This window comes from Moorena sp. SIO3I8, from assembly GCF_010692325.1.
In the GTDB taxonomy this organism is placed as follows: domain Bacteria; phylum Cyanobacteriota; class Cyanobacteriia; order Cyanobacteriales; family Coleofasciculaceae; genus Moorena.
Map to the genome: position 1 here is coordinate 1 of NZ_JAAHHW010000006.1, position 162,659 is coordinate 162,659.

General features: G+C 43.8%; 141 protein-coding genes, 5 tRNA genes and 5 pseudogenes. 70 read left to right on the forward strand and 81 right to left on the reverse strand.

Annotation, left to right across the window (positions count from 1 at the left end; translation table 11 throughout):
• Positions 1-147 precede the first annotated feature (147 nt).
• Entirely contained in the window at positions 148-1,659 is a 1,512-nt protein-coding gene (locus F6K51_RS04170) for a reverse transcriptase domain-containing protein (RefSeq protein WP_293018266.1), read from the reverse strand.
• 145 nt (positions 1,660-1,804) lie between these two features.
• The gene (locus tag F6K51_RS04175) at positions 1,805-2,095 is read right to left on the reverse strand and encodes a hypothetical protein (protein ID WP_293018267.1); all 291 of its coding nucleotides are present in this window, start codon (positions 2,093-2,095) and stop codon (positions 1,805-1,807) included.
• A gap of 536 nt (positions 2,096-2,631) precedes the next feature.
• Here F6K51_RS04175 and trmL point away from each other — a divergent pair.
• The 3 genes from trmL to F6K51_RS04190 all read left to right on the forward strand — a co-directional run bounded on the left by trmL (position 2,632) and on the right by F6K51_RS04190 (position 7,270).
• The gene (gene trmL / locus F6K51_RS04180) at positions 2,632-3,093 is read left to right on the forward strand and encodes a tRNA (uridine(34)/cytosine(34)/5-carboxymethylaminomethyluridine(34)-2'-O)-methyltransferase TrmL (RefSeq protein ID WP_293018498.1); all 462 of its coding nucleotides are present in this window, start codon (positions 2,632-2,634) and stop codon (positions 3,091-3,093) included.
• Positions 3,094-4,482: 1,389 nt separating this feature from the next.
• Positions 4,483-6,858, forward strand: coding sequence for a peptidoglycan DD-metalloendopeptidase family protein (locus F6K51_RS04185; RefSeq protein ID WP_293018268.1), 2,376 nt, complete (start codon positions 4,483-4,485; stop codon positions 6,856-6,858).
• 339 nt (positions 6,859-7,197) lie between these two features.
• Positions 7,198-7,270 (forward strand) — tRNA-Met (locus F6K51_RS04190).
• Positions 7,271-7,310: 40 nt separating this feature from the next.
• Here the strand turns inward: F6K51_RS04190 and pyrE are convergent.
• Positions 7,311-7,922, reverse strand: a complete 612-nt coding sequence (gene pyrE / locus F6K51_RS04195) for an orotate phosphoribosyltransferase (RefSeq protein WP_293018270.1) — start codon at positions 7,920-7,922, stop codon at positions 7,311-7,313.
• A 146-nt stretch (positions 7,923-8,068) separates the two neighbouring features.
• On the opposite strand from pyrE, the gene F6K51_RS04200 reads away from it, so the two are divergent.
• Positions 8,069-8,536 (forward strand): hypothetical protein, encoded by a 468-nt coding sequence (locus F6K51_RS04200; protein ID WP_293018272.1) that lies wholly within the window; start codon positions 8,069-8,071, stop codon positions 8,534-8,536.
• A 56-nt stretch (positions 8,537-8,592) separates the two neighbouring features.
• On the opposite strand, the gene F6K51_RS04205 is transcribed toward F6K51_RS04200, so the two are convergent.
• Positions 8,593-8,665, reverse strand: a tRNA-Ile gene (locus F6K51_RS04205).
• A gap of 169 nt (positions 8,666-8,834) precedes the next feature.
• Here F6K51_RS04205 and F6K51_RS04210 point away from each other — a divergent pair.
• From F6K51_RS04210 to F6K51_RS04225, 4 genes are all read left to right on the forward strand, one after another.
• Complete coding sequence (locus F6K51_RS04210) at positions 8,835-9,557, forward strand: hypothetical protein (RefSeq protein WP_293018275.1); 723 nt, start codon at positions 8,835-8,837, stop codon at positions 9,555-9,557.
• A 354-nt stretch (positions 9,558-9,911) separates the two neighbouring features.
• On the forward strand, positions 9,912-11,363 hold the full coding sequence (locus F6K51_RS04215) for a hemolysin family protein (protein WP_293018277.1): 1,452 nt from the start codon (positions 9,912-9,914) through the stop codon (positions 11,361-11,363).
• A gap of 49 nt (positions 11,364-11,412) precedes the next feature.
• Positions 11,413-12,099 carry a lecithin retinol acyltransferase family protein gene (locus tag F6K51_RS04220; RefSeq protein WP_293018500.1) on the forward strand — a complete coding sequence of 229 codons (687 nt, stop codon included), beginning with the start codon at positions 11,413-11,415 and terminating at the stop codon, positions 12,097-12,099.
• 200 nt (positions 12,100-12,299) lie between these two features.
• Positions 12,300-12,734 carry a hypothetical protein gene (locus F6K51_RS04225; RefSeq protein ID WP_293018279.1) on the forward strand — a complete coding sequence of 145 codons (435 nt, stop codon included), beginning with the start codon at positions 12,300-12,302 and terminating at the stop codon, positions 12,732-12,734.
• 86 nt (positions 12,735-12,820) lie between these two features.
• On the opposite strand, the gene trpD is transcribed toward F6K51_RS04225, so the two are convergent.
• Together trpD and ispF are read right to left on the reverse strand one after the other, a co-directional pair.
• Entirely contained in the window at positions 12,821-13,861 is a 1,041-nt protein-coding gene (gene trpD / locus F6K51_RS04230) for an anthranilate phosphoribosyltransferase (RefSeq protein ID WP_293018281.1), read from the reverse strand.
• Between the two features lie 75 nt (positions 13,862-13,936).
• Complete coding sequence (ispF, locus tag F6K51_RS04235; protein ID WP_293018283.1) at positions 13,937-14,416, reverse strand: 2-C-methyl-D-erythritol 2,4-cyclodiphosphate synthase; 480 nt, start codon at positions 14,414-14,416, stop codon at positions 13,937-13,939.
• Between the two features lie 237 nt (positions 14,417-14,653).
• Here ispF and F6K51_RS04240 point away from each other — a divergent pair, with 237 nt between their 5' ends.
• Complete coding sequence (locus F6K51_RS04240; protein WP_293018285.1) at positions 14,654-15,163, forward strand: hypothetical protein; 510 nt, start codon at positions 14,654-14,656, stop codon at positions 15,161-15,163.
• Positions 15,164-15,400: 237 nt separating this feature from the next.
• Here F6K51_RS04240 and F6K51_RS04245 read toward each other — a convergent pair whose 3' ends face one another.
• The 19 genes from F6K51_RS04245 to F6K51_RS04335 form a co-directional block, all read right to left on the reverse strand.
• Positions 15,401-16,915, reverse strand: coding sequence for a glycosyltransferase family 39 protein (locus tag F6K51_RS04245; RefSeq protein WP_293018287.1), 1,515 nt, complete (start codon positions 16,913-16,915; stop codon positions 15,401-15,403).
• 12 nt (positions 16,916-16,927) lie between these two features.
• Positions 16,928-18,514, reverse strand: coding sequence for a glycosyltransferase family 39 protein (locus F6K51_RS04250; RefSeq protein ID WP_293018289.1), 1,587 nt, complete (start codon positions 18,512-18,514; stop codon positions 16,928-16,930).
• Between the two features lie 235 nt (positions 18,515-18,749).
• Positions 18,750-19,319, reverse strand: a complete 570-nt coding sequence (locus tag F6K51_RS04255; RefSeq protein ID WP_293018291.1) for a metal-dependent hydrolase — start codon at positions 19,317-19,319, stop codon at positions 18,750-18,752.
• A 277-nt stretch (positions 19,320-19,596) separates the two neighbouring features.
• Positions 19,597-20,562, reverse strand: coding sequence for a lysylphosphatidylglycerol synthase transmembrane domain-containing protein (locus F6K51_RS04260; RefSeq protein WP_293018293.1), 966 nt, complete (start codon positions 20,560-20,562; stop codon positions 19,597-19,599).
• A gap of 11 nt (positions 20,563-20,573) precedes the next feature.
• Positions 20,574-21,926: a hypothetical protein gene (locus tag F6K51_RS04265; RefSeq protein ID WP_293018295.1), complete on the reverse strand. Its 1,353-nt coding sequence runs from the start codon at positions 21,924-21,926 to the stop codon at positions 20,574-20,576.
• Between the two features lie 85 nt (positions 21,927-22,011).
• Complete coding sequence (locus F6K51_RS04270; protein ID WP_293018297.1) at positions 22,012-22,806, reverse strand: acyltransferase; 795 nt, start codon at positions 22,804-22,806, stop codon at positions 22,012-22,014.
• Positions 22,799-23,827 (reverse strand): lysylphosphatidylglycerol synthase transmembrane domain-containing protein, encoded by a 1,029-nt coding sequence (locus F6K51_RS04275; RefSeq protein WP_293018299.1) that lies wholly within the window; start codon positions 23,825-23,827, stop codon positions 22,799-22,801. The genes F6K51_RS04270 and F6K51_RS04275 overlap by 8 nt, the downstream gene beginning before the upstream one ends.
• A 177-nt stretch (positions 23,828-24,004) precedes the next feature.
• Positions 24,005-25,435: a Coenzyme F420 hydrogenase/dehydrogenase, beta subunit C-terminal domain gene (locus F6K51_RS04280; RefSeq protein ID WP_293018303.1), complete on the reverse strand. Its 1,431-nt coding sequence runs from the start codon at positions 25,433-25,435 to the stop codon at positions 24,005-24,007.
• Positions 25,436-25,452: 17 nt separating this feature from the next.
• Positions 25,453-26,658 carry a polysaccharide pyruvyl transferase family protein gene (locus F6K51_RS04285; RefSeq protein ID WP_293018305.1) on the reverse strand — a complete coding sequence of 402 codons (1,206 nt, stop codon included), beginning with the start codon at positions 26,656-26,658 and terminating at the stop codon, positions 25,453-25,455.
• Positions 26,659-26,823: 165 nt separating this feature from the next.
• The gene (locus tag F6K51_RS04290) at positions 26,824-27,846 is read right to left on the reverse strand and encodes an NAD(P)-dependent oxidoreductase (protein WP_293018307.1); all 1,023 of its coding nucleotides are present in this window, start codon (positions 27,844-27,846) and stop codon (positions 26,824-26,826) included.
• 81 nt (positions 27,847-27,927) lie between these two features.
• Positions 27,928-28,656, reverse strand: a complete 729-nt coding sequence (locus tag F6K51_RS04295; RefSeq protein ID WP_293018309.1) for a class I SAM-dependent methyltransferase — start codon at positions 28,654-28,656, stop codon at positions 27,928-27,930.
• Positions 28,657-28,686: 30 nt separating this feature from the next.
• Entirely contained in the window at positions 28,687-29,532 is an 846-nt protein-coding gene (locus F6K51_RS04300; RefSeq protein WP_293018311.1) for a hypothetical protein, read from the reverse strand.
• 80 nt (positions 29,533-29,612) lie between these two features.
• A complete protein-coding gene (locus tag F6K51_RS04305) occupies positions 29,613-31,382 on the reverse strand; it encodes a glycerol-3-phosphate dehydrogenase/oxidase (protein WP_293018312.1) in 1,770 nt (589 codons plus the stop codon).
• A gap of 21 nt (positions 31,383-31,403) precedes the next feature.
• Positions 31,404-32,015, reverse strand: coding sequence for a glycosyltransferase family 4 protein (locus F6K51_RS04310; protein ID WP_293018314.1), 612 nt, complete (start codon positions 32,013-32,015; stop codon positions 31,404-31,406).
• Between the two features lie 265 nt (positions 32,016-32,280).
• Complete coding sequence (locus tag F6K51_RS04315) at positions 32,281-32,850, reverse strand: glycosyltransferase family 4 protein (protein WP_293018316.1); 570 nt, start codon at positions 32,848-32,850, stop codon at positions 32,281-32,283.
• A gap of 769 nt (positions 32,851-33,619) precedes the next feature.
• Positions 33,620-33,772 carry a hypothetical protein gene (locus F6K51_RS04320; protein WP_293018318.1) on the reverse strand — a complete coding sequence of 51 codons (153 nt, stop codon included), beginning with the start codon at positions 33,770-33,772 and terminating at the stop codon, positions 33,620-33,622.
• Between the two features lie 103 nt (positions 33,773-33,875).
• Positions 33,876-34,898 (reverse strand): glycosyltransferase family 2 protein, encoded by a 1,023-nt coding sequence (locus F6K51_RS04325; RefSeq protein WP_293018320.1) that lies wholly within the window; start codon positions 34,896-34,898, stop codon positions 33,876-33,878.
• Positions 34,899-35,291: 393 nt separating this feature from the next.
• Complete coding sequence (locus tag F6K51_RS04330) at positions 35,292-36,371, reverse strand: hypothetical protein (protein ID WP_293018321.1); 1,080 nt, start codon at positions 36,369-36,371, stop codon at positions 35,292-35,294.
• A gap of 488 nt (positions 36,372-36,859) precedes the next feature.
• A complete protein-coding gene (locus F6K51_RS04335) occupies positions 36,860-37,102 on the reverse strand; it encodes a hypothetical protein (RefSeq protein ID WP_075898082.1) in 243 nt (80 codons plus the stop codon).
• Between F6K51_RS04335 and F6K51_RS04340 the strand changes: the two genes are divergently transcribed.
• Both F6K51_RS04340 and F6K51_RS04345 read left to right on the forward strand, forming a co-directional pair.
• The gene (locus tag F6K51_RS04340; protein WP_293018323.1) at positions 37,102-37,290 is read left to right on the forward strand and encodes a hypothetical protein; all 189 of its coding nucleotides are present in this window, start codon (positions 37,102-37,104) and stop codon (positions 37,288-37,290) included. The two genes, F6K51_RS04335 and F6K51_RS04340, sit on opposite strands and share 1 nt — an antisense overlap.
• A 63-nt stretch (positions 37,291-37,353) precedes the next feature.
• Positions 37,354-37,929: pseudogene (locus F6K51_RS04345) on the forward strand (Uma2 family endonuclease).
• On the opposite strand, the gene F6K51_RS04350 reads toward F6K51_RS04345, so the two are convergent.
• Positions 37,833-38,213 carry a hypothetical protein gene (locus F6K51_RS04350; protein ID WP_293018325.1) on the reverse strand — a complete coding sequence of 127 codons (381 nt, stop codon included), beginning with the start codon at positions 38,211-38,213 and terminating at the stop codon, positions 37,833-37,835. The pseudogene F6K51_RS04345 and the gene F6K51_RS04350 overlap by 97 nt on opposite strands.
• 1,421 nt (positions 38,214-39,634) lie before the next feature.
• On the opposite strand from F6K51_RS04350, the gene F6K51_RS04355 reads away from it, so the two are divergent.
• From F6K51_RS04355 to F6K51_RS04375, 5 genes are all read left to right on the forward strand, one after another.
• Entirely contained in the window at positions 39,635-40,201 is a 567-nt protein-coding gene (locus tag F6K51_RS04355; RefSeq protein WP_293018327.1) for a tetratricopeptide repeat protein, read from the forward strand.
• Positions 40,202-40,231: 30 nt separating this feature from the next.
• Positions 40,232-40,639 carry a tetratricopeptide repeat protein gene (locus F6K51_RS04360; RefSeq protein WP_293018329.1) on the forward strand — a complete coding sequence of 136 codons (408 nt, stop codon included), beginning with the start codon at positions 40,232-40,234 and terminating at the stop codon, positions 40,637-40,639.
• A gap of 78 nt (positions 40,640-40,717) precedes the next feature.
• On the forward strand, positions 40,718-42,595 hold the full coding sequence (locus F6K51_RS04365; RefSeq protein WP_293018331.1) for a CHAT domain-containing tetratricopeptide repeat protein: 1,878 nt from the start codon (positions 40,718-40,720) through the stop codon (positions 42,593-42,595).
• Between the two features lie 24 nt (positions 42,596-42,619).
• The gene (locus F6K51_RS04370) at positions 42,620-42,979 is read left to right on the forward strand and encodes a hypothetical protein (protein ID WP_293018333.1); all 360 of its coding nucleotides are present in this window, start codon (positions 42,620-42,622) and stop codon (positions 42,977-42,979) included.
• 158 nt (positions 42,980-43,137) lie between these two features.
• Positions 43,138-44,898, forward strand: a complete 1,761-nt coding sequence (locus F6K51_RS04375) for a hypothetical protein (protein ID WP_293018336.1) — start codon at positions 43,138-43,140, stop codon at positions 44,896-44,898.
• 290 nt (positions 44,899-45,188) lie between these two features.
• Here the strand turns inward: F6K51_RS04375 and F6K51_RS04380 are convergent, their stop codons facing one another.
• Positions 45,189-46,466 (reverse strand): CCA tRNA nucleotidyltransferase, encoded by a 1,278-nt coding sequence (locus F6K51_RS04380; protein ID WP_293018338.1) that lies wholly within the window; start codon positions 46,464-46,466, stop codon positions 45,189-45,191.
• A 176-nt stretch (positions 46,467-46,642) separates the two neighbouring features.
• On the opposite strand from F6K51_RS04380, the gene F6K51_RS04385 reads away from it, so the two are divergent.
• Together F6K51_RS04385 and F6K51_RS04390 are read left to right on the forward strand one after the other, a co-directional pair.
• Positions 46,643-46,891: a Ycf34 family protein gene (locus F6K51_RS04385; protein ID WP_044492409.1), complete on the forward strand. Its 249-nt coding sequence runs from the start codon at positions 46,643-46,645 to the stop codon at positions 46,889-46,891.
• A 226-nt stretch (positions 46,892-47,117) separates the two neighbouring features.
• On the forward strand, positions 47,118-47,747 hold the full coding sequence (locus F6K51_RS04390; RefSeq protein ID WP_293018343.1) for a DedA family protein: 630 nt from the start codon (positions 47,118-47,120) through the stop codon (positions 47,745-47,747).
• Positions 47,748-47,821: 74 nt separating this feature from the next.
• Here F6K51_RS04390 and F6K51_RS04395 read toward each other — a convergent pair whose 3' ends face one another.
• Together F6K51_RS04395 and F6K51_RS04400 are read right to left on the reverse strand one after the other, a co-directional pair.
• The gene (locus F6K51_RS04395; protein ID WP_293018345.1) at positions 47,822-49,024 is read right to left on the reverse strand and encodes an argininosuccinate synthase; all 1,203 of its coding nucleotides are present in this window, start codon (positions 49,022-49,024) and stop codon (positions 47,822-47,824) included.
• A gap of 84 nt (positions 49,025-49,108) precedes the next feature.
• Positions 49,109-50,335: a SpoIID/LytB domain-containing protein gene (locus F6K51_RS04400; RefSeq protein ID WP_293018347.1), complete on the reverse strand. Its 1,227-nt coding sequence runs from the start codon at positions 50,333-50,335 to the stop codon at positions 49,109-49,111.
• Positions 50,336-50,717: 382 nt separating this feature from the next.
• Here F6K51_RS04400 and F6K51_RS04405 point away from each other — a divergent pair, with 382 nt between their 5' ends.
• Entirely contained in the window at positions 50,718-50,876 is a 159-nt protein-coding gene (locus F6K51_RS04405; protein ID WP_293018348.1) for a hypothetical protein, read from the forward strand.
• On the opposite strand, the gene urtA is transcribed toward F6K51_RS04405, so the two are convergent.
• Positions 50,852-55,093 carry an urea ABC transporter substrate-binding protein gene (gene urtA / locus F6K51_RS04410; protein WP_293018349.1) on the reverse strand — a complete coding sequence of 1,414 codons (4,242 nt, stop codon included), beginning with the start codon at positions 55,091-55,093 and terminating at the stop codon, positions 50,852-50,854. The two genes, F6K51_RS04405 and urtA, sit on opposite strands and share 25 nt — an antisense overlap.
• Positions 55,094-56,161: 1,068 nt before the next feature.
• Here urtA and hemC point away from each other — a divergent pair.
• The 9 genes from hemC to F6K51_RS04455 all read left to right on the forward strand — a co-directional run bounded on the left by hemC (position 56,162) and on the right by F6K51_RS04455 (position 69,965).
• Complete coding sequence (gene hemC / locus F6K51_RS04415) at positions 56,162-57,130, forward strand: hydroxymethylbilane synthase (protein WP_293018351.1); 969 nt, start codon at positions 56,162-56,164, stop codon at positions 57,128-57,130.
• 325 nt (positions 57,131-57,455) lie between these two features.
• Entirely contained in the window at positions 57,456-58,883 is a 1,428-nt protein-coding gene (gene glgA / locus F6K51_RS04420; protein ID WP_293018352.1) for a glycogen synthase GlgA, read from the forward strand.
• A 258-nt stretch (positions 58,884-59,141) separates the two neighbouring features.
• The gene (locus tag F6K51_RS04425) at positions 59,142-63,272 is read left to right on the forward strand and encodes a CHAT domain-containing protein (protein ID WP_293018353.1); all 4,131 of its coding nucleotides are present in this window, start codon (positions 59,142-59,144) and stop codon (positions 63,270-63,272) included.
• Between the two features lie 178 nt (positions 63,273-63,450).
• A complete protein-coding gene (locus F6K51_RS04430; protein WP_293018354.1) occupies positions 63,451-64,740 on the forward strand; it encodes a serine/threonine-protein kinase in 1,290 nt (429 codons plus the stop codon).
• A gap of 292 nt (positions 64,741-65,032) precedes the next feature.
• Positions 65,033-65,380, forward strand: coding sequence for a DUF6825 family protein (locus F6K51_RS04435; RefSeq protein WP_293018355.1), 348 nt, complete (start codon positions 65,033-65,035; stop codon positions 65,378-65,380).
• A 160-nt stretch (positions 65,381-65,540) separates the two neighbouring features.
• Complete coding sequence (locus tag F6K51_RS04440; RefSeq protein WP_365939908.1) at positions 65,541-67,244, forward strand: AarF/ABC1/UbiB kinase family protein; 1,704 nt, start codon at positions 65,541-65,543, stop codon at positions 67,242-67,244.
• Positions 67,245-67,466: 222 nt separating this feature from the next.
• Positions 67,467-68,210, forward strand: coding sequence for a Stp1/IreP family PP2C-type Ser/Thr phosphatase (locus tag F6K51_RS04445; protein ID WP_293018357.1), 744 nt, complete (start codon positions 67,467-67,469; stop codon positions 68,208-68,210).
• 64 nt (positions 68,211-68,274) lie between these two features.
• Positions 68,275-69,228: a tRNA epoxyqueuosine(34) reductase QueG gene (queG, locus tag F6K51_RS04450; RefSeq protein ID WP_293018358.1), complete on the forward strand. Its 954-nt coding sequence runs from the start codon at positions 68,275-68,277 to the stop codon at positions 69,226-69,228.
• 65 nt (positions 69,229-69,293) lie between these two features.
• Positions 69,294-69,965, forward strand: a complete 672-nt coding sequence (locus F6K51_RS04455) for an HAD-IA family hydrolase (protein WP_293018359.1) — start codon at positions 69,294-69,296, stop codon at positions 69,963-69,965.
• 211 nt (positions 69,966-70,176) lie between these two features.
• Here F6K51_RS04455 and F6K51_RS04460 read toward each other — a convergent pair whose 3' ends face one another.
• Positions 70,177-71,145: an arginase gene (locus F6K51_RS04460; protein WP_293018360.1), complete on the reverse strand. Its 969-nt coding sequence runs from the start codon at positions 71,143-71,145 to the stop codon at positions 70,177-70,179.
• Positions 71,123-71,560, reverse strand: coding sequence for a type II 3-dehydroquinate dehydratase (locus F6K51_RS04465; protein ID WP_365939909.1), 438 nt, complete (start codon positions 71,558-71,560; stop codon positions 71,123-71,125). Before F6K51_RS04465 ends, F6K51_RS04460 begins: the two co-directional genes overlap by 23 nt.
• Positions 71,561-71,699: 139 nt before the next feature.
• On the opposite strand from F6K51_RS04465, the pseudogene F6K51_RS04470 reads away from it, so the two are divergent.
• Positions 71,700-72,374: pseudogene (locus tag F6K51_RS04470) on the forward strand (penicillin-binding transpeptidase domain-containing protein); the annotation flags it as partial.
• A 180-nt stretch (positions 72,375-72,554) separates the two neighbouring features.
• Positions 72,555-73,883, forward strand: coding sequence for a transposase (locus tag F6K51_RS04475; protein ID WP_293018361.1), 1,329 nt, complete (start codon positions 72,555-72,557; stop codon positions 73,881-73,883).
• Positions 73,884-73,895: 12 nt separating this feature from the next.
• Here the strand turns inward: F6K51_RS04475 and ispE are convergent, their stop codons facing one another.
• From ispE to F6K51_RS04545, 14 genes and pseudogenes are all read right to left on the reverse strand, one after another.
• Entirely contained in the window at positions 73,896-74,837 is a 942-nt protein-coding gene (gene ispE, locus F6K51_RS04480; protein WP_293018362.1) for a 4-(cytidine 5'-diphospho)-2-C-methyl-D-erythritol kinase, read from the reverse strand.
• Positions 74,806-75,654: a 16S rRNA (adenine(1518)-N(6)/adenine(1519)-N(6))-dimethyltransferase RsmA gene (gene rsmA, locus F6K51_RS04485; protein WP_293018363.1), complete on the reverse strand. Its 849-nt coding sequence runs from the start codon at positions 75,652-75,654 to the stop codon at positions 74,806-74,808. The genes ispE and rsmA overlap by 32 nt, the downstream gene beginning before the upstream one ends.
• 212 nt (positions 75,655-75,866) lie before the next feature.
• Entirely contained in the window at positions 75,867-76,832 is a 966-nt protein-coding gene (locus F6K51_RS04490) for a CBASS cGAMP-activated phospholipase (RefSeq protein WP_293018364.1), read from the reverse strand.
• A gap of 37 nt (positions 76,833-76,869) precedes the next feature.
• Positions 76,870-77,235 (reverse strand): dihydroneopterin aldolase, encoded by a 366-nt coding sequence (gene folB, locus F6K51_RS04495; RefSeq protein WP_293018504.1) that lies wholly within the window; start codon positions 77,233-77,235, stop codon positions 76,870-76,872.
• 237 nt (positions 77,236-77,472) lie between these two features.
• Positions 77,473-78,144: a glycerol-3-phosphate 1-O-acyltransferase PlsY gene (gene plsY, locus F6K51_RS04500; protein ID WP_293018505.1), complete on the reverse strand. Its 672-nt coding sequence runs from the start codon at positions 78,142-78,144 to the stop codon at positions 77,473-77,475.
• A gap of 95 nt (positions 78,145-78,239) precedes the next feature.
• The gene (locus F6K51_RS04505; protein ID WP_293018365.1) at positions 78,240-79,430 is read right to left on the reverse strand and encodes an RNA-guided endonuclease TnpB family protein; all 1,191 of its coding nucleotides are present in this window, start codon (positions 79,428-79,430) and stop codon (positions 78,240-78,242) included.
• Between the two features lie 178 nt (positions 79,431-79,608).
• Positions 79,609-80,853, reverse strand: a complete 1,245-nt coding sequence (locus tag F6K51_RS04510; protein ID WP_293018366.1) for a DUF3086 domain-containing protein — start codon at positions 80,851-80,853, stop codon at positions 79,609-79,611.
• Between the two features lie 98 nt (positions 80,854-80,951).
• Positions 80,952-82,136 (reverse strand): transposase, encoded by a 1,185-nt coding sequence (locus tag F6K51_RS04515; protein WP_293018367.1) that lies wholly within the window; start codon positions 82,134-82,136, stop codon positions 80,952-80,954.
• A gap of 156 nt (positions 82,137-82,292) precedes the next feature.
• Positions 82,293-82,682 carry a DUF3119 family protein gene (locus F6K51_RS04520; RefSeq protein WP_293018368.1) on the reverse strand — a complete coding sequence of 130 codons (390 nt, stop codon included), beginning with the start codon at positions 82,680-82,682 and terminating at the stop codon, positions 82,293-82,295.
• A 198-nt stretch (positions 82,683-82,880) separates the two neighbouring features.
• Positions 82,881-82,967 (reverse strand) — tRNA-Ser (locus F6K51_RS04525).
• Positions 82,968-83,086: 119 nt separating this feature from the next.
• Complete coding sequence (locus F6K51_RS04530) at positions 83,087-85,447, reverse strand: ComEC/Rec2 family competence protein (RefSeq protein WP_293018369.1); 2,361 nt, start codon at positions 85,445-85,447, stop codon at positions 83,087-83,089.
• Positions 85,447-85,926: a DUF4079 domain-containing protein gene (locus tag F6K51_RS04535; RefSeq protein ID WP_293018370.1), complete on the reverse strand. Its 480-nt coding sequence runs from the start codon at positions 85,924-85,926 to the stop codon at positions 85,447-85,449. The genes F6K51_RS04530 and F6K51_RS04535 overlap by 1 nt, the downstream gene beginning before the upstream one ends.
• Before the next feature lie 451 nt (positions 85,927-86,377).
• Positions 86,378-87,283, reverse strand: coding sequence for a hypothetical protein (locus tag F6K51_RS04540; RefSeq protein ID WP_293018371.1), 906 nt, complete (start codon positions 87,281-87,283; stop codon positions 86,378-86,380).
• 327 nt (positions 87,284-87,610) lie between these two features.
• Positions 87,611-87,688 (reverse strand): annotated as a pseudogene (locus F6K51_RS04545) (IS200/IS605 family transposase); the annotation flags it as partial.
• 72 nt (positions 87,689-87,760) lie between these two features.
• On the opposite strand from F6K51_RS04545, the gene F6K51_RS04550 reads away from it, so the two are divergent.
• The gene (locus F6K51_RS04550) at positions 87,761-88,600 is read left to right on the forward strand and encodes an SGNH/GDSL hydrolase family protein (RefSeq protein WP_293018372.1); all 840 of its coding nucleotides are present in this window, start codon (positions 87,761-87,763) and stop codon (positions 88,598-88,600) included.
• Between the two features lie 129 nt (positions 88,601-88,729).
• On the opposite strand, the gene F6K51_RS04555 is transcribed toward F6K51_RS04550, so the two are convergent.
• The 5 genes from F6K51_RS04555 to F6K51_RS04575 all read right to left on the reverse strand — a co-directional run bounded on the left by F6K51_RS04555 (position 88,730) and on the right by F6K51_RS04575 (position 93,347).
• Positions 88,730-90,058, reverse strand: a complete 1,329-nt coding sequence (locus F6K51_RS04555) for a DUF2330 domain-containing protein (protein WP_293018373.1) — start codon at positions 90,056-90,058, stop codon at positions 88,730-88,732.
• Between the two features lie 40 nt (positions 90,059-90,098).
• Entirely contained in the window at positions 90,099-90,710 is a 612-nt protein-coding gene (locus tag F6K51_RS38305; RefSeq protein ID WP_365939907.1) for an RnfABCDGE type electron transport complex subunit D, read from the reverse strand.
• 508 nt (positions 90,711-91,218) lie between these two features.
• Entirely contained in the window at positions 91,219-91,356 is a 138-nt protein-coding gene (locus tag F6K51_RS04565; RefSeq protein WP_293018377.1) for a hypothetical protein, read from the reverse strand.
• Between the two features lie 134 nt (positions 91,357-91,490).
• The gene (locus tag F6K51_RS04570; RefSeq protein WP_293018379.1) at positions 91,491-92,402 is read right to left on the reverse strand and encodes an alpha/beta hydrolase; all 912 of its coding nucleotides are present in this window, start codon (positions 92,400-92,402) and stop codon (positions 91,491-91,493) included.
• Between the two features lie 219 nt (positions 92,403-92,621).
• Complete coding sequence (locus tag F6K51_RS04575; RefSeq protein WP_293018507.1) at positions 92,622-93,347, reverse strand: hypothetical protein; 726 nt, start codon at positions 93,345-93,347, stop codon at positions 92,622-92,624.
• 925 nt (positions 93,348-94,272) lie between these two features.
• On the opposite strand from F6K51_RS04575, the gene F6K51_RS04580 reads away from it, so the two are divergent.
• From F6K51_RS04580 to F6K51_RS04605, 6 genes are all read left to right on the forward strand, one after another.
• Positions 94,273-94,794, forward strand: coding sequence for a GNAT family N-acetyltransferase (locus tag F6K51_RS04580; protein ID WP_293018381.1), 522 nt, complete (start codon positions 94,273-94,275; stop codon positions 94,792-94,794).
• A 63-nt stretch (positions 94,795-94,857) separates the two neighbouring features.
• Positions 94,858-94,931, forward strand: a tRNA-Pro gene (locus F6K51_RS04585).
• Positions 94,932-95,186: 255 nt separating this feature from the next.
• Positions 95,187-95,954, forward strand: a complete 768-nt coding sequence (locus F6K51_RS04590; protein WP_293018383.1) for a Tic22 family protein — start codon at positions 95,187-95,189, stop codon at positions 95,952-95,954.
• Complete coding sequence (gene prmC / locus F6K51_RS04595) at positions 95,951-96,898, forward strand: peptide chain release factor N(5)-glutamine methyltransferase (RefSeq protein WP_293018385.1); 948 nt, start codon at positions 95,951-95,953, stop codon at positions 96,896-96,898. The genes F6K51_RS04590 and prmC overlap by 4 nt, the downstream gene beginning before the upstream one ends.
• Positions 96,899-97,000: 102 nt before the next feature.
• Entirely contained in the window at positions 97,001-97,603 is a 603-nt protein-coding gene (locus tag F6K51_RS04600) for an L-threonylcarbamoyladenylate synthase (RefSeq protein ID WP_293018386.1), read from the forward strand.
• A gap of 353 nt (positions 97,604-97,956) precedes the next feature.
• Positions 97,957-98,928, forward strand: a complete 972-nt coding sequence (locus F6K51_RS04605) for a HAMP domain-containing sensor histidine kinase (protein ID WP_293018387.1) — start codon at positions 97,957-97,959, stop codon at positions 98,926-98,928.
• Here the strand turns inward: F6K51_RS04605 and F6K51_RS04610 are convergent.
• The gene (locus tag F6K51_RS04610) at positions 98,888-99,358 is read right to left on the reverse strand and encodes a GNAT family N-acetyltransferase (RefSeq protein ID WP_293018389.1); all 471 of its coding nucleotides are present in this window, start codon (positions 99,356-99,358) and stop codon (positions 98,888-98,890) included. The two genes, F6K51_RS04605 and F6K51_RS04610, sit on opposite strands and share 41 nt — an antisense overlap.
• A 344-nt stretch (positions 99,359-99,702) precedes the next feature.
• Between F6K51_RS04610 and recJ the strand changes: the two genes are divergently transcribed.
• Positions 99,703-101,754, forward strand: a complete 2,052-nt coding sequence (gene recJ, locus F6K51_RS04615; protein ID WP_293018391.1) for a single-stranded-DNA-specific exonuclease RecJ — start codon at positions 99,703-99,705, stop codon at positions 101,752-101,754.
• Positions 101,755-101,940: 186 nt separating this feature from the next.
• On the opposite strand, the gene F6K51_RS38310 is transcribed toward recJ, so the two are convergent.
• Positions 101,941-102,075, reverse strand: a complete 135-nt coding sequence (locus F6K51_RS38310) for a photosystem II reaction center protein Ycf12 (RefSeq protein WP_008178400.1) — start codon at positions 102,073-102,075, stop codon at positions 101,941-101,943.
• A 201-nt stretch (positions 102,076-102,276) separates the two neighbouring features.
• On the opposite strand from F6K51_RS38310, the gene F6K51_RS04620 reads away from it, so the two are divergent.
• Together F6K51_RS04620 and F6K51_RS04625 are read left to right on the forward strand one after the other, a co-directional pair.
• Positions 102,277-102,630, forward strand: a complete 354-nt coding sequence (locus F6K51_RS04620; RefSeq protein WP_293018393.1) for a YkgJ family cysteine cluster protein — start codon at positions 102,277-102,279, stop codon at positions 102,628-102,630.
• Positions 102,631-102,697: 67 nt separating this feature from the next.
• Positions 102,698-103,330, forward strand: coding sequence for a phosphoribosylanthranilate isomerase (locus F6K51_RS04625; RefSeq protein ID WP_293018395.1), 633 nt, complete (start codon positions 102,698-102,700; stop codon positions 103,328-103,330).
• A 111-nt stretch (positions 103,331-103,441) separates the two neighbouring features.
• Here F6K51_RS04625 and F6K51_RS04630 read toward each other — a convergent pair.
• Both F6K51_RS04630 and F6K51_RS04635 read right to left on the reverse strand, forming a co-directional pair.
• Positions 103,442-103,852 (reverse strand): annotated as a pseudogene (locus F6K51_RS04630) (ATP-binding protein); the annotation flags it as partial.
• A 75-nt stretch (positions 103,853-103,927) separates the two neighbouring features.
• Positions 103,928-105,397, reverse strand: a complete 1,470-nt coding sequence (locus F6K51_RS04635) for a hypothetical protein (RefSeq protein ID WP_293018397.1) — start codon at positions 105,395-105,397, stop codon at positions 103,928-103,930.
• A gap of 40 nt (positions 105,398-105,437) precedes the next feature.
• Here F6K51_RS04635 and F6K51_RS04640 point away from each other — a divergent pair, with 40 nt between their 5' ends.
• Positions 105,438-105,611, forward strand: coding sequence for a hypothetical protein (locus F6K51_RS04640; protein WP_293018399.1), 174 nt, complete (start codon positions 105,438-105,440; stop codon positions 105,609-105,611).
• Between the two features lie 64 nt (positions 105,612-105,675).
• Here the strand turns inward: F6K51_RS04640 and F6K51_RS04645 are convergent, their stop codons facing one another.
• Entirely contained in the window at positions 105,676-106,347 is a 672-nt protein-coding gene (locus F6K51_RS04645; protein WP_293018401.1) for a pentapeptide repeat-containing protein, read from the reverse strand.
• A 436-nt stretch (positions 106,348-106,783) separates the two neighbouring features.
• On the opposite strand from F6K51_RS04645, the gene F6K51_RS04650 reads away from it, so the two are divergent.
• The gene (locus F6K51_RS04650) at positions 106,784-107,809 is read left to right on the forward strand and encodes an Hpt domain-containing protein (RefSeq protein ID WP_293018403.1); all 1,026 of its coding nucleotides are present in this window, start codon (positions 106,784-106,786) and stop codon (positions 107,807-107,809) included.
• Between the two features lie 22 nt (positions 107,810-107,831).
• Here the strand turns inward: F6K51_RS04650 and F6K51_RS04655 are convergent, their stop codons facing one another.
• The gene (locus F6K51_RS04655; protein WP_075898652.1) at positions 107,832-108,353 is read right to left on the reverse strand and encodes a DUF937 domain-containing protein; all 522 of its coding nucleotides are present in this window, start codon (positions 108,351-108,353) and stop codon (positions 107,832-107,834) included.
• A 149-nt stretch (positions 108,354-108,502) separates the two neighbouring features.
• On the opposite strand from F6K51_RS04655, the gene F6K51_RS04660 reads away from it, so the two are divergent.
• Both F6K51_RS04660 and F6K51_RS04665 read left to right on the forward strand, forming a co-directional pair.
• Positions 108,503-108,784, forward strand: coding sequence for a hypothetical protein (locus tag F6K51_RS04660; RefSeq protein WP_293018408.1), 282 nt, complete (start codon positions 108,503-108,505; stop codon positions 108,782-108,784).
• A 60-nt stretch (positions 108,785-108,844) separates the two neighbouring features.
• Entirely contained in the window at positions 108,845-110,389 is a 1,545-nt protein-coding gene (locus F6K51_RS04665; RefSeq protein WP_293018410.1) for a GTP-binding protein, read from the forward strand.
• Positions 110,390-110,589: 200 nt separating this feature from the next.
• Here the strand turns inward: F6K51_RS04665 and F6K51_RS04670 are convergent, their stop codons facing one another.
• Positions 110,590-110,790: a hypothetical protein gene (locus tag F6K51_RS04670; protein ID WP_075898656.1), complete on the reverse strand. Its 201-nt coding sequence runs from the start codon at positions 110,788-110,790 to the stop codon at positions 110,590-110,592.
• A gap of 21 nt (positions 110,791-110,811) precedes the next feature.
• Here F6K51_RS04670 and F6K51_RS04675 point away from each other — a divergent pair, with 21 nt between their 5' ends.
• Complete coding sequence (locus F6K51_RS04675; protein ID WP_293018414.1) at positions 110,812-110,961, forward strand: hypothetical protein; 150 nt, start codon at positions 110,812-110,814, stop codon at positions 110,959-110,961.
• Between the two features lie 159 nt (positions 110,962-111,120).
• Here F6K51_RS04675 and mazG read toward each other — a convergent pair whose 3' ends face one another.
• A complete protein-coding gene (gene mazG / locus F6K51_RS04680) occupies positions 111,121-111,960 on the reverse strand; it encodes a nucleoside triphosphate pyrophosphohydrolase (protein ID WP_293018416.1) in 840 nt (279 codons plus the stop codon).
• Positions 111,961-112,058: 98 nt separating this feature from the next.
• On the reverse strand, positions 112,059-112,667 hold the full coding sequence (locus F6K51_RS04685; protein WP_293018418.1) for a metal-binding protein: 609 nt from the start codon (positions 112,665-112,667) through the stop codon (positions 112,059-112,061).
• A gap of 60 nt (positions 112,668-112,727) precedes the next feature.
• On the opposite strand from F6K51_RS04685, the gene F6K51_RS04690 reads away from it, so the two are divergent.
• Together F6K51_RS04690 and F6K51_RS04695 are read left to right on the forward strand one after the other, a co-directional pair.
• Positions 112,728-112,799 (forward strand) — tRNA-Val (locus F6K51_RS04690).
• 384 nt (positions 112,800-113,183) lie between these two features.
• Complete coding sequence (locus F6K51_RS04695) at positions 113,184-114,428, forward strand: transposase (RefSeq protein ID WP_293018509.1); 1,245 nt, start codon at positions 113,184-113,186, stop codon at positions 114,426-114,428.
• 110 nt (positions 114,429-114,538) lie between these two features.
• On the opposite strand, the gene F6K51_RS04700 is transcribed toward F6K51_RS04695, so the two are convergent.
• Positions 114,539-115,681 (reverse strand): mechanosensitive ion channel domain-containing protein, encoded by a 1,143-nt coding sequence (locus F6K51_RS04700; protein ID WP_293018420.1) that lies wholly within the window; start codon positions 115,679-115,681, stop codon positions 114,539-114,541.
• An 834-nt stretch (positions 115,682-116,515) separates the two neighbouring features.
• Between F6K51_RS04700 and F6K51_RS04705 the strand changes: the two genes are divergently transcribed.
• Entirely contained in the window at positions 116,516-116,692 is a 177-nt protein-coding gene (locus F6K51_RS04705) for a hypothetical protein (RefSeq protein WP_293018422.1), read from the forward strand.
• Between the two features lie 310 nt (positions 116,693-117,002).
• Here the strand turns inward: F6K51_RS04705 and F6K51_RS04710 are convergent, their stop codons facing one another.
• From F6K51_RS04710 to F6K51_RS04760, 11 genes are all read right to left on the reverse strand, one after another.
• A complete protein-coding gene (locus F6K51_RS04710; RefSeq protein ID WP_293018424.1) occupies positions 117,003-117,869 on the reverse strand; it encodes a hypothetical protein in 867 nt (288 codons plus the stop codon).
• 18 nt (positions 117,870-117,887) lie between these two features.
• Positions 117,888-118,670, reverse strand: coding sequence for a hypothetical protein (locus tag F6K51_RS04715; RefSeq protein ID WP_293018426.1), 783 nt, complete (start codon positions 118,668-118,670; stop codon positions 117,888-117,890).
• 17 nt (positions 118,671-118,687) lie between these two features.
• Positions 118,688-120,073, reverse strand: a complete 1,386-nt coding sequence (locus tag F6K51_RS04720; RefSeq protein WP_293018428.1) for an ammonium transporter — start codon at positions 120,071-120,073, stop codon at positions 118,688-118,690.
• Positions 120,074-120,382: 309 nt separating this feature from the next.
• Positions 120,383-120,568: a hypothetical protein gene (locus tag F6K51_RS04725; RefSeq protein ID WP_293018430.1), complete on the reverse strand. Its 186-nt coding sequence runs from the start codon at positions 120,566-120,568 to the stop codon at positions 120,383-120,385.
• 81 nt (positions 120,569-120,649) lie between these two features.
• Positions 120,650-121,747, reverse strand: a complete 1,098-nt coding sequence (gene rfbB, locus F6K51_RS04730) for a dTDP-glucose 4,6-dehydratase (protein WP_293018432.1) — start codon at positions 121,745-121,747, stop codon at positions 120,650-120,652.
• Positions 121,748-122,151: 404 nt separating this feature from the next.
• Positions 122,152-123,225: a glucose-1-phosphate thymidylyltransferase gene (locus F6K51_RS04735; protein ID WP_293018434.1), complete on the reverse strand. Its 1,074-nt coding sequence runs from the start codon at positions 123,223-123,225 to the stop codon at positions 122,152-122,154.
• A 50-nt stretch (positions 123,226-123,275) separates the two neighbouring features.
• The gene (locus tag F6K51_RS04740; RefSeq protein WP_293018436.1) at positions 123,276-123,437 is read right to left on the reverse strand and encodes a hypothetical protein; all 162 of its coding nucleotides are present in this window, start codon (positions 123,435-123,437) and stop codon (positions 123,276-123,278) included.
• A 289-nt stretch (positions 123,438-123,726) separates the two neighbouring features.
• The gene (gene rfbD / locus F6K51_RS04745) at positions 123,727-124,617 is read right to left on the reverse strand and encodes a dTDP-4-dehydrorhamnose reductase (RefSeq protein WP_293018438.1); all 891 of its coding nucleotides are present in this window, start codon (positions 124,615-124,617) and stop codon (positions 123,727-123,729) included.
• On the reverse strand, positions 124,617-125,159 hold the full coding sequence (rfbC, locus tag F6K51_RS04750) for a dTDP-4-dehydrorhamnose 3,5-epimerase (protein ID WP_293018440.1): 543 nt from the start codon (positions 125,157-125,159) through the stop codon (positions 124,617-124,619). The genes rfbD and rfbC overlap by 1 nt, the downstream gene beginning before the upstream one ends.
• Positions 125,160-125,557: 398 nt before the next feature.
• On the reverse strand, positions 125,558-126,205 hold the full coding sequence (locus F6K51_RS04755; protein WP_293018510.1) for an alpha/beta hydrolase: 648 nt from the start codon (positions 126,203-126,205) through the stop codon (positions 125,558-125,560).
• A 209-nt stretch (positions 126,206-126,414) separates the two neighbouring features.
• Positions 126,415-126,798 (reverse strand): hypothetical protein, encoded by a 384-nt coding sequence (locus F6K51_RS04760; protein ID WP_293018442.1) that lies wholly within the window; start codon positions 126,796-126,798, stop codon positions 126,415-126,417.
• A 38-nt stretch (positions 126,799-126,836) separates the two neighbouring features.
• Here F6K51_RS04760 and F6K51_RS04765 point away from each other — a divergent pair, with 38 nt between their 5' ends.
• The 5 genes from F6K51_RS04765 to F6K51_RS04785 all read left to right on the forward strand — a co-directional run bounded on the left by F6K51_RS04765 (position 126,837) and on the right by F6K51_RS04785 (position 133,549).
• A complete protein-coding gene (locus F6K51_RS04765) occupies positions 126,837-128,357 on the forward strand; it encodes a hypothetical protein (protein ID WP_293018444.1) in 1,521 nt (506 codons plus the stop codon).
• Positions 128,350-129,522: a DUF1822 family protein gene (locus tag F6K51_RS04770; RefSeq protein ID WP_293018446.1), complete on the forward strand. Its 1,173-nt coding sequence runs from the start codon at positions 128,350-128,352 to the stop codon at positions 129,520-129,522. Before F6K51_RS04765 ends, F6K51_RS04770 begins: the two co-directional genes overlap by 8 nt.
• Positions 129,523-129,609: 87 nt before the next feature.
• On the forward strand, positions 129,610-132,042 hold the full coding sequence (locus F6K51_RS04775; RefSeq protein ID WP_293018448.1) for a CHASE2 domain-containing protein: 2,433 nt from the start codon (positions 129,610-129,612) through the stop codon (positions 132,040-132,042).
• Between the two features lie 60 nt (positions 132,043-132,102).
• Positions 132,103-132,792 carry a hypothetical protein gene (locus F6K51_RS04780; protein ID WP_293018450.1) on the forward strand — a complete coding sequence of 230 codons (690 nt, stop codon included), beginning with the start codon at positions 132,103-132,105 and terminating at the stop codon, positions 132,790-132,792.
• A 568-nt stretch (positions 132,793-133,360) separates the two neighbouring features.
• Entirely contained in the window at positions 133,361-133,549 is a 189-nt protein-coding gene (locus F6K51_RS04785) for a hypothetical protein (protein WP_293018452.1), read from the forward strand.
• A gap of 11 nt (positions 133,550-133,560) precedes the next feature.
• Here the strand turns inward: F6K51_RS04785 and F6K51_RS04790 are convergent, their stop codons facing one another.
• Complete coding sequence (locus F6K51_RS04790) at positions 133,561-133,710, reverse strand: hypothetical protein (RefSeq protein ID WP_293018454.1); 150 nt, start codon at positions 133,708-133,710, stop codon at positions 133,561-133,563.
• Positions 133,711-133,727: 17 nt separating this feature from the next.
• Here F6K51_RS04790 and F6K51_RS04795 point away from each other — a divergent pair, with 17 nt between their 5' ends.
• The 3 genes from F6K51_RS04795 to F6K51_RS04805 all read left to right on the forward strand — a co-directional run bounded on the left by F6K51_RS04795 (position 133,728) and on the right by F6K51_RS04805 (position 135,571).
• A complete protein-coding gene (locus tag F6K51_RS04795; protein WP_293018456.1) occupies positions 133,728-133,910 on the forward strand; it encodes a hypothetical protein in 183 nt (60 codons plus the stop codon).
• A 165-nt stretch (positions 133,911-134,075) separates the two neighbouring features.
• Complete coding sequence (locus F6K51_RS04800) at positions 134,076-135,386, forward strand: putative sulfate exporter family transporter (RefSeq protein WP_293018458.1); 1,311 nt, start codon at positions 134,076-134,078, stop codon at positions 135,384-135,386.
• A 32-nt stretch (positions 135,387-135,418) separates the two neighbouring features.
• Entirely contained in the window at positions 135,419-135,571 is a 153-nt protein-coding gene (locus F6K51_RS04805) for a hypothetical protein (RefSeq protein WP_293018460.1), read from the forward strand.
• Positions 135,572-135,620: 49 nt separating this feature from the next.
• Here the strand turns inward: F6K51_RS04805 and F6K51_RS04810 are convergent, their stop codons facing one another.
• The 3 genes and pseudogenes from F6K51_RS04810 to F6K51_RS04820 form a co-directional block, all read right to left on the reverse strand.
• Entirely contained in the window at positions 135,621-136,196 is a 576-nt protein-coding gene (locus F6K51_RS04810; protein ID WP_293018462.1) for a Uma2 family endonuclease, read from the reverse strand.
• Positions 136,197-136,258: 62 nt separating this feature from the next.
• Positions 136,259-137,044, reverse strand: a pseudogene (locus tag F6K51_RS04815) (endo-1,4-beta-xylanase); the annotation flags it as partial.
• A gap of 29 nt (positions 137,045-137,073) precedes the next feature.
• Positions 137,074-138,456: a transposase gene (locus F6K51_RS04820; protein WP_293018464.1), complete on the reverse strand. Its 1,383-nt coding sequence runs from the start codon at positions 138,454-138,456 to the stop codon at positions 137,074-137,076.
• A gap of 31 nt (positions 138,457-138,487) precedes the next feature.
• Here F6K51_RS04820 and tnpA point away from each other — a divergent pair, with 31 nt between their 5' ends.
• Positions 138,488-138,907 (forward strand): IS200/IS605 family transposase, encoded by a 420-nt coding sequence (gene tnpA / locus F6K51_RS04825; RefSeq protein ID WP_293018467.1) that lies wholly within the window; start codon positions 138,488-138,490, stop codon positions 138,905-138,907.
• Positions 138,908-138,959: 52 nt separating this feature from the next.
• Here tnpA and F6K51_RS04830 read toward each other — a convergent pair whose 3' ends face one another.
• The 3 genes from F6K51_RS04830 to tsaB all read right to left on the reverse strand — a co-directional run bounded on the left by F6K51_RS04830 (position 138,960) and on the right by tsaB (position 141,319).
• Positions 138,960-139,160 (reverse strand): endo-1,4-beta-xylanase, encoded by a 201-nt coding sequence (locus tag F6K51_RS04830; RefSeq protein WP_293018469.1) that lies wholly within the window; start codon positions 139,158-139,160, stop codon positions 138,960-138,962.
• A gap of 184 nt (positions 139,161-139,344) precedes the next feature.
• Positions 139,345-140,481, reverse strand: a complete 1,137-nt coding sequence (gene dprA, locus F6K51_RS04835; protein ID WP_293018471.1) for a DNA-processing protein DprA — start codon at positions 140,479-140,481, stop codon at positions 139,345-139,347.
• A gap of 124 nt (positions 140,482-140,605) precedes the next feature.
• Positions 140,606-141,319: a tRNA (adenosine(37)-N6)-threonylcarbamoyltransferase complex dimerization subunit type 1 TsaB gene (tsaB, locus tag F6K51_RS04840; RefSeq protein WP_293018512.1), complete on the reverse strand. Its 714-nt coding sequence runs from the start codon at positions 141,317-141,319 to the stop codon at positions 140,606-140,608.
• A 71-nt stretch (positions 141,320-141,390) separates the two neighbouring features.
• On the opposite strand from tsaB, the gene F6K51_RS04845 reads away from it, so the two are divergent.
• The 10 genes from F6K51_RS04845 (at position 141,391) to F6K51_RS04890 (ending at position 155,374) form a co-directional block, all read left to right on the forward strand.
• Positions 141,391-142,668: a valine--pyruvate transaminase gene (locus tag F6K51_RS04845; RefSeq protein ID WP_293018474.1), complete on the forward strand. Its 1,278-nt coding sequence runs from the start codon at positions 141,391-141,393 to the stop codon at positions 142,666-142,668.
• A gap of 89 nt (positions 142,669-142,757) precedes the next feature.
• Positions 142,758-144,503: a histidine kinase dimerization/phosphoacceptor domain -containing protein gene (locus F6K51_RS04850; RefSeq protein ID WP_293018476.1), complete on the forward strand. Its 1,746-nt coding sequence runs from the start codon at positions 142,758-142,760 to the stop codon at positions 144,501-144,503.
• Positions 144,504-144,515: 12 nt separating this feature from the next.
• Positions 144,516-145,625 (forward strand): ATP-binding protein, encoded by a 1,110-nt coding sequence (locus F6K51_RS04855; protein WP_293018478.1) that lies wholly within the window; start codon positions 144,516-144,518, stop codon positions 145,623-145,625.
• A 243-nt stretch (positions 145,626-145,868) separates the two neighbouring features.
• A complete protein-coding gene (locus tag F6K51_RS04860) occupies positions 145,869-147,404 on the forward strand; it encodes a ferredoxin--nitrite reductase (protein WP_293018480.1) in 1,536 nt (511 codons plus the stop codon).
• A 127-nt stretch (positions 147,405-147,531) separates the two neighbouring features.
• Positions 147,532-148,905, forward strand: coding sequence for an ABC transporter substrate-binding protein (locus F6K51_RS04865; protein WP_293018482.1), 1,374 nt, complete (start codon positions 147,532-147,534; stop codon positions 148,903-148,905).
• Between the two features lie 452 nt (positions 148,906-149,357).
• Positions 149,358-150,878, forward strand: coding sequence for an MFS transporter (locus tag F6K51_RS04870; RefSeq protein WP_293018484.1), 1,521 nt, complete (start codon positions 149,358-149,360; stop codon positions 150,876-150,878).
• A 279-nt stretch (positions 150,879-151,157) separates the two neighbouring features.
• Positions 151,158-151,457: a MerR family transcriptional regulator gene (locus tag F6K51_RS04875; RefSeq protein WP_293018514.1), complete on the forward strand. Its 300-nt coding sequence runs from the start codon at positions 151,158-151,160 to the stop codon at positions 151,455-151,457.
• A gap of 40 nt (positions 151,458-151,497) precedes the next feature.
• Entirely contained in the window at positions 151,498-152,109 is a 612-nt protein-coding gene (locus tag F6K51_RS04880) for a helix-turn-helix domain-containing protein (RefSeq protein WP_293018516.1), read from the forward strand.
• Complete coding sequence (locus tag F6K51_RS04885) at positions 152,090-152,872, forward strand: transposase (protein WP_293018486.1); 783 nt, start codon at positions 152,090-152,092, stop codon at positions 152,870-152,872. The genes F6K51_RS04880 and F6K51_RS04885 overlap by 20 nt, the downstream gene beginning before the upstream one ends.
• Positions 152,873-153,112: 240 nt before the next feature.
• Positions 153,113-155,374: a nitrate reductase gene (locus F6K51_RS04890; RefSeq protein ID WP_293018488.1), complete on the forward strand. Its 2,262-nt coding sequence runs from the start codon at positions 153,113-153,115 to the stop codon at positions 155,372-155,374.
• Positions 155,375-155,400: 26 nt separating this feature from the next.
• On the opposite strand, the gene F6K51_RS04895 is transcribed toward F6K51_RS04890, so the two are convergent.
• The gene (locus tag F6K51_RS04895) at positions 155,401-155,616 is read right to left on the reverse strand and encodes a hypothetical protein (RefSeq protein ID WP_293018490.1); all 216 of its coding nucleotides are present in this window, start codon (positions 155,614-155,616) and stop codon (positions 155,401-155,403) included.
• 254 nt (positions 155,617-155,870) lie between these two features.
• Between F6K51_RS04895 and F6K51_RS04900 the strand changes: the two genes are divergently transcribed.
• The 3 genes from F6K51_RS04900 to F6K51_RS04910 all read left to right on the forward strand — a co-directional run bounded on the left by F6K51_RS04900 (position 155,871) and on the right by F6K51_RS04910 (position 159,639).
• On the forward strand, positions 155,871-156,635 hold the full coding sequence (locus tag F6K51_RS04900) for a DUF429 domain-containing protein (RefSeq protein WP_293018518.1): 765 nt from the start codon (positions 155,871-155,873) through the stop codon (positions 156,633-156,635).
• A gap of 75 nt (positions 156,636-156,710) precedes the next feature.
• Positions 156,711-157,778 (forward strand): magnesium chelatase ATPase subunit I, encoded by a 1,068-nt coding sequence (gene bchI / locus F6K51_RS04905; protein WP_293018492.1) that lies wholly within the window; start codon positions 156,711-156,713, stop codon positions 157,776-157,778.
• Positions 157,779-158,238: 460 nt separating this feature from the next.
• The gene (locus F6K51_RS04910; RefSeq protein WP_293018494.1) at positions 158,239-159,639 is read left to right on the forward strand and encodes a CHAT domain-containing protein; all 1,401 of its coding nucleotides are present in this window, start codon (positions 158,239-158,241) and stop codon (positions 159,637-159,639) included.
• Between the two features lie 77 nt (positions 159,640-159,716).
• Here F6K51_RS04910 and F6K51_RS04915 read toward each other — a convergent pair whose 3' ends face one another.
• On the reverse strand, positions 159,717-162,530 hold the full coding sequence (locus F6K51_RS04915) for a CHAT domain-containing protein (RefSeq protein WP_293018496.1): 2,814 nt from the start codon (positions 162,528-162,530) through the stop codon (positions 159,717-159,719).
• Positions 162,531-162,659 lie beyond the last annotated feature (129 nt).

A 162,659-nucleotide genomic window follows, 5' to 3' on the forward strand; every position in this document is an offset into this window, starting at 1 on the left:
GCATATTTCCCTTTTGTTACCAAAAGGTATTGAGTCCAACCTAAAAGGTTGTTTTACGTGAGGGTAGGTGGTGTAAATTACCCTGGGGAGTCGGCTCCCCGCTTTACTTGACCAGTTCAGGTCGCGCAGTTTCCCCTCACACGGCTCCTAGGTATCTTTTTGGCTCCAGTGTATTTGTTGGTGACAACTTTGGTGAACTGCCATAAGGTTATTCCCCTTTTGGTTGTTATGGTTTCCGTCTGTATGGTGGAGATGAATCCGTTCATTGTCTATGAAACCCAACCCACAATGTCCACAGGAATGGTTTTGCCTTTTTAAAGCTCTGGATGTCGCACTATCGTATAGTTTGGAGTTTCTTTTACTCCAGTAATTAAGGTCTCCATCATATGGAGACTTTGTGCCCCTGACATTTACGTGTTGATTTTGTTCATACCCTACAGTTGGGAAGCCTTTCTTACATAGTTCATTGGCTTTGTACCGGTTCACTTTCTTTTCCTTTCGGAATTTACGGTTTGCGGTTTTATTTAAAAACCATAACTTGTCTCTAGGGCTTTCCATGTAACAGCTTTTGTGGTAATTCCTCCATCCACGTACGATTGGTGCTAGTCTTGTTGCTTTCTTTTCGGCTCCATAGTTCGAGCTGTTGACCACTGATTTAATCTTCTTTCGTATGTTCCGGTGATTTTCCACTGAGGGAATACATCGGAATTTTCCGTTTTTCTGGACGCGGAAGTTCCACCCCAGGAAGTCAAATCCGTCTGTCGTTTTGGTTATCTTGGTCTTTTCTTCGCTGATTTCCATTCCTCGGTTTCTGAGAAAGTTTTTAATTTTCTCTAGGATTTTTTCTGCGTTGTCTTTTGGTTTGAGGATTATTACCATATCGTCGGCGTATCTTATACACCTATTTTTTGGGTTTATTTCCTCTATTCCATTTAGTGCGATATTGGCTAGAAGTGGACTAACTACACCTCCTTGGGGTGTTCCTTGCTCTAGGAATTCCGGATTGACGCCCGCTTTTAGACATCTGAAAATCCCCTGTTTCAGACCCGCTGGTGCTAGCAATCTATCCATGATTGAGCTGTGGGATATGCGGTCAAAACACTTCTTTATGTCTAGTTCTATTACTCTTTTGTGGATGCCGTTTTGTTTTGAATTCAGATTTAAAAATAGTAGTTTTTGTGCGTCTTGGGCACATCTACCTGTTCTGAATCCATAGCTGTAGGCACTGAACGTTGCCTCGTGGGCAGGTTCTAAAGCAAATTTAGCGAGACATTGCCATGCTCTATCCCGGATTGTCGGTACTTTCAGCATTCTTGTACCTCCATTTTTCTTGGTTATTGGGAATTCCTTCAAACCAAGGTGCGTCCAGTTTTCCCCACTAGATACTAGCATTTTAAGTACCTCGAACCTTTCTTTGTAGGTTAGGTGTGATTTCCCATCTACTCCTGCGGTTCTTTTTCCGGTGTTGAGCTGTGTCACTTGACGGATGGCCAAAAGTTGGGCAGAACGGGATTTCATTATCAGTTTCTGTAATGACCGAGCTTTCCTCAGGTCTCCGGCTTGAACTGCTTTATAAACTCTTCTTTGTAGGCGGAAAAGGTTCCGGCGGAGTTCTTTCCACTTTTGGCTTTTCCATAGGTCACTATATCTTTTTGACATGTGTCTACCCATGCTCTCCTAGGATTTGTTTATCTTGATACCCGTAGCCAGTTTCCGGCTACATCTTACCCGACATTAGGGATTAGGTTTGGCATAACTTACTGAAGGTTCGACTATTTCTTCAGACCTGTTTGTGCTGTCGTTTTTACTCGTTCCGTTCTAAGGATTGTTTTGACGATTTAGGGCAATCCATTTTGCCTATCCCTTCCTCGAAAGTTACAGATACCGTGGGAACAGTTCTGTGAGGATAAAAGGATGCATTCCACATTGTTTGTTCAGATTGTGGTAGGGCGATTAGACACTTTTTTAGGATTTTTGCTACTGTTACCCATGTCGCCTCCCTCTTAGCGGTAGTGTGGATAATCTGTTTTTCCTCTAATTCCGCCCTGTTGCCAGCTTCACTCTGCAAGGTTGCCGCCTTGCTCGGTGTGGCCAAGATAAGGAGTCACTTGCTTTCTCAAGGGATGGGTTTTCACCATCATCCGAAGAACAGTTAGGATTTTGAAGTTTTTCAACTTCGCGAATCCCCCTAGTCATACCTCTCCTGTTTCAGGAGGCTCCTCCTAGGAACGAGCCGCACTCCCACATCGCCTTTCGGCAAAGCCGACGCTACGCGAACAGGAAAATCCCGACGGCTCCATTGAAATCTCCCATGGCTAAATCAAGATTATATCCAGGGATTCGCAAGAGTACAAAACTCTTACTGGCTGAGCCAAACAGCCTCTAAACCCTCCCTTCGCCTAGCGGCGACCTAGGAGCATCAAACATCGGGCTTACTTGTTAGTTTTTGGTTCATGTCTTTAGCAGAGGCTTTTCAGCTTGCACATAAACCGCTGCTCTTTTGAGCGCATTAATCGGTGTTCCGATTTATCCATTCTAGCGGATATCATCGGAAAGAACAACAAATCTGGTCTCCAATTCCCCTCCCGTTATAGTCAAAGACTTAGCGGGAGGGGAATTGGAGTTGAAATGATGGTAAAAGTTGTCTTAATCAACCCGCAAATTCCACCGAATACCGGCAATATTGCCCGAACTTGCGCCGCCACCACTACTCAATTGCACTTAGTGGGTCCGTTGGGTTTTGAAATTAGCGATCGCTACTTGAAACGAGCAGGACTAGATTATTGGCCCTATGTAGATCTTAAATATCATGATTCCCTTGATGCATTTGTCAGCTATCACCAGAAGCAAGAGGGGCGTTGGATTGGCTTTACCAAGAGAGGAACATACAACTATATCAAGTTTCAGTTTCAGCCCAAGGACTGGTTATTGTTTGGCTGCGAAACCACAGGTTTGCCTCCCCATGTCTTAGATGCTTGTCAGGCTAAAGTCTTTATCCCCATGACCCAGCCGGGAGTTCGCAGCTTAAATCTCTCCGTCAGTGCTGCCCTTGGCTTATTTGAGGCCAGGCGTCAGTTGGGTTACTTGGAATAGGTGTTTTCTGTGTTAATAATTAGGACTTACTAAGTTTACTTGGTTTCCCCAGTCCTATTTGTATAAATTTTTGATATAGATTTCTTTTGTATAGATTTACTTGTATAGATTTTTCTTATAGATTTAGTTGTATCGATTTACTTGTATCGATTTACGTTTAAGCCTTAACCGTTTAATCCTTAATTAAAGCTTAGCACTTTAATATATCACTCCTGAAATCGGGTGTCAATAGAAATATCGACGGCGACTAAAGTCGCTGTTTCCCTCGTGCCACTGTTGCCGGACTACGATAGAAAAATTACATGGGGAGCAGCTGATTGCCCCACTCAAAACATACTTATCCCCCTTCAGGGGTTTAAACACTATAGCTAGAGTTCAAATGCCTAATTTATCCTCTACTGATGGTGTAAATAGGAAATGTCTGTATAAATGTGTAATTTTTGTGAAAAACAATCCCTCTCAGCGAATTCCCTAGGTGATCAATCAATAACTAGATTTTTAGATTTGGTTAAACTGTGTAAAAACGTTTTGTTGCACAAGTCTGTTTTAATCAGGGAAAGACGTCAAAACAAGCATCTTTGGGTAGAATCAAGGACTGTCAGCCTACAGCTGGCCGGACGCACCTTGGTTGAATGAGTTAGTGTGTGTAGAATTACTCACCAGAAATTAAGCTATCTAGAAGACTGAAATTACTTAACACATATAAGAAATTTCTATCATAAAGAGTAGGATTACCGAGAAATTACCCATAGATTTTGCTGATATCAAATGGGGAGTGATCAGTATACCAAACCAGCTATCAGTAGATAAAAGGAGGATTTGAAGGATTTTGTGAGCACACCATCAACTAGCAACCCACGATTAAGATCCGGGTTGATACAGGATTATACGGTTGTTGTCTTACCCAAAATTCCCGTAGAGTTCAGCTGTAATCAGTCAGTTGCTTCGAGAGTCCCATCGCTGTTTTTATGGCGCTCAAACAGAATAATCAGCAAATATGCTCGATTTTCTTGGGTTACTGAGGGTGGTTTCCCGGAGAACGCCTGATTAGCCAGTTACTTTATATGCATATATATGCAGCATATGCAGCAATCCGGAACGGCAGCCGTGGTCAATCCCGACAATATCTCTGCTATGGGATGTTGTCCACCTAGTTGTCTAAGGATAATTACCTATCAATGGCTTCAAGGTGTATCTAGCTATTGCCGTCAAGGAATAAATTTTTTAGTAGTCATGTGAGCTTGTCTAAATCAAAGAAGCACGGTAATCTTTGCTAAGTCTCCCAAATAGATGTGATTTGGATCACACTTTAGAAGTGAGTCACATCATTGACTGGTAAAAAATAAATCAGGAACTGTTAAGCGCTCGTCAAACACCAGGAGGACGTTTTTGAAAGGAACACTTACTGATAAGGTCAATCATGTTCCGACCTGTGCAGCAGAGTCATCAGATTCGCCATCGAAACTACCTGCAAGTAATCATCCGGTCGGTGCAGCAATTCCCCTTGAGGTGAACCGTAAGGCTCGTACCTCAGCAGCCATGATTGGATTGGCGATTTCCATGGGGGCATCTGGGTTACTATTACCTCAACAGGGTGATGAAGCAATGGCATTCGAGCCAGTTGCTCCTGAGCCAAGTGGGACGAATCTACCAGCAGCCGAATTTAAGGTTACCGCTGTTTCAATCCCCTCATTGCTAAACCCGGCTAAGGAGGGACAAGGGGGTGTCGAATCAAAGCCAGCCTCACCCTCAGAACTTGCGATTCGGCAAAGCCGACGCTACGCGAACGCGAATTTTAACAAGCTCAAAACCGATGAAACTCTCCCAATAGCCAGGAAGTCTACCATTGGTGAGGTTAAGGGTACTGATGTCAAAGCCTCATCTAAGTCTGAGGGTGTAGAGCCAAAACAGTTGCTAGCATCTGCACCAGTCTCAAAATCGGGTAACCTGTCAACGGATGCATCACAAGCTGTTTCCGACAAGACCAATAATCTTTTAAAAGCTAGACAAGACCTAGCCCTCAAGCGCCTTCAAAAACATCGAAACCGTCTGAGCAAAAGTCTGGTTCAGTTGAGGTCCGAGGAGTTTAACAAGTCTTATGAACTGGCATCAGCGACCCTTGGTTCTAGCCCACACACTTTACCCCCTGCAGTGCTAAAACCTGAGGGTTCAGTAACACAAACATCGCAGCCCATTGTTACGGTACCTACAGCTCCGGCGCTGCTCCCACAGCCAAGGCCGAAAGTTGCTGTATCACCAGCCTTAACCCAATCAACTAGATCTGAGCCACTACCAGTGGTCATTCCAGTACCGACTCCAGAAACAACTGTCATATCGGCAGTCAAACCATCAGTTTTCAAGGTCAGTACTCCAAGAATTGCATCGGCTACAACCAAGGTAACTACAGAGCAACTAAATGTACCACAGCCAGTGGTGGTGGGAACTAGGCTGTCATCTACTGGCAACTCTTTTCACCAGGTCAAAGGTGGTGAAACCCTCGATTCTATTGCCCGTAGTTATGGTTTATCCCGCTCAGAGCTAGTCTTAGCCAATCAGCTAGATAATCCTCACCTAATTGAAATTAATCAACAGCTGAAAATTCCTCAATTTAGGAGATTCGATCACCAAAAGTCCTCTTTTACCTTGCTATCTAGCAATAGCCGGAAATCTAAATCTTGGAAGCCAGGAATAGCGCGACCATTGGATTTAGGAACTATCTCTGTTAAGACTTCTACTAGTAGAGATCAAATCACACCCGTATCTATACAGGAAAAACCTAAGGTAAAACCGTTAACTGAGACGATTCTGACTCAATCGACTTCAGACAGTGGTCTGTTAGCTCAGGCTAATTCCTCTATTGAAAATCAGCCCTTAGAGTCTATTAACTCTCAGCGCAACTCCTATGTTGAAAAATTAAGGGCTGATATTCTCAAGATGCGAGAAGAAATCCGGCACAATAAAACCAGCCCAGAGGAAAACAAACCAATCAACCTAGGAGTTCCTACTAACGAGCCAGTTAACGAGCCAGTTGCTGAACCCTCAGATAAGGAGTCTAAATCTGTTGAGATCACTCCCCAGTTCAATCCTGAGAATAATCAAGCAAGCGGTACAAAAGAGTGGCAATTATTACCGCAGCCACCGACAGCTCCACAGGCTCCTATTGCTATTCCAAGACCTCAGCCACCCCGGAAAACTCGACGCAGTTCTATTGCCATTCCTGTACCTCCACCTGAGGTATCACAACCCCGAAGGATAGCTGTAGCTCCTGCCCCACCGGAACGATTTAACCCAATAATCCGTATACCGGTAGGAAAACCTGTTTCACCAGGAGTGCCACCTCTGTCTCAACCAGATATGTACTTGCCAGATAGCCCTAACCGCTTTAACGGATATATCTGGCCAAGTAATGGTGTGCTTACCTCAGGTTATGGTCGGCGTTGGGGACGGATGCACAAGGGCATTGATATTGCAGCTCCCATTGGGACACCGATTATGGCAGCAGCCCCTGGTGTTGTGGTCAGTGCTGGTTGGAATTCAGGTGGTTACGGTAAATTGGTGGAAATCAAGCATCCTGATGGAAGTCTGACCCTTTATGCCCACAACAGCAGAATTTTTGTGCGTCGTGGACAACAGGTTGGCCAAGGTCAACGAATTGCCGCTATGGGTAGCACAGGTTATAGCACTGGTCCTCACTTACACTTTGAGCTTCATCCCAGAGGTCGGGGAGCTGCCAATCCAATGGCCTATTTGCCTAGAAGACGGTAATAAAGTGATTTCAAGGGAAGTATCCCCATCAGGCCAAATTACCAGGTCGAAGGAGGAGACAGAGGTGAAGGGTAAGGTGAGTAAACGGAACTTTCCTACTCTTCCTCACCTTCTGGTGACAATATTTAGTATGACCCTTAGCAGCTTGAGCTAAAGGCAAAGTCTAAGCCTGAAGCCGAAATTACCTTTCCTATTTTTATTCTACCTTTTCCCTATACCCTTTTACCTGTGCCGTTCCATGGGTGCCCATGCAGTATGCCAACTAAACTTCTGTTCAAGAAAATTATTTAGATAAATTATTGGCATTGATATGTTATAGTACATAAGGGTTGAAAAAAAGGCTCAGTAGCTCAGTGGTTAGAGCAAGGGACTCATAAGCCCGAGGTCGCAGGTTCAAATCCCGCCTGAGCCATATAAATTAGCTAGTTAACTGGGCTAGCCAACTGGGCTAGTCAACTGGATTGATCAAGAGAACCCTGGTAGTGTTCTCGGATTTCGTTAATCGAAAACAGAGCTTGAAACATTAGCCCAGCCGACTGATAAAGCTCGGCTCCACCTTGCAGCCGGTCAACCAGGGCTATTACCAGCTCTACCTGGTAACCGGCTTCCTTAAGGCGGTCCACGGCTTTCATGGCTGATTGCCCAGTAGTCACAACATCTTCCAATACCACTACTTTGGCTCCTGTGGGCAAAGTAGGACCTTCAATGTATGCCTTGGTTCCATGACCTTTTGGCTGTTTGCGGATAATTAGACCTGGGATAGGGCAGTTTTCTAAGGCAGAAACAATGCTAACCGCACTCACGATCGGATCTGCACCTAGAGTTAAGCCAGCAACTGCTTGAGTATCAGCAGGTAGCATTGAGAATAGCAAACGTCCTATTGCCAATGCTCCTTGAGGATGAAGGGTGACCTGTTTACCATTGATGTAATAAGAGCTACGCTGCCCTGACGAAAGCACAAAATCACCCTCTTGGTAAGCGAGTTGGCAAAACAAATCCAGCAGAAAAGGTCGCAGGGTAGGTAAATCCTTTGGCATGGACAGGGCTTGAGATTGGATGTTCATGAAACTTACTGAAAAAAACCTAGAGTCAAGGGAAAATGGGAGCCTACAAGCTACCATCAAACCGGTTGATTTGGATTTGGTGGGTATTCTTTCACCCGCTGGGGTAGTTTCCCCCTAATATCGGATACTATTGAGGAAAACTACGGGTGATTACGATGCAAATGCGTTGGGCAAAGCTGTTTAGTGTTGTAGTTATAGCAGCCACTGCTAGTCTAGGAGCAGGTGGTGCCATAGCAGAAACTAATTCGGAGGAGTTGGAGCTAATTCCTCTAATAACCTTACCTGAGGCTTTTGAAAACGCTTTTTTTGATAACTCTGGGGACTTTTTCGAAAACAGGAGCATCAAGAGTCAAATCGATACAATTTTCGGTTCCGGATGGCCACCTGCGTTTCCAGAACTAGCACTTGAGCGGGATGCTGAGCGTGTCAGTAATCTTTATCGGGATCTACTAGAGCAGCAGGTTTCGAGCGGTCCTGTCATTCGTACTCTGGATTTACCAAACCCCTACAATACTTCCCTACGGTTGCTAGAGCAATCGAGTGATATACCAATCCAAGTGGAAAACCAAGAATTTTTCTTGGCACCGCAGCCCATACCACAGCTGCGTAGATGATGAGTATGGGCGAGATCAGTATGGGGTGATAGTAGTAGCTGACCGCAAGTGTCCAATCCAGGGTGCAGGAGTTGAACCTGCCTAGGGCAAATTATGAGTTTGCTGCCTCAACCGCTCGGCCAACCCTGGGTGATTCCTTTATATTATTATGGTAGCCTGAATCAAGTTATTGCAACACCACTAACTATAAATTCCCGATTTATCCAATAATTCTGAGAACATAAGATAATCTAGCTGTATAGCAGCACTATAATACAGCACGGAACCAGCGGTAATTCGGAATAACGTTAATCACCCTATGAAATTCAACACAACTGTAGCGCTAACCATAGTTCTACTGACAATGATGTTAGGTGCAGGTGTCGTGAGTGCCTTTTGGGGATTCTCTCTCGGTCACGAAGCCCTCAAAGGAGTTACTCAACCGGATACTAACCCTAAGAAAAAGTTGACAGGAAAGAAGGGGTCTTCTTCTGGGAAAGAAGGGGTCTTGATTGTGAGCGAGAAGGATATCCTGGTTAACGTTCACGCCCACATACACAATAAGGGTAAAAATCCTTCGGCTAAGAAAAACAGCCAGAAAACTAAGCAAATTAGTTGGTCTAAGCCCGCTCAGAAGGAGTCGTCGTCTGATGTATTGACTCAAGAGGCATCCTTCACTCGGAAAAACCCTAAGCTAAATTTACCGGTTAAAAGTCAGGATAAGGGAGTCACCCTAGCGGTAAATTCTGCCAGTGTCCAGGAGGGTTCTTTAATGTTGGATGTCAGCTTGAAGAATCAGAGTTCTAATCCAGTCAGGTTTCTGTACAGCTTTTTGAATGTTACCGATGATCGCGGTCGTGCCCTAAGTGCAATTACGGAAGGCTTACCAGGAGAATTACCGGCTAATGGCAAGGAATTTTCTGGAACAGTGAGCATACCGACAGCTTTACTAGAGAACTCCGAGAAGCTTTCCCTGACACTGACCGATTATCCGGATCAAAAACTACAGTTGAAAATGTCTCAGATTCCTGTAGTTAGATAAGGAAGCAAGTCGAGGGAATGGTTGTTAAGGAGAAAACGTTGAAGCTATGCTAAAAGCCTATGTTGATAGCAAGCAACTAAGGCAGTTTCAGAGTCAGTCTCACGGCCAGTCTCACAGCCAGTTTCACAGCCAGTTTCAGAAATTTCCTTGACTGGCATTCGTGAACTAGCTCAAGCAAATGCTAGTAATACAACTGAAAACCCCATAATACAACTGATAAGTTTTTGATGGTAACCGATAACTCCATACCAAGCTGCCCTAGCTCTAAGAAGATACATCAGAAGGCAACCGTAACCAGCAAAAAATGAAAATTATTTGCTTTTACCTTTCACCTTTTCTATGGTTGCCAACCTGATGGTTCTTCTAACAGTGGATGCTTCTATTAGCCTCTCTGAGGGAGAGGTTTTTCTGGGATTGTTATCAGTGCTACTACTGATAGCCATCAATGCTTTTTTTGTCACGGCTGAGTTTTCGATGGTGGCGGTGCGGCGATCGCGGATTAGCCAATTAGTAGATGCGGGTGACGTGCAAGCAAAGACGGTTCAGGCTTTGCAACAGAGCATTGACCGATTACTATCTACAACTCAGTTAGGGATTACCCTCTCGAGCCTTGCTCTGGGATGGATTGGGGAGACTACCATGGCAACTTTGGTAGCAGCTGGGATAGCAAAGCTACCACTACCGCCAGCTCTAACTCCAGTTATTACCCATTCCCTAGCAATCCTGGTGGCATTTTTCATGATTGCTTATCTACAAATTGTTTTGGGGGAACTTTGCCCCAAATCCCTGGCTTTACTTTACTCAGAACAACTAGCACGGTTTCTGGGGCCACCCAGTCTGGTAATTGCCAGGTTTTTCAATCCTTTTATCCAGATTTTGAATCAATCTACCCGCTGGCTCCTGAGGTTGGTGGGTGTTCAATATTCTGGTCAAGGTTGGTATAGCCGTGTAACGCCGGAAGAGTTGCAACTCATAATTACCACTGAACGGGAGTCTATTGGACTGGAAGCAGAAGAGAGAAAACTACTGAAAAATGTGTTTGAGTTTGGGGAGGTAACAGCCGCAGAGGTAATGGTTCCCCGCACCAGTCTTATTGCTATTTCCCATGCAGCAACCTTCGAAATCTTGTTAGAGGAAGTTGCCAAGACTAGTCACTCTCGCTATCCTGTGATTGGGGCATCCCTAGATGATATTCGTGGCATTATCGACTTCAAAAAATTGGCTAAACCTTTATCTAAAGGGAAGCTAGGACTTCAGACACCGATTAAATTGTTGGTTTGCCCAGCTAAGTTTGTCCCAGAAACTACCCCATTGAGTGAATTACTGCCGATGATGCAGCGATCGCATTTGGCAATGGTGATGGTGGTGGATGAGTTTGGAGGTACTGCTGGATTAGTCACCCTCAAGGATTTAATTGCTGAAATTATTGGTGATGGACCTGAATCTGACATAAGCGAGGACTTGACGGTACAAATTATAGACGAGTATACCTTCCTGGTGCAAGCTCAGATGAATATGGAAGAAGTCAACGAACTTTTGGATTTAAACCTACCTGTAATTGATGACTATCACACTTTGGGCGGTTTTCTGCTCGACAAGTTTCAGAAAATTCCTGTACCCGGTGAAACCTTAAATTATGAAAATCTAGAATTGACCGTTGTGTCTGCTTCTGGAGCGCGCCTAAACCAAATTCGGATACGCCGCCAGCAGCCACAAGGTAATAATTCAGTAGATGTTTCTGATTCTGATCAAATGCCGATAATTCCCAGTAAGGAGGATGTCTCCTTTGATAATGGAGGGCTATAGTTTTGATCAACTTGAGTTGATTAGTGCCGGAGAAAACCAAGAGAAAATAATGGCGCGAGGAGATCAAATTTACGTATTCCAAAAGTTTCTTAACTTTGAAGGGGTTTACCAACATCATGGTATTGACTGTGGAGACGGTAGTGTGATCCACTACCGCAAAAAAACTGAGACAATTGAACGTAATTCTATGGCTACCTTTGCTCTAGGTGAAACAAAAATTTATGTCAAACAGTACTCAGTTTGTTTAATTCCAGATGTTGTGATTCGTCGGGCAGAAAGTCGATTAGGGGAAAGGCAATATAACCTAATTTTTAATAACTGTGAACACTTTGCTAATTGGTGCAAGACTGGGAAAAATGAAAGCCAGCAAGTCAAGGATTTTATCCCGGTAATTAGTAATACGAATATCGAGGGTTTGTACGAAGCTATAAAACAAGCACTTCAGGGAGCAAAGCAAGACGATACAACTCAGTTACTTAATCAAGCCTTATCTGATCTGAGGGTGGTTTGGGATGAGATTCAACCTAAGTATAAACAGGAACTTAAAGAAATCAATGCCTGGCAGCAAGTGGCAATTCAAGCTATTAAAAACAATAGAGAAGACTTAGCCCGTGCGGCTTTGATGCGGAAGCGCAACTATGAGAAAAGTGCGACGGAAAAGAAAGCTAAACTAGACCAGTTAGCGAAGATGACAGAAACCTTGATTCGTAACCGTGTGAACTGGCAACAAACCTAGTGGGTTAATCAAGTAATCAGAAAGCTACTTTGAGCGGTCAGCTATCAGCAATCATAACTTATGGGGTCGATTTAATTTTATGACCCCTACTCCCTACTCCCTACTCCCTACTCCCTAAAATCTAGGACGAGATACTTCAAGCAATTCAGAACTGCTATATATTCTTACTATAGTTTAGTTGTAAAGATCCAAAAAACTGAATGGAACGTGGTTTACTATGGTTACCTCTGCTAGCAGCATTTTGCTGGCTGGCTTGGTCAGGTTGGAACGAATACCAAAAGATTGAAGCTTATCGCCGCTGGGCTGAACAGTTTGAACGGGCAAAGTATGATATCTATGCCGTGCTTGGTCAGAACGGCAGTGACCTGACTTGGGGCAAACCCACTAGAAATGAACCAGTAAATCTAGAAACCTTTTCCCTCAAAGAGGTTAAATCAATCAACTTGGTGGTTGATAATCAAGTGGTTGACTTAGAGCAACCACCGGATAAAGGTCGTGCGATCGCATTAGAATTTCAGTTCCTCAAACCCATAGATCCAGTCAAAATTCCCTTTACAGAAATTCCGTTGGCAGTGGAGTGGGGAAAATATCTCCAGTCATTAACTATAGCGCTGGGTGAAGGGAATAGGGAATAGCTAACTTCGGATCTCGACATTGGGTAGCACCCTCAGCCATTAATCCCAGGTTACCCTGACAAGTCAGACCTGGGGCTGCTGGTGAGTTAAGCTAAAAACTTCACCAATTGCTCTAACTTTAACCAAGGGGCACCGCTCGCCATAACATCCTTTGCCATAGCAATCCCTGCTATATGGTCTTCGAGAGGTATAACACCGGCGACTTGAAGGGCTAATGAGGCATTTAATGCCACCACATCCTGCTGGGCTGGTGTTCCTTTACCTTGCAAAACATTCCGTAAAATTGCTCCATTTTCCGCTACATCACCGCCTCGTAGGGACTCAGTAGGAGCAGGAGTTAGACCGAGATGTTCCGGATTCAGACTCAAAAGTCGCACCTCACCCCCCGATAGCAGTGCCAAGTCAGTTTCATCTGCCAATCCCGCCTCATCTAATTTTTCCCTGCCATGGAGAACTATTGCGTTGGGAGTACCCATTAAACACAACGATTGCGCTACAGTTTCTACAAAGTTGGGAGCATAGACACCAATTACCTGACCGGTGGGACGCAAGGGATTTACCAATGGTCCTAACAAGTTAAACACTGTTCGTACTTTGAGGGTTTGCCGTAATGGTGCCACTGCTTTCATGGCTGGATGCCAACCCCGAGCAAACAGAAACGTTACCCCTACCTCATCCAGGGCTGCCTGAATCTTGTCCGGTGCTGCTGATAAATTTACTCCTAAGCCTTCGAGCACATCAGCGGAACCCACCTTACTAGAGGCAGAACGATTACCATGCTTAGCAACCAGCACTCCAGCTGCCGCCACTACAAAGGCTACTGCGGTAGAGATATTAAAGGTAGACGCGCCATCCCCACCGGTACCACAAGTATCAATGACCGGTTGCTTGTGTTCAATGGTTGTCTTCTGCAAAGACTGGGATTGTAGCACCTGAGCCATCCCTGCCAATTCGGTAGCGGATACTCCTTTAGCCTGGATAGCTGCCAAAAGTGCGCCAGATAAGACGGTGGGAATTTCTTCATTCAACCATCCCTGCATCAGTTGTGATGCCTGGTCACTGGATAACGATTGCCCATCCAACAACTGTTGCAACAAACTGGGCCAGTTAGAAGAGGTTTTAACCATTATTTATAGAAGCTGAGTATTTGATCTAGAAATGCGATCGCAATAACCATTCAATCACTATTTCCGAATTTCCGATCAATCTCCCACTAACAAGGCTACAGCATAAGCGGCAATTCCCTCCTCACGTCCTACCGGACCCAACTTTTCATTAGTGGTTGCCTTAATGCCAATTTGGTCAGGCTTCAGGTCTAGGACTACACTTAAGCGATCGCGCATGGTCTTAATATGAGGCTTAAGCTTAGGACGCTCCGCCACCACCACCGAATCAATATTGCCAATCTCCCAGCCATGGGATTGGATCAACTGATTCACCTGACTCAACAATACCAAACTATCCGCACCCGCCCATTTTTCGTCAGTTGGGGGGAAATAATGACCAATATCGCCCAAACTCAAGGCTCCCAGCATGGCGTCCATGATGGCGTGAGTCAGGACATCGGCATCACTGTGACCGACTAATCCCAATTCATGAGGAATTTCCACACCTCCGATAATCAGACGGCGACCTTTGCCCAATTTATGGATATCGTAACCGTTGCCAATCCGAATAGTCATTTTTCCCACTAAATCCCACGTTAACAGAGCAAGCGATCGAATTTTACCTGCTCTTTAAGGCTGCTGCCAAATTCTGTAAATTAGTGAGAATATACCGAGGTTTTTGGTTAAGTTTACCTATATCTTTTCGTCTTCTTAATATTAAGTTTTATTTCGAGATTGGAAATTTATGGAACCTACAGTGTATTTACGGATATCTAGAGAACAAATATCCCAAATATATGACGAGGTTCAACAATGAAAAAAATCGGTTCTACTACTCTACTCATGTTCGCTACACTCTCGGGACTTCTGTTGTTTGCTCCCCCAGTAAAAGCGGATCAAATCAGATACTGTTACAGTGTCCCTCGTTACTACGTTGAGAAGGATGCAGCTAACCATCGTGAAGCTTACGATGATGGTTATCAGGAGGGGCGACGTGATGCCAGGAGGGGTATAGCTTATGAAGAGCGCACCGCAGGGGGCGAGTTTAGCCGTGGCTATCGTCATGGATATTACGGTCGCCGCTACAGAGGTCAGCGGCGTCAGGTTGCAGACCGCCGTAACTACTACAACACCAGGGAGTGTCGTACCTACAACTATGACGATAATGAGAATATGAAAGATGTTTTGGGCAGGATTTTGCACCAATTTGAAAGGGATCTGCGTTGGGATATGAACTGGAACAATAATCCTCAACGATACGAGGAAAGGTACGAAGATAGAAGCCAGGACAGAAACTCTCAATTATATCGATATCCAAGATAGTTGTTCATTCAAGTATTTCCATAACCGAGTCACTATGGTGCTGCTACTACCTTATGAAAGCTTTGGGGAGTTGGTAGTGGTACACAATTGGTGATTTTAGCTCCTGTTACCTTTACCAGACCGTAGCCAAACCACTACATGTTTACCATTACCGATTCTAATTTGATGAAATTGCGATCGCTACAAACCAGCAATAACTACTTTTAGGCTTACTTCAATAGACAACTGCGGCGAAGTCTACTCGTCAGAGGTTTGATCTGCAGAACGTGGTTTAAGCAGAAAGATTTCTATCCCATCAATGGGTTTCTCTCGGGTTTCAATCTGAAATTGCTCTTTAACAACAGACCGAAATAGTTTCGACGACTTGACATAAACTAGCCATAAACGAGATTGGGTTGGGGGCAAACTGCTAACCCAACCTTCTATCGCTTGCTGATCGTTTTTTCTAACCGATCGCGGGAGTACATCCTTAATCTCAATACTCCCAGAGCCATGATAGTAATGATTTAATGCTACAGGTATTCTCTGACCAATGGACCAAACAATCACATCACCCGGTTGTTCTTTGGTGGCAATGGTTTCCACTAAACCACGCCAATTTTCTCGATCCAGCACGGTATAGTAACGCTTTAGCCCACCACCAACAGCAATGGCATAGATCAGGGCTATCACCAACGCACCAATACGCCATCGACGCCAAATGCCGAGCCCAGCGGCTGCTAAAAGAATAAATAGGTATGGAGCTGCTAACAGTAGGTAACGATTAACCCAAAGAGAGCGAGAGACTTGGGACACTGAAAAGAACAGAACTAAGGGTAAAAACGCCCAAGCCGCAATCCAAGCCAGCTTACCTGAGCGTGGTTTGTTGAATAGGACAACACCTAGCAAACAGGTCAACATGACAGAGTAGGCATTGTAAAACCAGTAGATGGCATTGGAATTGGCTCGACCAAAGGGCCAAGCGGTAAAGCGACCTGGCTGCATGATCACATGCAGTAAACCAGGACTAGTGCGTCCACCGAGATCACGAACTGATGTACCAGGTACTTTTACACCTCCCATAAATTTGGCGCTTTTAGTTACTAGGGGAAACACCCATGGCAACCATAAAATACCAATCAGTAACAGTCCGACCCCGAAACGGAACAAAACACGAGGTTGATTCCGATACTTCCAGCCAAACACAACTATGTCTGGGAGCAGCAGCGCTACGTTAATGGGTGTGGTGATAATTGCCAAGAATCGCAGACCAGCCCATCCTAATAGTAAAGGAGTCGTTGGACGTTCTAGGGCGTGGGTTAAGATCAGTGTGCCAGCAACACCAAAGAATGTACTCGGTGCGTACATCCGGACTTCTTGGGCATGATGGATAAACAGGGGTGAGAGGGCAACGATGAGGGCAGCAATTAAGCCAGTGGACTCTCCCATTAAGCGCCGACCAAGCCGATAGGTAACAAAAACAGTACCAATACTAAACACAACGCACAATCCCCGCAGCCAAGCATCACTACTGCTAACTATCATCCAGATCCGTAAAAGGATCTGATATAGGGGGCGTGTACTATTAAAGACTTGCTCTAGGTGCTTGGCACGATGAATACTAATGAGTTCATCAACCCATAGGCTTTCTGTACCAAGTTGATAGAGGTACAATCCAGTGGCTAATAGTAAGATTAAGGTAATGGGCATCCATGGTCGGAACCAATTTCCTCGCTCTAGGAGCGCTGCTGTTTTGTAGTTGTTGGCTTTCATGCTCTCTAATAATCAAAGCCCTAGAGCTGAGACCGATGTTGATTTGTTTTTGATATCAGTAGGATTTGGAGTATCAGTAGAATTGAGAGAATTGGGTATGACCAGAAATAGATGCATTAAATCATTTTGTCTATAAAAGTTCTCGTTAGTGAATTCTGCGTGTCTTTCCAGGTCAAAATGTTCTTTGAAAACAGTGCGAAACTTTTTTTGGTCAAAACCTGTGCCGCAAACTAGCCAGAGCCGCGAGGAAATAGGTGGCAAGTTATTTAGTGCTTCCTCTACGTCAGGCTTTTTGACTTGAGCAGAAGGACAAAGTTTCTTCAGAGAATAGATCGGGGCATCTCCATTATAGTAATGACCCAGCGCTGAGGTCATTTTTGGCGAACCTATGGATAACACGATGGTATCACCAGGTTTTTCATTCATGCTAATTGTTTGCGCTACATTTCGCCAATCTTGGCGATCCTGCACGGTGTAATAGCGTATTAGCCCACTGCTAACGGTAATGGTATAGATAATTGCTACTGCGATCGCTAAACTCCGTTTCCAACGCCACAATCCCATCAAGCCAGCGGCCAGAATAATCAAAATGTATGGGGATAAAAACAGTATGTAACGGTCTATCCATAATCGTTTAGACACTAAAAAAATCATGACTGACGGTATAAACGCCCAAGCAGCAATCCAACACAGGCGTGGTTTGTGGTTTTTGTGGATGATGGCAATACCGACCAAGGCAGCTAATAGTAGACTGTAGGCTTGATAAAACAAGCTGCTGACCTTCGATGTGGAAGGAAATGGAAAGGCAGTAAAATTCTTTAACTTACGTAAAACATCCACAAAACTCGGAAATGAGTGTCGAGTAGCCGATGCATCAATTTTGGCGATGGGATTAAGGGCCTTGCTTAGGAAGGGCAGGCTTCCAGACACTAGAGATAACAAAGATGGTAACCACAACAGGATCACCAGCAACAGCCATTTGCCGAAAGCTAATAATGTAGCCCGTTGCTTGCGAAACCGAAACCATACCAACCAGATGTCCGCGAAGAGCAGGGTGGCATTGAGTGGGGCAGTTAGGTTTACCAACAGTCGTAGGCTAGCCCACCAAGCCATTGAGGTGGTAGTAGGATTCTCAAGAGCATGCACTAGCGCTAGGGTACCACCTAGACCGAGACAAGTGCCTAGGGTGTACATACGAACCATTTGGGCAAAATTGATGAACAGCGGCGATAGAGCTAAGAGGAGGGCAGCAATCAAGCCTGTTGGCTTTCCCGCTACACGACGACCAAGCTGGTAAGTTAGAAATACACTGCCCAATCCAAACAAGACAGACAACCCCCGCAACCAAGCATCGCTGGTGCCAAACTGCATCCAGAGCCACAGGAGGATGAAATACACTGGGCGGATTAGACCCAGATGGCCTGGTAAGCCTTTGGCATCATTAACACTGTAGAGTTCATCCACCCACAGGCTCTCTGTGCCGAGTTGATAGAGGTCAAACCCAGCCGCCAATAGCAAAATTAAGGCGATGGGAATCGATTCCCAAAGCCAATCGGCTTGGATTGAGGTTTCTGTTGAATTAAGTTTTTCTGCTTTCATGGATCTGACCAACCTTATCTACAATCAGTATTAAGAACCACCGTGATCAGACGAGGGTTCATCATGGCTCAGGAAAGATGGTTGATCGCCATCAACAAAGAACGATTAACCTCTTACCAAAGTAAATTGGGACACACGGCCATATTACTTATCAGCCTTGTTTTAGTCATTTATGCAAAAGATCTATTATTGTCTCGATAACCTGATCACCTGATCACACCATCACCCTTGGCCTCTATCTGGCCAATGGTTTTCTGCCGTCAGTTTTCCCAAACCCATACCATGCCAGTCCTACCAATGGTGTAAGTACTACGATTTCCCACAGTATTCCCAAGAAATTAGGAATACTCAATATGGTGCGCACCATACCCAATTCTGGATTAAAATAATCAAATCGGGCAAAGATGGTAATAGGTGAAATAAAATACTCTAGGGAAAAAGGCCAGAGTGCCTGGACTCCGAAAGGTGCTGTTGGGTCAGCTACTAGCATATCCAAGAGAATGTGGCTGCCATAAACTAGAGCTGCCCAAATTCCCCACCGGAGCCGATTTAACCTCCAACGTCCCACTAGCCAAGCAACGAAGATGCCAATTACGGCGGCTACTATCAAGCTGTGGGTGGCCTGACGGTGAAAAGCTCCTGGATTTCCAACCAGCAGCAATCCAGGCAGAATGTCTATGTCTGGCAAATTCGTGAGCAATACTGAACCATACAACAGCCGAGTTTGCTGATGCCAAGCTACATAAGGGCGTGCCAGAACAAATCCACAAATACCGGCTAATGTGTGTCCTACTGGTGATGGCATTTTATTAATTTTAATTGGTAATTGGTAATTTTAATTGGTAATTGGTAATTTATATTTGGTAATTGGTAATTTATATTGGTAATTGGTAATTTATATTTGGTAATTGGTAATTTATATTTGGTAATTTATATTTGGTAATTGGTAATTTATATTTGGTAATTTATATTTGCTCTGACTATTGTTTATTGATCACCATTACACCTGATTACCTGATCATCCGATTACCCGATCACGACCTTACCTGATCACGACCTTACCTGATCTGAGTTAATCACCTTTACTTGCGCAAAGCGTATACAATTCCCCCCAGCAGCCCCTGAATTATCACGATTCCGTAAGCCAGCCAAGCAAAGGCAATCGCTTCGGATCTGGCAATATTGTAGCCGTAAGCCGCAAAAAAGAATACAAATGCATTCTCACGGAGACCAATCGCGTTGATCGATACAGGCAACACCATGATCAAGGAGACTAGGGGAATGATCACAAAGAAACTAAGAAGGGGAACCGGTAAATCCAGTGCCTTGGAAATTAGGTAATAATGAGCGATGACACTGATTTGCACCATCAGTGACAACCCCATAGACATACCCAAGGCATGTTTGCGGTTACCAAAGGCAAGGAAAGCTTTAATAATATTCAATACCTTGTTTTTTATGGGGTGCCAAAAGGGTAGTTTTATCTTGCTAATAACCCTTGAAATCTTCTGAGAGGGTATGAAAATCATCGAGAGTAAAAGCAGAATTGCTGCTGTACCTAGCATTACCCACAGGTGAAGTAATGGTAACTGGGCGATCAATGTCTGAGAAAAAAACAGCGCCCCGAGGCCAAACAGCATCAAACCCAGTAAACCGAGGAAACGATCCAAAAACACAGTGGCTAGTGCGACTGACTTGCTGGTTCCCAAGCGCCAGGCATCATAAGCCCTAATAGCATCCCCACCAATAGTGGAGGGCAAAAAATTACTGAAGAAAATGCTGACCATGTAGGACTTATACAAATAAGGGATCCTAGCTTTCACATTCTGAGCCAAAAGCAGTACCCGCCACCGATGAGCTCTGATGTAGTAACTGGCTAAGTAGACCACAAACGCTGCTATTAAAAGAGGAATGTTGGCAGAACTCACAGCTAGGAAAATTTCCGGCAGATTTGTCTTGCGCAACGCCCAAGACAGTAGCACTATGGAAACGCCGCATTTAATTATCGTAAGAATCAATTTTTTCCTAGCAGCTAACCTTTTTTCCATTGTTTTTTAGTTTATGGACTGTAGTAATTCCAAGTCATCTTACTGCGGCGGTACTGGTTTTGAGTCCATAGCCGTGGGCGATCAAGATTGGGATTAGCTTCGGGGTTGCTGTAAATGTGCAGCTGATTCCCATTGAGAACCATCACCTCTTCCCGCCAATCCCCAGACACATCAGCAACGTAAAGTCTCGCCGCCTGTTCTTTGAACCGATGGAGAAATTCTCCACTCAGGGCATCGAAAATTCCGACGTCTCCTGGTTTATGGCGCTCTTTGACAGCCACTAATTGCCTCGACTCTCCTGTCCAATCAATCGGGAAGATCACCTCTACACCTTTTTCTGTCCATCCCTTGGGAGCAACATCATCCATTTGATAGTTAGCAATCAGTTGACCTTGGGCATCAAATACAAAGGGTTTCTGGTGCTTCTGGTAACGGCTGCGGCACCAAACTTCTAATCCCGGTCGTTGGGGGTCAAAATCACCAATGGCAGCATTTTGTGGTTCTTGATGCTTGTAGTGGGTTTTCCAAATTACGCGATCGCGGTTATAAAGGAAAACCCGATTGCCACCCCCCTCTTCCAGAGCTACCACCTCTAATCCTGGGATGTCTGGACGCACATCAGCCACAAACAGGGAGTCAATATGACCTTTTATGGGAATTCGCACCAGTAGCTCTCCTAATGGTGATATAATCGTCCCGCCCAAAACCTCATCTTTGCCATCTCCGTCGAGATCTGCCACCCGTGCCCCATTGTGGGCATTGGCAAGGAAATCATCTCGGGTCCACAAAGGTTTAAGGTTTTCACCTTTGAGTAGGTTGTCTAGGGAATAGGCTGCTAGATAACGACCCATACGGTATCCTTCAGCATTCGTGGCCTGAAGTAGTAAATCGCGATCGCCTTTGCCCCGGAAATTGGCTACTACTAGGTGCTCCCAACCCTCTGTACCTTCTAGAGATGGGAGTTTTATAGTTTTCTGAGTCTGTCCATTGAACCCTTCAACAATATGAAGGGTATTGTCCTTGGTTAAAAACAGAACTTCTGTCTTTTGATCTCCATCTACATCAGCTGCTTGGACACCTGGTCCATGAGTTCCAGGTAGTCCGTTTTGCTCCGACTTCCCTACCACTTGAATGTTGATCTGCTTTGCCCAGAGCTTTTTTCCAGAATGATCGTGAACTGCAATATAATCTGACTTAGTGATGATAAAATCTTGTTGGCCGTCATCGTTAATATCTGTTGTAATCAGCCCACCAATACGCCTGTCTGGAGCTGGTCCACCTACAGGAATGACTAGGGGTTCAATTTGAGAATAAGCTAAACTATTAGCCTGAGTCCTTGATTTTTCCGTGCTGGACTGACTCACACATCCCAAGTTGATAAAACTGAACAATAAAAATGCTGAAAATAGACCAAAATCCCATCTGTTTTTGCGGGATTGGTATCCTAAACTAGGGTTTTTTATATTCTGTTGATCCATTTTGATAACTCTCCGCAAGCTCTACCTTGCGCCAGCTTCGTACCTGTGCTGGCACACCCATCGCGATCGCGTATGCTGGAATGTCTTTGGTTACTACTGCACCCGCACCGACTATTGCACCTGTACCAATAGTTACCCCATCCAAAACAATCACATGTGCTCCTAGCCAGACATCATCACCGATGTGTACACCACCCTTAGTTGCTAGTGGTTGTTCGACAATCGGGATATCCGTACGATCAAATTGGTGACTAACACCACCTAAATAGCAACGACCAGCGAAAATGCAGTGCTGACCAATATGGACTTCGGTAGTCGAGTCAATGCGGCACTCTGCACCAATATTGGCATGGGCACTGATAAAAATAGAGCCAGCACGGGTCTTGAGTTGAGCCGAGCGACCAATTTGCACCCCATCACTAATCTCAATCCGCTCATCTTCAAAACCCCTTACGGACAGTACTGCATAGTCATCGAGTACCACATTGCTACCCAGGTGAATACGACCCGGTGCACGCAAGGTGAGGTGATGACCGAAGAGTGCATTTTTACCCACACTACCGAATAACTGCGGGTATAAGATGCGCCGCAGCCCTAGCCCAAGAGCACCAGGGAGTTGACCTACCAGCAGCGTCAGCAGTTCATATTGTAGAAGTCGCCTCCAACTACGATCACCTAAGACTAAATCCTGATACTTTTTTATAAACGAGCTTTTACTATCAGCTGAGACAGCGCTGAAGCGAAACTGTTCATGTTTACTAGTCATCACCATTTTCTCCGTATTTGTTCGTCACTTCCATCGGTACTCCCTCACGGATGGGGCTACCATCACTGACGAACGGATAAAGTAGACTACCAATTCCAGCATGGAACAGGGTCTTTGCTCTCAACAGCAATGCCGTTGAAAATGCTAGTGCAGGGGTAGCACCTACCAACCCAAGAGTGAAGCTGTAGGCAAACTCCATCAGACCAATACCTCCAATCGAGATTGGTAAGTTCATGATAAAGAGGATAACTGGCACTGCTACGAGCATGCTGACAAAATCGATCTTGGAGCCGAAGGCAAGTGCACTAACCCAGACATTCATGACCGCTAAGAAGTAGAAGATTAGAGAATTAATTAGAGCCCCCCAGATTGCCCCTGGGTCACTCTGATAGGCCAGCACTGCTTGCCGAAATTTCTCAATCTTGACGAAGAGTTTCTGCAGCAAGGGTACACGCCTTACCAATAGCTTCTGAGTCAACCGGAATGGTCGTTGGTCAATAATCAACCAGCAGATCAATGCAATGCCTATTGACCCGATGGCAAGGCCAATAGTCAACCAGGGCAGGTTGAACAGGTGCAGGTTGACCACTACTGCCACCATTGCTAACAAGACCAGGGTGGCCAAACCAGTGAAACGTTCCACAAAGACTGAGGCTACAGCATCGGCGTAGCGTCCAGTGTAGCGCCCTAGTTGATGCATCCGGACCACATCGCCCCCAATGCTGCTTGGCAGCACCAGATTGAAGAATTGACCAACCATATAGTAAGCAAACAGCCGCCAAAGATTAACTGGCAAGCCACGAGAGCGCGAAAGCATGTACCACTTGAAGGCGCTAGATAGATTAAGCAACAGCCCAAACCCAATCGATGCCAACAAAAATGGTGGTTTGACGTGAACGAAGGTGTCTAACAAATCCCGCCGTCCGTCAGCGCTGAACAACCCTGCCTTGTGAACAACATATACTAATAGTGCAGTTGTGCCAGCAATGCGGACAAAACGTAGTGTCGAGTTTTTCGGCATTCCAAGAGCTTGTTAAAGATTTTTCATTGGTAATTTGTCATTTGTAATTAGTAATTAATAATTGGTAATTAGTAATTGGTAATTGGTTTACTATCTACTATTACCAGATTGAGGTTTTGGAGTTTTGCTCATCTATACTGATCATTAGATTTACCTTACTTACTTGATGTCAATTATTTATTGGGTATCCAAGGCAGGGTCTTGTTTTTGCCTTTTTTTTGCTTGTTTGCGTAAGCGCCGTGCAGCCTTGAAGGCTTTGTAGCGCATTTTCACTGCTGTAAACACTTCCCCAAACCGTGAGAAAAAGATGGCCAGCATCAACTGGCGCATCCATTTGCGCTTAGAGAAAATAAAGGTAGCCTGACGCAAACCCTCGTGACGGTGGTCTTCTTTAGTTGGTGGGGAAATCGGTAAATGGTACTGGGGTGCAGATATTCCCTGGGCTTCACGCCACTGGATACGCACGAAGGGAGAGACACGTTTGTCACGGTAGAGGTGATCAAAACTGGCTTCCACTTCCTGCTTACCTAAAGGCATAGCGGTAATATAGCCCGATTCACGCATCTGTTGTAAAATCTTTTGACCACGTTCCGTGCGGCACATGACCATGCTTGTACCTTCCGGGTGTAGGTACTCGCCATCCTCACCGCGCACCCAGAAGTCGGAAACTGAAATATCCGCAAACTCAGCACTATAGTCAGGACACATCAGGCAACGCTGGGGTGTATAGAGATGGTAGAGGTAATTATAGGCACCATCCTTGTAATCAAACCTGTGCAGGTCGAGGCGCTGACCGTCGAGGGTTTCGATCTGAAACTTGCCAGGGAAGTTACCACCACGATAGAAGAAGCGCTTGATCTTCTCTTGGGGAAGACGACGGTGGGATAGCAACTCAGTAGTACCTTCTTTTTCTAAGGTGCCGTGGCAAGCTAAGCCAATGGTGAAGATTTCCCGGCGTACCAAAGGCTTATAGACCTTCTCCAATTTCCGTAAACCCTCAATCTGACAGCCTACACCGACAAAGGCAAACTTGCCTTCCAGTTTTTTGACGTCACGTATGACTTTGGCATGGGGGACAACACAATACTTGGAGCCAGCCGTGGCTCGAATTTCTGCCTCGGTGCGGCAAATCACAGGTGTGGGTGTGATGGGATCATCTGGCTCATAACCCACAGTCAGGGCAGCATCAATTATCCCTTCTTTGACCATACCAATCAGCAGTTGGGAAACGAGTCCACCACCACTACCTTCTGCCTGCACCTGGGGATTGTTAGCAAAAGTCAAAAAGGCGCTCTCGTAAATGCCACCAAGCCCCTCTGGTGCCTGCTCAACGCCGAACATTTTCTTATACTGAGCAGTGTAGTCAAAGTCTATACCGGGACAAACTTTTACACAGAGTCCACAGTCAACACAGGTTTTAGTATCAATAACTGGGTATCGGTGTTCGTCAAAGGAAATGCAGTCTACAGGGCAGATGGGATCGCAAGCACCGCAACGGGTACACAGATCCTTGGGAACCACATACAATGGCTCAGTCTGCTGCTGTTTGTGAAGTGGCAAATAGCCATCTTCAGACATGCTTAATTCTGTTGCCTTCGATTTTTTCAATTTTTCCTCTCTGTTGCTCAAGCTGTAACTTGCACCTCAGATTGCTGCCTCTGGGCCAACAATTGGCTCACCAGTTCAACGCTACTGCGGGCTTTAGCTTGCTCCCGCTGCACCAGTGGTGTCATTGCCGCTCGCGTTTCATGGCGCTGTTCCCAAGCAGACTTAATTAAATTTGTCAAGGTGTTGGTGGTTAGTTCATCAAAGTTGATCAACCAGTTGTCCTGACCAATGGTTTTCATGAAGCCTGCTGTTTTAGGGTAGGAGTTAATGGCCACTACAGGGGTGAGAACTCCTGAAGCCAAAATTACGGAATGAGTCCGCATCCCCACATGGACTTCTACCCGCTGTAGCAAGCCAGCAATTTCCTGGTAGGTATAAGTAGCATTACTGATTACCCGGATGCGATCGCGCCGCTTGACATACTTCAAACTCTCGTTGGTAATCTTGGTATCCATGACTTGGGTGATGGTATACATAATCTCAATGTCTAATTCCTCAATCAGTCGGTCGAGAGTAGACCCGATTGCCTGCAAAAAGCGTTCGCGCCCAAAAGTCTTGTTATCCTTGCGCCAGTTATCGATGTAGGCATTGATATTGAAACCAATAGTGCCTTTCGGATTTTTGAAAAGCCCCTCTTTGCCTATGATCTCCTCCATGCGTTCTGTTGGTGGCGGGGTAGTGTTGATGGCGCAATCCGCATTGATGTAAACGTCCTGGTAATTCAGTTTCTGTTGGTCAAGCAGTTGCTTTGATTGCTCATCTCGCAGGATCAGCATTGGGCTAGCATCAAGAACTCTTTGCAAAGCATACTTGCCCAGTGATGTAGTAATTGGTCCTAGACTGGCGTTGTAAAGTGCGATCGCAATACCGCGTGCCTTACAAGCTGGGGCGATTAAGGAAATTGTGGAGAGATAGTTAAACAGTGGGTTGAGTAACTTGCGATCAAACAGAATGTTATCGGTTACTAGCACCAGATCAGCTTGCAACATTGCTCGGAAAGTTGGCAAACCAAAAATCTTAATAGCACCATTCCAAGGCATTAATCCAAGTGCCTTGAGATTGTGGTGGCCAAAATGGCGTTTGACGAAGCGTGGGTTGAGAGTTGGTACTATAAACAACGCATCGGGATGTGCTGCAGCAATATCATCGAGCAGATTGCCTAAAATAGCAGCATCTCCTGCATTGCGACCTGAAAAGTTACCGAGAACTGTAATTTTTTTCATTTTTTCCTCAATCACTACCAAATTATTACGTTTTCACGGGATGAACGATACAAATAGTTGTGCCAAGAAGTTAGGAATCAGAATACTAATCAGGATTTACTCATTCAACTTACTCATTCAGTATAACCAGCCAGTTTTCACTGATTGAATCCCCATTAACCCAAATCAAAGAGATATCCATCCTTGGTCAAGATACCATTGGGCTAATTCCTTTAACCCTTCTTCATCGGAATGGACAGGCACAAACCCCAGTAAATTTATCATTTTTGCTGTGTTAAAGGAGCGGTCTTTCGTATAAAATGCTAGCCGTCTTCTATAAATAGGTGGTTCTATCCCCAGGGGACGACAGATGAATTCCAAAAAATCCCCTAATGCAAACAGTGGCGCAGCTGGCAAGCTAATGAATTTAAAGGAACTTCCATAGTATTCACTAATAATAGAGACCATTTCTTTAAAGGTTATCGCCTCCTTACTTCCACAAATAAAAACTTCTCCCACTGCTTTAGGATGGGTGGCTGATAGTATAAAAAAATTGGTCAAATCATCAACATGAATTAAGTGCAGTAAGTTACTGCCATTGCCAATTATTGGTATCCACTTACGGCAAACCATTTTGAAAATTTTTAAAAACCGTTTCTCCCCAGGACCGTAGATTCCTGAGGGTCGTACCACAGTGACTGGTAAGCCTTCCTTTTTAGCAAAATCTCTGATCCACAGTTCTCCTTCTAGTTTGGTTTCTTGATATATATCTCCAGGATTCATTGGACAATTTTCATCACCAGGAGGATTTTCGACATGACCATGAACACCAATTGTTGAAACGTGAACAAAACGCTTAAAATCTGGTTCTTCTAAAGCGTATTTAGCTAGCAATTGTGTGCTTACAACGTGGACATTATAGTAGACATTGTCAGCAGATTTTGCTTCTCGAAAAGGAGTTACAATATGAAATATATAGTTAACTCCTTTTATGGCTTTCTTGATTAACTCTTCATCAAAAACATCCCCTCTAATCCATTCAATTTTAAGGTCTTTGAAAGGCTCAAGTTTAGAACTAGGACGTGCAATAGCGACGATATCTAAACCTTGTGCCACTAATTTACGTACAAGAACTGAACCTGTAAACCCTGTAGCTCCAGTCACTAAGACGCGACTGCCAGTTGGGAGTTTGAATTGAGAATCTTCCATATTCTACTTTCTGAGCTAACCTAAAAAATATTGGAATTTCACCAAGCAAGTTTATACAATTAATTTTAATCGGCATCTGGCTTAACTCTTGGTAAGCTTTAAAATTACTGGTGAACCAAACAAATTAGTCAAGCCTGATAGTCGAGCTAACTTCTCCATAAATGAAGATAAGCTAGGAGATTTCAAAGCACGATGCAGTACCATAGGCACAAAGAATTGAGGATAGCGCTCAGCTTTGCTCAGACCAATAGATTTGAAAAATTCTAGAAGCTCATGTTCCTGATAACAGATAAACTCTCGTGTATTTCCTTCCAACCCTTTCTTGAACTTAAATAGATAGGGGGCAATAGCATTGACGCTCCTCACTGTAGGATAGTCTAGGATTACTGCTTGCTTTGCTACTCGATTTAGTTCTGTTAAAAAAGACTGCCATTGAGTGACATGAGCGAGGAATCGATAGCTGATCACAACATCAAAAGCTCCATCTGGGTAAGGTAGATCCAAAACATTGCCCACCTTGAAGGAACAAAGATTAGCATCAATAAAATTATGAATCCTCCCCTTACAGACATCCGCACTACCAAGCACAGTTAGTTGATAACCATTTTGAATCAGAGCCCCTGTGAGTTGACCATGTCCTCCTCCCACATCAAGGATGGTGGCTTTAGGATAAGGAGTCAGCATTTTCAACGTAGCGTCTTCCTGGACTTTGAGTAGCCAAGCCCCAATTTCCCCGGCAAAACGGGAGGCATAATCCTCAGAAGATGTTTCGATATCGGCTGTTTCGGGAAAATCACCTGTAGAAACCACTGTTAAATTCCTTTAGTCATTTGTTTATTTTTAATTGCTATTTTTTTTAGACCGAATTGCTAATTGGTTACGAATAAATCGCCAGGGGTTTTCTAGAGAACCATACCCCTGAATAGGTGTCAGGGGATTCAGTAGCATTTCCTTGATATCTTTTCCTGGTTCTTGATTACTCAAGGAACCCTGGATAGTAAATCCAAAACTTCCAGGACGACAATATTCAGAAGCCAAAGGAAGTGGATCGCTTCCTGGTAATATCCGCCATCCTTTTTTCTCTGCTTGTTTGAACAAAACTGGTCGTGACCAGAATACAGGACGTCCACCATTGTCTCCTAGAAAAAGCTTGGGAAAATTATTGTCTTCCAAGAGCTTATTTAATAGTTTTCCCCGATTTCCGATCCATTTACCAACTCCCCAGGGTAGTATAGGGATTCCCCCAGCGGACAGAATTGCTTTAATGGTTACGTCTAAGGGGAAACCATCTTCAAGGTTTTGGTCAGTGATCAAGGCTAATACTTCCAGGTTTTCCGCTGTCACAATTTGGCGACCAGCAATTAAGAACATTCCTTGCCCTAAGGCGTTACAGGTATATAAGGATAAATCTTCCTGGGTACGGTGGAACATCCAAGTTTTTCCCTGGCTTACCCTATACTGATTATTGTTTTGAGCTAAATCAGCTAACTTCTTATACCATTTTTGATGCTCTATTTCTGTCAATAACAATACAGCCTGAAAATTTTCTCCATCACCTGCTTGACCAGAAAATTGCTGGAAATTTTCCCAAGCTGAGGTCAGCAGTTGATCGATATCAAAACAGTCATGAAGGTGAACGTGACCATCAATTAGGATTAATTGATGGTTTTGAGCGGTAGCTACCATGGATTTCTGTTAGAATTTCCCTGATTTCCATAAACTGGTGCTGCTTCCAGCAGATTCAGCTAAAATCTTGGACCAAAACCTCAACGGATCTTCTGGGCTAAACTTACCGGACCGTTAAGGGTTTCAATTCCAATACTTTTCTCCTGACTTAATACACCTCCAACATTAAAAATGTGATTAACCTTGTCTAACTCTAGCTCTATTTGTGACCGACTCCATCCTAATTCCGCCCCCATCACCTCAGCACAGATTCTGAGGGCCTCGTTTCCGGGATGACCAGCACTACCCAGTTCCGTCCGCCGGAACACCACATCACCTAATGTTTGAGCCATTTCCTCAACAACCCCATACAAGACTTCAGCTTTGAGTACAGCTAAATCATCAGTAGGTGTACAGGAGTGATCTGATCCTCGCTCCAAATATAGCAGTACATCTTGATAGGCACTACCGTAGTTATACACGAGGCGGCCCATTACCTCCTGCCCCAGTCCATAGGGTTGCTTAAAGATTGCTGTCTGCAAAAACACTTCAAATTGTTCGATGTGCCCACCGTAAATTGGCGTAACTGATGACAGGGACTTGGGAGGCTTTTGCCCCCATGACCGAAATACCTGGTTAACGACTTTCTCAGCCACATCTCTGGCAGTGGTATATTTCACCCCAACCACCGAGATCAATCCTGGCAATTCTTCTTTGGCATGATCGAAGATTTGATAGTTTTTAGCCAGTTGTGGCTCTCCGGTCTCAGTAATGCCAGTTCTAGGAAGCAAGCCACCATGGACGAAGGCGACATCAGCTTGGTTGAGTTTAACCGATGGCCATGCTTGGTTTATGTCATCGAGTAGGTTTTGAATATCCTGTTCAGTAATGTTGAAGTTATCCGGGTCTTGATCCCAAACAGCATAGGATGTACCGACCAGGGATTTACCACGCCAGGGCGCAATAAATAGTAAGCGAGACCCCTTGTTAACTATGGCATCGGAGTCACGATAGGAGTATGGCGTGGAAATACCCACAGCATAGCTTTGGCAGAGGGGACGGCGAATCACCAGGTTCATGGCTTTGGCAAGGGGAACTCTGGGTTGCTGCTGGGGTTGCTGCTGGGGTTGCTGCTGGGGTTGGTTTAGTAAACTTAACACCCGATTTGTCCATGGTCCGCTGGTGTTGACCACAGTCTTGGCGCGGATGTCGAATTGATTCCCAGTTAACACATCTTGCCCCTGAATACCCGTAACCCGATTTCCAGCTTGGAGAAATCCAGTCACTTCTACGTAGTTAGCCACCACTGTCCCAGCTTGCTCAGCTGAGCGTAGAAAAGAGAGGGTCAACCGTTCAGAGTTGTAGACCTGAGCATCATAAAAGACTGCTGCTCCAGTTAGCCCTTCCTGGGGAATTCCTGGAAGCAGCTGCTGACACTCTTGCTTAGAGATTACCCGACCATTGGATATGTGTTTTTGGGGATCGAGTTGGCGATTGCGATCGCAACTGATCAGGTCATTGATAGCAAGTGCCACAGATAGCACTTCTTTTCCCTTCATGCCATGGCCGTAGGTGGGAATCAATACTGGTAATGGATGAACTAAGTGAGGCGCAATCCGCATTAAACTGGTGCGTTCATGAATGGATTCACGCATCCTTTTAAGGTCAGCATGCTGGAGATACCGTAATCCTCCGTGGATAGTCTTCAAACTATTAGCAGAGGTAGCGCCACCGAAATCAGCTTTTTCTACCAAGGCTACTGACAATCCCCTGAGGGTTGCTTCCCAAGCTACGCAAGCTCCATAGATGCCACCACCGATCACTAATAGGTCGTAAGAGTTTCTGGCTAACTCTACTAGGTTCCTTTTCATTACTTGTCTTACACTAGGTGCTTACGCTATATGCTCTACTAACTCGTGATGTAGCCAATCATAAAGACTGTTTAATTTTTGCCGAAAAGCCGCATAAGTATGCCTTTTTTCAATCAATTTCTTGCCAGCACTGCCCAGCCTCAGTCGTAGCTTTTCATCAGCGATCAGAGCCACCATTCCCTCCGCGAAAGCTTTGGCCTCTGGGCTCCTCAGCAGAGCAACGTGATTGTCTAGCAACTGGGTATGGGTTGGCAAATCTGTGGCTAACAAGACTTTACCACTATCGAGATAGGAGTAGAGTTTCATCGGGGTATTTTTACCCTTAGTTCTCGGAGAGACTAAAATATCAGCTTGCTCCAGATAGATAGCCAGATCATCAACTGGTTTCGGTCCTAAAAAATGGACATGTTGTTGCATGCCAAGACAGTGAGACTTATTCGTGTATTTCCGAATGTCGTCCGCTTCTCCACCGATAATGACTAACTCAGCCTGATCAGTCTGCTCAAGGGTCAACGCAAAGCTGTCTAGAAGTAGGTCAATCCCCTGATAAGTCTCCAGATTGCCTACATACATCAGGAGTAGATTATCGATTGCTAGCTCACGTCTCAAATTACTATACATAGTACTATACATAGTTACACCAATGTTGAATCTTGAATTTGAATCTTGAATTTGAATCTTGAACTTGAAACTGTTGAATTTGTCAGCAACAATTTACAATAACCTGCACATTTTTACGATAATTATCTTTCTTTACAAAATAAAACTTAGTCTTAGGGCATCCTAACAATAGGTTTTGTTGATCATTAACAATTATTAGTTAATTTATTATCCTCCAATTCTAAAGTCTAGAGGGTTTCAATATTTAGTCTAACTTTAACTACTTTTTAGGAATTTGTTAAAAATTAGAGTTAAGCAAGGATATATCTGGAATAACTACAGTTTTTCTGGGCTTGTACTTTTGAATATCTGCTGCCAAAGCATCGCAAACTGAAACCACGACTTTGGCATTCTTCACAGCCAGTCCTTCAAAAAAGTTGAATACTGACGAAAAAATATGTAGCAAAGGATACTTTTCAATCATTTGTTGGGCTATAGATGAATCCATGTCATAGATATAGGGAATCTTACACAGGATTTTGAGCCCTAAACCAATAAAGACGGATTCTTCTCCAGCATGAACCAAATCGTAGCGTTTCTTAGTCACTAGGCGAATTACAGCAAGCAACATGAAAACATCACAGACGATTTTCTTCCAGGAGAAGCCTGGTCGTATATTCCGAACCCAAGGAAGCTTAGGGGTTCGGTATATCTTGATATTTTCATAATTGATGTCACGCCCTTCAGGATAAGTCACGACATCAACTTTGTCTCCCCGTTCAGAAAGCACTTTCAAGACCAGGTTGACTGCGATTGGTGTGCCACGATTCTGATAAAACGGATGAGGAGCGAGCAATAGAATGTTCATCCTACTGACATTTCGTTGATCATAGGAGACTGGTTTATTATCCCAGACAGTCCATTTATCCCTGCTGCTTTTGACCTCAAGCCGATCTCTAAGCCGATTAGTTTTGCTCTTTAAATACACGTTGATCTCCCCCTATGTTATTCAAAGCACCCTGAGCAAGAGCGCCCGCTTTCCAAGCCAGCTTGATTAAAGCTTCACTATTGCTCAGTAATTTTACGGTAGAGCTTAAAATAATTTAACAATAACCAGTGGTTAATTTCAGCTATGACTAACAGCCTTCACTGAGCAAGAATGTATGACTCAATGGTAAACACCGATATAAATGGATTAAATAATTGTTTAACTAGAAACTAAAACTGCTCCTAATTTATTCCCTGAGGATGAACCTTACTGCACAACTAAGTGTTATGCAGAACTGGTTTTAAGGGATTTTTTATCCAAAAAAATTCTCTTTTAATTAAACCCTAAACAAATTATACAAATCAACGAGTAATCTGGAGCTTAATGAAATCTTGATGAGAAACTTCATATAATCTTTAAAAATTGCCAATCTTCAAGAAATCCCTTTGGTTGGTGGCTAAGCTAATATGCATTTAAATTTGAGTACGAGCCACTTGTGCAAAAGCTGGTCTAGCATCTGAGCATCTCCCGATCTCCCCATCCTCATAAGGGTAGGTTTTTTACAAAGACCTTAGGTGTGGGGTGACCGGGTGTGGGGTGACCGGGTGTGGGGGATAAGAAAATATACCTAATTTGTTGTTAAAAATCATCATTGTCTTGATGGAACTGCCGTGGTTTCCCCCACTCGCGCTCTGGTACTTGACAATATTTCCCCCACTCGTGCTCTGGATAAAGACAATAAAAGTACGTACTTGCCCCTTTGTAAAAAACCTACCCCTGTGAGATCTCCCCATCTCCCCATCTCCCTATCTCCCCAAAGCACCCCCATTCACAATTTAAATTGTGAATGGGGGCTGATGATACTTTGGTTAGCCACTAACCAACTGGATTTCTAAGTGATATCACTAAGGTTGCTCAACATTAGAGGACACCACTTCTCTGACCCGATAAATCGGTCTTCCCTGAGATTCGTGGTAAGTACGCATCAGTAGTTCCCCCAGTAGACCAAGACTAAACAGTTGTACACCAGTCGAGATCAAAAGTACTGCCAAGATCAGTAAAGGCCGATCCCCGATTTCTTGATTCAGTCCTAGCTTGAGAATGGTCAGATAAGCCCCAATGATTATTCCGGTGCCTAGGGAACTCAGACCTAGTAATCCAAATACATGCATGGGTCGGGTGAGGAATTTCTTCATGAAGAAGATGGTCAACAAATCCATTAGCACCCGGAACGTTCGCCCCAGACCATACTTGCTACTACCATAGCGACGAGCATGGTGACGCACGGGTAACTCGGTAATTCTTGCCCCCTCAATAAATGCCAAGGCTGGTAAAAACCGATGTAACTCACCGTAGAGGTTCATGTCCGCTACCAATTCCGAGCGATAAGCTTTCAGAGAACAGCCATAGTCATGGAGTTTAACCCCAGTGGTGCGTGCAATCAGCCAGTTGGCAATTTTGGATGGCAGTAAGCGAGTTACAGCCGCATCCTGCCGATGTTTGCGCCAGCCACTAACCAAGTCATAGCCTTCCTCAAGTTTGACAAGCAGCATGGGAATGTCAGCTGGATCATTTTGTAGGTCACCATCTAAGGTAACAATGGCACGACCCCGAGCATAATTAAACCCAGCTGCCATGGCAGCTGTTTGACCATAGTTACGACGCAAAATTACCCCTCGCACATTAGGGCGGGAGAGGACTTGCTCCTTGAGCAGTTGGGTGGAACCATCTGTAGAGCCATCATCGACACAAATCAGCTCATAGCTGAGCTGAGTATCGGTTAAGCTGGATGCGATCGCATCAATCAGGTGGGGCAAACTCTCCACCTCATTGTAGATTGGTACCACCACTGATAGGTCTGGTGTGATGTTATTGCCAGACCAGTTCTGGGCATTTAATTGCCCTTGTTTAATTAAGGAAATTTCCATAGGATGCCCCAGGTTGAGTAATATCCAATCCGGTTTAAACTGTAAGCATATGTTATTGATTGTCTACTCTAACTTTTGGGGATATGTCAAGGGATTAGGCACATTTATAGACCAAATTCATCAATCTTTTAAAGTTGAAGGTTTGTTGAAGGTTTGTTGTTCGCGTAGCGTGGCCTTTTGGCCAAGGTTGTTCGCGTAGCGTGGCCTATTGGCCAAGGTTAAATGTTGAAGGTAAGCTTTCAGTCATCAGGAATCAGTAATCAGTTTGACCCGGTGGGTGGAACGGGCATCCTGCCCGTTACAATTTTCGGACGGGCTATCCCAACACTGGCAACCGCGACACAATCAGGGCGAGCCCTTCCCTAACGCACCCTACTGCTGACCGCTGACCGCTTACGATTCAACTGACTGTAAAATCCCATCTTCTAACTGATAAATTGCTGTCATAATCCCAGTTTCTGGATTGTTCAACAGAGATTTTTTGACCTGTTGTAAGTATCCTAATATATTGCTGCGTAAAATAGGTTTTTCTACTTTAAGGGTGTGACGGTAATCCCAAACATCCCAAATCAATAAACCGATACCAGCCAGGGGATCAATGATACTTGCTCCTAACTCCGTTGCCACTAAACCACCAGTTTTTGCTGCCATTTTGCTAGCGGCTTTCCCAGCTAGTTTGCTGCTAACTTTACTGGCTACTTTTCCTCCCATGGAAACCAGGATAGGTTTAGCTACCAAGTAACCACTACCGCCAATTAACAATTTCAGGGAAATATTGGATAGGTTTCCTTCCGTATCATTAATTGTGGTCGAAATTTCGTTAATATATCTATCCCACTGACCTTGAGGAATTTGATATTGGCTTTGGATGTCACTAAGATTGTTGCCCAACTCAGCCATATATAATTCAATCGTATCATTCGTGATTAGTTCCATCCTCATTTGAGCATTCTGAGGAACTAGTACTCGTTTAGAAAATTCTTTTTGGAATGTCTCGGTAAGTTTGGCGTCAATGGCTTGCTTGCCAGAGGGAAGGTTGGGATTGATTTGATGCATGATAGCCGACGCTCCCCACATAAACGGAACTGAAAGTTCCATCTTTTTTTGATTGAAATAATCAAAATACCAATCCAAAAAACTATCTACACGGGGGATTAACTCTGCTTCCCAAACATCTAACTCCTGGGCGGCAAAGGCTTCAGCACTGGCGTGAGATTGTTTGACGGCATCAGCAACTGCTTGATTAACTTTACTAAAGTCGGGATGAGGTTCAATAACAACTGTTGATTCAGCAGAGGGGTTAATTTGAGCCGGATTGCTCGAATGGGGGATGATAAGTTTGCTGACTAAGGGAATGAATACAATAATAATTACTAAAGTCCAAATCAGTGGAGCCACTGACTTAATCAGTTGGGTAAAGGCTTGGATGCGCTCTGTCTTTTGAGTATAAGTTACTTCCTCTTCCTGACTCATAGTGATTTCTCCACTGATTTAGGACTAGTATATTTTATACTATTGTAATCAATTTTTTGGTAAGCTATCAGCTATCAGCTATCAGCTATCAGCTATCAGCTATAGCCAAGGGAACAGGGAACAGGGAACAGGGAACAGGGAGCAGGGAGTAGGGAGTAGGGAACAGGGAACAAAAATTCGCACAATTCCTACACGGATTGCTATATCAGCTATCAGCTAATGCCCATGCTACTTGAGGTGCTATCAGCTATCAGCTAATGCGCTACTTGAGGTGCTACTTGAGGTGCTATCAGCTTGTGAATAAAAGAGGTAAGCTTTGGCCTTTGGCCACGCTACGTTAGGTCCGATGCGTCGAAGCCTGTGCCACAAACTAGAAGCCTGTGCCACAAACTAGAAGCCTGTGCCACAAACTAGAAGCCTGTGCCACAAACTAGAAGCCTGTGCCACAAAGCTGACGGCTGAATGCTGACGGCTGAATGCTGACAAGCTCACTGGCGATCGCTTAGATAATAGCGATTACCCAGGTACAAAGCTGCTGCTATAGCTAATCCTGGCAAGGTAATAACCGCTGCCCAAGGAGAGCGTAACCAATTCACTTGCTCAGCTCTTATGTAGTTAATGGACTTCTTGTACATACAAGATTCAGCTGGACTAACTGAACCCAACAAAACAGCACTGGCAATTCCAGTGGTTGATAGGAAAGCAATCAAGGTTAATTTGGGTTTGAGCATTGTTGAGATTCCCCGCTAGTGTTACTTGGGTAATTGTCCTTAGTCTAGCTTTGTTTATGCGATCGCAGGTTGTTCGCCCTTGGCGTTCGGTGTCGGGTAGGTTAGCTGGTTGTTCGCGTAGCGTGGCCTATTGGCCAAGGTTGCAGGTGGTGTTTTCTATTCCCTGTTCCCTGCTCCCTGTTCCCTAAAAACCTCACCTAATTGAAAACCGCTATATTAAAAACCAAAGAGATATATCACGATCGATAATCATGGATACCATTACCCTAGACTTAAAGGGAATCGTTGAACTAACTGATGAGCAATTTTGGCAATTTTGTCAAGATAACCGTGACTATCGCTTTGAACGTACTGTATTGGGATAAATTGTGATCATGTCTCCAACTGGTGGAGAAACCAGCAATCGCAAGGCTGATCTGATTTATCAATTACAAGCATGGAATAGAAAGCATAATTTAGGGGTTGTTTTTGACTCTTCTGGTGGATTTAAACTACCTAATAATGCCGACCGCTCTCCTGATGCGTCATGGATAACTAAAGAAAGATGGGACACTTTGACTCTACAGCAAAAACAAAAGTTTGTGCCTTTGTGTCCTGATTTTGTGGTTGAGTTGCGCTCTCCTACTGATTCTCTCAAGAGATTACAAGCAAAAATGCAGGAGTATCAAGAAAATGGAGCGCGTTTGGGTTGGTTAATCGATCGGGAAAATAGGCGAATTGAGAGTTATCGTCAGGGGAAACCAGTAGAAATTTTAGAATTTCCGACAAGTCTATCTGGAGAAGAGGTTCTCCCTGGTTTTGTTTTGGATTTAAGCAGTATTTGGTAAGTGGATCTAGGAAAGGGAATAGGGAGTAGGGAGTCGGGAGTCGGGAGTCGGGAGTCGGGAATTGCGTAGGGTGGCTTAGAGACCGGCTCGCCAAAGATTGATAACGGGCAAGATGCCCATTCCACCAACATGCCCATGCCACCAACATGCCCATGCCACCAACATGCCCATGCCACCAACATGCCCATGCCACCAACATGCCCATGCCACCAACATGCCCATGCCACCAACATGCCCATGCCACCAACATGCCCGTTCCAGCCACTGAAACTATAATAAAACAAGTATAAATTTACAACGTGACGTCATCGGTATGCCTACCTTAGATATAACAGTTGAGCAAGTCATCATGTTAGTAAAGCAATTACCTTTAGAGGAAAAAAAAGCTGTATTTAATGTACTCCAGAACGAATTATAAGTTCAAGAAAATACCTGGTTAAAATTGGCTGGAAAATATCAGGACGATTCACAATTTGAGGAAATGTTAGCTTACATCGAAGCTGAATGCTTACATAACGCTAAATAATAAAACTCCCACACTACTCCCGATTCCCGATTCCCGATTCCCGATTCCCGATTCCCGATTCCCGATTCTTAATTATCAATTCTTAATTCTTAATTCTAAATTCTTAATTCTTAATTCTTAATTATCAATTCTAAATTCTAAATTCAAAAAAAAAATAGCCGTAGAAATACTATCCACAGCTATTTCAATGACCTATGTCAGAAGAATATCCGAAACTTTCGGATGTGATCCTATGCTATCAGACCAAACCCTTGGCCAAGGGGGGGAAACCCCCCCAGAAATTTAGCGCTGCATCGCTTATTCAAAAGCACCTCAAGTAGCGTGCGCATTAGCTGATAGCTGTTCGCGTAGCGTGCGCGTAGCGCTTAAGCTGATAGCTGATTGCTGAATACTTACGTTATTGTTACCTTTTAAATAAAAAAAATGTCCTAAACTAGACTTACATTGCTATCATAATTTATCCATAATTGAGTGCATCAATCCCTAACAATAGTATTTGTAAATAAATGTCAAAAAAATAAATTACCCCTTGCATCTTTTTCAGGATTTATCTATACTATAGATATTGAGACTGAGACTAATAACCGCGCTGGTTAAAACCATTAAGCGAGGCCAGCGCGGTTTTCCTCCCACCTAAATAGGAGTTACTTCCATGATGGCAAAAATATCACAATTATCAATACAGCGGTTTGCAATTGCTGTTAGGTACAACGTCTGGGCTTTTAGGGAGCAGGGAGTAAGCAATAGGCAATAGGGCTATAAGGCTCAAGGGTTAACAATACACCAGACCAGGTAATCATTTATAACACACCAGTACCCATTTCTTCCTAACGAGTACTAATTTCTCACACACCAGTACTCGTTTACAAAAATCAGTACTGGTGTGTAACAAACGGGTATCGGTTTCTTCTTAACAAGTACTAGTTTCTCATTAACTAGTACTTGTTGCTAATAAACGAGTACAATTTTCTCACATGGCAGGACTGGTTAGGTGCATCTCAGTGTTGCAATTAGGTATAGCGCTACGCGCCAGTCAGCAAAGCTTGTCGGGTGGGCAAAAACCCTTTGGTTCTTTTAACAATTCTAGATAATATCATTTTGCCCACCCTACGCACTGAATTCTGACTTCTTAAGAAACGCTATAATGTTTCAATAACTATTGTAGAGCAGTTGATGGTAATGCCTGACAATACATCTGATGCCCAACTTGAATTTCTCTTACAGGTATTAAACGCAACTGCAAACAGTAATGGTGACGCGCAGATAATTTACCCATTACTGGCAGCAAATACAGACAAACTAGATGATAGATTAGCAGAAAAATTGCGAGATTGGGCAACAATTGTGCTGGGGGAAGCAGAAGCAGATGAAGCGGGATACATAGCAGCAGGTATTTTTAACTTCAGCAATCTAATAGCACAATTCCCCTTGGGTGACAAAGGCAGCAATAGTTCAATTGCACTCACTGGCTATGAAGTTGCACTAACTGTTTTCACCCGTGAAGCATTTCCCTATAATTGGGCATCGACACAAAACAATCTCGGTAATGCTTACTCTGACAGAATCGAAGGTGAGAAAGCACAAAACCTAGAAGTTGCCATCGCTTGCTACCAATTGGCTTTAGAAGTACGCACCCGTGACAAGTTTCCTATTGATTGGGCAATGACTCAAAACAATCTCGGTAGTGCTTACGCTCAGAGAATCACAGCTCCCAAAGCACAAAACCTAGAAGATGCGTTCGCGTAGCGTGACCTACGGTCAATCGCTTGCTACCAATTGGCTTTAGAAGTACGCACCCGTGAGGCGTTTCCTATTGATTGGGCAACAACTCAAAACAATCTCGGTATTGCTTACTCTGACAGAATCGAAGGTGAGAAAGCACAAAACCTAGAAGATGCCATCGCTTGCTACCAATTGGCTTTAGAAGTACGCACCCGTGAGGCGTTTCCTATTGATTGGGCAACAACTCAAAACAATCTCGGTATTGCTTACTCTGACAGAATCGAAGGTGAGAAAGCACAAAACCTAGAAGATGCCATCGCTTGCTACCAATTGGCTTTAGAAGTAATCACCCGTGAGGCGTTTCCTATTGATTGGGCAATGACTCAAAACAATCTCGGTATTGCTTACTCTGACAGAATCACAGGTGAAAAAGCACAACACCTAGAAGATGCGTTCGCGTAGCGTGACCTACGGTCAATCGCTTGCTACCAATCCGCTTTATCAGTTTACACCCGTGAGGCGTTTCCTATTGATTGGGCAATGACTCAAAACAATCTCGGTATTGCTTACCGTAACAGAATCAAAGGTCAGAAGGCACAAAACCTCGAAAATGCCATCGCTTGCTTCCAATCGGCCTTAGCCGTTTACACCCGTGAAGCTTTTCCCGAAAATTGGGCATCGACTCAAAACAATCTCGGTCTTGCTTACCAAGATGCTCAAAATTTCCCTGAAGCTTACAAGGCTTTTGATGCTGCCATTAAAACAGTAGAATCCCTGCGAGATGAAATTATTTCTGGTTCTGGAGTAGAAGAGCACAAGACCAAACTAGCTGAAAAGTACAACCGAAGCTATCGAGGTATGGTGGAAGTTTGCCTAGAATTAACTAATATCACAGAAGCCATTGAATATGTTGAACGGAGCAAAACCCAGAATTTAGTTGACAAGATTATCAGCCGTGACCTGAAAACCATCTTTCACCCAGAAGTTGTTACTAAACTAGAAGAATACAGGGATGAAATAGCAGCAGGCCAGTACGAAATCCAGCATGGCAAAGCTGACAATCCAACCGCCCTGGCACAACGTCTTCAAGAATTGCGACAGCAGCGTAATGATTTACAAGACCAATATTTACCTATCGGTTCTAGTTTTAAGTTTGAGCAATTTCAGAACAATTTAGATGACCACACTGCTATTGTACAATTTTACATTACAGGGGATAAACTGCTCACTTTCATCTTTACCAGGGAAACTCAACAGCCAATAGTTTGGCAATCTGAGCCACAAGACTTAGACAAATTTGTAAATTGGAAAGATGAGTATTTACGAGATTACAAAGCTGATAAAATAAATAAAAATAATTGGCAAAACGACCTGAGTAACCGCCTACATGAGTTGGCTGATATTCTGTCCATTGATGACATCATTGAGCAGATTCCCGAAAGGTGCGATCGCTTAATTTTAATCCCCCATCGGTATTTACATTTGTTGCCCCTTCATGCTTTACCGATTACCAGTAAGCAGGGAGAAGGTAAATCTAAAATTATAATGGAACAGTTTCCAGCAGGGGTAAGTTACGCTCCTAGCTGTCAACTACTCCAACTTGCTCAAACCAGAAAACGCCCGGACTTTACCCACCTGTTTGCCGTCCAAAACCCCACGGGTGACTTAAGTTACGCTAACATCGGAGTAGAAGTGATTAAAAGCTACTTCAATCGAGCGGATACAGAGGTCCTTGTGGAAAACGCTGCCACCAAAGCCGCCATAGATAGCAAACCTCTCAACACTTACCACTGTTTACATTTTAGCTGTCACGGTTACTTTAACTACGATAAACCACGTAAATCGGCTCTGATCCTCGCAAATTCCCACGTTAGTCCTACACCGGCTGAACTCAATCCAGAACAACATCTAGTTTTGGATAACGGTGAAGTAATTGACTTAGACAAATGCCTCACCTTAGATGCCATCTTTGCTCTGAAATCAGAACAGACATTAGAACAATGTCGCCTTGTCACCCTTTCTGCTTGCGAAACAGGATTAATCGACTTCCAGAATAACAGCGACGAATACATTGGTTTACCCAGTGGTTTCCTAGTTGCCGGAAGTCCAGCAGTAGTTAGTAGCCTATGGAAGGTAGAGGAGGTTTCTACAGCGTTGTTAATGATTAAATTTTATCAGAATCTGCTCAATCAAATGTCCTTAGCACTTGCCCTGAATCAATCCCAACTCTGGCTGCGGGATGCTACTGTACAGGAATTGTTAGATTGGGCTGAACAGTTAACTAAACAGTTGAATTTGGAGAATAACTTTAAGGAAAAAATTAAGAAAGAACTCCGTTTATTTAAAAGTGAAGAAACTCCCTTTTATTCTCCTTTTTATTGGGCGGCTTACTGCGCCATTGTAAAATATTATTTTTAGTTACATAAATAAACCGCAAAAATCATGGAAATATTAGCAATTATCCAAGTTTTTACGCAAGCACTAAAAACTCACTCGAAAAAATTTGAACTTATAGACTTGCAAGACTTAGACCAACTTTTAGTAACTTTAGACACTCCAACAGAAGCTGAATTAGATCAGATACTAACTAATTGGTTACAAACCCATACAGAAGTCAGAGATACTCTACGCCCATTTGCTGAAACTAATAAGGAATTAAAGAATTCGCCCAAGCTTCCGTCTAATTCCGAAGCAAGTATTATTCAAAATCTATTTGAACCGCGAAAAACCAACCAAGAAGTTATTAAAGCTAAAACTAATCAACAAGATCAAGACAAGAGTCAGCAATCAAAACAAGGGTAAGCATTGAGCTATCAGCCGTCAGCCGTCAGGTAAGCTATCAGCTATCAGCTATCAGCTTATGCGCTACGCGCACGCTACGCGAACAGCTATTGAATAAAATAAGCATTCAGCTGACAGCTGACGGCTGACGCCTGAATGCTTACTAAAAATCTCAAACAATGACTCATAAAATCTACGCACCTAATATTCATCTCTTTGCCTTCCATCTTAGAAATAAATCTAGTAGTGATTCCCAACCAGACACCGACTATAACAGCAAACTACTTTGGCACAAGTACGATCAGATTTGTGCTAAATTCCAAATTCAAGAGAAGCTAGACCTGAGAGACGTTGCAGAAGGTTCCCGCATTGCTTTACTAACAGGAGCCACAACGGATAATATTCTCTTACCGTTGGAGGGGAAATTATCTCTGAATAATGGCAAAGGAATAAGGATTACTGGTCAAGCTTGTCCACTCCAGATCTATGATAGTTATGCTCTCGGTTTAAATATTCGGATTCCTGAAGTTGAGAATAATCAGAAAACTGAAGACGTAGACCTGACTGTATTCAAAGATTTTAATCCAGACCAGTGCTTTCTTCCCAGTAAAATTAACAGTCACATTAACAGTTCCCTAGGACAAATTCTGTTACTAACTGCTTGGCTACCCCAAAAGCAAGCGCAAGATTCTCATTTATGGAAAGAGATAGCTGATCAGTGTGTGCAGAATTTTCTGGGGGAAAAGGATAAGGATAAATGTCCACCGCTGTATCAAGAAGGTCAATTATTTGATAGTCCTATTTTTGAATATGGCATTCCCGATCAATCTCAAGACTATGGCCAAATTTTTGTTTGGCTATTTTTAGGAGAAGAGGTGAATGGCAACTATAGTGCCCGAGCTGACGAAAATTTTTGCTGGTTTTATCAAAACTTTATTGATTTATTTTTTTATCGCCAGAAAGTTATTCGAGCTTATCAAATCAGCCGGGAGGTGTATAGTGATGTTAAACAACAATATCAAGATATCAAAAAAATAATCAATGAAACGACAGGTCACAGGCTGGAAGCCTATGCCACGACTCAAAGTCAAGATAAAACGACAGATCACAGGCTGGAAGCCTGTGCCACGACTCAAAGTCAAGATAAAACGACAGATCACAGGCTAGAAGCCTGTGCCACGACTCAAAGTCAAGATAAAACGACAGATCACAGGCTGGAAGCCTGTGCCACAGCTCAAAGTCAAGATAATCAGAGATCATTATCTGAAGCAGAACTGTTGGACTTTAAGAATAAGCTGAGAATACTGCCGAAGCTAGACTTGAACTATTCAGACTTGCTGGGACAGTTAGAAAGCTATAGCTTGACAATGAAGATTAATGCTCAAAATTATTCCGAAAAGCTTCAACAACTTCAAGAAAAATTACCAAAGGATGATTTAAGGATTTTGTCAGTATTTTCTGATAAAATAAGCCATACTTATCAAGAGCAAATTAAAATAAACTTAAGCTATTTTGGACATAGTTCTGGCCTATTATACAAAGCGATTTCCTCAATCAGAGGTATTGTGGAAATTGAACAAGCAGAACGCGATCGCGCTTTGGAACAAGCCCTCAGAGATAAGGAGGAGGCTGATCGAGCCCGAGACAAACAAGCTGAGAAACAGGAGAAAAGACAACAACTTTGGCTCACCTTCGTCGGTACTGGCCTAGCGGTCAGTGGTATTTCTTCCCAAAGCGACGCTAAACAACCTCTAGAAGCGATCTTGAGCAAACTAGAATGGAAGGGATCCTTAGATGATTGTCCTAAACCTGAAGCTGGACTCTACCCTTGCTTGAGTTACAGTGTGGTGTTTGTGCTATTTCATATTTTGATTGGTGTTGGCGTTGGTGCGATCGTTGCTTTTATTGTGGATCGAATTATCAATCGGCGGTCAAAATGACTGCTGATGTAAGCATTCAGCGGTCAGCGGTCAGCCGTCAGCCGTCAGCCGTGAGCTAAAAGCTCACCCTACGCGAACAGCTTTCCATAACTCAGATTAAACTAATGCTTACCTGTTTTATTCAAAAGCTCTTCTCTTTGCTTACCCTATGCCCATAAGCACCTCAAGTAGCCTGTCCATAGCCCATAAGCTGATAACTGATAGCTGATAGCTGATAGCTGATAGCTGATAGCTGATAGCTGATAGCTGATAGCTTATGATAATAAGTTAATCGGATTTAATATCATGTGTTATTTGTTTTTGTCTTCAGAGCCACAGTTGATTGAGTCCAGCTTTGCGGCAAATTCCAGAGCACCTTTAATACTATCGATATTGCCCTCAATCCGTGCAATTTGAATCTCAGTCAGTAACTCACCAATTTTAGAACTAGGGGATAACTTAAGAGACTTGATTAAATCTTTACCAGTAACCAGTGGTGTGGGATGGGCAACCTGGTCATTGGGATTCAAATAGTGCTCAATCAAGGGTGCTATAGTATCCACAGCCATGCCCCTGGCAACTGCCAAAAGCGCTACCACAGGAAAGACAGCTCCAACGTTAAGAAAGAAGAAATACTGGTCCCGTAATGGGATATCCTTGGCAGTAGTATAAGACAGCAATTGGGGCAAATGTTGGATTGCCCTGACTACTATTCGAGTCTGAACACGAGAGTACTTTAGAGCTAACAGCTGTTGTTCAGCAACTGCTGGTATTGATGATAATAAATTTGCTAGCTTAGCCAAATTTAGCAAAGATAAAGAATGCTTAGTCACCTTTAAGTTCAATTCCACCCCAAGCTTAGGCCAGGTTTCTGCCAGTACCATCGCGGATGGGTTAATTGCTGTCATGTACTCGAAAGATTCAGCGGTGGCATCAGGCAGCCATGGTCGTAATACATTATCCTCCCAGGCCGCTTTTAGCCAAGGTACACCCTGAGGAGACTTGAGGAGATAGCCCAATTCTGTCCGTACCCGTTCTGCTGCGATTTGGCTCAATAACGGTGCTACCTTTCTAATCGCTGACTGGGTGGCTGGGTCAATCTGAAAACCCAACTGAGCGGCTTGTCGATAAGCCCGCAATAATCGTAATGGGTCATTTTGTAAGTTTTCTGGTGACACCATCCGGATTATCCCTTTACGGCAATCCAAGATACCTTGTAATGGATCAATGAATTCCTTGGTGTGGGGATTAAATGCGATCGCATTAATCGTAAAATCTCGCCTATGTAAGTCAGCCTCTATGCTATCCCCGTCCTGTTGAGCAAAGTCAACTGTGGCGTTGCCAAACACTACCCTAGCTATTTGACGCTGGGCATCCAAAACCACAAATCCGGCCTTATAACGTCTTGCTAGCTTGCTTGCTGTCCGTACTGCTTTAGTGGGTAAAACAAAGTCTAAGTCTAAGTAATCCGACTGTCGGTTGATCAGAGCATCCCTAACCGCACCACCCACCAAGCAAGCCTCAGAAGGGAGTAACTCCCAGTTAAACGGCCAATTTTGGGGTGATATAGCAGTTTGGTAATTAGTCATTAGTCATTTTCTGAAATCTCAGAAATAATACTATATATCAATTGTGGTAAACTCGAACATATAACTTTATAAAAGTAGCAAACAGAGTAGCCAATACTTAAGTATTTGATATTATAAGCTAGCTAATAAATTTCTGAATTGAGCTATGCTAAAATAAAGGAAATGGAGTTTAAGCAATGTGTATTTGCATTAACTGCCACTACGTAGACCGGTGTACTACATACCATGCTGTGGAAACCCAGCATCAGGTACCTCACCTGACGGAATCTCCCAACTTTGAAGCGGTTGAGCCCACCATCAATGTCAATATCCGTTCTACTGAAGATATAATCGAAATGGAATGGGACGTTGTGGGGTGTAATAGCTTTAAGCAGGAAACTGGCAAGTGGGCAAAGCTTCGTCCTGGTGAACTGGTACCCACCTGATGGGATTGTGAATTTTAGGTATTCTGGCGATAAGCTCCACTCTGTAGCTAAGATCAGCATGGGATTCATCGCCAGTCAAGTTTTAATTTAACCAAGCAAGCTTTTGATAAAAGCTCGAATTGGTTCTGGTTGTGTTTGTCCAGTATTTTCTATAATACTGCTTTAATTGACACAAAAGACACGATCGAGCCAAAATATTAAAAAGTATTAATTTTTGTAACGCTGGATGTCTTTTGAGCTTTTATCGTTGGAAACAGTCCAGGACATAGCTAAGGACTATGGCTACTGGGCAGTTTTTTTTGGGATTGCCCTGGAAAACGCTGGGGTTCCCATACCGGGAGAAACCATTACCCTGGTAGGTGGCTTCGGTGCAGGTAGCGGCGAACTCAATTATTGGGTAGTCCTATGCTCTGCGATCGCTGGTGCTGTCTTAGGAGATAACTGTGGTTACTGGATTGGGAAAATCGGTGGTTGGCCCTTACTACTGCGAATTGGGGGTTTAGTCCGGATCACAGAAGCACAACTGACAGAGGCTAAAACCGAATTTCGTAAGAACGCTGCTAAGGCCGTTTTTTTTGGTCGATTTGTGGCAATACTGCGGATCTTTGCTGGTCCAATGGCAGGGATTGTTCAGATGCCTTACCCGAAATTTCTATTATTCAATTTAGCTGGTGCTACGATCTGGGCATCAGTGATGGTGAGTTTATCCTACTTTTGCGGACGCTTGATACCTCTGGAACTATTAATCTCTTCGGTATCTAAATTTGCGATTGTTGCTCTGATTTTGGTGATTGGCTCGATTGTTGTTCCTAAATGGTTTGAGTCTCGTAGGCAGAAATTGGAGATGGGGGATTAGTTTAAATTGGCAAAGGGTAATCGGTAATTGGTAGTTAACGATTACCGTAACCCAATTACCGTAACCCAAAATTCCTAACTTCTGGTTTTTGCTGACCACACCCGAGTTGGTAATCCCCACAAGTAGATGAAACCCTCAGCAGCCTTGTGGTCAAACTGGTCTTCTGAGGTGTAGGTAGCCAGTTCCAGAGTGTAGAGAGAATTCTCTGACTGACGTCCTACAATTATGGCATTACCCTTGAAAAGTTTAACCTTGACTGTACCGGATACCCGCTCCTGGGTTTTTTGAATGAAAGCATCCAAAGCATCCTTAAGGGGACTGTACCACAAGCCTTTGTAGACCATTTGACTGTAGGTGTCTTCAATCCCTCGCTTGTACTGGGTAACATCAGCGGTCAAGGTCAGACTTTCCAAGTCACGATGAGCTTGGAGCAACACCGATAGGGCTGGTGTTTCGTAAATGTCTCGGCTTTTGATACCAACTACCCGGTTCTCAATCATGTCAATTCGTCCCACACCGTGATTGCCAGCTAACTCGTTCAGTTGACTAATCAAAGTAACCGGATCAAGGAGATTACCGTTAAGTATAGTGGGAACACCCCCCTCAAAGCCGATTTCAATATACTCTGGCTCGTCTGGTGTATTTGCGATCGCTTTTGTCATGGCATAAACTTCCTCTGGTGGTTCTACCATCGGATCTTCAAGCACCGCCGCTGCAATACTCCGCCCTAGCAGGTTACGGTCAATGCTGTAGGGGGAAGACTTTTTCACTGGTGAGGGAATACCAAAGCGCTCACCATATGCGATCGCATCTTCACGAGAGAACCCCCACTCCCTAGCTGGTGCCAATATTTTCAAGTTGGGGTTAAGGGCGATAATCGACACATCAAAACGCACCTGGTCATTGCCCTTACCGGTACAACCATGAGCTACCGCATCTGCACCGTATTTTTCAGCAGTCTCCACCAATAATTTAGCAATCAGGGGACGAGCCAGAGCAGTGGAGAGGGGATAGCGACTTTCATAAAGAGCATTAGCCTGAATGGCTGGAAAAGCATAGTCCTTGACAAAGGTGTAGGTAGCATCAGCAACCAAGGATTCTGTTGCCCCAGCGTCCAAGGCTTTTTGTCTGATTGGTTCTAGTTCATCTCCCTGACCTAAATTTGCCGCTAGGGTGATCACCTCCTTTACTCCCCATTCTTCTTTGAGATAAGGGATACAAACCGACGTATCTACGCCACCGGAATATGCTAGAATAACTTTGTCAGCACGGCTCATGATAATTTTACCCTGTGGAAAACAACAAAATATCTATTCTATCCACATATTTCCAGAATAGGGTTGCTCAATTGGCACAGAACTCTAATCGTAATCCGCTTCAACAGTATCAATCCAAGCCAAACTAGTGCCTGGATAATAGTTGCCTAAAATTTCTTGATAGGTGTAACCCTGCTTAGCCAAGTCACGAGCTCCGGTTTGACTCATACCCTGACCACCAAATACATTTTTGACAATATGGTCAGAAGCCGCGTACAAGGATTCTACCACCCCACCTTTGTAACTTAGAAAAATGCCGCGAGTTTCTTGAACTGCCTGAGCCGTGGTGTTCCACTCATATTTGATTCCTTTGTAAACTTGCCAACGCTGAGTGTTTCCCAAATCATAGAACTTACTAGCGGGTCGAATCGCATGAACCAAAGCATAGGAGCGAGCAGCAATGGCTTGTGCTTTCAGAGCTGCCATTGGCCAACTAGGATACACTTCCGCTCCCACCACCGAAGTCAGGTAAAGCTCAAGGTCAACGTAGTTTACTGCCAAGATGCTATCTCCCTTAGAAATCAATAGCAAATCCCCTCGATACCACCGATTTCCTACTAATACATACCCTCCGTTAGTTGGCTTCACCCAAAGCCCTGCGGGGGTCTTATAGTTACCAATTTGAATATAGTCCCCTAATGGTTTAACATTACTTCCCTGATTGGCGGTTAGTTTACCCAGGGGCTGACCCCTAGCATCCAGCAACTCACCCGGTGTTGAAGTAGCCACTACCAGAGACTTAACACCATTGGCTACAGCAACTCGCATTTCTAAGATCGGAGCATCATTCAATGGCTTTGGTGCTGGTTGCTGATTTTTGGTAGCTCCTTCAGACTGGCTGGGCGGCTGGTTGTTATGATTATAAGACTCAGTCTTGGCTGATTTATCCGATTTATCCTGGGATTTATCCTTGGTAGTAGCAGTAGATTGTTTAGTGTCTTGCTTGCTAGAGGTTGATGCTTCGGTAGCTTTAGTTTGGGCTAGGGTTGGTGAGGGTGGTGACTTAGAGACAGTGGAATTCTCATCCTTGGGGGTAAGAGATTGGGATGGTGTTGGATCTGTGGCGGTAGATGTTAGTTCAGATTTCCGAGTATCCTCTGAGTTAGCCAGCCCATCCCACTCAGGGGAAACTTGATCTGGGGACTTTGGAGGAGAAGAGGTTGAGGAAGATGTTTCTAACTCAGAGCCAGGTGACAGAGATTTCGCTAAGACTAAAGGTACAGATAGGGCAATTGAAAATAGGGCAATTGACCACAACACTGATTTCGTCATTTGTAATTAAAATTAAACACTTGCTTCACCGGCTATTACACTATATAATACAGCATTCCTATTGGAATTCTGGATAGTGACAGACAGCTTATCCCTTTCTTAGCTTCCGCCAAAATTCATCCCACATCTCAACACTTCGTTTTGAGATGTGGGATGAATTTTGCACAAACTCTTTCACAAAAAACCGGCACGATGTGTTATAGTGTATTTAGTGACAAGCAAAGCTGAAAATGCTGGCATGTTGGTGAAACGTTTTTACAAAAAATTAAAAAAAAATATATAGAGCAGAGGCCGATGGAAGATGAATCAGGTAATTGCTAGTTAACACTAAAGCTTTGATCCTCCCAAAGATCGGCAGGGGGTCAACCCTCAACCTTGGCCTTTGGCCACGCTTCGCGAACAACCTTGGCCTTTGGCCACGCTTCGCGAACAACCTTGGCCTTTGGCCACGCTTCGCGAACAACCCTCAACCCACCCTACTTCGGACGCCAAGAGCGAACAACCTTCCACAATCACTTACTTTCGCCCAGTCAGCCAATAGGTGATCATCTCTCCTTTGCCCTTCACATTAATAATTCCTCGCTCTTCAAACAAATACTTGTCTCTTAAACGCTCGTAAGTGTTAGCAGTAACTTGAATTCTCCCAGGTTCCCCTTGAGAGTCCATCCGAGATGCCACATTAACCGCATCCCCCCACAAATCATAAATAAACTTCTGGATACCGATCACCCCAGCTACCACAGGACCAGTGTTAATCCCGATGCGCAGGCGGAATGGTTCTCCATCATCCCGCTGGAAACGAGTAATTTCCTGTTGCAGATCCAATGCCATGTTTGCGATCGCTTCTGGATGGTCATCCCTAGGGTTAGGTAGACCACCAACAACCATATAGGCATCTCCAATGGTCTTAATTTTCTCTAATCCATGGTGCTGCGCTAGTTGGTCAAAGCTTGAGAAAATTTGATTAAGTAGATTAACCAATTCTGTGGGAGAAATGCGAGCAGAAAGCTTGGTAAACTCCACAATATCAGCAAACAGAATTGTTACTTCGTCAAAGCGATTCGCAATAGCTTTTGGCTCTTGTTTTAATCGTTGGGCGATGGAGTGAGGTAAAATATTCAACAACAAGTGTTCCGACTTTTCTTGTTCAGCTCTCAGCGCTGCTTCTGCCTGTTTGCCCTTGGTAATGTCGGCGACAGTGCCTTCGTAGTACAGTAGTTTCCCTTCAGCATCACGCACAACACGAGCATTCTGAGACGTCCAGATGATTTGGCCATCTTGTCGATAAACCCTAGCTTCAAAATCCGAGATAGCACCATGCTCCTCAACCGCAGCAATAAACTCAGCATAGCTGTTGGGGTTGACATAAAGTTGCTGTTTAATATCGGTCACTTTAGTAACTATTTCTTCTGGGCTAGAGTAGCCATACATCCGAGCTAAAGCTGGATTAACACTCAGGTACTGCCCATCCGGTGTAATCTGAAAAATCCCCTCAGCCACATTTTCAAAGATGCTACGATACTTCTCTTCAGCTTCCTGGAGTGCATCTAGAACCCGTTTGCGCTCGGTAATATTACGGGCGACCCAAATCACACAATTGTTTGGCAGGGGTGAGACACTCGCAGCAAACCACACCTGGGAATTATCACCTCTAAAGTGTGAAGTATGAAAGGGTTTTTCAGTTTGCCCCACTAGCTTTTGGCCATTGAATTCCGAAAATTTTTCATAATCGGATGAATTGTGATAATATTTGTTAGTGTGATGCCCTATATTCTTGGAATCGAAGTCCGAAAGTTTGTGGCCATTCAAGTCTGAGTTAGAACTAATTTCATCCTTAATACTTCCTACTTGATAATGTACTATAGGTAAACTGTATTCTATATTCAGGGTTTGTTTAGTATCTAAGACTTGCCGGATATGGGTGACAAAAAGTTCAGCTTGCTTGGGGGGAAAAACCTCGTAGACACTCTTACCAAGTAGTTCGGTCGTTGGACTATATAAAACCTCAGAATTGGTGGAGACTACTTTCATGTATCGTCCTTGAGCATCAAAAACAGTAATCACATCTGTCATCGCCCCAAACAGCACCCGCAACTCAGCTTCGGATTTACGTAGTGCTGCTTCGATGTGCTTGCGCTCTACAATCTCAATCCGTAGTTGATGATTGGCGTCCCGTAGTGCTGCTGTTCGTTCCTCCACTCGGGTTTCTAACACTTCATTGGCTTTTTGCAAGGCTTCCTGAGCTTGCTTACGCTCAGAGATGTCTTCTACAGTACCTTCGTAATACAGCAGATTGCCATCTTCATCTTTAATGGCACGGGCATTTTCGCAAATCCAAGTCAAACTGCCATCTTTGCGATAGACTTGGGACTCGAAATCCACTAAGGTAGGATTTTCTTCCAATAACTGGATGAATTGGGAGCGACGGTTCGGATCAACATAAAGTTGCTGCTCAATATTCGTGACAGTATTAATTAATACTTCTGGGGACTCATAACCATAGATGCGAGCTAAAGCTGGGTTGGCACTAAGGTAACCTCCTGACGGGGTGGTTTGGAAGATGCCTTCTACAGCATTTTCAAAGATATTGCGATATTTTGCTTCAGCTTGCCGACGCTCGCTAATATCAATCCCAATAGTGAAAGCAGCTGAGCCTTGATGGTACTTCTGGGCAACAATTACATAGTTTCGCTTTTCGTCATTGACGATAGCCGAGACTTCTCGGCAAGCATCTTGTTCTGGAGTGGCAAAAAACTCCTTGACAAAGTCATTAAACTCTGAGCTAGCCTGAAGAAAACCAATGTCTTGACCCACAAACCCCTCTGAGGGCAAGTTAAAGGTTTTGGCTAAATGGCGATTCACACCTAGGTATTGCAAATCCGAGCTAATCCAAGAAACAATCCCTGGTACTGCGCCTAAAACTGCCTGTAACTGATCTTTGGTCTTGCGCAGGTCCTCAAGGGCCTGCTGACGTTCGGTAATATCAATCCCAACGGTGAAAGCAGCTGAGCCTTGATGGTACTTCTGGGCAACAATTACATAGTTTCGCTTTTCGTCATTAACAATAGCCGAGACTTCTCGGCAAGCATCTTGTTCTGGAGTGGCAAAAAACTCCTTGACAAAGTCATTAAACTCTGAGCTAGCCTGAAGAAACCCAATGTCTTGACCCACAAACCCCTCTGAGGGCAAGTTAAATGTTTTGGCTAAATGGCGATTCACACCCAAGTAGCGCAAATCCGAACTAATCCAAGAGACAATCCCCGGTACCGCTTCCAACACGGCCTTTAACTGATCTTTAGCTGCCCTGAGTTCTTCTTGAGCTTGCTGACGCTCTCGCACCTCCGTAATTAGCTGAGCATTAGATGCTTTTAAGTCAGCTGTGCGTTGTTCAACCTTTAACTCCAGCTCATCGAACGCTTTCTGGAGTTTTGCTTCAATTCGTTGCCGCTCAACTATTTCATGTTTCAACTGTGCCGTTGCCATTTCTAATACTTGTGCATTGGTCTCGAAAGACCTAGCTTTTTCAATCCATTGAGCCACCTCAGCCAATAATTCAATCACCACATTTGTGCTATAGGGTTCGATCAATGGTGTGGCCCTAGCCGACCCATTGTATTGGTGAGTTTGTGTATCACAGGCACAGTTATAGGTTTCAACCCCTAACCAGGGTAGGGGTTTAATCGGACGTTCACTGGTAAACACAATTTCAAATTGTCCAGTAGGCAAAATCCGCCCAATCCGGCATTTTTTGGCAATATGGTGATTCGGTTCGATTTGGACTAATCCTCCCGGAGCATCAAATTTATGACCATAAGCTGCCACCCGTACCCGGTCTACTTCAAATGATTGAGCGGATTCCACGGCTTGTTTCCAAAGGTAAACCTGGGCGTAGGCGGCTTCAATGGGGTCACTAGTCACTCGGTTAGCTCCGTAACGACGCTGAAAATTCTGGACAAACCGTTGATTATTAGGAGTGTTCAGACTCTGGAAATAGCTCCAGCTGGCATAATGTCCCGCCGCTGTATCCCCTATCCTTTGGAGTTCCGCCTCAGCCACACTCACTGCCATAATCGGAATCTCATCAGCTCTAATTCCAGAGGATTTGTACTGGCGATAGAAGGCTACATTACTGTCACCATTGAGGGTGTTGAAGACCACATCTGGTTGAACCTGTTTAATTTTGGTGATCACCTCACCCATATCTTGAGTGCCTAGAGCCATGTAATCTTCCCCAACCACTGTCCCCCCCAGTTGTTTCAGTTGCGCTTTAATAATCTTGTTGGCAGTCAGGGGGAAAATATAGTCGCTACCGATCAGATAAAATCGCTTACCGTAATTTTTCACCAGCCAGTTCACCGCTGGCTCAATTTGTTGATTTGGACAAGACCCGGTATAAAAAATATTGGGGGAACATTCCAGACCCTCATATTGTAGGGGGTACCATAGCAGAGAATTTAACACCTCGAATACAGGCAAAACTGCCTTACGAGAAGCAGACGTCCAGCAGCCAAAGACTGTGGCTACCTGATCCTGTTGAATCAGTTTTCTGGCCTTGCTCTCAAATTCCGCTGAGTTCGATGCGCCATCCTCAACGATCGCTTCGATAGGTTGACCAAGAACTCCTCCGGTTTGGTTAATTTCTGCGATCGCCATCAGCTCAGCTTCCACCAGGGGGGCTTCGCTAATTGCCATAGTACCTCTTAAGGAATGCAATATACCAACTCGTATACAGGGGTTATCAGTCTTGAAACTTGGCATTGCTTAAATTCCTGCAATATTTATTTGCAAATCTTTAACTTTTAATCACCCATCAGCCTCTCACTCTGGGTTTATCTAGCAACCGCAGGCGACGTGACCTACTATTAAATAATCAATGTTAAATCAAGCGCGAATGTAGCGAGCACCCTGATTAAGTCAGGATAAAACCGTGTTAGGGGAGGAATTTTTGTGGGTGTCAAGGAAATATTTTCGGGTCAACCTATTAACTACCTACACAACCCATCGAAGATGACTTAGTTTCTGGGGCAGTTGTGGTTATAGAAGTCAAATTTAGAGAATCAATAGAAAAGTGGCAAAATTTAGGAAAAATTTCGAAATTTTAGTTTTAATTTCCATCTTTTATTCCCTCCCACCATTTACCTCTTCCCGATTAAGTCAATTACACTGCACCTCAACCAATTAGTACAACAATAATATAAATAACTTAAAATTTCCTGTGAACTTATATTTCAATATAACGACTATACAATTCTTTACAAATATCTGATGTCTCTTTGGATACTATCACTGAAAAAATTTTGTTTGGCGTTGCTGATAAAAGTGAACTCATCCCACCACTCAAGTAGATGAGATATAGAGTTATGAGATAAGCATTCAGCCAACAGAGGTCAGCGGTCAGCCGTGAGCTAAAGGCTCACGCTACTTGAGGTGCTTTGTGGCACAGGCTTTGGCCACGCGGGGCGCGTTTGGCCACGCTGTGCGAACGACGCGCTTGAGGTATAGCAGTCGCCAGGGCAGGCGCGGACATGACAAAAGTCTCAAACCTAAGTAAGCGCAAGAGTTTGACTTCTGACTTCTGACTTCTGACTTCTGACTTCTGCTATAACTCAGCATTATTCCAATGGTTACTTGTTTTATTCCAAAGCTGATAGCTGATACGCGACACGCTGATAGCTGATAGCTTACAGAAATGCTATATACTACACCTTAGTTTTTGACAAATGACAAATGACAACTAGCTAATGACAGAAACGGAAAGGGAAACGTCACCTTCTGCGGTAGTCTAGAACAAGTAAATTGATCTGCCTTGTAGAAATTGACAGCCCTATGACCTCTACCGTTACCAGTCCTGCCCGGACAATTCGCATCGGTTCTCGGAAAAGCCAACTTGCTCTGATTCAGACTTACTGGGTACAAGAGCAACTGAAAAAACATTTTCCAGACCGAGAGTTTGAAGTCCAGACCATGAGTACCCACGGAGATAAAATCCTGGATGTGGCTTTATCTAAGATTGGGGATAAAGGGTTATTCACTAAGGAACTGGAATTGGGAATGCTTAGGGATGAGATCGATTTTGCGGTGCATTCCCTCAAAGACTTGCCCACCAAATTGCCAGAAGGGTTGGTGTTAGGGTGCGTCACAGAACGGGAGAACCCCGCAGATGCTTTAGTAATGCACCAAAAGCACCAAGATAAACAGATAGAAACGTTGCCAGAAGGCTCGATAATTGGAACCTCCTCCCTCAGACGGCTGGCTCAGCTGCGCTACCATTTTCCCCATCTGAGTTTTAAAGATGTTAGAGGGAACCTAAACACCAGACTGGCCAAACTGGATGCTGGTGACTACGATGCACTAATTTTAGCAGTAGCTGGGCTACAACGACTGGACATGAGCGATCGCATTCACCAAATTTTACCACCAGAGATCTCACTCCATGCTGTGGGACAAGGGGCTTTGGGAATTGAATGCCGCTTCGATGATCAAGAAGTCTTAGAACTGCTTAATGCGATCGCACATCCCCCCACTGCTCAACGCTGTTACGCGGAACGGTCATTATTAAGAGCGCTCGAAGGTGGCTGTCAAGTTCCCATCGGTGTAGACACTCAGTTGGAAGGCAATACCCTAACCCTAACAGCTATAGTGGCTAGTGTGGATGGGCAAAGACTTGTCAAAGATACCATTCAAGGGGAGCAGAGTCAAGCAGAAAATCTGGGACTCGAACTTGCCGAACAGCTCAAACAACAGGGAGCACAAGAGATTTTGGATGAAATTTTGGCTCAAATCGAGCGGGAATAGGAATATAGCTGAAAATTCAATCCAATTCCTGTCCGAAACGCTATAGATTTTATAATTTTCGCAAAGCCGCTTTTAGTGTAGGAAAAGGCTAAGGAAAAGGTTTTTTAAGCCATAGCCTTTTTCTTTTACCGTAGAATTTTTCAGAAGGCTAGAGTAAGCTAGGATAGCCGGAAAGCTGAAGGTTCTTCGATCAAGTCAACAGAGGAGTTAAAGGTCAATTCCTGAAAAGTTCTGCTCCATGTTTCAGGCTTGATCAAATGCACTTCATCCTTCAAGCTTGCAGCTATTTCCTAGGCACTAACAACAAATAATTGACAACTAACAGATGAAGATTCTATTCGTTGCGGCGGAAGCAGCTCCCATCGCGAAAATTGGCGGTATGGGGGATGTAGTGGGATCATTACCCAAAACCTTGAGGCAATTGGGACCCGATGTCCGAATTTTCATGCCTTACTACGGCTTTTTGCCCGATAAAATGGAGATTCCAGAGGAACCAGTGTGGTCCGGTGATGCTATGTTTCAACACTTCAATGTGTTTGAAACCCTACTACCCAAGACTGATGTCCCCTTATATTTATTTGGTCATGCTGCCTTTGCTGGTCGCCAAATCTATTCTGGAGATGATGAAGACTGGCGATTCACCCTATTTGCCAATGGTGCAGCTGAGTTTGCTTGGAACTACTGGAAGCCTGATGTTATTCACTGCCATGATTGGCACACGGGCATGATTCCGGTTTGGATGCACCAATCATCAGATATCAGCACAGTTTTCACAATTCACAACCTGGCTTATCAAGGCCCCCAGCGCTGGCGCTTAGAAGAAATTACTTGGTGTCCCTGGTATATGCAAGGTCATATTACTATGGCAGCAGCTGTACAGTACGCTAACCGGGTAAATACTGTTTCTCCCACCTACGCTCAACAAATCCAAACTGCTGAATACGGTGAATCCTTAGAAGGTTTGCTGTCATTTATCAGTGGTAAAACTGTTGGAATTGTCAATGGTATTGATACAGAAAGTTACAATCCCGAAACCGATAACTACATTCCTCACAACTTCACCGCAGATACTCTCGACATCCGCAGCAAAAACAAAGTAGCCCTCCAGAAAGAAGTCGGCTTAGCCATCAACCCGGATACCTGTGTGATCAGTATGGTTTCCCGCTTAGTGGAACAGAAAGGGATTGACCTGCTCGTGCAAGTTTTACAGGGTTTCCTAGCTTACACCGATTGTCAATTTTTAGTCCTAGGTACGGGAGAGCGCTACTATGAAACCCAACTGTGGGAAATCGCATCCCGCTATCCAGGACGAATGTCTGCTCAAATCCTCTATAACGATCCTCTAGCTCGACGCATCTATGCTGGTAGTGATCTATTCTTAATGCCTTCCCGCTTTGAACCCTGTGGGATTAGCCAAATGCTGGCTATGCGTTACGGCTGTATCCCCATAGTACGACGTACTGGGGGTTTGGTGGATACCGTTTCCCACCATGATCCGATCAAGCAAACTGGCACCGGTTACTGCTTTGACCGCTATGAACCGTTAGATTTTTATACTTGTATGGTTCGGGCTTGGGAAGGTTTCCGCTACCAGAAAGAATGGCGGAGTTTGCAGCAACGAGCTATGAGCCAAGACTTTAGTTGGGAGAAGTCAGCCAGGGAATATATCAATATGTACCAATATCTGGTAGGATTCCCGGCAGAAGTACCTCAACATGTACCACAAGACAACCATTTAGTTGTTGCCAGCTAGACAGAACATTCCATAAGTTACACCTATTCTGTTACTGTGAACAGTGATCACTAAGGATGGCTAATTTGGTAGTGATCAACAAGTAGTGATTTGGCTACAGTCTGGTCAAAGTAACAGGAGCTAAAATCACTACTTGTGTACCACTACCGCTAATTTAATATGGCTAATTTAGTTTTAAATTAGTAAAATTACCATGGCCTTCCCTTAGTGGATTGGTGCTACAGCTGTTTCAAATTAGGTGCATGACTACTAGACTGCATGACTACTAGACAGAGAACCTTAGGGGGGGTTGCTATGAAGATTATGGGGAAACCGGTATTAAAACCCAAGCGCAGCAATTATTCTAAGTACCAAGGACGGTGGATCCGCCTAGAGGGCAAGATTTTGCCTCCTCAAGGCTCTAACCGAACAATCTCTCCTTCATTCCTCAACCGCAAATCTCTAGCTCAAGTCATGCCCTGGGGGGTAGCCATGTTGCTCTCCCCAACTGGGCTACCAGCAATAGCACAAATCACCTCAGCAGAAGACAGTGCAGGGACAATTGTAACTCCTAATGGTCAAAGCTTCGATATTACTGGTGGTAGCCTCTCTAGTGGCGATAAACCGAATCTGTTCCACAGTTTTGAGGAATTTGGACTCGATTCCGGTCAGATTGCCAATTTTATCTCTAATAATCCCCAGGTTAGGAATATTTTGGGACGAGTCGTAGGCGGTGATCCCTCAATTATTAATGGTCTAATTAAAATCACAAGCGGTGGCAGCCCTAACTTATACTTAATGAACCCAGCAGGAATTATTTTTGGGGCTGGTGCTCGAATAAATGTCCCTGCTTCCTTTACAGCAACCACAGCGACTGGGATTGGCTTTGAGGACGGGAATTGGTTTGATGCCTTTGGTGACAAGAATAATTACCAGAACTTAATTGGTGACCCCACTAGCTTTGCCTTTGATTTAGCCCAACAAAGAAGTATCATTAACGCTGGTGAGCTGGAAGTGCCAGACAATAGCACTATCGCCTTGATCGGGGGTAGTGTGATTAACACTGGGCAAGTGAAGGCACCGGGAGGCAATATTACTATCGCTGCTGTACCAGGGAAAAGTTTGGTTAAGATTTCTCAATCTGGAAATTTGTTGAATCTAGAGATTGACCCCCCTCGTACACCAAATGGGCAACCGTCGTTAATTACCGCACTAGATATACCAGAGCTACTCACAGGACAAGCCCAAGGCATTGAGACGGGACTCAGTGCCAATTCCAATGGAACCGTGCAGCTGACGGATTCTGGCACCACAGTTCCCACTGAGACAGGAACAACCATTGTCTCCGGTACCCTAGATGTTTCCAACCAAGAACTTGGGCGACGTAGTGTAACAGTATTAGGCGATCGCATTGCTGTAATTGATGCCACCATTGACTCTTCTGGCAGTAATGGTGGCCAGGTGTGGATTGGGAAGCACCCCCAAGACAATCCAGACAATGTAAGACTAAATGCCAATCGCACCTTTGTCAGCCGTGATTCCGTGATTAACGTTGATGGAAAAAATTCAAATCAAAACGGAGGTCGAGTTACTGTCTGGTCAGAGGAAACTACAGCATTCTACGGGGAGATTACTGCCGGTGGCGCTAAAGAGCCAACTCCACAGGCCGGAAGTGATAGAACATCAGATGGTGGGACAGTTGAGATATCTAGCCAACAGACTTTAATCTTTGATGGCAAAGTTGATGTCAGGGCCCCTCTTGGTAAAAACGGCACGATTAGATTTAACGACCGTAACATTACTATTGTACCTGGGACAGAAGGTGATGGTCAGCAGCTAGGGGATAATCCCGTTGGTTTTGATCTGATGGAAATTTTGTCGGGGGATGGGGGGACATCTGGCTTTACCCTTGGCGCGAATGCCCTAGAACAAGTTTTGGGCAACATTGTTCTGAACGCTAGTAATGATATTACCGCCCCTAACGTGTCTCTGAACTTTTCTGGAGATATCACCATTGATGGCGTTAATGTCACTCTAGGTGATATCAAGACAAATGGGGGAGCGATTACAATCACAGCCTCTGAGAATCTGAGCACCCAAGAGCTTAACTCATCTGATCCCTTAACAACAGTTGGCAAGGGAGGGGATGTTACCCTAAATGGCGATAATATTCAGGTTAGCTGGATCAATGCCCAAGGTGGTATTGATGGGAAAGGCGGCAATGTGGAAATTACCACAGAAGGTTTTTTTAGAGCCACTGGGACGTTTGACACCTTAATCGAGGGCAAAGAAACAGCAGTCAGCATTGCTACAGTTGGGGGAGATGGTGGAGGAAAAATCACCATCAGTCATGGGGGAAACGGGCAAACCCCCTTTGAGGTGGGAAATAGTATTACTAATGGTACAGAGGGAGCTATTTCTACAGGTGATTCTACCATTCTTCCACCAGAATCCTTTTTGACTTCAACGAGCTCAGATTCAGGTGATATAGAAATTAATACTGGGGAGCCATCTTCAAATGCGACTAGCGCAGGTCAAGCAATGGCTACCAATTTGTTGGGGAATTCTTCGACTAGCGCAGGTCAAGCAATGGCTGAAGATGTGATTTCAAATTCGACTAGCGCAGGTCAAGCAATGGCTGAAGATGTGATTTCAAATTCGACTAGCCAAGGTCAAGCAATGGCTGAAGATGTGATTTCAAATTCGACTAGCCAAGGTCAAGCAATGGCTACCAATCCCTATTCAAATCCGGCTAATATATTCCCCAGTCGCCCTCAACTATATCAGTATTCCCTTGAATTCTTACCAATTCTTACTCAACCAAAGCCTCAGGCAATTGCTCCCAAAACAGAATACACTCAAATAAACCATAAAAATACTAAATTAGAACCTAATTATAATCTTAAAAACCTTGAGTTTGTTAATTTTACACCTAAATCGAATTTAATCAACATTTATTACAATCAACCAGCACCACAGACTATAGCAGAGATTACTAATACTAATAGTACTAATATTAGTCAATCACTGGCACAATCAGTCCCACAGCAAGTTACCAGTAAATCCTCTAAATCTACCCTAGAAGCTGAAGCTGATGTTAAACAACTTGAGGGAGGCTTTACCTATGCCTTTGAAAAACATCTAGGCATTAGCAACACTCCCATAGTCACCCTGGAAGAAGCCCAAGCCCACCTGCGCCAGATTGAAAATATTACTGGACTCAAACCAGCCCTAATTTACCTCTTCTTTAAACCAGAATTTAAACCGGAAACTACTAAGGGCAATCTAGTCAATTCTAAAGGATTGACGTCAACCAAACCGGAACGAGAGAGAACGGAAAATCGGCAAAAGACTAGGTCACACTGGCAAGAAAATCTCGATACACAGCTGGAATTACTAGTCGTTACGGCTTCGGGAGCAGTAATTCGAAAACAGGTGCAGGGAGCAACGCGATCGCAAGTTCTCTCTGTTGCTCGGGAATTCCACAGGAGTATCACCAATCTCGAAAGCGCAAATGTCTACCTACCCTTGGCTCAGCAGTTGTATCGTTGGTTGATTGATCCAGTAGAGCAGGAGCTAAAAGCCCAAAAAATAAATAATCTTGCCTTTATCATGGACGTTGGTTTGCGCTCCTTACCCATGGCAGCACTTCATGATGGCACTGGGTTTCTTGTAGAACGATATAGCCTTGGTTTGATGCCAACTCTATCATTAACCAACATGAACTATGTAGACATTAGGAAATTTCAAGTCTTGGCGATGGGAGCATCCCAGTTTAAGAACAAAAACCCATTACCAGCAGTTCCTGTAGAGTTATCGATGGTTACAGAACAACTGTGGTCAGGAAAGGCATTACTTAACGAAGCGTTCACCGTAGCAAATTTGATAAAAGCTCGTGCCTCACAACCCTTTGGTATCGTTCATTTGGCTACCCATAGTGAATTTTTAGCCGGTAAGCCAAGTAATTCCTACATCCAGCTGTGGGATACCAAGCTGCAACTTAACCAGTTGCCTAAACTAGGCTTAAGTAAGCCTAAGGTGGAGTTGTTGGTCTTAAGTGCCTGTCGTACTGCCTTAGGAGACGAGCAAGCCGAATTAGGATTTGCCGGTCTAGCAGTGCTAGCGGGGGTCAAGTCCGCATTGGGAAGTCTCTGGTATGTCAGCGATGAGGGTACCCTGGGGCTAATGACAACGTTTTACGAAAAATTACAGCAACTCCCAGTCAAAGCCGAGGCTATACGGAAAGCTCAGTTAAATTTGCTCAGGGGCACAGTACGTCTCGAGAGAGGGCAGTTGGTAACGGATCAGGGCAGTTTTCCTTTACCGCCAGCGTTAGCTAAGTTGCCAGATGTGGAGTTACGACATCCCTACTATTGGAGCGCTTTTACCCTAATTGGTAACCCTTGGTAATGTTTGATCCTGATTAACAACTCCTGCTACAGAATAGTTAAGCTGAATAATTTGACTGATAGTTATCCTGGTTTTTCCTTGATCCTTGATTGTCAACAAGTGAGAAACGAAACCTAGGTGGTGTCAACCATTCTGCACCACTTAAGGTTAGCATAGGTGGGAGTTGAACTGAAGTTTCATGGACTTAAAGGCAGGCACAGTCTTGCATAACGGCAAATATGTTCTTCATAGCCAGCTAGGCAAAGGTGTCTTTAGCATCACCTACCTAGCCATCAACGCTGAGTCTGGTCAAACCGTCGTGATCAAAACCCTCAGCGACAATCTGTGCCACCATCCCCATGGTGACCAGTTCAAGCGGCAATTTCTTGCCCTTGGTAGGCTCTTGAGCGGCTGTCAGCATCAGCATTTAGTCAGGGTAATCGAATCCTTTGAAGCTGACGGACGACCTTACCTAGTCATGGAATATATTCCGGGGCAGAGGTTAGCTGAACTCATCCAAGCCAATTTGGTTCCAGAAGCTCAAGCTATTGCATACATTCGTCAAATTGGCGATGCCCTTAGTATCTTACATCAAAAGGGTTTGCTGCATCTAGATGTTAGACCAGAAAATATCATTCTGCGTCAAGATACCGATACACTAGTGCTATGTGAGTTTGGTATTACTAGTCAACTCACCCTAGGAGTCAGGCAAACCCACGCCAGTTTAATTGCTGCTGGGTATAGCGCCCCGGAACAGTACATTTCTAAAGGGCAACTTTCCCAGGCAACCGATGTCTATTCCTTAACCGCAACCTTTTACTGCTTGCTTACTGGAAACCCACCCCTACCTGCACCAGTCAGGGAAGTATTGCATGCCCAGGAAGGTTTCTATATTCTTTTCCTGCCGGACTTACCACCATGTCCACAAAACCTAACTCCAGTAGTTAAACAAGCAGTCTGGCGTGGCTTGCACATGGTCACCAATCAACGTCCTAAAACTGTAGAAGCTTGGTTATCGCTGCTGCCAACTCAGGAGAAAGTTGATCAAAGCAGTTCTCAGTTGAAAGTGCTGAGTCCTCAGCAAAAGTCATTAATTGCCCCAAAACTGAGCACTCAGACCTCAAAACTGAGCATTCAGACCTCAAAACTGAGCATTCAGACTTCAAAACTGAGCACTCAGACTTCAAAACTGAGCACTCAGACTTCAAAACTGAGCACTCAGACTTCAAAACTGAGCACTCAGACCTTAGCTGTTCTCAAAACTGTCCACGCCAAGCTCAAAACTCAAACCTCAAAACTCAAAACTACCAAAGCTGGATTCCCACTGAAAGCCCTACTGATGACCGGTGCGCTTGCCGCCTCAGCCGGATTAGGATTTGGTTTCGCACTGCGAATGAACTCTCAAAAAGAACCTGGTTCTACCATCTTCCACACCGATCAATCCTTCCCTCCTCGCAGCAATTGGCCTTTGTCAGAACCCCAACTGTGAAACACCTTCAACCTCATCAAGGTGGTTTATTCATATTCATACTTGTACAGGACTTACAGCACACTGGCCACCAAACGCCCTTAATAATTAGTAGGGCTACGAAGGAAAAGTTACTGCCTAAGTCCTGTGAGATTTAAATACATAAGATGATATAATGATTGATTTTTAAATCATAACGACATGGGAGATTGGACAAACTGAGGATATACGAGGCAAGTAACTAGATTTTAATTCACTCATAATCCTGGGCAAGTACGTTATAATTTGTTACGTAAGCTAAAGAAACTTATCAATGAGTAACTCTGTAATTCATGCCTTTTTTCTGGGTAGGGCTGCAGCTCAAGCCATTAATCGGCAGCTTGAGGATGCTCTAACCAATGCCCTGAGTGAGTTAGGCAAGTTTGACGCTGAGCAGCGTGAGCGACTGCGGCAGTTTACCGAGCAGGTAATAGAAAGTGCCAATCGCGAAGCCGGAGCAGAAGCTGATTCTACTATTAGTAGTAAAACAGCTAGTAAAACAGCTAGTAACACAGGGAAAACAGGATCGAAGCCAGCTGATCTGCAAGCCATGATTGATGAGCTGCGAGCAGAAATTGCCAGCTTGCGTACTGAATTAAAAAACTATGGCAAGCAATCTTGATAAGATTTATCGTTACTACCCTAGATTATCTACAGAAGTGAGTAGTTTCGACATAATTTTTAATAACCTGCTATTTTTTTGATAAAAACCTTACAGAGAAATCCGAGTGTCTGCTCTTTCTCAAAACTCTATTAACCTTACAATAAATCAGGAACGCAATGTGTCTAGCCAAAGTTCTATAGGTAAGCAATACAGCGAAAAAGCTTATCGGTGGAATCAAGAAAATTACTCCCGTCAAAGGCGTTTTATTGATATTTGGCGTTTTGTTTTAACCCTCATCACTGGGTTGTGGCTTGATGGTAAACCTTGGAGTTATCGGGGAGGATATACAGATCAAAAACACGCATATAGACGCAAAACACAAGCTATCTGGATTCGAGATACATTCTTAGATCTCGGACCAACGTTTATCAAAGTTGGACAGTTATTCTCTACCCGTGCCGATTTATTCCCCAGTGAGTATGTAGAAGAACTGAGCAAACTACAAGACCGGGTTCCTGCCTTTAGTTACGAGCAAGTTGAGCAGATCATCCAGGAAGATTTAGGCAAGCCCATCAAGGAACTGTTCAGTGCTTTTGACCCAATTCCTCTGGCGGCGGCTAGCTTAGGGCAAGTTCACAAAGCTCAACTTCGCAGTGGTGAAGAGGTAGCGATTAAGGTCCAAAGACCAGGCTTAAAAAAACTGTTTACCATTGATTTAAAAATTCTCAAGGGGATCGCCTATTACTTTCAAAACCATCCAGACTGGGGGCGTGGTCGGGACTGGAGCGGGATTTATGAAGAGTGCTGTCGGATTCTTTGGCAAGAAATTGATTATCTTAATGAAGGTCGAAACGCAGATACGTTTCGCCGCAACTTCCGTAACTATGACTGGGTGAAGGTACCCCGTATCTACTGGCGCTATACCTCATCACGAGTTTTGACCCTAGAATTTTTACCAGGGATTAAGATTAGTAGTTACGAAGCTCTAGAAGCAGCTGGTCTAGACCGCAAATTAATCGCTCGTCTGGGAGCAGAAGCTTACCTACAGCAGTTGCTAAATGATGGCTTCTTCCATGCTGACCCCCATCCAGGAAATATTGCGGTTAGTCATCAGGGTTCCCTGATCTTTTACGACTTTGGCATGATGGGGCAGATTAAGGCCAATGTGCGCGAGCAACTTATGGAAACCCTGTTTGGCATTGCCCAAAAAGACGGCGACCGAGTGGTGACTTCCCTAATTGAATTGGGTGCGCTCTCACCAGTGAGTGATATGGGACCGGTAAGGCGCTCAGTTCAGTACATGCTGGATAATTTCATGGATAAGCCCTTTGAGGAGCAATCGGTCAGTAACATCAGCGATGACCTCTACGAAATTGCCTATGGCCAGCCTTTTCGATTCCCAGCAACGTTCACATTTGTGATGCGAGCCTTTTCTACACTGGAAGGAGTGGGTAAAGGCTTAGACCCTGAATTTAATTTTATGGAAGTTGCAAAACCCTTCGCACTAGAGATTATGACCAACGGCAACACTCCCGACAACAATAGCTTTATTAATGAACTGGGACGCCAAGCCGCACAGATGAGTAGTACAGCATTAGGTTTGCCCCAGCGCATTGAAAGTACTATTGAAAAATTAGAAAGAGGAGACCTGCGCATTCGAGTGCGCTCTATTGAATCAGACCGGGTTTTACGACGGCTGAGTGGTATTCAGTTGGGAACCAACTATACTTTATTAATCAGTGCGTTCACCCTTTCGGCTACCATTTTATTTGTAAATGGTAATGTCCTACTAGCTTTGGTAGTCGTTTTGGTGGCAGCTATGTTAGGATTTGCCTTAATTAGGTTGCTCCGACGGCTTGACCGGTTTGATCGCATGTTTTAGTTGTTGTAAAGTCGTAATAGCTCCTTATCCCACGATCTATCCACCGTAGTAGCAAGTACTAGGAGGGTAAATCGTTGGATGTTTCGGCATTTATCCGGACATTGTTGGACATTTCCTTAATTCAACTGAATCAGGTCGATAATAATCATGTTTCTATCCATCAAAATCAAACTGAAGCTCACAGACGAGCAGAAAGCATCAAGCCAGTAAACAACCGATGTGATGAAAAGTTGCTTCGCCGGTATTACAGATCCGGGCTTACTACGTACAGTTAACCAAGATGACTACTACATAGACCCGGACGGTCGCTTCTTTATTGTTGCCGACGGCATGGGTGGTCATGCCGGTGGACAAGAGGCAAGTAAAATCGCCACTGAGGCGATTAAGACTTATTTGAATAAAGATTGGAACTCTCAAACTCCTTCTGATGAGTTACTAGAACAAGCGATCTATCAAGCCAATCAGGCTATCCTCAACGATCAGCAAACTCATCCAGAACGGTCAGATATGGGAACCACTGCCGTAGTGGTGATGTTCCGTCAAGACCAGTGTTGGTTTTCTCATGTAGGAGATTCTCGCCTCTATCGGTTCCGAAATTCTAAGTTAGAGAAGATTACAGAAGACCACACCTGGGTAGCCAGAGCCGTTAAGTTGGGAGAACTAACAGCTAAACAGGCTCGGATGCATCCCTGGCGTCATGTTCTGTCTCAATGTCTAGGCAGAAAGGACTTACCTAAAGTCAATGTCTATCGGATAGAAGTTAAATTATGCGATCGCCTTTTGCTTTGTAGCGATGGACTCACCGAAGAACTTTCCGATGAATTGATTGCTTCCTCTCTCCAAGATAGTTCAAGTATTGAGCAGGCTCTGGATATCCTTGTTGAAGCAGCTAAAGAAGAAGGCGGTAGGGATAACATTACTGTGGTTATTGTAGAGATTGGGGAAAGGATGAATGGTGTTGGGTGAAAAGTGTTGGGTGAAGGTGCGTTATTAACACACCCTACAGGTAGAGTTACTTCGTAAATACAGCTTGGATATACCAGTTACTAGCACTGAGGTAAAACAGAAAGCTCGCTCGCTGGGCTTTCATAAGGTCGGAATTGCAGCTGTGGATGTTGATCATCATGACTCAGCAGAGCAAAACTTGAAGGCTTGGCTAGCGTTAGGGTATCAAGCAGACATGGCTTGGATGGCAAATCCTCGACGCTTGGATATTCGTGGATGTATGCCAGAGGTGAAGTCGGTAATTTGTCTTGCTCTCAACTACTACACCCCTCACCAGCGTCCCGAAAACCCTGAGTATGGCAAAATCTCCCGTTACGGTTGGGGGAGAGATTACCACAAGGTCATGCATAAAAAATTGAAGGAATTGACCTTTTGGTTACAAGCACAAGCAGAAGAAATCCAGGTGCGTTACTATGCTGATACAGGGCCAGTACAAGATAAAGTCTGGGCGCAGCGCTCAGGTATTGGTTGGATTGCTAAAAATGGTAATGTAATTACGCGGGAGTATGGCAGTTGGGTATTTTTAGGGGAAGTGTTGACTAACCTAGCCTTGACCCCAGATACCCCTCACACTTCACACTGTGGTAGCTGTACCCGCTGTATTCAAGCCTGCCCAACGGGTGCTATTACCAAACCGTTTGTCGTTGATGCCAACCGCTGCATCGCTTATCATACCATTGAGAATCGGGCTGAAAACTTGCCGGAATCGATTAAACCCCATTTAGAAGGCTGGGTTGCTGGTTGCGACATCTGTCAAGATGTTTGCCCCTGGAACCAACGTTTTGCTAAAGAAACTGATGTGCTAGAGTTTCAACCCTACCCTGAGAATGTGGCTCCTCGACTCACGGAATTAGCTACTATATCTGATCAGGAGTGGAATCGACGGTTTCCAGCTTCTGCGCTGCGGCGTATAAAGCCAAATATGCTACGGCGCAATGCCCAAGCTAATATTGATGCATCTCAAAAATCCGTTGACTAGCCATTGATTACTTGGGTGGCGAATTGCGAATTGCGAATTGCGAATTGTTAATTGTTAATTGCTCAATGAGTGTAAAAGTAATTCTTTTTGATTTTGATGGGACTCTGGCTGATACCCTTACTGCCATTGTCAAGATTACCAATAGCTTAGCGGAAGAATTTGGATATCAGCCCACATCAGCTGAAAAATTGGAGCAAGTTAGACATTTAAGCTCTAGGGAAATTATTAAGCAATCGGGTATTTCGAGGTTTATAATCCCGTTTTTGTTGAAAAAAGTCCAAAAACTATTACGCGAAGATATTCAAAGTTTAACTCCTATTCCTGGACTAATAGACGTTTTAAATGATTTTAAATCTGAAGGTTACCAATTAGGGATATTGACATCTAACTCAGCAGAGAACGTTAACCTTTTTCTGACCCATAATTCTTGGGTAAAGCTTTTTGATTTTGTTGACTCAGGGAGTCCTATCTTTGGAAAAGAAAAAGTTATTCGTAAATTCCTCAAAAAACATAATTTAAATCCTGCTGATGTGATCTATGTCGGAGATGAAACTAGGGATATTGAGGCAGCTAAAAAAAATACTATTAAAGTAGTTGCTGTTAGTTGGGGATTTTCTTATAAAGAAGTTCTAGCTCAATATCAACCCGATTTTTTGATCGACGAACCCCAGGAGTTATCTGAAGTAGTATCTAATTTAGATCAATCAAAAGTTAAATCAAAAGTAGTTTGTTATTAGGAATGAGTTACTTGTTACTTAGGGCTTGCTGATTAACTCTCAAAGCATTGACAGATAAAGGTTTTAGCCTTGTTGGGTCGAAAAAAGTGCCAGCTTTTCGGTCGAAAAAGCTCATTTAATTCACATTTTGGGCAGACAAGAGCCGAAAAATCAAGGGACAATTCTTCCGACTACCTCCTATATAATTCCCATTTCTCCTAACTCCTGACTCCTAACTCCTGACTAATGCAGCCTCCAAGACTTGCCATGCAGCCTCGCCCATAGCATTCCCCTTATCATCGAGAACTGGATTAACTTCAGAAATCTCTAGGCAACAGACCTTCGGATTTGCCATAATGGTCTGGATGAGGACGATCGCCTCATTCAGATATAGACCATTCGCTTCAGGGGTTCCTGTTCCTTGTGAAACCGTTTCGCAGTCTAGACTATCAACATCAAAGGACAGATAAATTTTGTCACACCATTGCAGATGTTGCTCAATCAAACTGGTGTAAAACTCTGTTCCTTTTTCTCGGATATCCTCAACGCTATAGAGTTTAATCCCCAACTTGTCAATTAAGATTGAATGCTCTGGCTTGAAAAAGCGAACACCAATAAGAATCAAATCTTCCGACAACACCTTGGGTACAATACCACCCAACTCCTTGAGGTGAGTCCACTGTTTTTGTGCAGCCAGTGGCAGTTCATTCGACGAAGCACCTAGTAAAGTTCTGGCTTCTTGATCCAATGCTAACACTGCACCCAAGGGCATCCCATGCATATTACCAGAGTGAGTTGTGTAGGGTGAGTGCATATCACTATGAGCATCTATCCAGATAATGCCTAGGCGTTCGTTGGGATAAGCTTGTTTAACACCAGCGATCACTCCTGCGGCTGATGAGTGGTCGGCAGACAACACCAGGGGAAACTCACCTCTTTCCAAAGTATCTGTAACTGTGTTACAAGCAATTTGGCAGGTTTCAAGAATGTAGCGGAGACGCTTAGCATAACGACAACCTGGATTGTGGTTTTTATCTGCCAACAGAGCGTTACGTTCAGGCAAGCGAATGATTGGGTGTTCGGAGAAAAAGTGACTGCCTGCTTTGTGAGCCGCCATCCGGATAGCATCTGGTCCCATGCTAGCACCCAACTGAGCTGCACCCAGTTCTGAGCAAATTTCAACGATTTTGATAGGGTTCATGTTTAAGAAGTCTCAACATTGCTTCGAGAGCAACAAAATAAGAATCGATCCCAAAACCTTGTACAACTCCAACTGCAGCGACTGACATCACTGATTTGATATTGCGCTTGTCGATGTTGGTAATATGAATTTCCACATAAGGTGGAGCGATGTAAGAGAGGCAATCCCTGAGAGAATAGGCGTTGTAGGTGAATCCTGCCGGATTAGCGAGAACCCCATCCACACCTGCTGCTACACTGGCATAAACCTTATTGATGGCTTCACCTTCGATATTTGTGTAGAAAATATCCAGTTCATAATCAAAGTCACTGGCGTGTTGCTTCAGCATCCGATCAAGCTGTTCAGCGGTGGTATCATCATAGGTGTTGCCCTGACGATAGCCCAGTGAGTTCAGGTTAGCTCCTNGCTTCTCCAGATTTACTGCCTCAAGCGATCATTCACAATCTCAAAATTGAAGTTCAAGAAGAGCTTCAAGAAGAAAAAGGAAATGAGCCACCTTACCAAAAGATACTCAGCCTTATTGCGCGCCAAACCGGTGTGATGCCTTTGGGGAGTGGAACCGAGCCGGATTTGGTCCAATGGGATTTGTGGGTGCTATGGCTTGGAGCAGTAACACCTTCTTTGGTCAAATCGGTCGAGGGGTTGGGGGGAAAACCCTGATTGAATGGGCTCGTAGATATGGCTTTGGTGAAAAAACTGGTATTGAGTTATCCGGCGAATCCAGTGGTTTGATAGTGGATGATGCCTGGAAGCGGAAAAACTACAATTGGGGATGGACCGTTGGGGATACCATAAATATGTCTATTGGTCAAGGGTTTACCCTAGGAACACCCTTACAATCCTCGGTGATGTTTTCTGCAGTTGCCAATGGTGGCTATCGGGTTAAACCCCACTTGCTCAAGAACAATCAGGATGCTATTAAAGGGCGAGTGTCCATCAATATGAAGCCATCAACGATTCAGACCCTGCGCCGAGGATTGCGAGCTGTGGTGACTGGGGGAACAGGAGCGGCATTGAGGGTGCCAGAGTTGCCTCCTGCCGCTGGTAAGAGTGGAACAGCAGAGGCTCCTCCTGGGAAACCTCATGCTTGGTTTGGTGGTTTTGCCCCCTATGATAAACCCGAGATTGCGGTTGTTGCTTTTGTGGAACATTCCGGCGGCGGTGGAGGTTCAGTGGCAGGACCAATTGTGCGCCAGGTGATGGAGGCTTATTTTAAACATAATAAATGATTCAAACTCTGGTTAGTCCTGAGTCGAAAGTGACCGAAAACCCTGAGAGCGCAAGCCCCTAAATTCTATTTATGGGGTTAGCTCGAACAGGAATTTATTCCCTAACTGCTCGGTAACTTTCGTCCTAGAAGATCGACTATAATAGCAAGTAATGCATTAATACCAAGGAGGTGATTTTAAGTGTTGGTTATGGAGTTCAAAGCTGTCCTCAAAGAGCCTCAAAAGTTGGCAATAAATGAAGCCATTAGAACTGCTCGCTTTGTCCGTAACAAGGTACTTCGGTACTGGATGGACAATTCTGGGACAGGAAAGAAAGAACTCTATCGCTATAACACTCAATTAAGAGATGAATTCAAGTTTGTTAAAGACCTCAATAGTCATGCTTGTCAAGCCTCTGTTGAGAACGTAGAACGCGCTATCAAACGTTTCTTTGATAACTGCAAGAAGAAAGTCCCTGGGAAGAAGGGTTATCCTCGCTTTAAGAAACATTCTAGGTCAGTGGAGTATAAGCAATCTGGATGGAAGTTATCCCCAGATAAGAAGTCCATAAGATTCACCGACAAGAAGGGTATCGGAAAAGTCAAGCTCAAGGGTAGCTGGGACTTATGGAGATTCGACCAGAAACTGATCAAGAGGGTTCGGATTGTCCAAAGAGCAGATGGGTATTATGTCCAGTTTTGCGTGAAAGTAGATAATTACGAACAGCTAGAGGCCACCGGTTTTACTGTTGGTTTAGACGTTGGGTTAAAGGAGTTTTATACCGACTCCAATGGACGCTCTGAACCTAATCCCAGATTCTACAGAAAAAGTGAAAAGCGTCTAAGGTTTTACCAACGTCGAGTTTCTCGAAAAAAGAAAGGCTCTGCTAACCGAAAGAAGGCAATTAATAGACTAGGTAAGGTACACCTTAGAATAAGTAGGCAACGCAATGAGCACGCTAAGAGACTGGTTAGAAGTTACCGTAAGATAGTGGAGCCTTATTACAAAAGATTTAACCCTTTTATGCAAAGCCGAACACCCATAAAGGCTCCACTATCTAAGGTTTCGTCTCCGGCGCGCTACGTAATCCGGTCTAACGACCTGGTCGCCTACGTTCGCGCAGCGTGCCGAAGGCAAGATCTAAGGGTTAGAAACTTAGTTAAAAACCACTGTCTAGCCAAGTCTATTAATGATGCAGGTTGGTATCAATTCCGGAGGTGGCTGGAATATTTTGGACAAAAGTTTGGCAGAATAACTGTTGCAGTCAATCCTGCTTATACAAGCCAAAATTGCTCTAATTGTGGCAAAGAAGTCAAGAAATCATTATCAACTAGAACTCACGTTTGTAAGTGTGGTTGTCGATTAGATAGAGACCACAATGCTGCCATAAACATCCTTCAAAGAGCCTTGAGTACGGTGGGGCACACCGGAACTATTTCAAACGCTTGGGGAGAATTGGCCTCTACTTTTTCTGGCTCCGGCTTGGAAAAGCAAGTCAGCTCGTTGAACCAAGAATCCCCTAGCTTCTAGCTATGGGGAGTGTCAAATGATCTGAATCCCCTGACTCCATAACTTGGTTACCCAAAACTCCAAATCTGGGTCAGTAATCTCAATGCTTACTTTTTGTTGAATTTCCTGGGCTTGCTCCTGGGACTTGCACAGGGCAAATACCGTCGGACCGGAACCAGACATCATGGTTCCTATCGCACCACTATTCTCAAAGGCTTTCCGTAGTTGCAAGACTTGGGGGTGATTGGGTAACACCACTTTTTCTAAATCATTGCGCAATAGTTTACCAATCTGTCCCCCATCCTTATTGAGGATTTCCTTAACTATTGGACCACTATGAAAACGATTAGCACGGGATTCTAAGTCCTCAGGCTCCCGGATATAGGTTTCCCCAAACTGATTTCGATAAGTCTGATAAGCCCAAGCAGTAGAAACCATGAGACTGCGGTATTTACCCAACACGACATATAGAGAATCTAGTCCCGGTAGGGCAGACAATCGCTCACCTCTGCCCAGAGCTAGAGCGGTTCCACCAGCAAGGCAAAACGGCACATCAGATCCAAGCTGTGCTGCCAATTGTTCTAATTCCGGGTGGGTTAATCCCAATTGCCACAACATATCGATTCCTACTAACACAGCCGCTGCATCCGTCGAGCCACCAGCTAGTCCAGCGGCTACAGGAATTCGCTTGTGGATAGTAATTTCTACACCGCCCAAGTTAGCAAAGTACTCAGGAAACTCCTCCCACATCAAGGCAGCTGCTTTATAAGCGAGGTTGCTTTCATCCGTTGGCACTTGGGGATGATGACAGTGGACTTTAATCTCCTGTGTACCAATGGCACGGATGTCGATTTGATCAGCTAATTCGATGCTTTGGAGAATCATTGCGAGTTCGTGATAACCATCACCCGCATCACCGATGATTTCCAAATACAGATTGATTTTAGCTGGGGCATTTAGGGAATAAGAATGCATTCTTTATGGTGATCTGATTCGCTAGGGCTATCCATTGAGCAACACTAAGGTCTTCGGCTCGGGCTTGAGGGCTTATTTCTAATTGTTCCAGCAATTGGGTGATGCGATCGCGTTCGATTACAGATTTTAAATTATTGCGCAACATTTTTCGTTTGCTGCCAAAGCCCAGTTTCAATAGTGTCTCCAAGCATCTGGGGTCAGAAGCTGGTGGTTCAGCTAGGCTCGGATGTAACCGTACGACAGCGGAATCGACCTTGGGGGGAGGAGAGAATGCCGAGGCAGGTACATCGCAAATCAATTCACATTTGGCGAGATACTGAACCCGCACTGATAATGCCCCGAATGCTCTAGAACTGGGTTTGGCATATAACCGCTGAGCTACTTCTTTTTGGACTAGCAGCACGATTAAATCAAACCCTGGCACAGCTGGCTGAGTGATGGTACCTAGCAACTTTTCCAGAATCGGACCGGTAATATTATAGGGGATATTGGCAACAACTTTATTGGGTTGTTGGAAATTGGAAAAGTTAGCTAACAAGGTATCTAAGTCTAGGGACAGAAAGTCCCCTTGGAGCAGTAAAAAATTATCTATCTTACCGAGTTTTTTAACTAATAATCGGCACAAGTCTCGATCAATTTCTACCGCCACTACAGACTGAACAAAAGGCAGTAACCGCTGGGTAAGAATGCCAGTACCCGGACCAATTTCTAGAATGCGATCGCTTTTTTGTAAATTAGCGGCTGTCACGATTTGGTTGAGTGCCTCCTCGCTACGCAGCCAATGTTGAGCAAATTTTTTACGAGCTTTTATGGTCATTGCCCAATTTTATAGCATTTCTGAATTCGGTACCCAATTGATAACTTAAGCGCGTAATTACCGATTAATGAAGTATAATAATGATGCTACTGTACAGGATATCAGAGCAAGTTGGGTTAATCACGTCTAATCATATTTAATTAACCAGTAACAAGTAACCAAGTTCCTTGAATTATCATTACTAAACCGACGAACAAGAGCTCAAAGGTTAATCAATTTATTTTCAGGAAGTTTTGGAACAAACCTTGGTTTTGCCAGGCGTAATTCTTGGCAACACGCTTTAACTTGGCAATATTGCTCCGAGTCGCATCATCCATTGCGTCACTAGTGATTTGCGGTTGTAGACGCAGGTAACGAGAAACTGTTGCATCCTCGGATTCTAAGCTACCCATCAACTCTTTGGTAATATACCGGTGAATGTCAGAAGGAGCATCAAATAGCACTTCAATCAATCGTCCTTGCCATCCCCATTGTCCCAATCCCCAGCCTCTAGCTTTTTCCCAAGGAATGGGGCGGTTGGATGCTCCTGTGCCAATGGAGATTATAGAAATTTCCTCAAGGGAATGATTTAAGCGGATCGCTTCAGCTAATGCACAGCTTGAGGGATTATTCGCCCCAACCCCACCATCAATTGCCGAGTAAGTCTTGCTTTGAGTCTTGAGCTGATGGGCTGGAAAATAGGTGGGGGCAGATGCGGAACAGACACAGGCTTCCCATAAGGGAACATCAAAATAATCTTTGTCTTCACGCCAGCTTTTAAAGACAATCGGCATGCGACTAATGGTGTCGTAGGCTGTGATCAACAGCCGAGGTGAATCGTAGATATCCGACAGTTTGGTCGTCCCAAACTGTTCTTTCATCACCTCAATTAACCCCTGATTGGAGTGTTTAGGAGCAGAAAGACCATACTGAAGGATCACCTTAAGCCGCTTTAGTGAAAAACGGCTGGTGTAGCGGAAAATCCTTTCCCCTTTCTGTTCATAAAGTCTAATCATCTCCCGACTGGGGATGCCAGTGGCAATCCCGGCAGCCAAGATTGAACCAGTGGAGGTACCTGCAATTAAATCAAAATACTTGTTGAGGGGCTGGTTAATCTCTTTCTCCAATTCTGCCAAGATTACTGCTGCGATAACGCCCCGAATACCACCGCCATCTAAGCTGAGTATGCGAAAAGTCATGATCCCCCTAAAAACCCACGATGTTGAATTATTCCTCCTACCTATTGTGACGGGTTCTAGTCACTTCCAGGGTGATATTACCTCCAAAATCTGGAATCGGGGCACCAGGTTTGCTTAACTGCACCTGGACTTGCTCCACCTTATCGAATTCTAGAATCGCATTAGCAATTTGAACTGCCAATTTTTCGATCAGGGCACATTTTGAGGTTTTAACCAAATGCTTGACAGTATCAATAGTTTGCCGATAATCCATGGTATCCCTAAGGTCATCACTTTCTCCCGCAGGGCTTAGATCTAGCCACATGGTCAGGTCTACTTCAAACCACTGTCCTAGGGTCTGTTCTTCCGGTAGGTAGCCAGTGTAGCCGTAGCAGCGAATATTGCTCAGTTTAATACAGTCCATCATTTGTCAAGTTTTCCCTCATCTATGCTTTATCACCAAAGTCAACGATTGCCATTAGCGCTACTACTTTGGGTTAATCGCTTTTAAAATCTAATGTTTAAAAATGAGAATTGCTGGAATCTATTACCAAAATTGTTGTCTCAATTAAACCCCTAGCATACAACCATTGCGTAAGTCCGCTCCTTTATTAGATTTGTACTCAAGCAATCCATAACCAGGGATTTGTGTTTTATAGTCTTAGTCTGTTCCAGTCTCTAAGGATACTGCTGGAGAAAGGGGTTTCCCGATTTGGGGTTCGGTACCTGTAAGTAGACGCTGGATGTTACTGCGGTGACGGATGATCACATATATGCCAGCAGCAATACCAAATAACTCATAGGCAAGAGGAGCTTTGGTAAGGTACATCAGTAGGGAAACAGCGATCGCACCAGCAATGGAACTGAGAGAGACGATACGAGAAATGGCCAAGACTACTGCAAATACACCTAGGGTTCCTAACCCTACAGGCCAAGACATGGTAAGGATAACACCTATACTGGTGGCAACGGATTTACCTCCGGTAAAGTTTAGCCAAATGGATTTACTATGACCAAAGATAGCAGCAAACGCAGCTAATGCAACTAACCAGGGTTGCCAGGTTTCAGGGAGTAGGGAAACTTGTGTCAGGGTATAAAAGCCATTGACTAGACTAATAGCAGCTGCTCCTTTCAAGGCATCAATCAGTAATACCACCACTGCTGGTCCTTTGCCCACAGTTCTCAATATATTGGTGGCACCGGTGGAGCCAGAGCCATGCTCGCGAATATCAATATCTTTAAGCCAGCGTCCTGCTAGGTAACCAGTAGGCAGGGAACCTAATAAATAGGCTGAGATGACTAGTAGCCCACTCCAAGTTAAGTTAAGTACCATTGGTGTCATGTTGAAAATTTTCACAAGATCCGGCATTGACATCCTCCCGCCGCTAAATCCGGCGATTATAGCGGGGGATTCCTAAGACTCACGACTTAGGTTTCTGCTTCCTTCTCCCTTTTTTTGGAGTTTTTCGCACCAGCCTTCCGAGACTTACTCTCCTCGGGTCTTACGGTCGCTCCACAGACTGACACGGCAAGCCCTGCCGCCAAAATATTAATTGATGCGTTGATATCGCGATCGTGGTGAGTATTGCAAGATGGACAATCCCACTCTCGAACATTTAACGGTAAAGATTCGACGCGATTCAAGCACACAGAACATAACTTGCTACTGGGAAACCATCTGTCAATTGATACAGCTTCACGGTTGTACCACTCTGACTTGTATTTGATTTGACGGATTATTTCTGCCCAGTTAGCATCACTAATCACCAGCGCTAATTTGTGGTTTTTGACCAGATTTTTCACAGCTAAGTCCTCAAACGCAATCAATTGGTTTTCTTTGACCAGTTTAGTAGTTAGCTTGTGGGTAAAATCCCTTCTAGCGTCCTTGATTTTTGCGTGTATCCTGGCTACCTTCAATCTGGCTTTGTAGCGATTGTTAGATCCTTTCTGTTTCCGCGACAAAGCTTTTTGGTATTTAGCCAGTTTTTTCTTGAGCTTTTTAAAATGCTTTGGGTTAGCAATCTTATCTCCGTCACTGGTTGTAATTAGGCTAGTAATTCCTAGATCAAAACCAACTCGTTTATCCGTGGTAGGTAAACTCAAGTCTCTAGGGTCATTGAACCTGATCGAGACATGCCAACGATTGGACGGATCTAAACTAACTGTAACGGTACTTGGATTGCAGTTTGCAGGTAGCTGACGACTCCAGCGAATAGGCAAAGGTTCTTGACATTTAGCTAGATATATCTGACCATTTTTCCATTTAAATGCGGATTTTGTGAATTCCGCACTACCACCATTCCGCTTTTTCTTGAAGTTTGGATATTTAATGCGACCTGCAAAGAAGTTCGTAAAAGCAGTTTGAAGATGTCTTAATCCCTGTTGAAGTGGAACAGAGCTAACTTCATTTAAAAAGAACAAATCATCCTCTTTCTTCCATCCTGTCAACATTGAGGAAGTTTCTTTATAGCTGACTCGTTTTTGGTGCTCGTACCATCCTTTTGTTCTAGCGTCCAAGGCTTTGTTGTATACAAGTCTTACGCAGCCTAGAGTTCTCCTTAACAGAGTCTCCTGTTCAGGGGTTGGGTAAAAACGGTAACGGTAAGCTTTTTCAGTCATGCTTACATTTTAAAGCGTTCCGTGTAAGATGTCAAGGGGAGGTGCGCTTTCCGTTCGCCTTTGGCGAACGGAAAGCGCACCTAGCAATTCATGAGGGGCTGTGTGCGGAACCTGCGTCCGCACTTTATACGCCCCGTCTCCCGCTAACCCTACCGGTATAACGGGAGTATTCTTGCTCTTAAGGATAATCGTCATAGGTATACATCTGCCGAGGATCAGGTGCAAAAGCCAACCATAGGGGAAATTGCAATAATGAGAGACTGATTTTATCTTCGGTTTCGTCAACAATGATTAAGGCTAACTGATCCCGCTTGATCAGTCGTTCCGCTTTTTGAACCAGGGCTATTGGATCTTCAAATAAAACAACTCCCCGTTCTGGACCAAAATCACTGCGGGAGATTCCTAGGCAGTCCTGTAATCCTCTGCGCCATTCTCCCAGTCGTTCTGGGGTGTTGGCAAGGACAAGAGTACGTAGGCGATTGTCATATAGTGTCCGCAACACGGATATAACCGCTGAGGCAATTAAAACATTTTGTAAGCGGCTCCCCATAGTTTGCAGCGCACCACGACCACCTTGGGAAAAAAACCACTGAGACACTTTTTCAGCGTGAATTGGCTCAAAGGTACGACGCAGTTGCCAGGGAGGACCATAATAATCTGGCATTTTGCGATATTGATCCAACAGCTGACGAATCTGTCGGACTTCGTCTTTAAAGGCTTGTTCGGCAAATTGTGGGTTGCCTCTGGTGGGGGGTGGTGGGGGTTCTTCTAATGCTGGCCGTGGTGTTTCGGTTGGCGGCTGGGAGAGTTCCAGTTGTTCAGCAGCAGCAGCTAGGTCTTGTAAGGAGCCAACCAAATAATCTTTAAAGCCTTGAACCCGAATGGCTAGCTCTTGAGATACACCCGCAAAACTGGTGCGCATTTCTTCACGAATGCGTTCCCGGCGGCGTTCTAATTGCTCAATAGAAATTTGCAACTTTTGCTTGCGTTGCTCCAGTTCGGTCAGACCTTCAAGTATCATCCGCTCCACAACTGCTTGGGTGGTTCCCAATTCCTTTGAAACCAGTGACTGTTCATGGTTTTGCAGATGGGCAATTCTCTGTCTCAACTCCTGTTCTTTTTGCTCAAGTTCAGCCACAGTTTGAGCTAAGCTAGCCATTTTTTTTGCTTGATCTGAAGACTGCCCTAGTTGAATTTGACTTACTTTCTCCTCCTGCAGCGGATCACTTGACTGTGTGGCTTTAGCTTTGTCATGGTCTGATAGGGTCAGAGAAATGGGAGGAAGGTCGGGAGCTTGAGAGTTATCCCTAGGAGTAGCCCTATCCTGATTTGGCAAATTTGACTCCTGTGAATTATATAATCCCTTAACTGCTTGGTTTTTATCTTGCTCTTGTTCTGGGTTTTGTGGGTCTTCGGAATTCATTTAAACTGATTTCTTAATAACTTATTCACTAACTACCTAACCTCTACTCTATACTTTGAGGTAATTGACACTCCCCACGGTTGTAAACCGGGGGATTCTTACTTCACAGATTCAACTTGCTCAACCAGGTCGGAACCAAGAAAAGTAGAGGCCAAATCTCCATAAGCGTTTAATAAGGTTTCGGTGTGCCCCACCGTACCCAAGGCTGTTTTGAGGATATTGATTGCAGCATTGTGGTCTCGATCCAACTGACAACCACACTTACAGACGTGAGTTCTAGTTGAGAGCGACTTTTGAACCACTTCGCCACAATCAGAACAGTTTTGGCTAGTATAGGCAGGATTTACTGCGACAGTTATCCTGCCAAATTTATTGCCAAAATACTCTAGCCATTTTCTGAATTGATACCAACCTGCATCATTAATAGACTTGGAAAGACAGTGGTTCTTTACTAAGTTTTTAACTTTTAGATCTTCATAGGCCACCAAGTCGTTAGACTGGACTACGCAACGTGCAAGTCTCTTTGCATGTTCCTCACGCTGCCTACTTATTCTAAGGTGTGTTCTACCTAGTTTATTAATGGCTTTTTTGCGGTTGGCAGAGCCTTTCTTTTTTCGGGATACTCGACGTTGATAGAACTTTAAGAGTTTTTCACCCGTTCTGTAAAATCTAGGATTGGGTTCAGCTAACCCTTCGGAATCAGTATAAAAGTCTTTTAGCCCGACATCTAAACCAATAGTATTTCCTGTTGCTTCTAGTTGATCGTGGTTGTCTACTTTAAGGCAAAACTGAACATAATACCCATCAGCCCTTTGGACGATCCGAACCCGCTTAATTTGCTTATTGTCGAATCGCCACAAGTCCCAGGTACCCTTGAGTCTAACCTTACCTATCCCTTTTTTATCCCTAAATACAATCGACTTCTGATCAGGGGATAATTTCCAACCGGATTGCTTATATTCAACGGAGCGACAATGCTTCTTGAATCTGGGATAACCTTTTTTGCCTGGCACCTTCTTCTTACAGTTGTCATAAAAGCGTTTAATTGCCCGTTCTACGTTTTCTACAGAAGCTTGACAGGCATGACTATTGAGTTCTTTTACAAAGTTAAATTCATCTCTTAACTGAGTGTTATAGCGATAGAGTTCTTTCTTGCCGATACCTCGATTGTCCATCCAGTATCGAAGCACTTTGTTTCGGACAAAACGAGCTGTCCTGATCGCTTCATTTATTGCTAATTTTTGAGGCTCTTTTAGGACAGCCTTGAACTCCATAACCAACAATTAAAATCACCTCCTTAGGTTATTTACATTACTTTACTTACTATCATAGTCGATATTATAACGCAACAGTTCCCAAACAGTTAGGGAATAAATTCCTGTTCGGGCTAACCCCATAAATGGAATTTAGGTGCTTGCGCCCTCATGGTTTTCGGTCAGTTAGATTTTAGGGAAGTGTTCTTCTAGGCAAGTTCGTAGCAGCTTTGGGTCAAAGAGAATTGGTATAAAGTGAATGCTTTTGACTTCTGAGAAATAAAACAAAATCGGTACTGATGTCCAGAAGATTTCCCAATTTTGCCATTCCTGATAAGGAAAACGCCGGATCAGGGTCTCGGAGCGATAAATATCCAAGGCGGTTTCAGTAAATTGCAGGCGTATGGTTACGGCCTGAAACAACAAGAACAACCCAAACAATGCGATCGCTAAACTTACCCAGGGTTGTATGAGCACTATTGTCACTGCAGCAACAATCAACACTATAGGCAGTGTATAACTTGGAGAGAGTTCAACGGTTGATGTTGATTTTGGAGAATAATCAGCAGAAGTCACTTCGCTTAAATCCCGAGCTGATAAAGATGAATCAATATATGAATATAATTTAATTCTAAGCCTATATTCCCAACTTCTTCGATCTTCCCAAGTTCTTCTATGGGATTTAACGGGATGACAGTTACCTGATCTTACCTACTACCAGTATCTAGCACATCCCTGAGTAAGATTGACCAAAAATTCAGTTAAATCCCTGTACGGAGAGGGGGGGATTCGAACCCCCGATGGCTTTGACACCATAACAGATTTCGAGTCTGCCACCTTAAACCACTCGGACACCCCTCCATGATCTAATCAAGCCGCACCCCAGACTTCATCTGAAATTTGAACACAAAACCCTGGAATTTGTCAAGCCTTCCTTTTAAAACTCGCCTGTTGCTGGGTGGTCAATGATGGAATCACCATCAAGGAACATCAATGTCTATCTCAATATCTTCAACAGTAGTCTTAAAACCACCATCCGGTGTCCACTGGATAGCACCATCACGGCCTGTCCAATAGAGGGTCATCTTAGCATTGCGCATTAGCTTCGCCGTGTAGGAATCCACTACATTCGATGATGCGATCGCAATTTTTGGCTGCAGGGCATCGAGGAATTCTGGCCTCAGACTTTTTCCCGACCACCAAAGTACTTGTAGGTCAGGGAAACTGATGGTTTTGGCTAACTGTTTTTGGACGCCTGGTTTGAGATCTCCTAGGAGTAACCAATTTTGGTCAATGATGCGCATCAGCAACACTGGTGGTTCAGTGTTGACTAATTCTATTGATGTAGAGCCAAAAGAGAGTATTTCACCCACTGGAATTGGTTGGTAGTTCGCCTCCCTAGAGGCTACTGCACTAGCGATAGAGTTACGGGTGACAATATCGTTCCAATTTTGAGCCTGAGACAATGGTCGTTGTAAATCAGTATTATCGTAGAAGGTCTCGATCGGTAAACTACCTAAAACCTGAACCCAACCACTTCTGAGTTGGGGCTGCTTGTCTAGAGCAACCGCCCAATTAATATGATTGATACCTTGCTTTTGCAGAAAAGGCAGCACTGTAAACCTTACTGTATCAGGGTTGCCACTATTGACCAACGTTACTTGTCCCTGGTCTTGAATCACTAAAATTTGGTCATTTCCTGTAGCTAGCACTGTAACTTGAAACAATTTTGACGCTTGTTGCCATTGGGGCAACACCACCACAGTGACAGCAACTAGACTAATCAGCCACCAACGAGGATGTAACCATTTAATCAAGCAAGCTAGAGCAATTAGCCCGTAGAGGAATAACAGTTGCCCTAGGGAAATTTTGCCCACCGCTACAGAACTTCCTGGCAACTGATTGAAAAATTGCACTAGTCCCATCAGTCCATGGCTTGGGTAATACAGTAACCAAGCCAGTCCACTTCCTGCTGTTGGCCAAATTAGTCCTGCCAAGGCGCTGACAATTCCACCCAAAGTGATTATAGAAATTAGGGGTGTAGCAATAACACTAACTGGTATAGAGTAGCTGGCAACAACTTGAAAAACATACAGTTGCAGGGGTAGAGTCCAAACTGCTGCTGCAATTGGCACAGCAACTAGGGATGCGATCGCAGGTGGCAACCAATCCAAACGTTGGATAATCTCTGGTGCAGTGATTAGTAATCCTAGGGTGGCCAGAAAGCTCAGCTGAAATCCCAAATCCCAGATCCACAAAGGATTAAATAGGAGTAACAGTGTTGCTGCTAACAAGAGTGACCCTAAAGGCTTCACTTTCCGTGCCGTCACTAAAGCAATTAGGGCACCTACCCCCATCAGAGCCGCCCGCATTACCGATGGCTGTAGTCCAGTTAATGCCACGTAAATTAACAGTACACTCAAGCTAATACTGAACTGCTTTCCTTTGCTTAAACCCCTGGTAACGGCTAAGACAAAACCCAACAGCAAAGATACATGGAATCCAGATGCTGCTAAGGTATAGGCTAACCCAGCCTGAATAAATTGATCGCGGATATCGTAGGGCAAATCAACAGCACGACGTCCTAAAACCATTGAACTGACTAAGGGACCTGTGGGAGAGCCTAAAAAGCGAACTTGGGAACGGATAATACGTTGTCGCAGTCTCCACCATCCCCAGGGTTTGCCAATAGTTTCCTCATCAAAGTTTATTTGACGCCCACTCAAACCAGCAAAAGCCCCTTGACGAGCAAGATAGGCTCCAAAATCAAAGGCTCCGGGATTAGTCACTGGCTTGGGTTTATATAAAACCCCAGTTACGCTAATTATCTGACCTGGGTATAAACCAGTTCCTTGAAGTAATGGCACAGTTACATACAACTTGCCTGTCACTCCTTGACTTATCGCTCCCCCATCTTCGCGACTTTCAATTTCAGTTAACTGAGTAGCTTGTAACCAAAATTGTGTACGCTGATTTCGGGTCAGGCGAGGCATACTCTCCACTTTGCCTTCAACCTTAAACAGTTGCTCTGGAGCAATGCTATTGGTTGAGGGGACATATTCGCTAATGTCATTCAGTTCTGGTTGTGGTACCCGCAATTGAAAATAGACCACCGCCAAGGCCGAGATTAGTCCTGCTGCTACCCATAATCTTGGTTTTGGTCCTGTGCGCCAGAACCTGGGGAATGCGATCGCAGCCACTATCCCTGTGACAACCAATCCTGTTACCAAAGCTCTGTACTCTTGCCAGGGAATCTCACCAGTCGGTAAGTTGAGAATCCCTGTAGAAAGTAAGCCGAGAATATAAGCAAGACTTATTACTGTACCACTGGCAGGCTTCATCAGATCGATAAACCTAGCTTTAAGCCCAAAACGACATGAAGCAAGAGCAGGCAAAGTGCCGTACTTCCTAAGTAGGCATGAACGCTACGCACCAATGGTTTGTTACCGCCAAAGCCAGTCAAGGCAATCACCCCATTAGCAGCCAGCAAAATCAGTACGATAGATCCTGTCCAAAAGTGTGGGCTTTCTAGAATTGGCTGATACTGCATTACTAGAGACAACACCCCACCCGTGTAGCCACCTGCGATAAAAATGAACATCCAGGGTGCTATTTTTCGATGATCACTGCGACTCTGTAGTGCTATTTCAGGATCAGATACTACTCGGCCACGCCATCCTGCTATTCCCACAAAGCTACCCATAATCAATACCACAATTCCCATCATCAATGGGTGTCCCCAATGCACCACTGGCTCAGGAATACCTAAAATCCTAAATTGGTTAGCAATTGGTTCTAACAGCTGACTCAAATTTCCCACCGGTGTAAAACTATCCTCTCGATTAAGGTTGACCTAGCTTAAGTAACCATCTTTTTAGCATATTCAGAATTTGATTGGGCAAGAAACTCTCAACATGCCCAGATAGTGATGTTTAGATTCCTTGACATTTGTCCCTGGTTCAAAGGAGACGCAGGGCTTTAGCCCCCAGGGCAAACCCATCTAAATTTTTTTTGACAAATGACTTTGAGTATGCATCGAAGACTTGAAAGCACAACGCTAAGGGGATCGCTTCGAGATCCCCATTTGTTAGAGGGCGTCGCCTACGGCGAAAGCGTGGCCTACGGCCTCCGCGAAGCGAACACTTACTAGCTTATTAGTGACAATAATTTAATAACCCACATTGCTCACTCCTCACTTCTTTTATGATAATTCTTTTAAAGAAAACTAGTAATACTAAATAGGTGCGATTACCCTGGCAAATTGAGAACTATTATATATCCAAATTAGTATTTACTAATTTTTTTTCTGTCGCTAACGTAGCTTTGGAGTTTTTTTTAGCAATGCCTTTACTATAGACAAGCCAGGTAAAGATTACTAATCCAGCTTCGGTTCCTACTAAATCGTGAAGGATATGAAATAAAGCATTGAAAGTCACTTGTGGTTCAGTATAGGGATTCCCTCCAAACTTATCTAGAATAAACACAAACGTTAAATTGACTCCAACTGAAAAAATTGGGAAAAGAATAATTTTACAATCTTGGAGTATCTTATAGCCTCGATAGGTCAACACACCCAAAACTAGAGTAAGTGCAATATAGATAGGAATCTTAAAATTATCGTTACCGGCTTGATAACCTAAAGGGTACAAAATTGAAACAACTAACAGACTAATCGCAAACACAATATTAATTAAATTGGTGATTATAGTAGTCTTCTCCACTAAACCATCGGCCCACAGCGCAAATGCTGAAATCAATAAAAAGTAAAACATGAAATTCAGCATCGTAAAATCGTTTTGATAATACCAGCATTGGGTGACGTGCCAACCAATTTCTGAAGCGATCGCCACCATCACAAAAGCTAGCCCCAGTTGGGAAGCAAAAATACTTCTCGATGGCAGTCCTAAATTTTTTAAACTGTTGTAAAAAATTCTCATCGCCAGAGGGATGAGGGCAAAAACCAGAACGTGGGTGATAATTAATCCCAGTTTCCAATCATCGACTATACAGGTTCTAGAGGGGTCTGTCGGGGATTCTGCGATTCCGGGCAATGTGGCGAGAATATAGCCAAATCCAGCTAAACCAATTAAGAAGCAGAGTGCAGTAAACCCTAAGTTAGTAGTAAAAATCTTGCCATCGTTATTTTCGTGGGATTTAGTAAATTGCTTTGAAGACATTCATACAGCTCCTGCTCATAGACAACTAAAACAAATCGCCGAAATCCCTGGAGGAGTATCCCCACAGCCTAATATCAACTACTAATTCTCTCACAAGAACTATCCCTGGAATCTAATAGTTAAGATAAATTTTAGGTTATCATTGATAAATGTTAAGTAACCATCAAATTTATAATGATTGCGTTACATATCTTTGTTAAGATATAGATTGCGTTACAAGTGTGATGGCTAAAGCCCCTGTACTTTAGTCGGGGGATATAGGCGAACGGATTTGATTCATCCGTGATGTGGGTCGTTAATGTACGCTAAAACCTTCTGAGTGCTAATCTAGCCAGTGGTGTCAAACATATACAAATGTGTCCACAAACATCGCAATCTCAACATCTCTGGAAATTATTGTCTAAGCAATAATGATCTTCGTACTTGGTTTGTTCATTGCTGTTACTGTACCTCACGCTTACTAGGAAACACTATAGTATGAAGCAAAAATTATCCGCAAAATTGACCTTAATCGCCGCTTATTGCATCAGCCTATTTGAGTTTTATCCCACCGCAGAGGCGTTCACCATTGATCAATGGTCTCTCAAGATTATGCCTTTGGGAGACTCAAACACTCGTGGGAAAGCATTGGATCGAGCCGGATATCGAGATGACCTGTGGGCATTGTTTAAAGATAATGGCTATAGAGTAAATTTTGTGGGTAGCGCTACCTCAGAAAATCCCGAAATAGTTTTAGGGAAAAACAACACATATGTGTTTGACAAAGACCATCAAGGGCATGGGGGATTTGCCATAGCTGGTGTTGGAGCATCCAATGCGTGGTCGGATTTAAACTCCGAAATAGAAGATTGGCTTAACCAAGCAAGACCGGAGATTGTCTTATTAATGGCTGGAACAAACGACATCCTTTTTCAGAATGAAAGTCCTGAAGATACGGTCAATGAAATGATTTTACTCATTGATAAAATTCTCGCCTGGTCAGATCAGGTATATTTGTTTGTCTCTTCAATTCCCCCCATTAATCCCTTTGCACTTAAGGATGGTACTCTCAAGAGTCAGAAAGCTGATAAATACAATAACCTATTGGCAAATTTGCTGAGGGGAGAAAGTTATAAAAACAAGAACATTCGATTTGTTGATAACCGCAATTTATTCAACCCTGATAACATGCTTGAGGATGGTATTCACCTAACCCCAGAGGGTTACAAAAAGTTGGCTCACGCTTGGTTCAAAATCATGATCGACATTGGTACGAGGGAAGAGCAAGATGATATTCCTATAGATGTTCCCGTTGAGATCGAGATCTATAGTAATTGAGAAAAAAATCTGTAGCTGTTGAGACTACAAAATCCCTCGCTATGATCACTTCCGGTAGGGTTTGCTCATTGCTGTTACTGTACCTCACGCTTACTAGGAAAGGCTATAACAAGTAACGATTTCTATAGTTTACCAAAGATGTCTCCACCAAGGAATAGGCTTAACATCAGGAAAATCGATTTTATTGCGGATTTCATCAATATCCCATCCAGTCAACTTAGCTAAGGTTTGAGCTTCCTGTTGCAATCGTCGATTTAAGGATTGTTGATAGTCAACTCCTGCCTTACAGCTCATCTCCCCAGTAAACGGATGACGAAGGATATATCGTCCCTGAAACAATTCACGATTGGACGTTTCCTGGAATATCAAATCTTCTGGGAAGGTATCACGGGTATAGCGAACATGGAGGCGAGTGATATAAACATTATTATTGGGTCTTCTATTGGCTCTTCCCGAGTTTAGCCAAAAGACACCTGATTTCCGGAGTTCTTCCGGATTGAGAGGGTTAGCTGAACATGGGTCACAACTAGCCATATTCCAAGCATATTCAACAAAAGCTACTTTTTTCCCTTCACTCTCGTAAGCAGTTTGGAACATAGCAGTGTAAAAATCACCAAACTCTGTTTTGACAAATACCGGAATTTCAGTATTAGAAGGAATCTTCACCGTGCGGTAGTTTGTAATTTCAGTCTGACCTCGGGGTGATAAGACATAGACAATCAGGTCTTGCTCACCGGTAGCATTCATCATCCCTAAGCGAATGGGCAGCATAAATCGGGGAGACTCGTAAGCCATCTGGAGGGGTCGCAACCGTTGGTAGGCAGTTTTGTCAAATTCCTCCAGATTGACTTTGGCAACGAAAAATTTCATATTCTGGCGGATGTAGGGTCGCAATAGCCGATTTGCTCCCCGTGGAATTTTGTAACCGTTGCGTCTAAGCCAGGTTTCTAAACCTCTAGAGTCCTTAGCACTGAGGATAAGAATGTTATATTCTCCAACTGAGAAGCGCTCTTCTACCGTGACACCTAAAGCACGATCATCAGTATTCCTTGCCCTTGTGCCACTTCTTGGACCACCTAGCCGTGGTGCTGCAGTTTCGGGATACTTTCGGTTATCGGCACAGGGGTCTGGGTCAAAATATTCCACTAGTCGAGGTGCACTAAACTGATCGAGGCGTTCAATAATCTTAGGGTCACCTACATTCACCTGTTCTCGCTGAAGCACCACAGGAACTGGGACAACCATAGCAAAGTCTTTAACATCTCCTTGATAGTCATTTGCCATGGTTAAAACAGTGCGATCGCCATCCCGAGCAATTACCACTTGAGAGGACTGGTTATATAGTTGAGTATCAGCTTTGGCGACATAAAACCCACAAAAACCCCAGGCTTTTTGTGCCAAGCACAAACTCACGAAAACCGTTATAAAAATAGTACTTATAACCCGAATAATTTTCATTTTTATTAATTTTTTTGTCTTTAACTAAAGTTACTTAATGTCATTCAACAAAGTCACTATCATCCCAGGAAAATCTCGTAGATGACCAGATAAAATCCAAAAGTACGCTCAAAGGGGATAGGGCAAACAACGCCCAGAAAATAGCAGTAGGCATGAAGAATTGATTGCGCAATATAAAAGTGAGTAAGGCAATACACACTGCCCAGAGCAATCGACTAATCGGTGCATTAGGGATTGAGCGAGGGTCGGTTAGCATAAATAGGGCAAACAGTAAGAAAGACCCACTCATCAACCGATGGCAAAATACATCCCAACTCCAGCCAAGCCAGAGATTTCTAATCCCTTCTAAAACGGCATAAGCACCCAAAAACGCTGCCGTTGTATCCCATCGTCCTACCCGTTTTAACACCATACTCCCAGTGCCCGCAAATAATAGACCATACCAACCATCATCCCCCCACTGTCCGGGAGAAACCCAAGCATCATTGGTTAGGATAAGAACAGCAATAATTCCAAAATTGGCTGGATTAAAAAAATGCTTGCCCTCAACTCGGAAAATAAATTTACTCAAAATTCCTAGGGAGCCAGCTAAAACCATAGTGCTATAGTTATCAGCTCGCAGCAGAAGACTCAAGCTTAAAGCTGTAATCATAGCACTTTTTAGGGAAGGGGATTTGGGAGAACTGGCGATAGTAGCATCATTATCCTGGGGGCAATTTGGTTGTTTTCTCAGCAGATTAAGAATTGTTTCTAAGGTTTGAATTTTGCACCATTCAAGGGTAGTTTGGAAAAAGGGTTTCGGATTAAAACCCAAAGGGAGGCAAAGGAAAGGGAGGCCAAGGAAAGAGAGGCTGAGGTCCCCAGAGTTTTTGATTGCGGATCTGTGTTTGGGGTTTGACCAAAGAAATGCTGCTAACCACTGAGTTAGTAGGCAGCTTACGATTACAACTAGAATCAAGTCTGGTCTTAGTGTCCAGTCCCGAGTGCTGATGCCCAAGACTAGGAAAATGGAGAGAAACAGAATTTGATTGTTTCGGGGGTCTTGTTGCCACATTATCTACGGATTCTGATCCGACTTTTAAAGTAATCAGGGCGCTCTGTATGGATCAGGTTTAACACAAAAAAAGACGCTAACTCTACCAAGACTAATGCCAGAGCGGTCAGGAAATGTTTACCCGCTGCCAACACCAGGCTACGGGAGCGATCGCACCATACTGTACAAATGCCTTTACAAATGCCTTTACAAATCCCTTTACAAATGCTATATAGCTACTATTTTTGAGTGGTTCATCGGGCATGATATCAAGTATAGTGGTCAGTTAACCATTACCCATTACCCACTCCCCTCAATTATTCCATCATTAATGGATAATTCTCTAGGTTATAAATTAAGAAAATTTTAGTTAGATGGCCAGATAATTGCCAATTGTAATTAACTATAATTAGCCAAAATTTGACGAATTTGATCATCAATAGTCTCTGGTTTCTCCACCATCGCCATATGTCCACATTCACCAATTTCAATCACATTGTCCCCACAGGATTGAAAGAGACTGTGAAAACTAGCAAGATGACGCACATATTTCGGTTCCATTACCTTATCCTGAGTACCAGCAATGAAATAAACAGGTTGTTTGAGTCGGAAAACCACCTGAGGTAAGCGATGCACCTCGGCTTCTGTGGTGGAATCTAGTAACGTCCTCAGTGCAGCTTCCGCGTTAGCAGTAACAAAATCAATAACCCGTTGACGTCCCCATTTCCGGGCAATAGGACGCGCTACCTGGGCCCGGGTAAACAGTAAGTCCAGTAAAGGGACATAACACAACCAACGGGGACGACGTTTTACCAACTGCTCACCAGCCAGCCGAAAGCGCTCAAATTCTTCTTTAAGATAAATCCCACCACCAGCATTAAGACAGATTACCCCTTGAATCCTCTGAGGCAGCAAATAGGCACCCCATATAGCAATGCTACCCCCTAGGGAATGACCAACCAACCAAGCCTGCTCGATTCCCAGTTTTTCTAGCAGGATGCCCAAGTCCTGAGCGTAGGCCGCTAAGGTATAGCGGTCAGTGGATGAAGCCGTAGTCTCAGGAAATGGTGATTCCGAGTCGGGGTTCGATGTTGAGCTTTGAGTGTTATGAATTTGGGACTGGGATTCACCGAATCCGCGCAGGTCATAGATCAGACACTGATACTGCTGTGACAACCTATAAATTAGAGGTTGCCAATAGCTACGGCTTAACAGCCAGCCGTGGATGAAAACTAGAACAGGGCAGGATGATTGAGTAGGAGGTGTTAATTCGTAAGTATGGGATACTCCTAGGATGTTAATGGTTGCCATACCTTGATCTTATCGAAGAATTAACAGGATAGGAAATTAGTCAGTGATTTGAATCACATCTTGTTTGTCCTTACTTGATAAAGTAGGCAGGGTGATGGACTTAGGCACCAAGAGCCTTAAAGCCCGGTTTCTGGTTATAAATCAAAGGCTGAAATCGTTGTAATTACGTTAATAAAGTGGGTTTGCGGCATAAGTCCTGTGCTTGTCACCCCTTGATGACTAAAACACTTGACCTAGTAATCGCCGCCGAATACTTTCAGCAATTTTTTGACCTAAATAATCGGGAATCAAGTTTCCGTTAGGGCCTAGTAGGTAAAGAATCAGCCGGGTTCGTCCCCGCCACACCAGCAAGTTGGCATTGACCACCAGTAAATCCTCTTGCCATATGGCGTACATAACTTTGTAAAATAATCCAGGTTGGTTATTTGCCTCAATTAACAGCGCTGGTAGATGAAACACTGGGTCTACATAAAATTCTGTTTCTACCTGCTTCAAGCCAGCATCGAGATTAAATTCCACTGCCAGCATTTGTTCCACCTCAAAGCGCCCTGCCAAAGCCTCCCTCAGGGCACGGCAGACATTTTCTGAGGTTTTGTGGGTCAGCGCTTTCCGGTTACGAGACACCACCAGTTTCATAAATACCAGCATTGGGGCACTAATTTGACCATAAAGACTGAGACTGTGGATAGTCAGTCCATAGGCAGTCAGAACCCCAAAAATGTCACTGAGCAGAAAAGACTCATTGCGGTAAGCAAAATGCAGGACACTTTTTGAGCCTTCTGGTTTGATCTCAATTACAGCATGTTTGCTTTTATAGAGTCGGTAAGCCAGTCTGAGGTTGTGCAGTTGGATCTCACTACTGACAAACTGTTCATAGAACTTAGGAAACGCTCGGTTGAAGCGTTTCAGGATTTCTTGTTGGGATGATTTCCAACCCACAGTGATCGATAGGGGTAGGTGGCTATTCTTATTTATCAAAAGGTGCGACCCGTGGCGAATTAAATTCGCCAAGTAAGAGCGCACCTGAGCTTTTTGAGTTAACACAACCCGGATTGCTTCTAGGGAGACTTACAAAAATACTGATAAAAGAGCCTTAAATGTATATATAGATAGAGTTTAACATTGATTTGCTTGATTTATTGATATATATGGCTTTGAGCCCCCAGGCAACAACAAGTGCGGATCTGATTCATTTCTGATCAATCATGCTGATTAGCCTAGTCTAACTAATCTTCCCCAACTTCCCCACCTTCGGTAGCTTGCCGACTTTGATTGTCTTGATGCAATAGCGAGTGGTTTTGGATCTGTGTGTTAAGACATAACCGCCGGATGGGGGAGCCTTATTTCATGTAACTTAAAATTATTACTCATAGCCTATCGCTTATAAAGGCTCCCCTCTCCTTACGGTAATTCAAAGGAAACCTGCGTCCGCACCGCTGTTTGCCCCGTAGAAACCACGCCAGTCGCTCATGGTGGGAACCCCCTTTGGCCGCGCTGGCTCCCTTTGACCGCGCTGCATCGCTTGTTGATTTTAGATTCGCCTAAGGGCTCAAATGTGTCCCCTCCGAAGAATCTTACCCTGTCTTGATTCAGCGGGGTCTTGAGGGAATGCTAGGATAGGAATTTAGATAGGAGGCTTAATTGTGGTATTATCATTTGCACAAAGAATTAGTTTCAGATCAAGGTAGGTCGGGTATGATAGTTTTCCTGGTGGAGTAAAACCAATAGATCAAATATCACTTTCTGTTTTTTGAAACATTTAAGTCTGGCTCTGGTTGACCGAGACCCAGAACGTCTGAGCCGTCAGGGAAAGAAGACCATTACCAGTCCAAGTAGCTCACAATTATGATAACGCCACTGTCACACCTGCATGGGTTTTTGGAAAAGCTTCTTTAGCAGTTCTGACACTGCTTTGCCTCAAACACGAACTGAAGGAGATACCGTAGAAGGTGTAAAATATCGCACCGACGGTGCCTCACGGGTATTTTTCAGTACAACACGGGAAATTGACCTGTACGAATTGGAAGAACTTTGTGATGCTGTTGGTTGGTCTCGGCGTCCTTTGCGCAAAGTTAGGAAAGCCATTCAGCATAGCTTTTTGGTTACTTCTATGTGGTACCAGCGAGGTAACACGAGGCGCTTAATTGGCTTTGCCCGTGCCACTTCTGATCATGCTTTCAATGCCACAATCTGGGATGTAGTGGTTCATCCAGATTTCCAAGCCAAGGGACTGGGTAAAGCTTTGATGAGATATATGATCAAAAAATTGCGCAGCCAGGATATTAGCAATATCACCTTATTTGCCGATCCTCAAGTAGTAAGTTTTTACCGTAAAATGGGATTTATGCCTGACCCAGAAGGTATTAAAGGCATGTTCTGGTATCCAGATTAATCTCGAGTACACACAAAGTGCCAAAAGTGAGTTATAGTAGTTATACTACTTAGAGGTAGCATCCGGGATGTAGCGCAGCTTGGTAGCGCGCCTGCTTTGGGAGCAGGATGTCGCAGGTTCAAATCCTGTCATCCCGATTAGAAATTCATCAGTCAGTCAGTTAACCAGTCAAGACACTAGGTTAAAGTCAGTGGAGCTTGATAAGATTCAGGTGCAGAGGCATTAAACGCCCCCAATCAGCTAAGTTGACATGCCACGTCAAGCTATGATCGACAAGAATGACTTGAAGATCTGCTTCTACTGGAGGTTAGTGAGGTGCGTTCAGATCTCTCAGTCAGCAGGGTATTCTAGTTGTAACAGGCTCTTCTTCGTTAAAATTAGAGGTAATTTCTATGAAATCATTGTTCCGTTGGGGCACAACATTAAGTTTAGTAGGGAGTGCCTTACTAGGCTCAGTGACCGCAGAAAATTTACCGGCACTAGCTCTGACCGAAGAGCAGGTAAGAGAAAAGTTGAGACGTGTCCCTGTATTTGCAGTTACTGATACTAAAGGTTCGCCACTAGTAGCCTCAATTCCAGATCAGCAAGATCAAAAGAAGACTACCTCAGTGGCAGGTGTGTTTATTAGCCAAGGAGATGCTAATGCCTTTGTACAGCGTTTAAAGCAGCAAAATCCTGAACTAGGTAGCAAGGTACAAGTAGTGCCTGTATCTTTGATGGAAGTTCATGAGCAAAATCAAAAGAATCGCACCGTTCCCGATGGTTTAAATTTTGCCTACATACCAAACCAAGAGCAGTTAAAGCAGGCACAAGCGATCTGGAACCAAAATGGTCAAGAAAAAAAGCCATTTCAGGGGGTACCGCTGTTTGTGGCAAAAGAAGCTAGCAATAGCGGATACCTAACCATTCAACAAAATGGGGTCTCATCAATTCCGTTCTTTTTTAACAAAGAACAATTGCAGAGTATAGTGAACCGCTATAAGCAGCAAGACCCTAACTCCCAGGTTAAGATAGAAGTAGTGCCTCTAGAGGGCGTTATTCAAACCTTACAGGAGAGCAATGATCAGCAGCTAGAGAAAATCGTACTAGTGCCATCCCAGGAATCCATTAAATTTTTGCAAAGTTTGCCCCCAAATCAAGGCCAACGTCCAAATCAATGATTATGGATCAGCGGTGGGTGGTCTCGGGAAAAGAACTCTGGCAGTGGCGTCAAGATGCCTGCAAGTCTGCCACCGAGGCAGGTGTTCCTACAGCCGAAGTGGACTGGTTGCTAAAGGAGGTAGCTGAGCTTGACCCATTAGTACTGCGCTTGGAGTCATGGCAACAGTGTTCCTTTTCAGGGAAAGCCACTGAAAACTCAACTATTCAACTTTCCCAACCTCTAGCTGTACTAACCCAACTCTGGCAAAGGCGTATCCATCAGCGATGCCCAGTTCAATACCTAGCTGGGGTTACTCCTTGGCGTCATTTCTCCTTGAGAGTTTCCCCAGCTGTCCTGATTCCCCGCCCAGAAACTGAATCCCTGATTGATTTGGCGGTCAATGGTGTAGCTATGAGCTCTACACCTGACTTATCATCAGGACACTGGGCGGATTTGGGCACTGGTAGTGGAGCGATCGCTTGTGGACTGGCAGAGGTATTTCCCCATGGGAAAATTCATGCCGTTGATTGCACTCAAGAAGCCCTTGCCATTGCTCAACTTAATGCTCAACAGTTGGGCATGGCAGAAAAAATTAAGTTCTACCATGGTTCTTGGTATTCACCTCTAGAAGCCTGGAAAGGTCAGTTAAGTGGTATGGTGGCAAATCCACCTTATATACCTAGTAACTCCCTCAAACAGCTACAACCAGAAATATACTACCATGAACCCCATATTGCCCTCGACGGTGGCAGGGATGGTCTAGACTGTATCCGACAGCTGATTGAGATGTCTGGGGATTATCTGCGCCCAGGCGGTGTTTGGTTAATTGAAATGATGGCAGGACAAGCGGACAAGGTTGTTCAACTACTACAAAACCAGGGCAGTTACTCTCAGATTCAGATATTTCCCGATTTAGGAGGTATTGACCGCTTTGCTCTAGCTTATAGGAAGTATGAAGTATAAACAAGGTATGGATGAATGCCAATAGGTAAAAAGCTTTGGATAATTTCCGCAAGCTTTTACCTTTAACGTTATAGCTTCTTCTTTTTAGTGTGCTGGTGAGCAATGACCCAAGTTTCTATGGCTACCCTGATTTCCGGGGCTCTCTCAGGTAAGCTGGTAAGTTTTCCGACAGATACTGTACCAGCACTAGCAGTGCTACCGGACAAGTCAGAGTTGGTGTTTGAGGCAAAGCGGCGTCCTCAAGACAAACCTTTGATTTTGATGGGGGCATCTCCTAAGTCTCTTTGGCCATATGTTCAAGGTACTTCCTCACAGAGGTCGATTTGGGAACACATGGCTCAGAAGTATTGGCCAGGAGCATTAACATTGGTTTTACCCGCTTCAGATAAAGTACCTACCGTTATGAATCCTTCTGACCCGACTACTATTGGGGTGCGTGTGCCAGCTTCCAGGATAGCGATCGCAATTTTGTCCAAGACTGGTCCGTTGGCAACTACCAGTGCTAATTACTCAGGCGAGCCACCTTTGCAAACCATGGCAGCGGTTGAGGTGCAGTTTCCCGAGGTATTGACGCTCCAGCCAGCTGAGTTAGAAGCTATCAAACCAGACAAGATTGGCGTCCCGTCTACTGTTGCCAAATGGACAAGCAGTGGCTGGGAAATTTTGCGTGCTGGAGGGATTCAATTAGACGATTCAAAGTTTTAATCCTTCTACTCACCTTTGAAAAAAACTAGCTATCCTTAAAAAGATCTGACAAAAAAGTATGAAGTTTGAATTGTGAAGGAAGTCTGAATTGTGAAGGAAGCCTGAATTGTGAAGGAAGCCTGAAAACGTTCTATCGATTGGTTACTTGGCAACAGGTATTTTTTTTAGCCTGGTTGCCTACCCAACTCTACCCTTGTCGATTAGCAGCAGTACAACCTTCAACCTTCATTCTTTATCCTTCAATTTTTTTAGGTGCGCTTTCCGTTGGCGAATTAAATTCGCTCAAGGTGCGCGCCTCCTAGGCCGCGAGCAATCCCTCGCGGCCTAGGATCGCACCAACGGGCTCGCACCTTTTGACGTTTTTAGTGTGGCAAGACTTAATAAGCATGGGTGAGACGGATCTGATCTATTTGCTAGTAGGCATTGGGTTAGGAGTTATGGGGAGTCGCTTCAGGAAATTTTTCCATGAAAGCACAAACTCAAAGACCTCTGGATGCCATCAAACTGATGCTGAAGAAATCCAGCATCTAAAAGAGGAATTCAAGCAAAATGAATTGGCTTACCAAATGGCAAGGGAAATGAGCCAGTTTAAAGCCGGATTTTTGGCACGAACTTCCCACGAGTTGCGATCGCCCCTGAGTCGGTTGATTGGTTTACATCAGTTGATTTTGTCGGATCTCTGTGAGTCTCCAGAAGAAGAGAGAGAATTTGTGAAGCAGGCTAACGCCTCTGCCCATACTATGGTCAAACTGCTTGATGAGGTGACTGCTGTAGCTAAAACTGAACACGGTACTAACGTTTTGGAGATTTGCTCAGTCCCGTTGAAGCAGCTGTTGGAAGACCTCGATCGTCTCACCCATTTGCAAGCTGCCAATCGCAATCTCCACCTGGAAATAGTTCCACCTGACCCCCAAATCTATATTTTAGCAGATCCACGGCGTTTTCGACAGGCATTAGTAATGATGGTAGATACTGCCATTACTCAGATAACCAGTGGTCAAATTAAAGTTTGGACTGCACTGTCCTATAAATCTGAAACAGTTTCCATCTGGATTGATATGCCCTGTGCCATCAGCTGTTGGGCTGAAGCTGTTGATTTATTGCAATTACCTCTAGATCAATCAAAACAGCCCAGTGAAACGGTATCCACTTCATCTGGACTGACCTTGTTGATGATTCAAACACTCCTGGAAGTGATGCAGGGGCGTATAGAAGTATTAGCGGTCCCCAGTGAAGAAGCTCAAAATGATGCCTCTGCTGAGAATCTTACCCGGTTTCATGTTTCTATACCCCAGGGGATTCCTGAGATTGTAGAGCCTTACTAGGGACTAGAGTAGCTAGAGGCTTATTGTACAAGACCATTGTGGTACTGGAGTTCAGCTCAAAACCAATGCGTTCGTAAAAACTTTGTTGATGGGTGGTCATCAGATAAACTCTCTCTACTCGGCTCATCTGAGGATGAGAGAGTGCGGTTTCCACTAGCTTACGCCCTAGCCCAGCCCCTCGATAGTCTGGGTGGATAACGACATCCCAAATGGTTGCCCGATAAATTCCATCAGAGGTAGCTCTGGCTAATCCAATCAGCTTCTGGTTATCCCAGACACTGATGACAGGATCACTGTTAGCGATCGCAACTTGCCAATCCTCGATTTTTCGGTCTTTTGCCCAAAAAGCACCTAGGTTAAACAATTGTTGTAGCTGGTAATAGTCGATTTTAGATTTGCGATCGCAAAACTGAATATGGCGGTAGTCCATAGTTGCAAAAGTTCCTTCTGATTTTGTTAAACGTGCCTTTAAATTGACTTAATTGACTAATTTTATTCGGGAAGAAGTTTAATGAAAATTTTTTAATTTTAAATAGGGTTCATATCATGTACTATTGACTACTTTTAAATAATATAAACCAGGGAAAATTTTCTGATTAATTAACAATTTAAAATTGAAAATTAATCAGGATTAAACGGGTTTGCAGACAGCTGTTCAAGATATATCTATCGATAGCTTATCTCTGGCTTGGCAAACCCAGGGATCTGAGTATTACAAAATGTTAAGATTATAACTGATTGTAATTATCTCAGTCAAATCCAATAACTGATCCCATGGGTGATAGTATGGGCTATTGTTGTTCGATCACGACACCTGTGCACAACCACCTCTCACCCACCCCATCCAAACCCCATCCCCAATTGCCTAATCAGCGTTGGGAAATTGCCCCCCTCAAAACTGAACAAGCTAACCAACTCGCCCAAGCTAGAGGCATTTCCCCCCTAATCGCTCAACTCCTTATTAATCGGGGTATTGAAACCTCTGAACAAGCGCAGGTTTTCCTCAATCCCCTATCTCAGGTGATGCCTGCACCAATTGATGAATTTCCCGATTTGGCAATTAGTGTCGAGATGCTCACTGAAGCGATCGCAAATCAAGAAAAAATCGCTATCTGTGGAGACTACGATGCTGATGGCATGACCAGCACGGCTTTGTTACTCAGAGCATTACGCTGGTTGGGGGCGGATGTAGACTACGCCATCCCGAGCCGGATGACAGAGGGTTATGGCATCAATACACGGATTGTGGAAGAATTTGCGGAGGAAGGGGTGGGTGTGATTTTAACGGTTGATAATGGTATTGCTGCCCATGAACCTATCGCTAGAGCTGTAGAACTGGGAATAACGGTTATTGTAACTGACCACCATGACCTACCTCCAGAACTTCCAGACGCTGATGCCATTCTCAATCCTAAGCAATTGCCGGAAGAGTCACCCTACCGAAGTTTAGCTGGTGTAGGGATAGCTTACATTTTAGCTATCTGTCTAGCACAAGAACTGGGTCAACTCAAAGGCTTGACGCAACAGCTGTTAGAACTATTTACTCTGGGAACTATTGCGGATTTAGCCCCTTTAACGGGGATCAACCGACGTTGGTTAAAGCGAGGCTTAGGGTTATTGCCTCAATCTCAATTAGCAGGAGTTCAAGCATTAATCGAGATAACTGGGGTTAAAGATGACCAAAAATCCCTTAAGCCGGAGGATATTGGATTTAGACTAGGACCAAGAATTAACGCTATTGGTCGCTTATCGGATCCCCAAATTGTAATTGAACTGCTGACGACTACTGCACCCGAAGTAGCACGTGAGAGGGCAATGCAGTGTGAAGAAGTGAACCAACGGCGTCAGCAATTGTGTGCTGATATTGAACAAGATGCGATCGCATTTATTGAAGACACTGGAATAGATTGGCAACAGAAGCGAGTATTAGTGATTGTCCAACCGAATTGGCATCATGGAGTGATTGGCATTGTTGCCTCCCGATTAGTAGAGCGCTATGGTGTCCCAGTCTTTATTGGAACCTATGAAGACGACGACCAACAACACATTCGCGGTTCAGCAAGGGGCATAACTGAATTCAATATTTTTGAAGCCTTAGAGTTCTGCAAAGAGTTACTGGGCAAATATGGAGGACACAAAGCAGCTGGCGGATTTTCCCTACCTGCTGAGAACTTAAGCGCTTTTGAAGAATCCCTTAGCCGTTTTGCCCATCAATCTCTAAAACCTGAACACCTCAAACCCCTAGTTGCTATCGACGCTAGCCTAGAATTCCCTCAAATTACCTCTAACCTCTACCAGCAATTAGATCTGCTTCACCCCTGTGGCATTGGCAATCGGGATCCTGTCTTTTGGAGTGCCAATGTCCAAATCCTTGAGCAACGAGTTGTTGGTAAGGGACACATTAAGCTTACCTTGAATCAGGACAATCAACCAGTCACGATTCAAGCTATTGCTTGGCGTTGGGGGGAATACTTCCCTTTACCTAAACGAGTAGATATTGCCTACAAGTTGCGAGAGCATCATTGGGAGGGCAACACGACCATTGAGTTAGAGTTAGTGGGTGTCCGTCTACCCGTAGTTACTAGTACCTCAAGCCCCAAAAAAGCAGAATTTTATTACAATCAGCGCCGCTACACCTGTAGCCTTTGGGAATCTTTAAATGAACTAAGGATTAGAAACCCGGAAGGGAAAGTCCTAGCGATTCAGAAAGGACAACGCATTGGACTTTTGGGTACTAAACGGGAAGATGCTAAAGAAGTTAATGTCACTAAACCTCCTTACTACCCCTTGATCAAAGCAGCAACTCGTGCGTTGGGACTCAGCTAAGGAGTTGAAAGTTGACAAGTTACAGGTTGCTGACAAGTTGAAAGTTAACAAGTTATAGGTTGCTGGCGAGTTGAAAGTTAACCAGTTACAGGTTGCAGGTTTTCTACTGAACCTTGGCCAAAAGGCCACGCGTGCGCGTTCAACCTTCAACCTTCAACCTTCAACCCCGTCACCTTCAACCCTCTATTAAAGGTCGCCTCTAAGAGCATATAGGGCGAAAATGACCACTGGACCAGCAATCACAACAGCTGCCAGCATAGTCAACTGAGCAATCAATACCCAATCGATGTTACCTATAAAATCTAAAAAAGCTAAATACATGTGTTCTCCAGAATTAACCCAACAAAGCCGATGGTGACTAATCACAATCCATCCCTTAGATATTACTGGGTAATGATCTGTTTTTTTTAAGTAAGTTTACAAAAATATACAAAACTCAACGGCAAGCCTGACCACACCTATCACGGGTGAAAACTCGCTAAGCTAGATCTACTTTAAGTTTGTAGCTCTTTTTTCAAAGTCATGGCCACTTGGAGTTGTGTAAAGCAATGTGGCGCTTGCTGTCATCTTGACCCAGCTGAGCGTCCAGGATTAGAGGAGTATCTGCTACCAGAAGAGCTAGCGCTATATTTGAGTATGGTAGGTGAGGGGGGATGGTGTATAAATTTCGACCACACCACCCGTGAATGTCGTATTTATCCCCATCGACCTCGTTTCTGTCGGGTGGAACCTGAGGTATTTCAGGATATGTATGGGGTGGAGGAAGCAGATTTAAATGATTTTGCCATTGACTGCTGTTTGGAGCACATTGAAGCACTTTATGGAGATTGCTCTCTGGAAATGCTGCGCTTTGAGCGGGAAATATGGAGGGAATAGGGAAAATCGAAATTAATGAGTAACGAGTAACGACTAACAAGTAACGACTAACAAGTAACAAGTAACAATGCGTGTAAAAATTTGTGGCATTACGAAACCGGAGCAAGGAAATGCGATCGCAAAATTGGGAGCAACAGCATTAGGCTTTATTTGTGTACCAGGCTCTCCTCGTTACGTTACACCCCAGCAAATTCAAGTCGTGGTCAACCACTTGTCCGTATCAGTTGACCGCATTGGTGTGTTTGCTAATACCTCTACGGAAGAAATCACTCAAATTGTCGCTGATTCAGGGATAAATGCCGTTCAGCTGCATAGTAATGAATCCCCAGAATTTTGCCAAAAGCTGCGCCAAGCTTTACCAGAGATTGAAATTATTAAAGCCTTAAGGATAAGAACTCCAGAATGTTTAAATCAGGCAGATAGTTATTTGAGTTGTGTAGATACACTATTGCTAGATGCTTACCATCGAAAAATGTTGGGCGGCACTGGTAAAACCTTAGACTGGCAAAGGCTACAAAAATTTCGTCCCACTATCCCTTGGTTACTAGCTGGTGGCTTGACACCAGATAATGTCTTAGATGCCCTAACGTTGGTGCAACCCAGTGGGATTGATCTATCCAGTGGTGTAGAGCGAACACCAGGTGATAAAGATTTAAAAAAGGTTGCTCGGTTATTCGAGAAATTAGGATCAAGAGTTTAAGGTTGAAGGTTAAAATTTAAATGTTTAATGTTAAGTGTTAAATGTTGAAGGTTGAAGGTTGAAGGTTGTTGGCCTTTGGCGTTCGGTGTAGGGTAGGTTTAAGATTAAAGATCAATAGTCAACAGTCAACAAGGTTTGGGATGATTCTAATGGAATGGTAAAGTGGAATTGACTACCTTGATTTTTCCCCTCAGACTTAGCCCAAATTTTTCCACCCATACCTTTAATAATCTGACGACAGATAGCTAGACCAAGACCTGTGCCACCAACAGTGCGTCGGAGTGAATCTTCCTCTTGATAAAAACTCTCAAATATTGCGTCTAGCTGACTCGGTTCAATACCCCTACCAGTATCTGCTACAATTAGCTCTAGCATGGGATTACCGTGGCGATTCTTGGTTACGAATCCTATCGACTCTGGTTGAGTTTCATTGATTTGGGCTTGGATAGTGATTTTACCCCCTGGCTCAGTAAACTTACAGGCATTATCTAGGAGTTTGGTTAAGACTTCTACCAACCGTTCTTTTGAACCTATAGAAAACTGTAGATCCGGGCTACGGTAATCCCATTCAGGCGAGATTTTAAGCAGTATTGCCTGCTACTGCGCGATTGCTGAAGGCTTGACCAAAAATCCCCAGTTAGAGATGCTGTAGTAATCGTGCCGACGATTGATTACAGCACTCGCCTGTATTTGCTTATTCAGTTGATTCCACCAGTACCAAACGTGTTTGCTCGGATTCACTCCGATCAAAGCGGTTAAGGCACTGGGTAGTCTTTCACTCAATCCCATACCGCGTCTAGCAATCACCAACGCGGCCACTTCATCGCTGGCAAGTCCATACATCCGGGCGTACTTCACCATCCCGATCAAACTGCTATAAGCAGGGTTGACCGTGAAGACATAGACGCCACGGTTAGAGCAAATCGAATTCAGCAGCTCAAAGAATCGGCTATAGGCCCACCCTGATAGCATTCGAGCGTATTTCCGTCCCAATTCTCTGAATGCTTCTTTTTTCTTGCCAAAATCTAAGGTTTCGTGGACTATCGGACATTGATAAGTTTTAGCCAGCGTCACCAGTTGTAGACAAGCATCAACTATCTGAGCATCCTGTTTGCCACTGGGTAGACCTTGCTGTAACGGGATTTGTCCGTGAGCTTTCAGGTTTCCATCAGCGTCAACATAAGCCCACCCAACGCTACTTGGGTTGAGATCGATACCGATACAGCCATATCGGGAATGCTGTGAGACACGCTGAAGCTTAGCAGGCGTGAACTGAACAGCCGCTACCCACTTGTGATCTTTGCGGTAGAAATGCCAGGTTCTAGAACCATCGTCAGGCAGGCGGTTGATGTTGCGGTCAAAGTCACCGATAACTGCCGAAACGTATTGTCCATACTTGGACTCAAGACATTTGGGAACTCGGAAGCGGATCGTTTCACCGTCCCATTGACAAACCTGATTTCCCCAGGTCTCATCTTTGCTACCAACAACAAATACCTGACCGTAAGGCACCTTAACCTGTAGCTGAGCTACTTTCAACCCTTCGATTTTTCTCTCTAGGTGGGCGATATAACGTTTCTTGTGATGGATTTGGAAGCGTAGATTTTGCCAATTGGTGTCACGATATCGTAACGAACAAGACAGTGGGAATTTACAACCAGTTTTACTGTTCTGCCAGTTCTTTTTAGCGTAGAATTTTCGACCATTAGCTAATCGCTTCTGTGCTTTCCTCAAGCAGTCCTTAGCGCTTTTGAACTTACCTGACAGTTGCTCAATGTGGTTTTGTCTACACTCGGCCGCAGAATCCACAGCGCCTTTAGCACTAGCAATCACACCGTTAGCGTGACGTTTGTTAATACCGTAAGTCTGCTGTAGGTAAGTGTTCCACTGCCCTTTGTTGAAGTCACCTGATCGCAACTGGGTAACCGTTTCGATTTTTGCCTGACGGAATATCTGTGAATACTCAAACAGAAACATCTCAAAGTCGCTGCAACCTAGAGCGTTCATTCGCTCTGACAGTTGCGGCAAGGCTTTGCAGTAGGTAAGAGTAGTCGGTTTTTTCTTCATACGTGCTATTATAACACAGTAAAATCATGTGTTATGAATCATGGCAAAAACATTAACTATAGACATTTCAGACGACGGGCAAGCGATTATAGAAAGATATTTTCAGCGCTCAAAAAGGTCTCAGACCGATGTGATCAGAGACTTAATTAGAACTGTGGTGAAAAATCGGCTTAAACGCCTAGAAAAATCTACAGATAGTCCATTGAATCAATAGATTTTCGTATGCTGTTTACAAACCATTTTGATCAAACCAACCCTTTTGATCAAGGGATTATTTATTAGTTGTTAGCTGTTAGCTTTTGGAAGTTTGAATATTCACTACTGAGTTGATCTGGTACCGTTGCCCCAGAAAGCTCAGCCTGACCCAAATCTACATCACACAGACTAACCCGTCTCAAGTCTACCTGACTCAAAATTGCTCCACTCAAGTTTGCTTGAGAAAGGTCAGCATCACACAAATTTGCTCTAGTCAAGTCTGCCTGGTGCAGACAAGCACCAGTCAAGTTAGCCCCTCTTAAGTCAGCGTAGCGTAGGTCTGCCCTGGTTAAATTGGCTCCTCGCAAATCGGTATCCTGAAGAACGGTTAATCTTAAATCGGCTCGGGTTAGAATAGCTTGGCGCAGGTTTACTCTAGTCAGATTCGCCCGAATCATAAATGCCTGACTCAAGTTAGCCTGCACTAGAGAGGTTTTTTTCAAATTGGTTCGCCACAGTTTCGCTCCAGTCAGATTTGCCTGATTAAGGTTGACTTCCTGTAAAACCGCGAGACTCAGGTTGGCGTCAGCTAGGTTGACTCGTCTGAAAATTACTCCAGTCAGATTGACTTCACTCAGGTTGATTTGCTGGAGATCTACTCCACGGAAATCCCTCTCACCTGCTGAATAACGCTCTAGAAGCTCAATAGTATCCATTTGGGGTATCCATAGCTGGCAGCTGCGCCAACATGACATAGTGTTAATTTTAATGTAACATAATGTTAAGAATACTTTTTGTATGTAAATGATTATGTTAAATTAGGAAGTTTTATCCGGAGATAAGCTATTCTTATCGGTGCCTGCAATCGATTGGTGATAAAATATGAAGCTTACCCGAACAGGTAAGTGTCGGCTTCAAGCTAACCCTAGCTATTCCTTGTGCTTTTAAGCTGGCGTAAAGTCTTTGCTGACTTGGTGTGGGATGCCACAATAGAGATCCAACTGAAGATCTAAGAGCAGTTTTGACCATTGATAGCCCAATAGCTGATTTGGAGGTAAGCTCAGAATAAGCTGTTGCTGTAACCAACGCTATGGTCTACTGATTTTAAAACTGCGTTCACCAGATCGAATGTTGCTCTGATGATTATCATCAATCTGTTGTGATTAGCCGTTCTGATAAGGAAAAATTGCCGTGGAAGCTGGGAATCAGCAAAGGATTTTAGGCTATTTCATTGAAGAAGCGAAAGAACACCTGGAAACCATTGAACAGGGACTGTTAAATCTGGGCTCAGTGGTCAATGAACCAGAGACGGTTAATGAATTGTTTCGCGCTGCTCATTCTGTAAAAGGCGGGGCGGCGATGTTGGGATATACAAGTATTCAAAAGACTGCCCATCGTTTAGAGGATTCTTTCAAAGTACTTCAAGAGAATAAGATTAAGGTTGATCAACAGCTGGAGACTCTGTTTTTAAAGAGTTATGATACCCTCAAAGCTTTGATTGATCTGTTGGAAGGACCGTTTGGGTTTGAGCAAAGTGAAGCAGAAAAAATTATAAAAGCAGCTCAGCCAGGCTTTGAACAATTACAGAATTATCTCAAAACTTTGGTCAGTGGTGAGAGTCAATTACCAGCCGCAATGGCTTCTAGCTCTGCTGCTGAAAAAGCGATTCGTTCTGATCAAGTTTCGACTAGCAAAGCTTCTTCTTCAGCAAAAGGTAAATTTCCCCCAGACTTTGGGCCGAAGGTGATTAGCCTGCTTAAAGATATGCTAGAGCTGTTTAAACAATCTTCCACACCAACCAATCGCCAACAACTTCAAAAGCTTTGTAAGCGTCTGGCTCAACTGGGGGCTGGGATTGGTAGTTGGCATAAATTAGTGGGAGTTTGCCATAAAGCGATCGCAAATCCTAAAAACTCCTATATCCAGTTAGCACCATTAGTGATCAAAGAACTCAAGGAAGCTAGTGACCAGTTGCATGCAGCACAGGGTAATCTAGAGGAGTTGCGAAAGGCAGCGGCTGCGATCGCTCCTAGTTCAGCACTGCAAAAACTAGCAGCTGTAGGATCTACTGGGCAAAACCGAACCACTAAGGGTAACGAAATTACGATTGCGCTAGAACCAAAAGCCGCCGCCAAGGTACTGATCCAAGCCTTTGATAAACGCCAGCTGTCAAAACTGATTAAGTTACTGATTCCAGCAACTCGTGCTTCTTCCTAGCCCGACAAGCTGGTTTTTTTGATTAACGTCCTAAGTGCCGTGATGCCAGCTGGATGGCATCATAAATATCTACATCCCCATCCCCATCAGCATCTAGAAAGCCACTGAGTACAGAATTAGAACCAAGGGGATTCTGAATATTGGTGCCAGTCTTGAGGAAATTCAATACCACGGGGACTAGGGTTGGTAGCATAGCTTGGATGATACCAGCATTAATGCCTGTCTTGCTAGTAATTTCTCCAACAAGCTCCTGGATCTGAGGCGCACTAAAGAGCATATTGACCACTTGAGAACTAGCACCAATGCCACCGAATTGATTAACTAGTGCTTGTACCTGCTCATCTCCTTCATTTCTGCGCTTTTCTTGGAGCGCTGAACGCACATACTTACCTACAATTGAGGTGGCAGATTGCACGGCTGAGGGCTGTGTTTGATAGGCACCACTCAACTGCTGTACCGTGTTCAGAATATCCCCTAGCTGACTAGAACTAGCTTGTTGTGTAGGACTATTAATGGCACTGATAATAGTATTGAATAAGCTCATTGTTTTTTAAAAGATTTAAACAGTCAGTTTGAAACAGTTCTTTGCCAAATCAATTATAAATTGCTGATAGCTTAGTATAGCGAAAGGCAAGAGGCAAGAGCGATGCAGCGCGGTCTTGGGGAGCCAGTGCGGTCTTGGGGGTTCCCCCCATGAGCAACTGGCGTGGTTTCCCCCACTCGCGCTTTGCATCAAGACGGCAAGAGGCAAGAGGGGAAAGATATCCGGAGTTTTATGGCACAGCGTCTCGGGTTCAGGAGATGGGGGAATTCTTGCCGGATCTTCTAATACTAAGTTGCGGTCAAAGGTACAACTTTCTCTTCCGCCAATCTCTCCATCTCCCTATCTCCCTATCTCCCTATCTCCCTATCTCCCCATCTCCCTATCTCCCTATCTCCCCATCTCCCTATCTCCCCATCTCCCTATCCAACTAATCTACTCTCTTTGAATGCAACTCGGTATAAGATTAATAATTAAAAGCTATCCTATCTTCCATGCCCCTGCCACGCCTACTAACCCTAATTATTGGTCTCATTATTATTCTGGGGCTAATGCTTTGGTTGATTAATGGTATATACCAACTGTATATCCAAATTTCCTTTACTGCTCCGGTACTGGCTAATTTAGTGCTGCTGTTGCTGATGATCTTGCTAGGGCTACTAATATGGGCCTTAATCTACACCATGGGGTTATTTGGTAAATCCCGGAAACGGCCAGGTAAGGGTCGTCTGGAACCTAAAGCCCCCGAGGTTAAAACCGAAGCAGCAGAAGAAACCCTTAAAGCAGTAAGGCAACAGGTCAAACAGATTCAGGATGAAGTGTCACGGCAAGCGATGCTGCGCCGCTCTGAGGAAATTGAAGCTATCCTCTCCCGTGGGGAACTGTTAGTGGTAGTGTTTGGTACTGGTTCAGCGGGGAAAACTTCTCTAGTGAATGCTTTGATTGGTCGGATGGTGGGTGAAGTCGGTGCCCCCATGGGAACGACGGAAGTTGGGGAAACCTACAAACTAAAGCTGAAGGGATTAGAACGCCCGATTCTGATTACTGATACACCAGGAATTTTAGAATCTGGTGTGGTTGGCACTCAGCGAGAGCAATGGGCACGACATCTAGCAACGGAAGCGGATTTGTTGTTGTTCGTGGTGGATAACGATTTACGACATTCAGAGTATGATCCATTCCAAAAATTGGCACAGATTGGAAAGCGATCGCTTCTGGTGTTCAATAAAATTGACTTGTACACGGAACAAGACTCAGAAAGGATTCTAGCACGATTGCGCCAGCGAGTAAGGGGCTTTATTGCTGCTTCAGATGTAGTTGCGATCGCAGCCAATCCCCAGCCTGTTACCCTAGACAATGGTCAACTTTGCCAACCTGAACCGGAAATTTTGCCCTTAATCCGTCGCTTAGCTGCTGTATTAAGAGCAGAGGGAGAAGAGTTGATTGCTGATAACATACTGCTACAATCCCAACGCTTAGGCCAAGAAACTCGACACATCCTCGACAAGCAGCGCAGGCGAGAAGCAGAAAAAGTTGTGGAACGGTTCCAGTGGATTGGGGCCAGTGTAATTTCTCTGACTCCCTTACCCGTGGTGGATTTGTTAGCAACTGCAGCAGTTAATGCCCAAATGGTGGTGGAAATTGGCAAAATCTACGGCTGTGAACTGAATATGGAACGGGGTCGGGAATTAGCCCTATCCTTGGGAAAAACCTTAGCTAGTTTGGGTATTGTCAAGGGAGCGATTCAAATCCTTAGCACTACACTAAGGTTGAATCTTGCCACCTATGTTGTAGGCAAAGCCATTCAGGGGGTAACTGCTGCTTATCTGATCCGAATTGCTGGGAAAAGCTTTATTGAATACTTCCGCAATGACCAAGACTGGGGAGATGGAGGGATGAGTGAAGTGGTGCAGAAGCAGTTTCAGTTAAACCAGCGCGATGAGTTTATTAAAGCCTTTGTCAGTGAAGCGATCGCAAAAGTAGTCCAACCTCTGACCGGGAAACCAGAAGCCCAATCACCAATGGATGAAAGGGACTAAATCAAGGGCAAAGCCAGGAAATCATAAATCTCCGCCAGAATGCCTATCAAATCGACTCACATTCCTGTTTAATTAAATAGAGTAGATTCAATGTTTTCTCCAGCCCCCCATGCCCCTCACATCAATGGGGGTTTCTTTTTATCTATTGTTTTCTATATCGTTTTCTCCAGGATACGAATCAACTACCTATAGTCAAAGCACTAGGTAGCAAGCTTCACCCTGCCCCGATTTACAGCGTGGAGCAATCTGTCGATGGAGTCTCGCTCTTCGGAGGTGAGTGAATCCTCCAATAGTGCTGCCATCAATCCATATCGATCAGCAAGAGTAATTTTTCCAGAGCTGCTAACTTTAGCAAATAGTTCTGGTATAGCACCGGGAATAAGACGAACTGGAGCCAACATTATACTATAGGGTAATGGCTGTTGTTTATATTTTTAACCTTTTTCCGGAGCTTGGGGATGTGGGGCTATACCCCCTGTGATATTAATTCTGGTTGGGTACCCATAATCTTAGGGAGGGTGGGGAGAAACGGAGGTGTGGGGAGATGGGAAGATGGGGGAGATTTTTATTAAAGGTAATTATTCTGAGATGATATCAGAAGTCAGGATTCAGGAATCATAATCATTGATTTTAAAGTAATTTTTCGATAAATTGGGAAAAAATAAGCAAATATATCTTTATACTACTGCTATGCTGGCTTAATTATTCTGCTAAATTCTTCTAAGGAGACCCTACTTCTGAGCTAACAGTGCTTTAGCCTTTTGCCAGAGAGCATCCAACTCATCTAAGGTGTAATCAGACAGTGGGCGCTCAGCCAATGCTTCCACTTGGGCTAACCTTTCAATAAAGCGTGCTTGGGTTCCCTGCAAAGCAGCTGAAGGGTCAAGGTCATACCAACGCGCTATATTAATCAGAGTAAACAGTACGTCTCCCAATTCTGCTTCCTGGTGGGCTTTATCGTCCTGTTCAAGTGCTTGTTGAAACTCAGCCAATTCTTCGTGAAACTTATCCCAAACTCCCTCAACATTATCCCACTCAAACCCACCACTAGCGGCCTTTTTCGATATCTTCATCCCAGCCATTAGGGGGGGAAGGGTTTTACTATAGCGACTGAGTTTATGACTCAATAATTGCTTATCCGCAACGGTTTCTCCTTTCTCTGCTGCCTTAATGTCCTCCCAGTTTTGACGCACCTCCTCGACATTATCAACCTGGACATCACCGAACACATGGGGATGACGGCGGATTAGTTTTTGAGTAATCCCCTGAGCTACCTCGGTCAAGGTAAACTGACCTTGCTCACTACTAATCTGAGCTTGCAGAACTACCTGCAATAACAAATCCCCCAACTCCTCTGCGATCGCATTTTGATTGTTACTGCGAATCGCATCCACTACTTCATAAGCTTCTTCAATCACATAAGGAATTAGGGACTGAGGGGTCTGAGCCAAATCCCAAGGACAACCACCCTCAGGCGATCGCAATCTGGCTACCACATCAATCAACTCTTGCAAAGCGGCCAACATCGAAACCTGATCAACTGGCTGAGCTTGTTCCGGGGAAGTAGACATAAAACCGAAAAGCGAAACGCCACTTAATTAGTCTTAACGAAATCTACCACTAATGCCAAATTTTAACCAGCTAATGATACTGGAAAACCCGATCACATCTAACTTCCCTTGCCTTTGCGTGCTTTGCGTCTTTGTGGTTTACTCTTACCGGCACCCCTGCCCTTGCTCCTCCCTTGCTTGCCAGACCATAACCCCGTGATCCCCCTTTTTTTAAACTCCTTATAAGCGGAACTTCCCCAATCACTGACAAAATGCGCGATCGCACCCAACTCTAATCCCACCACACAGGCCATCAACCAGGTACGATATTCCCACACCCTACCGCCCAGCTCTTGAATCAGCTCCAGCCAACGATCTGGTTCATCTTGGAATAGCTGAAACACCAGCAATCCCACACCCCCAAACAAGACGATCCAATTGGCTAGATAAAGCAGTCGCAAAATTGTCCCAATCACTGGTCCATGAGAAAAAATAGAACGGTGAGGCACCATCCTCTGATAAGGGATCCAAATCCAGCGCAACCAGCCCCAACGCTTAAAGGGTCGAGAGTATAGATCTAAATCAGGGCTAAACATCAAGCCACCGAACAGGAACCCTCCAGCTACAATCAAGGTCAAATCACTACTCCGGGTTACTACCAGGCTCAAAACCGTGACTACTGGCAAACTCCACAAGGTTATGCGATCATGTATATAGCCAGAGGACATATTTTTTATAGTTGTTGTCGTCTTTGGAAAAATATGCTATAGTAAGTAAGTATTGCATACGGGCGGTTAGCTCAGCGGTAGAGCGCCTGCCTTACAAGCAGGACGTCACTGGTTCGAATCCAGTACTGCCCATGTCCGTTAAATTCCAAAGTTAAACTCCAAGGTTAAACAAAGAACTAACTCTCGCTTGTTAGTTCTTTGTTTACTACCTCCCTTTGATTAGCTAACCCGCGAGAAGCCCCGCGCCCTACTTGATAAAGTGGGCGTCGGGATGATAGCGGGGCAATGAAGTGAAACGTAATTGCCAACTAAGACTCTTTTGGTTCAGGGAAACGAGCTATCAGGCTTCTAAGCAGCTCAGAACAGGTCATCCCTCTGCGATCAGCTTCCTGTTTCAGCTGCTTCTTTTCAAAACTAGTCAGCCTAATCATTAAATTTTTATCTTTCATTTTGCCTTGACATCTGTAAACACAAGTGTTATTTTGATAATAGGTCGAAAAACAGGAGATGGCAATAATGAGGGCAGCTTATCAATACCGCTTAAGATTAACCAAGTCACAAGAAGCAGAAGTAGAGAAATGGCTTGACATGCTTAGGTGTCAATACAACTACCTACTAGCTGACAGATTCAACTGGTATGAGCAAAATCGCTGTTCTATCAACTCTTGCCCTCTTGTTTGCCACCTACCGGCTCTAAGAAATAACCCTGACTACTTTTCCCAGAAAAAGACTTTACCTCAATTAAAGAAGGATAGACCCTGGTATAGTTCAGTGCAGTCTCAAGTTCTTCAAGACTGCGTCAAAAAAGTAGATCTAGCTTTTAAACGGTTTCTTAAAGGGGATGTCAACGGGAGAAAGAGCGGAAGACCTCGCTTCAAAGGGAAAAATAGATATAGATCGTTTACTTTCCCTTCTTTGGGCAAAACTCCTATAAATGGGAATATCTTGACTCTTCCAAAATTTGGGAAAGTTAAGATGATTTATCATCGACCCATTCCAGAAGGATTTAAGATCAAGACAGCTACCATTACCCGGAAAACTGACGGTTATTACGTCACGCTGTCTATTCAAGATGATACCGTATCGGAAATTATCCCCATAGACAAGGTGGATAACCCTGTCGGGATAGACATGGGACTTAAATCTTTCCTGGTAAAGTCTGATGGTTCAGAGGTACCTATCCCCCAATACTATCGGAAAGCTCAAAAACGATTAAAGAAAATCCAGAAAACTGTCAGCAGATCAAAGAAAGGAAGTAATAATAGGAAAAAAGCTGTTAGTAAGTTAGGAAAAGCTCACAAAAAAGTAGCTGACACTCGAAAAGACTTTCATTTTAAAACAGCAAAAAATCTACTAGACAACCACGATCTAGTAGCTCATGAGAAACTCAACATTAAGGGTTTAGCCAAGACTAAACTAGCTAAATCTGTCTTAGATGCTGGATGGGGGCAGTTCCTGTCTATTTTGTCAGTCAAAGCCGTTCGCGTAGCGTGGCCTACGGCCTTAAATGCTGGACTGATTGCAAAAGCAGTGAACCCCAGAAATACCAGCCAAAACTGTTCCAATTGTGGAACAAAAGTCCCTAAAGAATTAAAAGACCGCATCCATTCTTGTCCTCACTGTGGTTTTACAGCAGATCGTGATGTGAATGCGGCAATAAACATTTTAAATTTGGCGGTGGGGCGTCCCGTCAGGAGTAAAGCTTGCCGAGTAACCGAAGGGGTACCTGGTGTTGGCAAGAAGCCCGCGTTGTCCCGTTAGGGCAACGTCGGGAGTACGTCACCATCATAGCTAAGGCTGATAGCTGACGGCTGACGGCTGTTCGCCTAGCGTGAGCTTTTAGCTGACGGCTGACGGCTGACGGCTGAACACTAAATTATCATAGCCACACTGGGAGAGCCATTCTGCTTCAGCTGTTTGTAGTCTTGAAGTTGCTTTTCCAGCTCAACATGCAGGTGATCAATTTCCTCTTTTTCCAGGATTTGTAATAGGGCTAGATTCAAGTTTTGCTGGGCAGCAAAGTAGAGGTTGGGATCAATCACAAATACCCTAACTATAATCACACGAGCATTCTCTTCAATGTGGGAAAATAAAACTAACAGTTTCTGCTTGTGTAAGCCATCGATAGACGGAATTTTTTCTTCAATAGCCTGACAAATTCGGCTAGTTTGCTCAGCCGAAATCCCATCAACTTTCAGAGTTAAATTTATGCCCCACTCAAAGGTATCGCCAGTCTTCTGGGACCAATTTTCCACAACGCCAGCAATCATTTTAGAATTGGGAACTTTTTTGATAGAACCCCACTCAGTCAGACGAAGCTGTGTACTTCTCAGACCAATACTGACGATCTGAACAAAACCATTTACGCCGTCAACTCCTACCCAGTCACCGGGTTTATAGAGACCATCAGCGTAGATAATCACCGTACAAAACCAGTCATAGATAATATCTTTCAATAACAAACCTAAGGCAACACCTGCGCCACCGACTAGACCGATCAGTGCACCGGCAGATGCCCCCAACAAAATCTCACTGGCTTTAATGACAGCAATCAGGATTGCTGCTGTCTGAAAAAGCCTTGGGAAGTAGGGGACGAACAAATCGTCGAGTTCAGTTTCAGTGTGTGCCGCCAATCCGGCTAGCAGCTCCCCCAGTAGTGGAGCAGCACGGTAAAGAATATAGGTAACAATGAACAGAGCGCTGACAAAGAGAATCTCGGGGATTTTCTGATTCTGTTCAGGACTAAGATGGGTTGCCACAACACTATTTACTAGCCATAGTCCAGCCAGCCAAATTAGCCAGCCTAATGGTGCTCTAAGAATCTTAATAAACTCATCGTCTAGGGTGCTTTCTGTAGCGCTAGTCAGACGCTCGATTCTGTCAATGATTATGGCAGTGAACAAACCTCGACATATGTGGGTGAGGAAGAGGATGACCACCATAATAAGTATCTTGGAAATAGGGATGTTGGCGAGCTGGAAGTCGGAATCAAATATCCTTTCAAGGTTTTCCATAGTTTTGACTAAAATAGAACAGCAGAGAGCTCCATCTGCCTAGTTGCACTGGTTCTTAAACTTAGATATTGCACTAGGACAAAACTAGTTAATAATAGGTAAAGTTGGCTCGAATAGCAGGTGAGTTAAAGACTAGTTATTAGTTACAGCGGTTTGCACTTCAGTTAAGTACAAAGTTTTGGTTTTGTAGGGAGCAGGGAGCAGGGAGCAGGGAGCAGGGAAGAGGGAAGATGAGAAACAATGTGTACCTGATAGTTATGCAAACCGCAGTACTGTGTTTAGCTAATAACTAGTCGAGGTTTTATCAATGTAGATAATAATTTATGTTCCATGAATTTTAACTAAGAAGTTATTAGCTTTTAGTTAAAGGTAAGACATCTCAGTATAATCTAAAAAAATCAACACCAACTATAGTAATAATACTGATCATAAATGTATTATAAATTAACGTAGTAATTGCTTAAGTAAGAGGACTTATAAACTAGGATTCAAGGAATCAAGAATCGAGCTATAGCAAAGGGAACAGGGAACAGGGAACAGGGAACAGGGAACAGGGAGTAGGGAGTAGGGAATAGGGAATAAAAATTATCACAATTTGTACACGGATTGCTAGACTGAAATAAGTAATGATTTACCTCTTAACTATTCAAAATATAACACCATAAAATAACCGATCGAATCTTCATAGTTTTAACCTGAAATTAAGTAATTAATATTTTAAATTACTCTTAGTATTTAGTACTTAATTATTGTCTCGACTATCAGTTTAGATCTAACTCAGCTAAAATTTATCAAATTCAAGGCAAACTAACTAAAACTTTAACTATATAAAGCTTGGATAAAAAAAAATCTGATGATATAAAATTCGATAGTTTATCCCTTTATCTACAAGGGAAAAGGGAACAGGGAATAGCGATGCAGCGCGGTCTTGGGGGTTTCCCCCATGAGCGACTGCATCAAGACGGGAACAGGGAAAGAGAGGCAGGCGTGGTAGGGTTTAAAGTGTGGTAAATATGGTAAGTGTGGGGCGCGGGGAGCAACTGCCATCCTTTCCACGGGGCTTTAGTAGAGCGCCTGGCTTACCAGCAGGACGTCACTGGCTCGAATCAAGTACTGCCCATGTCTGTTGAATGCCAAGGTTATTGGTAGCAGTGTTGCTACCATTCTTGAGTAATTGGCAGCATATTCCACAAGAAGCACCGATTCCTAACGTAGTGAGTCATCGGTAGCTTCTTAGTGATGATGTTTACTTATGCTGTTTTGTGGCTCCGAATGTACGGTGGTGGCTAACTTGGGCACCAGAGTTCCATAAATAACTGAATTACGAACCTTCCTGCCAACCTTCAATAGCTGCCAACAAAACGTTCACCAAGGGATGATCTACCGCCTCTTTAAATGCCTCTGTTCCCCCCGTTTTTAGGACATTAATCATCCTTTGTTTTAGGGTGGGTTTATCTTCAATCTGATCCACCGCTTTAGCCACCACTGCCATTTTTTCAGCATTGGTTGAAGTGGGGTTAGTTTGGGACAGTTGCTCTAAAAGCTGTTGAATTTCTGCTGCTGCCTCAGTTAAATTATGGTCTTTGGAATAGTCGTTGAACGTACCACCGTGCTGATCTCTATTAGCGAAGCCACCACCAAATTTGGCACCACTGAGATCATTGTTAATTCGCTGCTCAGACATAGTGTTTCCCTCATTGTGATAATTTTCTGCATAAAAACTCGGACGCTGTAGCGCTGTTTCTACCTGTCTAATTAAAAGATTAATTAAATTATCTTTTTCTTGAATCAAACGTAGCAAAGCATCTTGAGATAAAGAATTAAGTTCTTGTTTCGGTTGAAGGTTTTGCTTTTGCTTCCAGGTGCTAATCAGAGATTGCTCCCTCAACTTTGACTGCTCGCTCCATGGAAGCGATTGGATAGTTTGCTTGATAGTTCTAAAGAAATCGACAATAGCTTCTTCTCTTTGATAGGTTGAACTTCCAGAATACTCAAAACTTCTGGGAATTGAATAGGGAATAGTGTGAGCTCTCAGAAACTGTTCAAAGCTAGCAAAAGCAATGAGATGTTGTTCGTAGGAAAGACTCCTCCTTTTTTCTAGAAAGCGATCGCATAACTTAATTACTGCCCTATACACTTTGTCTGGTAAATTTTCGACAAAGTACCTTGTAAATTCTTCGTTTTTCATCCCTTATCTCTAATCAGGTCAACTTCCTTTTTTTAAAATATCCAAGATTTTACGAGATAGTTCCATTCCTGTTAAAAAATCTAAATTACCCGAAAACTTGAAAGTTTCTACTTTACTCGCTAAGTTGTCTGGCAGATCACCGACTTCATAGATCAGGAGAGTTCGGTCATAAAAAAGAGTCATGCAAGTTGCTAAATCCATATAAGCTATAGGATTGAATTGTTCAGATTGTTCTTCTTTTGGTAGACAAATTATCGCGCTATAACAAGACTTAATTTCATGAATTCTCGTACTAACTGTTTCTAAGCTATTCGACTGCCTACGAGCTATATGTTCTAAGTTAACCATCTCACCATCTAGTGCGCCTAAAGTAGCGAATATAGTCTCAATTTGCCTAAAAACTTCCTCACTGTAATAGGATACAAATATTTTCTGAGGTTTATTTTTAGTAGGAATTGCTTGCATAGCTATGTTTAGTGGTCTTGTTTCTGGTGTCGTATTTGCTACAATATAGCTAATACACTTTTTAAAGTGTGCTTTTCCTTTTTCAAAATCATTCGAGTTTACTGGCTTTCGTCTAACATCCAAGATTTCTATCCCTTTGCGAAAAGGTTCATCTATCCGTTGATTTGGAAATTTATTCGATGCTTCCTTTACTAAAGGTTCTAACTTTTTTTCTATAAATTCCCTAAACTGACTTGTCCAGGACGTGCAGTATCCTGTTTTGGGATGTTTATCTGCAAAGTTATCGTAATTAAAATATTCTAGTTCTGACTTTAGTTGCTTAGCTTTTTCGTTCATTTATTATTTATTAAGTTTTATTCGTTTTTCTCCAAGGATAGATAAGCTATCTCACCGTGCTCCTGCCAATCTAGTCCATAATTTTCTTTCTCAGGGGATACTCTTATTTTGAATATCTTATTCAAGATTGTTAACACAACTATTACTACTCCAAATGACCATAAAGGGATTAGAAATGAACCTAATAATTGCGTAACGAAACGAATGCTATCAATGCCTTGGGCAAATACACCAGTAGCCAGTCCTCCCCAAATACCGCAAAAGCAATGTACGGGAATAGCACCAACAGCATCATCAATTTTAATGTTGCTCAACAAATCAACACCCAAAATCACAATTACCCCAGAAACTATTCCTATGAATAAAGATTGAAATGGCTCAACTACATCAGAGGAAGCTGTTATTCCTACCAGACCCCCCAAGATGCCGTTGAGGATAGTTGAGAGGTCAACTCGGCCAGCGTTGTTGCGCCACCTCCAGACTATGACAGCCCAGGCGCTAGCACAGCCAGCGAGGGTTGTGTTTAATACAATCTTCCCTACAGAGTTTGCTGAAAAAACCAAAATACTACCTGCGTTAAAGCCATACCACCCAAGCCACAAAATAAAAGTCCCCATCGCAGCAAGGGGTAAACTGTGGGGCTTTAACTCACTTTGTTCTCTTGGGGATAGTTGACCTTGATCATCAAACCTTCCTTTTCTCGGACCTAAAATGATGACGCAAGCTAAAGCAGCAGCTCCTCCAACAGAATGTACTACCAGAGAACCAGCAAAGTCATGGAATCCGAATTTATCTAGCCAGCCACCACCCCAAACCCAAGACCCGCTGATGGGATAAACGAAGCCTGTAATAATAACTGTGAGTAAAAGATAGGCAAGGGGTTTGATGCGACCAGCAACAGCTCCGGAACAGATAGTTGCTGATGTGGCAGCAAAAGCAGCCTGAAAGAAAAAGTCTATGTAAACCGACAAGTGTTCAGCTCCTGCTCTGGGAAGCAAGTGGTTTAAGGCAACATAGGAGCTGCTCACTTCTAAAACTCCTGGGATAACTATTACGTTTGAGTCAGTACTAGTAGCAGGGTGGTACATTAGAGCATACCCAAAGAGAAAAAATACTACTATCCCTAAACAGACATCAGCAACATTCTTGAACAGTACGTTAACGGTGTTTTTGGCGGGGCTAAACCCTGCTTCTAGCATGGCAAATCCTAGCTGCATGGCAAATACTAAGATTCCTGCTATCAGCACCCAAAGATTATTGATTAAATCTTCCGGTGATTTGCTTATATTTCCCGGTGATTGGTTGGCAGAGGAGGTAGAAACTACAATTAAAGGAATCAAGAATCCAGCTACTGCAATAAATAGGTATTTCGACCATTTCAGTTTAGTTAAGGGTTCTTTCATAATCATTGGGCTTTATCAACTGCTCTATACTTCACCGAATTGAAAAATGCTATATTTGGAAATGCTATCGATTTCTTGACTAAGGGAACACCATGAACTGACATATCGAATACCAATAGTTTTAACCTGGATGTAAGTAATTAAGAGTTTAATCAACTCTTGATAGTGATTGCTTAATTGTCTCGACTATCAGTTTAAATATAACTCAGATAAAATTTATAAATTTTACTAACAATTAACTAAAGCTTTAACTAGATAAAGCTTGGATAAAAAAAAATATGATGAGAGAAAATTTGATAGTTTATTCCTTTATCCAAAAGGGAACAGGGAACAGGGAATAGGGAATAGGGAACAGCGGCTCATAGCAACAGGTAACAGTAGGAAAGAACTTGAAGGATTTTTTGGTGTTATGAAAAAGCGATGCAGAGGTGCGACCCGTGGCGAATTTAATTCGCCTACGGAAAGCGCACCTAAGCGGTCTTGACCACACTGCATCGCTACTCCCTACTCCCTACTCCCTACTCCCTACTCCCTACTCCCTAAAACCTAGGACAAGGTACTCAAGCCTTAACCCTTCTAGGCATAAACTTTTTGATAGTAAGCTTGATACTCTTGGGATAGCAATGGTTGCCACCAATCCCGGTTGCTCAGATACCACTCAATAGTTTTACGTAGTCCACCTGCTAGGGTTTCTGTTGGTTCCCAATCCAATTCAGTTTTAATTTTAGTGGCATCAATAGCATAGCGACGGTCATGGCCTGGGCGGTCTTTGACAAAGGTAATTAACTGTTGCGCTGGAGCGACCGGTAGATCAGGGGCTAATTCATTCATCAGCTCGCAAATCTGGTGAACTAGGTCAAGGTTTTTGACTTCGTTATTGCCACCAATGTTATAGGTTTCCCCTGGTTGACCTTTGTGAATCACCACATCTAAAGCACGGCAATGATCACCGACATAGAGCCAATCTCGAATATTTTGTCCATCCCCGTAGACCGGTAGAGATTTGCCCAACAGGATGTTGATGCACATCAGGGGAATTAATTTTTCGGGAAAATGATAGGGTCCATAGTTATTGGAGCAATTAGTGATAATAGTGGGGACCCCATAGGTATGGTAATAAGCCCGAGCAAGATGGTCACTGCCAGCTTTGGAAGCAGAATAGGGACTGTTGGGGGCATAGGGTGTGGTTTCACAGAAGGCTGGGTCATCAGCACTTAGACTGCCATACACTTCATCCGTGGAAACATGGAGGAAGCGATAATCCCTTGGTTGTCCTTGATTTTGCCATTTTTGCCGGAAGGACTCTAGTAGGGTAAAGGAACCGACTACATTGGTGCGGATAAAGGCATCGGGTCCTAAAATGGAGCGGTCAACGTGGGATTCAGCAGCAAAGTGGGCGACGGTGTCGATGTTTTCTTCCTGTAGCAGGCGGTCTACTAAAACGCGATCGCATATGTCTCCCTGGACAAACCGCAAATTGGCTTTCTCTTCCAGACCAGCCAGATTCTGCCGGTTGCCAGCATAGGTCAGAGCATCTAGTACCACCACGCGATCGCCTGGGTACTGTTCACACCAGTGATGAACAAAATTCGAGCCAATAAATCCTGCACCACCTGTTACTAGTAATTGGCGAGGTTGTCTAGTAGTCAGGGATTTTTGTTCAGAATAATTCATGATTAGTTTGAGTATGTCAGTACTTCAGTTGGTTATTATAAAAAATAGGCAAAAGGTTAAAGGTTAAAGGTTAAAGGTTAAAGGTTAAAGGTTAAAGGTTAAAGGTTAAAGGTTAAAGGTTAAAGGCCATAAGTATTAAATAGGCAGGCAATATGCCAGCTATCAATAGGCTTTCATAAACAATAATTGACCCAAACAGCATCATCAAACTACCTTTTCAATAGAGAGGTCTAATTTTACCTAGTAGTAATGCTTAACGAGGTATTGGTTAACCATTAAACGTTATCAGTAAACCTACCCTACGGTAACCCCAAGGGCAAACAACCTGATCAACTTAAACCTGATAACCTTAAACCTGATAACCTTAAACCTTCAACCTTCAACAGTTAACTCACAAACTGTACTTAAGTTAATTCAACTTGTGAGTCATCACCAATCATGAATCGTAATGCTTTTGGATGTTGGGGTGCAGCTTTAACTTTAGCTCTTTCTCCAATTAAACTATCAACAATTCGTTGATGAATACCCGTTAATTTAGCACCTTTTAGAATCACGCTATGCTCAATGTCAGCATCTACCAGAGTAGCTTGGTCAGCAATGCTAGTATATGGACCAATGAAGCAGTTTTCCAGATGGCAGTTTTCACCAATGGTAACTGGACCACGAATGGTACAATTAGTAATATAAGACCCCTTACCAATCTGTACCCGTCCGCTAATTCGACTTTCGGAGTCAATTTCACCATCAACAGCAGATTCTAGGCAAGTATCTAGAATAATCTGGTTAGCAGCTAACAAGTCATCTTTTTTCCCAGTATCGAGCCACCAACCTTTGATTTGAAAAGCTTCTACATTTTTTTGCTGATCAATCAAGTATTGAATCGCATCGGTAATTTCCAGTTCCCCTCTAGCAGAAGGCTGGATGTTAGCAATTGCTTGATGGATAACAGGGGAAAATAGGTAAACACCTACCAGTGCTAGATTAGAAGGAGGAACTTTCGGTTTTTCTACTAGCTGCAACACTCGCCCAAATTCATCGACTTTGGCAACACCAAAAGCAGTAGGATTTTCTACTTCCCTTAGCAAAGTCAGAGCATCCAGATTTTTATTCTGGAAATTCTCTACAAATAAGTTCAGCTCACTTTGAACCAAGTTGTCTCCCAAGTACATTACAAAGGGAGAATCTCCCAGAAAGGGTTGGGCGACTTTAACGGCGTGGGCAAGTCCTAAGGGTTGGTCTTGGAGGATATAGGTAATGTTAGCTCCGAAGCGATCGCCATTTCCTGTTTTAGCCTTAACTTCTTCCCCAGTTTCAGGACTGATAATAATACCGATATCAGTAATACCAGCAGCGATAATCGCTTCAAGCCCATACCACAAAATTGGTTTATTAGCAACAGGTACTAACTGTTTGGCACCAGTATAAGTTAGGGGACGTAAACGAGTGCCTTTTCCCCCAGAAAGAATTAGTGCTTTCATAAGCTATATAAAATCCTCACTATAAAGTCTGAAATATGAAATATGAATTATTAAGGTTGAAGGTTAAAGGTTAGCAGGTTGAAGGTTGAAGGTTGTTTGGTTGAAGGTTGTTTGGTTGAAGGTTGTTCGCGTAGCGTGGCCTTTTGGCCAAGGTTGTTCGCGTAGCGTGGCCAAAGGCCAAGGTTAGCAGGTTGTTCGCGTAGCGTGGCCAAAGGCCAAGGTTAGCAGGTTGAACGCGATGGACGAAGTCCCGCTTTCAGCGATCGCGTGGCCTATTGGCCAAGGTTGAAGGTTTAAGGGTGAACTTGAACTATAGCGGTTTTCATAGTAATCAGGTACACAGGATTTTTTTCCAATTCCCGATTCCCGATTCCCGATTCCCGATTCCCGACTCCCGATTCCCGATTCCCTACTCCCTACTCCCTACTCCCTACTCCCTACTCCCTCCTCCCTACTCCCTACTCCCTACTCCCTACTCCCTACTCCCTATGCTTATAGCAATTACCCAAGCTTCTGATAAAGTTCTGCTAGCATTTGCCTCAAGGATTGACGCCAATGGGGCGGATAGGTTCCCAAGGTTTGGGATATTTTCTGGTTTGAGAGAACTGAGTAAGCTGGACGCTGAGCAGGAGTGGGGTATTCTGGGGTAGTAATTGGGACAACTCGCTGCAATTTTAAGGGGAAGCCCAGGAGTTTGGCTTCTTCAAAGATGGCAACGGCAAAGTCATACCAACTGGTGACACCACTGTTGGTGAAGTGATAGATTCCTCCTACCACTGGATTAGAATCCATTGCTTGCAAAAGTTGAGTAATGGTTACTGCTATATCCTTAGCCCAGGTAGGAGTACCCACTTGATCCGCTACCACCCGAAGCTCTTCTCGCTCAGCCCCCAGTCGTAGCATGGTTTTGACAAAGTTGCCATGACCACGAGTACCGTAAACCCAAGCAGTCCTCAGGATGAGAATGCGATCGCATTTTTGCTGTACCCCTTCTTCCCCTTGCAGTTTCGACTTACCATAGGAACCGATGGGGTTAGGAATGTCTTGCTCCGTGTAAGGAGTATTTTTGGTGCCATCGAACACATAGTCAGTGGAAATATGGAGCAGGATGGCTCCTAAATTCTGAGCTTCCTCTGCCATGATGGTTGGAGCAACAGCATTAATCGATTTAGCCAGTGCCAGTTCTGTCTCTGCTTTATCCACAGCCGTGTAAGCCGCTGCATTGACAATCACGTCAGGCTTAATCTGATGAATTACCTGACGAATACTCTCCGGCTCAGCTAAGTCCATATCCGAGCGCCCCACACCGATTACTTGGCCTAGGGGACTCAGAGTATCTTCCAACTCTTGACCCACTTGTCCAGTGATGCCAGTGAGTAAGATTTTTTTCATTAAAAAACCTCGGCTGTTTTGAAAGACTTACCCGCTTGATCTTTAGCCGACAGACTAGGAGAGTCGGTCAGAGGCCAATGAATGGCTAGGTCAGGGTCATTCCACAAAATAGTCCCCTCGTGATCAGGAGCGTAGAAGTCGGTAGTCTTATATAAAACTTCAGCGAATTCAGAGACCACCAGGAATCCGTGAGCGAATCCAGCCGGAATCCAGATTTGTTGTTTATTTTCTGCACTCAGCAAACAACTAACCCACTGTCCAAAGGTCGGGGAGCTTTTTCTGATATCCACTGCCACATCAAATACAGTCCCCAGTAAAACCCGCACCAATTTACCTTGGGGCTGTTGAATCTGGTAGTGTAATCCTCGAAGCACTCCTTGGGCTGAACGGGAATAGTTATCCTGGACAAACTCAGCGGTGATCCCAGCTTTATCTGCTAGAACTCTTTTGTTGTAGCTTTCAAAGAAAAAACCACGGTCATCACCAAAGACGCGGGGTTCAATAATTAAGACTTCTGGTATTTTGGTTTCAATAACATTCATAGAGTTCTCTGGTGGATTAGCGAAGCGCGTTAAAGTGACCAACTACTCATCAAGTTTGTGTTATCTACACTGAAAGAATTTCAAGATTTTGTAAACTTTTTGTGAAATATATCAGTTTCACACTTTACACCCTAGTCGTCTGTTAATTGAAAACAAACAAGATTGATAGGGGAGTAATTATAGTAGTCTGCACTCAATTAGACTACACCTAGTTGTGTAGAAAGGGAGGGATGGCAAGATGGGGAAGATGGCTCTAGGCTTAATCGGACAAACTTTTGTATTCTACTGAGTTTCTAATTGTTATCAGGATTTCGGAATCGAAAAAATTAAATTAACTAAAAGTCCTTGACCTTGGCCTATTGGCCACGCTACGCGAACGGTCACGCTACGCGAACAGATTACCGATTAGCCATTACTTCAAGAACAAAATTACGAAATAGCACTACTACCTCTGGGATGATTTGATGTCCCATGTCAAATTCTTGATACTTGACCTGTATCCCTAAACCAGTTAAAGTATCTCTACCATTGTGAGCAGCCATTAACGGTACAACCTCGTCTTGTCTACCATGAACTATCAAAATGGGTGGTAACGATGATCCTGTAGGAGGTTGGGGTTCGCTATGTAAATAGCCACTCATAGATACTAAGCCTGCTATTGGCAAGGTTAAACCTACATCTAATGTCATGGCTCCGCCTTGAGAAAATCCACTCAGAATGGTGCGGGATAGGGGCACGCCAGTGCTCACTTCGTTCGCGTAGCGTGGCCTTTTGGCCAGGGATTCGAGCCAATCAATCAGCTTCTGTCTGCTTTCGGTTAAGCCTTGATAGCCGGGGACATTCAGATCATACCACATTTTCCCCCCAGGTACAGCAGGATGGTCAAAGGGAGCTTCAGCAAATAGAAACTGATAGTCTGGTAAGTTTAGCGCCTTAGCCAAAGATACCAAATCTTGGGAGTTGGCTCCAAAGCCATGTAAGCAGACAATTAATCCAGTTGGTGGTTGATTGTTGGTAGGGGCAACGTTAATATATTTCAGTGACAACGAATTATCTCCAGAATCAGAGTAGATGATCTCTTGAGAATTGTAAGCTTTTCGGCAACCAGTTGATAACAGAGTTATTCCCAGAGCTCCTAAACTTTGGAATATAAATTTTCGTCGCTTAAATGGATTGAGTTTCACAAGTAATAGGTTTTTGAACGCGATCGCGTGGCCTATTGGCCAAGGTTGGGAGGTTGTTCGCGAAGCGTGGCCTATTGGCCAAGGTTGGAGGTTGAAGGGTTGGAGGGTTGAACGCGATCGCGTGGCCTATTGGCCAAGGTTGGAGGTTGAAGGGTTGGAGGTGGTTTTTGTCCAGGCGTCCGTTGTAGGGTAGGTTGGAGTTTGATGATTGACGGTGAGGGAATCTCAAATTCTAGCAGTCGCCAGGGCAGGCGCGGACATGACAAAAGTCTCAAACCTAAGTAAGCGCAAGAGTTTGACTTCTGACTTCTGACTTCTGACTTCTGACTTCTGACTTCTGACTTCTGACTTCTGACTTCTGCTATAACATTACTGATTACCCTCAATCGTTCCACCATTGACCAACCCCTTGCTTGTTGCTTTTGCTTGAGAAAACTGCACAGGTTAAATAGCATGACATCTATATACTAGTGGAGTGCTGTCTCAATCGGTTATGGATGCATCTAGATACTCGACAATTCGGGTATTTGACCCAGCCAATAACGAAGAAGGCTACAAAGTCTGCCATCAACAGCAAGCACAGGAGTTTTTTGAACAAACACTCCTGGGATTACATCCAAAGGAAAGATTATCAGCTCAGTGGGAGCGAGATATCCAGGATTTACTGCTATCCTGGTTTCGCCCTGAGCTATCTACTGTTGATCCTACATGCCAGGCGTTAGCTGGACTTTGTCTTCGGTGCTATGTTTCTTCCTCGATCCTAAAGGCTTGTAAAACACTAGCGAGTCAGTTTTGCCTTGACTATCGGTTAACTTACCGTGAGCTGCTATCCTATGTACTCAATGATGATGGCAAAACTCCGATTATTCTCGATAGTGATGGCAAAACTCAACTGGTTCTGAATCAGCAAGGTGACATTGAACCTGGACTTGGTCAGTTTTTTACGATAGATGTCTTGGCAAGCTATCGTCTGAACTCATCAGCTCGCCTCAGTTTGGACAATTGGGCATATCTTAAAACCAAACAACATCCTGAGATCAAACGTTGCTTAGCTGAACAGGGATTGCCCTTGTCCAGTAACTGGTCACTGTTGGGACGAGTTAAACTCAGACATCTTGAACAGCTCTATCCACGCGATCGCAAACTAGTTGAAACGTTCCATACTGTCTATTCTCAAGACAGACAACAGCAACGGCGCAATAGAGTTAACCATAGAGTTAAGCATAGAGTCAACCATAGAGTTAACCAATGCCTTGAGCCTAGGGATGACCAACTCCAAGACATGCTCCACCTGTTGCCAGAACGTGGTGTTATAATCAATTCCACCAAAGAGCTTCACAAAGAACTAACCAGGATAGCCAAGGGTCTGCAAGAGGAGGAGATTTGGAGCCGCAGAGGAAGTCCGATCTGGGAACCTCTAGAAGCACGGGATCCAGAAACTGGCGAGTATGTCCCGAAAGAATTACCTGATCTAAACTCTATTAATACCATAGATCATTTAGGACAATCTGAATTGCAGGATTTTCTTGAACAGGGACTGATTGAGGTTTTAGATCACGCTATAGCGCAAGCGTTGGCTGAGCACATTGCCTCTTTAGAGCAAAGGCGCCGTTACGCTTGTTTTGCTTCAAAGGTTATCCCAGGTTTCCGATTCCTTTACTGTGAGGGTAAGTCTCTTAAAGAGATAGCAACCCTTTTGAATATGACCAATCATTCCCAAGCCAGCCGAGTCTTGGCACCAGGGAAACTGCTGAATCGCGTTCAGTATCTGACTGTAGAAAATTTTTTCCAGCTTATCTCAACAACTACTAAAGGATTAGCTCTGGAAAAAAATGCCACAAAGCTCGATTATTTGAGTAACCTGATGCAGGAAGTCGATGCTTTCTTGAACACACAATTTTTTCAAGAAGCGGTAGCCGAACTGAGTACTTCTAAAACCCGTTCAATGACTAGTTTATATGCTCAGCGACTGTGCCGATATCTAGATGAACACAAGGAGAAAACTAATGAATAATGCTAGGATAGATTCCAGGGATATAACCCTTTCAACTCTAGAAGTATTTTGGCTCGAACCTGAAGACTTTGACCAAGCGAAAAAGATTAGTAAAAAATTTAATAATGAGGCAAACCATTGGCAAAATTATCTAAATGGTTTAGCGTTATTTGGGTTTGAAAGATGGTTAGAAGAACGGGTTGATAAGCTACCAATTAATAATGATAAATGTTCGGTGTTTCAACCAGACTATGCTAATCTGATTGAAACGGTATGTAATTTGAGAGTTGGGGATTTTAATCTGTGTATACTTGTCACGGAAAATCTCCTAGAGCCAGGGGTTAATGTTCCAATAGCTGCTGTTGAATTACCAGAAATTGCCGCTCATTTCTATATCATAATTGAGGTTAAAGAAACCCAAGAACACGGTATTATTAGAGGTTTTTTACGTCACGACGAGTTGGTTAAATATCGCGAATCAGCTAACTTACCACAAGGTAACCGTAACTATAATTTACCTCTGTCTTTATTTGATGAGCAACCAAATCATTTACTGCACTACTTGCGTTGGTTAGATTCTCAAGAGATCACAATTCCAGTTGCTGATACTAAGCGTTCTGTTCAGGAAATCCTACCATTCTTTGCTGAAACAGCCATTAATACAGCAGAGTGGCTGCGAGGAGAAATGGATGAGTTAGCAAGCTGTTTATCTTGGCAACTGCTTCCTGACTATACCTTTTCTAAGTCATTGATGCGTCGGATTAGTCCAGTATCGGATGAACCGGACAGATATCGAGCGATCGCTAAAGAGTTGAGACGACAAAAAGGATTAATTGTTCCGGCTCATGCTCGTGGCTCTTACCAAACTGTTAATTTAAATGGCATTCTGTTCAAACTATGTGCTGTTACCTGGTTCATTTACCAGAAAGCACCAGAAGATACTCGAGAATGGGCATTGCTATTGCTAATCGAAGACTGTCTTGGTAATACACTTCCCCCTGGTATGAAGTTACGAATCAGTGAATTCACTGGTGTTGTCTCTGAAGCGGTATTGGTAAATGAACGTTATCTCCATGTTGCAGTAGCAGGTAGCTGGAACCAAAAATTTGTAGTAACCATTTCTTTAAGTAACGGAGCATCATTAACTCTACTTCCCTTTGCTTTTGAGCCTGATAAATGTTTATGATATTTTAATAGGGAGTAGGGAGTAGGGAGTAGGGAGTAGGGAGTAGGGAGTAGGGAGTAGAGAGTAGGGGGAATAAACAAGGAACAAATGACAACTAATCATCAAAGTAGTTTTAGACTAAATATTTGGCAAGCTGATTCATCCTGTCTGTTTTATTTACGGGGTAATCACGGACAGGAAGTCTCCGCAAAGTTGGACTATCCAGCTAAAGTAATAGACTGTTATGAAGAGTGGCGATACCTTTACCTCCAGTTTTACCCGAAATTGCGAGCAAGAGAATTATCTAGTGGTGCCATCACACCAGTAGTCGATGACTTGGGACATGAATTAGAAGAAGCAAAAGAGATATTTCTGGATGTTTTTCAACGGTGGTTAGGTCAATTACAGACTATTCGAGAAACAATTCAACATCAAATTTTCACTATTGCTAGAAAGGAATCACAGTCAAATAAGACAGCAGAAGCCTATCGAGAAGTAGCTATTTTTATAGCCTGCGATTCTGTGGAATTGGCACGGCTTCCTTGGGAAGCATGGCAGTTGGTTCTAGAGGATATCCCCAGTGGAACCATTCGGATTACCAGGATTCCGATGACCACTCAGGGAGAAACAATAGCGCTAGATAATAACCTGCGCCATGGTAAACCTCGGATTTTAGCGATTTTGGGGGATAATACAGATCTGAATTTGGAGAAAGATAAGCAGGCTGTTAAGTTGCTCAAAGGAGTTGCTCAAGTAGAGTTCTTTGACTGGCAACAGCAAGAGGATGGGGTTAATCTTAAAGCAGCACTGGCGGCAGAAATAACGGATGAAAGGGGGTGGGATGCTCTATTTTTTATGGGTCATAGTGATGAAACAAAAGTTACTGATGGAAAATTAGCGATCGCGCCAGAGCAGTTGGTATCTATCAGTGAAATAAAGGAATACCTAACTACTGCTAAAAATCAGGGACTTCAGTTGTGCGTCTTTAACTCCTGTAATGGTCTAAAAATTGCGAATCGGTTGGCTGATTTAGGATTGCAAGTGGTGATCATGCGGGAGGAAGTTCATGATAGTGTTGCTCATGTATTTCTCAAAGAATTTTGCAGCCGCTTAGCTCAGTATCAGGATGTCCAGGAAGCAATGCTGGCAGCTTGTCGCAATTTACAGGTAGGTGAGAAGTTTGTTTATCCATCAGCTTACCTGATTCCTTCGTTTTTTAGTCCCTATGGTGCTAAGCCATTTCGGATTGAGCCTTGGGGTTACCAGAAACTACTTCAGCAGTGGCTACCTAAACCAAAAGAAGCGATCGCATTAGCTAGTGTGCTTTTAGTTAGCGCTATGGTTCCTGTACAAGACATGTTGCTAGATGGGCGAACGTTTCTTCAAGCGGTCTATCGCGATAGCACAAACCAGTTTCCTCGGGATGGGTTATCCTCCGCCAAGCCACGCTCTGTACTGTTAATTGCTATTGATCAAGACTCAATCAATCAGGCGCAACTGGAGATAAAAGGCTTTAAAACCCAGCCGATGGAACGGGAATACCTTGGCAAATTAGTCAGACAACTCTCGAACTCAGGCGCTAAGGTAATTGGAATTGATTATCTGCTGCATACCCAAGAACCAAGAGAGGAAAAACTGGCTAGTGCGATTCAATCCGCTGTCAGTCAACAGGATACCTGGTTTGTCTTTGGGGTCAATCAGGATAAAAATCGCAAGGTGTTTCCGAAAATTGCTAGCCCTAAATGGAGTCTACAAGGGGATATTACCTTTTTCCGTTGGGATATGGAACTCCCCCAGGATGCCACCTGCAACAAGTCATGTCCTTTTGCCTATCTACTGGCTCTATCACACCAGTTGCACCAACAGCCAAACCACGGGATAGGATTAAATCCTAATGTTGAAAGTACCACCAACTTTCATCAGCAAGTTAGTCAGTATCTTCAGCAAGTCAGTAGCCAGGATAATGCGATTGGCCGTAGGCCACGCTACGCGAACGCATCTCTCAAACCAAAGAATCTACCTTTAGGGATGCGCTATATTATTGACTTTTCTATTCCTCCAGAACAGGCTTATGAGCACAAGCCTGCTTGGGAATTCCTCAAAAGTGACTTTCCTAACATTGAGCAGCAAGTGGTTATCATTGCCTCTGGGGGATATGATGAAGCAGAGGATAATTTTTCTCTACCTCTAGCTATTGAATATTGGTGTCATCCACTGAATCGAACCAGAAAGCCACCAGATACTTGTCCCAAGGTATTTACCGGAGGTGAAGCCCATGCTTACATGGTTCACCATTTTTTATCGCAGCATACAATAAAATTAATTCCCGACAGCTGGATGATTCTATTAGCAGCATTGTTAGGAAAAGGAACAACCCTGGTACTGCTGCAGCAAAAGCCTCAAAAACGACAGCAATCAATATTGATCTTAGTTGGTGCTACAGCGGTCTATGGAATAATCGGACTACAGGCTTATATCTCAGCTTCTATTTTAATTCCTATAGCTTTACCATCCATTATACTCTGGTTTTATATTATTTAGTTAATTATTAATTGGTAATTATTAATTTAATTCCCGGCAAGCCTTTAACATTTAAATCCTATGTATCGATTAATTAGAGTCTTTTATCTACTGCTAATTACTGGAACGATGAGTATTAGTTTTCCGACCTCATCAGTATCAATTGCAGCTTCGTTTAGCAGTCAAGGGAATCAAGTAGCGAAAGCAGTGAGTCAAACCAAACAGAAAACACAATCTGTATGGGCTAAGATCCGAGATATTTTTCGTAGGAAGAAAGATGAAGCAGGTACCCATGGAGAGTTTTGTTCAATTTCTCCTAATATTGCTGCCTATCGCACCTGGAGTGACCAACCTCTATTTGCTTGGGAAGGAAGTGTTAATATCATTCAAGTTCGTTCCTCTCGCTATGGAAAAGCCTTATGGTCTTATCAGGTAAACGATAATCAGACTAGTGTTATTTACAATGCTGATGGTAAAGGTCAGCCACTTCAACGAGGTAAAGAATATTATTACTGGGTACAGTATAACACAACTGATAATAATGGACAACTAATTACAGATACCGAAACTATTCCCTTTCAAGTTATGGGTGGTGAAGCGTATCGGATTATCCAAGCTGAATTGCCAGCTGAGCATAAAACTGCTCAGCTGGCGAGTTACTTTGCTGATCAGGATCTTTTCCTAGATGTGGTACGAGTGATTTCCGTGTTTGGGGACTTAGATAGTTGGAAAACTAATACTGAGGAATTATATCAAGAGTTTTGTGAGTAGTCAAGGGCGAATTTATCTATCTTAAAAATTACTGAAAAATCAATTAGTCTGACTCCTGACTCGAAGCTCCTCAATCAGAGGATAGTTTGTTATGTCGAAATCAGGTATTATCAGTCTTCACAATTCATAATTTTTAGTTTTCATAATCTAACGATACTAGTCTTAACTACAGGAATTAGACAGCAAATATACCTGTAGTTAAGACTACATATAGTTGTTTTTGACTATTTTTGCCTAAGTCCTAAACTAGTTTCATATTTCCTTAAAGCTCTCTTCACAACTTCCTTGATTATATTGATAATAACTTGATACAAGTTGTCCGGAGCATTTGATAAGATCATTATAATCAACGTCACTTGATTGTTTTTACAGAAACCTGGAACGGCATAGGAAGCTATAGTTATCAACTTCATTGAGGAGTTTGAGGGAGCTCCTGAATTATATTAGCGCTGTTAGTTATAACCTCTCGTTGCTAGGGAATTGATCAACTACCAATCTAATCAGCCATTAAAGTTAATTTTTGTTTGAACAGTCAGTAGTAACCAAATGTAGTCGAGATAATCTAAAAATGAAAAAAAAACTTGCCAAAATTGTTAATAATGCACTCACCAGTGTTGCTCTGTGTATTGCGATCGCATCTTACGTTTATAAAGCAGAGGCTGCTCCTGTGTTTTTGAATCTTTCCTGGGAAGGAATTAATGGGTTTACAGTTGAATTTATGTTCAGGTTCGACCAGCAGTTTGTACTGGTATTTTAAGATAAACCCTCCTAAATAGCCTCAAAAGCAGATGCAGATCTAGCGTCTATCAGCAGTATTTCCTTCTCTTGATGCAGTCGCTGCTGCACTTGGGTTTCGGTCATTGTGGTAGCGCCGACGTATGTCTGAGATCTTGCACCATTGTCATTAATCGTAGTCATTAATCGTAGGGTGGGCAGTGCCTACCAACGCGCTTTGCAAGCTTCATTATCTGTCTGGTGCACTGCCCACCCTACATGAAACTTGGGTTTCGGTCATTGTGGTAGCGCCGACGTATTTCCCTAGCTCTGGTTGGCTTTCAGGGGATTTCGAGTTTAGAGCCTTTGAAAGTACCACTAGGAGCAATCGTTACCGAGAATAAAGTATAGCGCTGTGCCCAGGGAATAGGAAATAGTTAAAGAAACTGACCCCGGCGTGGGGAGATCGCCATCTTCCCATCTGCATCTTAGCGTGCTACTTTTACGAATTGGTATTATGAATTGATATTATTTCGGTGGTGCGTTCCAGGGTAAAATAAAATCTACTAATGAGTCAAACAAAATGGTCTAACCTTTACAAATTAGAAGACTGGTGGTCTGTATGGATTGGTCTGCTGTTATTGGGGACAGTGTTTAGTGGCATCATAACCGTTGTGCCAAAGATGCCCAAATGGAAAGGGATAGATCTATTATCGGCACTCCCCTGGGAATTGCTTCCTAAACTGGCATTGCTCGCCATTGGTTTATGTGCTCTGTTTACCCTTGGCAACCTGGTAATGAAGGGAAAAGAAGGCAGAAACATGATACCAGGCTTTTTGGTTATCTTTCTTTTAGCAGTTTTATCCTATATACTGGGGAATTCACAGACCGCTAAAGCAATTAACCTCGGCTATGCTTTCTGGGCATTGTTGATTGGACTAATCATCAGCAATACTATTGGTACACCAAGGTGGATGATGCCAGCGGTGCGTACTGAATATTACATCAAGACTGGCTTAGTGATTCTCGGTGCAGAAATTCTCTTTAACCGAATTGTGGAATTCGGACCCTATGGTTTAGCGATCGCTTGGCTGGTTACGCCTATTGTGATCATATTTATGTATCTGTTTGGTACTCGGGTTCTGAACATGCAGCAGAAATCACTGGTGATGGTAGTCGCCACATCCACATCAGTGTGTGGTGTATCAGCCGCTATTGCAGCAGCAGCAGCTTGTAAGGCTAAGAAAAACGAGTTGACTTTAGCTGTAGGGATGACTCTCATTTTTACCGTTGCCATGATGGTGATCATGCCCTTGTTTGTCAAGGCTGTGGGTATGAATGAATTAGTCAGTGGGGCATGGCTGGGGGGAACCATTGATTCTACTGGCGCAGTTGTCGCTGCTGGTGAAACAGTAGGGGAAATCGCTGGTCAAGCTGCTGCTTTAGTAAAGATGATTCAAAATATGCTGATCGGCGTGATAGCTTTTGCGATCGCTTTATTTTGGGTCTTTTGTGTAGAGCGCGAGCCAAATGCTCCTAAACCACAAATGAGGGAATTATGGGTACGTTTGCCCAAGTTTATCTTAGGTTTTATAGCTGCTTCTGTGTTAGTATCCTTTGTTTTTATTCCCTTGATGGGAATGGATACAGTTAAAGGGATTCTTAGTCAAACCAAGACCTATCGCGGCTGGCTATTTTGTATCGCATTTTTGTCCATTGGTCTAGACTCGAACTTTCGGGATTTAGGGACACAACTTCAGGGTGGTAAACCCATGATTCTTTATTTGGTAGGGCAGAGTTTTAACATTGTGCTGACTTTGGCTATAGCTTGGCTAATGTTAAGCGGAATTATTTTTCCTATACCGGAGTTAGCACAGTGATAAACACTATCCGAAAATCCCTAATCTTTTTGATGAGTATTTGCGCACTTCCCCTACTACTGTGGTTATTGAATAGCTTGATAGTAGATGGTTATTTGGGGTCGAGCGTACAGGATATTTACGAAAACGAGAGTGATGCTTCAGGAATTTTCTGGACAGATGTAGAGATACTATCTCAAGATTAGCCTACTCAACTATAGCAGTTATCAATTGGGTTGGTAACTGCTCTATATATCAGATAATTTCTGATAAATTTAAAGTAAATCCAGGCAAAACATCTTCTCCTGATAAGGTTTTTGGAGATTGGATAATTTCTACATCTTGATTGGGACGATAGATTTCCACAACCTTATTTTGGGGATCAATTAACCATCCTAATCTAGCGCCATTTTCCATATACTCTCTTACTTTAGCTTGCACCATTTTCAGGGAATCACTCGGAGAACGCAATTCCAACACAAAATCAGGACATAAAGGAACAAATTTATCCTGTTCTTCTGGTGTTAACTCTTCCCAACGCTCTCGTTTAATCCAAGACGCATCAGGAGAACGATTTGCTCCATTAGGCAATTTAAATCCTGTATTAGAGTCAAATGCAACACCAAGTTTCATTTGACTGCTCCACAATTCTAGTTGAGTCGATAGTTTAATATTTTGTCTACCTGTATTTCCTCCCGTAGGTGACATGATGATTAAATCTCCTTCAGAGGTGCGCTCAAATCTTAAATCCCTGTTATCTTGACAAAGCCGGAAAAATTGTTCGTCACTCAAATTAATAGTTAATTCGAGGGTATCAGGTAAATATACCATCTTAATTAGCTTCCAAATTATACAACAATTTCCTGAATTAAAAAAGATAATTTAAGTGATTTTTAACTATCAATTTTTAAAACTTCAACCATCGCGTGATAAGCAGCTTTAGGACGATAGGATTCATCGAAAGGTAGAGGAGAATCTGGTTTACCAAAGAAATCCGGAATCCAGGAATGATGATCTGCAAATTCCCAAGTTAAGAAGGCTGTACAATTGGGAGCCTCTAAACAAACTTGCAGGATATCTCGATATACCTTTGTCTGAGCAGCCACCCGTTCTTCTTGTGTGCCGCTACCATCATGGATTTTTACGTCCATCTCCGTGACCTGAACCTGCAATCCCAACTCACCCAGACGCTTCATGTTTGCTGCTATGTCTTCTGGCTTAGGAGGATTTTGAATACTAACGTGCATTTGAAAGCCAATGCCGTGAATTGGGACATCCCGTTGTCGCAATTCTTTGACCATGGCATAAATCGCATCTGACTTTGCCCCAAGTCCTTCTCCACTGTAGTCATTATAAAACAAGGGAACTGTGGGGTCAGCTTCATGAGCCCAGCGAAATGCCAACTCAACGTATTCTGGTCCAATGCCGCGCAACCAAATTGTATCTCGTTTCCTTTGTCCTGCTGAGTCTTGGTCTGCTACCGCTTCATTGACCACATCCCAAGCTGCTAATTGTCCCCGATAGTGACCAACAACAGTATGAATATGTTGTCGCAGGATATGGATTAACTCTTCCGGTGTCCATTGTCCGTGGGTTAGCCACCAAGGCACACTATGATGCCAAACTAGATTATGACCGCGCACCTGCATGTGATTGGCTTTCGCAATGGCTACAAAGTTATCAGCAGCATGAAGTCTCCCCCAGCATCCTACGGATAACTGGGGGTGTCAAAACCCACTACACTAGAACTAGGAGTGTTCCAGAGTGTAGAAAGCGTAACAGCCCGACTTCTAGGCGCTAAACGGGTTCTTTTGCCACGTTTAGCCTCACCCTTTTTATGGACAAGCTCATAGAACCAATACTTTGCAGCAATGTTGTAAGTTGCCTGCAAATCTGTGTTGTATCGTTTCCCAGTTGGGAATGTACACAGACCATAGTTTTTAGAATCGCGTTTGACCGAACCCGAACCATCATAGGCATTGCTGGAAGTGCCCCTAGGATTGACGTACTTAACCGTACCGCCTAGTTCATTCCACTTGGCTTCAGTCCAGGTTGCAATAGCCCTGTGAAGCCATCCATGGAAGCGTTGGCGCAGATTAGAACGTTTCCGTCCGCCTCTAGGTTTCCAGCCTAAGAGAAGCTCAAACACAATAAATTTGGCTCCCCACGCTTCCGCAAAGTCCACCAGTTCTCTAGAGACAGAGTGAGCAATCTGGGTATTGATGTTGCTAGCCTTGCGGTAGTTGCCCCGACAAAAACCTTTATGCAACTTCCCATTGCTCAGACTGGCTTTTTTGCTGATTCCCTTGAGTCGTTTATCTCTGCGGTCTATGTCTCTACCAGGGTGAATGAAGCGCCTAGCTAGAACAGTGCCATCTGAGGTAACAACTGAAGCAACAGCAGTGGTATTGATGCCAAGATCAACTGACACGACTCTATTAGTTTCCTGCCTGTCATCTGGATTGCATCTGAACGGGACCCAGAGGTGACACTTTTTCTCGTTGACGATGAGATAGGGTGACAGCTTCTCATTGGTATCAAGCAAATGACGTTTGTATCCAGGTTCGATTTCTACCGGAACGAGGGTCCATACCCAGTCTGTGCCAGTGAAAACCTTAATCTTGGCGGTATCCATCGCAGCACCAAACAAGATGCACTGACCTTGGTACAGGGCAGGGTAACAGCCACAATCAGCGTTTAGCCGTGGTGGTTTAGCGTCTCTGCGCTTTCTGATTCCTGATTGCCACTCCATATAACGGGTGACAAATGAGGAAACTTGACCAATGGCAAAACTGATAGCAGACCTCCGGTAGTAGGAAGGGAACTTATAGAAACGACGAATGAAGTACTCGTACTTAGGATATTGATTCTGACGTGTCTTGTGCATCAACCGCTCAACCGCTGGAATTCTTTGCTTGCTGGAAAGACCACCTAGTTCAGGCCAATGGGTAAACACGACGCTAATCAACCCACGACAAATAGAACGGAACTCTTGAACTGTCAGCCTTAGAAGTTGACGTTGTAGCTGAGATGGCTTTAACTGCCATTTGTCCGTCCTAATTAAATCCTTTCGTCGTTTTTTCTGTGCCATAATGACTAATATTAGCATATGTCGTTAACCCATGGCTAGACAGTTAAACCGCCATGCTCACAGTGTCACAGCATTGAGTGTGCATATGGTTTTTGTCACGAAATATCGCCATGCTTGCATCACGGATGATATGTTGAAACGTATTCGTGAAATCATCGCCAAGATGTGTCTTAAGCGTGGTTGCATCCTAATGGATTGCCAGACTGACTTAGGCAAGCGTGACCATATTCACCTTTTAATAGACAAACATCCCAATATTTCCGAATCTGAGCTAGCAATGGCACTTAAAACCATCACCAGTCGAGAGATCCGGAAAGAGTTTGCACAATATCTGAAGCAGTTCTATTGGAAGCCTGTTTTTTGGAAGCGTGGTTACTGTGCTGTATCAGCTGGGGGAGCCAGTCTCGACAAGCTGAAGGAGTACATGGAAGCCCAAGGGAATGCAGACTAGCCCCAAGACCCCTCACCCCCACCTGCTTCGCAAAGTGGGGGAATGTTGGGTTTCAGTCAAAATTATAGTGATGGCGTTGGGGCTGTAGCGGCTCAAACTTCATGATATAAGTTGGTGTCACAATGTTATATTCACGCATCAACACCTCCCGATAACTAGGATCCTCCCGCAACGGTTCCATAGACACTCCTGTTCCAATCGCCAATTTACGCTTTTGTGCCAAGGAACGTAAATTACTGTTATTTGTATTCATCTCAATTTCTGCCGTTGACTGTTGACTGTTGACTGTTGAGTGTTAACCTACCAACCTTAAACTTTAAACCTTAAACTTTAAACCTTAAACCTGCAACCTGCAACGTTCAACCTGCAACGTTCAACCTGCAACGTTCAACCTGCAACGTTCAACCTGCAACCTGCAACGTTCAATCCTTTTACTTTCATATTCCAGTGATTAATTTTCGATATCGCATCCCTGGTGACTGAGACACTAATCCCATGAGTTCCAACTGTAACAAGGCACTGGATACTAAGCCTGCTTCTAAAGCTGCTTGCTGGACAATGATATCGAATGGGGTTGGTTCAAATGCGATCGCATCCAACACTTTTGCCAATTCTGGCTCTAAGGTTGGTACGGGTAAAGCGGGTAAAGGTTGTTCTAGAGCCGAGTGGGGGTCAAGTTCTGGAATAGCTCCGAGCATTTCCAACAAGTGACCTTCACTTAAAATTACATGGGCACCCCGATTTAACAGTCCCAAACAACCAATAGAATTGGGATTATCTAAGGAACCTGGTAGTGCATAGACATCCCGACAGAACTCATTGGCTAGCCTAGCAGTAATTAGCGCTCCGGACTTGTTAGGCGCTTCCATCACTAAAACTGCACGACTTAAACCAGCAATAATCCGATTCCGTTGGGGAAAGTTGGAGCGTGCGGGTTTCGTACTGGCTGGATACTCGCTGATTACCAATCCCTGCTCTTGAATTTGTTTATAAAGATAACTATTGCTCAAGGGATATACCACATCAAGACCAGTTCCCAAAACTGCTATGGTCCTACCACCCGCTTCCAGACACCCACGATGGGCTTGTGTATCAATTCCCACTGCCATACCGGACACCACTGTAAAACCATGCTTAGCAAGGGTAGCACTGATTTTGCGAGTCCAACGTTTACCGTATTCGGTGGGATTGCGGGTACCCACAATACCGACTATCGGCTTGCTACCGTAATTTTCTTGTAGATCAAGTAGTCCGCTATAGTATAGCGTTGCAGGAGGACTAGGAATTTCTAGTAACAAGCGGGGATACTCCCCATCCGCTGGTGTCCAGAAACAAGGATTTTTGACCAAGTGTTGCTCAAGTAGCTGTTCCGGATTAGTTTGCCCACGCATTTTCACTACTCTTTCGATCAGCCGCACCCCGAACCCTTCAACTGCTCCTAACTCTGAAGCTGAAGCTTTCCAAGCCTCTGCTAGAGTCCCAAACTGTTGCTGTAGCCGTTGGAGCAATACTGATCCGATACCGGGAACTTCGGACCATGCCAGCCAGTACGCACGTTCTTCTTCCTTGGTCAATCGCTTCGCTCCAATTATAAATTATCAATTTATATTTCAAAAATACCCCATAATTTGAATTATAAATTTTCAAAAAAAATATAATTTTCTTAATTCTTAATTCTTCATTCTTCATTCTTAATTCTTAAACTGGATGCTGTCCATAAAACGGCAGTACTTCTGACCAGTTGGGGCACTTTCCCTGTTGCCAATCGAGATAAGCAAGTTCCAAAACACCCCTAGCATAACTCCCCAAATTTGCCGGAGCCTCTAGCAATCGTAATGGTGTTTCTAAGGTATCCAACACTTGTTTCCATTGATCTGAAGTCATGACAGCATCTGGTAATATCTTGCTCAGCCCCAGACCAGCTATTGATGGCTGATAGATGGCGGTATACAGCTGGCCTCGTTGGGCAGGCATTTGAATGGCAATCTGTTCGCTTAGCGTGGGCGTAGCGCATGTGCTAATTGCTGATTCTGAGTTTTCTTGATACATAGCTCCCTCTTCCCGCTCTTCCCGTTCTTCTCTCTCTTGCCCTAACCATGCGATCGCTGCCAGTGTAGAAATGCCAAATAGGGGAATATCTAACTGTTGTGCTAGGGTACGAGCAGTAACTATACCGATACGGGTACTCGTAAAGCTACCCGGTCCGATAGCTACCGCAATGAATTCTAAGTTTTCCCAAGTTTGGGAATTGAGAAATTCAGTCAAGTGCTGATGCAATTGGCCAGACAACTCTCGCCCTAAGTCCCAAGTTTGGCAGCGGGTATCCCTGGCAAAGTTACTGGTCACTAGCCCCAATTGAGGACTAGTGGTGTGAAGGGCAAGAGCATATTTGTTTGCTTCGAGAATCGGCATTTGTTGGTATGATTTTCGATTGGAGAAGTCTTGATTAAGTACCCTCACTCGCCAAAAGGTAATCACTATCCATGGATCCTACCCTGACTCAAATTGGGACTCAGATGTCCAAACTGACTGGTGTCCGAGCGATTATGAAAGATATTATCGAAACGCTACGAGCTGGTCAGGGACAAGATTGGATTAATCTCAGTGCAGGAAACCCAGTGATTTTGCCACAAGTCGAGCAACTTTGGCGCGATTGCACGGCACAACTGTTGGCTAGCTCAGAGTATGGTGAGGTGATTTGCCGCTACGGGTCATCTCAAGGATATCAGCCTCTGATCGATGCGATCGCAAAGGATTTCAATCAACGCTACGGTCTTTCCCTAAGCGATCGCCATATCCTGATTACTCCCGGTTCTCAATCGATTTACTTCTACGCCGCTAACGTTTTTGGTGGCTACACCAGCAGCGGCCAGCTCAAACAAGTGGTCTTGCCCCTTTCTCCAGAATACACTGGCTATGGAGGAGTAAGCTTGACTCCAGAAGCAGTATATGCCTACAAACCTACTCTGGAAATTAATCACGAGCAACACCGTTTTAAGTATCGCCCTGATTTCAGCCAATTAAAGATTAGCCAAGAGACTGGCTGTGTAATTGTTTCCCGTCCCTGTAATCCCACTGGCAATGTCCTAACCGATGAAGAAGTAATCAAAATTTCGGAAATGGCTGCACCCTTCAATGTGCCAGTGTTGATTGACGCAGCTTATGCTCCACCCTTTCCAGCACTGAACTTTACCGAAATGACACCAGTCTTTCGAGACAATATCATCCACTGTCTGAGTTTATCAAAAGCTGGACTACCTGGGGAACGGGTTGGTGTAGCAATTGGAAATCCGGAGCTAATTAGCATTTTAGAATCCTTCCAGACCAATCTTTGTATTCATTCGGCTCGCTATGGACAAGCTATTGCCGCAAAAGCGATCGCATCTGGAGCGCTCCCTGAGATTGCCACTAATGTGATTCGCCCCCACTACCAGCAAAAGTTTGTGACCCTTGAACTGACATTAGACAAATTCATGCCCAAAGACTTGCCTTGGTTCTTGCATCGGGGTGAAGGAGCTATCTTTGCTTGGTTGTGGTTACAGGATTTGCCAATTACTGACTGGGAACTGTATCAACAGTTGAAGCAGGTGGGTGTGATTGTCGTGCCTGGCAGTACATTTTTCCCCGGCTTACGAGAAGACTGGTCTCACCAGCAACAGTGCATTCGCATCAGCCTTACGGCTACTGAAGAAGAAATTGAAATCGCCATGCAGCGTTTAGCAACATTGGTCGAGGAAGTCTATCGGATGGGGTCAAGTTAGTGTTTCCTAGCAGGTGTTGTGATAATCTAACACCGTTCCAGAGTAATTGTTCGATGAGTACTAATTAAATAATATTCCCATTATAACAGATGGAACAGCAGCAGCTAGCACAAGTGTTGGAAACTGGCGATATAGGGGAGTTGCTAGGCATTATTAACCAGCCTAACTTGCTCACAACCCTTGACTCTACACAGATGTGTAGGATTATCAAGGGACTTGGGCAAGTAGTGGAACAACAAACTGCTCAGTTAAATCAGGTTAATCAGCAATTACAACCGGAAATTACCAACTGTAAGCAGGCTCAGGAGAAATGGCAACAGGGTGATCAGCAATTGGAATACCAATTTCAAAAACAGACAACAGAATTGTCCGAAGCTAATCATCAGCTGCGACAAGCAAAAGAGCAACTAGAGGCAGTTTTGGATGCTGTACCGGGAGCGGTGTCTTGGATTAGTGCTGATGGTCGATATCTTGGGGTTAACCGACATCTGGCTCAGAGCCTGCAATTACCTCCAGAGACTTTTGTCGGTCAAGAGTTGGGTTTTCTGGAGAGCAGCCCTCAGTTTGTTGACTTTATGGGTCAGTTTCTCGCCTGTGGGGACTCAGGATCTTCCCAGGTGGTTGAGCTCAAAGTGAAAAATTCTTCGAGATATTATCTAATTGCCGCTCAGAAGTACCAGCAAGGTGCTGCAGCCGTGTGTGTAGGGATTGATATCACCGAGCATAAACAGGCAGAATTAGCTCTACAACAGCTCAACCAGGAACTAGAACTGAGAGTCGAACAACGGACTTCTGACCTACAGAACGTCAATGAACAACTTCGCAAAAGTGAGGAACAATTTCGCCTGATTTTTAAACTATCTCCCATGGGTATGGCAATTACCAGCACTGATAACTCCGTGCTAAAGGTTAATCAAGCCTTTTGTGACACGGTTGGTTACACAGCCGAGGAACTGGGGCAGAAAAAGGCTACAGATATTATCTACCCCGATGATTTCACAATTAACCTTACCCCGAATCAAGAGTTGTGGCCAGGAAGAACATCCCACTTTCAGATGGAAAATCGCTTACTGTCGAAAGATGGTAGAGTGATCCATGTTTTGACCAAGAAAGCAGTTTTAGTCAGGGATGCTCAAGGTAAGCCCCGAAAATTTCTGTATCAAATTGTAGATATCACCGAACGCAAGCAAGCGGAAAATCAAGTTAGAGCCTCTCTAACCGAAAAAGAGGTTTTGCTCAAAGAAATTCATCACCGGGTCAAAAATAACCTGCAAATTATTTCTAGCCTACTCCGCCTACAGTCGAGGCAAGTTGAAGATCCACAAGCATTAAGTTTGTTCAAAGATTCCCAGCATCGGGTTCAATCTATGGCTCTGATTCACCAGCAGCTGTATCAATCCCCAAATTTAGCCCAGATTAATTTCGGAAAATACATTCAAACCTTAACCAATAACTTGTTCCGTTCCTACGGGATTAACCGACAGACAATCGCCCTCAATATTGAAGTTACCACAGCTCCCTTAACCATTGATGTAGCTATTCCCTGTGGGCTAATCATCAATGAATTGGTGTCTAATTCACTCAAATATGCCTTTCCTGAACATAAAGAGGGTAAGATTGAAATCAGTATAAGTTCAGATCAACAGGGTCAGCTAATCCTTACGGTAAGTGATAATGGTATTGGTTTACCGGACAATTTAGACTTTCAATCCACTAAATCCCTTGGTTTGAGTATTGTTCGTAACTTAACTGCACAACTGGGGGGTAACATCATCCTTGACTGTAGCCAAGGCACTAGATTAAAAATAAACTTTCCCCATTCACTGGATCTCTAGGGCAAGTCGAGCATGACCAAGAAAAAAATCCTAGTTGTTGAAGATGAAACACTTGTGGCTATGGATATCAAGAATAGCCTCAAACTTTTAGGGTACATGGTTCCTGCTGTGGCTGTATCTGGAGAAGAAGCAGTTAGAAAAGCTGAGGAAATCCAACCGGATTTAATCCTGATGGATATTCGTCTGAAAGGGGAAATAGATGGAGTGACTGCTGCAAGGCTGATTAGGACAAAATTGAATATCCCAGTGGTCTATTTGACTGCCTATAGCGATGAGCTCACCCTAGAAAGAGCTAAGATAACCCAACCCTTTGGTTACCTTCTGAAACCATTTGAGGAAGAAGAACTGCGAGTTACCATTGAAATTGCCCTTTCTCGCTTTCAAGCAGAAGCAAAAATCCGTCAAGCACTAGTAATAGAACAGGAGCTTAGAGAGCAAAAATCTAGCTTTGTCTCTATTGTTTCCCATGAATGTCGTACACCTTTGAGTAAAGTTATCCTAGCTACTGAATTGTTAGAACGCTATAGCAAACATTTGGTCAAAGATAAACATCGCAAGTATTTTGAACAAATTAAAGGCTCTATCCAAGATATGAGACAACTCTTGGATGAAATTCTATTTATTGAAAAAGCAGAAGGAAACAAGCTAACTTTTAACCCAACTCCAATTAACCTAGTAGAATTCTGCTCTGATTTGATAGAGCAGATGCAGTTGGCTACCGGGGGGAGCCATAGGATTATTTTTACTCCTCAAGGTAATATTCCTGATGCCTATATGGATACCCAACTCCTTCGATATATTTTCAATAACTTGCTATCCAATGGGATTAAGTATTCTCCTGAAGGGGGAACGGTAGAGTTTCAGTTAACCGTGGAAGGTAACTGGGCAATTTTTAAAATAACAGACTCGGGAATTGGTATTCCCGAACAAGAGCTTTCTCACCTGTTTGAACCTTTCCAGCGAGCTAGCAATGTTGGAGATATTCCTGGTACAGGTCTAGGATTATCGATTGTTAAAAAGAGTGTAGAGCAGCACCGTGGCCAAATTTTGGTAGATAGCCAGGTTGGTGTAGGAACTTTGTTTACCGTTAGACTACCCCTGTCGAGTCAGGATTGGGAGTAAGCTGGTCTTCCTTTGAATGCCATGGTTATGACAGCAGGGGAGCAGGGGCAGACTTGATCTAACTGCATAATACAATTTATGCATTTAATTTATGCATTTTTTTAATTCAAATCAGTATTTAGTAACAAAATATACAAAATTTTAGCAATACTTTAAATTAATTTATCAACATCAAGAGTAGTGACATCAGAGGCTCTGGACAAAACTTCTGGCAATTGAGCAAAAGGCAACGAGGGAACAGCTATGACCAGCGCAGCTAAGCCAGCCGCAAAATTGAACAAATTTGAGAAATTCAAGGCAGAGAAAGATGGTCTTGCCATTAAAGAACAAATAGAAGAATTTGCCAGAATTGGCTGGGAAGCAATAGATCCAGATGACCTACAGCATCGGCTGAAGTGGATGGGTGTCTTTTATAGACCTGTCACTCCAGGCAAGTTCATGCTAAGGATGCGGACACCCAACGGCATTCTCAACAGCACTCAGATGCAGGTACTAGCTGAGATAGTGCAGCGCTATGGTGAAGATGGTAGTGCTGATATCACGACCCGCCAAAACATCCAGTTGCGAGGTATCCGCATTGAAGACATGCCTGATATTTTCCGCAGGTTCGAGCAAGTTGGCTTAACTAGCGTCCAATCCGGTATGGACAATGTCCGCAATATTACTGGTTCTCCCATGGCGGGGATAGATCCCGATGAATTAATTGACACTCGGGATCTTGTCCAAAAGGTACAGGACATGATCACTAATAACAGCCAAGGGAATTATGAGTTTACTAACTTGCCCCGTAAATTCAATATTGCTATTGAAGGGGGTCGGGATAACTCAGTCCATGCTGAAATTAATGATATTGCCTTCGTGCCTGCGTACAAAGATGGACAACTAGGCTTGAATGTACTCGTAGGTGGCTTTTTCTCGGCCAAGCGTTGTGAAGCTGCTGTTCCCCTCAATGCTTGGGTACTGCCTAATGATGATGTGGTTGACTTGTGTCGTGCTATACTAGAAGTTTATCGCGACGAAGGCTCGCGGGCGAATCGGCAAAAATCCCGGATGATGTGGTTGATTGATGAGTGGGGGATTGACAAGTTCCGCGAGGAAGTCAGTAAGCAGTTTGGTAGAGAACTCCCTACGGCTGCTCCTCACGATGAAATAGATTGGGAAAAACGAGACCATATCGGTGTCTTTGCCCAAAAGCAACCAGGTCTGAATTATGTGGGTTTACACGTGCCCGTTGGTAGGCTTTATGCTCAGCAGATGTTTGATCTGGCACGGATGGCTGAGGCTTATGGCAGTGGCGAAATCCGCCTCACGGTTGAGCAGAATGTGATTATTCCCAATATTCCGGATGCTAATCTCGACGCTTTCTTAGCTGAACCCCTCTTGCAGAAATTTACCCTTGAGCCCAAACCTCTAGAACGGCTTCTAGTATCTTGCACAGGAGCCCAGTTCTGCAATTTTGCTCTGATTGAAACCAAAAATCGTGCCTTGGCAATAGTTCGGGAACTCGAAGAAAAGTTAGATATACCAAACCCAGTGCGGATTCATTGGACAGGTTGTCCCAACTCTTGTGGTCAACCCCAAGTAGCTGATATTGGTTTGATGGGAACTAAGGTGCGTAAAGACGGTAAGTCTGTTGAAGGAGTCAATATTTACATGGGTGGCAAAGTTGGCAAAGATGCTAAACTGGGCGAGTGTGTGCTTAAAAGTGTGGCTTGTGATGACTTACCAGAAGTCTTGGGTAATATACTGATCGAGAATTTTGGAGCAAAATCCCACTAGGTTAGTGCTTAGTTGGACCTCATCGCTAATTCCTCATAACTGTTGTCAAAGATTAATGGTTAATGGTTAGGTAATGGTGAAAACTTAGTTTTCCATTTTCCATTGTCCATTAATCGGAAACGACAATATGGAGCGCCGCAAGTTTCTCAAATACATCGGCTGTGCCACGGTAGGATGTGGCTTTAGTGCTTGTAGTTCAAATAATCTATTCGATTTCCCAAAACGCGATCGCTCCTCTGAGCCCACTCAACGACCTCCGGCTAACTTTGGTAAGTTAGAAAAAACTAACCTGACCATTGGCTTTGTTCCTGTAACTGACTGTGCTCCTTTAATCATTGCCAAAGAAAAGGGCTTCTTTCAGCGTTATGGTTTGAATGTGGCTCTTAAGAAATATCCTGACTGGTCAGCGGTTCACAAAGACTTACTATCATGGGGTATAGATGCCTGCGTTGCCTTGTTTGGATTGCCAATGCTCACCAATTTTGGTTCAGCCAAGGCACCAGTGATATCTCTAATGATGCTCAATCGCAATGGCGCTGGGATCACTTTTTCCAAAAAAGCTTGGCAAGGTGCTATTCGTCCTTCAACGGAGTACTATAATTTCCCAGATTTTGCCAACTCCTACAGGAAATATATTAAACAATTAGCCCAGCCCCTCAAGCTCGGGATAGACTTGACCAACTCCATGGCAAACTATAGCCTTCTCTATTGGCTATCAGCTATGGAGATTAATCCCGAGAAACAGATTAAGCTAATCGAGTTTCCACCATCTCAAATGGTATACAAACTTCAAGCTGGGATAGTAGATGGCTACTGTTTAGATGAGCCCTGGAACCAAAGAGCAGTTGTAGACCAGGCTGGATTTACGGTTTATGTAAGTCGGGATATTTGGAAAGGTCATCCAGGAAAAATACTAGCAACCATGGGACCTTGGGCAGAAAAACATCCCACAACCGCCCGAGCCTTAGTAGCGGCTGTTTTGGAAGCTTGTCAGTATTGTGACCAACTAGAAAATCGCCAGTCAATTGCTCAGATTATATCTAGGAGCAAATACATCGACACTAAAGTAAGCTATCTGGAAGGTTCTTTACTGGGCAACTATAATTATGGTGGCTTTGACCAGAAAGACCGATTTGAATCAATCCCTGATTTTAATTTATTTCACTTCCAAGATACAGACTATCTCAAAAAGCCCAATCATGCTAATTATCCTTGGCGCTCCCATGGTGTTTGGCTGCTAACCCAAATGATTCGCTGGCGTCATATTAACCGACGTCAATATCCCAAGGATGCGGATAAAATTATCGACCGGGTTTATCCAGTGAAAATTTATGAAGAGGTTGCCAAGGCCTTGAAAATAGATCTACCTAGTGAGCGTATGAGGGTTGAACCTGCTGATGTGTTTGTGGATCAAAGAGCATTTGACCCTAGTCAGCCAGTTAATTACCTCAATGGTTTCGATATCCGAGCTGATCGTTCTCAGTTAATCGGCTTGGCTTAACTTAGGAATAAACCTCAATTCATTCGAAAATTAAGCAACACCCCAATTTTCTGGCTCTGATGTAACCATTGAATATAAATTATGCATTTAATTCATCACCAGAAATAATTTGTAACAAATCATACGAAACTTATGTTTCAGGGGTGTAACTATTAGTACCTGAACAATAGTATTAAGTTAACCTCAGAAAAGTAGTATCTATGGGCGAGTACTTTAGCAATCAATTCCGAAAGAATTACCCTAAACCAATAAGCTATAGTATTCAAACTAATAGGTAACTTTAATCAGTCAGCAAGTTGATGGCAACCGATCAGCTGGATTGTTTTGAAAGGGATTCTTTGGAGTAGTTTTTGGAGGATACTAAATCCACCCAAACGTTCAGCTTTTATCACTAATGCTGTTGGTGCGTGAATCTTCTGTTTTCGTAGTTTGAGTAGAGGAAAGGTATATAGATGCTCGCAGAAATGTGGTCTTTTCGTGGTAGGTATAAAATCCTCCACATGACCTGGTTTGCTTTCTTCCTGTCGTTTGTAGTGTGGTTCAACTTAGCACCCCTAGCAACACAGGTGAAATCAGACTTCGGTCTCGAAGTAGGTCAAATCCGAACCATCGCAATTTGTAACGTTGCCCTGACAGTGCCTGCCCGTATCATCATCGGGATGCTGTTAGATAAATACGGGCCAAGAATCACCTACTCCCTGTTGCTGATGTATGCAGCAATACCTTGTATTGCTTTTGCCTCGGCACAGAACTTTAGCCAACTGGTGATTAGCCGCTTGGCACTGAGTATCGTAGGTGCAGGTTTTGTGATTGGCATCCGGATGACGGCAGAATGGTTCCCTCCCAAAGAAATTGGTTTAGCCGAAGGGATTTACGGGGGCTGGGGTAACTTTGGTTCTGCAGCAGCAGCCTTTACCCTACCTACCATTGCCGCTTTTTTAGCCTTTGGCAGTCCAGGTCTCAACTGGCGCTTTTCCATTGCTGGTACCGGGATTATCGCTGCTCTCTATGGCGTCCTCTATTATTTTAACGTCCAAGATACTCCCCCAGGCAAAGTTTATCAGAAGCCCAAAAGCGCCAGAGGAATGGAAGTCACCACTAAGAAAGACTTCTGGTTTCTGATGGTGATGAATGCTCCTCTATCTATCATTCTTGGTGTTCTGGCTTGGCGCTTGAATAAAGTAGGCTTTTTCGAGCAAAATGTTCTATATATCGTCTGGGCTGGTCTACTTGGGTTGTATCTGTTCCAAGCTTACAACTGCTGGGCAGTTAACAAAGATTTGTTAGCAGGTCGTAAGCGCTATCCTCCTGAAGACCGCTTCAATTTTTCTCAAGTTGCCATTCTAGAGTTGACCTACGTTGTTAACTTCGGTTCTGAATTAGCTGTAGTTTCTATGCTCCCTGCCTTCTTTGAAGGCACCTTCGGACTGAGTAAACAAGCAGCGGGGATGATTGCTGCTAGCTACGCTTTCATGAACTTGATGTCCCGTCCTGGTGGCGGCTTAATCTCTGATAAACTGGGTAGCCGCAAGATGACCATGGCAGTTCTAACATTCTGTATGGGTATTGGCTATCTGATTTTCAGTACGGTGAAAGGAGGCTGGTGGCTTCCTGGTGCGGTACTGCTGACCATGGCTTGTTCCTTCTTTGTGCAAGCTGGAGAAGGCTCTACCTTTGCCATCGTACCTCTGGTCAAGCGACGGATTACCGGTCAGGTGGCTGGTAACGTGGGTGCTTACGGAAACGTTGGTGCTGTTGCTTACCTGACTATCTTTAGTTTATTGCCAGCAGGAGATGTGGGTAACCGCATATTCTTCCAGGTGTTGGGTGTTACAGCTTTGGTTGTTGCCTTCCTGTGCTTCCTAGTATTGAAAGAACCTAAGGGTTCCTTTGCTGAGCTCCATGAAGGGGAAGAAGAATACGCTACTGCTGCTAGCCCAGCTGCTATGGAAACTGGAGACGTGATGAACTAGTTCCTTGGTGGGTCTAGTTGAAAGCACTCTACACTAGATGGCTGAAAAATATCTAGATAGAAGTGGGGCAATCTTAATTAAGATTGCCCCAAACCCGACGGAATAATTGCTTATTAAACAAGGTAAAAAAATCCTCAGCCTTTAGCTATCAGCTCTTCCAGCTCTTCAGCACTGAGCAAGATTTTGAATTAACGAAAACTTTCATAAAAGCCTCTGGAAAAGAGGCATGTGACAGTTGCTATAAATATCCACTAATCTACCACTATCTACAACGGACTAATACCACGACCTAAGGCGGTCGAACTTACGGGACTATCACGGAACACTTTAAGGAAGTACGCAGATAATGGGACTCTCAGGTGCGAAAGAACGCCAGGCGGGACTAGACTCTTTGACTCAAGAGATCTTCTTCGTTTTGGAAAAGCTCCAAAGTCTAACAGGTCACATTACTACACCATCTGTTACTGCCGAGTCAGTACCAACTTTCAAAGAGACGACCTCGACAGACTTCTCGCCTATCTCCATTCCCTCTTCCCGGAAGCGGAAATCATCAAAGATATCGGCTCAGGTCTCAACTAAAGATTTGGGCTTAGAGCCGTACTGGAGCGAATCGTGCGCTATGATCAGCTCACGATTGTTGTTGCCTGTAGAGACAGGCTCACCCGATTCGGGTTTGAACTCATTGAGTACTTGGTCGGTCTCAACGGTGGAAAAATCCTGGTTCTCAGTCAACCTGAAAGCTGCCCCGAATCTGAACTTACCGCAGATATTCTGTCCATCATTCACGTCTTCTCCTGTAGGGTTCACGGACTCCGGAAATACGGTAAGAAAATCAAAGAAGATTCGACTGTTCCTAAGCTCTGAACAGCGCTCGCTTGTTCGGCAATGGTTTGGAGTGTCCCGTTATGTTTTCAATAAAACCGTCAAGATACTCTCTGATGGTGAGACCAAAGCTAATTGGAAAGCTATTAAGACTGGCATATTAAATGACCTCCCTGAGTGGTGTAAAGCAGTGCCTTATCAAATCAAATCTATAGCGATAAAGGATGCTTGCACTGCGGTTAGGGAGGCCAAGAAAAAATACAAAAAAACTTCACAAATTAACCGAGTAAGATTTAGGTCTCGTAAGAACCCTGTTCAGTCTTGCTATATCCCTAAGTCAGCAGTGTCTAGCAAAGGTGTCTATCACACAAAGCTGGGAGAAATTGCCAATGCTCGTGACTCTACCTGACAATATCTGTGATTGTCGATTAACTAGCACTAACGGGAGTTGCTACCTGGTAGTTCCCCATGAAGCAACTAACACAAAAGCCGAAAACCAAGGTAGAGTGGTTGCTTTAGACCCTGGAGTCAGGACTTTTATTACTTTTTTTAGTGAAAAATCTGTGGGAAAGATTGGGCACGGAGATTTTTCCAGAATTCAGCGAATATGCCAGCATCTAGACAACCTGTTATCAAGGATTAGTAAAGCCAAGGGTGGGCAGAAGCGTCGAAGGAGAAAAGCTGCTCGACGAATGGTAATCAAGATTCAGAACCTGATAAATGAGCTTCATCATAAGACAGCTAAATTCCTAGTTGACAACTTTGATGTTATTTTACTTCCCACGTTTGAGACGTCTCAGATGTCAAGGAAGGAGAAAAGGAAAATTAGGTCTAAGACTGTTCGCAATATGCTTACTTTTGCTCACTATCGGTTCAAGGAATTCTTGAAACATAAAGCTCAAGAGACTGGGAAAGTTGTTGTTGATGTTTGTGAAGCTTATACCAGTAAGACTGTTAGCTGGACTGGTGAACTGGTCAATATTGGTGGAAGCCAAATCATCAAATCAAAGATTGATGGTCGATCTATGGATCGCGACATCAATGGCGCTCGGGGAATATTTCTTCGTTCGCGCAGCGTGGCCTACGGCCATGCCTTGGGAGATACCCCCTGGCTGAGAAATCAGCTTGCATTAGTGAGCCAGAATCCGCCATTGGTAGATTTTGGTAGCTAAAAAGTATCGGATATGATTGCTCGTATAACAGCATAAATCAGCTAAATAATTTAGGTAACTAGCTAAGTACTAACGAACTAACTAATTGATTAACTAATTAATGATTGATTTGATATAAACGTTTGTTATAAATAGCTGATATTTGATATAAGAATTATTAATTAAAAATTAATTGCAAAAATATTTAATCTAGTCACAAAATATACTAAAAAGACTCAAAAAAAATTGGGGGTAAAAATCATGACTGACTCAGCTAAGACACTCTGTCCCTACTGTGGGGTTGGCTGTGGTCTGGAAGTATTACCTCCAGCTGGTTCTGGTCGTGCTACCTATCGAGATAGTCAAGGCAATCCGATTTGGAAAGTTAGAGGCGATCGCTCTCATCCCTCAAACCAGGGTATGGTTTGTGTCAAAGGTGCCACGGTTAGTGAGTCTTTGGATAAAGACCGCCTCAAGTATCCCATGATGCGGGATTCCCTAGATCAACCATTTCAGCGAGTGAGTTGGGATGAAGCCCTAGACCGAGTAGTGAATCGGATTCAGACGGTTCGTTTCACCCAAGGACCAGAAGCAATTTGTATGTACGGTTCCGGTCAGTTCCAAACCGAAGACTACTATATTGCCCAGAAATTGCTCAAAGGTTGTCTCGGTACTAATAACTTTGATGCTAATTCCCGCCTGTGTATGTCCTCAGCTGTAGCTGGATACATCCAAAGTTTTGGTTCCGATGGTCCTCCCTGCTGCTATGACGATCTAGAATTAACTGACTGTGCCTTTTTGATTGGGACTAATACAGCAGACTGTCACCCCATTGTATTTAACCGTCTACGTAAGTATCACAAAAAGCATCGTCATGTTAAAATGATAGTGGTAGACCCTCGCCGCACGTCTACCGCTAAGCTGGCTGACTTACATCTAGCGATTAAACCGGGTACTGACATTGATTTACTCAATGGTATTGCTCACTTACTATTGCGCTGGGGTAAACTGGACACTGAATTTATTGAGGAGTGTACCAGCGAATTCTCCGCATACGCTCAGGTAATTATCAACTATCCACCGGATATCGTTGCCGAAAGATGTGGTATACCGGTGCATGAACTTGAGGAAGCTGCTCGCTACTGGGCAAAATCGAAGCGTGTCCTGTCTTTGTGGTCAATGGGGGTCAACCAATCATCAGAAGGTACTGCTAAAGTCCGCACCATCATTAATCTGCACCTGATGACAGGCAACATTGGTAAACCAGGAGCAGGACCATTTTCTCTAACTGGTCAACCTAATGCGATGGGAGGACGAGAAGCTGGAGGACTGGCTCACATCTTACCGGGTTATCGGGTAGTAAAGAATCCCCAACACCGCAGTGAGGTGGAACAGTTATGGAAACTCAAGCCAGGGACAATTTCCCCCAATCCTGGTCTTGATGCTTGGAGCATGATCAAAGGTCTAGAAACAGGAGAAGTTGGTTTCTTGTGGATTGCTGCCACTAACCCAGCTGTGAGTATGCCGGATATTGAACGAACTAAGGCAGCCCTAAGAAAATCCTCCTTTACTGTCTATCAAGATGCCTACTACCCCACTGAAACCGCTGCCTATGCTCATGTCTTGCTGCCAGCAGCCCAGTGGAGTGAAAAGACTGGCGCTATGACTAACTCTGAGCGAGTTGTCACCTTTTGCCCCCAATTCCGTAATCCACCAGGAGAAGCCAGACCGGATTGGGAAATCTTTGCGGAAGTAGGGCGTCGCCTCGGCTTTACTAAAGAATTTGACTTTACTGACTCTGCCGCTGTCTATCGGGAATTTGTCCAACTTACCCGTGGACGACTTTGTGATATGACTGGACTTAGTCACGAGCGCTTACGGAAAAACGGTCCGATTCAATGGCCCTGCCCTGAGGAGTTCCAAAACCAAGAGTCTTCTGAGTCACTGAGCAATCAGCAATCAGCACTAAATACTGGCAAACGGCTTTATACTGACTTCCGATTCAATACGCCAGATAGCAAGGCAAAATTTGCTGCCTTCCATTCTAAAGGACTGGCAGAACCCCCCGAGGAAGAGTATCCTTTGGTTCTGACAACTGGCAGACTCTATGGTCACTGGCACACTCAAACCCGCACCGGCAGGATTGAGAAAATTACCAAAATGTACCCCAATCCGTTACTAGAAATTCATCCCCGTGATGCCCAGAAGCTGGGGATTAAAGATGGGGGTTGGGTAGAAGTGCGATCGCGTCGCGGAACTTGCCGCTTCCCAGCTCAAGTCACTAAAGCGATTACTCCTGGTACAGTCTTTGCCCCCATGCACTGGGGAGCTTTGTGGGCAAATCAGGCAGAAGCTAATGCTCTGACCCATCCTGAATCTTGTCCCATTTCCCTAGAACCAGAATTAAAAGCCTGTGCTGTCAACTTGGTGCCCATCAGTGAAACTGACAGTATGCGATCGCAAAATCCCAACCAAGAGCCATTAGGAACACCGATTTTACAAAAGCTCAAAGTTTTGAGGTAATTGTTAAAAGTTTTAACCTTCCATTCTTAATTCCGCTCTCCGAGAGTTTCCCAAAGACCTGCCTCACCAAGGGTGATTGGAGTCTGGGTTTGTGTCTGGGCAAGATTTGAAATAGACATAAACGGCACTAACCCCATCACCAAGGAGCACAAAACTATCAGCATAGTCATCCTGACTGGATGCTGCCAGTGTGTAGTTACAACATGAGACTGGGTTGTGCTGCTAAGCTCTTGCATGCTCATGACTAAAACCTCAGAATAGATGTGTACGAATATAGGGATATTTCACTGTTGTCTTTGAGGATGCAGTGCATTGTTCCTATTCATGCCAAGTTGCAGGGACAGTCGGCAACTTGGTATTTTTTTATGCACTAAAATCCTTTACATTTTGAATCATACAAAAATTTTTGGAAAAAGTAGCTATATTTACCAAATAAAAACACAAAAAGTAACACTAGTTACAGATTTTCATTAATTTTTGTGAAATACAGTAAGTGATGAAGTTTTTAGGCATAGACCTGGGCTGGACTTCTGGAGCAACTGGTCTTTGTTGCTTAGATTGGTTTGACGGCACCCTAAACCTGCTAGATTTAGACCGCAAAGAGTCAATCACAGATATCCTGAACTGGATAGACCATTGGTCACCATCTCCAGAACCCGCCATGGTAGCAGTAGACGCTCCTACCCTGATTCCCAACCCTACAGGAATGCGTCTACCGGATAGACTGACCCATAAATACTTTGGTCGCTATCATGCTGGGTGTTATCCCGCCAACCGCCAACGCCCCTTCGCCCAGCGCACTATAGAATTTGGTCTGAGCCTAGAAAAACGGCAATTTATCCATGCCCCAACTATCACTCACCAAAAACTAGGGCGCTACCAAATCGAAGTCTTCCCCCATCCCGCCATCGTTGAGCTATTCAACCTCAATCGCATTCTCAAATACAAAAAAGGGAAACTAAGGGAAAGACATGCTGAACTAATCAAACTTCGTCAATATATTCTCGATACCCTACCCACCCTTACCCCTGCTCTCAACTCCCTATCATCCTCGCCCCTGACTTCTAGTCTTTGCAGTTCGTTTTTCCCCCACATCCCCACTACCGGCAAAGCCCTCAAAGCTGCTGAAGACCAGCTAGATAGTATCATCTGCGCTTATGTAGCAGCCTACTGGTGGTATTGGGGAACTGAATTTAATTGGGTATTAGGAGATGCAACAACTGGGTATATTATTACCCCCTGTCGAAACGGAAAAGACTGATCAACTCTCAAGGCACGCACTATGGCAAAATAGTAATCGTCGAGAAAAATCAACCATAACAATAAAGTAATCCCAGTGAGTCCTACTGCCCAAGCGCCCAAGACTACTCGCCGCCTAGTGTTTCCTTTCACTGCCATTGTCGGTCAGGAAGAAATGAAACTGGCATTGCTCCTAAATGTGATCGATCCCAAGATTGGGGGAGTAATGATCATGGGCGATCGCGGCACAGGCAAATCTACTACTATTCGTGCCTTAGCTGATTTATTACCAGAAATCGATGTAGTTGCTGAAGACCCTTTCAACAGTGACCCTCAGGAACCTGACTGGATGGGCAATGGTAATGGAGCAGCTGCATCTAGGACAACGGTCAAGAAAAAAGTTCCCATGGTAGATTTACCGTTAGGAGCAACCGAAGACCGGGTTTGTGGTACAATCGATATAGAAAAAGCCTTATCTGAAGGTGTCAAAGCTTTTGAACCAGGACTGTTGGCTAAAGCTAATCGAGGCATCCTCTATGTCGATGAGGTTAACCTGCTCGATGACCACCTAGTGGATGTACTCCTAGACTCCGCTGCTAGTGGTTGGAATACTGTAGAACGGGAAGGCATATCCATTCGCCACCCTGCTCGCTTTGTATTAGTAGGTTCTGGTAACCCAGAAGAAGGAGAATTACGACCCCAGTTACTAGACCGCTTTGGGATGCACGCGGAAATCCGTACAGTCAAAGAACCAGTGCTGCGAGTCAAAATTGTGGAAGAACGGGGAGAGTTTGACCAAAATCCTCACAAATATATTGAACAGCACCAAACTGAGCAAGAAGCGTTACAGAAACAGATAGTAATGGCTCAAGAGCGACTTGCTGAAGTAGAAATGGACTACGACTTTCGGGTGAATATTTCAGAAGTTTGCTCAGAACTGGATGTGGATGGACTCAGGGGTGATATTGTAACTAATCGTGCGGCTAAGGCTCTGGCTGCATTTGAAGGACGAACTGAAGTTACAGTGGATGATATCCGCCGGGTGATTACCTTATGTTTACGGCACCGCTTGCGTAAAGACCCCCTGGAGTCGATTGATTCAGGATATAAGGTTCTCAAATCCTTTAACCGTGTTTTTGGGGTTGAAGCAGCTGAAGAGGATTGAGTTACTATAGCGCAATACCTTTATTGAATAATTAATTTTCTTTCTTGCATAAATAGTTAACTCAAGGCGGATAAGTACTATAGAGCAATCCTAATCAGCAATCCTAATTCCCATAAATAGGATTGCTATTACTGATTTCAGTCACAAATATTGACTATTCTGACAGCTAGGTTTTTCATCCATCTGCTGTCAATTGTGCTCTTTCTAATCGTAAGTATTCAGCGTTTAGCGTTTAGCTTTCAGCTACTCCTAATCATGATAATCCGAAAAACGGAGGTTTGTCAAGAAAAACTTATATATTCGCCACTTTCAGCCAAATTCCTAAGTTTTGCTTGATTCCAAAGCTGAGTGTGTAAATGCGTTCGTGTAACGTGCGCCTAGCGCAATCACTCAATACTTACGTTTGCTCAATACTTACGTTTGCTCAATACTTACGTTTGCTTTTCTCAGTGAGGTAACTATGAAACGAATAGCGACTAGCTTTAGCTGGTTCCTAGCGACACTACACTTCACCGGAACTATCAGTGCTCTTTCGGTGCAAGCACAAGTCACTAAGCCAATGTCTAACCACACTGGCTCCAATGCTCTTACTCAAACTATTGCTCAATCACCAGCTGTTAATCCCCCCAACTTTGGAACAGCCCTGGACAATAACCAAGTAGTAGAAGCAGTACCTTTAATTGAACAAACTTGGGAAAAACAATATCAGAATCACCTAGACATCAATTTCCCTGACCAATCCATCACTGTCGAGGAAATTGCTGATACTCTTGGCAAAATCACCAATCAAACTGGTCAAAAGCCTGGTCTTATCTACATGGTTCCGCGATCGCAGCAACTAGAGCTGGTATTAATTACACCAGAAGGTAAGCCCATTCACAAGCGTGTCTCCGCAGCCAATAAGGAAGCTCTGTTGAGTCTAGTGCAAGAGTTTATCGAAACTATTACTAATCCTATTCGTAGGCACTCTAAACATTATCTACCAGTAGCTCAACAACTCTATCAGTGGATCATTGAGCCTGTGGAACCAGACCTTAAAGCTCAAGGCATCAACAATCTAATTTTTTGTCTAGGTGGGGGGTTACGCCACCTGCCCTTTGCTGCCTTACATGATGGCCAAGAGTTTCTGGTGGAAAAGTATAGTTTAGCCCTAATTCCTGCCTTCAAATTAACAGATACTGTCTATACCGACCTGAAAAATTCCCAAGTTTTGGCTATGGGAGCATCAGAATTTAATGATCACAATCCTTTACCTGCTGTGCCAGTAGAGTTATCTGTTATCACCCAATATCCCTGGCAAGGAAAATCTTTCCTCAATAAAGATTTTACCCTAACTAATCTACAGTGGCAACTGGGATATCATAAGAATTTTCAAATCCTGCACCTGGCAACTCATTCAGACTTCCAGGCGGGAAAACCAAACAAGTCTTATATTCAGTTTTGGAATAGTAAACTGACTTTAGATATATTCACTGAATTGCGTTGGCACTCACCAGTGGTAGAATTATTGGTGCTGAGTTCTTGTCAAACTGCCATCGGGGATAAAGAGGCTGAGTTAGGCTTTGCGGGATTAGCGGTTCGCGCCAATGTCAAGTCAGCAGTAGCTAGTTTGTGGTCTGTCAGCGATGGTGGAACCCTAGTGCTGATGAATGAATTTTATCAGTCTCTTAAAACTGTACCAATTAAGGCTGAAGCGTTGCGACAAGCTCAGATCGGGATGTTGAAACAAAAGGTAAGTTTGGCTAGTATTACTGATCGACCAAATGTGTCCTTGCCTCCAGAATTAGCATCTCTCAACTCTGAAAATTTATCCCATCCCTATTATTGGGCGGCTTTTACTGTAGTTGGTAATCCTTGGTAAAACCCTGCTCTTCTTTAAGCTATCAGCTATCAGCTATCAGCTGATAGCTGATAGCTGACCACTGAATGCTTCAGCTATTACAACCAATTCCCTACCATGATATAAGGAGCCCAGAAATAAGGGTGTTCATAGCTTGGGTCTTGTAATATTGATTTTTGGGCGCGATTGAGGGCTTCAGCTTTTGAGATTGATTTGTCAGTAAGTTCCTGGTAAAACCGATTCATTAACACAGCTGTGACTTCATCATCTACTAACCAAATAGTAGCAAGGGTACTACGTGCTCCTGCTTCTATCGCTACACCAGCTATACCCAGAGCCGCTCTCTTGTCCCCAGTTGCTGTTTGGCATGCACTCAGCACCAGTAATTCGATCGGAGTGGGTTGCCGTAGGTCTGTAGTTTGCAGTAATTCCTTCAATTCAGTAACATTGATATTACTATCCCAGGTCATAATGAAAGTCTTCTGGGCTTCAGAGCTAAATTGACCATGGGAAGCAATGTGTACTACTGGGAAAGTAGCTGCTTCCAAAGAATTTTCAAACCTGGTTTCAGTAAAGTCCTGATTGAGGAGGATTTCACTAGGAACTTGAGCCTTAATTTTCTCTAGCTCTACTTCTACAAACGGCAAAGGTACAGATCCCCGACGGGATTCAGACAACCCAGCCGTTAGGACTTTGATATCTTCCCTGACTAAGCGCTCGGGATTCATTAAATCTAGTCCAGGGGTTAGCGCTATACTATACTTCTCGACTAAATACTGCTTACCGTCGTGAAGTGCTGCCATGGGAATATTGCGCAAGGCTCCATCAAGAACAAATACTAGGGTGTCTACTTGAGAGTTAGCTAAATCCTCTTCAATCGGTCGGATTACCCAATTGTATACCTGCTGCGACATTGGTAAAAATGCCCGTCGATGAACCTGCTGTAAAAACTTACGCAGTTCTTCCAGAGTAGATTCAGTTTGGTCTTGGGGAAGCTCTGTTCTATAGTGGCGCAGTTGTTGTTGGGGTAAGCGGATAATGATATCCACGCTTTCTGGTAATATGATAGGATAAATTAATGCTGCTTTAGTATCAACTTGGTCGATGACTTGATCAATCACTACAGGAGTAGCGTTTAAACAGGCTGAGCGAAAATAGTTATCTAGTTCGGCTAGCTGCAGTGACTCAATGATCTCACGGGCTTTTTCCAAGTTGTCGGGATTGGAATTCCTGCTGTCTGATTGCAGCAGTAATTGCACGAATTCTCGATAGACTGGCTCTACACTCTCTCGAAATGTAAACCTGACCTCTTGGTTAACAGCTACTAGGTCACTCCGTAGAGACTTGAGAGTGTTAACTGCTTCGGTGTAAGCTGCGATCGCATTTTGCTCTTCCCCCTGCTGTTTCAAAATACGTCCTAGTTGCCATTGCCAGCGATAGCTAATATCTGGAGCATTGATTTCTTGAGCTAACTTTAAGGCTTGTTGAGTCAGGTCTTGAGACTCTGGTAACTGCTGATTCTTCTGATAGAGTTGACCTAGACTACCAAGAGCATAAGCTTCCGCTCGCTTATCTCCCAATGCTTTAGCCTGTTGTACTGCAGTAGCTAGGATTTTCGCAATTTCATAAGAAGGCTCAACCCCAGTCTTAGCCGAAAGCTGAAGTCTCTTGGCTGAAGTCTGAACATTTCTTTCATCCTTGATACTTCTGACTTCATCCTTCATTAGGCTTTGAGCAAAATTAATCCTCAGATAGATACTGCTGCGGCTCAGAGGTAAGGATTCCAGTTGGGGCGGGATTTGAGGGATTAATGCTTGGGCTTGCTTTATCCTTTTAGTATCGATCAATAAGCTAAGTTGATTTAATTGGGCTTCAAGCTTAGTGATTGGATCCGTAGACTCATTGAATGCTTGTTGATAGTAATCAATAGCTTCGTCTAATTCTTGCTGAGCCTGCGCTGTATTCCCTAAGCTAAATAATGTAGCGCTAATCTCTTCAGACGATGGTAAGTTTCGGGCAATCTCTAAGCTTTTTTCCAAGGTTTCCCGGGATTGGCTCAGCTCTCCTACTAATTGACGCATATTTCCAAGCGATCGCAATCCTATCGCTTTGTTCAAAGAGTCAGGTTGAGCAGTTAACGATTCCTCGACCTGATTGAGTAGATTCAACGCCCGCTTATACATTCCTAATTCTTGTAGGGCTTGCGCTATATTAATCCGACTCCGAATCTGACCGGCTTCATCCCCTAATTCACCATAAGTTACCGCAGCTTGCTCCCAACTTTCCATTGCTGCTTTTGCTTCTGATGAACCAAGCTCAATACTTCCTTTGATCATTAGGGATTGAGCCAGCACTTGTAAGTATGCTGTAGACTTATCGGTGGTTTTTATAGAGCGCAATATTTTTTCACTATTAGCGATCGCATTCTTGGCTTGAGTCCATAATCCCAGTTGCTGATAAGCCAACGAGAGATTACTTAACACCATCGCTTCTGAGAGTTGATCTCCCTGAGTTTGATTACTCTCAAGAGCTTGTTCTAAAACATCTACTGCTTCGGCGAATCTACCTGAATCGTAGAGACCTTTGCCCTGTTTAAGTAACGTGGAAATTTTAAAGTTAGCAGGTTGAAGGTTAGCAGGTTTAAAGTTATCAGGTTTAAAGTTAGCAGGTTTAAAGTTATCAGGTTTAAAGTTAACAGCTTGTTCGCCTTTGGCGTTCGAGTAGGGTAGGTTAGCCGGTTTCAGGTTTGTCCCTTTAAGAGCAATATCCCCTTCAACATTCAACCTTTCAACCTTCAACCCTTCAACCCCTTCAACCTCCAACCCTTCAACCTTCAAGGTTTGTGGGATTTTTGCTAAAACCGGAGGTACTAAATTGCACAGTAATGCTGTTAGCAGAGCAATCAGAGGCAACCTTATCCACCTCTTTATCCTCAACCCTAAGGATTTACGATTTACTCTACCTATACTACCACAATATATCTTTTTTTTTACCATGGCTGATTTCTCCCTTACTGCACCTCATCGCTATCAAAAACGCTA

Excerpts from the sequence above, each read along its gene's own strand:
- F6K51_RS04170 (WP_293018266.1), bottom strand. The coding sequence starts at position 1,659 with ATGTCAAAAAGATATAGTGACCTATGGAAAAGCCAAAAGTGGAAAGAA.
- trmL (WP_293018498.1), top strand. The coding sequence starts at position 2,632 with ATGGTAAAAGTTGTCTTAATCAACCCGCAAATTCCACCGAATACCGGC.
- pyrE (WP_293018270.1), bottom strand. The coding sequence starts at position 7,922 with ATGAACATCCAATCTCAAGCCCTGTCCATGCCAAAGGATTTACCTACC.
- F6K51_RS04210 (WP_293018275.1), top strand. The coding sequence starts at position 8,835 with ATGAAATTCAACACAACTGTAGCGCTAACCATAGTTCTACTGACAATG.
- F6K51_RS04215 (WP_293018277.1), top strand. The coding sequence starts at position 9,912 with ATGGTTCTTCTAACAGTGGATGCTTCTATTAGCCTCTCTGAGGGAGAG.
- F6K51_RS04220 (WP_293018500.1), top strand. The coding sequence starts at position 11,413 with ATGGCGCGAGGAGATCAAATTTACGTATTCCAAAAGTTTCTTAACTTT.
- F6K51_RS04225 (WP_293018279.1), top strand. The coding sequence starts at position 12,300 with ATGGAACGTGGTTTACTATGGTTACCTCTGCTAGCAGCATTTTGCTGG.
- trpD (WP_293018281.1), bottom strand. The coding sequence starts at position 13,861 with ATGGTTAAAACCTCTTCTAACTGGCCCAGTTTGTTGCAACAGTTGTTG.
- ispF (WP_293018283.1), bottom strand. The coding sequence starts at position 14,416 with ATGACTATTCGGATTGGCAACGGTTACGATATCCATAAATTGGGCAAA.
- F6K51_RS04240 (WP_293018285.1), top strand. The coding sequence starts at position 14,654 with ATGAAAAAAATCGGTTCTACTACTCTACTCATGTTCGCTACACTCTCG.
- F6K51_RS04245 (WP_293018287.1), bottom strand. The coding sequence starts at position 16,915 with ATGAAAGCCAACAACTACAAAACAGCAGCGCTCCTAGAGCGAGGAAAT.
- F6K51_RS04250 (WP_293018289.1), bottom strand. The coding sequence starts at position 18,514 with ATGAAAGCAGAAAAACTTAATTCAACAGAAACCTCAATCCAAGCCGAT.
- F6K51_RS04255 (WP_293018291.1), bottom strand. The coding sequence starts at position 19,319 with ATGCCATCACCAGTAGGACACACATTAGCCGGTATTTGTGGATTTGTT.
- F6K51_RS04260 (WP_293018293.1), bottom strand. The coding sequence starts at position 20,562 with ATGGAAAAAAGGTTAGCTGCTAGGAAAAAATTGATTCTTACGATAATT.
- F6K51_RS04270 (WP_293018297.1), bottom strand. The coding sequence starts at position 22,806 with ATGACTAGTAAACATGAACAGTTTCGCTTCAGCGCTGTCTCAGCTGAT.
- F6K51_RS04275 (WP_293018299.1), bottom strand. The coding sequence starts at position 23,827 with ATGCCGAAAAACTCGACACTACGTTTTGTCCGCATTGCTGGCACAACT.
- F6K51_RS04285 (WP_293018305.1), bottom strand. The coding sequence starts at position 26,658 with ATGAAAAAAATTACAGTTCTCGGTAACTTTTCAGGTCGCAATGCAGGA.
- F6K51_RS04290 (WP_293018307.1), bottom strand. The coding sequence starts at position 27,846 with ATGGAAGATTCTCAATTCAAACTCCCAACTGGCAGTCGCGTCTTAGTG.
- F6K51_RS04300 (WP_293018311.1), bottom strand. The coding sequence starts at position 29,532 with ATGGTAGCTACCGCTCAAAACCATCAATTAATCCTAATTGATGGTCAC.
- F6K51_RS04305 (WP_293018312.1), bottom strand. The coding sequence starts at position 31,382 with ATGAAAAGGAACCTAGTAGAGTTAGCCAGAAACTCTTACGACCTATTA.
- F6K51_RS04310 (WP_293018314.1), bottom strand. The coding sequence starts at position 32,015 with ATGTATAGTACTATGTATAGTAATTTGAGACGTGAGCTAGCAATCGAT.
- F6K51_RS04315 (WP_293018316.1), bottom strand. The coding sequence starts at position 32,850 with ATGAACATTCTATTGCTCGCTCCTCATCCGTTTTATCAGAATCGTGGC.
- F6K51_RS04320 (WP_293018318.1), bottom strand. The coding sequence starts at position 33,772 with ATGGGGAGATGGGGAGATCTCACAGGGGTAGGTTTTTTACAAAGGGGC.
- F6K51_RS04325 (WP_293018320.1), bottom strand. The coding sequence starts at position 34,898 with ATGGAAATTTCCTTAATTAAACAAGGGCAATTAAATGCCCAGAACTGG.
- F6K51_RS04330 (WP_293018321.1), bottom strand. The coding sequence starts at position 36,371 with ATGAGTCAGGAAGAGGAAGTAACTTATACTCAAAAGACAGAGCGCATC.
- F6K51_RS04335 (WP_075898082.1), bottom strand. The coding sequence starts at position 37,102 with ATGCTCAAACCCAAATTAACCTTGATTGCTTTCCTATCAACCACTGGA.
- F6K51_RS04355 (WP_293018327.1), top strand. The coding sequence starts at position 39,635 with ATGCCTGACAATACATCTGATGCCCAACTTGAATTTCTCTTACAGGTA.
- F6K51_RS04365 (WP_293018331.1), top strand. The coding sequence starts at position 40,718 with ATGACTCAAAACAATCTCGGTATTGCTTACCGTAACAGAATCAAAGGT.
- F6K51_RS04370 (WP_293018333.1), top strand. The coding sequence starts at position 42,620 with ATGGAAATATTAGCAATTATCCAAGTTTTTACGCAAGCACTAAAAACT.
- F6K51_RS04375 (WP_293018336.1), top strand. The coding sequence starts at position 43,138 with ATGACTCATAAAATCTACGCACCTAATATTCATCTCTTTGCCTTCCAT.
- F6K51_RS04380 (WP_293018338.1), bottom strand. The coding sequence starts at position 46,466 with ATGACTAATTACCAAACTGCTATATCACCCCAAAATTGGCCGTTTAAC.
- F6K51_RS04385 (WP_044492409.1), top strand. The coding sequence starts at position 46,643 with ATGTGTATTTGCATTAACTGCCACTACGTAGACCGGTGTACTACATAC.
- F6K51_RS04390 (WP_293018343.1), top strand. The coding sequence starts at position 47,118 with ATGTCTTTTGAGCTTTTATCGTTGGAAACAGTCCAGGACATAGCTAAG.
- F6K51_RS04395 (WP_293018345.1), bottom strand. The coding sequence starts at position 49,024 with ATGAGCCGTGCTGACAAAGTTATTCTAGCATATTCCGGTGGCGTAGAT.
- F6K51_RS04400 (WP_293018347.1), bottom strand. The coding sequence starts at position 50,335 with ATGACGAAATCAGTGTTGTGGTCAATTGCCCTATTTTCAATTGCCCTA.
- urtA (WP_293018349.1), bottom strand. The coding sequence starts at position 55,093 with ATGCCAAGTTTCAAGACTGATAACCCCTGTATACGAGTTGGTATATTG.
- hemC (WP_293018351.1), top strand. The coding sequence starts at position 56,162 with ATGACCTCTACCGTTACCAGTCCTGCCCGGACAATTCGCATCGGTTCT.
- glgA (WP_293018352.1), top strand. The coding sequence starts at position 57,456 with ATGAAGATTCTATTCGTTGCGGCGGAAGCAGCTCCCATCGCGAAAATT.
- F6K51_RS04425 (WP_293018353.1), top strand. The coding sequence starts at position 59,142 with ATGACTACTAGACAGAGAACCTTAGGGGGGGTTGCTATGAAGATTATG.
- F6K51_RS04430 (WP_293018354.1), top strand. The coding sequence starts at position 63,451 with ATGGACTTAAAGGCAGGCACAGTCTTGCATAACGGCAAATATGTTCTT.
- F6K51_RS04435 (WP_293018355.1), top strand. The coding sequence starts at position 65,033 with ATGAGTAACTCTGTAATTCATGCCTTTTTTCTGGGTAGGGCTGCAGCT.
- F6K51_RS04445 (WP_293018357.1), top strand. The coding sequence starts at position 67,467 with ATGAAAAGTTGCTTCGCCGGTATTACAGATCCGGGCTTACTACGTACA.
- F6K51_RS04455 (WP_293018359.1), top strand. The coding sequence starts at position 69,294 with ATGAGTGTAAAAGTAATTCTTTTTGATTTTGATGGGACTCTGGCTGAT.
- F6K51_RS04460 (WP_293018360.1), bottom strand. The coding sequence starts at position 71,145 with ATGAACCCTATCAAAATCGTTGAAATTTGCTCAGAACTGGGTGCAGCT.
- ispE (WP_293018362.1), bottom strand. The coding sequence starts at position 74,837 with ATGCATTCTTATTCCCTAAATGCCCCAGCTAAAATCAATCTGTATTTG.
- rsmA (WP_293018363.1), bottom strand. The coding sequence starts at position 75,654 with ATGACCATAAAAGCTCGTAAAAAATTTGCTCAACATTGGCTGCGTAGC.
- F6K51_RS04490 (WP_293018364.1), bottom strand. The coding sequence starts at position 76,832 with ATGACTTTTCGCATACTCAGCTTAGATGGCGGTGGTATTCGGGGCGTT.
- folB (WP_293018504.1), bottom strand. The coding sequence starts at position 77,235 with ATGGACTGTATTAAACTGAGCAATATTCGCTGCTACGGCTACACTGGC.
- plsY (WP_293018505.1), bottom strand. The coding sequence starts at position 78,144 with ATGGTACTTAACTTAACTTGGAGTGGGCTACTAGTCATCTCAGCCTAT.
- F6K51_RS04505 (WP_293018365.1), bottom strand. The coding sequence starts at position 79,430 with ATGACTGAAAAAGCTTACCGTTACCGTTTTTACCCAACCCCTGAACAG.
- F6K51_RS04510 (WP_293018366.1), bottom strand. The coding sequence starts at position 80,853 with ATGAATTCCGAAGACCCACAAAACCCAGAACAAGAGCAAGATAAAAAC.
- F6K51_RS04530 (WP_293018369.1), bottom strand. The coding sequence starts at position 85,447 with ATGAAGCCTGCCAGTGGTACAGTAATAAGTCTTGCTTATATTCTCGGC.
- F6K51_RS04540 (WP_293018371.1), bottom strand. The coding sequence starts at position 87,283 with ATGTCTTCAAAGCAATTTACTAAATCCCACGAAAATAACGATGGCAAG.
- F6K51_RS04550 (WP_293018372.1), top strand. The coding sequence starts at position 87,761 with ATGAAGCAAAAATTATCCGCAAAATTGACCTTAATCGCCGCTTATTGC.
- F6K51_RS04555 (WP_293018373.1), bottom strand. The coding sequence starts at position 90,058 with ATGAAAATTATTCGGGTTATAAGTACTATTTTTATAACGGTTTTCGTG.
- F6K51_RS38305 (WP_365939907.1), bottom strand. The coding sequence starts at position 90,710 with ATGATTACAGCTTTAAGCTTGAGTCTTCTGCTGCGAGCTGATAACTAT.
- F6K51_RS04565 (WP_293018377.1), bottom strand. The coding sequence starts at position 91,356 with ATGCCCGATGAACCACTCAAAAATAGTAGCTATATAGCATTTGTAAAG.
- F6K51_RS04570 (WP_293018379.1), bottom strand. The coding sequence starts at position 92,402 with ATGGCAACCATTAACATCCTAGGAGTATCCCATACTTACGAATTAACA.
- F6K51_RS04580 (WP_293018381.1), top strand. The coding sequence starts at position 94,273 with ATGGGTTTTTGGAAAAGCTTCTTTAGCAGTTCTGACACTGCTTTGCCT.
- F6K51_RS04590 (WP_293018383.1), top strand. The coding sequence starts at position 95,187 with ATGAAATCATTGTTCCGTTGGGGCACAACATTAAGTTTAGTAGGGAGT.
- prmC (WP_293018385.1), top strand. The coding sequence starts at position 95,951 with ATGATTATGGATCAGCGGTGGGTGGTCTCGGGAAAAGAACTCTGGCAG.
- F6K51_RS04600 (WP_293018386.1), top strand. The coding sequence starts at position 97,001 with ATGACCCAAGTTTCTATGGCTACCCTGATTTCCGGGGCTCTCTCAGGT.
- F6K51_RS04610 (WP_293018389.1), bottom strand. The coding sequence starts at position 99,358 with ATGGACTACCGCCATATTCAGTTTTGCGATCGCAAATCTAAAATCGAC.
- recJ (WP_293018391.1), top strand. The coding sequence starts at position 99,703 with ATGGGTGATAGTATGGGCTATTGTTGTTCGATCACGACACCTGTGCAC.
- F6K51_RS38310 (WP_008178400.1), bottom strand. The coding sequence starts at position 102,075 with ATGTATTTAGCTTTTTTAGATTTTATAGGTAACATCGATTGGGTATTG.
- F6K51_RS04620 (WP_293018393.1), top strand. The coding sequence starts at position 102,277 with ATGGCCACTTGGAGTTGTGTAAAGCAATGTGGCGCTTGCTGTCATCTT.
- F6K51_RS04625 (WP_293018395.1), top strand. The coding sequence starts at position 102,698 with ATGCGTGTAAAAATTTGTGGCATTACGAAACCGGAGCAAGGAAATGCG.
- F6K51_RS04635 (WP_293018397.1), bottom strand. The coding sequence starts at position 105,397 with ATGAAGAAAAAACCGACTACTCTTACCTACTGCAAAGCCTTGCCGCAA.
- F6K51_RS04640 (WP_293018399.1), top strand. The coding sequence starts at position 105,438 with ATGGCAAAAACATTAACTATAGACATTTCAGACGACGGGCAAGCGATT.
- F6K51_RS04645 (WP_293018401.1), bottom strand. The coding sequence starts at position 106,347 with ATGTCATGTTGGCGCAGCTGCCAGCTATGGATACCCCAAATGGATACT.
- F6K51_RS04655 (WP_075898652.1), bottom strand. The coding sequence starts at position 108,353 with ATGAGCTTATTCAATACTATTATCAGTGCCATTAATAGTCCTACACAA.
- F6K51_RS04660 (WP_293018408.1), top strand. The coding sequence starts at position 108,503 with ATGAGCAACTGGCGTGGTTTCCCCCACTCGCGCTTTGCATCAAGACGG.
- F6K51_RS04665 (WP_293018410.1), top strand. The coding sequence starts at position 108,845 with ATGCCCCTGCCACGCCTACTAACCCTAATTATTGGTCTCATTATTATT.
- F6K51_RS04670 (WP_075898656.1), bottom strand. The coding sequence starts at position 110,790 with ATGTTGGCTCCAGTTCGTCTTATTCCCGGTGCTATACCAGAACTATTT.
- mazG (WP_293018416.1), bottom strand. The coding sequence starts at position 111,960 with ATGTCTACTTCCCCGGAACAAGCTCAGCCAGTTGATCAGGTTTCGATG.
- F6K51_RS04685 (WP_293018418.1), bottom strand. The coding sequence starts at position 112,667 with ATGTCCTCTGGCTATATACATGATCGCATAACCTTGTGGAGTTTGCCA.
- F6K51_RS04695 (WP_293018509.1), top strand. The coding sequence starts at position 113,184 with ATGAGGGCAGCTTATCAATACCGCTTAAGATTAACCAAGTCACAAGAA.
- F6K51_RS04700 (WP_293018420.1), bottom strand. The coding sequence starts at position 115,681 with ATGGAAAACCTTGAAAGGATATTTGATTCCGACTTCCAGCTCGCCAAC.
- F6K51_RS04710 (WP_293018424.1), bottom strand. The coding sequence starts at position 117,869 with ATGAAAAACGAAGAATTTACAAGGTACTTTGTCGAAAATTTACCAGAC.
- F6K51_RS04715 (WP_293018426.1), bottom strand. The coding sequence starts at position 118,670 with ATGAACGAAAAAGCTAAGCAACTAAAGTCAGAACTAGAATATTTTAAT.
- F6K51_RS04720 (WP_293018428.1), bottom strand. The coding sequence starts at position 120,073 with ATGAAAGAACCCTTAACTAAACTGAAATGGTCGAAATACCTATTTATT.
- F6K51_RS04725 (WP_293018430.1), bottom strand. The coding sequence starts at position 120,568 with ATGCAGTGTGGTCAAGACCGCTTAGGTGCGCTTTCCGTAGGCGAATTA.
- rfbB (WP_293018432.1), bottom strand. The coding sequence starts at position 121,747 with ATGAATTATTCTGAACAAAAATCCCTGACTACTAGACAACCTCGCCAA.
- F6K51_RS04735 (WP_293018434.1), bottom strand. The coding sequence starts at position 123,225 with ATGAAAGCACTAATTCTTTCTGGGGGAAAAGGCACTCGTTTACGTCCC.
- rfbD (WP_293018438.1), bottom strand. The coding sequence starts at position 124,617 with ATGAAAAAAATCTTACTCACTGGCATCACTGGACAAGTGGGTCAAGAG.
- rfbC (WP_293018440.1), bottom strand. The coding sequence starts at position 125,159 with ATGAATGTTATTGAAACCAAAATACCAGAAGTCTTAATTATTGAACCC.
- F6K51_RS04760 (WP_293018442.1), bottom strand. The coding sequence starts at position 126,798 with ATGCTATTTAACCTGTGCAGTTTTCTCAAGCAAAAGCAACAAGCAAGG.
- F6K51_RS04765 (WP_293018444.1), top strand. The coding sequence starts at position 126,837 with ATGGATGCATCTAGATACTCGACAATTCGGGTATTTGACCCAGCCAAT.
- F6K51_RS04770 (WP_293018446.1), top strand. The coding sequence starts at position 128,350 with ATGAATAATGCTAGGATAGATTCCAGGGATATAACCCTTTCAACTCTA.
- F6K51_RS04775 (WP_293018448.1), top strand. The coding sequence starts at position 129,610 with ATGACAACTAATCATCAAAGTAGTTTTAGACTAAATATTTGGCAAGCT.
- F6K51_RS04780 (WP_293018450.1), top strand. The coding sequence starts at position 132,103 with ATGTATCGATTAATTAGAGTCTTTTATCTACTGCTAATTACTGGAACG.
- F6K51_RS04785 (WP_293018452.1), top strand. The coding sequence starts at position 133,361 with ATGAAAAAAAAACTTGCCAAAATTGTTAATAATGCACTCACCAGTGTT.
- F6K51_RS04790 (WP_293018454.1), bottom strand. The coding sequence starts at position 133,710 with ATGACTACGATTAATGACAATGGTGCAAGATCTCAGACATACGTCGGC.
- F6K51_RS04800 (WP_293018458.1), top strand. The coding sequence starts at position 134,076 with ATGAGTCAAACAAAATGGTCTAACCTTTACAAATTAGAAGACTGGTGG.
- F6K51_RS04805 (WP_293018460.1), top strand. The coding sequence starts at position 135,419 with ATGAGTATTTGCGCACTTCCCCTACTACTGTGGTTATTGAATAGCTTG.
- F6K51_RS04810 (WP_293018462.1), bottom strand. The coding sequence starts at position 136,196 with ATGGTATATTTACCTGATACCCTCGAATTAACTATTAATTTGAGTGAC.
- F6K51_RS04820 (WP_293018464.1), bottom strand. The coding sequence starts at position 138,456 with ATGGCACAGAAAAAACGACGAAAGGATTTAATTAGGACGGACAAATGG.
- tnpA (WP_293018467.1), top strand. The coding sequence starts at position 138,488 with ATGGCTAGACAGTTAAACCGCCATGCTCACAGTGTCACAGCATTGAGT.
- F6K51_RS04830 (WP_293018469.1), bottom strand. The coding sequence starts at position 139,160 with ATGAATACAAATAACAGTAATTTACGTTCCTTGGCACAAAAGCGTAAA.
- tsaB (WP_293018512.1), bottom strand. The coding sequence starts at position 141,319 with ATGCCGATTCTCGAAGCAAACAAATATGCTCTTGCCCTTCACACCACT.
- F6K51_RS04845 (WP_293018474.1), top strand. The coding sequence starts at position 141,391 with ATGGATCCTACCCTGACTCAAATTGGGACTCAGATGTCCAAACTGACT.
- F6K51_RS04850 (WP_293018476.1), top strand. The coding sequence starts at position 142,758 with ATGGAACAGCAGCAGCTAGCACAAGTGTTGGAAACTGGCGATATAGGG.
- F6K51_RS04855 (WP_293018478.1), top strand. The coding sequence starts at position 144,516 with ATGACCAAGAAAAAAATCCTAGTTGTTGAAGATGAAACACTTGTGGCT.
- F6K51_RS04860 (WP_293018480.1), top strand. The coding sequence starts at position 145,869 with ATGACCAGCGCAGCTAAGCCAGCCGCAAAATTGAACAAATTTGAGAAA.
- F6K51_RS04865 (WP_293018482.1), top strand. The coding sequence starts at position 147,532 with ATGGAGCGCCGCAAGTTTCTCAAATACATCGGCTGTGCCACGGTAGGA.
- F6K51_RS04870 (WP_293018484.1), top strand. The coding sequence starts at position 149,358 with ATGCTCGCAGAAATGTGGTCTTTTCGTGGTAGGTATAAAATCCTCCAC.
- F6K51_RS04880 (WP_293018516.1), top strand. The coding sequence starts at position 151,498 with ATGATCAGCTCACGATTGTTGTTGCCTGTAGAGACAGGCTCACCCGAT.
- F6K51_RS04885 (WP_293018486.1), top strand. The coding sequence starts at position 152,090 with ATGCTCGTGACTCTACCTGACAATATCTGTGATTGTCGATTAACTAGC.
- F6K51_RS04890 (WP_293018488.1), top strand. The coding sequence starts at position 153,113 with ATGACTGACTCAGCTAAGACACTCTGTCCCTACTGTGGGGTTGGCTGT.
- F6K51_RS04895 (WP_293018490.1), bottom strand. The coding sequence starts at position 155,616 with ATGAGCATGCAAGAGCTTAGCAGCACAACCCAGTCTCATGTTGTAACT.
- F6K51_RS04900 (WP_293018518.1), top strand. The coding sequence starts at position 155,871 with ATGAAGTTTTTAGGCATAGACCTGGGCTGGACTTCTGGAGCAACTGGT.
- F6K51_RS04910 (WP_293018494.1), top strand. The coding sequence starts at position 158,239 with ATGAAACGAATAGCGACTAGCTTTAGCTGGTTCCTAGCGACACTACAC.